General features: G+C 67.5%; 226 protein-coding genes and 2 pseudogenes (2 of these 228 running past the window's edge). 111 read left to right on the top strand and 117 right to left on the bottom strand.

Annotated elements, in window-relative coordinates:
- A protein-coding gene (locus ACG3SL_RS16865) for an aldehyde dehydrogenase (NADP(+)) (protein ID WP_448662323.1) crosses the window boundary here: on the top strand, window positions 1-459 show its 3' portion. It extends 1,116 nt beyond the left edge of the window; 459 of the gene's 1,575 nt are visible here — the last part of the coding sequence; its start codon lies beyond the left edge, outside the window; it ends in the stop codon at window positions 457-459.
- Between the two features lie 44 nt (window positions 460-503).
- Here ACG3SL_RS16865 and ACG3SL_RS16860 read toward each other — a convergent pair whose 3' ends face one another.
- From ACG3SL_RS16860 to ACG3SL_RS16845, 4 genes are read right to left on the bottom strand one after another with little or no spacing between them, the layout of a single operon-like run.
- The gene (locus ACG3SL_RS16860; protein ID WP_448662322.1) at window positions 504-1,547 is read right to left on the bottom strand and encodes an aldose epimerase family protein; all 1,044 of its coding nucleotides are present in this window, start codon (window positions 1,545-1,547) and stop codon (window positions 504-506) included.
- Window positions 1,544-4,003, bottom strand: a complete 2,460-nt coding sequence (locus ACG3SL_RS16855) for a glycoside hydrolase family 3 N-terminal domain-containing protein (protein ID WP_448662321.1) — start codon at window positions 4,001-4,003, stop codon at window positions 1,544-1,546. Before ACG3SL_RS16855 ends, ACG3SL_RS16860 begins: the two co-directional genes overlap by 4 nt.
- A gap of 43 nt (window positions 4,004-4,046) precedes the next feature.
- A complete protein-coding gene (locus ACG3SL_RS16850) occupies window positions 4,047-5,570 on the bottom strand; it encodes an ABC transporter permease/substrate-binding protein (protein ID WP_448662320.1) in 1,524 nt (507 codons plus the stop codon).
- On the bottom strand, window positions 5,567-6,331 hold the full coding sequence (locus tag ACG3SL_RS16845) for an ATP-binding cassette domain-containing protein (protein WP_448662319.1): 765 nt from the start codon (window positions 6,329-6,331) through the stop codon (window positions 5,567-5,569). The genes ACG3SL_RS16850 and ACG3SL_RS16845 overlap by 4 nt, the downstream gene beginning before the upstream one ends.
- Window positions 6,332-6,392: 61 nt before the next feature.
- Here ACG3SL_RS16845 and ACG3SL_RS16840 point away from each other — a divergent pair, with 61 nt between their 5' ends.
- Window positions 6,393-7,181 (top strand): SDR family oxidoreductase, encoded by a 789-nt coding sequence (locus tag ACG3SL_RS16840; RefSeq protein WP_448662318.1) that lies wholly within the window; start codon window positions 6,393-6,395, stop codon window positions 7,179-7,181.
- Between the two features lie 35 nt (window positions 7,182-7,216).
- Here the strand turns inward: ACG3SL_RS16840 and ACG3SL_RS16835 are convergent, their stop codons facing one another.
- Entirely contained in the window at window positions 7,217-7,507 is a 291-nt protein-coding gene (locus tag ACG3SL_RS16835) for a 4a-hydroxytetrahydrobiopterin dehydratase (protein ID WP_448662317.1), read from the bottom strand.
- Between the two features lie 44 nt (window positions 7,508-7,551).
- Here ACG3SL_RS16835 and ACG3SL_RS16830 point away from each other — a divergent pair, with 44 nt between their 5' ends.
- The 3 genes from ACG3SL_RS16830 (at window position 7,552) to ACG3SL_RS16820 (ending at window position 9,234) form a co-directional block, all read left to right on the top strand.
- Window positions 7,552-7,956, top strand: a complete 405-nt coding sequence (locus ACG3SL_RS16830; protein WP_448662316.1) for a metallopeptidase family protein — start codon at window positions 7,552-7,554, stop codon at window positions 7,954-7,956.
- Complete coding sequence (gene ccmA, locus ACG3SL_RS16825) at window positions 7,953-8,519, top strand: heme ABC exporter ATP-binding protein CcmA (RefSeq protein WP_448662315.1); 567 nt, start codon at window positions 7,953-7,955, stop codon at window positions 8,517-8,519. Before ACG3SL_RS16830 ends, ccmA begins: the two co-directional genes overlap by 4 nt.
- Before the next feature lie 70 nt (window positions 8,520-8,589).
- The gene (locus ACG3SL_RS16820) at window positions 8,590-9,234 is read left to right on the top strand and encodes a heme exporter protein CcmB (RefSeq protein ID WP_448662314.1); all 645 of its coding nucleotides are present in this window, start codon (window positions 8,590-8,592) and stop codon (window positions 9,232-9,234) included.
- 211 nt (window positions 9,235-9,445) lie between these two features.
- On the opposite strand, the gene ACG3SL_RS16815 is transcribed toward ACG3SL_RS16820, so the two are convergent.
- The 11 genes from ACG3SL_RS16815 to ACG3SL_RS16765 form a co-directional block, all read right to left on the bottom strand.
- Window positions 9,446-9,745, bottom strand: a complete 300-nt coding sequence (locus ACG3SL_RS16815) for a hypothetical protein (RefSeq protein ID WP_448662313.1) — start codon at window positions 9,743-9,745, stop codon at window positions 9,446-9,448.
- Window positions 9,742-10,614: a class I SAM-dependent methyltransferase gene (locus ACG3SL_RS16810; RefSeq protein ID WP_448662312.1), complete on the bottom strand. Its 873-nt coding sequence runs from the start codon at window positions 10,612-10,614 to the stop codon at window positions 9,742-9,744. Before ACG3SL_RS16810 ends, ACG3SL_RS16815 begins: the two co-directional genes overlap by 4 nt.
- Window positions 10,611-12,002 (bottom strand): threonine synthase, encoded by a 1,392-nt coding sequence (gene thrC / locus ACG3SL_RS16805; protein ID WP_448662311.1) that lies wholly within the window; start codon window positions 12,000-12,002, stop codon window positions 10,611-10,613. Before thrC ends, ACG3SL_RS16810 begins: the two co-directional genes overlap by 4 nt.
- A 115-nt stretch (window positions 12,003-12,117) precedes the next feature.
- Entirely contained in the window at window positions 12,118-12,495 is a 378-nt protein-coding gene (locus ACG3SL_RS16800; RefSeq protein ID WP_448662310.1) for a hypothetical protein, read from the bottom strand.
- Between the two features lie 32 nt (window positions 12,496-12,527).
- Window positions 12,528-13,157, bottom strand: a complete 630-nt coding sequence (locus ACG3SL_RS16795) for an SURF1 family protein (RefSeq protein WP_448662309.1) — start codon at window positions 13,155-13,157, stop codon at window positions 12,528-12,530.
- The gene (locus ACG3SL_RS16790) at window positions 13,157-13,561 is read right to left on the bottom strand and encodes a DUF983 domain-containing protein (RefSeq protein WP_448662308.1); all 405 of its coding nucleotides are present in this window, start codon (window positions 13,559-13,561) and stop codon (window positions 13,157-13,159) included. Before ACG3SL_RS16790 ends, ACG3SL_RS16795 begins: the two co-directional genes overlap by 1 nt.
- Before the next feature lies 1 nt (window position 13,562).
- Complete coding sequence (locus ACG3SL_RS16785; RefSeq protein WP_448662307.1) at window positions 13,563-14,447, bottom strand: cytochrome c oxidase subunit 3; 885 nt, start codon at window positions 14,445-14,447, stop codon at window positions 13,563-13,565.
- 86 nt (window positions 14,448-14,533) lie between these two features.
- Complete coding sequence (locus ACG3SL_RS16780; RefSeq protein WP_448662306.1) at window positions 14,534-15,067, bottom strand: cytochrome c oxidase assembly protein; 534 nt, start codon at window positions 15,065-15,067, stop codon at window positions 14,534-14,536.
- Entirely contained in the window at window positions 15,064-15,204 is a 141-nt protein-coding gene (locus ACG3SL_RS16775; RefSeq protein ID WP_448662305.1) for a hypothetical protein, read from the bottom strand. Before ACG3SL_RS16775 ends, ACG3SL_RS16780 begins: the two co-directional genes overlap by 4 nt.
- On the bottom strand, window positions 15,201-16,103 hold the full coding sequence (locus ACG3SL_RS16770) for a heme o synthase (RefSeq protein ID WP_448662304.1): 903 nt from the start codon (window positions 16,101-16,103) through the stop codon (window positions 15,201-15,203). Before ACG3SL_RS16770 ends, ACG3SL_RS16775 begins: the two co-directional genes overlap by 4 nt.
- A gap of 78 nt (window positions 16,104-16,181) precedes the next feature.
- A complete protein-coding gene (locus ACG3SL_RS16765; RefSeq protein WP_448662303.1) occupies window positions 16,182-16,469 on the bottom strand; it encodes a hypothetical protein in 288 nt (95 codons plus the stop codon).
- A 215-nt stretch (window positions 16,470-16,684) separates the two neighbouring features.
- On the opposite strand from ACG3SL_RS16765, the gene ACG3SL_RS16760 reads away from it, so the two are divergent.
- Window positions 16,685-17,422: an energy transducer TonB gene (locus tag ACG3SL_RS16760; protein ID WP_448662302.1), complete on the top strand. Its 738-nt coding sequence runs from the start codon at window positions 16,685-16,687 to the stop codon at window positions 17,420-17,422.
- A gap of 64 nt (window positions 17,423-17,486) precedes the next feature.
- Here ACG3SL_RS16760 and ctaD read toward each other — a convergent pair whose 3' ends face one another.
- Together ctaD and coxB are read right to left on the bottom strand one after the other, a co-directional pair.
- Entirely contained in the window at window positions 17,487-19,145 is a 1,659-nt protein-coding gene (ctaD, locus tag ACG3SL_RS16755) for a cytochrome c oxidase subunit I (RefSeq protein WP_448662301.1), read from the bottom strand.
- A gap of 1 nt (window position 19,146) precedes the next feature.
- A complete protein-coding gene (gene coxB, locus ACG3SL_RS16750; RefSeq protein WP_448662300.1) occupies window positions 19,147-20,223 on the bottom strand; it encodes a cytochrome c oxidase subunit II in 1,077 nt (358 codons plus the stop codon).
- Window positions 20,224-20,394: 171 nt separating this feature from the next.
- Between coxB and pyrE the strand changes: the two genes are divergently transcribed.
- The 7 genes from pyrE (at window position 20,395) to ACG3SL_RS16715 (ending at window position 27,030) form a co-directional block, all read left to right on the top strand.
- On the top strand, window positions 20,395-20,976 hold the full coding sequence (pyrE, locus tag ACG3SL_RS16745) for an orotate phosphoribosyltransferase (protein WP_448662299.1): 582 nt from the start codon (window positions 20,395-20,397) through the stop codon (window positions 20,974-20,976).
- Window positions 20,973-21,719: a pyridoxine 5'-phosphate synthase gene (locus tag ACG3SL_RS16740; protein WP_448662298.1), complete on the top strand. Its 747-nt coding sequence runs from the start codon at window positions 20,973-20,975 to the stop codon at window positions 21,717-21,719. Before pyrE ends, ACG3SL_RS16740 begins: the two co-directional genes overlap by 4 nt.
- Window positions 21,720-21,867: 148 nt before the next feature.
- Window positions 21,868-22,281 (top strand): holo-ACP synthase, encoded by a 414-nt coding sequence (gene acpS, locus ACG3SL_RS16735; protein ID WP_448665158.1) that lies wholly within the window; start codon window positions 21,868-21,870, stop codon window positions 22,279-22,281.
- A complete protein-coding gene (lepB, locus tag ACG3SL_RS16730; protein ID WP_448662297.1) occupies window positions 22,281-23,153 on the top strand; it encodes a signal peptidase I in 873 nt (290 codons plus the stop codon). The genes acpS and lepB overlap by 1 nt, the downstream gene beginning before the upstream one ends.
- Window positions 23,154-23,212: 59 nt before the next feature.
- The gene (locus ACG3SL_RS16725) at window positions 23,213-24,289 is read left to right on the top strand and encodes an AI-2E family transporter (RefSeq protein ID WP_448665157.1); all 1,077 of its coding nucleotides are present in this window, start codon (window positions 23,213-23,215) and stop codon (window positions 24,287-24,289) included.
- A gap of 66 nt (window positions 24,290-24,355) precedes the next feature.
- On the top strand, window positions 24,356-24,982 hold the full coding sequence (gene maiA, locus ACG3SL_RS16720) for a maleylacetoacetate isomerase (RefSeq protein ID WP_448662296.1): 627 nt from the start codon (window positions 24,356-24,358) through the stop codon (window positions 24,980-24,982).
- Window positions 24,979-27,030 (top strand): TonB-dependent receptor, encoded by a 2,052-nt coding sequence (locus ACG3SL_RS16715; RefSeq protein ID WP_448662295.1) that lies wholly within the window; start codon window positions 24,979-24,981, stop codon window positions 27,028-27,030. The genes maiA and ACG3SL_RS16715 overlap by 4 nt, the downstream gene beginning before the upstream one ends.
- Here ACG3SL_RS16715 and ACG3SL_RS16710 read toward each other — a convergent pair.
- A complete protein-coding gene (locus ACG3SL_RS16710; RefSeq protein WP_448662294.1) occupies window positions 27,015-28,112 on the bottom strand; it encodes a glycosyltransferase in 1,098 nt (365 codons plus the stop codon). The genes ACG3SL_RS16715 and ACG3SL_RS16710 overlap by 16 nt on opposite strands.
- 189 nt (window positions 28,113-28,301) lie before the next feature.
- On the opposite strand from ACG3SL_RS16710, the gene ACG3SL_RS16705 reads away from it, so the two are divergent.
- From ACG3SL_RS16705 to ACG3SL_RS16695, 3 genes are all read left to right on the top strand, one after another.
- Entirely contained in the window at window positions 28,302-29,228 is a 927-nt protein-coding gene (locus ACG3SL_RS16705; RefSeq protein ID WP_448662293.1) for a hypothetical protein, read from the top strand.
- On the top strand, window positions 29,225-29,758 hold the full coding sequence (locus ACG3SL_RS16700; protein WP_448662292.1) for a DUF2141 domain-containing protein: 534 nt from the start codon (window positions 29,225-29,227) through the stop codon (window positions 29,756-29,758). The genes ACG3SL_RS16705 and ACG3SL_RS16700 overlap by 4 nt, the downstream gene beginning before the upstream one ends.
- An 84-nt stretch (window positions 29,759-29,842) precedes the next feature.
- The gene (locus tag ACG3SL_RS16695; protein WP_448662291.1) at window positions 29,843-31,045 is read left to right on the top strand and encodes a glycosyltransferase; all 1,203 of its coding nucleotides are present in this window, start codon (window positions 29,843-29,845) and stop codon (window positions 31,043-31,045) included.
- Here the strand turns inward: ACG3SL_RS16695 and ACG3SL_RS16690 are convergent.
- Complete coding sequence (locus tag ACG3SL_RS16690; RefSeq protein ID WP_448662290.1) at window positions 30,979-32,481, bottom strand: ArnT family glycosyltransferase; 1,503 nt, start codon at window positions 32,479-32,481, stop codon at window positions 30,979-30,981. The two genes, ACG3SL_RS16695 and ACG3SL_RS16690, sit on opposite strands and share 67 nt — an antisense overlap.
- A 205-nt stretch (window positions 32,482-32,686) precedes the next feature.
- Here ACG3SL_RS16690 and ACG3SL_RS16685 point away from each other — a divergent pair, with 205 nt between their 5' ends.
- A complete protein-coding gene (locus ACG3SL_RS16685; protein WP_448662289.1) occupies window positions 32,687-34,306 on the top strand; it encodes an alkaline phosphatase D family protein in 1,620 nt (539 codons plus the stop codon).
- 93 nt (window positions 34,307-34,399) lie between these two features.
- On the opposite strand, the gene ACG3SL_RS16680 is transcribed toward ACG3SL_RS16685, so the two are convergent.
- Both ACG3SL_RS16680 and pepN read right to left on the bottom strand, forming a co-directional pair.
- On the bottom strand, window positions 34,400-35,908 hold the full coding sequence (locus tag ACG3SL_RS16680) for an ABC1 kinase family protein (RefSeq protein WP_448662288.1): 1,509 nt from the start codon (window positions 35,906-35,908) through the stop codon (window positions 34,400-34,402).
- Complete coding sequence (gene pepN, locus ACG3SL_RS16675; RefSeq protein ID WP_448662287.1) at window positions 35,908-38,496, bottom strand: aminopeptidase N; 2,589 nt, start codon at window positions 38,494-38,496, stop codon at window positions 35,908-35,910. Before pepN ends, ACG3SL_RS16680 begins: the two co-directional genes overlap by 1 nt.
- 119 nt (window positions 38,497-38,615) lie before the next feature.
- On the opposite strand from pepN, the gene ACG3SL_RS16670 reads away from it, so the two are divergent.
- The 4 genes from ACG3SL_RS16670 (at window position 38,616) to ACG3SL_RS16655 (ending at window position 43,931) form a co-directional block, all read left to right on the top strand.
- Window positions 38,616-40,277, top strand: coding sequence for a M28 family metallopeptidase (locus tag ACG3SL_RS16670; protein WP_448662286.1), 1,662 nt, complete (start codon window positions 38,616-38,618; stop codon window positions 40,275-40,277).
- Complete coding sequence (locus ACG3SL_RS16665; RefSeq protein ID WP_448662285.1) at window positions 40,277-41,887, top strand: M20/M25/M40 family metallo-hydrolase; 1,611 nt, start codon at window positions 40,277-40,279, stop codon at window positions 41,885-41,887. Before ACG3SL_RS16670 ends, ACG3SL_RS16665 begins: the two co-directional genes overlap by 1 nt.
- 303 nt (window positions 41,888-42,190) lie before the next feature.
- Complete coding sequence (locus ACG3SL_RS16660; RefSeq protein ID WP_448665156.1) at window positions 42,191-43,033, top strand: alpha/beta fold hydrolase; 843 nt, start codon at window positions 42,191-42,193, stop codon at window positions 43,031-43,033.
- 73 nt (window positions 43,034-43,106) lie between these two features.
- Entirely contained in the window at window positions 43,107-43,931 is an 825-nt protein-coding gene (locus ACG3SL_RS16655; protein WP_448662284.1) for an NAD(P)-dependent oxidoreductase, read from the top strand.
- On the opposite strand, the gene ACG3SL_RS16650 is transcribed toward ACG3SL_RS16655, so the two are convergent.
- The 4 genes from ACG3SL_RS16650 to ACG3SL_RS16635 form a co-directional block, all read right to left on the bottom strand.
- Window positions 43,841-44,758, bottom strand: coding sequence for a DMT family transporter (locus ACG3SL_RS16650; RefSeq protein ID WP_448662283.1), 918 nt, complete (start codon window positions 44,756-44,758; stop codon window positions 43,841-43,843). The genes ACG3SL_RS16655 and ACG3SL_RS16650 overlap by 91 nt on opposite strands.
- A complete protein-coding gene (locus ACG3SL_RS16645; RefSeq protein WP_448662282.1) occupies window positions 44,755-45,756 on the bottom strand; it encodes a threonine aldolase family protein in 1,002 nt (333 codons plus the stop codon). Before ACG3SL_RS16645 ends, ACG3SL_RS16650 begins: the two co-directional genes overlap by 4 nt.
- Before the next feature lie 321 nt (window positions 45,757-46,077).
- Entirely contained in the window at window positions 46,078-48,195 is a 2,118-nt protein-coding gene (locus tag ACG3SL_RS16640; RefSeq protein WP_448665155.1) for a transglycosylase domain-containing protein, read from the bottom strand.
- Between the two features lie 235 nt (window positions 48,196-48,430).
- Entirely contained in the window at window positions 48,431-48,997 is a 567-nt protein-coding gene (locus ACG3SL_RS16635) for an HNH endonuclease (protein ID WP_448662281.1), read from the bottom strand.
- Window positions 48,998-49,095: 98 nt separating this feature from the next.
- Between ACG3SL_RS16635 and ACG3SL_RS16630 the strand changes: the two genes are divergently transcribed.
- The 6 genes from ACG3SL_RS16630 (at window position 49,096) to ACG3SL_RS16605 (ending at window position 54,350) form a co-directional block, all read left to right on the top strand.
- Window positions 49,096-50,058, top strand: coding sequence for a glutamyl-Q tRNA(Asp) synthetase (locus ACG3SL_RS16630; protein ID WP_448662280.1), 963 nt, complete (start codon window positions 49,096-49,098; stop codon window positions 50,056-50,058).
- A gap of 21 nt (window positions 50,059-50,079) precedes the next feature.
- A complete protein-coding gene (locus tag ACG3SL_RS16625) occupies window positions 50,080-50,307 on the top strand; it encodes a twin transmembrane helix small protein (RefSeq protein WP_448662279.1) in 228 nt (75 codons plus the stop codon).
- A gap of 241 nt (window positions 50,308-50,548) precedes the next feature.
- Window positions 50,549-51,106 carry a cob(I)yrinic acid a,c-diamide adenosyltransferase gene (locus tag ACG3SL_RS16620; protein WP_448662278.1) on the top strand — a complete coding sequence of 186 codons (558 nt, stop codon included), beginning with the start codon at window positions 50,549-50,551 and terminating at the stop codon, window positions 51,104-51,106.
- Between the two features lie 52 nt (window positions 51,107-51,158).
- Window positions 51,159-52,448 (top strand): ergothioneine biosynthesis protein EgtB, encoded by a 1,290-nt coding sequence (egtB, locus tag ACG3SL_RS16615; protein ID WP_448662277.1) that lies wholly within the window; start codon window positions 51,159-51,161, stop codon window positions 52,446-52,448.
- A gap of 1 nt (window position 52,449) precedes the next feature.
- Complete coding sequence (gene egtD, locus ACG3SL_RS16610; protein WP_448662276.1) at window positions 52,450-53,427, top strand: L-histidine N(alpha)-methyltransferase; 978 nt, start codon at window positions 52,450-52,452, stop codon at window positions 53,425-53,427.
- A gap of 53 nt (window positions 53,428-53,480) precedes the next feature.
- On the top strand, window positions 53,481-54,350 hold the full coding sequence (locus tag ACG3SL_RS16605) for a 3-hydroxyacyl-CoA dehydrogenase NAD-binding domain-containing protein (protein WP_448662275.1): 870 nt from the start codon (window positions 53,481-53,483) through the stop codon (window positions 54,348-54,350).
- On the opposite strand, the gene ACG3SL_RS16600 is transcribed toward ACG3SL_RS16605, so the two are convergent.
- Both ACG3SL_RS16600 and ACG3SL_RS16595 read right to left on the bottom strand, forming a co-directional pair.
- Window positions 54,347-55,210: a PilZ domain-containing protein gene (locus ACG3SL_RS16600; protein ID WP_448662274.1), complete on the bottom strand. Its 864-nt coding sequence runs from the start codon at window positions 55,208-55,210 to the stop codon at window positions 54,347-54,349. The genes ACG3SL_RS16605 and ACG3SL_RS16600 overlap by 4 nt on opposite strands.
- A gap of 215 nt (window positions 55,211-55,425) precedes the next feature.
- Window positions 55,426-56,742 carry a NupC/NupG family nucleoside CNT transporter gene (locus ACG3SL_RS16595; RefSeq protein ID WP_448662273.1) on the bottom strand — a complete coding sequence of 439 codons (1,317 nt, stop codon included), beginning with the start codon at window positions 56,740-56,742 and terminating at the stop codon, window positions 55,426-55,428.
- Between the two features lie 96 nt (window positions 56,743-56,838).
- On the opposite strand from ACG3SL_RS16595, the gene ACG3SL_RS16590 reads away from it, so the two are divergent.
- From ACG3SL_RS16590 to ACG3SL_RS16565, 6 genes are all read left to right on the top strand, one after another.
- Complete coding sequence (locus ACG3SL_RS16590; RefSeq protein ID WP_448662272.1) at window positions 56,839-57,522, top strand: queuosine precursor transporter; 684 nt, start codon at window positions 56,839-56,841, stop codon at window positions 57,520-57,522.
- 37 nt (window positions 57,523-57,559) lie between these two features.
- Window positions 57,560-58,459, top strand: a complete 900-nt coding sequence (argB, locus tag ACG3SL_RS16585) for an acetylglutamate kinase (RefSeq protein WP_448662271.1) — start codon at window positions 57,560-57,562, stop codon at window positions 58,457-58,459.
- 87 nt (window positions 58,460-58,546) lie between these two features.
- Window positions 58,547-58,843, top strand: coding sequence for a YggT family protein (locus ACG3SL_RS16580; RefSeq protein ID WP_448665154.1), 297 nt, complete (start codon window positions 58,547-58,549; stop codon window positions 58,841-58,843).
- Window positions 58,844-58,849: 6 nt separating this feature from the next.
- On the top strand, window positions 58,850-59,152 hold the full coding sequence (locus tag ACG3SL_RS16575) for a DUF167 domain-containing protein (protein ID WP_448662270.1): 303 nt from the start codon (window positions 58,850-58,852) through the stop codon (window positions 59,150-59,152).
- The gene (folD, locus tag ACG3SL_RS16570) at window positions 59,149-60,024 is read left to right on the top strand and encodes a bifunctional methylenetetrahydrofolate dehydrogenase/methenyltetrahydrofolate cyclohydrolase FolD (RefSeq protein ID WP_448662269.1); all 876 of its coding nucleotides are present in this window, start codon (window positions 59,149-59,151) and stop codon (window positions 60,022-60,024) included. Before ACG3SL_RS16575 ends, folD begins: the two co-directional genes overlap by 4 nt.
- A 22-nt stretch (window positions 60,025-60,046) precedes the next feature.
- A complete protein-coding gene (locus tag ACG3SL_RS16565; RefSeq protein WP_448662268.1) occupies window positions 60,047-60,688 on the top strand; it encodes a MarC family protein in 642 nt (213 codons plus the stop codon).
- Here ACG3SL_RS16565 and ACG3SL_RS16560 read toward each other — a convergent pair.
- Window positions 60,645-62,552, bottom strand: coding sequence for an AcrB/AcrD/AcrF family protein (locus ACG3SL_RS16560; RefSeq protein ID WP_448665153.1), 1,908 nt, complete (start codon window positions 62,550-62,552; stop codon window positions 60,645-60,647). The genes ACG3SL_RS16565 and ACG3SL_RS16560 overlap by 44 nt on opposite strands.
- Before the next feature lie 77 nt (window positions 62,553-62,629).
- On the opposite strand from ACG3SL_RS16560, the gene ACG3SL_RS16555 reads away from it, so the two are divergent.
- On the top strand, window positions 62,630-63,052 hold the full coding sequence (locus tag ACG3SL_RS16555) for a GtrA family protein (RefSeq protein WP_448662267.1): 423 nt from the start codon (window positions 62,630-62,632) through the stop codon (window positions 63,050-63,052).
- Window positions 63,052-63,783 (top strand): class I SAM-dependent methyltransferase, encoded by a 732-nt coding sequence (locus ACG3SL_RS16550; RefSeq protein WP_448662266.1) that lies wholly within the window; start codon window positions 63,052-63,054, stop codon window positions 63,781-63,783. The genes ACG3SL_RS16555 and ACG3SL_RS16550 overlap by 1 nt, the downstream gene beginning before the upstream one ends.
- A gap of 96 nt (window positions 63,784-63,879) precedes the next feature.
- Here ACG3SL_RS16550 and ACG3SL_RS16545 read toward each other — a convergent pair whose 3' ends face one another.
- From ACG3SL_RS16545 to ACG3SL_RS16535, 3 genes are all read right to left on the bottom strand, one after another.
- Complete coding sequence (locus ACG3SL_RS16545; RefSeq protein WP_448662265.1) at window positions 63,880-64,905, bottom strand: glycosyltransferase family 2 protein; 1,026 nt, start codon at window positions 64,903-64,905, stop codon at window positions 63,880-63,882.
- A 54-nt stretch (window positions 64,906-64,959) separates the two neighbouring features.
- The gene (locus ACG3SL_RS16540; RefSeq protein WP_448662264.1) at window positions 64,960-67,047 is read right to left on the bottom strand and encodes a RelA/SpoT family protein; all 2,088 of its coding nucleotides are present in this window, start codon (window positions 67,045-67,047) and stop codon (window positions 64,960-64,962) included.
- A gap of 203 nt (window positions 67,048-67,250) precedes the next feature.
- Window positions 67,251-67,559, bottom strand: coding sequence for a CC_3452 family protein (locus ACG3SL_RS16535; RefSeq protein WP_448662263.1), 309 nt, complete (start codon window positions 67,557-67,559; stop codon window positions 67,251-67,253).
- A 146-nt stretch (window positions 67,560-67,705) separates the two neighbouring features.
- Here ACG3SL_RS16535 and ACG3SL_RS16530 point away from each other — a divergent pair, with 146 nt between their 5' ends.
- On the top strand, window positions 67,706-68,188 hold the full coding sequence (locus tag ACG3SL_RS16530) for a winged helix-turn-helix transcriptional regulator (protein ID WP_448662262.1): 483 nt from the start codon (window positions 67,706-67,708) through the stop codon (window positions 68,186-68,188).
- Between the two features lie 110 nt (window positions 68,189-68,298).
- Here ACG3SL_RS16530 and ACG3SL_RS16525 read toward each other — a convergent pair whose 3' ends face one another.
- Window positions 68,299-68,733, bottom strand: a complete 435-nt coding sequence (locus tag ACG3SL_RS16525) for an acyl-CoA thioesterase (RefSeq protein WP_448662261.1) — start codon at window positions 68,731-68,733, stop codon at window positions 68,299-68,301.
- 46 nt (window positions 68,734-68,779) lie between these two features.
- Window positions 68,780-69,988 carry an LL-diaminopimelate aminotransferase gene (locus ACG3SL_RS16520; protein WP_448662260.1) on the bottom strand — a complete coding sequence of 403 codons (1,209 nt, stop codon included), beginning with the start codon at window positions 69,986-69,988 and terminating at the stop codon, window positions 68,780-68,782.
- A gap of 129 nt (window positions 69,989-70,117) precedes the next feature.
- Between ACG3SL_RS16520 and ACG3SL_RS16515 the strand changes: the two genes are divergently transcribed.
- The 3 genes from ACG3SL_RS16515 to clpS all read left to right on the top strand — a co-directional run bounded on the left by ACG3SL_RS16515 (window position 70,118) and on the right by clpS (window position 73,239).
- A complete protein-coding gene (locus tag ACG3SL_RS16515) occupies window positions 70,118-71,866 on the top strand; it encodes a PHA/PHB synthase family protein (RefSeq protein WP_448662259.1) in 1,749 nt (582 codons plus the stop codon).
- A gap of 113 nt (window positions 71,867-71,979) precedes the next feature.
- Window positions 71,980-72,738, top strand: coding sequence for a phasin family protein (locus ACG3SL_RS16510; protein ID WP_448662258.1), 759 nt, complete (start codon window positions 71,980-71,982; stop codon window positions 72,736-72,738).
- Window positions 72,739-72,906: 168 nt separating this feature from the next.
- Window positions 72,907-73,239, top strand: coding sequence for an ATP-dependent Clp protease adapter ClpS (gene clpS, locus ACG3SL_RS16505; RefSeq protein WP_448665152.1), 333 nt, complete (start codon window positions 72,907-72,909; stop codon window positions 73,237-73,239).
- A 33-nt stretch (window positions 73,240-73,272) separates the two neighbouring features.
- On the opposite strand, the gene ACG3SL_RS16500 is transcribed toward clpS, so the two are convergent.
- Window positions 73,273-73,983, bottom strand: coding sequence for a Crp/Fnr family transcriptional regulator (locus ACG3SL_RS16500; RefSeq protein WP_448662257.1), 711 nt, complete (start codon window positions 73,981-73,983; stop codon window positions 73,273-73,275).
- A gap of 151 nt (window positions 73,984-74,134) precedes the next feature.
- Here ACG3SL_RS16500 and murA point away from each other — a divergent pair, with 151 nt between their 5' ends.
- Window positions 74,135-75,418 carry a UDP-N-acetylglucosamine 1-carboxyvinyltransferase gene (gene murA / locus ACG3SL_RS16495; RefSeq protein ID WP_448662256.1) on the top strand — a complete coding sequence of 428 codons (1,284 nt, stop codon included), beginning with the start codon at window positions 74,135-74,137 and terminating at the stop codon, window positions 75,416-75,418.
- Here murA and ACG3SL_RS16490 read toward each other — a convergent pair.
- Window positions 75,415-76,695: a GGDEF domain-containing protein gene (locus tag ACG3SL_RS16490; RefSeq protein WP_448662255.1), complete on the bottom strand. Its 1,281-nt coding sequence runs from the start codon at window positions 76,693-76,695 to the stop codon at window positions 75,415-75,417. The two genes, murA and ACG3SL_RS16490, sit on opposite strands and share 4 nt — an antisense overlap.
- Window positions 76,696-76,791: 96 nt before the next feature.
- Window positions 76,792-78,300, bottom strand: a complete 1,509-nt coding sequence (locus ACG3SL_RS16485; RefSeq protein WP_448662254.1) for an acetyl-CoA hydrolase/transferase family protein — start codon at window positions 78,298-78,300, stop codon at window positions 76,792-76,794.
- Window positions 78,301-78,486: 186 nt separating this feature from the next.
- Here ACG3SL_RS16485 and ACG3SL_RS16480 point away from each other — a divergent pair, with 186 nt between their 5' ends.
- Window positions 78,487-79,383 carry an iron-containing redox enzyme family protein gene (locus tag ACG3SL_RS16480; protein ID WP_448662253.1) on the top strand — a complete coding sequence of 299 codons (897 nt, stop codon included), beginning with the start codon at window positions 78,487-78,489 and terminating at the stop codon, window positions 79,381-79,383.
- A gap of 13 nt (window positions 79,384-79,396) precedes the next feature.
- On the opposite strand, the pseudogene ACG3SL_RS16475 reads toward ACG3SL_RS16480, so the two are convergent.
- Window positions 79,397-80,154, bottom strand: a pseudogene (locus ACG3SL_RS16475) (IS5 family transposase).
- Between the two features lie 113 nt (window positions 80,155-80,267).
- On the opposite strand from ACG3SL_RS16475, the gene ACG3SL_RS16470 reads away from it, so the two are divergent.
- Entirely contained in the window at window positions 80,268-81,266 is a 999-nt protein-coding gene (locus tag ACG3SL_RS16470) for a GDSL-type esterase/lipase family protein (RefSeq protein ID WP_448662252.1), read from the top strand.
- Window positions 81,267-81,404: 138 nt separating this feature from the next.
- Here ACG3SL_RS16470 and ACG3SL_RS16465 read toward each other — a convergent pair whose 3' ends face one another.
- Entirely contained in the window at window positions 81,405-82,721 is a 1,317-nt protein-coding gene (locus ACG3SL_RS16465) for a cystathionine gamma-synthase family protein (protein WP_448662251.1), read from the bottom strand.
- Between the two features lie 267 nt (window positions 82,722-82,988).
- Here ACG3SL_RS16465 and ACG3SL_RS16460 point away from each other — a divergent pair, with 267 nt between their 5' ends.
- The gene (locus ACG3SL_RS16460; RefSeq protein ID WP_448662250.1) at window positions 82,989-83,330 is read left to right on the top strand and encodes a hypothetical protein; all 342 of its coding nucleotides are present in this window, start codon (window positions 82,989-82,991) and stop codon (window positions 83,328-83,330) included.
- Window positions 83,331-83,385: 55 nt separating this feature from the next.
- Here the strand turns inward: ACG3SL_RS16460 and ACG3SL_RS16455 are convergent, their stop codons facing one another.
- The 5 genes from ACG3SL_RS16455 to lgt form a co-directional block, all read right to left on the bottom strand.
- Complete coding sequence (locus tag ACG3SL_RS16455) at window positions 83,386-83,835, bottom strand: hypothetical protein (protein ID WP_448662249.1); 450 nt, start codon at window positions 83,833-83,835, stop codon at window positions 83,386-83,388.
- Between the two features lie 113 nt (window positions 83,836-83,948).
- Window positions 83,949-84,716 carry a peptidoglycan editing factor PgeF gene (gene pgeF, locus ACG3SL_RS16450; protein WP_448662248.1) on the bottom strand — a complete coding sequence of 256 codons (768 nt, stop codon included), beginning with the start codon at window positions 84,714-84,716 and terminating at the stop codon, window positions 83,949-83,951.
- Window positions 84,713-85,216 carry an N-acetyltransferase family protein gene (locus ACG3SL_RS16445; protein ID WP_448662247.1) on the bottom strand — a complete coding sequence of 168 codons (504 nt, stop codon included), beginning with the start codon at window positions 85,214-85,216 and terminating at the stop codon, window positions 84,713-84,715. Before ACG3SL_RS16445 ends, pgeF begins: the two co-directional genes overlap by 4 nt.
- Window positions 85,213-86,274, bottom strand: coding sequence for a class I SAM-dependent methyltransferase (locus tag ACG3SL_RS16440; RefSeq protein WP_448662246.1), 1,062 nt, complete (start codon window positions 86,272-86,274; stop codon window positions 85,213-85,215). Before ACG3SL_RS16440 ends, ACG3SL_RS16445 begins: the two co-directional genes overlap by 4 nt.
- Window positions 86,275-86,284: 10 nt before the next feature.
- Window positions 86,285-87,163 (bottom strand): prolipoprotein diacylglyceryl transferase, encoded by an 879-nt coding sequence (gene lgt / locus ACG3SL_RS16435; RefSeq protein ID WP_448662245.1) that lies wholly within the window; start codon window positions 87,161-87,163, stop codon window positions 86,285-86,287.
- A gap of 417 nt (window positions 87,164-87,580) precedes the next feature.
- Here lgt and ACG3SL_RS16430 point away from each other — a divergent pair, with 417 nt between their 5' ends.
- The 6 genes from ACG3SL_RS16430 to ACG3SL_RS16405 all read left to right on the top strand — a co-directional run bounded on the left by ACG3SL_RS16430 (window position 87,581) and on the right by ACG3SL_RS16405 (window position 94,594).
- The gene (locus ACG3SL_RS16430; protein ID WP_448662244.1) at window positions 87,581-88,288 is read left to right on the top strand and encodes a HipA family kinase; all 708 of its coding nucleotides are present in this window, start codon (window positions 87,581-87,583) and stop codon (window positions 88,286-88,288) included.
- Complete coding sequence (locus tag ACG3SL_RS16425) at window positions 88,285-89,130, top strand: DUF3037 domain-containing protein (protein ID WP_448662243.1); 846 nt, start codon at window positions 88,285-88,287, stop codon at window positions 89,128-89,130. The genes ACG3SL_RS16430 and ACG3SL_RS16425 overlap by 4 nt, the downstream gene beginning before the upstream one ends.
- A 230-nt stretch (window positions 89,131-89,360) precedes the next feature.
- Window positions 89,361-91,601, top strand: a complete 2,241-nt coding sequence (locus tag ACG3SL_RS16420; RefSeq protein ID WP_448662242.1) for a molybdopterin cofactor-binding domain-containing protein — start codon at window positions 89,361-89,363, stop codon at window positions 91,599-91,601.
- A complete protein-coding gene (hemH, locus tag ACG3SL_RS16415; RefSeq protein WP_448662241.1) occupies window positions 91,598-92,605 on the top strand; it encodes a ferrochelatase in 1,008 nt (335 codons plus the stop codon). Before ACG3SL_RS16420 ends, hemH begins: the two co-directional genes overlap by 4 nt.
- Window positions 92,606-92,635: 30 nt before the next feature.
- On the top strand, window positions 92,636-93,358 hold the full coding sequence (gene phbB, locus ACG3SL_RS16410; RefSeq protein ID WP_448662240.1) for an acetoacetyl-CoA reductase: 723 nt from the start codon (window positions 92,636-92,638) through the stop codon (window positions 93,356-93,358).
- A 231-nt stretch (window positions 93,359-93,589) separates the two neighbouring features.
- On the top strand, window positions 93,590-94,594 hold the full coding sequence (locus ACG3SL_RS16405) for an esterase-like activity of phytase family protein (protein WP_448662239.1): 1,005 nt from the start codon (window positions 93,590-93,592) through the stop codon (window positions 94,592-94,594).
- On the opposite strand, the gene rpmB is transcribed toward ACG3SL_RS16405, so the two are convergent.
- Entirely contained in the window at window positions 94,591-94,890 is a 300-nt protein-coding gene (gene rpmB / locus ACG3SL_RS16400) for a 50S ribosomal protein L28 (RefSeq protein WP_448662238.1), read from the bottom strand. The genes ACG3SL_RS16405 and rpmB overlap by 4 nt on opposite strands.
- A gap of 176 nt (window positions 94,891-95,066) precedes the next feature.
- On the opposite strand from rpmB, the gene ACG3SL_RS16395 reads away from it, so the two are divergent.
- From ACG3SL_RS16395 to ACG3SL_RS16385, 3 genes are read left to right on the top strand one after another with little or no spacing between them, the layout of a single operon-like run.
- Window positions 95,067-95,360, top strand: a complete 294-nt coding sequence (locus ACG3SL_RS16395) for a hypothetical protein (protein ID WP_448662237.1) — start codon at window positions 95,067-95,069, stop codon at window positions 95,358-95,360.
- A complete protein-coding gene (locus ACG3SL_RS16390; protein WP_448662236.1) occupies window positions 95,360-95,548 on the top strand; it encodes a YqaE/Pmp3 family membrane protein in 189 nt (62 codons plus the stop codon). Before ACG3SL_RS16395 ends, ACG3SL_RS16390 begins: the two co-directional genes overlap by 1 nt.
- A 53-nt stretch (window positions 95,549-95,601) precedes the next feature.
- A complete protein-coding gene (locus tag ACG3SL_RS16385; protein ID WP_448665151.1) occupies window positions 95,602-96,033 on the top strand; it encodes a nucleoside deaminase in 432 nt (143 codons plus the stop codon).
- Window positions 96,034-96,171: 138 nt separating this feature from the next.
- Here the strand turns inward: ACG3SL_RS16385 and ACG3SL_RS16380 are convergent, their stop codons facing one another.
- The gene (locus ACG3SL_RS16380; RefSeq protein ID WP_448662235.1) at window positions 96,172-96,837 is read right to left on the bottom strand and encodes an OmpA family protein; all 666 of its coding nucleotides are present in this window, start codon (window positions 96,835-96,837) and stop codon (window positions 96,172-96,174) included.
- 134 nt (window positions 96,838-96,971) lie between these two features.
- Here ACG3SL_RS16380 and ACG3SL_RS16375 point away from each other — a divergent pair, with 134 nt between their 5' ends.
- Entirely contained in the window at window positions 96,972-98,270 is a 1,299-nt protein-coding gene (locus ACG3SL_RS16375) for a hemolysin family protein (protein ID WP_448662234.1), read from the top strand.
- 175 nt (window positions 98,271-98,445) lie between these two features.
- On the opposite strand, the gene ACG3SL_RS16370 is transcribed toward ACG3SL_RS16375, so the two are convergent.
- From ACG3SL_RS16370 to purD, 3 genes are all read right to left on the bottom strand, one after another.
- Window positions 98,446-98,910: a GNAT family N-acetyltransferase gene (locus tag ACG3SL_RS16370; protein ID WP_448662233.1), complete on the bottom strand. Its 465-nt coding sequence runs from the start codon at window positions 98,908-98,910 to the stop codon at window positions 98,446-98,448.
- Window positions 98,907-99,533, bottom strand: a complete 627-nt coding sequence (locus ACG3SL_RS16365; protein WP_448662232.1) for a hypothetical protein — start codon at window positions 99,531-99,533, stop codon at window positions 98,907-98,909. Before ACG3SL_RS16365 ends, ACG3SL_RS16370 begins: the two co-directional genes overlap by 4 nt.
- An 80-nt stretch (window positions 99,534-99,613) precedes the next feature.
- A complete protein-coding gene (gene purD, locus ACG3SL_RS16360; protein WP_448662231.1) occupies window positions 99,614-100,876 on the bottom strand; it encodes a phosphoribosylamine--glycine ligase in 1,263 nt (420 codons plus the stop codon).
- On the opposite strand from purD, the gene xseA reads away from it, so the two are divergent.
- From xseA to ACG3SL_RS16340, 4 genes are all read left to right on the top strand, one after another.
- Entirely contained in the window at window positions 100,875-102,392 is a 1,518-nt protein-coding gene (gene xseA, locus ACG3SL_RS16355) for an exodeoxyribonuclease VII large subunit (RefSeq protein ID WP_448662230.1), read from the top strand. The two genes, purD and xseA, sit on opposite strands and share 2 nt — an antisense overlap.
- 31 nt (window positions 102,393-102,423) lie before the next feature.
- Window positions 102,424-102,624: a DUF2093 domain-containing protein gene (locus ACG3SL_RS16350; protein ID WP_448662229.1), complete on the top strand. Its 201-nt coding sequence runs from the start codon at window positions 102,424-102,426 to the stop codon at window positions 102,622-102,624.
- Window positions 102,625-102,656: 32 nt separating this feature from the next.
- Window positions 102,657-103,496, top strand: coding sequence for a M23 family metallopeptidase (locus tag ACG3SL_RS16345; protein ID WP_448665150.1), 840 nt, complete (start codon window positions 102,657-102,659; stop codon window positions 103,494-103,496).
- A gap of 268 nt (window positions 103,497-103,764) precedes the next feature.
- Window positions 103,765-106,878: a TonB-dependent receptor plug domain-containing protein gene (locus tag ACG3SL_RS16340; RefSeq protein ID WP_448662228.1), complete on the top strand. Its 3,114-nt coding sequence runs from the start codon at window positions 103,765-103,767 to the stop codon at window positions 106,876-106,878.
- Window positions 106,879-107,018: 140 nt separating this feature from the next.
- On the opposite strand, the gene clpB is transcribed toward ACG3SL_RS16340, so the two are convergent.
- The 4 genes from clpB to ACG3SL_RS16320 form a co-directional block, all read right to left on the bottom strand.
- Window positions 107,019-109,598, bottom strand: coding sequence for an ATP-dependent chaperone ClpB (gene clpB, locus ACG3SL_RS16335; protein WP_448662227.1), 2,580 nt, complete (start codon window positions 109,596-109,598; stop codon window positions 107,019-107,021).
- 219 nt (window positions 109,599-109,817) lie between these two features.
- Window positions 109,818-111,620 (bottom strand): CFI-box-CTERM domain-containing protein, encoded by a 1,803-nt coding sequence (locus ACG3SL_RS16330; protein ID WP_448662226.1) that lies wholly within the window; start codon window positions 111,618-111,620, stop codon window positions 109,818-109,820.
- 45 nt (window positions 111,621-111,665) lie between these two features.
- Window positions 111,666-112,712, bottom strand: a complete 1,047-nt coding sequence (locus ACG3SL_RS16325) for a hypothetical protein (RefSeq protein WP_448662225.1) — start codon at window positions 112,710-112,712, stop codon at window positions 111,666-111,668.
- An 81-nt stretch (window positions 112,713-112,793) separates the two neighbouring features.
- On the bottom strand, window positions 112,794-113,876 hold the full coding sequence (locus ACG3SL_RS16320; protein WP_448662224.1) for a M28 family metallopeptidase: 1,083 nt from the start codon (window positions 113,874-113,876) through the stop codon (window positions 112,794-112,796).
- A 142-nt stretch (window positions 113,877-114,018) separates the two neighbouring features.
- Here ACG3SL_RS16320 and ACG3SL_RS16315 point away from each other — a divergent pair, with 142 nt between their 5' ends.
- A complete protein-coding gene (locus ACG3SL_RS16315; protein WP_448662223.1) occupies window positions 114,019-116,877 on the top strand; it encodes a M16 family metallopeptidase in 2,859 nt (952 codons plus the stop codon).
- A 14-nt stretch (window positions 116,878-116,891) separates the two neighbouring features.
- Window positions 116,892-117,191: a hypothetical protein gene (locus tag ACG3SL_RS16310; RefSeq protein WP_448662222.1), complete on the top strand. Its 300-nt coding sequence runs from the start codon at window positions 116,892-116,894 to the stop codon at window positions 117,189-117,191.
- Window positions 117,192-117,610: 419 nt separating this feature from the next.
- On the opposite strand, the gene ACG3SL_RS16305 is transcribed toward ACG3SL_RS16310, so the two are convergent.
- From ACG3SL_RS16305 to gpmA, 4 genes are all read right to left on the bottom strand, one after another.
- Window positions 117,611-118,684 carry a 5-(carboxyamino)imidazole ribonucleotide synthase gene (locus ACG3SL_RS16305; RefSeq protein ID WP_448662221.1) on the bottom strand — a complete coding sequence of 358 codons (1,074 nt, stop codon included), beginning with the start codon at window positions 118,682-118,684 and terminating at the stop codon, window positions 117,611-117,613.
- Window positions 118,681-119,169 (bottom strand): 5-(carboxyamino)imidazole ribonucleotide mutase, encoded by a 489-nt coding sequence (gene purE, locus ACG3SL_RS16300; RefSeq protein ID WP_448662220.1) that lies wholly within the window; start codon window positions 119,167-119,169, stop codon window positions 118,681-118,683. Before purE ends, ACG3SL_RS16305 begins: the two co-directional genes overlap by 4 nt.
- A gap of 85 nt (window positions 119,170-119,254) precedes the next feature.
- Window positions 119,255-119,521, bottom strand: a complete 267-nt coding sequence (locus ACG3SL_RS16295) for a SemiSWEET family transporter (protein WP_448662219.1) — start codon at window positions 119,519-119,521, stop codon at window positions 119,255-119,257.
- A 4-nt stretch (window positions 119,522-119,525) separates the two neighbouring features.
- Window positions 119,526-120,212 carry a 2,3-diphosphoglycerate-dependent phosphoglycerate mutase gene (gene gpmA, locus ACG3SL_RS16290; protein ID WP_448662218.1) on the bottom strand — a complete coding sequence of 229 codons (687 nt, stop codon included), beginning with the start codon at window positions 120,210-120,212 and terminating at the stop codon, window positions 119,526-119,528.
- Window positions 120,213-120,282: 70 nt separating this feature from the next.
- On the opposite strand from gpmA, the gene ACG3SL_RS16285 reads away from it, so the two are divergent.
- Window positions 120,283-121,008, top strand: a complete 726-nt coding sequence (locus tag ACG3SL_RS16285; protein ID WP_448662217.1) for a dienelactone hydrolase family protein — start codon at window positions 120,283-120,285, stop codon at window positions 121,006-121,008.
- Between the two features lie 206 nt (window positions 121,009-121,214).
- Here ACG3SL_RS16285 and ACG3SL_RS16280 read toward each other — a convergent pair whose 3' ends face one another.
- From ACG3SL_RS16280 to ACG3SL_RS16270, 3 genes are all read right to left on the bottom strand, one after another.
- A complete protein-coding gene (locus ACG3SL_RS16280) occupies window positions 121,215-121,595 on the bottom strand; it encodes a hypothetical protein (protein WP_448662216.1) in 381 nt (126 codons plus the stop codon).
- Between the two features lie 98 nt (window positions 121,596-121,693).
- Entirely contained in the window at window positions 121,694-122,812 is a 1,119-nt protein-coding gene (locus ACG3SL_RS16275; RefSeq protein WP_448662215.1) for a M14 family metallopeptidase, read from the bottom strand.
- On the bottom strand, window positions 122,809-123,432 hold the full coding sequence (locus ACG3SL_RS16270; RefSeq protein ID WP_448662214.1) for a DUF4136 domain-containing protein: 624 nt from the start codon (window positions 123,430-123,432) through the stop codon (window positions 122,809-122,811). The genes ACG3SL_RS16275 and ACG3SL_RS16270 overlap by 4 nt, the downstream gene beginning before the upstream one ends.
- A 188-nt stretch (window positions 123,433-123,620) precedes the next feature.
- Between ACG3SL_RS16270 and ykgO the strand changes: the two genes are divergently transcribed.
- Both ykgO and ACG3SL_RS16260 read left to right on the top strand, forming a co-directional pair.
- Complete coding sequence (gene ykgO / locus ACG3SL_RS16265) at window positions 123,621-123,746, top strand: type B 50S ribosomal protein L36 (protein WP_066482602.1); 126 nt, start codon at window positions 123,621-123,623, stop codon at window positions 123,744-123,746.
- Window positions 123,747-123,749: 3 nt separating this feature from the next.
- On the top strand, window positions 123,750-124,364 hold the full coding sequence (locus tag ACG3SL_RS16260; protein ID WP_448662213.1) for an HAD-IA family hydrolase: 615 nt from the start codon (window positions 123,750-123,752) through the stop codon (window positions 124,362-124,364).
- Window positions 124,365-124,472: 108 nt separating this feature from the next.
- On the opposite strand, the gene pyk is transcribed toward ACG3SL_RS16260, so the two are convergent.
- Window positions 124,473-125,942: a pyruvate kinase gene (pyk, locus tag ACG3SL_RS16255; RefSeq protein WP_448662212.1), complete on the bottom strand. Its 1,470-nt coding sequence runs from the start codon at window positions 125,940-125,942 to the stop codon at window positions 124,473-124,475.
- Window positions 125,943-126,016: 74 nt separating this feature from the next.
- Here pyk and ACG3SL_RS16250 point away from each other — a divergent pair, with 74 nt between their 5' ends.
- The 4 genes from ACG3SL_RS16250 (at window position 126,017) to ruvC (ending at window position 128,484) form a co-directional block, all read left to right on the top strand.
- Complete coding sequence (locus ACG3SL_RS16250) at window positions 126,017-126,379, top strand: DUF1244 domain-containing protein (RefSeq protein WP_448662211.1); 363 nt, start codon at window positions 126,017-126,019, stop codon at window positions 126,377-126,379.
- Window positions 126,380-126,474: 95 nt separating this feature from the next.
- Window positions 126,475-126,714 carry a DUF2312 domain-containing protein gene (locus ACG3SL_RS16245; protein WP_448662210.1) on the top strand — a complete coding sequence of 80 codons (240 nt, stop codon included), beginning with the start codon at window positions 126,475-126,477 and terminating at the stop codon, window positions 126,712-126,714.
- Between the two features lie 294 nt (window positions 126,715-127,008).
- A complete protein-coding gene (locus tag ACG3SL_RS16240) occupies window positions 127,009-127,752 on the top strand; it encodes a YebC/PmpR family DNA-binding transcriptional regulator (protein ID WP_448662209.1) in 744 nt (247 codons plus the stop codon).
- Window positions 127,753-127,995: 243 nt separating this feature from the next.
- The gene (gene ruvC, locus ACG3SL_RS16235) at window positions 127,996-128,484 is read left to right on the top strand and encodes a crossover junction endodeoxyribonuclease RuvC (RefSeq protein ID WP_448662208.1); all 489 of its coding nucleotides are present in this window, start codon (window positions 127,996-127,998) and stop codon (window positions 128,482-128,484) included.
- 4 nt (window positions 128,485-128,488) lie between these two features.
- On the opposite strand, the gene ACG3SL_RS16230 is transcribed toward ruvC, so the two are convergent.
- Window positions 128,489-128,941, bottom strand: coding sequence for a hypothetical protein (locus ACG3SL_RS16230; protein WP_448662207.1), 453 nt, complete (start codon window positions 128,939-128,941; stop codon window positions 128,489-128,491).
- Between the two features lie 61 nt (window positions 128,942-129,002).
- Window positions 129,003-129,905: a 2-hydroxyacid dehydrogenase gene (locus ACG3SL_RS16225; RefSeq protein WP_448662206.1), complete on the bottom strand. Its 903-nt coding sequence runs from the start codon at window positions 129,903-129,905 to the stop codon at window positions 129,003-129,005.
- A 194-nt stretch (window positions 129,906-130,099) separates the two neighbouring features.
- Here ACG3SL_RS16225 and ruvA point away from each other — a divergent pair, with 194 nt between their 5' ends.
- The 12 genes from ruvA to ACG3SL_RS16165 all read left to right on the top strand — a co-directional run bounded on the left by ruvA (window position 130,100) and on the right by ACG3SL_RS16165 (window position 138,674).
- Window positions 130,100-130,693 carry a Holliday junction branch migration protein RuvA gene (gene ruvA / locus ACG3SL_RS16220; protein ID WP_448662205.1) on the top strand — a complete coding sequence of 198 codons (594 nt, stop codon included), beginning with the start codon at window positions 130,100-130,102 and terminating at the stop codon, window positions 130,691-130,693.
- Window positions 130,694-130,748: 55 nt separating this feature from the next.
- Complete coding sequence (locus ACG3SL_RS16215; RefSeq protein WP_448662204.1) at window positions 130,749-131,306, top strand: DUF4337 family protein; 558 nt, start codon at window positions 130,749-130,751, stop codon at window positions 131,304-131,306.
- On the top strand, window positions 131,303-132,325 hold the full coding sequence (gene ruvB / locus ACG3SL_RS16210) for a Holliday junction branch migration DNA helicase RuvB (RefSeq protein ID WP_448662203.1): 1,023 nt from the start codon (window positions 131,303-131,305) through the stop codon (window positions 132,323-132,325). The genes ACG3SL_RS16215 and ruvB overlap by 4 nt, the downstream gene beginning before the upstream one ends.
- Window positions 132,326-132,406: 81 nt before the next feature.
- Complete coding sequence (locus tag ACG3SL_RS16205; protein WP_448662202.1) at window positions 132,407-132,865, top strand: YbgC/FadM family acyl-CoA thioesterase; 459 nt, start codon at window positions 132,407-132,409, stop codon at window positions 132,863-132,865.
- 7 nt (window positions 132,866-132,872) lie between these two features.
- Window positions 132,873-133,559, top strand: coding sequence for a protein TolQ (gene tolQ, locus ACG3SL_RS16200; protein ID WP_448662201.1), 687 nt, complete (start codon window positions 132,873-132,875; stop codon window positions 133,557-133,559).
- A gap of 158 nt (window positions 133,560-133,717) precedes the next feature.
- Window positions 133,718-134,155, top strand: coding sequence for a protein TolR (gene tolR, locus ACG3SL_RS16195; protein WP_448662200.1), 438 nt, complete (start codon window positions 133,718-133,720; stop codon window positions 134,153-134,155).
- 1 nt (window position 134,156) lies between these two features.
- Complete coding sequence (locus ACG3SL_RS16190) at window positions 134,157-135,038, top strand: TonB C-terminal domain-containing protein (RefSeq protein WP_448662199.1); 882 nt, start codon at window positions 134,157-134,159, stop codon at window positions 135,036-135,038.
- 1 nt (window position 135,039) lies between these two features.
- Window positions 135,040-136,434: a Tol-Pal system beta propeller repeat protein TolB gene (gene tolB / locus ACG3SL_RS16185; RefSeq protein WP_448662198.1), complete on the top strand. Its 1,395-nt coding sequence runs from the start codon at window positions 135,040-135,042 to the stop codon at window positions 136,432-136,434.
- Between the two features lie 77 nt (window positions 136,435-136,511).
- Window positions 136,512-137,024, top strand: a complete 513-nt coding sequence (gene pal / locus ACG3SL_RS16180) for a peptidoglycan-associated lipoprotein Pal (RefSeq protein WP_448662197.1) — start codon at window positions 136,512-136,514, stop codon at window positions 137,022-137,024.
- 136 nt (window positions 137,025-137,160) lie between these two features.
- Window positions 137,161-138,066 carry an SPFH domain-containing protein gene (locus ACG3SL_RS16175; protein ID WP_448662196.1) on the top strand — a complete coding sequence of 302 codons (906 nt, stop codon included), beginning with the start codon at window positions 137,161-137,163 and terminating at the stop codon, window positions 138,064-138,066.
- 10 nt (window positions 138,067-138,076) lie between these two features.
- A complete protein-coding gene (locus ACG3SL_RS16170) occupies window positions 138,077-138,289 on the top strand; it encodes a toxin-antitoxin system HicB family antitoxin (protein ID WP_448662195.1) in 213 nt (70 codons plus the stop codon).
- A 142-nt stretch (window positions 138,290-138,431) separates the two neighbouring features.
- Window positions 138,432-138,674 carry a hypothetical protein gene (locus ACG3SL_RS16165; protein WP_448662194.1) on the top strand — a complete coding sequence of 81 codons (243 nt, stop codon included), beginning with the start codon at window positions 138,432-138,434 and terminating at the stop codon, window positions 138,672-138,674.
- 3 nt (window positions 138,675-138,677) lie between these two features.
- Here the strand turns inward: ACG3SL_RS16165 and ACG3SL_RS16160 are convergent, their stop codons facing one another.
- The 3 genes from ACG3SL_RS16160 to ACG3SL_RS16150 all read right to left on the bottom strand — a co-directional run bounded on the left by ACG3SL_RS16160 (window position 138,678) and on the right by ACG3SL_RS16150 (window position 141,732).
- On the bottom strand, window positions 138,678-139,514 hold the full coding sequence (locus tag ACG3SL_RS16160) for a S1/P1 nuclease (protein WP_448662193.1): 837 nt from the start codon (window positions 139,512-139,514) through the stop codon (window positions 138,678-138,680).
- The gene (locus ACG3SL_RS16155; protein WP_448662192.1) at window positions 139,511-140,458 is read right to left on the bottom strand and encodes an isoaspartyl peptidase/L-asparaginase family protein; all 948 of its coding nucleotides are present in this window, start codon (window positions 140,456-140,458) and stop codon (window positions 139,511-139,513) included. The genes ACG3SL_RS16160 and ACG3SL_RS16155 overlap by 4 nt, the downstream gene beginning before the upstream one ends.
- Window positions 140,459-140,520: 62 nt before the next feature.
- A complete protein-coding gene (locus tag ACG3SL_RS16150) occupies window positions 140,521-141,732 on the bottom strand; it encodes an acyltransferase family protein (protein WP_448662191.1) in 1,212 nt (403 codons plus the stop codon).
- Window positions 141,733-141,847: 115 nt separating this feature from the next.
- On the opposite strand from ACG3SL_RS16150, the gene ispG reads away from it, so the two are divergent.
- The 7 genes from ispG to ACG3SL_RS16115 all read left to right on the top strand — a co-directional run bounded on the left by ispG (window position 141,848) and on the right by ACG3SL_RS16115 (window position 146,578).
- On the top strand, window positions 141,848-142,972 hold the full coding sequence (gene ispG, locus ACG3SL_RS16145) for a flavodoxin-dependent (E)-4-hydroxy-3-methylbut-2-enyl-diphosphate synthase (RefSeq protein ID WP_448662190.1): 1,125 nt from the start codon (window positions 141,848-141,850) through the stop codon (window positions 142,970-142,972).
- On the top strand, window positions 142,969-143,280 hold the full coding sequence (locus ACG3SL_RS16140; protein WP_448662189.1) for a hypothetical protein: 312 nt from the start codon (window positions 142,969-142,971) through the stop codon (window positions 143,278-143,280). Before ispG ends, ACG3SL_RS16140 begins: the two co-directional genes overlap by 4 nt.
- 222 nt (window positions 143,281-143,502) lie before the next feature.
- On the top strand, window positions 143,503-144,393 hold the full coding sequence (locus ACG3SL_RS16135) for a DMT family transporter (protein ID WP_448662188.1): 891 nt from the start codon (window positions 143,503-143,505) through the stop codon (window positions 144,391-144,393).
- Window positions 144,390-144,866, top strand: coding sequence for an N-acetyltransferase family protein (locus ACG3SL_RS16130; RefSeq protein ID WP_448662187.1), 477 nt, complete (start codon window positions 144,390-144,392; stop codon window positions 144,864-144,866). Before ACG3SL_RS16135 ends, ACG3SL_RS16130 begins: the two co-directional genes overlap by 4 nt.
- Window position 144,867: 1 nt before the next feature.
- The gene (locus ACG3SL_RS16125) at window positions 144,868-145,188 is read left to right on the top strand and encodes a DMT family transporter (protein WP_448662186.1); all 321 of its coding nucleotides are present in this window, start codon (window positions 144,868-144,870) and stop codon (window positions 145,186-145,188) included.
- Window positions 145,188-145,547 (top strand): TfoX/Sxy family protein, encoded by a 360-nt coding sequence (locus ACG3SL_RS16120; protein ID WP_448662185.1) that lies wholly within the window; start codon window positions 145,188-145,190, stop codon window positions 145,545-145,547. The genes ACG3SL_RS16125 and ACG3SL_RS16120 overlap by 1 nt, the downstream gene beginning before the upstream one ends.
- Before the next feature lie 95 nt (window positions 145,548-145,642).
- On the top strand, window positions 145,643-146,578 hold the full coding sequence (locus ACG3SL_RS16115; protein WP_448662184.1) for a DUF6985 domain-containing protein: 936 nt from the start codon (window positions 145,643-145,645) through the stop codon (window positions 146,576-146,578).
- 6 nt (window positions 146,579-146,584) lie between these two features.
- On the opposite strand, the gene ACG3SL_RS16110 is transcribed toward ACG3SL_RS16115, so the two are convergent.
- The 4 genes from ACG3SL_RS16110 to ACG3SL_RS16095 are packed head-to-tail and all read right to left on the bottom strand — an operon-like array spanning window position 146,585 to window position 150,384.
- Window positions 146,585-147,241 carry a DUF1345 domain-containing protein gene (locus tag ACG3SL_RS16110; protein WP_448662183.1) on the bottom strand — a complete coding sequence of 219 codons (657 nt, stop codon included), beginning with the start codon at window positions 147,239-147,241 and terminating at the stop codon, window positions 146,585-146,587.
- Window positions 147,238-147,915 carry a hypothetical protein gene (locus tag ACG3SL_RS16105; RefSeq protein WP_448662182.1) on the bottom strand — a complete coding sequence of 226 codons (678 nt, stop codon included), beginning with the start codon at window positions 147,913-147,915 and terminating at the stop codon, window positions 147,238-147,240. The genes ACG3SL_RS16110 and ACG3SL_RS16105 overlap by 4 nt, the downstream gene beginning before the upstream one ends.
- Window positions 147,916-147,920: 5 nt before the next feature.
- Window positions 147,921-148,460: an inorganic diphosphatase gene (gene ppa / locus ACG3SL_RS16100; RefSeq protein ID WP_448662181.1), complete on the bottom strand. Its 540-nt coding sequence runs from the start codon at window positions 148,458-148,460 to the stop codon at window positions 147,921-147,923.
- 34 nt (window positions 148,461-148,494) lie between these two features.
- Window positions 148,495-150,384 (bottom strand): M61 family metallopeptidase, encoded by a 1,890-nt coding sequence (locus ACG3SL_RS16095; RefSeq protein WP_448662180.1) that lies wholly within the window; start codon window positions 150,382-150,384, stop codon window positions 148,495-148,497.
- Window positions 150,385-150,502: 118 nt separating this feature from the next.
- On the opposite strand from ACG3SL_RS16095, the gene ACG3SL_RS16090 reads away from it, so the two are divergent.
- The 3 genes from ACG3SL_RS16090 (at window position 150,503) to ACG3SL_RS16080 (ending at window position 153,111) form a co-directional block, all read left to right on the top strand.
- Window positions 150,503-151,792 carry a methyltransferase family protein gene (locus ACG3SL_RS16090; RefSeq protein WP_448662179.1) on the top strand — a complete coding sequence of 430 codons (1,290 nt, stop codon included), beginning with the start codon at window positions 150,503-150,505 and terminating at the stop codon, window positions 151,790-151,792.
- Window positions 151,793-151,867: 75 nt separating this feature from the next.
- Window positions 151,868-152,716, top strand: coding sequence for an AraC family transcriptional regulator (locus ACG3SL_RS16085; RefSeq protein WP_448662178.1), 849 nt, complete (start codon window positions 151,868-151,870; stop codon window positions 152,714-152,716).
- A complete protein-coding gene (locus ACG3SL_RS16080) occupies window positions 152,716-153,111 on the top strand; it encodes a nuclear transport factor 2 family protein (RefSeq protein WP_448662177.1) in 396 nt (131 codons plus the stop codon). The genes ACG3SL_RS16085 and ACG3SL_RS16080 overlap by 1 nt, the downstream gene beginning before the upstream one ends.
- A 9-nt stretch (window positions 153,112-153,120) precedes the next feature.
- Here ACG3SL_RS16080 and ACG3SL_RS16075 read toward each other — a convergent pair whose 3' ends face one another.
- The 4 genes from ACG3SL_RS16075 to ACG3SL_RS16060 all read right to left on the bottom strand — a co-directional run bounded on the left by ACG3SL_RS16075 (window position 153,121) and on the right by ACG3SL_RS16060 (window position 158,659).
- On the bottom strand, window positions 153,121-155,586 hold the full coding sequence (locus ACG3SL_RS16075) for a glycoside hydrolase family 95 protein (protein ID WP_448662176.1): 2,466 nt from the start codon (window positions 155,584-155,586) through the stop codon (window positions 153,121-153,123).
- Between the two features lie 80 nt (window positions 155,587-155,666).
- Complete coding sequence (locus ACG3SL_RS16070; protein WP_448662175.1) at window positions 155,667-157,043, bottom strand: glutamate--cysteine ligase; 1,377 nt, start codon at window positions 157,041-157,043, stop codon at window positions 155,667-155,669.
- A 56-nt stretch (window positions 157,044-157,099) separates the two neighbouring features.
- The gene (locus tag ACG3SL_RS16065; protein WP_448662174.1) at window positions 157,100-157,840 is read right to left on the bottom strand and encodes a 16S rRNA (uracil(1498)-N(3))-methyltransferase; all 741 of its coding nucleotides are present in this window, start codon (window positions 157,838-157,840) and stop codon (window positions 157,100-157,102) included.
- A gap of 45 nt (window positions 157,841-157,885) precedes the next feature.
- Complete coding sequence (locus tag ACG3SL_RS16060) at window positions 157,886-158,659, bottom strand: EF-hand domain-containing protein (protein WP_448662173.1); 774 nt, start codon at window positions 158,657-158,659, stop codon at window positions 157,886-157,888.
- Between the two features lie 118 nt (window positions 158,660-158,777).
- Between ACG3SL_RS16060 and ubiA the strand changes: the two genes are divergently transcribed.
- The 3 genes from ubiA to ACG3SL_RS16045 are packed head-to-tail and all read left to right on the top strand — an operon-like array spanning window position 158,778 to window position 161,839.
- On the top strand, window positions 158,778-159,692 hold the full coding sequence (ubiA, locus tag ACG3SL_RS16055; protein ID WP_448662172.1) for a 4-hydroxybenzoate octaprenyltransferase: 915 nt from the start codon (window positions 158,778-158,780) through the stop codon (window positions 159,690-159,692).
- A gap of 31 nt (window positions 159,693-159,723) precedes the next feature.
- Complete coding sequence (locus tag ACG3SL_RS16050; protein ID WP_448662171.1) at window positions 159,724-161,070, top strand: TldD/PmbA family protein; 1,347 nt, start codon at window positions 159,724-159,726, stop codon at window positions 161,068-161,070.
- Window positions 161,063-161,839 (top strand): 3'(2'),5'-bisphosphate nucleotidase CysQ, encoded by a 777-nt coding sequence (locus tag ACG3SL_RS16045; protein WP_448662170.1) that lies wholly within the window; start codon window positions 161,063-161,065, stop codon window positions 161,837-161,839. Before ACG3SL_RS16050 ends, ACG3SL_RS16045 begins: the two co-directional genes overlap by 8 nt.
- A gap of 184 nt (window positions 161,840-162,023) precedes the next feature.
- Here the strand turns inward: ACG3SL_RS16045 and ACG3SL_RS16040 are convergent, their stop codons facing one another.
- The 3 genes from ACG3SL_RS16040 to ACG3SL_RS16030 all read right to left on the bottom strand — a co-directional run bounded on the left by ACG3SL_RS16040 (window position 162,024) and on the right by ACG3SL_RS16030 (window position 164,462).
- Entirely contained in the window at window positions 162,024-162,296 is a 273-nt protein-coding gene (locus ACG3SL_RS16040) for a DUF3297 family protein (RefSeq protein WP_448662169.1), read from the bottom strand.
- A gap of 15 nt (window positions 162,297-162,311) precedes the next feature.
- On the bottom strand, window positions 162,312-163,955 hold the full coding sequence (locus ACG3SL_RS16035; protein WP_448662168.1) for an FAD-dependent oxidoreductase: 1,644 nt from the start codon (window positions 163,953-163,955) through the stop codon (window positions 162,312-162,314).
- A gap of 153 nt (window positions 163,956-164,108) precedes the next feature.
- Window positions 164,109-164,462 (bottom strand): hypothetical protein, encoded by a 354-nt coding sequence (locus ACG3SL_RS16030; protein ID WP_448662167.1) that lies wholly within the window; start codon window positions 164,460-164,462, stop codon window positions 164,109-164,111.
- Window positions 164,463-164,603: 141 nt separating this feature from the next.
- Here ACG3SL_RS16030 and ACG3SL_RS16025 point away from each other — a divergent pair, with 141 nt between their 5' ends.
- Window positions 164,604-165,020 (top strand): EVE domain-containing protein, encoded by a 417-nt coding sequence (locus ACG3SL_RS16025; protein WP_448662166.1) that lies wholly within the window; start codon window positions 164,604-164,606, stop codon window positions 165,018-165,020.
- Window positions 165,021-165,595: 575 nt separating this feature from the next.
- On the opposite strand, the gene ACG3SL_RS16020 is transcribed toward ACG3SL_RS16025, so the two are convergent.
- The gene (locus ACG3SL_RS16020) at window positions 165,596-165,946 is read right to left on the bottom strand and encodes a carboxymuconolactone decarboxylase family protein (protein ID WP_448662165.1); all 351 of its coding nucleotides are present in this window, start codon (window positions 165,944-165,946) and stop codon (window positions 165,596-165,598) included.
- Window positions 165,947-165,996: 50 nt separating this feature from the next.
- Between ACG3SL_RS16020 and ACG3SL_RS16015 the strand changes: the two genes are divergently transcribed.
- The gene (locus ACG3SL_RS16015; protein WP_448662164.1) at window positions 165,997-166,326 is read left to right on the top strand and encodes an ArsR/SmtB family transcription factor; all 330 of its coding nucleotides are present in this window, start codon (window positions 165,997-165,999) and stop codon (window positions 166,324-166,326) included.
- Entirely contained in the window at window positions 166,323-166,853 is a 531-nt protein-coding gene (locus ACG3SL_RS16010) for a rhodanese-like domain-containing protein (protein WP_448662163.1), read from the top strand. Before ACG3SL_RS16015 ends, ACG3SL_RS16010 begins: the two co-directional genes overlap by 4 nt.
- 21 nt (window positions 166,854-166,874) lie before the next feature.
- On the opposite strand, the gene ACG3SL_RS16005 is transcribed toward ACG3SL_RS16010, so the two are convergent.
- The 3 genes from ACG3SL_RS16005 to typA all read right to left on the bottom strand — a co-directional run bounded on the left by ACG3SL_RS16005 (window position 166,875) and on the right by typA (window position 169,658).
- Window positions 166,875-167,378: an SRPBCC family protein gene (locus tag ACG3SL_RS16005; RefSeq protein WP_448662162.1), complete on the bottom strand. Its 504-nt coding sequence runs from the start codon at window positions 167,376-167,378 to the stop codon at window positions 166,875-166,877.
- The gene (locus ACG3SL_RS16000; RefSeq protein ID WP_448662161.1) at window positions 167,362-167,718 is read right to left on the bottom strand and encodes an ArsR/SmtB family transcription factor; all 357 of its coding nucleotides are present in this window, start codon (window positions 167,716-167,718) and stop codon (window positions 167,362-167,364) included. Before ACG3SL_RS16000 ends, ACG3SL_RS16005 begins: the two co-directional genes overlap by 17 nt.
- Window positions 167,719-167,837: 119 nt before the next feature.
- Window positions 167,838-169,658 (bottom strand): translational GTPase TypA, encoded by a 1,821-nt coding sequence (gene typA / locus ACG3SL_RS15995; protein WP_448662160.1) that lies wholly within the window; start codon window positions 169,656-169,658, stop codon window positions 167,838-167,840.
- Window positions 169,659-169,883: 225 nt separating this feature from the next.
- Between typA and ACG3SL_RS15990 the strand changes: the two genes are divergently transcribed.
- The gene (locus ACG3SL_RS15990; RefSeq protein ID WP_448662159.1) at window positions 169,884-171,095 is read left to right on the top strand and encodes a toxic anion resistance protein; all 1,212 of its coding nucleotides are present in this window, start codon (window positions 169,884-169,886) and stop codon (window positions 171,093-171,095) included.
- Between the two features lie 6 nt (window positions 171,096-171,101).
- Window positions 171,102-171,824, top strand: coding sequence for a hypothetical protein (locus ACG3SL_RS15985; RefSeq protein ID WP_448662158.1), 723 nt, complete (start codon window positions 171,102-171,104; stop codon window positions 171,822-171,824).
- A gap of 239 nt (window positions 171,825-172,063) precedes the next feature.
- Here ACG3SL_RS15985 and ACG3SL_RS15980 read toward each other — a convergent pair whose 3' ends face one another.
- The 4 genes from ACG3SL_RS15980 to ligA form a co-directional block, all read right to left on the bottom strand.
- On the bottom strand, window positions 172,064-172,867 hold the full coding sequence (locus ACG3SL_RS15980) for a LytR/AlgR family response regulator transcription factor (protein ID WP_448662157.1): 804 nt from the start codon (window positions 172,865-172,867) through the stop codon (window positions 172,064-172,066).
- The gene (locus ACG3SL_RS15975) at window positions 172,864-173,973 is read right to left on the bottom strand and encodes a sensor histidine kinase (RefSeq protein WP_448665149.1); all 1,110 of its coding nucleotides are present in this window, start codon (window positions 173,971-173,973) and stop codon (window positions 172,864-172,866) included. The genes ACG3SL_RS15980 and ACG3SL_RS15975 overlap by 4 nt, the downstream gene beginning before the upstream one ends.
- A 153-nt stretch (window positions 173,974-174,126) precedes the next feature.
- Window positions 174,127-176,844 carry a TonB-dependent receptor gene (locus ACG3SL_RS15970; protein WP_448662156.1) on the bottom strand — a complete coding sequence of 906 codons (2,718 nt, stop codon included), beginning with the start codon at window positions 176,842-176,844 and terminating at the stop codon, window positions 174,127-174,129.
- Window positions 176,845-177,012: 168 nt separating this feature from the next.
- Complete coding sequence (gene ligA / locus ACG3SL_RS15965; RefSeq protein ID WP_448662155.1) at window positions 177,013-179,145, bottom strand: NAD-dependent DNA ligase LigA; 2,133 nt, start codon at window positions 179,143-179,145, stop codon at window positions 177,013-177,015.
- Window positions 179,146-179,218: 73 nt separating this feature from the next.
- On the opposite strand from ligA, the gene ACG3SL_RS15960 reads away from it, so the two are divergent.
- Complete coding sequence (locus ACG3SL_RS15960) at window positions 179,219-180,394, top strand: MBL fold metallo-hydrolase (RefSeq protein WP_448662154.1); 1,176 nt, start codon at window positions 179,219-179,221, stop codon at window positions 180,392-180,394.
- 102 nt (window positions 180,395-180,496) lie between these two features.
- On the top strand, window positions 180,497-180,958 hold the full coding sequence (locus ACG3SL_RS15955; protein ID WP_448662153.1) for a hypothetical protein: 462 nt from the start codon (window positions 180,497-180,499) through the stop codon (window positions 180,956-180,958).
- Window positions 180,959-180,966: 8 nt separating this feature from the next.
- On the opposite strand, the gene ACG3SL_RS15950 is transcribed toward ACG3SL_RS15955, so the two are convergent.
- Window positions 180,967-181,533: a DUF3617 domain-containing protein gene (locus tag ACG3SL_RS15950; RefSeq protein WP_448662152.1), complete on the bottom strand. Its 567-nt coding sequence runs from the start codon at window positions 181,531-181,533 to the stop codon at window positions 180,967-180,969.
- 123 nt (window positions 181,534-181,656) lie between these two features.
- On the opposite strand from ACG3SL_RS15950, the gene uvrB reads away from it, so the two are divergent.
- The 3 genes from uvrB (at window position 181,657) to ACG3SL_RS15935 (ending at window position 185,036) form a co-directional block, all read left to right on the top strand.
- The gene (uvrB, locus tag ACG3SL_RS15945; protein WP_448662151.1) at window positions 181,657-183,852 is read left to right on the top strand and encodes an excinuclease ABC subunit UvrB; all 2,196 of its coding nucleotides are present in this window, start codon (window positions 181,657-181,659) and stop codon (window positions 183,850-183,852) included.
- Between the two features lie 93 nt (window positions 183,853-183,945).
- Window positions 183,946-184,422 (top strand): hemerythrin domain-containing protein, encoded by a 477-nt coding sequence (locus ACG3SL_RS15940; protein WP_448662150.1) that lies wholly within the window; start codon window positions 183,946-183,948, stop codon window positions 184,420-184,422.
- Between the two features lie 65 nt (window positions 184,423-184,487).
- Window positions 184,488-185,036, top strand: coding sequence for a hypothetical protein (locus ACG3SL_RS15935; RefSeq protein WP_448662149.1), 549 nt, complete (start codon window positions 184,488-184,490; stop codon window positions 185,034-185,036).
- A gap of 401 nt (window positions 185,037-185,437) precedes the next feature.
- Here ACG3SL_RS15935 and ACG3SL_RS15930 read toward each other — a convergent pair whose 3' ends face one another.
- The 4 genes from ACG3SL_RS15930 to lnt all read right to left on the bottom strand — a co-directional run bounded on the left by ACG3SL_RS15930 (window position 185,438) and on the right by lnt (window position 190,282).
- Window positions 185,438-186,202: an EAL domain-containing protein gene (locus ACG3SL_RS15930; RefSeq protein WP_448662148.1), complete on the bottom strand. Its 765-nt coding sequence runs from the start codon at window positions 186,200-186,202 to the stop codon at window positions 185,438-185,440.
- A gap of 72 nt (window positions 186,203-186,274) precedes the next feature.
- A complete protein-coding gene (locus ACG3SL_RS15925) occupies window positions 186,275-187,324 on the bottom strand; it encodes a hypothetical protein (RefSeq protein WP_448662147.1) in 1,050 nt (349 codons plus the stop codon).
- A gap of 113 nt (window positions 187,325-187,437) precedes the next feature.
- Window positions 187,438-188,649: a methionine adenosyltransferase gene (gene metK / locus ACG3SL_RS15920; RefSeq protein ID WP_448662146.1), complete on the bottom strand. Its 1,212-nt coding sequence runs from the start codon at window positions 188,647-188,649 to the stop codon at window positions 187,438-187,440.
- 73 nt (window positions 188,650-188,722) lie between these two features.
- Window positions 188,723-190,282, bottom strand: coding sequence for an apolipoprotein N-acyltransferase (lnt, locus tag ACG3SL_RS15915; RefSeq protein ID WP_448662145.1), 1,560 nt, complete (start codon window positions 190,280-190,282; stop codon window positions 188,723-188,725).
- A 55-nt stretch (window positions 190,283-190,337) separates the two neighbouring features.
- Here lnt and ACG3SL_RS15910 point away from each other — a divergent pair, with 55 nt between their 5' ends.
- The gene (locus tag ACG3SL_RS15910) at window positions 190,338-190,757 is read left to right on the top strand and encodes a VOC family protein (protein ID WP_448662144.1); all 420 of its coding nucleotides are present in this window, start codon (window positions 190,338-190,340) and stop codon (window positions 190,755-190,757) included.
- Entirely contained in the window at window positions 190,757-191,059 is a 303-nt protein-coding gene (locus ACG3SL_RS15905; RefSeq protein ID WP_448662143.1) for a polyhydroxyalkanoic acid system family protein, read from the top strand. The genes ACG3SL_RS15910 and ACG3SL_RS15905 overlap by 1 nt, the downstream gene beginning before the upstream one ends.
- Here the strand turns inward: ACG3SL_RS15905 and ACG3SL_RS15900 are convergent, their stop codons facing one another.
- The 6 genes from ACG3SL_RS15900 to ACG3SL_RS15875 are packed head-to-tail and all read right to left on the bottom strand — an operon-like array spanning window position 191,060 to window position 195,614.
- Window positions 191,060-192,448: a PQQ-dependent sugar dehydrogenase gene (locus ACG3SL_RS15900; RefSeq protein ID WP_448662142.1), complete on the bottom strand. Its 1,389-nt coding sequence runs from the start codon at window positions 192,446-192,448 to the stop codon at window positions 191,060-191,062. It lies immediately after the preceding gene.
- Between the two features lie 2 nt (window positions 192,449-192,450).
- Window positions 192,451-193,365: a hemolysin family protein gene (locus tag ACG3SL_RS15895; RefSeq protein WP_448662141.1), complete on the bottom strand. Its 915-nt coding sequence runs from the start codon at window positions 193,363-193,365 to the stop codon at window positions 192,451-192,453.
- Between the two features lie 8 nt (window positions 193,366-193,373).
- Complete coding sequence (gene ybeY / locus ACG3SL_RS15890; protein ID WP_448662140.1) at window positions 193,374-193,898, bottom strand: rRNA maturation RNase YbeY; 525 nt, start codon at window positions 193,896-193,898, stop codon at window positions 193,374-193,376.
- Complete coding sequence (locus ACG3SL_RS15885; RefSeq protein ID WP_448662139.1) at window positions 193,898-194,296, bottom strand: type II toxin-antitoxin system VapC family toxin; 399 nt, start codon at window positions 194,294-194,296, stop codon at window positions 193,898-193,900. The genes ybeY and ACG3SL_RS15885 overlap by 1 nt, the downstream gene beginning before the upstream one ends.
- Complete coding sequence (locus ACG3SL_RS15880) at window positions 194,293-194,553, bottom strand: type II toxin-antitoxin system VapB family antitoxin (protein ID WP_448662138.1); 261 nt, start codon at window positions 194,551-194,553, stop codon at window positions 194,293-194,295. The genes ACG3SL_RS15885 and ACG3SL_RS15880 overlap by 4 nt, the downstream gene beginning before the upstream one ends.
- A gap of 47 nt (window positions 194,554-194,600) precedes the next feature.
- Window positions 194,601-195,614, bottom strand: coding sequence for a PhoH family protein (locus tag ACG3SL_RS15875; protein WP_448662137.1), 1,014 nt, complete (start codon window positions 195,612-195,614; stop codon window positions 194,601-194,603).
- A gap of 395 nt (window positions 195,615-196,009) precedes the next feature.
- Between ACG3SL_RS15875 and ACG3SL_RS15870 the strand changes: the two genes are divergently transcribed.
- Window positions 196,010-196,756: an SDR family NAD(P)-dependent oxidoreductase gene (locus ACG3SL_RS15870; RefSeq protein WP_448662136.1), complete on the top strand. Its 747-nt coding sequence runs from the start codon at window positions 196,010-196,012 to the stop codon at window positions 196,754-196,756.
- A 171-nt stretch (window positions 196,757-196,927) separates the two neighbouring features.
- Here the strand turns inward: ACG3SL_RS15870 and miaB are convergent, their stop codons facing one another.
- On the bottom strand, window positions 196,928-198,238 hold the full coding sequence (gene miaB, locus ACG3SL_RS15865; protein WP_448662135.1) for a tRNA (N6-isopentenyl adenosine(37)-C2)-methylthiotransferase MiaB: 1,311 nt from the start codon (window positions 198,236-198,238) through the stop codon (window positions 196,928-196,930).
- A 29-nt stretch (window positions 198,239-198,267) separates the two neighbouring features.
- Between miaB and ACG3SL_RS15860 the strand changes: the two are divergent.
- Window positions 198,268-198,483, top strand: a pseudogene (locus tag ACG3SL_RS15860) (GIY-YIG nuclease family protein); the annotation flags it as partial.
- Window positions 198,484-198,579: 96 nt separating this feature from the next.
- Here ACG3SL_RS15860 and ACG3SL_RS15855 read toward each other — a convergent pair.
- The 8 genes from ACG3SL_RS15855 to ACG3SL_RS15820 all read right to left on the bottom strand — a co-directional run bounded on the left by ACG3SL_RS15855 (window position 198,580) and on the right by ACG3SL_RS15820 (window position 203,311).
- The gene (locus ACG3SL_RS15855; protein ID WP_448662134.1) at window positions 198,580-199,437 is read right to left on the bottom strand and encodes a lysophospholipid acyltransferase family protein; all 858 of its coding nucleotides are present in this window, start codon (window positions 199,435-199,437) and stop codon (window positions 198,580-198,582) included.
- Window positions 199,409-199,831 carry a Fur family transcriptional regulator gene (locus tag ACG3SL_RS15850; protein WP_448662133.1) on the bottom strand — a complete coding sequence of 141 codons (423 nt, stop codon included), beginning with the start codon at window positions 199,829-199,831 and terminating at the stop codon, window positions 199,409-199,411. The genes ACG3SL_RS15855 and ACG3SL_RS15850 overlap by 29 nt, the downstream gene beginning before the upstream one ends.
- A gap of 153 nt (window positions 199,832-199,984) precedes the next feature.
- Window positions 199,985-200,398 (bottom strand): MucR family transcriptional regulator, encoded by a 414-nt coding sequence (locus tag ACG3SL_RS15845; RefSeq protein WP_448662132.1) that lies wholly within the window; start codon window positions 200,396-200,398, stop codon window positions 199,985-199,987.
- Window positions 200,399-200,509: 111 nt separating this feature from the next.
- Window positions 200,510-200,986, bottom strand: coding sequence for a GNAT family N-acetyltransferase (locus ACG3SL_RS15840; RefSeq protein ID WP_448662131.1), 477 nt, complete (start codon window positions 200,984-200,986; stop codon window positions 200,510-200,512).
- Window positions 200,983-201,615 carry a tRNA (adenosine(37)-N6)-threonylcarbamoyltransferase complex dimerization subunit type 1 TsaB gene (tsaB, locus tag ACG3SL_RS15835; protein ID WP_448665148.1) on the bottom strand — a complete coding sequence of 211 codons (633 nt, stop codon included), beginning with the start codon at window positions 201,613-201,615 and terminating at the stop codon, window positions 200,983-200,985. Before tsaB ends, ACG3SL_RS15840 begins: the two co-directional genes overlap by 4 nt.
- Before the next feature lie 4 nt (window positions 201,616-201,619).
- On the bottom strand, window positions 201,620-202,210 hold the full coding sequence (locus ACG3SL_RS15830; RefSeq protein ID WP_448662130.1) for a malonic semialdehyde reductase: 591 nt from the start codon (window positions 202,208-202,210) through the stop codon (window positions 201,620-201,622).
- A gap of 32 nt (window positions 202,211-202,242) precedes the next feature.
- On the bottom strand, window positions 202,243-202,818 hold the full coding sequence (locus ACG3SL_RS15825) for a NifU family protein (RefSeq protein WP_448662129.1): 576 nt from the start codon (window positions 202,816-202,818) through the stop codon (window positions 202,243-202,245).
- 67 nt (window positions 202,819-202,885) lie between these two features.
- Window positions 202,886-203,311 (bottom strand): hypothetical protein, encoded by a 426-nt coding sequence (locus ACG3SL_RS15820; protein WP_448662128.1) that lies wholly within the window; start codon window positions 203,309-203,311, stop codon window positions 202,886-202,888.
- Here ACG3SL_RS15820 and ACG3SL_RS15815 point away from each other — a divergent pair.
- Both ACG3SL_RS15815 and ACG3SL_RS15810 read left to right on the top strand, forming a co-directional pair.
- Window positions 203,310-206,189 (top strand): M16 family metallopeptidase, encoded by a 2,880-nt coding sequence (locus tag ACG3SL_RS15815; protein WP_448662127.1) that lies wholly within the window; start codon window positions 203,310-203,312, stop codon window positions 206,187-206,189. The two genes, ACG3SL_RS15820 and ACG3SL_RS15815, sit on opposite strands and share 2 nt — an antisense overlap.
- An 843-nt stretch (window positions 206,190-207,032) precedes the next feature.
- Window positions 207,033-207,776 (top strand): dienelactone hydrolase family protein, encoded by a 744-nt coding sequence (locus ACG3SL_RS15810; protein ID WP_448662126.1) that lies wholly within the window; start codon window positions 207,033-207,035, stop codon window positions 207,774-207,776.
- 10 nt (window positions 207,777-207,786) lie between these two features.
- On the opposite strand, the gene ACG3SL_RS15805 is transcribed toward ACG3SL_RS15810, so the two are convergent.
- Together ACG3SL_RS15805 and ACG3SL_RS15800 are read right to left on the bottom strand one after the other, a co-directional pair.
- A complete protein-coding gene (locus ACG3SL_RS15805) occupies window positions 207,787-208,134 on the bottom strand; it encodes an endonuclease domain-containing protein (protein WP_448665147.1) in 348 nt (115 codons plus the stop codon).
- A gap of 136 nt (window positions 208,135-208,270) precedes the next feature.
- Window positions 208,271-210,058, bottom strand: coding sequence for an AMP-dependent synthetase/ligase (locus ACG3SL_RS15800; protein ID WP_448662125.1), 1,788 nt, complete (start codon window positions 210,056-210,058; stop codon window positions 208,271-208,273).
- A gap of 212 nt (window positions 210,059-210,270) precedes the next feature.
- Between ACG3SL_RS15800 and ACG3SL_RS15795 the strand changes: the two genes are divergently transcribed.
- Entirely contained in the window at window positions 210,271-211,998 is a 1,728-nt protein-coding gene (locus tag ACG3SL_RS15795; RefSeq protein WP_448662124.1) for a gamma-glutamyltransferase family protein, read from the top strand.
- A gap of 75 nt (window positions 211,999-212,073) precedes the next feature.
- Here the strand turns inward: ACG3SL_RS15795 and ACG3SL_RS15790 are convergent, their stop codons facing one another.
- From ACG3SL_RS15790 to ACG3SL_RS15775, 4 genes are all read right to left on the bottom strand, one after another.
- Entirely contained in the window at window positions 212,074-212,988 is a 915-nt protein-coding gene (locus tag ACG3SL_RS15790; protein ID WP_448662123.1) for an alpha/beta fold hydrolase, read from the bottom strand.
- 117 nt (window positions 212,989-213,105) lie between these two features.
- Window positions 213,106-214,005 (bottom strand): pirin family protein, encoded by a 900-nt coding sequence (locus tag ACG3SL_RS15785; RefSeq protein ID WP_448662122.1) that lies wholly within the window; start codon window positions 214,003-214,005, stop codon window positions 213,106-213,108.
- Between the two features lie 64 nt (window positions 214,006-214,069).
- Window positions 214,070-214,543 (bottom strand): NUDIX hydrolase, encoded by a 474-nt coding sequence (locus ACG3SL_RS15780; protein WP_448662121.1) that lies wholly within the window; start codon window positions 214,541-214,543, stop codon window positions 214,070-214,072.
- Entirely contained in the window at window positions 214,540-214,824 is a 285-nt protein-coding gene (locus ACG3SL_RS15775; protein ID WP_448662120.1) for a BolA family protein, read from the bottom strand. Before ACG3SL_RS15775 ends, ACG3SL_RS15780 begins: the two co-directional genes overlap by 4 nt.
- An 89-nt stretch (window positions 214,825-214,913) precedes the next feature.
- Between ACG3SL_RS15775 and ACG3SL_RS15770 the strand changes: the two genes are divergently transcribed.
- Complete coding sequence (locus tag ACG3SL_RS15770) at window positions 214,914-215,477, top strand: J domain-containing protein (protein WP_448665146.1); 564 nt, start codon at window positions 214,914-214,916, stop codon at window positions 215,475-215,477.
- Here ACG3SL_RS15770 and ACG3SL_RS15765 read toward each other — a convergent pair.
- The 6 genes from ACG3SL_RS15765 to ACG3SL_RS15740 are packed head-to-tail and all read right to left on the bottom strand — an operon-like array spanning window position 215,444 to window position 218,923.
- A complete protein-coding gene (locus tag ACG3SL_RS15765) occupies window positions 215,444-215,938 on the bottom strand; it encodes an SRPBCC family protein (RefSeq protein WP_448662119.1) in 495 nt (164 codons plus the stop codon). The genes ACG3SL_RS15770 and ACG3SL_RS15765 overlap by 34 nt on opposite strands.
- Window positions 215,939-215,948: 10 nt before the next feature.
- Window positions 215,949-216,602: a glutathione S-transferase family protein gene (locus tag ACG3SL_RS15760; protein WP_448662118.1), complete on the bottom strand. Its 654-nt coding sequence runs from the start codon at window positions 216,600-216,602 to the stop codon at window positions 215,949-215,951.
- Entirely contained in the window at window positions 216,595-217,383 is a 789-nt protein-coding gene (locus ACG3SL_RS15755) for a VOC family protein (RefSeq protein WP_448662117.1), read from the bottom strand. The genes ACG3SL_RS15760 and ACG3SL_RS15755 overlap by 8 nt, the downstream gene beginning before the upstream one ends.
- Window positions 217,384-217,406: 23 nt before the next feature.
- Window positions 217,407-217,763 (bottom strand): DUF1428 domain-containing protein, encoded by a 357-nt coding sequence (locus ACG3SL_RS15750; protein ID WP_448662116.1) that lies wholly within the window; start codon window positions 217,761-217,763, stop codon window positions 217,407-217,409.
- An 11-nt stretch (window positions 217,764-217,774) separates the two neighbouring features.
- Window positions 217,775-218,446: a glutathione S-transferase family protein gene (locus ACG3SL_RS15745; protein ID WP_448662115.1), complete on the bottom strand. Its 672-nt coding sequence runs from the start codon at window positions 218,444-218,446 to the stop codon at window positions 217,775-217,777.
- A 51-nt stretch (window positions 218,447-218,497) separates the two neighbouring features.
- A complete protein-coding gene (locus tag ACG3SL_RS15740; RefSeq protein ID WP_448665145.1) occupies window positions 218,498-218,923 on the bottom strand; it encodes a VOC family protein in 426 nt (141 codons plus the stop codon).
- Window positions 218,924-219,006: 83 nt separating this feature from the next.
- On the opposite strand from ACG3SL_RS15740, the gene ACG3SL_RS15735 reads away from it, so the two are divergent.
- Both ACG3SL_RS15735 and cobS read left to right on the top strand, forming a co-directional pair.
- Window positions 219,007-219,699 carry a winged helix-turn-helix transcriptional regulator gene (locus ACG3SL_RS15735; RefSeq protein ID WP_448662114.1) on the top strand — a complete coding sequence of 231 codons (693 nt, stop codon included), beginning with the start codon at window positions 219,007-219,009 and terminating at the stop codon, window positions 219,697-219,699.
- Between the two features lie 74 nt (window positions 219,700-219,773).
- Window positions 219,774-220,539, top strand: the 5' portion of a protein-coding gene (gene cobS, locus ACG3SL_RS15730; protein WP_448662113.1) for a cobaltochelatase subunit CobS. 239 nt of this gene lie beyond the right edge of the window; the window shows 766 of its 1,005 coding nt (coding positions 1-766); it begins with the start codon at window positions 219,774-219,776; the stop codon falls past the right edge of the window.

Here is a 220,539-nt window from a genome sequence, read left to right as displayed (position 1 = left end):
CAGGGCGCGCTGTTCACCATGACTGGGGCGGACTTCATCGCCGATCCCAGCCATGCCGAGGAAGTGTTCGGCGCGACCTCGCTGCTGGTGCGCTGTGCCGATCTGGACGAACTGCTCCAGGTCGTCGGCCTGCTCGAAGGCCAGCTGACCGCGACGCTGCACCTCGATGCCGGCGATACCGACGTCGCGCAAACGCTGCTGCCGATCCTCGAGAATCTGGTCGGTCGCATTCTCGCGAACGGCTGGCCCACGGGCGTCGAAGTGACCGACGCGATGGTGCATGGCGGGCCGTTCCCGTCGACGGCGGATGGCCGCAGCACGTCGGTCGGCACGCTGGCGATCGACCGCTTCCTGCGGCCGGTGAGCTATCAGGACCTGCCCGAGGCGCTGCTGCCGGCGGAACTGCGCGAAGGCGATGCGGGCATCCCCCGCCGCGTGGACGGCACGCCGACGCTCTGATCGCTCGGCGCTATTGCTGAACGAAAGGAGGCCTTTCCCGGCGATCAGCCGGGGAAGGCCTCTTCGTTCGTGCGGGCGGTGCGGAAGCGGAATGCCATGGCGTGGCGATAGGTCTCGCCGGGGTCCAGCCGTGTGCTGGGAAAGTCCGGGCGATTGGGGCTGTCGGGAAAATGCTGCGGCTCCAGACACAGCCCGGCGCGTGCAGCATAGATGCCGCCGCTGGTGCCCGGCGCGCCGCCGGCCAGATGATTGCCGCTGTAGAACTGCACCCCCGGCTGGCAGGATTCGACATCCATCACCCGGCCGCTGCCCGGATCGAACAGGGTTGCGATTTGCCGGATCGTGCCGAATGCGCCGTCCAGCACGAAATTATGGTCGTACCCCTGGCCCAGCCGGAGTTGTTCGTCGTCCGCGTCGATGCGCGCGCCGATGGCATGGGGCGTGCGGAAGTCCAAGGGGGTGCCGGCGACATCCGCCAACGCGCCAGTGGGGATCATGCCGGCATCGACCGGCGTGGTGCGGCTCGCCGCGATTCGGAGCTGGTGGTCGAGCACCGTGGTGCCGCTCGCCTCGCCGGCCAGGTTGAAATAGGCGTGGTGCGTCAGGTTGCACACCGTCGCGCGATCGGTGGTGGCGGTCAGCGCGATGGCCAGCCCATCCGCCTCCAGCGTGTAGCACACGCGGGCGAGCAGCGTGCCGGGAAAGCCGTTGGCGCCATCGGGGCTGGTAAGCGCGAAGGTCACGCTGTCGGGCGTGTGCGCCTCGACCCGCCAATGCTGCTGGTCGAAGCCTGCCGGCCCCGAATGCAGGCTGTTGGGGCCGTCGTTTGCGGCGATCCTGTGGGTCCTGCCGTCGAGCGTGAAGCGCGCGCCGCCGATGCGATTGGCATAGCGCCCTGCGACCGCCCCGTAGAAGCGCGGCGGCCCGAGATAGTCAGCTAGGTCGCGATAGCCGAGCACCACATTTGCGACGCTGCCGTCCAGCGCCGGCACCTCCAGGATGCGCAGCGCCGCGCCGAGCGTGAGGAACTGCGCGCGGAAGGCCCCGCGCGCAATCTCCACCGTTTCGATTCCGTCCGCTCGGCTCATTTGCCCGGACAGATCGATGCGTTGGGATCGGAGACGATCCGCACATCGGCAATCGCGAAGCTGAGCGGGCCCGATGCCTGCACCACGAACGGCGCCACCACATTGGTGAGATCCACGCCGTTCTGGGCATAGCATTTCAGCAGCACCTTGGCGGTGCGCCACGTTCCCGTCTGGCCGGTGAACAGGCTGGTCGCGTCGATCGCGCCGCTGTTGGTGCCGCCCTCCATCAGCAGCTTGACCGGCGCGGTCGCCGCTGCATCCAGCCGATAGACGATCTGAAGCGACAGATCGGCATTGGCTTCGCGGGTGAGGTTCAGCTTGCCGCCGCCGATCCGCAGCGTGGCGGCGCCGGCGGGCCAGGCGAATTGCTGGCCGCCCTCCTGCGTCTGCGGGCCCTCCACCGTCTTGCGCGCAATCTGGCTGTCGGTCGCGAACGAGAAGGGGGCGGGCACCGCGCCGCGCGCGAAAAAGGTGCTGGTGTTGCCGATCGCGGCGTCGACGCCGGAGACTTCGCTCAGCGCCGGGACCGTGCCGGGCTTGGCGTAGCTGAGGCCATAGCCGAGCGGGAAGAGCGGGTCATAGCCCGGCTGCCCCTTGTTCAGCGTGAACTGGCCCGCCGTCTTGGGCCAGCTGTACGACAGGCGGCCGGCAAAGTCGCGGCGCGGCTTGCCCGCCTTGTCGCCCACGATCACGTCGGCGATGCCGCCGCCTTCGCTGCCCGGCAGCCATGCCGCGACAAAGGCGTCGGAGGCGTTGAGTTCGGGGTTCACCCAGAGCGGGCGGCCCGACAGGAACACCGAGACGACCGGGATGCCCGCTTTCTTGAGAGCGTGAAGCTGCTCCAGCGCCTGCTTGTCGCCGGCCTGGAATTCCAGCGTGCGGATGTCCCCGCGCATTTCGGCATAGGGCTGTTCGCCGAATACGACGATCGCGACGTCGGGCTTGGTGGCGAAGCTGCCGTCGGTGGAGAGGGTGGCGGTGCCCCCGCCCGCCGCCACGGCCTTCTGGATGCCGGCGAAGATCGATTCGCCGTTGGGGAACAGCTCGTTGCCGTTGCCGTCACCCTGCCAGGTCAGCGTCCAGCCGCCCGACTGCATCCCGATCGAATCGGCCCCGGGGCCGGTGACCAGCACCTTGGCCGATGCCTTGAGCGGCAGCACGCCGTTGTTCTTGAGCAGCACCAGCGATTTCTGCACCGCTTCGCGCGCGATCGCGCGGTGTTCGGGCGCGCCGAGCACGCCGGCCTTCCCCTCGATCGGGCGCGCGGCGTCGAACAGGCCCAGCTTGGCCTTCACGCGCAGAATGCGGCGCACGGCATCGTCGATCCGCGCCATCGGGATCGTGCCGGCCTTTGCCTCGCGCACGGTCGAGTCGAACAGCCCCTTCCAGCTGTCGGGCGCCATCGCCATGTCGAGCCCGGCGTTGAACGCGATCGGGCAATCGGTGTTGGTGCAGCCCGGGATCTGGCCATGGCCGTTCCAGTCGCCGACGACGAAGCCTTCAAAGCCCATCCTCCCCTTCAGCACATCGGTGAGCAGCGATTTGTTGCCGTGCATTTTCTGGCCATTCCAGCTGGAATAGCTGGCCATGACCGTCATCGTGCCGGCGTTGATCGCGGGCGGATAGCCTGCCGAATGGATGCCGATCAGCGTGTCTTCGGACACCTGCGTATCGCCCTGGTCGACGCCGTTGTGCGTGCCGCCATCGCCCAGGAAATGCTTGGTGCTGGCCGCGACATAGCCCTGCTGGATACGGCCCGTGGTGCCGGGCTTGCCCTGAATACCCTCGATCATCGGGCCGGCGAGGCGGCGGACGATCGCGGGGTCCTCCGAATAGCCTTCATAGGTGCGACCCCAGCGATCGTCCTGCGGCACCGCGACAGTGGGCCCGAATGCCCAGTCGGGGCCGGTGGCCGCCGTCTCGATCGCCGTCGCCTTGCCGATGCGGCGGATCAGGTCGGGATCGTTGGCAGCGCCCAGCCCGATATTGTGCGGGAACAGCGTGGCGCCGATCACATTGTTGTTGCCGTGCACCGCGTCGATGCCGAACAGCAGCGGGATCGGGGCGTGGCCGGCGCGCGGCTCCATCGCCACCGCGCGGAACGCGCGGGCGGTTGCCACCCAATCGGCCTGGGGCGAGCGATCATTGCCCGACAGCGGCGGCGAATTGCCCCCCGCCAGGATCGATCCGAGCGGATATTGGCGCAGCTCCTCGGGCTTCATCGCGCCGATGTCGCCCTGGATCATCTGGCCGACCTTTTCCTCGATCGTCATCCTGGCCAGGAGATCGGCGATGAACTTCTCGGTCGCGGGATCGGTGAGCCCCTGACTCTTCGCGACGGGCCATTTGGCGGGAGTGGCGACGGTCTGCCCTTCGGACAGCGTTGTCGGCACGGTCTGCGCGAGCGCCGGCGCCGATACGAGGAAAGTCGTCGCCAGTAACAGCTTGATGCCCATCAGTGTTCTCCCAAAACCTTTATGCGACAGCGTTATCAGAAGTTCAGCGCGGAAGTCCACGCTCCAGCCAGCGGGCGGCGGCGTCGGGCGATTGCTTGGCCTCGTCGCGGTCGACCATGTAATTTGCCTCGCGCATCCGCTCGACCGAAATCGCATTCACCAGCGGGCGCAGCGCCGCGACGAATTTCGCATCCCTGCCGCGCGCAGGGGCCAGCAGCAGCACTGCGTCATAGCCGGGAATCGCGCCCTTGGGATCGGCAAGCACCGCCAGATGCTGCGCAGCAATCCGCCCGTCGGACGAAAAGGCCGGGATCACGTCCGCCGCCCCGCTCGCCAGCGCGCGGTACATGAAGGTGGGTTGATAGGGATGGGCCGACTGGAAGCGCAGGCCATAGGCATCGCGGACCGCGCGCCATTCGGGGCGCTCCAGAAACTCGATGTCGGTGGCGAGTCGCATCCCCGGCGCCTGCCGCGCCAGATCGGCCAGCGTGGCGATGCCGCGCCGCCGCGCATCGTCGCCACGCATCGCAAAGGCATAGGCATTCTCGAACCCCAGCGACCCGAGCAGCGTCACGCCATGGCTGCGCCGCGCCCAGTCACTGACTCCCGCGACCAGTGCGGCGCGCGGGGGCACGTCGCTGCGCGCCATCCGGTTGGTCCATAGCGTGCCCGAATAATCGACATAGACGTCGATATCGCCGCCCGCGAGCGCGCTGAACGCCACCGCCGAACCCAGCCCCTCGCGGTAGCGCACGGTGTATCCCGCCGCCTCCAGCCGATGACCGATCACGCGGGCCAGGATATATTGCTCCGAAAAGCCCTTGGCCCCCACGGTCACCACGCCCCTGCCCTGCGGCCAGGCGGGGGCGAGCGCGACGAGCACCGCCGCCGCAAGCACGCCCAGGCTGCCCCACACCAGCCCGCGCCGCCGGCGCGCGATCCCGAATTCCGCAAGCCCGAGCAGCGCGTCGACCGCCAGCGCCAGCCCCGCCGCCGCGACGCACCCGGCCAGCACCAGCGCCCAGTTCTGGGTCTGGAGCCCGGCAAAGATCAGGTCGCCCAGGCTCGGCTGGCCGACCGTGGTGGACAAGGTCGCAGCGCCGATCGTCCACACCGCCGCCGTGCGGATGCCCGCCATCAGCACGGGGGCGACCAGCGGCGCCTCTACCAGCCGCAATTTCTGCGCGCGGGTCATCCCCATGCCGTCCGCCGCCTCGATCACCGCCGGGTCGATGCCCGCAAGCCCGGTCACGCCGTTGCGCAGGATCGGCAGCACGCCATAGAGCGACAGCGCCAGCAGCGCGGGCAGGAAGCCCAGCGCCGGGATGCCCCCGCCGAGCAGCGCCGACAGCCAAAGCAGCAGCGGGTAGAAGAGCGCGAGCAGCGCAAGGCCGGGAATCGTCTGGACCAGGCTGGCGATGCCCAGCGCGATGCGCGCGACGATCCTGTTGCGCGCGGACAGCACGATCAGCGGCAGGCTGACCACCAGCCCCAGCAGCAACGCGGCAAAGGCGAGCAGCAGATGCTGCGCCAGCAATTCGGGCACGCGGGCAAAGGCGGCGGTCATGCGCCCATCTCCGCCAGCCGCCGTGCCTGTTCGCGCGGCACCGCGACCAGCGCGTCGGCGACCGGCCCGGCTCGCCCGGTGAGCAGATCGCGCGGGCTCGCGTCGGCAACGATGCGCCCGGCGTCCATCACCAGCACGCGATCGGCGAGCAGCAGCGCCTCCGCCATGTCGTGCGTCACGAGAATCGTCGTCAGGCCCATGGCGGCGTGGAGCCCGCGAATCGCCTTGCCCAGCGCATCGCGCGTGACGGGATCGAGCGCGCCGAACGGCTCGTCCATCAGCAGCAGCCGGGGCCGTGTGGCCAGCGCGCGCGCCACGCCGACCCGCTGGCGCTGCCCGCCCGACAGCGCATCGGGCATCCGCGCGGCAACCTCCGGTGGCAGTTCGACCAGTTGCAGCATCTCGGCAATGCGCGGGCCGGCGTCGCGCTCGCCCGCCAGCCGGAGCCCGATCGCGACATTCTCCCCCACCGTCATGTGCGGGAACAGCCCGACATTCTGGAAGACATAGCCGATCTGCCGCCGCAACCCCGCGACCGGCGCGTCCGCCACGGGGGCGCCGTCGATCAGGACATCCCCCGAATCGGGCGCGATCAGCCGGTTGACCATCTTGAGCAACGTCGACTTGCCCGAGCCGGACGCGCCGACCAGCGCGACGAAGCTGCCCCCGGCGATCTCCAGCGAAACATCGTTAACCGCCGCCAGCGCCGCGTAGCGTTTGCTGACATTTCTGAAAGTAACGTTATGCCTGGGTGCTGCCATCCCGCCAGACTGTGCGGGATGGCGGGGCAAAGGTCAAAAAAGACGGCAGGGGAGAGCGGGAATGGCGAGCGAGAAGGCGATCTTCATCACCGGCGGCGGATCGGGCATCGGCCAGGCGGTTGCGGTTTATTTCGCGGCGCGCGGCTGGCGCATCGGGCTGGCGGACGTCAATGCGGGCGCGCTGGCGGCGACGCAGGCGATGCTGCCCGCCGGCATGGCGACCGCCCATGTGATGGACGTGCGCGACCGCGATGCGTGGCGCAGCGCATTGGAAGCGTTCGCCGAAGTTAGCGGCGGTCGGCTCGACGTGCTGTTCAACAATGCGGGAATCGCGGTCGGCGGCCCCTTTGCCGATGCCACCGACGACGAGATCGACCGGATCGTCGGCATCAACCTGGTCGGCGTCATCAACGGCGCGCGGGCCGCCTATCCGCTGCTCAAGACCACCTGGGGATCGACGCTGGTCAACACGTCTTCGGCGGCGGGCATTTACGGCTCGTCGGGGCTGGCGCTGTACTGCGCCGTCAAGTTCGGCGTGCGCGGGCTTTCCGAATCGCTCGATGCCGAATGGGCGGGCGCGGGGATCAAGGTGCGCGTGCTGATGCCGAGCTTCATCGACACGCCGCTGCTCGATTCGAGCGTGGGCGGCAGCAATCGCACCGCGCGCGATTCGGTGCGCGATGCCGGGCTGGAGTTCACGCCGGTGGAAACCGTGGCGGAGGCCGTGTGGAACGCCGTGCACGGCGACCGGCTGCACATCATCGTCGGCAAGACGGCACGGCGGCTGGCCTTTGCCGCGCGCTGGATGCCGGGCAAGCTGCGCCGGCAGATGCGCGGCGGGCTGCGCTAGATCGGGGCCGGCACCGGCCCCGGCCCCGGCCCCTGTTAAAGCAGCGCGTCGATAGCCTGTGCCATCTGGATGTCGCGGGTCGAAAGGCCGCCGGCGTCATGCGTGGTCAGCGCGATGTCCACCCGGTTCCACACGTTCGACCATTCGGGGTGGTGATCGACCTTGTCGGCGAGCAGCGCCACGCGCGTCATGAACCCGAAGGCTTCGTTGAAATCGCGGAACAGGAAGCGCCGCGTGATCGCGTCGCGCGCCGGATCGAACGTCCAGTCGGGCAGTGCCGCCAGCGATTCGTTGCGCAACCCCTCGGTCAACCGCCCAACCATCACACTCTCCTTGCCGCCTGTTATGTGCACGGCCTATGGGTTCCGCCATGCGCGGGCAAGCACCAACCCATGCGCCCGATGCGGGCACGATCGAAACGCTGGCGCGGGCCGCATTGGCGCGCATCCCGGAACCGTTCGCGGCCTATCTGGCCGATGTGGTGCTGATCGTCGAGGATTTCGCCGATGACGAGACGCTCGACGCGCTGGGGATCGAGGACCCGTTCGACCTGACCGGGCTGTACCATGGCCGCCCGGTGGGTGAGAAATCGGCATTCGATTCGGGCGCGCTGCCCGATCGCATCCATTTGTACCGCCGCCCGCTGCTCGACGAATGGGTGCACACCGGCGTCAGCCTGGAGGCGCTGGTCACCCATGTCGTGGTGCACGAAGTCGGGCATCATTTCGGCCTGTCCGACGACGATATGCACGCGCTGGAGGATTCGGCCGAGTGAGCGCGGCTCTCGCGTTTCGCGACGTGGCCTGTGTGCGCGGCGGGCGGTTGTTGTTCGAAGGGCTCAGCTTCGCGCTGGCGCCGGGGGCTGCGGCGCTGGTGGTCGGCCCCAACGGCACCGGCAAGTCGAGCATGATCCGCATCGCCGCCGGGCTGCTGGCGCCTGCCGCCGGGCAGGTGGAGGGCCAGGGCGCCCGCGCGTTGCTGAGCGAGGCGGCGGCGCTCGACCCCGAGTTGAGCGTCGCGGCGGCGCTGCGTTTCTGGGCCCGAATCGACGGGACGGCGGACATCGGCCCCGCATTGGACGCCGTGGGAATGGCCGATCTGGCACAAGTGCCCGTGCGGCTGCTCTCCACCGGCCAGCGCCGCCGCGCCGCGCTCGCCCGCGTGGTCGCCAGCGGCGCGCCGGTGTGGCTGCTCGATGAGCCTGCCAACGGGCTGGACACGGCCTCGGTCGCGGCGCTGGAGGCGCTGATCGCCCGCCACCGCGCAGGCGGCGGGATCGTGCTGGTCGCCACGCATCTGCCGATGGCACTGCCCGATGCGCAGGAGATTGCATTGTGAACCCGGCCCCCACTCCCGTTTGCCCTGAGCTTGTCGAAGGGCGGTTTTCGGCGTGGATCGGGGTCGGGGCGTGAGCGCGTTCGGCGCGATCGTGTGGCGCGAGCTGCGCCGGGCGTGGAGCACGGGCGGGCTGTTGATGCCGGTCGCGTTCTTCCTGCTGGTGGCGATCCTGTTCCCCTTTGCGATCGGGCCCGATGCGCGGTTGCTGGCGCGGGTCGGCGGCGGGGTGATCTGGGCGGCGGCGCTGCTCGCGGCGCTGCTCCCGGTCGAGCGGTTGGTGGCGCCCGATGCCGAAAGCGGCGTGCTCGATCAGTTCGCGGCGCGCGGGATTTCGGATTCGACCGTGGCGGCGGCGAAGATCGCGGGCCACTGGCTGGGCTTCGCGCCCGCGCTGCTGGCGGCCAGCGTGGTCGCGGCGGGGCTGCTCCAGATACCTGGCGCGACGCTGGCGCCGATCCTGATCGCGCTGGCGATCGGCACGCCGGGGCTGGCGGCGCTGGGCGTGGCGACGGCGGCTTTGGTCGCGGGGCTGCGCGGGGCGGGGGCGCTGGCGGGGCTGGTGATGCTGCCCTTTGCGGTGCCGCTGCTGATCTTCGGCGCAGGCGCGACCGGCGACCAGCCGGGGGCGTTCAAGCTGCTGGGCGCGGTGAGCCTGTTGCTGGTCGCGGGATGCCCGTTCGTCGCGGGGGCGGCGATACGCATGGGACGGAGCTGAAAGGCAAAAGAAGAGAGGGGTTCGCGCAGAGGCGCAGAGGACGCAGAGAAGGTTTTTCGCACGCGAAGGCGCGAAGCGCGATACGGGCGGCTACGCCGCAGAACGAAAACGCGGTGCCCTGCGGACCCATCGTCTTCGCGTCTTCGCGCCTTCGCGTGGAACCCCCTTCTTCTTCTCTGCGTCCTCTGCGCCTCTGCGCGAACCTCTTCCTTCAGGCGTCCGCTGGTAGTTCGTCGGCATAGACGACCAGCGCCGAGCCTTCCTCGAGAGCGGTAGCCGCCGCCGCATCGAGCACCGGATCGCCTGTCGCAGCGCCCGCATCCAGCGGCGAGCCCTTTTCCAGTCGCACCAGCATCCAGCCCGCGCCGATAGCGACGCCCGCCGCGCGCCGCTGGGCGGCGTCGAAATCCGCTGCAGTCACATAGACCAGCATCGCGTGGCGCGCGCCGGGGCGGCGGCCCTCGGCGCTGTCGGCGATCGCGGTCGCCAGGAACGCGAACAGCCCGCTCAATCGCGGCTCCACCGCGCATAGATGGCAGTCGGCAGCATCAGTCCGCGCGCTTCCTCGCGCACGGTCAGTTCGCCGCAATCGACCGTGCCACCCAGATCGGCGAAATGCTGGCGCACCAGCTCCCCGATCGCCAGCGCCGACATGCGCACCGCATAGACCGTGAGGAACAGGAAGCGCGAATCGGCATCCAGCAGCGTCCGGCAATCGGCGATCAGCCCCGGCAGCCCTTCCTCCAGCTTCCACACTTCGCCGTTCGGTCCGCGCCCCCATTTGGGCGGATCGAGGATGATCCCGTCATAGCGCCGCCCGCGCCGGCCTTCGCGCGCCGTGAATTTCATCGCGTCGTCGATCATCCAGCGGATGGGCTTGTCTTCCATCCCCGACAGCGCGGCATTGGCCTTGCCCTCGGCGACCGATTTCTTCGACGCATCGACATGCGTCATCCGCGCGCCCGCCGCCGCCAGCGCCAGCGTGCCGACGCCGGTATAGCCGAACAGGTTCATGCATTCGGGCGAGTCCATCCCGGCGATCTGCCCGCGCATCCAGCGCCACACCGGCGCCATGTCGGGAAAGAAGCCCAGGTGGCGGAACGGCGTGGTCTGCGCGGTGAAGCGCACTTCCTCCCACGCCAGCGGCCAGCCTTCGCGCGGAGTCGGCTTGTGGAACACCCAGCGCCCGCCGCCTTCGTCATCGGGGGCGGGGACGAATTCGCCATGCGCGTCCCAGTCTTCGGACGCGGGCGCCCACATCGCCTGCGGCTCGGGCCGGATGAAGCGATACGGGCCATAGCGTTCCAGCTTGCGCCCATGGCCGCTGTCGACCAGCCCGTAATCGGCCCAGGGCTCGCCGGTCAGGATGCCCAGCTTCATGGGCGCGGCTTGGCGCGTTCGGCGATATAGGCCGTGACAGCCTCGAACGTGGCGGGCAGCACGTCATAGCGCTCCTGCCGCTCGTGCAGGTCGCCGACGCGCGCGGGCACATGCGGGCGGTTGCCGGTCGCGCGCTCGACGGCGTCGGCGAACTTGGCGGGGTGCGCGGTTGCCAGCGTCACCACGGGAATGTCGGCGGCAATCCCCGCGCGGCGCGCCGCGGCCAGCGCGATGGCGGTGTGCGGGTCCAGCACTTCGCCGGTCTCGGCATAGGCCCAGCGCATCGCCTCGTTCATGTCGTCGGGCTCGACCCGGTCGCTGGCGAACAGCGCGGCGGCGCCCTGCTGCTGGGCATTGGTCAGCCGCATCGCGCGCGTCGCCTCGAACCCGCGCATCTGCTCGGCGACCGAGGCGCCCGCGAGATCCGCCAGCAGTCGCTCGAAATTCGAGCTGACCTGAATGTCCATCGACGGGGCGGCAGTGGGCGTGACCGTGCCGGCCGAATAATCGCCGGTCGAAAGCGCGCGGTGCAGGATGTCGTTGACGTTGGTGGCCACGATCAGCTTCGCGATGGGCAGCCCCATGCGCGCCGCGACATAGCCTGCGAACACGTCGCCGAAATTCCCCGTAGGCACCGAAAAGGCGATCGGCCGCTCGGGCCCGCCCAGCCGGACGGCGGTGTAGAAATAATAGACCACCTGCGCCATCAGCCGCGCCCAGTTGATCGAATTGACGGCGCTCAGCCGGAAACGGCCGGCAAAGGCGGCGTCGTTGAACATCGCCTTCACCAGCGCCTGCGCATCGTCGAAGCTGCCTTCGATCGCGATGTTGTGGACATTGGGGGCGAGCACCGTGGTCATCTGGCGGCGCTGGACTTCGGACACGCGGCCCTTGGGGTGCAGCATGAAGATGTCGACCCCGTGCCGCCCGGCCACTGCGTCGATCGCGGCGCTGCCGGTATCGCCCGAGGTCGCGCCGACAATGGTGAGTGGCGCATCGCTGCCGGTCAGGAATTTCTCGAACAGCAGCCCGAGCAGCTGGAGCGCCACGTCCTTGAACGCCAGCGTCGGGCCGTGGAACAGCTCGAGCAGCCAATGCTGCGCGTCGAGCTGGACCAGCGGCGTGACGGCGGCGTGGGCGAAGCGGCCATAGGCCTGCTCGCACAGCGCGCGCAGTTCGGCTTCGCTCAGATCGTCGCCGACGAACGGGAGCATCACCTGCACCGCCGTCTCGGCATAGCTGAGCCCGCGCATTGCCGCGATCTGATCGGGCGTGAAGCTGGGCCAATGTTCGGGGACATAGAGTCCGCCGTCGCTGGCAAGTCCTGCCAGGGTTACGTCACGAAAGCCCAGAACGGGCGCGTCGCCGCGGGTGCTGTGATAGCGCATGGCGGCTGCGTTAGCGGGCGCGGGGCGGGGCAGCAAGACAGCGGATGTTTAGCGGCGAGTAGGTGCCTGGACGATGGGGCCGAGCGGAGCCGGCGGTAAGCGGGCGTGGGGTGACCTAACATGGGCCGTGCCAAAACACGCCCTTGCTTATCTCGGAATAACATCCGTCCAACATCGGTAGATCGCGGCGTTGTTCGGCGACGTGATACCCCCATCCTCCGTCGAAATAGGATTTGATGACGACATCCACGCCCCATTCGTGGACGACCACGCGCTCCGGATGAAGGTTCGCGATGGCGGCGGGCCATTCGCTTTTCGGTACTTCGCTATAGTGCCGTGCGGCATCGGCGGGATGCGTCACGCGCAATGATCCGGCTGCTGCTCCAAGTTCCTGCAATCTCGCCGGATCAGAAATGGGCCGATGACAACCGCTGAGCAATGCCGCCGCCGCAAGCGTCGCGAGCCCTGCACGGCGGATGGTCCGGCGCTTCATGCGCGCAGTTAAGCACCTTGCCGGCCCGCCCGCTAGCCAACCCGCCCGCGCCGCGCCCGCAGCCGTAGCGCCAGCACATAGATGATCCCCGCCACCCCGGCGAACAGGAACCATTGCACCGCATAGGCCAGGTGGTTGTTCGGCACGCTCGACACATCGGGGCGGGCGGTGGGCGCCAGCCCCGGCGCGGCGGTGTCGGAGACCAGCATCAGCGTCCTGGGCGCCGCCTTGCCGAACATCGCGGCGAGCAGCGGCTGGTGGTTCGGCGCGTGGGTGATCGTGCCGGTCACCGGCCCGCCCTGCCACGCGGGCTTGAAGCCGGGATCGGGGGAGACGCCCATGTCGACCAGCAGCGGCGGCTGGCCTGCCTCGGCCCGGCAGGTGGCGATCTGGCGCCAGCCATTGGTGCCGCTGGCCGATCGCCCGCCCTGGCTGCGCCAGCCGGTCGGCGACGGGCAAGCGGCGGTGGCGCGGCGGAACAGATAGGCGTCGCCTGCTGCGGTGCCCGGAAAGGCGAGGACCGGCTTGTCCAGATTGGCGGCGAATTGCGCCAGCGCAGCGTGCTTTTCCGCGCGGCGATCGAGTTGCCACACGCCCAGCGCGATCATCGCGGCGATCGCCAGAGCGACGACGATCGTCGGTATCACCGGAAAGCGCGGCATCAGGCCTCGTCCTTGATGCGCCCTTCGCGCGCCTTGTTGCGATATTCCAGCGCGAGCAACAGCCCCTTGGAAAAGCGCAGCATTACCACCGTCAGCGCCAGCGTGATCGGCACCCACAACAGGACATGGATCAGCACGCCGGGCTCGAACGTGAATTCGACCCACAGTGCCAGCGCGGTGACCAGCGCGCCGATGCCCAGGGTCAGGAACACCACCGGCCCGTCGCCGACGTTGAATGCGGTGAAATCCAGCCCGCAGTTGCTGCACCGATCGGCAAAGGTCGCGAATCGCTTGAACAGCGTCTTGGCCCCGCAACGCGGGCAGCATCCATAGAGCCCGGAATAGGCAGGGGGAGGCAGCGCCGTGCTGCCTCCCCCCGAATTGTCCTTGGGTTGTTCGGTCACGTCAGCCCGCGTGGACGGGCGCGCCCCAGCCACCCCAGACATAGATCGACGCGAACAGGAACAGCCACACCACGTCGACGAAATGCCAGTACCAGGCCGCCGCTTCGAACCCGAAATGCTGGCGCGGGGTGAAGTCGCCCTTGTACACGCGCACCAGGTTCACGATCAGGAAGATCGTGCCGACGATGACGTGGAAGCCGTGGAAGCCGGTCGCCATGAAGAACGCGCCGCCATAGCTGCTGCCGCCTTCGCTCGCCGCCTTGAAGGGGAAGGGGGCCTCCATATACTCATAGGCCTGGAGCGAGCTGAACAGCAGGCCGAGGATAATGGTCAGCCACAGCCCCTTCTTGACCGTGTCGTTCTCGCCCACGCCCAGCAGGCCCCACAGGCCGGTCTTGGCGCCGCCGCGCTCGTTGTGGAGCAGGCCGTGATGCGCCCAGGTGATCGTGGTGCCCGAGCACAGCAGGATCAGCGTGTTGAGCAGCGGCAGCTTCCACGCGTCGAGCACTTCCATGCCCTTGGGCGGCCAGGTGCCGCCAACGGCCTCGACGGTCGAGGGGAAGAGCGAGAAATCGAACCAGGCCCAGAACCAGCCGACGAAGAACATCACTTCGGAGGCGATGAACAGGATCATGCCATAGCGCAGGTGCAACTGGACGATCGGCGTGTGATCGCCGGCATGCGCTTCCTTGATGACGTCCGACCACCAGCCGAAAAAGGTGATGAGGATGCCCGCCACGCCCGCGAAGAAGACCAGGTTCGCGCTCGGTGCGCTGTGCATCCACATGATGCCGCCCGCGGCGAGCACCAATGCCGCCATCGAACCGAACAGCGGCCAGATGCTGGGCGGCAGGATGTGATATTGGTGGTTCTTAGCTCCGGCCATCGCCTCGTCCCCATTTGCTTGTTTGGCACTGCTTTAAGATGCGAATCCGCGCACCGCAACGGTCGTGATTTCCCCGTATTCGGGGCTCAGGTCCCGGTCTTGGCGGTCTCTGTCGGATAGAAGGTGTAGGACAGAGTGATTTCCTGCACGTCGCGCGCGTCGGGATCGTCCAGGATCTTGGGATCGACATAGAAGATCACCGGCATCCGCACCGTTTCCCCCGGCTGCAACGTTTGCTGGGTGAAGCAGAAGCACTGGATCTTGGTGAAATATTTGCCGACATAGACCGGGGTGACGTTGAACGTCGCGGTGCCCGTCACCGGCTTGTCCGACAGGTTCTTCGCAGTGAAGAATGCCATGTCCCGCCCGCCGATGTCGATCGTGTCCGATCGCCGCTCGGGCTCGAACTTCCAGTTGAGCTTGTTGCTGACGTTGCTGTCGAACGCGACCGTGATCTTCTGCCCCGTCGTGCCGGGCGCGCGCAGCCCGCGCTGGGTGGTGCCGTTCAGCCCCGTCGCCTCGCAGAACATGCGGTACAGCGGCACGCTGGCAAAGCCGAGCCCGGTCATCGTGCACACGCCGATCACCGCCAGCAGTGCCGTGCGCAGGTTGCGGGTCATCCCGGATGCCCCAGCTTGATCTTCACGATCGAGATGGCGAACACCAGCACGACGAACGCGCCGAGCAGCAGCGCCATCACCCGCGCACGCGATCGCTGGCGCTCGCGGATCAGGTCGAGGTTCAAATCGTCTTTCATGCAAACCACCTGTCGGCAACCAACGCGCCAAAGAGGACGAAGAGGTAGAGGATCGAATATTTGAACAGCCGCTTTTCGGGCAGCATCGCATCGTCCGCACCCGTGGTGCGGAACGTGACGCGCGCGACCAGCAACAGGAACAGCGCATTGAGCACCACCGACGCCGCGCCATAGATCGCGCCGGTCAGCCCCAGCGCCCAGGGCGCGATCGCCACCGCGACCATCGGCAGCGTGTACAGCCCGATCTGATGCCGTGTCGTGCGCTCGCCTGAGACGACGGGCAGCATCGGCACCCCGGCATTGGCGTAATCGGTCTTCACGAACAGCGCGAGCGCCCAGAAATGCGGCGGGGTCCACAGGAAGATCAGCAGGAACAGCAGCACCGGCAGCAGCGCCACGTCGCCCGTCGCCGCCGCCCAGCCGATCAACGGCGGAAACGCGCCCGCCGCGCCGCCGATGACGATGTTCTGCGGCGTCCGGCGCTTCAGCCAGATCGTGTAGATGAAGACATAGAACAGGATCGACGCCGCAAGGATCAGCGTGGCGACCAGATTGATCGCGAAATACATCAGCGCCAGGCTGAACCCCGCCAGCCCCACGCCGAAATGCAGCGCCGACTGGCGGTCCATCCGCCCATCGGGCAGCGGCCGCTTCTGGGTGCGCCGCATCTTGGCATCCAGATCGGATTCATACCATTGGTTGAGCGCGCCTGCCGCACCCGCGCCGAGCGCGATGCACAGGATCGCGGTGAACCCCAGCACCGGGTGGATCGGCACCGGCGCGGCCAGCATCCCGCACAGCCCGGTGAAGACGACCAGCGTCATCACCCGTGGCTTGGTCAGCGCCAGGAAGTCGCGCCAGTCGGCGGGCAAAGCGGGGGAGGCAATCGCGCTGGTCATGTCAGCGCCCGGTATAGGCGCGCGGACGGCGGGGGGGAAGGGCGCGATGGCGCCTGCGCTTCTGGGAAACTCCCGGGTTCAGCCCAGCCGCTTGCGGTTGGCCTTCACCTTGCGGCGATAGTGGCGCAGCACCTTGCGCGTGCCGGTCAGCGGATTGGCGCCCAGCCGCCCGGTCATCAGCGCGGTCTGGAGTTCCAGCGCGGACTGCATCTTTTCCGACACCATCAACAGCGCCTCGCTGCCGACATCGGGCCCGCCGCCCGCCATCTTGGCGACGCGCAGGCCGATGACGGTCGATGCCTCGATGCTGAGCGCCCACGCGTCGATTCCGGCGCTCGCCCAGCTGCTATACGGCCATTTGTACATCGTCGCCCCGATCGGTGCTGTGTCTTGTTGCGGCTGAACGAACCGCGCGCCCTGACGGGAGCATTGCATGGCAACATAAATAAATAAATCGGCATCGCGGGGGCCGGGTGTCCGGAGCGGGACGCCGGGTGGGGCGTTACGGCGCGATGGTCCGCCGGTCCCCTTCGTTTCGCGTATCGCCTCGCACGCGGGTCGGGGCGGGGGTGGGTGCGGCGGTGTTGACCGGGGCGCTTGGCTGGGCGCTGCTCTGGGGGCTTGGCGTCGCGCGGGCGCCGGTGCGGGATGCGCCGACGCTTGTGACGTTCGATGTGCCCCCGCGGCCCGTGGCTGCGGTGCGGGTAGAGCCTGAACGGGCCCGTGCCGCTCCACGCGCGGCGGGCCGGGCGGCACCGCCCAATCTGCGCGCGACGCCTGCCGAAATCGTGGCGCCGGTGCCGGTTCGTCCGCCGCTGGAGCCGCCGCCGCTGGTCACCGCGCCGGTTGCCGGGCCCGGTGCCGCGCCGCGCGCGGGAGCTGCCGAGATGGCCGGGCCCGGCACCGGGGCGGGTGGCATGGGGGACGGGCGCGGCAGTGGTCAGGGCGGCGCGGGCGATGGCGGGGGCGGCGGCGACGAAACCCCGCCCCGGCGGATTCGCGGCGGTCTGCGCGACTCGGACTATCCCGAAGCGGCAGCGGAGGCCGGGGTCGGGGGCGTCGTCGGCGTGCGGTATCTTGTGGGGATCGACGGGCGCGTGCCCGAATGCGTGGTCACGCGGACCAGCGGCAATGCTGCGCTCGATGCCGCGACCTGTCGGCTCATCCGCGAACGCCTCCGCTTTCGCCCCTCGCGCGATTCGGCCGGGCGCGCGGTGCCGGCATGGATCGTCGAGAACCACGAATGGGTGGTGCAGCGCGTCCCCGCCGATCCATCGGCACCGCCCCCGCCACGCCGGCGCCGGTTCCGCATCTTCTGAGGCAAAAACAAAGGCGCCCCGGAAGTCTCCTTCCGAGGCGCCTCGTCTTTGGCTGGGTGCCCGATCAGTCGATCTTGGGCAGCGTTTCGAACTGGTGGAACGGCGGCGGGCTGGACAGCGTCCATTCCAGCGTCGTCGCGCCTTCGCCCCAGGGATTGCCCTCGGCCTTGCGGCCCGCGAGCAGCGAGAGGATCACGTTGACGAAGAAGATCACCATTGCCCCGGCCATGATCATGTAGCCCACGGTCGCGACCTGGTTCCAATGCGCATAGGCATCGGGATAGTCGGGATAGCGGCGCGGCATGCCCTGCAGGCCCAGGAAGTGCATCGGGAAGAACATCACGTTCACGCCGATGAAGAACACCCAGAAGTGCAGCTGGCCGAGGAACTCGTTGTACATCTTCCCCGTCATCTTGGGGAACCAGTAGTAGAAGCCGGCGAAGAGCGAGAACACCGCGCCGAGCGACAGCACATAGTGGAAGTGCGCGACGACGTAGTAGGTATCCTGCATGTAATCGTCGACGCCACCGTTCGCGAGCACCACGCCGGTCACGCCGCCGACGGTGAACATGAAGATGAAGCCGATCGCCCAGACCATCGGGGTCTTGAAGCTGATCGATCCGCCCCACATCGTCGCGATCCACGAGAAGATCTTGACGCCCGTGGGCACCGCGATGACCATCGTGGCGGCGGTGAAGTACATCTTGATCGTCACCGACAGGCCGGTGGTGAACATGTGGTGCGCCCACACGACGAACCCGACCAGGCCGATCGCGACCATGGCGTAGGCCATGCCGAGATAGCCGAACACCGGCTTGCGGCTGAACGTCGCGACGATGTGGCTGATGATGCCGAAGCCCGGCAGGATCATGATGTACACTTCGGGGTGGCCGAAGAACCAGAACAGATGCTGGTACAGGATCGGGTCGCCGCCATAGGCCGGGTCGTAGAACGCCGTGCCGAAGTTACGATCGGTCAACAGCATCGTGATCGCGGCGGCCAGCACCGGCAGTGCCAGCAGCAGCAGGAACGCGGTGATCAGCACCGACCAGGCGAACAGCGGCATCTTGTGCAGCGTCATGCCCGGCGCGCGCATGTTGAAGATCGTGGTGATGAAATTGATCGCGCCCAGAATCGACGCCGCGCCCGCGAGGTGGAGCGACAGGATCGCGAAGTCCACGGACATGCCGGGCTCGCCATAAGTGGAGAGCGGGGCATAGACCGTCCAGCCGGTGCCGGCACCGACGCCGACAAAGGGCGAGAGCAGCAGCAGGATGAAGCCCGACACCGTCAGCCAGAACGAGATGTTGTTCATGCGCGGGAAGGCCATGTCCGGCGCGCCGATCATGATGGGGACGAACCAGTTGCCGAACCCGCCGATCATCGCCGGCATCACCATGAAGAACACCATGATGAGGCCGTGCGCAGTGATGAGCACGTTCCAGAAGTGCAGTGCTTCGTCCAGGCTGGGGCTGCCGCCGTGCAGCATGCCCAGCCAGGTCGGCAGATACTGGATGCCCGGATGCATCAGCTCGGCGCGCATCAGGCCCGAGATGCCGCCGCCCACGATCCCCGCGAAGATCGCGAAGATTAGGTACAGCGTGCCGATGTCCTTGTGGTTCGTCGACATGAACCAGCGGGCGAAGAAGCCCGGTTTGTGATCGGCATCGTGATGGTCGTGCGCATGGTCGTGCGCGGCGTACGGGAGAGCGGTGTCGGTCATCTCAATTGCCCGTGCTGTTGTCGGCCGCGACGTTTTCGGCCGCTGCGTCGTTGGTGGCTGCCGGTTCGGCGGTCGCGTTGGCGGTTGCCGTGGCATTGGCTTCGGCGGGGGCGGGGGCCGCTGCCGGCGCGGCGCTCGGCATCTTGCCGCCCTTCGATGCGATCCACTGCGCGAAGGCGGCGGGGCTCACGGCCTCTACCGCGATCGGCATATAGGCGTGGCGCGCACCGCACAGTTCCGAACACTGGCCGAAATACACACCCGGCTTCTCGATGATGAAGCTGGTTTCGTTGACCTTGCCGGGCACGGCGTCGAGCTTGATCCAGAATGCGGGAATCGCCCAGCTGTGGATCACGTCCTGCGCCGTGGTCTGGAGGCGGATCGGCACGCCGTAGGGCAGCACGACACGCGTGTCGGTCGCCAGCAGGCGGGGGCCGTCGGCATCGGTGCGATAGCGCTGGCCGGGACCGACCTCACCCTGTTCCTTGAGCAGGTTGGCGGTCAGCGTCACGCCGTTGTCGGGATATTCGTAGGACCAGAACCACTGGTTGCCGATCGCCTTCAGCGTCACGGCTTCCTTCGGCGCGGGCTTGAACTGCGCGGCGAGCAGCCGGATCGAGGGTACGGCGATCGCGATCAGGATCAGCACCGGCGCCAGCGTCCAGACGATTTCGATCGTCGTGTTGTGGCTGGTGCGCGACGGATTCGGATTGGCCGCGCGGCGATAGCGGATCATGACGTAGATCAGCAGCGCGAGCACGAACAGCGAGATGATCGTGATCAGCGGCAGCAGGATCGCGTTGTGGAACCAGTGCGCCTCGCGCCCGGTCGGAGTCACCTGATCCTGCAGCCACGCCGCCTCGGCGGTCGGCTGGCCGATACCGGCCACGGCGTGGGTCAGCGGCTTTCCGGCGCCGTCAAGCGTCGGGTCCGGAACCGCCGCCGCAGGCGCCGGCGCGGCCGGTGCAGCGGTTGCAGCAGCCGGGGCTTCCGGCGTCGTGGAATTCTGGGCATGGCCCGGAACGGCGAATGCCAGTCCCGCCGCCATTACAATCGAAGTCAACCCAAGCATGCGCATCGTCTGTTATCACCCTGTTCCCGAGAGCGCCGTAGGCGAGATAAGGAAACACCCCAATGGACGCGGCGTATACTCCGGGAATGACCTTCTCAACCACTTTTTCAGCGCGGTTGCGATGGATCAATGCCGGTCCTAAGGGTTGCGACGGTCTGAAACCCGAGGAGTGCAGCATTGACCGGTGACGAGATTCTAGAGGAGTTCCGCTCTGCGGGCGCGTTGCTCGAGGGGCATTTCATCCTCTCTTCCGGCCTGCGCTCTCCCGTCTTTCTGCAGAAGATGCGAATTTTCGAAGATCCGGTCCGCACCGGCCGGGTGTGCGGCGCGCTGGGTGCGCTGATCCGCGAATCGTTCGGGCCGGTCGACATCGTCGTCTCGCCGGCGATCGGTGGTATCATTCCGGGATACGAAACCGCCCGCGCGCTGGGCTGCCTGGCGATGTTCGTCGAGCGCGAGAATGGCGAATTCCAGCTGCGCCGCAGCTTCGAGATTCCCGCCGGCGCGCGCGTCGTGATGGTCGAGGATATCGTCACCACCGGGCTTTCGTCGCGCGAATGCATCGCCGCGATCCGGCAATATCCGGGCGAACTGCTGGGCGCGGCCTGCCTCGTCGATCGTTCGAACGGCAAGGCGGATATCGGCGTGCCGCTGATCTCGCTGCTCAAGCTCGACGTGCCCGCCTATCCGGCGGACCAGCTGCCCCCCGAACTGGCGGCGATCCCCGCGATCAAGCCGGGGAGCCGCGCGCTGGCATGATCCTTCGACAGGCTCAGGACAGGCGGCTCCGCCTCGGCGTCAACATCGACCATGTCGCCACCGTGCGCAACGCGCGCGGCAGCGGCTATCCCGATCCGGTACGCGCGGCGCTGCTGGCGGCGGAGGCCGGGGCGGACGGCATCACTGCGCATCTGCGCGAGGATCGCCGGCACATCACCGACGCGGACATCGAACGCCTCGCCGCCGAGCTGACCATCCCGCTCAACCTGGAGATGGCGGCGACCGACGAGATGCTGGCGATCGCGCTGCGCCATCGCCCGCACGCGGTGTGCATCGTCCCCGAAAAGCGCGAGGAGCGCACGACCGAGGGCGGGCTCGACGCGGCGGGGCAGCACAACCATCTGGCGCCGATGGTCGCGGCGCTGCGGGACGCGGGGTGCCGGGTGTCGCTGTTCATCGAGCCTGACGAGCGCCAGATCGACGCGGCGCTGCGCCTGGGCGCGCCGGTGGTGGAACTCCATACCGGTCGCTATTGCGAACTGGCGGAGGATGCGCGCGCGGCGGAGCTGCGCCGTATCGCTGACGCCGCTGCGCTGGCTGCCAAGGCCGGACTGGAGCCGCATGCCGGTCACGGCCTCACCTTCGACAATGTCGTGCCCATCGCGGCGATCCCGCAGGTGGCAGAGCTGAACATCGGCCATTTCCTGATCGGCGAGGCGATTTTCGACGGGCTGGCGCCGGTGGTCCAGCGGATGCGCGCGCTGATGGATTCGGCGCGGTGAGGCGGATCGCCGATCCTCCCCGGAACGGGGAGGGGGACCGCGCCGCAGGCGTGGTGGAGGGGGCCCGCCGCGCGCGATTCCTCCGTGGCACGCCCCCTCCACCATGCTGCGCATGGTCCCCCTCCCCGTGCCGGGGAGGATTTCCGTCGTGATCCTCGGCACCGGATCGGACCTGTGCAATATCGAGCGGATCCAGAAGTCGCTCGACCGGTTCGGTGCGCGGTTCGAGCAGCGCAGCTTTACCGATGTCGAGATCGCCAAGGCGGCGCGGCGCCCGCACACCAAGGCGGGGACGCTGGCCAAGCGTTTCGCGGCGAAGGAAGCATTTTCCAAGGCGGTCGGAACCGGGTTCAAGGCAGGGGTGTTCATGAAGGACATCGGTGTCGTCAATTCGCCGTCGGGCGCGCCTACGCTGGCGCTCACCGGCGGGGCCAAGGCCAGGCTTGACGCCATCACGCCCGAAGGCCACGTCGCGAAGGTGCATCTGACGTTGACCGACGATCATCCCTGGGCGTTCGCCATGGTGATTATCGAGGCTGTGGCGATCGGGAGGGACGATTGATGGCCGTGGCCGTGGACGAGCTGGCATTGACGCAGGACCAAGTGGATCAAGGCCAGGATACCCGCCCCGGCACCGATTGGTGGGCAGAGGCGCGGGGCATCGTATGGCTGGTGCTGGCGGTGCTCGGCTTTCACAGCCTGATTGCCAAACCGTTTTACATCCCATCGGAATCGATGCTGCCCGGGCTGGAAGTGGGCGACCGGCTGGTCGTGACCAAATTTCCCTATGGGTACAGCTTCGTCACGCCGACGTTCCATTTGCTGCCGTTCATGCCGGGGCGGCTGTTTGGGCGGTTGCCGATGCGCGGCGACGTCGTGATCGTCACGCCGCCGGGCAAGGAAATCGACTATATCAAGCGCGTGATCGGCCTGCCGGGCGACCGGATCGGCGTGCACGACGGCGTGGTCTATCTGAACGGCGTCGCGGTGCCGCGCCGCGCGATGGGCACGCGCGACATCGCCGTCGATGCCAATACCCAGTGCGATTCCGAGCATTATTATGGTCGCCGCGTCCGGGTGCAGGGCAAGCTGTTCTGCCGCCTGCCGATCTATCGCGAGACGCTGCCCGGCGGGCGTTCGTACGACACGATCGACATGGGGCCGAGCCGCGGCGACGAGTCTCCCGAGATCACCGTGCCCAAGGACCATGTGTTCCTGATGGGCGACAATCGCGACAACAGCGCCGACAGCCGTTTTTCGGTGGCCGAGAACGGGCTGGGCGGGCCGGTGCCGTGGGAGAATATCGGCGGCCGCGCCGAATTCATCACCTTCTCGCTCGACGGTAGCGCCACCTTGAACCCGCTGACATGGCTCGGTTCGTTCCGCGCGGGCCGCGCCGGCACGACGCTTCACCCGGAAAAGGACCCGCAGTGACCGCCACCACGCCCGAATCCGAAGGCATCCAGGTCGTCCACGAACCCGGCCCCAACGAAATGCGCGATCCCGTCGTGCGTTCGGAGCTGCGCCGCGCATCGGTGTGGTTCGGGCTGGCGATCGCGGTGGCGCTGGTGGTCCTGCTGGTCCAGCCGCTGCTGCTGATCTTCGCGGGGCTTGTCTTCGCCTCGATGCTCGACGGCGGTGTGCGGCTGTTGGGCAAGGTGCTGCCGATCCCGCGCGGGCTGCGGCTGCTGATCGTCGTGATCCTGGTGCTCGCCTTCATCATCGGCGTGTTCTACCTCACCGGCGTCCAGATTGCGGAACAGGCCGAACAGCTCCGCGCCACGCTGGAAGTGCAGGGCAACCGCGTCGTCGCATGGATTTCCAGCCTGGGCATCATGCCCGGCCGCTCCGACCTGACCGGCATCGCGCAGCAGGCGCTCGGATCGGTCGGGCGGCTGACCTCTGCGGTCGGATCGGTGATCGGTGCGGGGGCGAGCGCGCTCATGGTGCTGTCGATCGGGCTGTTCATCGCGATCGAGCCGCGGCTGTACGAGCGCGGGCTGCAATGGATGGTGCCGATCGAGGGGCGCGACCAGTTCGCGCTCACGCTGGGCCGGATGGCACGCACGCTGCGGGTGCTGCTCGCCGGGCGCCTGTTGGGAATGTTGTTCGAAGGGGTGCTGACTTTCCTCCTGCTGTGGTTCGCGGGCGTGCCGATGGCGCTGTTGCTTGGCATCATCACGGGCATGCTGGCCTTCATCCCCAATATCGGCGCGTTCATGAGCGGCGTGCTGATGGTCTCGGTGGGCTTCAGCGCCGGGGTCGATCAGGGGCTGTGGGCGATCGCGATCTATTTCGGGGTGCAGACGTTCGACGGCTATGTGCTGTTGCCGCTGGTGGCAAAGCGGACCGTGGACATGCCGCCCGCACTCACCCTGTCGGGCCAGATCCTGGCCAGCACGCTGTTCGGCGTGATGGGGCTGGCGCTCGCCGACCCGATGATCGCGATGATCAAGACCGCGCTGCAGAGCGAGGCCGAACGTGCCGCGCAGGCGGGAACGGGAGGGCGCAGGGCGATGCGTCGACCGCTCCGCCGCGAGGCCGTCGAGGGGGAGCAGCAGCAGGAATAAGCCGGCGCAGGACGGTACGCCGCCACAGAGCCGCGCCAACGCGGCCGGGCACCAAAGGGGGATGGGATGCTGCTCTACGATTATTTCCGGTCGTCCGCCGCCTATCGCGTGCGGATCGCGCTGCACCTGAAGGGCGTGGCCTTTGACAGGCACGCGCTGCCGCTGCTTGAGGACGCGCATCTTTCGCCCGAGCATCGCGCGCGCAATCCGCAGGGGCTGGTGCCCGCGCTGGTGCTCGACGACGGCACCGTGCTGACGCAGAGCCTGGCGATCATCGACTGGCTCGACACTGCCTATCCCACGCCCCGGCTGATCCCGACCGATCCGGTGGCGCGCGCCCACGCGCTGGCGCAGGCGCTGGTGATCGGCGCGGACGTGCACCCGATCAACAACCTGCGCATCACCCGCTATCTCAAGCACGTGCTGAATGCCGACGATGCCGCGCGCGCCGCCTGGTCGCAGCACTGGATCGCCGAGGGGCTGGCCGCGCTGGAGGCGATGGCAGGCTCCGGCCCCTTCCTCGGCGGCACCGCGCCCGGCATCGCCGACCTGTTCCTCGTCCCCCAGCTCTACAATGCCCGCCGTGTCGAGGCCCCGCTCGATGCCTATCCCAAGCTGCTGGCGGCAGAGGCGGCGATGCTCGCACTCGACTCCGTCGCCGCCGCACATCCCGATCGGTTTTCCCCCGCATGAAACGCCTTGCTCTCGTCGCCGGCCTGATCGCCGCCGGACCCGCCTTTGCCCAGAACGGCCCGGACGACATCGTCGTTACCGGGCGCGGGCTCGATACGCCGCCGGGCGAGGCGGCCTATGACGTCGTTACGATCGACCGCGAGCGGCTGGCGGGCACGGCCAGCGGGCGGCTGGAGGATGCGCTGCGCGACGTCGCGGGGCTCGCCCAGTTCCGCCGTTCCGATTCGCGCTCGGCGCATCCGACCAGCCAGGGGATCACGCTGCGCGGGCTGGGGGGCAATGCGTCCAGCCGCGCGCTGCTCACGCTGGACGGCGTGCCGCAGGCCGATCCGTTCGGCGGATGGGTGGCGTTCCCCGCCTATCTGCCCGATCGGCTGGCATCGGTGCGCGTCACGCGCGGCGGCGGCAGCGGCTATGCCGGTCCCGGCGCGCTGGCGGGCACGATCGACCTGACCAGCGGCAGTCCCGCCGATCTGGGCGCGCTGCAACTGCGCGGCAGCTATGGCAGCCGCGAGAGCGTGGATGCGAGCGCAGTGGGCGCGGCGACGCTAGGCACCGGCTTCGTCACGCTCGCCGGCCAATATGCGCGCGGCGACGGCTTCACGCCGACCGTGGCGGAGGATCGCGGGCGGGTGGATCGCCCGGCGGCCTATGAACAGGCCAGCGTCGCGCTGCGCGGCGTGGTCGACATGGGCGGCGGCGCCGAGTTGCAGGCCAATGTCTCGGCCTTTACTGACCGGCGCGATCGCGGCGTTGATTTCACGCCCGTCGCCAGCGACGGCGCCGACGCCAGCCTGCGCATCGTCAAGCGCGGCGGCTGGGGCTGGTCGGCGCTCGCCTATCTCCAGACCCGCCAGTTCGCCAGCGGCTTCGCCAGCGTCAGCGACGCGCGCGACACGGTCACCCCGACGCTCGACCAGTATAGCGTGCCCTCGACCGGCATCGGCGCCCGGTTCGAGCTGGCCCCGCCGGTGGGCGGCGGCGTGACGCTAAGGCTGGGCAGCGACGTGCGCCGCGTCTCGGGGCGCACCCAGGAACTCTACACCTATGTCAGCGGCAGCCCCACGCGCCGCCGCGTCGCGGGCGGCGAGAGCACGACCGTCGGCGGGTTCGCCGATGCCAGCCTGGAGGCGGGGGCGCTGACGCTCAACCTGAGCGGGCGGCTCGATCACTGGAGCATCACCGGCGGCAGCCTTGTCGAGCGCGCGCTGACCGGCGGCGCGGCGCTGACCAACACACGATTCGCCAACCGCGACGGGTGGGAAGCCACGGGCCGTGTCGGGGCCGCGCTGGACCTGGGCGCAGTGACTCTGCGCACGGCGGCCTATCGCGGCTGGCGCCTGCCGACGCTCAACGAACTGTATCGCCCGTTCCGCGTTGGCGCCGACGCGACCGGCGCCAATGCCGCGCTCGACCCCGAGAAGCTGATCGGTGCGGAGATCGGCGCGGACTGGCGCGCGGCCGAGGGGCTGGTGCTGCGCGCGACCGGCTATTGGAACCGGCTGGACGACGCCATCGCCAACGTCACTATCGCGCGGGGGCCGGGCACGTTCGCGGGCGTAGGCTTTGTCTCGGCGGCGGGCGTGTATCGCCAGCGGCAGAATCTGGACGCGGTAGAGGCACGCGGCGTGGAGCTGGATGCGCGCTATGCGACCGGGCCGGTGCGGGTGTCGGCGTCCTATGCCTATGCCGATTCGCGCGTCCATGCCTCGGGCCAGGCGGCGGCGCTGGACGGGCTGCGCCCCGCACAGACCGCGCAGCACCAGGCATCGGCCACGCTGGGGTGGAGCGGCGGGGGCGTGGATGCCTCGCTGACCGGGCGCTACGCCGCGCCGCAGTTCGAGGATGACCAGAACACCCGCCGCCTTGCCGATGCCTTCACGCTCGACGCGGCGGTCGCGCTGCCGCTGACGGCGGCGCTGGCGGTCGAGGCGCGCGCGGAGAATCTGGCGGATGCGCGGGTGGAGGCGGGGATCAGCGGCCCCGGCGTAGTCGAGCGCGCGACGCCGCGCACGCTGTGGCTGGGCTTCCGCTACCGGCTGCGCTGAGCAATCAGCCGCGCGAACAGCGCCAGATAGTCCCCGACCGGGTCGCCCCCCGCCAGCACCGGCGCGGGGCGCACCGCGTCGGGGCGGAGCCAGTGGTCGATCGCCGCGACCAGCCCGGCGGCATCGTCACGCGCCAGTACGGTGCCGAGCATGGGGTCGGACACGATCTCGCGCACCGCGACGCTCGATTCGGTCGACACCACTGGCGTGCCCACCGACAGCGCTTCGCGCAGCACGCCCGGCACGCCCTCGTAATCCGACGTCAGCACCGCCAGCGTCGCCCCGCGCAACGCGGGAAGCGGATCGCCGACATGGCCCGGCATGCGGACGCGGTCGCCCAGTCCCAGCGCCGCTACCTGCGCCTCCAGCGCGGGCCGCGCGCTGCCCTCGCCCAGCAGCAGCAGCGGGATGCTGCGGTCGGCCAGCGCGGGCAGCGCCGCGAGCAGCCGGTCCCAGCGCTTCTGCGGCTCCAGCCGACCGACGCCGACCAGATAGCGCCCCTCCGGCAGCGCCATCGGCGCCGCGTCGGGAATCGGTGCGGCGGGCGGATTGGCGATCACCGACACGCGGTCGGCGGCGATGCCCATCTCGCGCACCGCCTCCGCCGCCATTGCCGGCGTCATCGCCACGACATGGTCGAGGAACCACGGGTGCATCCGCAGCCAGCGGCGATAGCCCCAGGCCGCGATGCCGCCCATTTCGGGCCGCACCAGCGCGTTGGACACCTTGGCAACGATCGGCGGGCATGCGCGCCCCAGCTTGAGCCGGGCGACGGCGGCGACGGCGCTGTAGTGATTGCCGGGGCAGAAAATCACGTCGGGCGCCGTAGCCTTCACATGCGCGGCCAGAGCGAACAACGCCGTGTAGGCGGCGTCGCCCAGTTCGATTCGCGCCACGCCCGCGGGGATTTCGGCGGCGAGCGGTCCTTCGCTGCTGCCCAGCACCATCGTCACCCGGCACCCCCGCTCGGTCCAGCCGCGCACCATGCGCAGCATCGCCCGCTCGACCCCGCCGCCGCGCAGCGTCTGCGCTAACGTCAGGATATGCGGCGTGTCGCCGGAAAGCGTGCTATAGGAAGCCATGTCTTGCGGAACGCCTTTGTTAAGCCCAAATCGCCCCCGTAATAAACCGCAATCTGTTGCCAACCAGCCCCGCTCGCGTTCGCGCCCCGGGTTTCTCCGGCATGGTGATGCGCGGCAAAATTACGAAATTCCTTTGGCGTATCGGTGTTGGATGCAAAAGCGGTGACAGACCCGGCAGTGGAGGCTTCGGTGAACACGAGCGTTGTCGAAGCTCCCTTATCGGGCGCTCCCGACCTTGCGGGCCTGGAGCCCGTGGAGAAAATCAAGCGGCGCTGGCCGATGATCCTGGGTGGCGGACTCACGCTGCTGATGATCGTCGGGCTGGGGCGCGAGCTGTTCGGATCGGGGCTGACCGCGCTCAGCGACGCGCTGCCGACCAATCCGCTCTTCTACCTCGTGTTCGCGGTCTATTATCTTGGGCCGCCGACGTTCGACTACATCATCTTCCGCCGGCTGTGGAACATCCCGTTCGCTGGCATGGCCGCGCTGCACAAGAAGCGGATCTCGAACGAAGTGCTGATCGGCTATTCGGGCGAGGCGTATTTCTATGCCTGGGCGCGGCAGCGGACCCAGATGGTGGCGGCCCCGTTCGGCGCGGTGAAGGACGTGACGATCCTGTCGGCGATCGCGGGCAATGCCGTGACGCTCGCAGTGGTGGCGATGGCGCTGCCGTTCGGGATCAACCTGCTCAAGCCCGCCGAATTCAACACGCTGATGGGCTCGGTCGCGGTGATCTTCGCGATGTCGCTACCCTTCATGATCTTTTCCAAGCGGGTCTTCTCGCTCCCGCGCGGGCAGCTGTGGTGGGTGTTCGGAATCCATTGCGCGCGCATCGTCTTTGGCTCGACGATGATCGCCTTTGCCTGGCATTTCGCGATGCCGCAGGTGTCGGTGGGCGTGTGGCTGCTGATGGCGGCGGCGCGGCTGCTGGCATGGCGCCTGCCGCTGGTGCCCAACAAGGAACTACTTTTCGCCAATTTCGCGATCATGATTATCGGGCAAGGTGAAGCCCTGTCGGAGCTGATGGCGCTGATTGCGGCGCTCACGCTTCTTGCCCATGTGACGCTGATCGCGGGCTTCAGCGTCCATGCCCTGATGACGAGGAACAAGAAATGAACCCCCTTCGTGTTGCCCTGGTCCTGACGCTTGGCGCGGCGACGCTGCCGGTCACGGGCGCGGTGGCGGCGGTGGAGCAGGACCCGGTGGACGGATCGTGCGCCTATGGTTCGGGCCCCCAGCTTCGCGTCAACGTCGTCGGCCTCAAGGATCGCAGCGGCCGGTTGAAGCTGGAGATCTATCCGCCCAACGAAACCGATTTCCTGCGCGACGACCGCGACCTGAAGGCCGAGGGCAAGCAGATGCGCCGCGTCTGGGCGCCGACTCCGCAGGGCAACGGCCCGGTGGCGGTGTGCATCCGCGCGCCGAGCGCCGGGCAATGGGCGCTGCTGTTCACGCACGACCGCGACGGCAAGAACAAGTTCAACTTCTGGCAGGACGGCGCCGGCTTCCCCAGCAACCAGCGGCTGGGGCGCAACCGGCCCAAGGTGCGCCAGGCACTGGTCAACATCCCCGCCCAGGGGGGCCAGATCACCGTGCGGGCGCAATATCTGCGCGGGCTGGGCGGCTTCGGACCCGTGGACGAATAGCGTTTGTTCCCGCAAGACTGAACCGAGGTCGCGGGGCCGGCGGTTCCGCGACACGACAAGCGATTCGATTCCAGGGAGGCGGGCATGCGCATCGTCGACGTCAACGAGTTCTACTCGCCCACCGGCGGCGGGGTGCGCACCTATCTGGATCGCAAGATGGGGATCATGGCCGATCTGGGCCATGAACTGATCGTCGTCGCCCCCGCGCTGGAAAACGCAGTGGAGGAGCGCCCCGACGGTGGCCGCATCCATTGGGTCAAGTCACCCGCGCTGCTGCTCGATCGCAATTACTGCATCTTCGTCAAGGACGAGCCGGTTTGGGCGCTGCTCGACCAGCTCAAGGCCGACATCGTCGAATGCAGCTCGCCCTGGCTGCCCGGCTGGACCGTCGCCCGGTGGAAGGGCGATGCGCTGAAGGTGTTCTTCGCGCATGGCGACCAGATCGGCGCCTATCCCCAGCGCTGGCTGGATAGCGTGGCGACCCCGATCCAGGTGGAACAGGCGTTCGCCTGGTACACGCGCTACATGAACCGTTTCCTGGTGCACTATGACGCGTTCGTCACCAACGGCCCGGCGCTGGCCAAGCGCTTTCGCCGGCGGGGGATGACAGTGGATGCGTCGATGCCGCTCGGGATCGAGCGCAGCTGGTTCTCCCCCGATCTGCGCGACGAGAAACTGCGCGTGGCGATGCTGGCGCAACTCGGCCTGCCGCCCGAGGGGCATCTGTTGCTCGGGCTGGGGCGCCACCACAAGGAAAAGCGCTGGCCGCTGGTGATCGACGCGGTCGAGGCAGCGGCGACCGATTTGCCGGTGGGGCTGATGCTGATCGGCGACGGTCCGCAGCGCCAGCATCTGGAGGCGCGCATCGCCGGCAGCCCGCACATCAAGATCTTCCGCCCGGTCTATGATCGCGTGCGGCTGTCGCGAATCATGGCGAGCTGCGACGCGCTGATCCACGGGTCGGATGCCGAGCCGTTCGGGCTGGTCGCGTCCGAGGCGCTGGCATCGGGCCTGCCGCTGATCGGGCCGGACGAGGGCGGCTTTGCCGAGCTGGCCGATCCGCGCTTTGCCGAAACCTATGCCGCGCGCGATGCGCTGTCCGCCGCCGATGCGATTCGCCGGATGTTCGCGCGTGAGCCGGTGCTGCTGCGCGCCGCCGCCCGCGTCGCGGCGGGCAAGGTGCGCAGCGACCGCGACCATGCGATCGAACTGATGGCCTATTACGAGGGCTTGCTGGCCAATCGCCGGTCGGGCGCCGCCCGCGCCTCTACGCCCGGCGCCGCATAGACCGCGATCATCAGGTCGCCCAGCGGGTACTCCCCGCGCAGCGAATAGCCGCCCTCGGCCAGCCGCTTCACCGCCAGCCGGTGCGCTTCCATCCGCTCGCCGAAATATTCGGGGCGCATCACGACGATCGCCGGGCGGTTGTCGAAAATGCGGTTGATCTCCGCCAGCTGGTCGACGCCCAGCGCGCCATTCTCCCGCTCGCGCGACAAATGGCTGGGGAACAGCCACGGCGATACGCGGCAGCGCCCGGTATAGCTGTAGAGAATCGAATTGCCCGAATAGACATACATGCACCCCGGCCCGGTGCCGATCGCGCGCGCCAGCCCTTCGAGCTGCTGGGCATTGCCGCGATGCCACTGCGCGCTCCACGCCGTATATTCGCCGCCGAACAGCGACATCGCCAGCATCGCGGGCGCCACCACGGTGCGCCCCAGCCGATGCCCGCCCAGATACCCCGCGCAGCACACGCAGGCGGGCAGCATCACCGGCAGCGCATAATGGTTGAACCACGATCCGAACACGATTAGCCCGACCACGGCGGCGATCAGCCAGCCGAAATACAGCGCCCGCACCGGATGCTCCGCCTGGTGGTTCACCGGCACGCGGCGCGAAAGCCCCGCGACGATCAGCAACAGCCCCAGGATCAGTGCGATCTTGAGGAACGCGCGCAGCAGCACGGCGGCGGGGTCGCTCTGGCGCTCCAGGATCGAGCCGAAATTGGCATAGAGCCACGCATCGCCATGTCCCATCGCGACATAGGCGACCAGCGCGAGCAGGGTCGGCACGGCGGCGACGGCGGCCCATACGGCGCCGCGCCGCAGCACGTGGATCGGCGTCGCGCCCAGCCGATGCTCGCGCCACATCAGCCACAGGCCGAGGAACAGCCCCTCGAACAGCACCGAATATTTGATCTGGAGCGCGATCCCGATCAGCGCCATCGCCGCCACGCCGCGACGGAATCGATAGGTCTCGTTGCCCGCATCGCCCGCGCGGGGGACCGCGAGATAGATCGCGATCGCCGTCAGCAGGTTATAGAAAACCGGCGCCTGCCCGCCCTGGCCGTCGCCGAAATTGAGCATGAAGATGTACAGCAGCGCCGCGACCATGCCGCCGCGCTCCCATCCCGCGCGCCGCGCCAGCTTAAGGATCATGCCGGCGGTCGCGACTACGCTGGCCAGCGCCATCATCTGGTACACCCAGATGCCGGCTGGCACGCCGAACGCGGCGGCGGGCAGGTATAGCAGGAACAGCCCGATCGGCTTGCGATCCCACACATCGACAAAGGGCAGCGCCCCGTCGAGCATCATCCGGGCAGTTACGAAATAGAATTCCTCGTCGACATGGACGACAGGATTCCCAAAGGTCAGCGCGCGCACCGCGACGGCGGCGAACAGCAGGATCGACCAGCGGGGAAGGGCGGCAATGGCTGCCTGCAACGAGGCAAGGGGAACGGTTCGGGAGTCGAAAACAGCGGACTTAGAAGCCAAGTCGAGTGCTCCCCGCAGGAGTGTGGGAGCGCCGGAGCAGGTGCATGTACAAACCGCCTTATTGGGTGCGACCGCCCTTCCATAGCGGTCCCGTGCGCCGCTGTCACGAAGGCGACACGACTGGGGGGCATCGCTCGTCCCATCGGAGGAACCAATGACCTTGCAAATCGATCGTCGCGCACTGCTTCTCACCGGCACTCTGGGGCTTGGCGCGCTCGCCATTCCCGGATTCGCCCTCGCCCAGGCGCTTGCCCAGGGCTTTACCCATTCGGTCGCCAGCGGCGAGCCGGGGCCGGACACGATGTTGTTGTGGACGCGCTATGTCCCGGCGGGCGGTGACGCAGTGAAGCTGCGCGCCGAAGTCTCTGCCACTGCCGACTTTGCCAAGGTGCTGGCCGGCGGCGAGCAGATCACCGGCCCGTGGCGCGATTTCACCGCCAAGATCACGGTGCAGGGCCTGCGTCCCAACACGCGTTATTTCTATCGCTTCGTCGCGCCCGATGGCAGCTTTTCGCCGGTCGGACGGACCAAGACGCTGCCGGTCGGCGACGTCTCCCGCTTCGGCATCGGCGTTTTTTCGTGCAGCAACCTGCCGTTCGGCTTCTTCAATGCCTATGGCCATGCCGCGACGCGCGACGATATCGACCTGTGGGTCCATCTGGGCGACTATCTCTACGAATATAAGCGCGGCGGCTATGCGCCCTCCGGCGGCGCAGTGGCGAATCGCTGGCCCGAGCCGGCGGGCGAGATGATCCACCTCGCCGATTATCGCCTGCGCTACGCCAGCTATCGCAGCGATCCCGACCTGCAGGCGCTGCACGCGATGAAGCCGATGCTGGTCCAGATGGACGATCACGAATCGGCCAACAACAGCCGCGAGATGGGCGCGCAGAACCACCAGGCCGATGAAGGCGAATGGAGCGACCGCAAGGCCGCGTCGCTCCAGGCGTTCAAGGAATGGATGCCGGTGTCGGAAACGCCGTGGGGCAGCTATGACGTCGGCACGCTGGCGACGCTGTACCGCACCGAAAGCCGGCTGATCGCCCGCAGCGACGAGCCCGAGCTGAGCCCGTTGTTCAAGACCGGCGATCCGGCAAAGGCGCTGGCCGAATTCCGCGACGGCCCGCTCCAGGATGCGGCGCGCACGATGCTGGGCAGCGAGCAGGAAGTGTGGCTGGGCCATGCCATGGCGCGCTCGGTGCGCAGCGGCCAGAAGTGGCAGGTCGTCGGCTTCGGCACGATCATGGGTAAGCAGTTCACCCCGCCCCAGGCGATGGAATGGCTGAAGCCCGATGCCGGTGCCGCGACCAAGGCCTATGTCCAGGCGGGCGTGCTGGCGAGCAAGCTGGGCGTTCCGGCCGACCTCGACAATTGGGGCGGATTCCCGGCGGCGCGGGCGCGGTTCCTGAAATCGGCACAGGCGGCGGGCGCCGACCTGGTCGTGCTGTGCGGCGACAGCCACAATGCCTGGGCGTTCGATCTGGCGCAGGATGGCAAGCCCGCTGGCGTCGAGTTCGCCGGGCACGCCGTCACGTCGCCGGGCTATGAATCGGCGCTGGGCGTCGATCCGAAGATCGTCGCGAGCGCCATGGTCGCCGCCAATCCCGAGCTGAAATGGTGCGACACCAGCCGGCGCGGCTATATGGCTGTGACGCTGACCCCCAATGCCGCGCGCAACGACTGGGTATTCATGGACACGATCACCGAACGCAACACCCGCGCGAGCATCGGCCACACCGCCACCGTGCGGCGCGGCAGCAATGTGATGGCGTAAGGCGAGGACGGGGTTCTCCTGCGAACGCAGGAGCCCAGAGTCGCGGGCGATCGGCTCGTGGCTCTGGCCCCCCCTTTCGCGGGGGAACCAAAATTACCCCAGCCAGATCGCCCCGGCGACCAGCGCGGCGCCGCCAAGCAGCGCCGTCGCGATCCAGCCGCCGGCGCGCGCGATTGCCTGCGCCGTGCCGCTGTCGGTGGCCGGCGCCTCCAGCCGCGCCGCTGCTGCACGGAGCAGGCGCGGCGCGTCCTCGCCCAGTTCGGCGAGCGCCAGCGCCAGCGCCCCGCTGCTCGATGCCATCCGCGCCGGGCCGAAGCGATTGGCAAGCAGCCGCAACTGCGCCCGCCCGATCGCGCCCGACAGGTCGAACCCCGGCGCGATGGCGGCAAGCACGCCATCCAGCGTCACCATCGCCTTGAACACCAGCAACAGGTCGGGCGGCAGCACCAGCCCTTCCTCGCGCAGCAGTCGCAGGAAATCGGGAACCATCGCCGACAGGACGAGCGTGCCCCCGCCGTGGCGCTGGACGATCGCCTCCGCCGCGCGGTCGATCGCGCGGCGCGGAACGGCATGGCCCTCGCTCCACAGCGCCAGCGTATCGGCCAGCGCGCGTGCATTGCCGCTGGTCAGCGCCAGCACGAAGCCGACGAATTCGTCGCGCCGCTTCGGTCCGATATGCCCGATCGAGCCCAGGTCGAGCAGCGCAAGCCGGTCACCGGGCAGGCACAGAAGATTACCGGGATGCGGATCGGCGTGGAAGCGCCCGTTGACCAGCACCATCGCGATCACCGTGTCGGCGCCCAGTTCGGCAATCGCCTCCGGATCTATCCCTGCGTCGCGCAGCACCGCGCCCGACACCGGCTTCACCCCGGCGATATAGTCCATCACCAGCAGCGTCTCGGACGACCATACCCAGTGGATTTCGGGAATCACCACGCGCGCCGCGTCGGCCATATCGGCGCGCAGCAGGTCGGCGTTCCGCCCCTCGCTGGTGAAATCCAGTTCCTCGAGCAGCGCCTGGCGCAGCTGCCGCGCCAGCGCCACCGGCTCGAATCGGCGGGCTTCCGCGCTGCTCTTCGCGACCAGCGCGGCGAGTTCGCCGATCAGCCGGAGGTCGGCTTCCATCGCCGCGCGGATGCCGGGGCGGCGCACTTTCAACACCACCTCGCGCCCGTCGTGCAACCGCGCGCGGTGCACCTGCGCCATCGAGGCGGCGGCGAGCGGCTGGGTGTCGAACCAGGCGAACGCCTCCTCCGGCGCCATGCCCAGCGCGGTCTCGACTTCGCCGCGGATCGCCTCGAACGGCAGCGTCGGCGCGGCGCTTTGCAGCAGTTCCAGCTCGGCGATCCAGTCCGGCGGCAACAGGTCGCCGCGCGTCGCCAGGATCTGCCCGATCTTCACATAGGTCGGCCCCAGCGCCTCCAGCGCCAGCCGGGCCCGGCGGGGCAGGGGCAGCGCGCCCGTCGCCGGGTCCGCTGCATCCGCCTCCCCCGCAAAGCCCAGCCGGGCGAGCAGCACGCCCAGCCCGAAGCGCGCCGCGACGCCCGCGACGGTGCGTACCCGCGCCTGATCGCGCACTGCCGCCGTGAGCAGCCGGATCATCAGTCGAGCGACTTGCTCGCCTGTTCGAACATGTCCTTGCTCAGCCCCGGCGTCGCCACGATCCGCTCCAGCTCGGCGCGCATCCGGGCCGCGCGGCCCGCGTCGAACCGCTTCCACCGGCCCAGCGGCGGGATCAGCTTCGCGGCGGTCTGCGGGTTGAGCTTGTCGAGCGCGATCAGCTGGTCCGCGACGAAGCGATAGCCGCGCCCCGAGGGGTCATGGAACGCCCGCTGGTTGACGCTGAACGCGCCGATCAGCGCACGGGCGCGATTGGGGTTGGCCAGCGTGAAGTCCGGGTGGTGCACCAGCTTCTCGACCATCTCGGCGGTGTCGTCGCGCGGCGACAGCGCCTGGGTCTGGAACCATTTGTCGAGCACGAGTCCGTTGCCCGCATAGCGCGCATAGAAGGCGTCGAGCGCCTGCTGGCGCAGCGGCGAATTGCCCCCCGTCAACGTCGTCAGCGCGCCCTGGCGATCGGTCATGTTGTCGGCGTTCTGGAACTGGGCAAAGGCGATGTCGGGGGCATCCGCCGCGCCGCTGGCGGCGATATAGCCGAGCGCCACGGTCTTGATCCGCCGCGCACCCTTGGCCGCCGGCGAATATTCGAAGCGGTTGGCCTGCACCGATTCGTACAGCGCGCGCCATTCGCGCTCCAGCGCGCGGCCCAGATCGCGGCGCAGCGCCTCGCGCGCGCGGAAGATCGCCTCGGGCTCGACCACGGCCATCTGGTCGCCGATGAAGCTGTCGGACGGAAGCAACACGGCCTCCGCGATGAACGCATGGTCGAGCGAGGTGTCGGTCAGCGTATTGCGCACCGCGTCGATCACCGGCTGATGGTCCGCCGTGCCATTGGCGACGGCAGCGACCAGCGTGTCCAGCATCAGCTGCTGCATCGCCTCGTACCGGGCGAACGGATCGTCGTCATGCGCCGACAGGAAGGCAAGGTCGGCGGCGGTGCGATTGGTCTCCACCACGATCGGCGCGGAAAAGTCGCGATTGATCGACAGCACCGGCTGTTCGCTCAGATTCTCGAACACCATTTCGGCGGTCTCGTTCTTGAGCAGGAACAGTTGCTCGTCGCACATCGCCCGGCCCGTGATCGCGCCGAACAGCTTGAGCCGCAGCGGGATCACCATCGGTTCCTTGACCGGCTGGCCCGGCGTCGGCGGCACCGTCTGGCGCAGCGTCAGGCGGGCGCGGCCCCCCTCGCGCGTCAGCGTGGCCGAGACGCGCGGCGTGCCGGCCTGGCTGTACCACCGGCGGAACTGGATGAGGTCCACACCGCTCGCGGCTTCCATGCTCGCGACGAAATCCTCGCAGGTCGCGGCCGTCCCGTCGAAGCGATCGAAATACAGGTCGGTGCCCGCGCGGAACTTCTCCGGCCCCAGGATGGTGTGCATCATCCGGATGACTTCGGCGCCCTTGTTGTAGATCGTCGCCGTGTAGAAATTCGAAATCTCGATATATTCGTCCGGGCGCACCGGATGCGCCAGCGGGCCCGAATCCTCGGGGAACTGGCTGGCGCGCAGTCCGCGCACATCCTCGATCCGCTTGACGGCGGCGCTGCCCTGGTCGGCGGAGAAGCTCTGGTCGCGAAAGACCGTGAAGCCTTCCTTCAGGCTGAGCTGGAACCAGTCGCGGCACGTCACGCGGTTGCCCGACCAGTTGTGGAAATATTCGTGTGCAACGACGGCGGCGATTGCGTCGTAATCATAATCGGTCGCGGTGTCGGGGTCGGCGAGGATGTAGCGGCTGTTGAACACGTTCAGCCCCTTGTTCTCCATCGCGCCGAAGTTGAAATCGTCGACCGCGACGATGTTGAACACGTCCAGGTCATATTCGCGGCCATAGACGCGCTCGTCCCACGCCATGCTGAGCTTGAGCGCGTGGAGCGCATGGTCGGTCTTGGCCAGATCGGGGCTGCGCACCCAGATGCCGAGCTGCACCTCGCGCCCCGACATGGTGGTGAAGCTGCCGCGATTGGCGACCAGATCGCCCGCGACCAGCGCGAACAGATAGCTCGGCTTGGGGAAGGGATCGTTCCATTCGGCCCAGTGGCGCCCGCCGTCCAGATCGCCCTGCGCGATCGGATCGCCATTCGCCAGCAGCACGGGGAAGCGCGCCTTGTCCGCCGTCATCCGCACCGTATAGCGGCTGAGCACGTCGGGCCGGTCGGGGAAAAACGTGATGCGGCGGAAACCCTCGGCCTCGCACTGGGTGCACAGCATCCCCTGCGAGGCATAGAGCCCCTGGAGCTGGGTATTGCGTTCGGGCGCGATCACGACCTCGGTCTCCACGCTGTGCGCATCGCCCGTCAGCGGGATGACCAGGTTCGGGCCGTCCATCGACCAGCCCTCGGCGGCAACGCCGTCCACCCGCACCGCAACCGGGGTCAGCCCGTCGCCGTCCAGCCGCAGCGGGCGATCGTGCGCGCCGTTGCGCTCTACGGTCAGCGTGGCGCGCACGCGCGTCGCCGCCGGATCGAGATCGAAGTCGAGCGCGATGGCGGGGACGCGCCAGTCGGGCTCGCGATAGTCCTCGCGCCGAGTGATGGTGGGCGCCTGGGTTGCGGTCTGAACATCTGCCATAATCAGGGGATATAAGGGCAAGTCGTGCGACCGCCACTACAAAGTGGCAGCTTGCCTATGGCCTGCGGAATGCTACCGATAGGCCAGTTTCCCGCACCTTCCCTGGGGGTCCATACCGAATGCTTCGTTTTGCCACGCCGCTTACCCTTGCCCTGCTGCTCGCGACGCCGGTGGCGGCGCAGGTGGGCAGCGCCGACAAGAACGCCGTCATCAACGCCGAACTGCCCGCCGACCAGGCGGCGATGAAGAGCCATGTCATGTTCCTGGCATCCGATGCGATGCGCGGGCGCGACGCGGGGTCGCCCGAATATGATATTGCTGCGCAATATGTCGCGTCGCAATTCTATGCGCAGGGCCTGCGCCCGGGGGGCGATGCGGGATCGTATCTGCAAAAAGTGCCGCTGCTCAGCTACAAGGCGGCGGACAAGGGCAGCATGGCGATCACGCGCAAGGGCGGGGCACCCGTCGCGCTGACCTTTGGCGAGGACTATGTCCCCGGCGCCAATCCCGCCACGCTGAATTTCACGCGCACCGCGCCGGTTGCGTTCGTCGGCTATGGCATCGTCGGGCTGGGCCGCGACGACTACAAGGGCGTCGATGTGAAGGGCAAGATCGTCGTCTTCTTCGGCGGTGCCCCCAGCGCCTTCCCGGCGGAAGAGCGCGCGCATTTCAGCAGCGCGGCGACCAAGGGCGAGATCGCGATGAAGCGCGGCGCGGTCGGCTATATCGCGCTGGAGGGGCCGCGCGGCGGGCGCGGCAGCTATCCGTTCAAGATGATTGCGGCGAACTGGGATCGTCCGCGCGTCACCTGGGCGCATGCCGACGGCACCGGTTTCATCCCCACGGCGGCGGCGCCGGGCATGGGTATGCTGAGCCAGGTGGGCGCGGCCAAGCTGTTCGAAGGGGCGAAGACGCCCTGGGCCAGCATCCTCAAGCTTGCCGAGAATGACGCCGCGACGTTCAAGCCGATGGTGCTTCCGGTGACGCTGACCGTGGCGAGCAAGACCGCGCTCACGCCCATCACCAGCTATAACGTCGCCGGCATCCTGCCCGGCAGCGATCCGGTGCTGGGCAAGGAAGTCGTCGTCCTCTCCGCGCATCTCGACCATGTCGGCGTCGGCAAGCCGGATGCGAAGGGCGACACCATCTATAACGGCGCGATGGACAATGCGGTCGGCATCGCCTCGCTGATCGAGGAAGCAAAGCGGTTCAAGGCATCGGGCAAGGCGCCGCGCCGCTCGATCCTGTTCCTGGCGGTGACGGCGGAGGAAAAGGGCCTCGTCGGTTCCGATTACTTCGCGCACAACCCCACGGTGCCCAAGGAAAACCTGGTCGCCGACGTTAATCTCGACATGCCGATCATCACCTACAAGTTCGAGGACGTGACGCCGTTCGGCGCGGCGCATTCGACGCTGGGCGACACGGTGGCGCGCGCCGCCGCGCAGATCGGCGTGGGCGTGGGCAGCGATCCGCGGCCGGACGAGGCATTCTTCGTCCGATCCGACCATTATCGCTTCGTCCAGCAGGGCATCCCCTCGGTCTTCCTGTGGCCGGGCGAGAAGGGTGAGGGCAAGGCCGCGACCGACAGCTTCCTGGCGGATAACTACCACAAGCCTTCGGACGAAGTGGCGCAGGTACGCCCGATCGACTGGGAATCGGGCGTGCGTTTCGTCGACGTGAACTATCGCATCGCGCGCGAGATCGCCGACGCCGACGTGAAGCCGATGTGGAAGAAGGGCGATTTCTTCGGCACCACGTTCGGCGGACCGATGGAGAAGTGATGCTCCGCCGCCTGCTCCTGCCGCTGCTGCTCCTCGCCGCCCCTGCGGCAGTCGCGCAACAGCTTCCGCCCGAGCAGGCGGCGATCAAGGCGCATATCCAGTTCCTCGCCTCTGATGCCCTGCGCGGGCGCGAGGCGGGGACGCGCGATTATGACGTGGCGGCGGAATATGTCGCGGCGCAGATGCTGGCCGCGGGGCTGACCCCTGCGGGCAAGGACGGCGGCTGGTTCCAGCCGGTCGCCATCGCCAATTACCGCCCCTCGGAAAAGGCGAAATGGACGCTGACGCGCGGCACCGAGGCGGTGCCGTTCGACTTCGGCGTCGATTTCCTCAACGGCGGCGTGCCCTCCAACCCCGATTTCACGGCCGAGGGGCAGGTAGTGTTCGCCGGATACGGCATCGTCTATCCGCAGGGTAAGCGCGACGATTACAAGGGGCTCGACGTGCGCGGCAAGATCGTCGCGCTGCTCCCCGGCGTCCCCGCCGGGCTGCCCAACGCAGTCGAGGCGCATTTCGGCGACGACGACCAGAAGGCACTGCTCGCGCAGCAACGCGGGGCCAAGGCAGTGATCCTGCTCGAATCCGCCGCGCGCCATGCCGAATTCCCGTTCGAGGCGTTTGCCCCCTATTGGAACTATCAACGCAGCACCTGGGCGACGCCGGAGGGCAAGGTGTTCGCGCCTGCGCCGGGGGCGCCGGTGGTGGGGATGGTATCGTCGGCGGGCGCGGAGAAGCTGTTCGCGGGATCGAAGATCCGCTGGCGCAGCGTGCTTGCCGCCGAACGGCGCGGCGCGGCGCTGCCCACCGGGCCGCTGGCCGCAACGCTGTCGCTCGGCACCCGCACCTGGCTGCGCATGGCGCAGAGCCGCAACGTGCTGGGCATGCTGCCGGGCAGCGATCCGGCGCTCAAGGACCAAGTGGTGGTCGCCTCGGCCCATCTCGATCATGTCGGGCTGGGCGAGGCCGTGAAGGGCGATCGCATCTATAACGGCGCGATGGACAATGCCGCCGGGGTGGCGATGATCCTGGAGGCGGCGCGCGCGATCCAGCGATCGGGCACGCGCCCGCGCCGCTCGATCCTGTTCCTCGCGCTGACGGCGGAGGAAAAGGGGCTGATCGGCTCCGATTATTTCGCGCACAATCCCGTCGTGCCGCGCGAGTCGCTGGTCGCCGACCTCAATCTCGACATGCCGATCCTCACCTTTCCGCTGACCGATCTGGTCGCGCTGGGCGGCGAGCGATCGAGCATCGGCCCGGTCGTCGCGGCGGCAGCAGCAGCGGAAGGGCTCAAGGTTGTGCCCGACCCCGCGCCCGAGGAAATGTTCTTCGTCCGATCGGATCACTACAGCTTCGTCAAGGCGGGCATCCCCGCCGTGTCGGTCGATACCGGCCCCGGCGGTGCGGGCGATGCCGCGCAAAAGGATTTCCTAGCGAACCATTATCACAAGCCGTCGGACCAGATCGACTTGCCGTTCGACTGGGTTAGCGCCGCCAAGTTCCTGCGCGTGAACACCGCCGTGTTGCGCGCCCTGGCCGATGGCGATCAGCGCCCGCGCTGGAACAAGGGCGATTTCTTCGGCGTGCAGTTCGGCGGCTACGGCGCGCAATGATGCCGGCGGGATAGCCCGCTATACACCTGCGTATAGGTCGGGTGCCGGTCGAAGCGCCCGTTCCGCACACCTTCGTATTATTTCGTCTAGTCGGTCTTCGCGCCACATGGGGGGAACACAGCAACCCCGCGGAGACTTCCCATGCGCAAGAACCCGACCTCTGACGATTTCGCGCTCGCCGTCTCGCGGCGCGCGCTGGTCGCGGGTGCCGCCGGCGTCGCGGCGACGACGCTGATTCCCTCGGCGGCGTTCGCTGCCGTGCATTCGCAGCCCACCCCCCAAGCCCCCAACGGAGTACCCCCCATGAGCAGCGGTTTTGTGAAGACCAAGGATGGCGTCGAGATCTTCTACAAGGATTGGGGTCCCAAGGATGCCCAGCCGATCGTGTTCCACCATGGCTGGCCGCTGTCGTCGGACGACTGGGACGCGCAGATGCTGTTCTTCCTCGCGAACGGTTACCGCGTCGTCGCGCATGACCGTCGCGGCCATGGCCGGTCGTCGCAGGCGGCAACCGGCAACGACATGGATCACTATGCCGCCGATGCCTCGGCCGTGTCCGAGCATCTCGACCTGAAGAACACGGTCCATATCGGCCATTCGACCGGCGGCGGCGAAGTCGCGCGCTATGTCGCCAAGTTCGGCATTCCCCAGGGCCGCGTCGCAAAGGCCGTGCTGGTTGCCGCGATTCCGCCGCTGATGCTCAAGACCGCCGCCAATCCCGGCGGCACGCCGATCGAAGTGTTCGACGGCTTTCGCAAGGCGCTGGCCGCCAATCGCGCGCAATTCTATCTCGATGTCGCCTCGGGTCCGTTCTACGGCTTCAACCGTCCGGGCGCTGCGGTTTCGCAGGGCATCATCCAGAATTGGTGGCGCCAGGGCATGATGGGCGCCGCCGTCGCGCATTACGAAGGGATCAAGGCGTTCTCGGAAACCGACCAGACCGCCGATCTCAAGGCGATGACGGTGCCGACGCTGGTGCTCCAGGGCGATGACGATCAGATCGTCCCCTATACCGACGCGGCGGAACTCCAGATCAAGCTGCTGCCCAAGGGCCAGATCAAGATCTACAAGGGCTTCCCCCACGGCATGCTGACGACGCACGCCGACGTCATCAACCCGGACCTGCTCGCCTTCGTGAAGGCCTGATCGCGTCGCGATAGAAGGGGGAGGGTGGCACGTCCGCTCTCCCCTTTTCGCGTGCGCGCCCTATACCGCGCCCATGCGGTTGCTGATTTTCGGTCCCGGTTACACGGCCTCGCGCATTGCCGACGCCCTGCGCCCGCGCGGTGCCCGGATCGTCGCGGTGCGGCGGGGCGACTATGCCGATCCCGACCGCGTGGCGTTCGAGATCGCCCACGCGACGCACATCCTGTCCAGCGTGCCCCCCACCGAGGCAGGCGACCCCGTGCTCTCCGCTTTCGGCCCTGCCATCGCGGCATCGGGGGCGTGGATCGGCTATCTCTCGTCCACCGGCGTCTATGGCGACAGCGGCGGGGCGTGGGTGGACGAAGGCGCGCCGCTGAAAGGACGCCGTGGCCCCCGGCTGGCGGCTGACGCGGCATGGAGCGCGCTGCCCGGTGCCCGCGTGTTCCGGCTGCCCGGCATCTATGGCCCGGGTCGCTCGGCGCTGGAGCGAGTGGCGGCGGGGCAGGCGGTGCGGGTGGCTGTGCCGGGGCAGGTGTTCAGCCGGGTGCATGTCGACGACATCGTCAGCGGCGTGATCGCCGCGTTCGACGGGCCACCGGGCGCCTATAACCTCGCCGACGATCTGCCGGCGCCGCACAGCGACGTGCTGGCTTATGCCGCGACGCTGCTTGGCCTGCCGCCCGGTCCCGAAATCCCGCTCGACGCGGCGCAGCTCAGCCCGCAGTCGCGCGCCTTTTATGCCGAGAATCGCCGCGTCGCGAATGGCAAGGCGCGCCGCCTGCTCGGCTGGCGCCCGGCCTATCCGACTTACCGGTTGGGCCTGCGCGCCCTCAGCGCGATGACCAGCCCCACGCCCGCCAGCGCCGCGCCGCCCACCGCCAGCGACGACCAGCGATAACCTTCGTACAGCGTCGACAGCAGCATCGCGATCACCGGGATCAGCACGCTGGTATAGGCCGCCTTGGCCGGCCCGATCGTGCGGATCAGCTGGAAATAAAGGGGGAAGCTCAGCGCCGAACCGACCACGCCCAGATAGGCGATCCCCGCGACATAGCCCCAGCGCGCCTCGAAGCTCGGCGGCCCGACCGTGACGAACGCGAAGCCCGCGTCGATCGCCGCGCCGCCCAGCATCGCCCAGCCCAGCACCGTCGACATGGGATAGGCGCGCGCCACGCGGGTCGCCTGCATCACATTGGCGACCGACGCAGACAGCACGCCCGCCAGCGCCAGCCCGATGCCGATCATCGCCTCATGCGGGCCGACCGGGCTCAGCCGCGCCTCGTGCACGAACAGCAGCGCGACGCCTGCCATGGCGACGGCGGAGCCGAGCAGCAATTGGCCCCCCATGCGCTGCCCCAGAAACACCCGCGCCAGCAGCGCATTGGGCACCAGCAACAGCGCATAGACGATCGCCACCACGCCCGACGTGATGTGCCCTTCGGCGCGATAGACGAAGTTGAAGTTGAGCACGAACTGCGCGCAGCCCAGCGTCAGCGCAAAGGCGATGCCGCGTCCGCCCAGCCGCACCCCGTCGCCCCGGATCGCGGCCCAGATCAGCATCACCACGCCCGCGACTGCGAATCGATAGCTGACCGACCAGGAGGGCGGAACCACGGCGATCTGGTCCTTGATGACCAGCCAGGTCGATCCCCAGATCAGCGTCACCAGCGCGAACGGCAGCAACACCGACAGCCGCGTCGAGCGAGGCGGGGTGGCAAAAGTCACAGCGCGGCGATCGCGTCGGCCAGCGGCTGCACGGCCTGTGCGCTGTGATTCCACGACGTGACCAGCCGGATTTCTCCCGGCGCCCAGTCGTAAAAGTCGAACCCGGCGGCGCGCAGCCGCGCCGCGTCCTCGGGGCTGGCCTTGAGGAACAGCTCGTTCGCCTGCACCGGATGGACGAGCCGGTCGCCCGCCGCCTGCGCCAGCGCCTGCGCGGCCGCATTCGCCGCGCGGGCATTGGCCAGCCACACATCGTCGGCCAGCATCGCCAGCAGCTGCGCGGCCAGATAGCGCCCCTTGGACAGGAGCAGCCCCGCGCGCTTGCGGCGCATCAGCGTAGCCTCGGCCAGGTCGGTGTCGAAGAACACGAGCGCCTCGGCGCTCATCGCCCCGTTCTTGACGAAGCCGAAGCTCAGCACGTCCACCCCTGCGCGCCACGTCACGTCGGCGGGGTGGCAGCCAAGGTGCGCGACGGCGTTGGCAAAGCGCGCCCCGTCCATGTGCAGCCCCAATCCCCGCGCCCGCGCCAGCGCGCCGATCGCCGCCACGTCGTCGGGGGCATAGACGAGGCCGTACTCGGTCGCGTTGGTGATCGAGATCGCGTGCGGCTGGACCCGGTGGACGTCGTTGGCGATCGCGTCGATGACGGCGGCGATCCCGTCCGGGGTCAGCTTGGCGCCCGTTCCCTCGGCCAGCATCAGCTTGGCGCCATGCGTGTAGAATTCGGGCGCGCCGCACTCGTCATTCTGGATATGCGCATCGCGGTGGCACACCACCCCGCCATAGGGCGGACACAGCGCCGCCAGCGCAAGCGCATTGGCGGCCGTGCCCGACGGCACCCACAGCGCGCGCACCGGGCATTCGAACAACGCCGAAAACTGCGCATCGAGCGACTTCGACCAGCGATCGCCATCATAGGCGGTGTCGAGTTCGTTCACATCCGCCATGGCCGAGAGGACCTGACGGCAGACCGGGGCGGCATTGTCTGAGAAAAAGCGCATGGCGTGGCTTTGCGGGAAGCCGGGGGGTGCGGTCAACCGGGGTGGGGTGGGCTGTGGTTCACGCGAAGGCGCGAAGGCGCGAAGAACATAATCCTTCCCCGCAAGGGCAGGGCTGTCGCATATGGGCCGTAGTCCCCCTCACCCTTCCCACCGCCTTCGGCGGCGGGCCCCTTCCCTCTCCCACAAGGGGAGAGGGAGAGAAGGCGCTATGCTCCCTCTCCCCTTGTGGGAGAGGGAGGGAGCCGCGAAGCGGCGGAAGGGTGAGGGGGACTTCAGTTCAACTGCGATAGCCCTGCCTTGGCGGGGGAGGATTCGGCAAGCCTACTCGAACAACCCCCCGCCTTGCCCGCGCCCACCGGGCTCGCGCGTGCGGTCGCGGTCGTCCCTGCTGCGCGGGGCGTCGCGGCGGTCGCCATAGCCGCCATCGGGGTCGTCCTGCGGGCCCAGCACTTCGGTTTCCACCGGCGATCCGCGCAGCGCACCGTCGATGCCGTTGAGCACGTCGTCCAGCGTCACCGCGTCTTCGCTCACGTTCTCGACCTCTTCCACCGGCTCGGGCGGGGGCAGGGTCAGGTTGAGCGCGCGGACCATGAAGTCGCGCCATACGCGTGCGGGCAGCCCGCCGCCCGCCAGCCCGGCGATGGGCGAATTGTCGTCGTTGCCGATCCACACGCCCACCACCAGATCGCCCGCATAGCCGACGAACAGCGCATCGCGGCTGTCCTGCGTCGTGCCGGTCTTGCCGAACGTGGGGATGGGCAGCGCCGCGCCGCGTCCGGTGCCCGATTGCACCACGCTGCCCAGCATCGATCGCAGGTCGTCCAGCTCGCCGCCCGGAAAGCGCGTCGCCGCGCCCAGCCGTCGCGCCAGCCAGTCATCGGCCGAATCGTCGTTGCTCAGCCCCACTGGGCGCACCGGATAGCTGCCATTGGCGATCGCCGCATAGGCGGCGGTCAGTTCGAGCAGCGATACCCCCGACGTGCCCAGCGCGATCGACGCTTCGTTGGCGATCGGGGTGGAGATGCCCAGATCGCGCGCGGCGCGGATCACGTTGCCCACGCCGATCTTGGCGGTCAGCCGCGCCGCGACGACGTTGCTCGATTTGGCGAATGCCTGGCGCAGCGTGATCCGCCCGGCATAGCGCCCATCGCTGTTGGTGGGGGACCATTCGCCGATCGTCACGGGCTCGTCGTCGACCATCGTGTCGGGCGTCATCCCGCTGCGCAGCGCCGCGAGGTACACGAACAGCTTGAACGCCGATCCCGGCTGGCGCCGCGCCTGGGTGGCGCGATTGAACGGGCTTTCGCGGTATTTGCGCCCGCCCACCATCGCGACGACGCGCCCGTCGGGCCGCATCGCGACCAGCGCGATCTGGCTGCCGCGCAGCCCGGCGGCCTTTACCGCGCGCTCGGCGGCCTGCTGGATCGGTGTTTCCAGCGTGGTCCGCACCGTCTGTTCGGTCGCGACGCCGCCGGCGCGGTCGCGTGCCTGGGGCAGCACCCAATCGGCGAAATAGGTGCCGTTGGGCAATTCCTCGCTACTGCTCACCTTCAGCACGGCGGGGCGGATGCGCGCCGCCTCCGCCTCGGTAATCAGCCCCGCGTCCGCCATCGACGCGATCACCAGCTTCTGCCGATCGCGCGCGCCCTTCAGATTGCCGGTGGGCGCCAGCCGGCTCGGCGCCTGCACCAGCCCCGCGAGCAGCGTCGCCTGGCTGATCGTCAGATCCTCGGGCGCGCGGCTGAAATAATGCTGCGCCGCCGCGCGCAGCCCGTACACATTGTCGCCGAAATAGACGTTGGACAGGTAGCGCGAGAGGATTTCCTCCTTCGACAGCCATGCCTCCAGCCAGAAGGCGATCAGCACTTCCTGGAACTTGCGCGTCGCGGTGCGCTGCTGCGTCAGGAAGGCGTTCTTCGCGAGCTGCTGGGTGATCGTGCTGCCGCCCTGCGATCCGCCGCTCGACGTCGCGTTGTGGAACGCGGCGCGCAGGATGCCGCGCGGGTCCACGCCCCAATGGCCGTAGAAGCGCCGGTCCTCGATCGCGACGAATGCGTCGCGGACATGCTTGGGCAGCTTGGTCGCGTCCACCGGCGTCGCGATCACGGCGCCGCGCCGCGCGATCGGATCGCCTTCGGCCGACAACAGCGTGATCGATGGCGGGGCGGGCGGCTGGAGCGACTTGGACAGCGGCGCGGTGATCGCCAGCCACGCGACCGCAATTACGAACAACAGGATCAGCGCCGCGATGCCGCGCGAAATCCATTGCCAATAGTTGCGCCGGCGCAACGCGGGCACGTTGCTGGCATAGGGCTCGGCGCCCGCATCCGGGCGATCGCCCGGGGGCGGTGGTGGTGGCGGCGGCGGAGATGCAGCTGCGCGGCGCCAGAAGCGCGCGCGCGGTGGGGTGGAGGGCTCTATCGGCGCAGGCGGCGGCATCGCGTCGCCGCGGGCCAGCGGCGGCGGCGTTGTGCGCCATGCCCCGATGTCGCGCGGGCGCGCGGGCGTCTCCCCCGCCTCGGGCTCTGCCTGCCGCCGTAGCGGAAAGCGGGCATCCATATTGCCGGGTTCGCGCGCCATCAGCGCCTCCTAGACGCAGTGGCGCACGGGGAAAAGCGCAACTCCATGGTGTGTTGTTACGATAATACGGTCGGGCGCGCAACGGCCCGGCGATTCAGGCCTCCAGCTCGACGTCCCAATAGAGCCAGTCGTGCCAGGTTTCGTGGAGGTGGTGCGGGGGAAAGCGGCGGCCATGTTCCTGGAGCTGCCAGCTGGTGGGGCGGATCGGTTCGATATGGAGCGGCATCGCGGCCTGTTTCGGCGTCCGCCCGCCCTTTTTCAGGTTGCAGGGGGCACAGGCAGTGGCGACATTTTCCCAGGTGGTGCGCCCGCCCTGGGCGCGGGGAATGACATGGTCGAAGGTCAGATCGCGCGGGGACCCGCAATATTGGCAGGTGAACTTGTCGCGAAGGAACAGATTGAAGCGCGTGAAGGCGGGGAAATTGGACGGTTTGACATATTGTTTGAGCGCGATGACCGAAGGTAGCCTCAGCCTCGCGCTGGGACTTCGGACTTCGCGTTCGTAATAGGAAACGACATCGACCCGGTCGAGGAACAGCGCCTTTATCGCCGTTTGCCAGGGCCATACGCTCAGCGGATAATAGCTCAGCGGCGTATAATCCGCGTTCAGCACCAGCGCGGGGCAGCTATCTGGATGGCGGATCACATCGGGATGATACATACGCTCCCTCGCCCTGGTTGTTCGCCAGCCTCCCTGCCGGGAAAGCGTGACGCCAGCATGACAGCATATGCCGCGACTCGCGGTCAAGGGCCGGTTCGATGATTATCCACACCCGCTTCGCGCCCAGCCCCACCGGGCGCCTGCATCTGGGCCATGCCTGGTCGGCGGTCCAGGCGCACGATTTCGCCCGCGCCGCCGGCGGGCGCTTCAGCCTGCGGATCGAGGATATCGACGGCACCCGCAGCCGCCCCGAGCATGTCGACGCGATCCTGCGCGACCTGGAATGGCTGGGGCTGGAATGGGACGGGCCGGTTACGTTCCAGTCGCAGCGGCTGGCGCTGTACGCGCAGGCGCTCGACCGGCTGCGCGGGCTGGGGCTGCTCTATCCCTGTTTCTGCACCCGCGCCGACATCGCCGCGAGCCTCAGCGCGCCGCACGGGCCGGACGGCGCGCTGTATCCCGGCACCTGCCGGGGGCTGGCGGCGCCCGATCTTTCCCGCCCGCACAGCTGGCGGCTGGACATGACGCGGGCGCTCGCAATCCTCCCCGGCACGGGGAGGGGGACCGCCGCCGAAGGCGGTGGTGGAGGGGGGCTGCGGCAAGGCACTCTGCTTGTGGCGCTCCCCCTCCACCAGCCTGCGGCTGGCCCCCCTCCCCGTCCCGGGGAGGAACTGACGTGGCACGATGCCCTGGCCGGCACCGTCGTCGCCGACCCTGCGTCGCATGGCGACGTCGTCCTCGCGCGCAAGGACGCGCCCGCCAGCTACCACCTTGCCGTGACGGTGGACGACGCGGCGCAGGGGATCACCCATGTCGTGCGCGGGGTGGACCTGTTTGCCGCCACGCATGTCCACCGCCTGCTCCAGGCGCTGCTCGACCTGCCCGTCCCCGAATACCGCCACCACCCGCTGCTGCTCGGCCCCGATGGCACCCGCCTTGCCAAGCGCCACGGCGCGCCCAGCCTGGAGGCGATGCGGCTGGCGGGGCAGGACGGGCGCGCGCTGGCCGATCAGTTGCGGTCCGGCCGGCTGCCGGTTGGAATCGTCGCCGCACCGGCGTAGAATGGTGCAAAGGAGTCACCCATGTTGTTCCTCGCCATCCTGCTCGTCGCCGCCGTCGCCGCTGTGATTTTCGTCCTCATTCGCGGGCTGGTGAACATGGCCGGGACCACCACCACCGACCTGGAAGGCGAAGGCCCCAGCGAACGCGCCCTCAAGTCGAACAAGCTGATGCAGCAGCGCGTGCTGCTCCAGGGCGTGGCGATCGCGATCATCGCCCTGATCCTGATGATCGCTTCGTCCAAGGGGTGATTGCGGGCGGAGGGTCGACTTGCCGGGGACCTTTCCCTTCTTTCGGGAGGCTTTCCTTCTTTTTTTCGTCATGCTGAACTTAGCATCCATCGGGCAACAGGCTGCGTCCCCGCCCGTGGAGGGTTGGATGCTGAAACAAGTTGAGCATGACGGTTTGAAAAGGGCCCTTGGGTGCGACCCAAGACCCGTTCCCACCCAAACCCCGCTTTCGCCCCGCCGCCACAGCGCGTAAGGCGCTGCCATGGTAAAGCTGAACAAGATCTACACCCGCACCGGCGACGATGGCACCACCGGGCTGGTCGATGGCTCGCGCGTGTCGAAGGGTGATCCCCGGCTGGGCGCGATGGGCGATGTCGATGAGGCGAACAGCGCGATCGGCGTGGCGCGCGCGGCGCTCGGCCCCGGCGCGCTGTCCGACATGCTGGCGCGCATCCAGAACGACCTGTTCGATCTGGGCGCCGATTTCGCCACGCCGCTGGAAGTGGCCGGGGGCTTGCGCATCGTGCCCTCGCAGGTCGACTGGCTCGAAGAGCGCATCGATCACCTCAACGCCGCGCTGGATCCGCTGACCAGCTTCGTGCTGCCCGCCGGCGATCCCGCTGCCGCCGCGCTCCACCTTGCCCGCGCGATCGTGCGCCGCGCCGAGCGCACTGCCGTCGCCGCCGCGCAAGTCGTGGCTTTAAGTCCGAACGCGATCACCTATCTAAATCGCTTGTCGGATCTGTTGTTCGTTGCGTCGCGTGCCGTGAACCTAAATGCGGGCGGGGACGTTCTGTGGGTTCCGGGAGCCTCGCGATAGATGCGTTGAACATGGCTTGACGCGCGTGCTGCCGTCAAGTTAGGAGAACATAATGCGAACAGAAAGCGATTCAGAACCGGCTTCCTGTCCGCTTGCGGCGCAGTTCTCCCGGGTGCGCGGGCTCAGCACCGCGCTGGTCGCGACGCTTTCCGATGCCGATGCGACGATCCAGTCGATGGACGATGCCTCGCCCGCCAAATGGCATCTGGCGCATACGACCTGGTTCTTCGAAACCTTTGTCCTGCGCGATCATGTGCCCGGCTATCGGCTTCACGACGAGCGCTTCCCGTTCCTGTTCAATAGCTATTACGAGGCAGAGGGCGCGCGCCATGCCCGGCCCGCGCGCGGCATGTTGTCGCGCCCGTCGCTCGACGAAATCCGCGATTGGCGCGCGGCGGTGGACACGGCGTTGCTGGCTGCGCTTCCCGATCTGCCCCCGGCGGCGACGGCGGGGGTCGCGCTGGGGTGCAACCATGAGGAGCAGCATCAGGAACTGCTGCTGACCGACATCCTCCATCATTTCTCGGTCAATCCGCTGGAGCCCGCCGTCTGGCCCGGCGCGCCCAAGGTGCCCGTGGCGATGCCCGGCCCGATCGGCTGGATCGAAGGGCAGGCGGGCCTGGTCGACATCGGCCTCAACCAACCCTCAACTTCCTCAACATTTTCGAGCCGCGCGCCCTTTGCGTTCGACTGCGAAGGCCCGCGCCACCGCGCGCTGCTCCACCCCCATGCGCTGGCCGACCGCACCGTCACCAACGGCGAATGGGCGGCGTTCATCGCCGATGGCGGCTATGCCGATCCGCGCCATTGGCTGTCCGATGGCTGGGCCTGGGTTCAGGCCAACGCGATCGTGGCGCCGCTGTATTGGCGGCGCGAGGGTGCGGGCTGGACCCGTTTCGGGCTCGACGGCCGCCGCCCGGTCGATCCCGCAGCACCCGTCACGCATGTCAGCCTGTACGAAGCGGACGCCTATGCCAGCTGGGCGGGCGCGCGGCTTCCGACCGAATTCGAGTGGGAAGCCGCCGCTGCGGCGTATGATTCGAGCGGCGGCAACCAGCTCGACACTGCCGGCCCGGTCGAGCCGCGCCCGTCGCCGGGCGGACCCGCGTTCTTCGGCGATGTCTGGGAATGGACCGGGAGCGCGTACCGCCCTTATCCCGGCTTTCGCACCGCCGAGGGTGCGGTCGGCGAGTATAACGGCAAGTTCATGAGTGGCCAGTTCGTGCTGCGCGGCGGCAGCTGCGCCACGCCGCGCGGCCATGTCCGCGCCGCCTATCGCAATTTCTTCTATCCCCATCAGCGCTGGCAATTCACCGGCGTCCGGCTGGCAAAGGACCTCTGATATGCTCAAGCAGGAAGCCGAGGACGGCCAGTCCAGTCTAGCCGATCCCAATTTCCGCCACGACGTGCTGACCGGGCTGTCGATGCGGCCGCGCGCCATCCCCGCGCGCTGGTTCTATGACCGGCGCGGGTCGGAGCTGTTCGAGGCGATCACCGACCTGCCCGAATACTACCCCACCCGCACCGAAACCGCGCTGCTCGAACAGGTCGGCCCCGATCTCGCCGGGCTCTCGGCGCAGGGCGCGGCCGTGGTCGAATTCGGATCGGGATCGTCGACCAAGACGCCGCTGGTGCTGCGCGCGATCAACCCCGGTGCCTATGTGCCGATCGACATTTCGGGCGATTTCCTGCGCCAGTCGGCGGCGGACCTGTCCCAAGCCTTTCCGGGACTGCCGGTCTATCCGGTCGAGGCCGATTTCCTGCGCCCGGTGCCACTGCCCGAACAGGTGGCTGGCCTGCCGAAGCTGGGCTTCTTCCCCGGATCGACCATCGGCAACATGAATGCGTGGCACGCGGTCGACCTGCTGCGGGCGATGCGCGAATGGCTGGGCGAGGGGGCGCGGCTGCTGATCGGGATGGACCGCGTGAAATCGCCCGACATCCTGGTTCCCGCCTATGACGACGCGCATGGCGTGACGGCGGCGTTCAACCTGAACCTGCTCGACCGGATCAATCGCGAGCTGGCGGGGACGATCCCCGTCGATGCCTTTCGCCACCGCGCCCTGTGGAACGAAGGTGCGGCGCGGATCGAAATGCATCTGGAGGCGCAGCGCGACGTGAACTTCACGGTCGAGGGGCGGCCCTTCGCAATGGCGGCGGGCGAGACGATCCACACCGAGAACAGCCACAAATACGGCCCCAATGGCGCCCGCCAGCTGCTGCGTGCGGGCGGCTGGACCCCGGTTGCCGAATGGACCGATCCGAAGGACTGGTTCGCGCTGATCCTCTGCGAAGCCCAGCCGCTGCGCCGCGCGCCCTAGCCGTGGGCGCCGTCAGGCGGTAACGGAGCAGGCAACAACGGCAGGAGCAGGCGATGAAGACGGTAGGCGTGATCGGTGCGGGACAGATGGGCGCAGGGATTGCGCAGGTCTCGGCCCAGGCGGGCTATCGCGTGCTGCTCTCCGACGTCGATCAGACCCGGGCCGACACCGGCAAGGCGGGCATCGCCAAGCAGCTTGCCCGCGCGGTGGACAAGGAGAAGATCAGCGCCGCCGACGCCGAGGCCGCGCTGGCGCGGATCGAGCCGGTGGCCGATGTCTCTGCCATGGCCCCGTGCGAACTCGTGATCGAGGCTGCGACCGAGCGCGAGGCGATCAAGCGCCAGATCTTCGAGGCGGTCGGCAAGGTGCTCGGCGCCGACGCGATCCTGGCGAGCAACACCTCGTCGATTCCGATCACTCGGCTGGCGCAGGCGTCGCCCGATCCGGCGCGCTTCATGGGCGTGCATTTCTTCAATCCGGTGCCGGTGATGGGCCTGATCGAGCTGATCCGCGGCCTTGCCACCTCAGACGCGACTGTCGCCGCGGTCGAGGCGTTCGGCCAGTCGCTGGGCAAGCGCATCGTCCACGCCAATGACGCGCCGGGCTTCATCGTCAATCGCGTGCTGATGCCGATGCTCAACGAAGCGTGCTTCGCGCTGGGCGAGGGGGTGGCGACGATTCCCGATATCGACGCGGCGTGCCAGCTGGGGCTCAACCACCCGATGGGGCCGTTCACGCTCGCGGACTTCATCGGCCTAGACACCTGCCTGGAAATCACCCGCGTCCTGTTCGAAGGCACCGGCGACCCCAAATTCCGCCCCGCGCCGCTGCTGGTCAAATATGTCGAAGCCGGCTGGTATGGCCGCAAGACCAGGCGCGGCTTCTATGACTATACGGGCGCGGAGCCGGTGCCCACGCGCTAGGCCAGCGCGGGAACGCGCTGGTGCGGGGCGATCGGCGCGGTCTGGCGCTCCACTGCCCAATGCGCCAGCGTGTCGAACGGGATCGATGCGTGGAAGGCGATGCCCGCCCGGCCGCGCCGCGCCCAGACGACGCAACCGGGGCGCGCGTCCATGCCGCCCACCATCAGCGTCACGGGCTGGCCGGGCCGCAGCCCTTCGGCCTCGACCTTGGCGCCGCCCTGCGACACGTCCAGCAGCGTGGCGGGAGAGCGGTCATAGCCGATCAGCACGCTCGCGCCGCACGGTACATGGACTCGCGGCATGCGCTGGACCCAGTGGCTGGCAACGCAGTGCGGGCCGTTGAGCACGTCGGGCACATCGATCCGCGTCGCAAAATGCACGCCGATCCGGTTGTCCTGCGACCAGACGACTTCGCCCTCGATCACATGGCCGGATCGCATCTCTACCGTCACCGGCTTGCCGGGCGGCAGCGCCACCGGTACCTTGGCCATCATCCCGCCGGGGGAGAGGTTGCGGATCAGGCACAGGCTTTCCAATGCGTCCCAGCGCAGGATTGCCGAGCGGAACACCCTGAGCGTGTCGCGGTCGTCCGCGCGCCGATCGGTGGTTTCGACCGCAGCGAGGCGCGGGCGCGCCTTTGGCGCGTTGGTCGCGGTGGGCGCGGCGACGGGCAGCGGCTCGGCGGGAAGCCCGGCCAGCAACGCCTCGGCATTGCGCAGCGCAAAGGGCAAGGGCGTATCGGCACCCGGCACCGGGAACGCGGCGACCAGGCAATCGCGCAGCCAGCCGATATCGGGGGCGGCGGCTGCCTGGGCTGCGGCAACTTCGGGTTCGTGGCGGGTCCGCGTACGCTCACTCATATACTCGCTCCGGCTAGTTGCTAGGAGGAGGCATGCATCGCTGCGGGGGTAAGGCTCGTTCGTCTCCACTCCCCACAGATGGCAAGCGCGACCCGCTCCCACCCGAAACGCCCGTGGGACTTTTGACCCATCCGGCGGACAGGCGCACCCGGCGCCCGTCCAATCTTCACTAATTGGAAGGGGTTAACGAAAGGTAAATCGCGCGTCCGGCGCGCTCAGGGCAGCAACAGCCCCGCCAGCGCCGCGCTCATCAGGTTGGCCAGGCTGCCCGCGATCAGCGCGCGCACGCCCAGCTTGGCGATCATCGGGCGCTGGTTGGGCGCCAGGCTGCCGGTCGCCGCCATCTGGATCGCGATCGAACTGAAATTGGCGAATCCGCACAGCGCGAAGGTGATGATCGCCCGCGTGCGCGGCGCGATGTCGGTCATGCCGCCCAGGTCGATAAAGGCGACGAATTCGTTGAGCACCAGCTTGGTGCCGAACAGCCCGCCCGCCGCCGTCGCCTCGTGCCACGAAATGCCGAGCAGGAACATGATCGGGGCAAAGATCGTGCCGATGATCTTCTGGAAGCTGAGGTCGGTCAGATAGGTCTGTGCCCAGCCATGCACGCCCGGCCCGAAACTGGTCGAGAGCGAGACCAGCGCATTGCCCGCGCCGCCCAGCAGCCCGTTGGCAAGTGCCACCAGCGCGACGAACGCCAGCACCATCGCGCCCACCGCCACGGCGATCTTGACGCCGGTCGATGCGCCCATCGCCGCCGCCATGATGAGGTTGGCCGCGCGCTCTTCCTCCAGGTCGTGCTCGGCGACCTTGATCAGCTCTTCCTCGGGATCGTCGCCCAGCGCCAGCTCGCCCGCCGGGGGCGTCAGGTCGTCGGGCATGATGATCTTGGCCATCAGCAGCCCGCCCGGTGCCGCCATGAACGATGCCGCGAGCAGATAGGGCAGCGATGCCGGCCCCAACAGGCTGGCATAGGCCGCCAGGATCGTCCCCGCGACGCCCGCCATGCCGACGCTCATCACCGCGAACAGCTGCGACGGGGTAAGCCGCGCCAGATAGGGGCGGATGACCAGCGGCGATTCGCTCTGCCCGACAAAGATGTTCGCGGCGGCGCACAGCGATTCGACCTTGCTGGTGCCCACCACCTTTTCGATGCCGCCGCCGATCCAGCGCACCACGAACTGCATCACCCCCAGATGGTACAGGATCGAGACGAGCGCGGCGAAGAAGATGATGACCGGCAGCGCGGCAATCGCGAAGCTCTGTCCGCCCAGCTCGGGCCGGGCCAGCGGTCCGAACAGGAAGCTGGTGCCCGCCGCCGCATAGCCGAGCAGCGCGGATACCCCGTTCGACATGCCGTGCAGCGCCGCCTGCCCCCACTGCGTGCGCAGCACCAGTATCGCGATTCCCGCCTGGAGCGCGAAGGCCGAGCCCACCACGCGCAGCCGGATCGCCCGCTTGTTGCTGGAAAGCACGAAGGCGAGGGCGAGGATCGCCAGAACGCCGAAAATGCCGATCGGAAAATGATTCAACTGCCAGACCCCGGAACTGCGAACGCAGCCGCCGACAATACACGCTGCGTCCGAAGGGACTAGCGAAAACCCCCGCAATGTCGTTAGCATCCTGCGATGGACAATTTCCGCCCCGCGATCACGCGCTCGCTCTTCGTCTTTTCGATCTTCTATGGCGGCATGGTCTGCATCGCCGGCGTGCTGGGCAACAAACAGGTGTCGCTGGGTCCGGTGTCGCAGATCGGCACGCTGGTCGGCGTGGGGCCGCTGGCGGTCGAGGCGGGGATCTTCGCGTTCCTGCTGCTCGTCGCGGTGTCGAGCGCGGTCGCCGAGCTGCACGGTCCGGGCACGGCGCGGCGGCTGGTGGTGTTCGGCTTCATCCCGCTGGTCACGTCGGTGCTGCTGTCGCTGCTCGTGCTGCGCCTGCCGGCCTCGCCCAGCATGGAGCCGCACCGGATCGAGGCGTTCTCGATGATGATGGGCGCCACGCCGCGCATCTGGCTGGGCGGGATCATCGCCTATGGCATTTCGCAGATCCTGAACGTCACGATCTTCAGCGCGCTGAAGGCGGGCGGTGGCGGGCTGCTGTGGCTGCGCGCGGCGATCGCCAGCGTGCTTAGCCAGATCACCGACACGCTGATCTTCATCAGCGTCGCTTTCTACGGCGTCTTCCCGATCGGCGAGCTGCTGGTGGGGCAGATGCTGACCAAGGTGGTGCTGTCGGTGGTGCTGGTGCCGCCGCTCATCTACCTCTTCGTCGCGATCGGCCGCGCGCTGGACGGGCGGCGTCCGTATCGCTGACATTGCGATACGGCCGCGTCGCGCCTAGATGCGCGACATGACCGACAACGCACCCGATCCGGCGCTGCTCGCCAAGGCCGAGACTCTCACCGAGGCGCTGCCCTATCTCCAGCGCTATGCCGGCGCCACGTTCGTCGTGAAATATGGCGGCCACGCGATGGGCGACCCGGAGCGTCAGCGCGATTTCGCCGAGGATGTCGTGCTGCTCAAGGCGGTCGGCATCAACCCGATCGTCGTCCATGGCGGCGGCCCCCAGATCGGCGCGATGCTCAAGCGGCTGGGCGTCGAATCCGAGTTCGTCGGCGGCCTGCGCGTCACCGATGCGGAAACCGCGCGGATCGCCGAAATGGTGCTGGCGGGTTCGATCAACAAGGAAATCGTCGGCTGGATCGGCCAAGCGGGCGGCAAGGCGGTGGGTATTTCCGGCAAGGATGCCGGGCTGGTCACTGCGCGCAAGGTCGAAGGCCGCGCGCCCGACAAGCTCCAGGGGATCGAGCGCCATGTCGACCTGGGTTTTGTCGGTGAGCCGGTGGCGGTCGACGCCGCGATCCTCAAATCGCTCGCGGCACAGGGGTTCATCCCCGTGGTCGCCCCGATCGCGATGGGCGCCGATGGCCATACCTACAACATCAACGCCGACACCATGGCCGGCGCGATCGCCGGGGCGTGCGGCGCGCAGCGCTTCTTCCTGCTGACCGACGTGGCCGGCGTGCTCGACAAGTCGGGCGAGCTGATGACCGATCTCGATCCGGCGGGCATTGCCGCGCTCAAGGCGGACGGCACCATATCCGGGGGCATGATTCCCAAGGTCGAGACCTGCGTGTCGGCGGTCGAGGCGGGAGTGGACGCCGCGGTGATCCTCGACGGGCGCGTCCCCCATGCGATGCTGCTCGAAATTTTCACCCGGCGGGGCGCAGGCACGCTGGTTCACGCCTGATCGGCCGGGCAGGGTTGTCGCGCTGGCGCCCTTTCCTGTATTCCAGCGCCATCAGAGCCCGTGGAGACACAATTGGCCTTTCTCATCATGCTCCTCACCATCGTCAGCTTCCTGCTGACGATCTTCACCTACGTCATCGTGGTGCAGGCGATCCTGTCGTGGCTGCTCGCGTTCAACGTCATCAACACGTACAATGATTTCGTCCGGGCACTGTGGAACGGGCTGCGCGTGGTGACCGAGCCGGTCTATCGCCCGATCCGGCGCTTGCTCCCCGATTTCGGGGCGCTCGACCTGACGCCGCTGATCGTGCTGCTGATCCTGTATATCCTCAACAACATCGTGCTTCCCACGATCGCCGGGCAGCTCGTCAGCGCGAGCTATTGAGGCGCTGTGCCGGCATGGCGTGAAGCGGCCGGCGGGATCGAGATCGCGGTCCGGGTGACGCCGCGCGCGTCGCGCGACGCGCTGGCGCCTGGCACGCCCGATCATTTCGCCGCGCGCCTCGCCGCGCCGCCGGTGGAGGGCGCCGCCAATGCCGCGCTGGTCCCGCTGGTCGCCAAGACGTTTGGCGTGCCGCGCCGCGCGGTCACGCTGATCGCGGGCGAAACCGCGCGCCTCAAGCGGCTGCGCATCGAAGGCGATACGGCAGCGCTGGCGGGAATCGCCGCCAGCCTTTATGGGGCGGCGGCATGAGCGCAGAATTGATCGACGGTAAGGCATTCGCGGCGGGGCTTCGCGCCCGCATTGCGGAACAGGTTCCCGCATTCCAGGCGGCGACGGGGCGCGTCCCCGGGCTGGCCGTGGTGCTGGTGGGCGAGGATGCGGCGTCCGCCGTCTATGTCCGCAGCAAGGGCAAGGCCACGCGCGAAGCGGGGATGGCGAGCTTCGAGCATCGCCTGCCCGCCGATGTCGGCCAGGCCGATCTGATCGCGCTGGTGGACCAGCTCAATGCCGATCCGGCGGTGGACGGCATCCTCGTCCAGCTGCCCTTGCCCCGGCATCTGGATGCACAGCAGGTGCTGTTGCGGATCGATCCGGACAAGGATGTCGACGGCTTCCATCCCGTCAATGCCGGGCGGCTTGCCACCGGGTTGCCGGGCTTCGTGCCGTGCACGCCGCTGGGGTGCCTGATGCTGCTCCAGGACCAGCTGGGTGACCTGTCGGGCCTCGACGCGGTGGTGATCGGCCGCTCGAACATCGTCGGCAAGCCGATGGCCGCGCTGCTGACCGCGCAGAGCTGCACCGTCACGGTCGCGCATTCGCGCACGCGCAACCTGCCGCATTATCTGGCCCATGCCGACATCGTCGTCGCGGCGGTGGGCATCCCCAATTTCGTTAAGGGCGAGTGGATCAAGCCGGGCGCGACGGTGATCGACGTGGGAATCAACCGCGTCGATGGCGCGCTGACCGGCGATGTCGATTTCGATGGCGCGGCGTCGGTCGCCGCTGCGATCACGCCGGTGCCGGGCGGGGTGGGGCCGATGACCATCGCCTGCCTGCTGCGCAACACGCTGGTCGCCGCGCATCGCCGTGCGGGCGTGGCGCTGGACGAGGCTGCCGTCTGATGCGCGGCGCGGGGGGCGCGGCATGATCGAGCTGTTCATCTCGGCGTTCGTCACCTTCTTCGTGGTGATCGACCCGCCGGGTTGTGCCCCCATCTTCGCCGGGCTGACGGCGGGGACCAGCGTGGCGCATCGCCGCGCGATGGCGATGCGCGCGGTGGTGGTCGCCGCGATCATCCTGTTCGGCTTCGCGCTGTTCGGCGAAGCGCTGCTCCACGCGCTGGGCATCAGCCTGCACGCGTTCAAGATCGCGGGCGGCATCATGCTGTTCCTGATCGCGCTGGAAATGGTGTTCGAAAAGCGCACCGAGCGGCGTGAAGAGCGTGCGGAGAAGGTCAAGGCGGCCGAACCCGCCGACATCTCGATCTTCCCGATGGCGATGCCGATGATCGCCGGGCCGGGTTCGATCGCGTCCACGATGCTGCTCATGTCGCAGAACAACGGGATCGAGCGCACCGCCGTGGTGCTCGCGGCGATGGCGTCGATCCTGGCGCTGACGCTTGCCGCTTTGCTCGCCGCCGGCCCAATCATGCGCGTCGTCGGCGCCAAGATCGAGGCGGTGGTGTCCCGCCTGCTCGGTGTGCTGCTCGCCGCGCTGGCGACTCAGTTCGTGATCGACGGGATCACGGCCTCGCTGATGGTCGGGCGGGCGGCTTCGGGGCAGTAAGCGCCCGGTCGTTCTTCGGGTCGTTGGGCAGGTCGTAGCGGATCCGCCACAGCCGGAAGGGCGAATTCGCCGGCAGCGCCATCGGCTCCAGCCAGTTCGGCACCTGTCCGCGATAGAGCTGCGCGAAAAATCCCTGCGGCGCGCGCGCGCGGTACACCGTCGATTCCGACATGTCCGGGCATATCAGCAGATACGTCGCCCGGTGGCGCGCCGCGATCGGGCGGAACGCAGCGGCAGTGCCGGTAAAGGCGTGGTGCACGTCCAGGATCGCCGCGCCGTTGCGGTGATAGGGGCCGGCGATCGCATTGTGGTGCGTGACGACGATCAGCCTTGGCCCCAGATCGACATGGGTGAACATCGTCGCGGGGGCAAAGGCGTTGAGCGGGCGCAGCGACGTAGTGCGCGCGCACGCCGCATTGGCCTTTGCCACCTTGTCCGGCGTACCGCTGGCGCGGGCGCCCTTCTGCCCCGGCAGATAGGGCAGGGCCAGCCCCGCAAACAGCCCCGACAGCAGCAGGAATGCGCCCACCGATCCCAGCACGCGCACGGCCACGCCCAGGATGCGCGCAGGCCCCTCGCCGATCCAGCGGGCGAACAGCGGGCCGCGCCGCAGGAACCAGGGCACGACGATCCACACCAGCGCCGCCGCACCCGGCACCGCCAGCATCTGCGCCGCCGGCGCCGCGCGGATCTGCCAGGTCAGCATCGCCCCGGCAAAGGCCGCGAACAGCGCGATGCCCGCCCAGGGCACTGCCGCCGGGGTACCCCGCGCACGCCACGTCGCGATGGCGGCGCCCAGGATGCCGATGATCGGCAGCACCGCCATGGTGAAGCCGGTCTTGAACGTCTGGCGAAAGATCGGCCGCGCCTCGCGGACATTGTTGAGCCAGGTATTGGCCAGCTCGTCGGATACCTGTTCGGGCCGGCCCAGGCATTGCGGGAACAGCAGCACGAATCCAGCGACGATTACCGCCCCCGCCGCGCCCGCCAGCGCCAGCCGCACCCAGCGTGCTCGTAGCGGCGCCAGCGTCAGCGCGAACAGCAAGGCGCCGGCAACCACCATCACGCTCAGCCACACCGGCGTGAGCGCGTCGCAGCGCAGCACCTGGTTCGCATTGGACGCGAACAGCGCGAAACCCAGCGCCGAACCGCCCGCCAGCGTCAGCCCATAGGCGCGCAGCCGCGGCGCATCGCCCGCTTCCCAGACCCAGCGCAGCGCCAGGATCGCCCCTGCCATCGCGCAATAGGGCAGCATCTCCAGCCCGATCGTCAGCGACAATGCGCTGGCGATGCCCACTACTGCGCCGCCGCGCGCGCGCGCCGGATCGGCCAGCCCCGCCACGGTCATCGCCAGACAGGCGAGCTGCCAGCCATGATGGTCGATCCGCATCGGCATATACATCGCCAGCGTCGATGCGCAGCCGAGCAACAACACCATCGCCAGCGGCCAGCTATAGGGCGCGATCAACCGCCGTACGGTGAGCGCCAGGCCGGTCATGGTGATGCCCAGCGGCAGCAGCGGCGCGATGCCGCACGCCCATTTCTCTGCCGCCGCCGTGCCCAGCAGCGGCTTGAGCAGCAGGATCAGTCCCGCGATCGGCAAATCGACGAAGCGCGACCAGTGGATGTCGAACCCGCCCATCGCCGGATCGAGGCGATATTGGCGCAGGTCGTACCAACCCTGTCCGGCCAACAGCGCCCGCACCTGCATCAGCCGGACGTTGTCGTCGGTATCGCCCAGCATCAGCCAATAGATGTTGCCCTGCCGCTGGATCAGGAACCACGCGACGGTGCACGCCCAGAATACGAGCAGCCACTCGCTCCAGCGCCGGTCCAGTTCCTTGTCGAGGCGAAAGCCCGCCATGCCGCTCAGCTTCAAAATCGCTTTCCTCTCGCCCCCCTTTCGCATTAGGGCGGCGCCTTGCGCGAGGGCAAGCGGAAGTGACGGCAATTCATCGACGGATCCAGTCGCTGCGGGACAGCGGCCTGCTGGGGCAATTGATACGGTTCGGCATCGCGGGGGGCATCACCACTGCGCTCTACACCGCTGTCTATTCGCCGCTCGCCGCGTACAAGATAACGTCGGAACAGGTCGCCAATATTTGTGGCTATCTGGTCGCGATGGGATCCGGCTGGCTGATCCATGGCAAATGGAGCTTTCGCGGCCACGGCGCGCGCGCGTCGCAGACGACGTGGCGGTTCTTCGTCGTGTCGCTGGTCAGCTTCGGCATGAATACGCTATTCGTGTGGATATTAACCGATGATGCGATGCTGGCGGGGCCGTGGTGGTGGCCGCTGATTCCCATCCTGTTTGTCACGCCGCTGGTTACATTCGCTCTCAACCGCCTCTGGGTATTCGGATAATGGATCGCGTAGTTTACGACCGCATGGCTGCGCACGACACCACCCATTGGTGGTATCGCGCCCGCCGCGACATCCTGTCGCACTATCTGGAGCGCTGGGGCGGCCTGCCCGCCGATGCCCGCATCCTCGAAATCGGCTGCGGCACCGGGCACAACCTGCCGATGCTCGCGCAGTTCGGCGACGTCGACGCGATCGAGATCGACGAGACGGCCCGCGCCTTTGCCAGCGAACGGCTGGGCAAGCCGGTGGGATCGTCGCCGCTGCCCGAACTGACCGGGGTCGCGCCGGGCAGCTACGATCTGGTCGCGGTGCTCGACGTGGTCGAGCATGTCGAGGACGACGTCGCAGCGCTTCGGGCGATGGCGACCGCGCTCAAGCCCGGCGGCAAGATCCTCATCACCGTGCCCGCGCACCAATGGATGTGGAGCGCGCACGACACGGTGAACCACCACAAGCGCCGCTATTCCAAGGCGACGCTGGTGGCCGCGCTCGACAAGGCAGGGCTGGAGTATCGCAAGCTCGGCTGGTTCAATTCGCTGCTCTTCCCCGCCGCCGTCGCCGCGCGTGTCGCGGGCAAGTTGACCGGCAAGGACGACAGCGACGATTCGCCGCCGCCGCGCCTGCTCAATACGATCTTCGAGAAGATATTCGGTATCGAGCGGCATCTGCTCGGTCGCGTGCCGCTGCCGCCCGGCCTGTCGCTGATCGTGCTGGCGTCGCCGAAGCGTTAATGTGCCCCCGCGAAAGCGGGGGTCCAGGGCATCGGGGACAGAGCGTGGGGCTCTGGACCCCCGCTTTCGCGGGGGAACGGCCTTTTGGCCGAAGCGCTACTCCGCCGCCTCGCTGCGCACCGCCTGCGGCGATACGCTGACCGCGCCCGAATCCTCGAAGCGATAGCCGAGCGAGGCGTGGCCCTGCACCGGTCCCGCGACATCGGCGACCAGGTACAGCGGGCGCCGCTTCGATTCGACGTACAGCCGGCCCAGATACTCGCCGATCATCCCCAGCACGAACATCTGCACCGCGCCCAGCACCACGACGACCAGCATGGTCGAGGTCCAGCCCTGGATCGCATTGCCCATCAGCCACGCGACGACGATGTAGAGCACCAGCAGCACCGACGCGGCGGTCAGCAGCAGCCCGACATGGCTGGCGAAGCGCAGCGGCGCAGTGGAAAAGCCGGTGATCGCGTCCAGCGCGAAACGGATCATCTTGGCCAGCGGATATTTGCTCTCGCCCGCATGGCGTTCGTGCCGGTCATAGACGAACGGCACCTGGCGAAAGCCGATCCATGCGACCATGCCCCGGATGAAGCGCGCCTGTTCGGGCAGCGACAGGAACGCATCCAGCGCGCGCCGCGACATCAGCCGGAAATCGCCGGTGTCGAGCGGGATCGGCGTGTCGGTGATCCGGTCGAGCGCGCGATAGAAGACGGCGGCGGTCAGCTTCTTGAAGATGCTCTCGCCCTCGCGCTTGCGGCGCACGGCATAGACCACGTCGGCGCCCTGCGACACCATCGCGGCGCGCATGTCGGTCAACAGCTCGGGCGGGTCCTGCAAATCGGCGTCGATGATGAGGATCTGTTCGCCCGCGCACAGGTCCAGCCCGGCGGTCAGCGCCAGCTGGTGGCCATGGTTGCGCGACAGGTTGATCGCGACAAGGCGCGGGTCGGCGGCGCTCAGCCGCTGCATCACCGGCCAGCTCGCGTCCTTGGACCCGTCGTTGACCAGGACGATTTCATAGCTGTCCCCCACTGCCGCGCGGGCCGCCGCCGAGACGCGCGCGTGCAGCATCTCGAGGCAGGCCTCTTCGTTGTAACAGGGGATGACGACGGAAAGTGCAGGCCGTTTCATGGGTTGATGCTCTAGCGCCCCGCTGGCCCGCCGTCATGCGCCTTTTCGTTACGGCTATGCACGCTCCGCCGAACTCACCACGTCCGCCGCGCGCAGGGCCGCGAGCAGCTTCATCAGGTGGGCGGCGTTGCGGACTTCCAGGTCGATCGTGTTGGTGTGGAAGGTCGTGTCGCGGTTATCCATGCGGATGCCCAGGATGTTGGCCTTGTGCTGGCCGATCAGCGTGGCGATCGCGCCCAGTGCGCCGGGTTCGTTCTTGAGCGTGACGGCGATCTGCGCGACGCCGCCCTCGGCCTTGTCGCCCCAGGTCAGATCGACCCAGTCGTCCTCGTCGGTGTCGGCCAGGCTGGCGCAATCGATCGCATGGACTTCGATCGGCTCGCCGGGGCGGCGGATGCCGACGATCCGGTCGCCCGGCACCGGGCGGCAATCCTCGGACAGCACGAAGGCGACGCCGGGAGTCAGCCCCTTGATGTCGATCGCCTGCATCTGCGTCGGCATTTCGTGATCGGTGCCCTCGGCAGAGCCCGGCATGATCGCTTCCATCACCTGTCCGTCGGTCAGCTGGCGCCGGGCGATGCCCTCCATCAGCGCGTCCTCGTCCGCCAGCTTGAGCCGCTTGAGCGCATCGGCCAGCGCATCGGGGCCGGCGGGGGTGGGCAGCCGCTGGACGATATTGTCGAACAGCTTGCGCCCCAGGCTCAGCGTCTCGTCGCGCTCCTTGTGGCGGATATGCCGGCGGATCGCCGCGCGCGCCTTGCCCGTGATCGCGAAGTTCAGCCAGTTGGCCTGCGGCTCCTGTGCCTTGGAGCGCAGGATCGACACTTGGTCGCCCTGCTGGATCTCGGTGCGCAGCGGCATCACCCGGCCGTTGATCTTGGCGCCCACTGCCTGGTCGCCCAGGTTGGAATGGACCGCATAGGCGAAATCCACCGGCGTCGCCCCCTTGGGCAGCTGGATCAGCTCGCCCTTGGGCGTGAAGGCGAAGATGCGATCCTGGTACATCGCCATGCGCGTGTGCTCGAGCAGCTCTTCGGGGCTCTCGGCATGTTCCAGGATCTCGATCAGGTCGCGAATCCAGCTGACCTGCGTGTCGGGCCGCACCGCGTCCTGCTTGTACGCCCAGTGCGCCGCCAGCCCGAATTCGGCCTGTGCGTGCATGTCCTTGGTGCGGATCTGGATTTCGATGCGCATGTTCTCGGCATGGATCACACTGGTGTGGAGTGATCGGTATCCGTTGCGCTTCGGCGTCGAGATGTAATCCTTGAACCGCCCCGGCACCATCGGCCAGCGGCGGTGGATCGATCCCAGCGCGCGATAGCATTCCTCTTCCGTCGTCACGATCGCGCGAAACGCCATGATGTCCGACAGCTGCTCCAGGCTGACATGCCGCTCGGACATCTTCTTCCAGATCGAATAGGGGTGCTTCTCGCGCCCCGTCACTTCGGCGTCGATGCCGCCGCGCGCCAGCAGCAGCTTTAGCCCCGACGCGATCTTGGCGATCCGGTCCTCGCCCTCGATCTTCAGCCCGTCGAGCCGCTTGGTGATCGATTCATACGCCTCGGGTTCCAGCTCGCGGAACGCCAGCGTCTGCATTTCCTTCATGAACTCGTACATGCCGATCCGCTCGGCGAGCGGGGCATAGATGTCCAGGGTCTCGCGGGCGATGCGCTTGCGCTTGTCCGGATTGCGGATGAAATGGAGCGTCCGCATGTTGTGCAGCCGGTCGGCCAGCTTGACCAGCAGCACGCGGATATCGTCCGACATCGCCAGCAGGAACTTGCGCAGATTCTCCGCCGCGCGCTCGGTATCGGTCTGCGCCTCGATCTTGGACAGCTTGGTCACGCCGTCGACCATGCGGGCGACATTGGCGCCGAACAGCCGCTCGATCTCTTCGGGGGTGGCGACGGTATCCTCGATCGTGTCGTGCAGGATCGCCGTCGCGATCGTCTCGGCATCGAGGTGCAGGTCGGTCAGGATGCCGGCCACTTCGATCGGGTGGCTGAAATAGGGATCGCCCGAGGCACGCTTTTGCGTGCCATGGGCGTTCACCGAAAACACATAGGCGCGGTTGAGAAGCGCTTCATCGGCATCGGGGTCGTACGAAAGGACCCGGTCCACTAGTTCATATTGTCGCAGCACAGCGCCTAAATGGGGCGCCGTGCCGCGCCAATGCAACGATTTAGTGTGTTAGCGGCCGTTTGGAAATTCGCGGAAGAGCGAATTTCAAGGCGGTGCCGGCCCGCTCCCCCTCCCGGCCACCCATAGGATCCTGTCGCTGGGTGGCCGGGAGGGGGAGCGGGCCGGCACCGCGAAATGCGCCCCGGCGCATTTCTAAAAAGCTATCAGCGCGCCTTTGCGTTGCACTTCGCCAGCGCATCGGCGTCGAATTCGGTGCCGTTGGCGCGGAACGCGGAGAGCGCGCCCACTTCGCGGGCGACCAGTTCGCACACGATGTTGTCGCGCGCGTTCGCCTTTGCCGCGACGCACACGCCCTCGCCGCACTTCCAGATGGTCGAGCGGGTCACCAGGCTGGCCTTCGCAGGTGCGGTAACGGGGGTCGCGGCATAATAGCCGCGCGCGGCCTGTGCCATTCCGGGGAGCGGCGCGAACGCCAGCACGGTTGCAGCGATCACGGCGGGAAAGCGAGTCATGTGATGCTCCTGAAACAGATTTTCGTTGGACGATTCTGTCGGCGATAGCTAATTGACAAGCAGGTAAGTTGCAACCAGAAACTATTGCTGCGTTGCAGAAGGTTAGGGCGTTCCGCTCGCCGAAAAACTACGATAGGGTGCCGTCTATGGGCAACGGGCTGCGACCAACCCTGCGCGAACTGGCTTCGGATTGCAGCCTCCCGGCTGCGCTGGAGGCGATGGGCGAGCGCTGGTCTTTCCTGATCCTGCGCGGCGCGTTCAACGGCCTGTTCCATTTCGAGGAATTCCAGTCCGAACTGGGGATCGCCCGCAACATCCTTGCCAATCGGCTGGCCCGGCTTGTCAGCCACGGCATCCTGGTGCGCCAGCCCTGTGCCGAGGATCGCCGCAAGGTCGAATATCGCCTGACGGACAAGGGGCACGCGCTGCTGCCCGCGATGATCGCGCTGCGGCAATGGGGCGAACGCTGGGAAACCTGCGTCCCCGCCAGCCCGATCCTGGTCGACGCGCGTGACCGCAGGCCGATCGCGCAGGTCTCGGTCCAGGCACATGACGGCCGCGTGCTGACCAAGGGCGACCTGCTCTGGGCCCTGCCCGAGGAAGTCGCGCGCGACGAAGCTGCGGAGTAGGGGCCGCTCCAACCTTGTCACCCCGGGCTTGACCCGGCGGCCCGCTTTCTACCCTATCCCGCGCAAAAGAAGCTGGGCCCCGGGTCAAGCCCGGGGTGACGAAAATTGGCTTAGGCCTCCGCCGCGTCCCCCAGCGCCAGCAACCGCGCCCGCACCGCATCCGGGATCGGCACCGAACGCCGCGCGTCCAGATCGACATGCACGCTGACCAGTTCGACCACGGCGTGCAGCGCCCGGGTTTCCGCGTGGCACAGCTCGACGCGCATCGTCATGCTCGACGTGCCGACGCGGTCCACCCGGACGAACGCCTCGACCATATCGTCGAAGCGCAGCGCCGCTTTGAACTCCACGCCCGCGCGGACGACATTGAATTCCGCCTCGGTCCACACCGGCCCCAGATCGCGCAGGTCGGCCCAGCGCCAGAACTCGGTAATGCCGACATCGGCATATTCGAGGTAGCGCGAGTTGAAGACGATCTTCTGCCCGTCGATCTCGGAATAGCGGACGCGGAAGCGGGTGGAGAAGCGGAAGCCGGGTCGGGACATGGCCTCGCCATGCCCCGAGCCCGGCCGCTTTAGCAAGCGCCGCCGCTCACCCCGCCTTGGCGCTGGGCGTGTTGACGCCCATCGACTGGAGATACTTCTTCACGTTGCGCGCGGCCTGGCGCAGGCGCTGTTCGTTCTCGACCATCGCGATGCGCACGAACCCTTCGCCATTCTCGCCATAGCCGACGCCGGGCGCGACCGCGACCTTGGCCTCGGTCAGCAGCTGCTTGGAAAATTCCAGGCTGCCCAGATGCGCGAGCGCAGGCGGCAGCGGGGCCCAGGCGAACATGCTGGCGGGCGGGGCGGGGATGTCCCACCCGGCGCGGCCGAAGCTCTCGACCAGCACGTCGCGGCGCTTGTGGTACAGCTGGCGGTTCTTCTCGACGATGTCCTGCGGGCCGTTCAGCGCTGCGCACGCCGCCGCCTGGATCGGGGTGAAGGCGCCGTAATCGAGGTACGACTTCACGCGCGTCATCGCCGCGATCAGCTTGGGATTGCCCACGGCAAAGCCCATGCGCCACCCGGCCATCGAATAGGTCTTGGACAGCGACGTGAACTCGATCGCCACGTCCTTCGCGCCCTTGACCTGCAGGATCGACACGGTCGGCTTGCCGTCGAAATACAGCTCGGAATAGGCGAGGTCGGACAGGATCCACACCTTGTTCTCGCGCGCCCATGCGACCAGCCGCTCGTAAAAGGCGAGGTCGACGGTTTCCGCCGTCGGGTTCGACGGATAGTTGACCACCAGCACGCTCGGGCGCGGCACGGTGAAATTCATCGCGCGCTCGAGGCTTTCGAAATAATGCTCGTCGGGCGTCGTTGGGACTGCGCGGATCGTGGCGCCGGCGATGATGAAGCCGAAGGTGTGGATGGGATAGCTGGGGTTGGGCGCCAGCACGACGTCGCCCGGCGCGGTGATCGCGGTCGCCAGGCTGGCCAGCCCCTCCTTCGATCCCATCGTCACGACCACTTCGGTCTCGGGGTCGATCTCCACGCCGAAGCGGCGGCCGTAATAATTGGCCTGTGCGCGGCGCAGCCCCGGAATCCCCTTGGACTGCGAATAGCCATGCGCGTCGGGCTTGCGCGCCACTTCGCACAGCTTCTCGATCACATGGTCCGGCGGCGGCAGATCGGGATTGCCCATCCCCAGGTCGATAATGTCCTCGCCCGCCGCGCGCGCCGCCGCCCGCATCGCGTTCACTTCGGCGATGATATAGGGGGGGAGACGCTTGATGCGGTAGAACTCTTCGGACATTTCCTCATCTTTCAAGGATTGGAGCGCGGCACCGATTTGTGCCGTGGGCGGGTTTCTACGCGATAAGAGCCGCTGCGGGAATGACGAGTTGCAAACCGTGCGTTAAAGTCCCGGCTGGAGAGGAAAATCATGTCCGATACCGCGACCGCGAACCCCGATGTGGCGATGCCCAGCCTGGAGGATCTCCAGCACTGGACCTGGGTGCTGGGCCGCGCGCAGCAGCTTATGCTGGAACATGGCATCGACGTGATGGAGCATGTGCCGGCGGCACCGCCCTTTGGCGCGATCCTCGATCCCACCCCGGCGCTGCGCGCGACCGCCGGCTTCTGGGCGGACACGATGCAGCTGTGGCAGCGCTTCCTGTATCCCGACCAGACCGAGCCGTTCCAGGAAACGCCCGAACAGGCGCGCGACAAAAGGTTCAAGGCGCCGCAATGGCGCGAGCAGCCGGTGTTCGATTTCCTGCGCCAGAGCTATTTCGTGATCGCCGACCATCTGCTCAAGAACGTCGATTCGCTCGAACATGTCGATGCCCGGCAAAAGGAGCAGATCCGCTTCGCGACCCAGGGCCTGATCGACGCGATCAGCCCGACCAATTTCCCCGCGACCAATCCGCTCGTGCTCGAAAAGATCGTCGAGACGCGCGGCGAGAACCTGATCAAGGGGCTCCAGCACATGCTGGCCGATCTGCAAAAGGGCCAGCTCACCCAGACGGCGGAAGGCGCGTTCGAGCTGGGCCGCAACCTGGCGATGACGCCGGGCAAGGTCGTCAAGCGCACGCCGCTGTACGAACTGATCCAGTACACCCCGGCGACCGAGAGCGTGTACAAGACGCCGCTGCTGATCTTCCCGCCCTGGATCAATCGCTTCTACATCCTCGACCTGAACCCGGAAAAGAGCTTCATCCGATGGGCGGTGGAGCAGGGGCTGACCGTGTTCGTCGTCTCGTGGAAGTCGGCCGATGCCACGATGAAGGACGTGGTGTGGGACGATTATGTCGAGCGCGGCCAGATCGACGCGATCAACACGGTGCGCGAGCTGCTGGGCGTCGAAAGTGTCCATACGATCGGCTATTGCGTCGCGGGGACGACGCTGGCGGCGACGCTGGCGGTGCTCGCCGCGCGCGGGCAGGCGGATCGGGTGAAGAGCGCGACCTTCTTCACCGCACAGGTCGACTTCACCGAAGCGGGCGATCTGCGCATCTTCATCGACGACGAGAATCTCGCGCTGATCCGCAGCCTGGGCGCGGAGGGGTTCCTCGACGGGCGGTTCATGGCCGCCACCTTCAATTTGCTGCGCGGGCGCGACCTGATCTGGAACTATGTCACCAACAACTACCTGATGGGGCAGGAATATGCGCCGTTCGATCTGCTCCACTGGAATTCGGACGTCACCAATCTGCCCTCGGCCTGGCACCTCAGCTATCTGACCGACCTGTATCGCGACAACAAGCTGATCGCCCCCGGTGCGCTGGCGATCGGGGGGACGCCGATCGACCTCACCCGCATCCACACCCCGGCATACATCCAGGCTGGGCGCGAGGATCATATCGCCCCGGCGGCGAGCGTGTGGAAGCTCACCGAATATCTGCGCGGGCCGATCAAGTTCGTGCTCGCCGGCTCGGGGCATATCGCCGGCGTGGTGAATCCCCCGGCATCGGGCAAATATCAGTACTGGACCAACTCCGCGCCCGCCCGCTCGCTCGCCGCGTTCGTCGAAGGGGCGGTGGAGACCAAGGGGAGCTGGTGGCCCGACTGGATCGGCTGGATCGAGTCGCTGGATGGTGAACGCGTCGCCGCCGATGGCGCACGGGTGCCCGGCGCCGGCGCGCTGGAAGCGCTCGAAGATGCTCCGGGAAGTTACGTAAAAATCCGATAAATACCAGTATTTCAACCGATTGTGACGTTTTGTGCACCGCACAAAGGCCTTGCACGGCTGTCCCGAATTCACTATATGTTGCAGCGCAGCAATTAGTCAGGGGACCGATTCACATGGCCACCAAGGGACCGAAGACCGGCGCGGGTAAACCCGCCGCTCCCACGCCTGCGGCGCGCGCCACGAAGCCGGCCGCGCCCAAGGCTGAGGCTGTTGCCGCCAAGGTTGAGAAGCCCGTGCCGGCGCCCGTGGTCGAGACGATTGTCCCGCCCGTGGTGCCCGAGCCGGTCCCGGCCGTGACGGTAGCGTCGCAGGAAGTAGTCGATACCGCACAGACCGCGGCCGCGCCCATCGCGCAGGCAGCCGCGGAGATTGAACCTGTCGCCGCCGCCGTCGCGCATACGGCCGCCGACACAGTCAGCAAGGAAACCAGGATCATGGCAACCACGATCGAAGCAAACACCGCCAAGGCTCAGGCATTTTTCAACGACTTCAACGAGCGCACCAAGGCTGCGGTCGAAAAGTCGACCAAGCTGGTCGAAGAAGCCAATGAGTTCGCCAAGGGCAATATCGAAGCCGTCGTCGAATCCAGCCGCATCGCCGCCAAGGGCCTCGAAGCCTTCGGTCAGGACGCTGCCGAATACAGCCGCAAGTCGTTCGAGAACGCCACGGCGATCATGAAGACGCTGGCGACCGTCAAGTCGCCGACCGAGCTGTTCAAGCTCCAGAGCGATTTCTTCCGCACCTCGTTCGACTCCTATGTCGCCGAAGCGTCGAAGAACACCGAAGCGATGCTCAAGCTGGCCGGCGATGCCGTGCAGCCGCTGTCGAACCGCATCGCGGTTGCAGCCGAAAAGGTGAAGGTCTCCGCGTAAGCGGCTTGCCTTCCAGCAAAAACGAAAAGGGCGCCCGTGCAAGCGGGCGCCCTTTTCCGTATCTCCGCGGCAACGCAGGCAGGCGCTCCTTCGCGCGCCCTTGCCTAGTCGGCGCGGAACCCATATTTTCACGGTGTGATGGCCATTTCCGACAGTTTCGAATTTCGCATGGCCGATACCGGCGACAATGACGACGAGGGCCGCGATCCCTCTGTCGGGCTGGCGACGCGCACCCGTACGCGCACCAAGAAGCCGACGCCGTATCGCGTGCTGATGCTCAACGACGATTACACGCCGATGGAATTCGTCGTGCTCGTGCTCCAGCGCTTTTTCCGGATGAACATGGAAGAGGCGACGCGCGTGATGCTCCATGTCCACCAGCGCGGCGTGGGCGTGTGCGGCGTGTTCAGCTACGAAGTCGCCGAGACCAAGGTGACGCAGGTGATGGACTTCGCCCGGCAGAACCAGCACCCGCTGCAATGCACGCTGGAAAAGGCCTGAGGGGCAACGGCACCCGCCGCCCGCTGGCCACCGTTACCCGCGCGGACGCGGCAGCCAGCTCAGGTCCAGCCCTTCGTACCGGTTCACATAATTGGCCGCGCGCACCAGCGCGCGTTCGTCGCGCAGCGTGACGCGGCCGCCTTCGCGCGCGATCATCCCTTCTTCCTCCAGCTGGCGCAGCATCCGGTTGACGTGCACGGCGGTCAGTCCGGTTGCGTCGCCGATCTCTTCCTGCGTCAGCCCCAGCGCAAAGACGCTGGCGATGCTCTTGTCGGTGGCGCGCAGGCGATTGCGCAGCTCGATCAGCAGCGCGGCGACGCGTGCCTTGGCGCTGGTGCGGCCGAGCGCCGCCAGCCGATCGGTCAGAGCAACCCGCTCGATCTGGCAATAGACCAGCACCATCGCCGACAGGCGCGGATGATCGCTCATCATGTCGGACAACGCCGATCGATCGAACGGCGACACCACGCATTCGGACAGCGCGCACAGCGTCTCCGGCGCCTCGTGATAGACGGCGCTCGACACGCCCAGCATGTCGCCGGGAAACAGGAAGCGCAGGATCTGGCGGCTGCCGTCGTCGAGCAGCACATAGCTCATCATCAGCCCGCGCCGCAGGATGAACAGCTCGCTGCATTCCTCATTCTCACGCTGCAGCACCGCCCCCCGGCGTACGTGCCGCTGGCGTTCCTCCAGTTTTTCGAGAGCCGACCTCTCGCCAGAGGTCAATTCCAAATGCTGGCTCAAAATATCCGCGAAACAACTACCCGACACGCTATCGCTTCCCCCCACCCCATGGTGCAAAGCAGTGCGGTGGCTTCAGTGCATTAAAGTCGATCAATACCGGCTTCGGTCTGCCGCGCTTGCGCAAGCGCGCCGAGCGGCTAGAAGCTCGGTCATGGACCGTATACTCATTCGCGGCGGCAACCGCCTCCTTGGTAAAATTACAGTATCGGGCGCGAAGAACGCCGCGCTGACGCTGATGCCCTGCGCGCTGCTCACCGATGAGCCGCTGACGCTACGGAATCTGCCGCGTCTGGCCGATGTCGACAGCTTCGGGCACCTGCTCAACGAGCTGGGCGCATCGACGTCGATCGAGGGGACCCGCCCCACCGATTTCGGGCGGGTAATGACCGTGCGCGCGGGCCGGCTGACTTCCACGGTCGCGCCGTACGACATCGTGCGCAAAATGCGCGCGTCGATTCTGGTGCTGGGCCCGCTGCTCGGCCGTGCGGGCGAGGCGACGGTGTCGCTGCCCGGCGGCTGCGCGATCGGCAACCGCCCGATCGACTTGCATCTGAAAGCGCTGGAGGCGATCGGCGCCGAGATCGAACTGGCCGCCGGCTATGTGAAGGCGACGGCGCCCGGCGGGCGACTCGCGGGCGGGCGCTACAGCTTCCCGGTGGTGTCGGTCGGCGCGACCGAGAATGTGCTGATGGCGGCGGTGACGGCGCGCGGCACGACCGTGCTCGACAATGCGGCGCGCGAGCCCGAGATCGTCGACCTGTGCAACCTGCTGGTGGCGATGGGCGCGTCGATCGGCGGGATCGGCACGGAACGGCTGGAGATCGAGGGGCGCGAGCGGCTGCACGGCGCGACCTACAGCGTGATGCCCGACCGAATCGAAGCGGGCAGCTATGCCTGTGCGGCGGCGATCACCGGCGGCGACGTCGAGCTGGTCGGCGCCAATGCCGACGATATGCGCGCGACGCTGGACGCGCTGGTCGAGGCGGGGATCACCGTCGAGGAAGGCCGCGATTCGGTCCGCATCATCGCGACCAACGGCATCCAGCCGCTCACCCTGTCCACCGCGCCGTTCCCGGGTTTCGCCACCGATATGCAGGCGCAGTTCATGGCGATGCTGTGCAAGGCCGATGGCGCCAGCGTGCTGACCGAGACGATCTTCGAGAACCGCTACATGCACGTCCCCGAACTCACCCGGATGGGCGCCAATATCGAAGTCCATGGCCGCACCGCCGTGGTGCGCGGGGTCGATCGCATGGTCGGCGCGCCGGTGATGGCAACCGATCTGCGCGCGTCGATGAGCCTGATCCTCGCAGGGCTGGCGGCAGAGGGCGAGACGCAGGTCAATCGCGTCTATCACCTCGATCGCGGCTATGAGCGGCTCGAGGAAAAGCTTCAGGGCGTCGGCGCCGATATCGAGCGGGTCGGCGACGGTTAAGACGCGGGTGCGCTTGGCACCGGCAGCGCCGCTGCTTCGCGCACCGGTGCGGCGACGACGCGGTTGCGGCCCGTTTCCTTGGCCTGGTACAGCGCCGCGTCGGCGATCCCCAGCAGATCGGCGACCGACCGGGTGCATTCCGGTAGCGCGGCGACCCCGAACGATGCCGATATCTTCGCATCGTGCGTGGCGGACAGCGCCTCGATCCGCTCGCGCATGACCTCGGCCTTGGCCATCGCTTCGTGGATGCCGCATTCGGGCAGGATCACCAGCAATTCCTCGCCACCATAGCGGCATGCGACGTCGGAGGTGCGAAGCACGCCCATGATCGTCGCCGCCGCCTCGCGCAGCACGGCGTCGCCCACGGCATGGCCGAATTCGTCGTTGAGCTTCTTGAAATGGTCGAGGTCGATCATGATCGTCGCCAGGTGCGTTCCGCTGCGCTCGGCGAGGCTGGCATAGCGGCTCAGCGCATCTTCCATATAGCGCCGGTTGTACAATCCGGTCAGCGGGTCGCGCAGCGCCTGCGTCCGCAGCTTTTCGCGCAGCGAGATGTTGGAAACCGCGAGCGACATCGCATCGGCGATCGCCGCCGCCAGCGGCTGGATGACCTTCAGCTCCGCCGTGGCGTTCGGGCGCGCCGTCGCGATCTGCAACATGCCCTGGATCTCGCCATGCGCGGTCATCGGCAGCTCCAGCACCGTGATGCCGGTCAGATGATGTTCGCAGCGCAGCGCGCCCTGGCTGTCGGCATTCAGGTGCCATTTGCCCCGCTTCAGTGCCCAGCACTGGGATGGGGTCAGCATCGGCCGTAGCGCTTCATCCGTAGGCCAGTGCCACACACCCGACAGTTCCAGCCGGTCGCGCGAATTGTTGAACACATACAGCGCCGCCCCGAAGCCATCGAGCAGCGAGGCGATGGTAGACGACAGCACCGCGTTGGCATCGGGATAGCCGCTGGCGCTCTGGAGCATCTCGGTCATGCGGAACAGGTGGTTGATCTGTTTGCGCTCGGCATGGGCCCGTGCCGCTTCCTCGCGGCGCGCGCGAAGGGCGCGAAGCGTATGCGGGCCACCGAAGAGCAGCAGCGAGACCGCTACGATGGCGCTGGCGATTTGCGCGGCGACGATCGCGAGTTTCGCGTCTCGGCTCGTTACGAATGGCTCCAGCAGGTCCATCGTCAGCATGACCCCGATCGCCACGGCCGAGAGAAGCATCCGATTGCGGAGCCCCCGCTCCAGCGGGTCGAGCGACGCGGCGGACAGGTCAGGTATCAAACAAGGTCATCCGGTTGGTCCCGCGCGATATGCCGCGCGGCTTGCTCCATTATAGCTGCGCGGCGGACCGGCCCGTCGTCAGTGCATCATATTGATTCAGACGCGCATCGATCCCGTGTCGATAAACCGCTGGTGCCACGCCAGTGCCTCGCCCGGCAGCATGGGGGTGTGCAGGCCATAGCTGCCCTTCAGCGCGCGCTCGTAATAGTCGCGCAGCATCGGGCGGTAGTCGGGATGCGCGCATTTCTCGATCACCAGTTCGGCGCGGCGGCGGGGGGCGAGCCCGCGCAGATCGGCCAGTCCCTGCTCGGTGACGATGACCTGCACGTCCTGCGTGATATGGTCGACATGGCTGACATGCGGCACGATCGCCGAAATCGCGCCGCCCTTTGCCGTCGAAGGCGTCATGAAGATCGACAGGTACGCGTTGCGCGCGAAGTCGCCCGATCCGCCGATCCCGTTCTGGATGCGCGACCCCATGATGTGCGTAGAGTTTACGTTGCCGTACAGATCGGCCTCGATCATCCCGTTCATCGCCAGACAGCCGAGGCGGCGAACCACTTCGGGGTGGTTGCTGATCTCCTGCGGGCGCAGGACGATGCGGTCGCGGAAGTCGGCCATCTCTGCATTGAGCCGCGCGGCGGCATCGGGGCTGAGCGAAAAGGCCGTGCACGACGCCATGCGCAGCTTGCCCGACGCCAGCAGGTCGAGCATCCCGTCCTGCAGCACTTCGGTATAGGCAGTCAGCCCCGAAAAGGGCGAATCGAGCAGCCCCGACAGCACCGCATTGGCAATGTTCCCCACCCCCGATTGCAGCGGCAGCAGCGACGGCGGCAGCCGGCCCATGCGCACTTCGTGCTGGAAGAAGTCGATCAAATGCCCCGCAATCGCCAGCGCGCTGGCGTCGGGCGCGGCGAAGGGCAGGTTGCGATCGGGCGCGTCGGTTTCGACCACCGCGATCACCTTGTCGGGATCGCAGCGGAAATGCGGCTGGCCGATGCGGTCGTCGGGGCGGATCAGCGGGATCGGCACGCGGCTGGGCGGCAGCGCGGTGCCGTAATAGATGTCGTGCATCCCCTCCAGCGCCGGGTTCTGCCAGCGATTGACCTCCAGGATCACGTGGCGGGCACGATCGAGCCACGTCTTGTTGTTGCCCACCGACGAGGACGGGATCAGCGACCCGTCGGCCCGGATGCCCGAGATTTCGATCACCGCGATGTCGAGCGCGCCCAGAAAACCTTCCCACGCCACCGGTGCGACCTGGCTCAGATGCATGTCGAGATACTCCATCTCGCCCCGGTTGATCCGGTCGCGCGCGATGGGATCGGAATTATAGGGCAGGCGCAGCTGGACGCCGTCGGCCTTGGCCAGCGCCCCGTCCAGCTCCGGCCCGGTCGACGCGCCGGTCCACACCTGCACGCGCAGCGGGCGCCCCTCGGCATGGTCGCGCTCCATCCGCGCGGCGAGCGCCGTCGGCACCGCCTTGGGATAGCCGGAGCCCGTGAAGCCGCTCATCCCCACGGTCATCCCGTCGCCGATAAACGCGGCAGCCTCTTCGGCGGACATGATCTTGGCGGCGAGGGCGGGATTGGCGATGCGAGTCATGGGCGTTCCGTGAAAGCTATTCGCCATTTCATGCGGGGGGCGAGCGACGATTGCAATTGTTGCAATCCCGTATTGGCAGGATGCGCGCCACGCATCCGGATTCGTGCTGATCCACGTTAACGCCGCCTAAGGTACTGGAACCATCGCGCTTTGTGGCCGGTTTGAGCGGGCAACAGGAGAGACACTATGGCCACCCGCCCCCGCGACTTTGCGCAGGACGTTGGATCGCAATTTCTTACCGACAGTTTTCAACGCGGGCTTGCCCACTGGAACCGCGAACGGCTCGAGCCCGGTTTCCCGAGTGCCGACTGGCAGCGCGTGTTCGAGCGCGACCTGCGGATGCAGCGGCTCGAAGGCGCGTTCCTTGAGGAATTGCGCGCCGAAGTGATCGACGAGGCCGCCGCCGCGCCCACCGATGTCGAAGGCTTTATCGACTGGTTCGAGGGGCTGAAGGCGACGGGACCGGGGCAGGGCGATCCGCTCTTCCCGTGGCTCGCCGAACGGGCCGATCGGGACCAGCTTCGATGGTTCTTCGAACAGGAAGCCGCCGGCGAAGCGGGGTTCGACGATCTGGTCGCGATGACGCAGGTGAAGCTGCCGGTGCGCCCCAAGCTCGAACTCGCGCGCAATTACTGGGACGAAATGGGCCATGGCACGGCCAAGGGCATGCACGGCCCGATGCTGGATGCGCTGGTCGAGACGCTGGCGGTGACTCCGGTGATCGAGAACACCGTGTGGGAAAGCCTCAGCCTCGCCAACGCGATGACCGCGATGGCGACCAATCGCCGCTATGCCTGGCACTCGGTCGGCGCGCTGGGCGTGATCGAACTGACTGCGCCGGGCCGCTCGGCGGCGGTGGCGGAAGGGCTCAAGCGCGTCGGGCTCAGCCCCAAGGAAGCGCGCTATTTCACGCTCCACGCGGTGCTCGACGTCAAGCATAGCGAGGACTGGAACCGCGAAGCGATTCGCCCGGCGATCGAGCAAGACCCCGCCCGCGCCACCGCCATGGCCGAAGGCGCACTGATCCGCCTGCGCTGCGGCGCCCGCTGTTTCGACGCCTATCGCGCGCGGCTGTGGGGCTAGCGCGGATCGACATTCACCGTAACCAGATCATGGTAGCGGCGAGATGGACGAAACCTGCGAAGTGGATGGTGCGACGCTCATAGCGTGTCGCGAAACGTCGGAAATGCTTGAGGCGGCCGAAGCATCGTTCGATGCGGTTGCGCTGTTTGTAGATGATCGTGTCATGGGGGATGACGATCTTGCGACAGCGGTTTGAGGGGATGACGGCCTCGGCGCCCATACCGGCAATAATGGCACGTAAGGCATTGCTGTCATATGCTTTGTCAGCGAGCACGGCTTTGCCCTCTTGCCCATCGAGCAGAGCCGGAGCCTGGGTGATGTCGCCGGTCTGGCCGGGCGTGAGGATGAAACGCAGCGGGCGGCCGAGGGTGTCGGCCAACATGTGGACCTTGGTAGTCAGTCCGCCTCGGGAACGCCTCAGCGCCTGGTCGCGCGCCCCCCTTTTCCGGTCGCTGCCTGCTGGTGGGCGCGGATGATTGTGCTGTCGATCATCAGATATTGATTGTCCCGGTCGGCGGTCAACGCATCGAACACCCGTTCCCAGACGCCGGCATGGCACCACCGGCTGAAGCGGCGATGGACGCTCTTCCACTTTCCATAGCGCTCCGGAAGGTCGCACCAATGGGCGCCAGAGCGCAGAACCCATAAACATCCGTTCACGAACAAACGGTTATCCGTGCCAGAACGCCCCGGATCAGCCACCTTGCCCGGCAACAGCGATGCGATCCTTTGCCATTGCGCATCGTTCAGTTCGTACCGCTTCACCGCCATCACTTGCTCCGCGTCTCAACACGGATGCCTATGAATCAGCGATCAGCTCGTTTGGGAATCCCGAATGTCGATCCGCGCTAGGCGCGCGGCGCCGGCGCGGTTAGGCTGGGCATATGCTCAGCCTTGCCCTGTTCGCCGCGATCCCCGCGATTCCCGATGAAATGCCGATCGCGCCGCTGGTGGGCGGGCGTGTGACGATCGACCAGTCTTTCGGCTGGCCCGGCGTCTATTTCGAGGGCCGGTTTCGCGGTACCGACGTGACCGTGGAGGTCGACAGCCCGACCGAGCACCTGACGCTTCTGGTCGATGGGGTTCCTCGCGCGACGCTGACCCGCCCCGGCGACGCACGGCTTACGGTGCGCGATCTGCCCCCCGGCGACCATGTCGTGCGGCTGGAGAAGCTGACCGAGAGCCAGTCGGGCGGCGGGCGCTTCCGCGGCTTCTTCACCCGCACGGGGGTATCGCTCGCCCCCCAGCCCCGCGCGCGCCAGATCGAATATGTCGGCGACAGCTTCACCGTCGGTTATGGCAACCTGTCCCCCGACGCCAAATGCACGCCCGAACAGGTCCATGACCGCACCGATACCCAGCAGGCGTTCGGGCCGCTGCTCGCCAAGAAGCTCGATGCCGATTTCCGGGTGATCGCCTATTCGGGTTATGGCATCGTCCGCAACTGGAACGGCACGCATCCGGGCGAGAGCCTGCCGCTGCTTTATCCCCGCACGCTTCCGGGCGTGGAGGGGGCCGCGCCGCGCGAGCGGGGCTGGCACCCGCAGGTGATCGTCGTCAACCTGGGCACCAACGATTTCTCCACCCCGCTCCATGCGGCCGAGGCATGGGCAGACGACGCCGCGCTGCGCAGCGCCTATCGCACCCGCTATCTCGATTTCGTCCGGCAGCTCAAGGCGCGCCAGCCCCAGGCGCGGATCGTGCTGATGGGCGCGAGCAACTTCATCGCCGAAGTCCGCCAGGTCGCCGCCGCGACGGGCGCGACGGCGATTCCCTTTGGCGGGCTGGCGCTCAGCGGCTGCAACGGCCACCCCTCGCTCCAGGACCACCGCGCGCTTGCGGCGCTGATCGAGCCCGAGGTGGTGAAGGGCTTTGCACGCTAGAGCATGATCACGACGAAAATTCCCGTTCGTGCTGAGCTTGTCGAAGTACGGTGAGTCTCACTGCCCTTCGACAAGCTCAGGGTGAACGGTAAGGAGCGAATCGGCCTTACGTCATCGTGCCGCTTTCGGGCCTCGCCCTTACACCGCCTTCAGTGCTTCCTCGAAATCGGCGATCAGGTCGTCGGCATCCTCGACGCCGATCGAGATGCGCACCAGATTGTCGGTAATCCCCAGCGCCTGCTTGCGCGCCTCGGGCACCGACAGGTGCGTCATCCCCGCCGGGTGGCTGGCCAGCGTCTCGGTCCCGCCCAGCGATACCGCCAGCTTGGCGATGCGCAGTGAATCGAGGAAGGCGAACGCCTCCTTCTCGCCGCCCTTGAGATAGAGCGAGAAGGTCGATCCCGCGCCGGTGCAGTGGCGGCGATAGATATCGGCCTGGCGCTTGTCCTCGCCGCGATCGAGGAAGCCGAGATAGCCGACCTTCTCCACCTTGGGATGCGCGGCCAGGAATTCGCACACCTTGGCGGCATTCTCGCCCGCGCGGCTCATCCGCAGCTCCAGCGTTTCCAGCGAGCGCAGCAGCATCCATGCGGTGTTGGGGTCGCAGATCGTGCCGATCGTGTTGCGCATCATGCGGATCGTGTTGATGTGCGCCTTGGTCCCCAGCACACCGCCCGCGACCAGATCCGAATGACCCCCGGCATATTTGGTCAGGCTGTACACGACGATGTCGGCGCCCTGCTTGAGCGGCTGTGCCCAGAGCGGCCCCAGGAAGGTGTTGTCGATCGCGATCGGCGGCTTGTTCTCGCCCGTGAAGATCGCGTCGCGGCTGGCGGCGACGGCCTCGACATCGACCAGCGCGTTGGTGGGGTTGGCCGGGCTTTCGAGGTAGATCAGCGCGACATTGCCCGTCGCCGCCTGCGTCAGCACCGCATCGATCTCTTCGCGGGTGGCGCCGGCGGGGAAATCGAGCCAGTTGACCCCGAAGCGCCCCAGAATGCGTGAGATCAGCGTCTCGGTCGCCGCATAGAGCGGGCCCGAATGGACGATCGTGTCGCCGGGCTTGACCATCGACAGGAACAAGGTGGCGATGGCGGACATGCCGCTGGAAAAGGCGAGCGCGTCCTCCGCTTCTTCCCACACGGCCAGCCGGTCCTCCAGGATTTCCTGATTCGGCCCGTTGAAGCGCGAATAGACCAGCCCCTCGGCGCCGCCCGGCCGCTTGCCGGTGACGCCCTCGAAATGGCGCTTGCCCGCCGCCGCATTGGGGAAGACGAAGGTCGAAGTGAGGAAGATCGGCGGCTTGAGCGATCCTTCGGACAGCACCGGATCATAGCCATGCCCCATCATCATCGTGCTCGGCCGCAGCTTGCGTCCGCCGATCGTCTCGACACTCGCCTTGGGGCGGCGACGGGGGGTGGCGCCGCTCAGTTCGGCTTCGGTTTCGTCGGTCATGTGGGGCTCTCCGGGATTTGTTGTTGGTATCACTTGTAACGATATTGCGCGGGCTTTGCACTCCGACAAGTTGCGTCACAATTGCTACCAGCGACTCCCAATCGACCGTCGCCCGCGCGGGTTCCCTGCGCGACTTCCAGGTGGTGGAAAGCTGCCGTCACCACTACTAGAGCAATGGTGCTGCGACGCGGGGATCAGCCGGTGGAAGAGGCGTATAAAAGGCTGCGTGCCGGTTGGGCCGGGGGAGATCGGGACCGAGAGCGGGCCTTGTATCTGCTGTTTTTGGCATGGTGGCATTGGGCTGAGCCAGAGTTCCTGACAGGCTTGTCCGACGATCCTTCCGCCGTGGCACTATGGCACGAGGTCTTCGACTATTTCGGCGGTGAAGCATCGTCAGACGCTGAGTTTCTTTTTGTCGCTGGCATTATGGCGACCGTAGCCCCGTGGGGCTTAGGCGATGAAGCTTATTGGGCTGCTGCCGCTAACCGACTTTCTTCCCGCGCGCGGCAACTGCAGCCGAGCGGCTTCTCGCCAAGCGATTTTGAAGGTCGCGGCGACTATGGCGAGTATTTCGTACACCAGTCATCGATTACGCCCAACACGCGCTAGGGGGCGGAAGCCCTCGGTCGGGTACGGGTCACTAACCGGTACAAAAACGAAAATCTCAGCGGCTACGGACAAACGCTTTGCCGTCATAGGTCCAGCGAATCACCGAACGCGGCCCCGTTCCGCTCTCGGCGTCGAATGTGTGAATGATCGGGCGCCCCTGCGGATCATCCAAAAACTCGGGGCGGCCTCGGCTGGATAGCTCTGCAACCTGCCGTATGCCCGCGTCGGTGATCCGCCAGATGCGGACGCGGTAGGCCGAACCGCCAGCCCAGAGCGAAAAGAGGAGGCCGTCCTGATCGCGCACGAACAGGCCCATCGGCACATCGCCTATATCTTCACGATATGCGGCAGAGCTTGAGCACGCATCAATGCACGCGATCGCCAGGCGGTAGCCGACCGATGGATCTGTATCCACGTTCGCGAAATACGTGCTGGCGTCTGCGTGTATCCGAAGAGAAGCGACGGTCTGGGCACGCGCCGGCATCGCGAAAAGAACCAATGCCAATGCTATTGCGCGCCTCATGGCCGATCATACCAAGTACGTGCGTGGCGGCAACGAGAGAAATTCTGACGAAGTGCGCGGCGGAACACCGGTGACGTATTGCGTAAGTGAAGCGCTCAGCCCGCAATCCCGATGATGCTGATCTGCCGCCCATAATCGGGCTCGCCGCGATGGGTGGCGCGGCGATAGCTGTAGAAGCGATCGGCATCGGCATAGGTGTCGCGCCCCAGCATCTCGACCGTGCGCACGCCCGCCGCCGCCAGCCGGTGCGCGACATAGGCTTCCAGGTCGAACTGGAAATGTTCGGGCCGGCCATCGGCGAAGAAGCGCTCGTTCGCCGGGTCCGCTTCGGCAAAGCGGCGGAAGAAGCCGGTGTCGACTTCATAGCTGGCGCGCGCGATGCACGGGCCGATCGCGGCAGCGATGCGATCGCGCCGCGCGCCCAGCGTCTCCATCGCCACCAGCGTCGAATCGGTCACGCCGCCGATCGCGCCCTTCCACCCGGCATGCGCGGCGGCGACCACGCCGGCCTCGCGGTCGGCGAACAGCACCGGCGCGCAATCGGCGGTGAGGATGCCCAGCAACAGCCCCGGCTGGTTGGTGACCAGCGCATCGGCGCGTGGGCGCAGCCGTTCCTCGAACGGCGCGATCACGGTGACGGCGTCGGCCGAATGGACCTGGAACACCGTCGCCAGCCGCGCGCCGGGCAGGATCGCGTCCGCCGCGCGCCGCCGGTTCTCGGCGATCACCGCCGGGTCGTCGCTCGATCCGGTGCCGACGTTCAGCCCGGCATGCACCCCCGTAGAGGCACCCCCGCGCCGCCCCAGAAAGCCATGCGCCACCCCGTCCAGCGCCTGTGCGCGGATGACCTCGACAGCGCTCACAATGTCAGCCGCATCAATCGGTCCTCATCCTCGTGCGCGCCCACCATGAAGGCATAGGCGCCGCGATCCTCGAAGCCGTACCGGGCATAGAATCGCTTGGCGCGGGCATTGTCGACATAGACCGACAGCCACAGTTCCGCGCTCCCCCGCGCCCGCGCGCTGGCGATCGCCCAGTCCATCAGCGCACCCGCCGCGCCGCTGCCCTTGGCGCGCTCGGCCAGGTAGAGCTGGCGCAGCTCGGTCGCCGGTGCCTGCGTTTCCGCCGGCAGCTGGAGCCCGCTGATCTTGGCATAGCCCATCAGCCCCGCCGCATCCTCGACGACGCGGAACGCATAGCCATTGCCCGCAAATTCCGCCGCCCAGGCTTCGGGCGTGAACTGGTCGAGGAAGCTCGCCAGATCGGGATCGCGGTACAGATGGCCGAAGGTCGCGACGAAGCTCTCGCGGAACAGCGCGTCGATCGCGGGCAGGTCCGCCGCCGTGGCGTCGCGGCAGATCATGGCGCGAACCCGGCGGGCACCGGCCAGCCGGGCGCAGTGAAGGCGATCACCTTGAACAGGTCCCCCATCGCCGCGTCGGTGACCAGCCGGTCGCGGTCGGCGGCGAGCGCATCGGCGCGGTCGGGCGCGGCCTGCGCCAGTGCCTGTGTCCGCGCGTCGATCCCCAGCGCGCGCAGGAACGCCCCTTGCGTCACCGGCCCGTGCACCACCAGCCCTTCGGCCTCTGCCGCCTCGGCCAGCGTCGCGAAGTCGACATGCGCGGTCAGATCGGCCTCGCCCGGCGCGTCGAACGGATTGGCATAGGCATGGCCGCGCACCGCCTGGAGCGTGTCGCCGATCGCCGGCCCCTGATAGCCATAATCGATCACCAGCGCCGCCCCGCCCTGGACCAGCAGCCGCGCCGCGAGGTTGCGCAGGATCGCCACGCTCGCGGGCGAGGTCTCCAGGATCGCGCCCGGCTCGGCATCGCGCAGCGGCTTGGGGACGATCATGTCGAAGCTGCGGTCGCCCGCGATCGGCAGGAACAGCGTGTCCTGGCACGCCACCAGCCGCTCGCGCCAGCCCGCTGGCGTGGCGATCAGCTGGCGGATCGGCAGCGCGTCGAAAAACTCGTTCGCCACCACCAGCAGCGGCGCGTCCTCGGGCAGCCCGACCAAGTCGAGGTGCCATTCGGCATGCGGCACCCGCTCGGCCTGCGCGGCGCGCAGCACGGGGCTCGTCTCGACAAAGTCCACCGGCGGGGCCAGCCCGGCCTTGCCCATCGCGCGCAGCGCATCGGCGGCCAGCGTGCCGCGACCGGGGCCGAACTCGACATAGCGCGCATCGGGCCGCCCGGCGCGGTCCCACAGATCGGCGATCCACAGCCCGATCAACTCGCCGAACATCTGGCTGATCTCGGGCGCAGTGGTGAAGTCGCCGCGCGCGCCCAGCGGATCGCGCGTGCCGTAATAGTGCGCGTTGGCGGCGCCCATGAACTGCGACAGCGGGATCGGCCCCGCCAGCGTGATCGCACGGGCCAGCCGCTCGGGCAGCAGCGCGGGGGTTTCGGCGTCGGTCATCGTCGGCAGCTTACGCGACGCTCTCGCCGACGATCGGCTCGACGCGGTGGCGGCGTCCCTTGGCGGTGGCGATCAGATACAGGCCGCCGAGGATCATCGGAATGCACAGCCACTGGCCCATGTGCAGCCCGGTCATCTGCACCAGCCACACCAGCTGCGCATCGGGCTCGCGGAACAGCTCGACGAAGAAGCGGCACAGCCCGTAGCCGAGCAGGAAAATGCCCGCCAGCTTGCCCGGCTGATACCGCGCATCGGTGCGCCAGAAACAGAACCACATGACCGCGAACAGCAGGATGCCCTCCAGCCCCGCCTCGTACAGCTGGCTGGGATGCCGCGCCGGCTCGGGGCCATAGGCGACGGTGTTGCGGAACACGATCGCCCAGGCGACGTCCGTCGGCTTGCCCCACAATTCGCCGTTCACGAAATTCGCCAGCCGCCCGAAAAACAGCCCGAACGGCGCGACGCACAGCACATAATCGAAGATGCGCAGCCAGTTCAGCTTGTATGTCCGCGCCAGCAGGATGATCGCGATCGTCATCCCGATCCCCCCGCCATGGAACGACATGCCGCCGTCCCACAGCTTGAAGACCTGGAGCGGCGTCTCGGTAATCATCCGGGGCGCGTAGAACAGCACATAGCCGATCCGCCCGCCCAGAATGATCCCCAGCGTGGCATAGAAAACCAGATCGTCCGCATGCCGCCGCGCCATCGGTGCGCCCGGCTGCGCCAGCAGCTTGAGCAGATACCACCATCCGATCAGGATGCCGGCGATATAGGCCAGCGAATACCATTTGATCTGGAAAAACCCCAGATCGAGGGCGACCGGGTTCAGCCCCAGATCCTTGAAATGAACATAGTCGCCGGCGGCGGCGAGGATGGAGGTAAGCACGTCGAACGGTCCCCGGCGAATGATGTCCCCCCGCGATAGAGCAGCCGCACGGCAAACCCAAGGGGGGAAGGGGGCGGGGAGGGCGCGTGGATCAGCGAGATCCGGATATTTGACGGCTCATTAGATTGAGAAGGGGCATGGAGCCGACGGCCCACTCATGAAATCGACCGTCTCGCTCGTAGCCTTTCCCATTTGCGTCGGGTGAATATGTTGCCACCATGAAACAAGCCGGAGTAGCCTAAATAGCTCGCTTCGAGTGAACCATTCGAGTTGGTGCTTGCGAGGTATGCTTCGAGACCGGGAAATGGTATGAAAACCATCCGTTTTCAGCCCCGAGGCCTTCTCTGACTCCACGTTTGGATGCCGCGATGAACGAATGGGACTTATTGGCTAATGGGTGTCCGAGATCGGCTACAGGTGGTGGAGATAATCCGGCCCATAAAAAGCGGGCAAACGCAGCCTTACCAATGCAGGCTTGAAGATGATCAAATTTATGCAGTAAAAGGCCGTGGCGCGTTACCCGAGGGTCTGCTATCGGAAGTTTGTGCGGCATCGCTCGGCCAAGCGATGGGTTTGCCAATTCCCGATTTTGTAATCGCTGAGATCCCAGCAGTGCTTATTGAGACTGCCACCGACCCCGAGGTTTCTCGCTACTTGGGCATAGGGACAGGTTTCGCTTCGCATTGGCGGAACGCTTGCGAACCGTTGACTCCCACGATCCGCGACAGGCAAAGCCCGGAATTTCTTGCGACGCTCTATGCGTTCGATCACTGGATCGCCAACGGTGATCGATCGCTGGGCGACGAAGACGGTAACCCCAATCTACTGTATGACCTGACCGACAAAAAACTCGTTGCGTTCGATCATAATTTGGCCTTCAGCACCACCTATAACGCAGCTGAACTCGCTGTGCACGCGGGAAGGCGGAGCTGGCAGGCGATTGGCAGGAGCAGTGGTTTCATACCAAGGCTTTTACAGAAAATGCAAATAGCACGTCTCGCGTTTAATGCGTTGGTGAATGAATTACCCCATGAATGGGTAGAGGACCGTCCGGGGTTTACGTTGGCCGCCGCCGCTATGTTAGATAGGTGCGATACACCTGAATTTTGGGCTGAACTCGGATGAGTGCGATCTACCAATATTCCATCATCAGGTTTTTGCCTTTTGCTGACTTGGGCGAATTTGCAAACATTGGCATCATCGCGCTGGATAGCCAAAACAAAATCCTTCAATTTCGGCTTGCACGTGCAAAATTCCGACGCCTTCGTGAGTTCTTTGGTGAGGACGCATATCGCGCCTATGGCGCGGCTATTGAGCATTTGCGTCTAGAATTAGCGTCTCTTGCTGCGGGTGATGGGTTCTGGATGAATTGGGATCCTGGCAGGGCGTTTTCCCATCTGACACGCAGGCATGAATCTTCCATAGTTTTCAGTGAAGTCCGGACGTTGCTTTCCAAGGAACACATTGGCGATGTCGTCGATGGCCTTTTTACCCGTCTAATCGAACGGCAGCGTCAAGAGGCTCATGATTTGGATCTCATCAGAGATATTCGGCATCAGCTGGTAGCTAGCGGCATCAGAGGTTTTCGCGCGATTCGTGTGGTGGATGATGTTGTCCCGGTGACGTTTCCGTTGGCGCATAGAAATGGTGATCTGAATGCTATTCAGCCCATGGTTTTTTCACAAAAGACTCCCTTGGCTGTGTTTGATCACGGCGCGATGTGGAAGCGACGGCTTGCGTATCTTCTGGATCGGGGGAAAATTAGGCACGGATCCGTCCTATTAGCAGTCGATCCGCCAGCGGTGGATGCGGGAAATTCGCTTAGGGTTGCTTATGCGGAATCAATGAAAGAAATAAGCTCTCTTCCTTTTGACGTGGTTGACGCTGAAATTGGTGGGCAAATAAATCACAAAATTATTGAGTTTGCCGAGGCTGTGGCACCTCCAAGTTATTCATTATTCAATTGATATATTTGTTATGTATGTGTGTTATGTTGATCTAAATTTTGTTTAATGGTCATTGTTTTTATATGAGAGAATTTATAATTCTGATTGCTCGATTTTGACCTTTCTTCGCGCAGACTGTGCCGGGCCGACCTAGGGGGCGATTTTTGGTGCGCTCTGCCAGACCCATCGCGCGCGTGAGGTATGCCCCCAACCCGCTGGCGCCCCCCGCCCCCACGCGATACAGCACGCCCATGGCAAATCTCGGCACGCTTGGCAGACCCGATCGGCGCACGCTGTTGATCGGTGGCGGGGTGGGCGCCGGGTTGCTGGTGGCCTGGGGGCTGTGGCCGCGCACCTATCTGCCCAATCTCACCGCCGCGCCGGGGGAGAGCCTGTTCGGCGCGTGGCTCAAGATCGGTAGCGACGGGCATGTCGCGGTCGCGGTGCCGCAGTGCGAGGAGGGGCAGGGGGTGTTCACGGCCTTTGCCCAGATTATCGCGGACGAGCTTGGCGCCGAATGGACGATGGTGGGAGTCGAGCCCGCGCCGCTCAATCCGCTCTATGCCAATCTGCTGGGGGCACAGGCGCTGTTCGGCACGGCGCTCGGCCCGCTGCCCGATGCGGTGGAGCGGGCCCATGTGGTCCGCGCCGGGCTGATGCTTACCGGTGCCTCCACCTCCGTCCGCAATTTCGAGGCCGATCTGCGCCATGCCGGGGCGGCTGCGCGCGCGCTGTTGTGCAAGGCGGCGGCGCGGCGCTGGGGGGCGGACTGGCGCGCGTGCGACACGGCGGAGGGGCAGGTGGTGCTCGGCGCGCAAAAGCTCGGCTTCGGCGCGCTGGCGGAAGCGGCGGCGCGCGAAAGCGTACCCGGCGATGTGCCGCTACGCGCTGGATCGGCCAACCGGCTGACCGGCAAGCCGCTGCCCCGGATCGACGTGCCGGCCAAGACCGATGGCAGCGTCACCTATGCCGCAGACATCCGCCTGCCCGACATGGTCTATGCCTCGATCCGGCAGGGGCCGACCGGCGATACCACGCTCGCGAAGCTCAATCGCGCGGCGGCGGACAAGGTGCCGGGAATGCTCGCGGTGGTGACGACCGAGCGCTGGGTCGCGGCGGTGGCGAACAACTGGTGGGCGGCGGACCGCGCGCTCGATGCGATGCGCCCGCGCTTCACCACGCCCGATCCGGTGGTGAACGACGATTCGATCGAGGCGGCGCTGCAGGCCGCGTTCGACCAGCGCGGCGCGCGGATCACGCAGGCGGGCAATCTCGCGGCGGATTTCCGGGGCGCGCGCGTGGTCTCGGCGAACTATGGCGTCGACCTGACGCTGCACGCGACGCTGGAGCCGATGACGTGCACCGCGTCGTACAAGGACGGGCGGCTGACGCTGTGGCTGCCGACCCAGGCGCCGGGGCTGGCGCGCGCGGCGGCGGCGCGCGCGATCGGCATCGGCGAGGGGCGCGTGACGCTCCATGCGACGATGGCGGGCGGATCGTTCGGCGCGAAGCTGGAGCATGACGTCGCGGCACAGGCGGCGCTGCTGGCGCAGCGGCTGGGGCGCCCGGTCCAGCTCACCTGGCCGCGCGGTGAGGATATGCGGCGCGATCGCTTCCGCCCCCCGGCGGCGGCGCGGATGACCGCCAAGCTCAACGACCAGGGCCGCGTGACTGGCTGGCTCGCCAAGATCGCCGCGCCGGAGACGGGGCGCGAGCTGGCGGAGCGGCTGATGCCGGGGGATATGCTGGCGGGGCTCGGGCTGGCGCTGGCCGGATCGGGCGAGGCGGTGGCGGTGGAGGGCGCGACGCCCTTCTACGCGATTCCCAACTATGCGGTGGACCACCACCCGGCCGACATCGGCGTCCCCACCGGCTATTGGCGCGGCGGCGCGCACGGCGCGAGCTGCTTCTTTACCGAGAGCTTCGTCGACGAACTCGCGCACGTCGCCGAACAGGACGCGCTGACCTTCCGCATGGCGATGCTGGGGAGCGAGCCCCGGCTGGCGCGTTGCCTCCAGACCGTGGCGCAGCTCGGCGGGTGGCAGGGCGGCCAGCCCGGCAGCGGCCAGGGCATTGCCTGCCACAGTTTCCGGGGATCGCACATCGCCGTGCTGGCGGAGGCGCATCTGACGGCGGACCGGCGCGTGAAGGTCGACCGGCTGGTTGCGGCAGTGGATTGCGGGCGGCTGGTGAACCCCGATCTGGTGACCCAGCAGATCGAAGGCGGTCTGATCTTCGGCATGGCCGCCGCGCTGGGCTGCTCGACCGGCTTTACCGAGAATGTGGCCGATGTGCGCGAGCTGCGCGAATTGTCGCTTCCCACGCTCGCCGACGTGCCCGACGTGACCGTGGAATTGCTGCGCAGCACGGCTGACCCCGGCGGCGTCAGCGAGCTGGCGGTGCCCCCCGTCGCCCCCGCCATCGCCAATGCCCTGCAAGCCGCAACCGGCGTGCGCTTCCGCCGCCTTCCTTTGCTATCGGACATCGAATGACCCTCCCCGCGAATCATCCGCCCGTCCCGCGCCCGCGCATTGGCGTGCTGCTTACCAATCTGGGCACCCCCGATGCGCCCGATGCCCCGTCGGTGAAGCGCTACCTGGGCGAGTTCCTGTCCGACCGCCGCGTCGTGGAAATCCCGCCCTTGCTGTGGCAGCCGATCCTGCGCGGCATCATCCTGCGCACCCGTCCGGCCAAGTCGGCCCATGCCTATCAACAGGTATGGAGCGAGGACGGCTCGCCGCTGGCCGCGATCACCAAGGCGCAGATGCGCGCGCTGCAGGGCGCGTTCGGCCCCGACGTGGTGGTCGATTATGCGATGCGCTATGGCAATCCCGCGCTGGGCGAGCGGCTGAAGGCGATGAAGGAGATGGGGTGCCAGCGCATCCTGCTCGCCCCGCTCTACCCGCAATATTGCGCAGCAACGACGGCGACCGCAAACGACGCCGCCTTTGCGACGCTGGCCGCGATGCGCTGGCAGCCGGCGATCCGCACGCTGCCGCCCTATCACGACGATCCGCGCTACATCGCCGCGCTCAAGGCGTCGGTCGAGGCGTCGCTTGCCGGCCTCGATTTCGTGCCCGACGCGATCATCGCCAGCTTCCACGGCATGCCGCAGCGTACGCTGGAACTAGGCGACCCCTATCACTGCCAGTGCCAGAAGACCGCGCGGCTGCTGGGCGAGGCGCTGGGGCGCAAGCTGATCGTGACCTTCCAGTCGCGCTTCGGCCGCGCCAAATGGCTTGAGCCCGCGACCGACACCACGCTGGAGGCGCTGCCGGGACAGGGGATCACGCGCATCGCCATTCTCGCCCCCGGCTTTTCGGCCGACTGCCTGGAGACGCTGGAGGAACTCTCGATCCGCGGTCGCGAGAGTTTCGTCGCGGCGGGCGGTAAAGAATTTGCCTATCTGCCTTGTCTCAACGCTAGCGACACCGGTATCGAGATGTTGCGGTCAATACTGGCGCGCGAACTTGCGGGCTGGGTCGACGCTGCCTAGGCTGACGGACAATCGAAGAGAGGATGTGACATGGCGCGCGTAGCAATCGTGACCGGCGGAACTCGCGGGATCGGCGAGGCAATCAGCCTGGCCCTGCAGGATGCAGGAATGACCGTCGCCGCCAACTATGCCGGCAATGACGAGAAGGCGCGGGCCTTCACCGAGCGAACGGGGATCAAGGCGTACAAGTGGGACGTCGGCGATTTCGATGCCTGCGCGGCGGGGGTGGCACAGGTCGAGGCGGATCTCGGCCCGGTCGATGTCGTGGTGAACAATGCCGGCGTCACGCGCGACGGTACGATCCTGAAAATGGATCGCGAGATGTGGGAAGACGTCATCCGCATCAACCTGGGCGGCTGCTTCAACATGGCGCATGCGACCTTCCCGGGGATGCGCAATCGCAAATGGGGCCGGATCGTCAATATCGGCTCGATCAACGGCCAGGCCGGGCAATATGGCCAGGTGAACTATGCCGCCGCGAAATCGGGCATCCACGGCTTCACCAAGGCGCTGGCGCAGGAAGGCGCGCGTGCCGGTGTGACCGTGAACGCGATCGCGCCGGGCTATATCGATACCGATATGGTCGCGGCGGTGCCGCCCGAGGTGCTGGAAAAGATCGTCGCCAAGATCCCGGTCGGGCGGCTGGGCCAGGCAAGCGAGATCGCGCGCGGCGTGGCGTTCCTGTGCTCCGAGGAAGCGGGCTTCGTCACCGGATCGACGCTGTCGATCAACGGCGGACAGCATATGTACTGATGCGAACGGGGGCCGGTCCACAGGACCAGCCCCCGACCCTCGATACGCTACGCGAGGGAATCTGCATCGCGGCGACCCCTTCGATACGCGACGGGAAGGGATCGTTACGGTGACAACAATCCTGTTCTAGCCTGGTTCCCTTGAGCGCTGTCTGAACGGCGTGGTTATCTGACGTTCAGCTTGGTGGCGCGCCGGGCTGGCCCCCGCCTGCGAAGCCGCTATGAGGCGGCGATGCGCCTTCCCCTTCTTGCCGTCGCGTTCCTGCTGGGGTGCAATGTCGATTCCGCGACGCTGATGATTCGTCCGGTGCTGGGCGCCGATGCGCGAATCACAGCGCGGCCCGTTCCGCTAAATCCCCGTGATCCGGCCGAGCGCCGCGTGGGCGCGCTCACCTATCTCGGCGGGGTCGTGCTGACGAGCCCGGACCCGGCCTTTGGCGGCTTTTCGTCGATGCGGCTGGTCGGTGATCGATTCACGCTGCTCAGCGACATGGGCAACCTCGTGAGCTTTCGCATGGGACCGGACTGGCAGGTGCGCGACGCCGTGTTCGGCGATCTCCCTGGCGGGCCGGGCACGGGCTGGGTCAAGGCGGACCGCGACGCCGAATCGATGACGCGCGATCCCGCGACCGGCACCGTCTGGGTGGGGTTCGAGAAGTACAACGCCATCTATCGCTACGACGCGGCGTTCTCGCGCGTAGAGGCAAGCGTCGCGCCACCCGCAATGGCCGATTGGTCGGAGGCGGGCGGGCCCGAATCGATGGCGCGGCTGCGCAACGGCCACTTCATCGTCATCAGCGAGACGTCGCGGCCCAAGGGCCGTCCGCAGGCGCGGATTGGGCTGCGATTCGCCGGCGATCCGACGACGAGCAAGGCAAAGCCGGTGCCCTTCGCCTATGTGCCGCCGGCTGGGTACAACCCGACCGACCTTGTCGAACTGGACGATGGCCGGATGCTGGTGCTTAACCGTCGGTTCGCGATTCCGAGCCTGTTCACGGCGAAGCTGACGCTGATCGACCTGCGCGGATTGGCAGCAGGCGGCGTGGTGCGCGGACGCGAGCTGGCGACGTTCGAGGCGCCGCTGGTGCACGACAATTTCGAAGCGATGGCGCTCGCACGCGAAGGCGCCGACACGATCCTGTGGATCGCATCGGACGACAACCTCGAGGCCTGGGAGCAGTCGCTGCTGCTCAAATTCCGGCTCGACCTGACGGACGAGCCGGAGGGCAGGCGTTAGGCGGCTTCGGCGGTGCTGGTCGCTGCCTTGCGCACTTCGCGCTTCAGGCGGCGTGCACGCAGCGACAGATCGTCGTCGCTGGTCTTGAGCAGCCAGTTGTCCAGGCCGCCGACATGCTCGACCGAACGCAGGCCGTGGGTCGACACGCGCAGACGCACGCTCTTGCCCAGCGTATCCGACATCAACGTCACGTTCTGCAGGTTGGGCAGGAACGTACGCTTGGTCTTGTTATTGGCGTGGGAAACATTGTGGCCCACCTGCCGGCCCTTGCCGGTCAGCTCGCAAATGCGCGACATCGCTGTTAATCCTGATTTTGGCCTAGAGCCGGAAAGGCCGCGCCGATACCCGCTATGGGGCGGCGCGTCAACCGATTCGCCTGTTAAACCGCTCGTGCCCACGCAACTTGGCGGAGGATGAAGCGTTAATTACGCACTCGTTTCAATTTGGCAATGCACTCCGGGAGATGAAGACGATGCGTGGACTTCTCGTGCTGATCGGGCTTGTCGCCCTTGTCGTCGTGGGACTGATGTCGGTCGGCATGCTCTCGATCGAGCAGCAGCAGGGCGCGACCATCCCCCGGATTTCGTTCAACGCGCAGGGCGGGCAACTGCCCAAGTTCAAGGCGGAAACCGGCAGCATCGCGATCGGCACTACCAACAAGACCGTCGAAGTGCCCACGGTCCAGATGAAGGACGCCACCGTCAGCGTCCCCACGCTGGAAGTGAAGCAGGCGCCGGGCGCATCGCCGACTCCGGCGGCGCGCTGATGCGCGCGCGGCCCGGCCATGTCGCGGCGGCGGTCCTGTTGCCGCCGCTGGGCGTGTATCTGGCGCGCGGGCCGGGGCGCGACTTCGGAATCGCCTGTGGGCTGACCGTGTTCGGCTTCGTGCCCGGCATGGCCTTTGCCCTGTGGAGCGTGCTGCGCGCTGAGCCGGGGACGCCGGCGACCGCGTGACGCGCACGTCAGGCGGCGCTAGAGCGGCAACGATGTTCCCGCTCCCCGAACCGATGCGCGCGGCGCTGGATGCTGCGGCGCAGGCAGCGCAAGCCGGCGAAGTGCCCGTGGGCGCCGTGGTGGTGCATCGCGGCGCGGTGATCGCGACGGCAGCCAATGCGCCGCGCACGCTCCACGATCCCACCGCCCATGCCGAGATGCTGGCGATTCGCGCCGCCGCGCAGGTGCTGGGGAGCGATCGGCTGGAGGAATGCGACCTGTGGGTGACGCTGGAGCCCTGTGCGATGTGCGCGGGCGCCATCGCCCATGCCCGCATCGCCCGGCTCTATTACGGCGCCAGCGATCCGAAGGGCGGTGCTGTCGAGCATGGCCCGCGCTTCTTCGCGCAGCCGACCTGCCATCATCGCCCCGAACTCTATGCCGGCATCGGCGAGGGCGAGGCGGGGGCGCTGCTGCGCGACTTCTTCCGCGCGCGGCGGAGCTAGGAAATTCCGCCACTCCCGCGCCGGGGCATCTTGTTGGACGAGGCTAATCGCAACCGGAGCTGGAACGAATAACGCGCAAGATGCCGTCGGGCGGGAGTGGCGCGGAGGCGCGGGCGAATGCCCCGCCCCCGATCGCGATCATGCCTGGACGGGCACGATCTTGATTTCGACGCGCCGGTTAGCGGCCCGCCCTTCTTCGGTGTCGTTGCTGGCGATCGGCTGGGTCTCGCCAAAGCCCCGCGTGCCGAGCCTTGCGGCCTGCACGCCGCGCGATTGCAGGTAATCGGCCACCGCCGTCGCCCGGCGTTGCGACAGGCCGTAATTATAGCTGTCCGACCCCACCGAATCGGTGTGGCCGTACACGTCGACATAGGTCTGGTTATACTGGCGCAGCACGTCGGCGACCTGGTCCAGCGTCGGGCGGAACTGCGGCTGTACCGCCGACTGATCGGTCGCAAAGGTCACGTTCGATGGCATGCGCAGCACCAGCTCGTCGCCCTGGCGGATGACCTGGACGTCGGTGCCCGCAGTGCGGCGGCGCAGTTCCTGCTCCTGTCGGTCGATATACGAACCGATGCCCACCCCGGCGATCCCGCCGATGCCCGCGCCCAGGATCTTTGCGGTGCGATCGTTGCGGCCGCCCACCAGATCGCCGAGCAGATAGCCGCCCAGCGCACCCACGCCGCCGCCGATGGCGGTGCGCGACACGCGCTGTTCGCCGGTAACCGGATCGGTGATGCACGCGCTGGTCAGCATGGTGGCGCCAAGCGCCGCGATGGTCAAAGCCTTGCGGGCGATACCCATGGGTTCCTCCTTGTTCGATGTCCCTATGACTGGCGGAAACCCCCGTCCACAACCTCTTGTTCCACCTGCGCAACCGATTGGTGAACGCATGGTTGTTAAGCGGGGCGTAGTGCCTGTATGGAGGGCATCACATCATGGACGCCCCCTTCCCCTGGATCGACGTCGCGATCATCCTCGTGCTGATCGCCGTAAACGGCATATTTTCTATGTCGGAACTGGCCATCGTCTCGTCGCGCCCGGCGCGGCTGGAGGCGCTGGCGAAAAATGGCAGCCGCGGTGCCGTCACCGCGCTGCGGCTGGCGCAGGACCCCGGCAAGTTCCTGTCCACCGTCCAGATCGGCATCACGCTGATCGGCATCGTCTCGGGCGCCTATTCGGGCGCCAGCCTGGGCGAGCCGGTGGCACAGCGGCTCCAGCCGCTGGGGCTGAGCCCCGAATTCGCGACCACGCTGGCGCTGATGCTGGTGCTGGCGGTGACCACCTTTGCCACGCTCGTCGCCGGCGAGCTGGTGCCCAAGCAGTTCGCGCTGCGCTCGCCCGAGCCGATCGCGGCGATCATGGCGCTGCCGATGCTGTGGCTGTCACGCATCACCGCGCCGTTCGTCTGGCTGCTCGATTCGACCAGCGGGCTGGTGTTCCGCCTGCTGCGGATGAACCGCGAATCGGAGAATCGCGTCACTGCCGAGGAGCTGCACCTGATCGTCGCAGAGGCCAGCAAGTCGGGCGTGATCGAGGAGCATGAACGCTCGATCATCTCGGGCGTGGTGCGGCTGGCGGATCGTCCGGTGCGCGAAGTGATGACGCCGCGCACCGATGTCGACTGGCTCGACATCGACCTGGACGGCGACGGCATCCGCGACGCACTGCTCGCCACCCCGCACACCCGGCTGCCGGTGGCGGAGGGTTCCGTTGATGCGGTCGTCGGCGTGGTGCAGGCGCGCGATATCGTCGCCGCGCTGTTCCGGGGCGAGCCGCTCAACCTGCGCACGCTGATGCGCACCGCGCCGATCCTGCCGGACCAGGTCGATGCGATGGACGCGCTGGGCGCGCTGCGCCGGGCCGAAGTGCCGATGGGTCTCGTCCATGACGAATATGGCCATTTCGAAGGCATCGTGACGCCCGCCAATCTGCTGGCGGCGATCGCCGGCGATTTCGCGTCGGATGCCGAGCCGGGCGAGAGCCCGAACGTGGTGGAGCGCGAGGACGGGTCGCTGCTCGTCTCGGGCCAGATGCCCGCCGATGCGCTGGCCGACCGGCTGGGCATCGACCTGCCCGAAGACCGCGATTACGCGACTGTGGCGGGGCTGGCGCTGGCAGTGCTCAAGCACCTGCCGGATGAAGGCGAGACCTTTGCCCAGCAGGGCTGGCGTTTCGAGATCGTCGACATGGACGGCCGCAAGATCGACAAGCTGCTGGTCAGCCAGGACGGGTAAACGCCTGCTTGGAAATGCGCTGTGGCGCATTTCGCGGTGCCGGCCCGCTCCCCCACCAGCGTGAGGTGAACAGCGCCCCGCGCTGTTCAGGTCATGCCGGGGGCATGACCGACCTCACACTCCCAACGGCAGGGTATTCTATGGGTGGCCGGGTGGGGGAGCGGGCCGGCGCCGTCTACCTTAAATCAAGGTGCAGGAACTGGCTGAACGTTCCGGGCGGATAGTCGGCAAAGGCCGGCCCGTCGATAAAGCCCCGGCGGCGATACAGCGCCAGCGCCGGCTCGAACGCAGGCCCGCGCCCGGTTTCCAGGCTCAGTCGCGTCACGCCGCGCGCAGTGGCGGTGGCGATGATCGTCTCCAGGATCGCCGCCGCCGCGCCCCTGCGCACGAAATCGGGGTGCGTGCGCATCGATTTCACTTCGGCGGCGCCGTCGCCCAGCATCTTGAGCGCGCCGATCGCCGCCACCCGATCCCCTTGCCAGGCGGACCACACCGTGACCTCGGGCTTCTGCAAGCCGCTGAGATCCAGCGCGAACACGCTGTCGGCGGGCGAATTGGCGTGCATCCCCGCCAGATGGAGCGCGAGCAGCGCGCGGGTCTGGGCGCTGGACAGGTCGTCCGGGCGGATGTCGAACGTCACAGCTTGCCGAACACCGCCTCATAGCCCGCGACATCGCCGCTCGCGAGGAAGCCCGCCTGTTCGATCCAGCGATCGCGCTGGAGCCGGCCCTGGAAATTGCCGAGCTGCGCGTCGAGCGCGGCGGCATCCTCTGGTGCCAGCGCGGCGAGCTGTGCGAAGCGCGTGATCCCCAGCGCGTTGAGCCGCTCGGCAAGCCGGGGGCCGACGCCCTTGAGCCGCGTCAGGTCGTCGCCGGCGTCCGCCGCCGGCTCGGGCGCTGCGACAGGCGCGGGGTCGGACGCCGCCAGCGCGGCCGGAGAGGCATCGAGCGGGGCGGCGGCGGCGATCGGTTCATCCGCGAGCGGAGCGGGGGCAGGGGCCTCGGTTACTCCCTCGGCTGCTGCCGGCGACGGGGCAACCGGCACCGCAGGCTGCTCGAGCGGGCGCCCCGATTCCTCCACCGCCACTTCGCCGCGCGCCTCCAGCTCGGCACGCGCCTGCGAGCGGCGCTTGGCCAGCATCGTGCCCCACGCCAGGATGAACAGCGCGAACGCCATCCCCGCCGCGATCAGCACGAACGACAGCGTCAGCCATGCCGGTCCGCCATCGATGATCGTGCTCGTCATCGTCCCCTGATCGTTCATACGCCGCGCCTTCTCCAAGTCCTGCGATTACGACAATGGCATGCTGCATAGCGTGCCGGGGACGGGGACGTACAGCACCCCTATCCCTCGCGCGCGATTTCGCGCCAGCCGATGTCGCTGCGGCAAAAGCCGGTGGGGAAATCGATCGCATGGACCGCCGCATAGGCCGCCGCCTGCGCGGCCGACACATTGGCGCCGGTCGCCGTCACTGCCAGCACCCGCCCGCCGCTGGCGACCAGCGCGTCGCCGTCCATCCGCGTGCCCGCCTGGAACACCTGCGCGCCGGTCGCTTCCGCCGCGTCGATGCCACCGATCGCGCCGCCGGTGCGCGGCGTTCCGGGATAGCCCTGCGCCGCCATCACCACGGTCAATGCCGTGTCCGCCGAGAATGTCAGCGCCGCCAGCGTGTCCAGCGTGCCGTTGGCAGTCGCCAGCAGGATTTCGAGCAGGTCGCTCTCCAGCCGCGCCATCAGCACCTGGCATTCGGGATCGCCGAACCGGGCATTGTATTCGATTAGCTTCGGCCCCTGCTTGGTCAGCATCAGCCCGGCATAGAGCACGCCCGAATAGGGCATCCCCTCTGCCGTCAACGCTTCCACTGTCGGGCGCACGATCGTCTCGATCGCCTCGCGCTCCAGCGCCGGGGTCAGCACGCGTGCCGGGCTGTACGCGCCCATCCCGCCGGTGTTGGGCCCGGTATCGCCATCGCCCACGCGCTTGTGATCCTGCGCCGATCCGAAGGGCACCAGTGTGGTGCCGTCGGTGAGGACGAACAGGCTGACCTCCTCGCCATCCAGGAATTCCTCGATCACGGCGCTGGCGCCCGCATCGGCGAAGATCGCGGCGAGCGCCGCGTCGGCTTCGTCGGGGGTGAAGGCGACCGTCACGCCCTTGCCCGCCGCGAGGCCATCGGCCTTGATGACCACCGGCAGCCCGAACGGCTCGATCGCGGTGCGCGCAGCGTCGAGCGAATCGACGCGGACATAGCCGGCGGTCGGGATGCGCGCGCGGGCGCACAGGTCCTTGGTAAAGCCCTTTGACCCCTCAAGCTGCGCCGGCGCGCGGTTCGGCCCGAACACGGCGATGCCGGCGGCGCGCAGCGAATCGCCCAGCCCGTCGACCAGCGGTGCCTCCGGCCCCACCACGACGAAGTCCACGGCGTTCTGCGCACAGAAGCCGATCACTGCGGCGTGATCGGTGACCGCAATATCGGCAATCTGAGCATGCCGGGCTATCCCCGGATTCCCCGGTGCGGCATAGAGCCGCGTGAGCCGCGGCGATTGTGCCAGCTTCCACGCGAGCGCATGTTCGCGGCCCCCCGACCCAAGCAACAGGACGTTCATGGCCGACCCCTTTCCCGATATTGATACGCCAATGGGGCGGCTCGTAGCCGAGGCGGTGCCCGGGGACAACGCGGCGCCGATGGGCGTCGGCGAATTGTCGCAGCGGCTGAAGCGCATGGTCGAGGGCGAGTTCGGCCATGTCCGGCTGCGCGGCGAGATTTCGGGATGGAAGCGCGCGGCGTCGGGCCATGCCTATCTGGCGCTCAAGGATGCCGATGCTGTGATCGACGGCGTGATCTGGCGCGGCGCCGCCTCGGCGCTGCCGTTCCAGCCGCAGGACGGGATCGAAGTGATCGCCACCGGCAAGCTGACGACTTATCCCGGCCGCTCCAAATACCAGATCGTGATCGAACGGATGGAGCTGGCGGGCGAAGGCGCGCTGATGGCGCTGTTCGAGCGGCTCAAGGCCAAGCTGGCCGCCGAGGGGCTGTTCGCCGCCGAGCGCAAGCAGCGGCTGCCCTATATGCCGCGCACGATCGGCGTGGTCACGTCGCCCACCGGCGCCGTCATTCGTGACATTCTCCACCGGCTGGCCGATCGCTTCCCCAGCCATGTGCTGGTCTGGCCGGTCAAGGTGCAGGGCGACGGCGCGGCGGGCGAGATTGCGCGCGCGATCCGGGGCTTCGATGCGATTCCGGCCGAGGGCGGCGCGACGCCGCGCCCCGACCTGCTGATCGTCGCGCGCGGCGGCGGCTCGATCGAGGATCTCTGGTCCTTCAACGAAGAAGCCGTGGTCCGCGCGATCGCCGAGTGCCGCATTCCGCTGATCTCCGCCGTCGGCCACGAAACCGATACCACGCTCGCCGATTTCGCCGCCGACCTGCGCGCGCCCACCCCCACCGCCGCCGCCGAGATCGCGGTGCCGGTGCTCGCCGATGTCGCCTATACCGTCCAGACGCTCGCGCATCGCACCGAACGCTGCGTGCGGCGCTATCACGAACGCGCGGGCGAGCAGCTGGCGGCGCTGGTGCGGGTGCTGCCCAAGCGCGACGCGCTTTTGGGGCCGCAGCGCCAGCGGATGGACGATCTGGGTGCCCGGCTCGATCGCGCGCTCGAACGCCGGGTGACGGCGGCGCGCGGCGTGCTCGATCGCAGCACGGGCGCGCTGCGCCCCGCGATGCTCGACCAGCGGCTGGCAGTGGCGCGCCAGCGGCTCGCGGCGGTGCCGCTGGATCGCGCCGTGGACCGGCGGGTCGGCGATGCGCGCGCACTGCTGACCCGTGGCGGCGCGGCATTGCGCCCGGCGATGCTCGACCAGCGGCTTGCCGCAACGGCGCAGCGGCTGGAGGCACTGGGGCGGCATCTGGAGCTGCTCCACCCCAATCGCCCGCTGGAAAAGGGCTATGCCTGGGTCGAGGCGCGCGGCACGCACAAGGTGGTCGGCACGGCGGCGGAGGCGCGCTCGGCGCAGGCCGTGACGCTCCATTTCCGGGACGGTGCCGTCGACGCGCGGGTTGAGCGCCCCGGCGCCAAAACCTATGCTGCCGAAAAGCCGGAGCAGCCCAGCCTGCTCTGACGCCCCGTTTCCCACAGAGAGGTTGCCGCCGATGCTGATGTCCAACTCCGCGAGAGTCGCGCGGCTCCGGTATCGCGCGGGGGGCTTCAGCGTGTTGTCGCCCGGCGACCATGTCGTCTGCGCGGTCAGCGGCGCGCGCGTCCCGCTCGAGGTGCTGCGCTATTGGAGCGTCGACCGGCAGGAACCCTATGACAGCGCCGCGTCGGCCGCCCGCGCGATGGGGGTGTTGTGAGCCGGCGTCGGGGGCTGGTGCTGGCGGGGGTGATGGCGCTGCTGGGCACCGCGATGGTGCCGATGGCGGCGAACGGGATCGCGCCGGGGGCGCAGGGCCCGCAGGCCGCGTCCTTCGCGTTCGACGGACAGCTGATCCAGGGCGGCATCGCGATCGGCACTGCGCCGCGCGGCACCACGTTGCTGACGTTGAACGGCGTCGCCGTGCCGCTGGCGCGTGACGGCAAGTTCCTGATCGGGTTCGATCGCGATGCCGCCCCGACCGCGACGCTGGTGGCAAGGCTTGGCAATGGCAGCGAGGTGCGGCGCCAGTTGACCATCCCGCCGCGCAGCTGGGACATTTCGCGGCTCAACACGCTGCCCAAATATCCGCTGCCCCAGCCCGAGTTCCAGCGCCTGCGCCCCGCCGAACTCGCCCAGATCCAGGCCGCGCGCGCGATGCAGAGCGATTCGCAGGGCTGGCGACAGGCGTTCCTGTGGCCCGTCACCGGGCGCATCTCGACGCTGTTCGGCTCGCAGCGCATCTATTCGGGCGAGCCCGGCGCCTATCATTCGGGCATCGACATCGCCCGGCCGGTGGGCACGGTGGTGCTGGCCCCGGCGGACGGCGTGGTCACGCTGGCGACGGCGACGCCCTTCACGCTCGAGGGCAACCTGCTGATGATCGACCACGGCATGGGCCTCAACAGCGCGTTCATGCATCTCGCCCGAATCGACGTGAAGGTCGGCGCCCAGGTCAAGCGCGGCCAGCCGATCGGCACGGTCGGGCGCACGGGCCGCGCCACCGGCCCGCATCTGCACTGGGGCATGAAGTGGCGCGATGCCCGGATCGACCCGTTGCTGGTCGCAGGACCGATGCCGGTTGCCGATTAAGCGGGCACTCGGTTGCGCGTTGCAACATAAATGAACAGTTTACGGGGCGCGCGCGCAACATTCCGCGTGCGTCTGTGGCATATTTGATACAGGTCGCCTGAAAGCAGGGGCTTGAACCTGAATGTACGCTTTACAGGGGTAGGGGGCGCCTGCACCATCGCACCAAGCTTCGTCCGGCAAGTGCTTCGGCAATTGCCGCGATGTAGCGGGGAGACATCCCGGCCAATAACCGCACTGCGGCAACGGCCGGGCAAAGCGAGGGAAAATCATGAAGAAGACGCAAGTTACTTTGCGCGGCAGCACGGCATTGTCCGCGCTCGCGCTTATCGGCGCCGGCGCGCTGTTCGCCGCGCCCGCAATGGCGCAGGAGACGCCGGCTACTACGACGGCTGCACAGGACGAGGGTACTGGGCAGGACATCGTGGTCACGGGCTCTCTGTTCCGTCGCAATCCCAACGTAGAAGGCGCGTCTCCGGTCACCACGCTGACTGCGGACGATCTCGACAAGCGCGGCGTCAACACGGTGCAGGAAGCACTGCAGACGTTGTCCGCCAACAACGGCGGCACGCTGATGAACTCGTTCTCGGCGAACGGTGCATTCGCGGGCGGCGCATCGGCTGCATCGCTGCGCGGCCTGACGACCTCGTCCACGCTGGTGCTGTTCGACGGCCTGCGCGCTGCCTATTATCCGCTGGCGGATGACGGTTCGCGTAACTTCGTCGACCTGAACACCATTCCGGACGCCATCGTCGAGCGTGTCGAAGTCCTGAAGGACGGCGCTTCGTCGACCTATGGCGCAGACGCCGTCGCCGGCGTTATCAACATCATCACCAAGAAGTCGTTCACCGGCATCAGCGCGCGCGCAGAAGCGGGCATCACCGAAAAGGGTGACGGTGCCAACCAGCGCCTCGAACTGACTGCGGGCTTCGGCAACCTCGACGAGCAGGGCTTCAACGTCTACGCCAGCGGCCACTACGTGAAGAGCGACGCAATCTACAATCGTGATCGCGGCTATCCGTACAATACGGCGGACCTGAGCAAGCGTTGCGGCACCAGCCTCGTCGATGGCTCGCGCACGTGCGATACCAACAGCGTGCTGAACGGCATTCAGGCCGACGGCACCTATCTGGGCATGTCGACCGGAACGCTCATCAACTACGCGCGTCCTGCGAGCGCGACGACGGGCGCGGCGATCGCCGGCACCCGTTACCAGCAGCTGACCAACCCGGCGGCAGGCTGCGGCTCGTTGACGCCCTATACGCTTACCGGTGCGCAGCTCACCAACACCGGCGGCAACGGCGGCGCGACTGCGCCGGCCAATGGCGTCGTGTGTCAGGAAGATGCGGTCAATCGCTACAGCCTGATCACGCCGTCGATCGAGCGCCTGGGCGGTTCGGCACGCGCCACCGTGAAGCTGAGCGACACGATCGAAGCCTATGCGATGTTCAACTATGAACAGAGCCGCGTGGCATATAGCGGTCTCCAGACGATCTATCGCGGCACGACCACGCCTGGTCCGCTGCTTCAGCGTTACACCACGGCGAGCACGCCGGCGACGCAGGGCGCCGGCGGTCTGTACGGTCAGTTGATCTCGCTGCCCGTCTATGTCTGCCCGCAGACGACGGTGCAGACCTGCACCGCGGCCAATGGCCGACTGAACCCGAACAACCCGTTCGCTGCCGCTGGCCAGCGTGCGGCGATCATCGGTCGTCTGTCGGATATCCGGGAAAGCAACGAGACCTTTAACCAGGCCTATCGCGGCGCGCTCGGTATTTCGGGCTCTTTCGGCGACAACTGGCAGTTCGCGGTTGATGCGACCGGTATGCGGGTCAATCTGCACCGTAAGGTTGGCGGCCGTATCTATGTTCAGAACTTCCTGAACGCAGTCAACGACGGTTCGTACAACTGGATCAACCCGGACGCCAACACCCAGGCGGTCCGCGATTACATCGCGCCGGAAATCAACAACCTGGCCTATTCGGAACTGTACCAGGTCCAGGGCTACCTCGCGAAGTCGCTGGTCGAGCTTCCCGGCGGTCCGCTGCAGCTGGCGGTCGGTGGGGCATTCCGCGATGAACGCGTCAATGCGCCCAGCCTCAATCCCGGTGTCCTGAACCAGCCGACGCAGCAGTATATCCGCGTCAACGGGTTCAGCTCGGCGGGCCACCGCAACGCCAAGTCGGCCTATTTCGAACTGAGCGCTCCGGTGTTCAAGGAACTCGAGATCATCGGCTCCGGGCGGTACGACGATTATTCGACGGGCGAGAACAACTTCTCTCCGAAGATTTCGGCGAAGTTCAGCCCGATCCCCGAACTGACGTTCCGCGGCGCCTATTCGCGCGGCTTCCGTATCGCCAGCTTCGCGGAAACCGGCTCGTCGCCGACCACCGGATTCGTGACGACCAACGCTGCCGCGATCTGCCGTGTCAACAACCCGCTGGGCGGCACGTCGTACTGCAACGGCTACAGCATCGGCCTGAGCCAGAAGGGCGCACCCGGCCTCAAGCCCGAAAAGTCGCGCAACTTCACTGCCGGTGCGGTCTTCGAGCCGACCAACTGGCTGTCGTTCACGGCGGATTATTACAACATTCGCAAGACCGACGTCATTACCGGCGACGATTACACGCCGGCTCTGGCAGCCTATTATGCAGGGCAGGCGATTCCGGCCGGCTTCCAGGTCATTCCTGACGTGCCCAGCCTTCCGGACATTGCCGTCAATCCGAACGCGCAGCCGCGCGCCGGCTTCGTGATCTACTCCTACGTCAACGGTCCGACCCAGCAGACCTCGGGTCTGGACTTCACCGGCACTGCACGTATTCCGATTTCCGACGGTATCCGTCTGACCAGCTCGGTCGACGCGACCTATGTGATCGAATACAAGCAGTCGTTCCCCGGTGGTGGCACGCAGACCTATGCCGGTACGCTGGGTAACTTCCAGATCACGTCGGGTTCGGGCACGCCGAAGTGGCGTGGCAGCTGGCAGAACACGCTGGACTTCGGCTCGGCGTCGCTCTCTGCCACGGCGTACTACACGTCGGGCTACAGCACGACTGCGGAAGATTCGTCGGGTTCGGGCACTGCCTTCCTGTGCGGCGCCTCCGCGGTGGATGCGAACGGCGACACTGTCGACTTCAACTCGCACACCTACTCCGATGGCGTGACGCCGGTGCAGTGCCGCGTGAAGCACTTCATCAACGTCGACATGAGCGCGAGCGTTGACGTGAGCGATCAGTTCACGCTGTACTTCAACGTTCTGAACGTGTTCGGCGCGAATGCTCCGCTCGATGCGACGACCTATGGCGGCTATCAGTACAACCCGGCATGGGCGTACTCGGGCATGATCGGTCGTCAGTTCCGTGCGGGTGCGAAGGTTCGCTTCTGATCCTTCGAACCTGAGACCCAAATCTGTGGGCGGCTCCGCGAGGAGCCGCCCTTTTTTTGTCCGCCGGAGTACACCGCACAGAAAAAGGCGGCGCGCCGGATGCCCGGCGGCCGCCCCTTTTCACCTACTGAACGCGTCGGCTACGCCACGCTAAGCACCAGCGCCCCGTCGCCTTCGTCCACCTTCACCACCGAACCGTCCTTCACGTCGCCGCGCAGGATCAGGTCGGCCAGCGGGTCCTGCAGATAGCGCTGGACCGCGCGTTTCAGCGGCCGGGCGCCGTACACCGGATCATAGCCCACCCGACCCAGCCAGGCCCGTGCCGCATCGCTCAGCTCGATGCGGATCTTGCGGTCCTTGAGCAGCTTGCCCACGCGCCCAACCTGGATGTCGACGATCGGCGCCATATGGTCCGCCGCCAGCCGGTGGAACAGGATGATCTCGTCCAGCCGATTCAGGAACTCCGGGCGGAAATGCGCGCGGACGATTTCCATCACCTGCGGCTCGACATCCTCCACTTTCTGCCCATCGGCCAGGTTGGTGAGATACTGGCTGCCCAGGTTGGAGGTCAGGATGATGATCGTGTTCGAAAAATCGACCGTGCGCCCCTGTCCATCGGTCAGACGCCCGTCGTCCAGCACCTGGAGCAGGATGTTGAACACATCGCCATGCGCCTTCTCGACTTCGTCGAAGAGCACCACCTGATAGGGCCGCCGGCGAACCGATTCGGTTAGAACGCCGCCCTCCTCATAACCCACATAACCCGGAGGCGCGCCGATCAGCCGCGCGACCGAGTGCTTCTCCATGAATTCGCTCATGTCGATGCGCACCATCGCATTGGGATCGTCGAACAGGAACTCGGCCAGCGCCTTGGTCAGCTCGGTCTTGCCCACGCCCGTCGGCCCGAGGAACAGGAAGCTGCCCAGCGGCCGGTTCGGGTCCTGCAATCCGGCACGTGAGCGCCGCACCGCGGTCGACACGGCCTTGACCGCATCCGCCTGTCCGATCACGCGCTTGGCGAGCTGTTCCTCCATATGGAGCAGCTTCTCGCGCTCGCCCTCCAGCATCCGCTCCATCGGGATGCCGGTCCACCGCGCGACCACTGCGGCGATGTCGTCCGCCGTCACTTCTTCGCGCAGCATCGCGCCCTTGGTCGCGCCCTCGGCCTCGGCCAGTTGCTTGGTCAGCGCGGGGATGGTGCCGTAGGAAAGCTCGCTCATCTTCGCCAGGTCGCCGGCGCGCTGCGCCTGTTCCAGCTCGGTGCGCGCGGCCTCCAGCTTCGACTTGAGCACCGCTTCGGAGGCGATCTTGTCCTTCTCCGCCTGCCAGCGCGTGGTCAGCTCGGCCGATTGCTGCTCCAGATTGGCGAGGTCACCTTCCAGCGTCGCCAGCCGGTCCTTCGACGCGGCATCGGTTTCCTTGCGCAGCGCCTCGCGCTCGATCTTGAGCTGGATGATGCGCCGGTCGAGATTCTCGATTTCCTCGGGCTTGCTCTCCACTTCCATGCGGATGCGGCTTGCGGCCTCGTCCATCAGGTCGATCGCCTTGTCGGGCAGGAAGCGATCGGTGATGTAGCGATTGGACAGCGTCGCCGCGCTGACCAGCGCCGCGTCGGTGATCCGCACGCCGTGGTGCAGCTCGTACTTCTCCTTGAGCCCGCGCAGGATCGAAATCGTATCCTCGACCGTGGGCTCGCCGACGAACACCGGCTGGAACCGCCGCTGGAGCGCCGCGTCCTTCTCGACATACTTGCGATATTCGTCGAGCGTGGTCGCGCCGATGCAGTGCAGCTCGCCGCGTGCCAGCGCCGGCTTGAGCAGATTGCCGGCGTCCATCGCGCCTTCGCCTTTGCCCGCGCCGATCAGCTGGTGCATCTCGTCGATGAACAGGATGATCTGGCCTTCGCCGGCCTTGACCTCGTCGAGCACGCCCTTCAGCCGCTCTTCGAATTCGCCGCGATATTTCGCGCCCGCGATCAGGCTGCCCATGTCGAGCGCCATCAGCGTGCGGTCCTTGATCCCGTCGGGCACGTCGCCATTGACGATGCGCAGCGCGAGGCCTTCGGCGATCGCGGTCTTGCCGACGCCGGGCTCGCCGATCAGCACGGGATTGTTCTTGGTCCGGCGCGCCAGGATCTGGATCGTGCGGCGGATTTCCTCGTCGCGGCCGATCACGGGATCGAGCTTGCCGTCGCGCGCCGCCTGCGTGAGGTCGCGGGCGAATTTCTTGAGCGCGTCATAGCGATCCTCGGCACCCGCCGTGTCGGCCGTGCGCCCGCCGCGCAGCTTGTCGATCGCGGCGTTGAGCGCGGGTGCGGTCAGCCCCGCCGCCGCCAGCGCCTTGCCGGCAGTCGTCGTCGAGGCAAGGGTGAGCGCCAGCAGCATCCGCTCGACCGTGACGAAACTGTCCCCGGCCTTTTGCGCGACCTGTTCGGCCTGGTCGAGCACGCGGACCAGATCATTGTCGATCCCCGGCGTCTGCTGCGCACCGCTGCCCGACACCGCCGGCACCTTTGCCAGCGCCGCATCGGTCTCGCCCAGCGCGCGCTTCGCATCGCCCCCGGCGGCGGCGATCAGGCCAGAGGCCATGCCCTGCTCATCCTCGAGCAGCGCCTTGAGCAGATGCTCGGGCCCGATCCGCTGATGGCTCATGCGGATCGCGACGGTCTGCGCCGATTGCAGGAAGCCCTTGGCGCGGTCAGTGAATTTTTCGAGGTTCATGGTGGCCCCTTGGATGTATCAGGGGCGAATGTAGTGTTGCAAATGGGCAACACAAGGGTGAGTCTCGCACATCGTTTGTCTTATGACCGTGCGGATTTTACGCAAACCGCGCTGGCATAACGGTGGGCGCTGCGAAGCGGCGCTTCTTGCGGTGGCGGTGAGGAAACGAGTGCCGAGGACGGGGCGGAGGTATAAGGCGTGTAGGCCTGTTGGCGATGCTCAGGCCAACGATGGAACGAAGCGCTGCTTCAAAGAAAGTACGACGTCGCGATAATGCGCCAGCGCGTCAGCATGCTGCCCGCCGTTGATCAGTGCAATGGATGCCCGCACTAGGCGCTCGTACAGATCATCGTAAATCGCGGCGCGTTGCGGATCGGCGTCGATTGCCTCGACAATATGGGGCGCAATGCGATAATATTCTTCGATCTGGGCGGGTCCGTCCGGTGTGTTTCGCATAAACCCGTCCCGAAAGGATCGAAGGGTCTGTAATTCTTCGCAGTCGTCACCCAGGCTGCGAGCTGTAACGCAGGCGGTAGTCAGAAAGCATTTTTTGTCGCCCTCCGTGACCCCTTTCGTTTTTACGCCGGGGATGCGGCCTTCGATTTCTTTATTGCGTGAAGCGACGTTAGTGGCCAACTCCGCTTGCGCAATCTTTATTAATTTTTGATAGACGTCGAGGCGCTGGACAGTCTGCTGAGCACTCGCTCCTGCGGTGACTGCAATCTGCGTATCCATTAGGGGGAGGAGTTCGTGCATGCGTTCGCCAATAGCCAGCATACCCGCCATGAACCCGGTGTCTAAATCATTCTCGTTAATCTGAACCCCATACAGGTCCTCTATCAATTTCGCTTTCTCGCGTGCCCATTTGGTAGCGGCTCCATCCCACAGAACGGCATTGATTGCCTCTTTGAGAAACAGCTCTCCAGGCATACTTTCGTGTTCACGGGCGATTTGATCGATGCCTGTAATCCTTGGACCCTGGGCCCCGCTGGCGGGTTGGTGGAGAAGGTTGCCAAGGTTGAGCCCAATTAGCGTTCGGTCATAATTGGCCAGCGCGAGGTCATAGGCCGCGAGTTCCCCGATCGATCGGATAAGACGGGGGTCTTGGAACGCCGCGGGGTCGGGGTTGTCGCTATCATGCAGCGAAGATCCCTGCGACTTTTCCATCACGATGAAATGCGGCCCGGTGAAAGCTTCCAGCTTCTGGAGCAACTTGTATCCGTCGGTTCCAGGTTCGGCGCCAGCAAGGCTGGTGCGCAGCGCTTCGGCCTCTTTGCCACCCGTATCGACGATCGTCGCCTCTGGGGCCAGCACGCCGCCACTCATCCGGCGGATGAACTCCGAGGCGAAGGCTTCATTGGCGGCTGCGTTCTCGAACTTGACGACCAATTCCCTCCCATCGGCACCGGTCACGAAAAAAACCCCGACTTGCGTTGCCTTGCTTGCCGTCACCGATTTGATGCTAGTCCAGTCCGGCACGATGGCGCGTTGGGCAACCGCAAGCGCGCCTGACAGATCCGCCGCGCGCCCAGTAGGCGGATCCGGGGCAAAGTTGCCTGCCGCGATAGCCCGCGCCCCCATCACATCCGCCTCGTGTTCCAACCCCACATCGTCGTTCACCGGCGTCCCCGCCGCCAGCTGCATCGTCGCCTGTACGCGGCCCTGTTTCTGCTGGACGACATGCCATGCCTCGTGCGGCAGATGATGGTCCTGCCCCGGGGCGAGGTGGATGTCGGTGCCCTGGGCATAGGCATGGGCGTTGAGCTGGGCCGGGCGGCTGGAGTTGCGATGCACGCGGACATCGTCCATCGCCATGCCGGAGAGGCCCTCGATCCCGGCTTTCAGTTGATCGGGAAGGCCGGTGCGGTTGGGGGCTGCCGCGCGCTGCGCGGGCGGCATCGCGCCCAGAAGCTCGGCCGTTGTACGCAGCGCGGGGCTGGGCGGGAGCGTCCCGGCGGGGCAGCGCTGCGCCGGCATCCTCTGCGCGCTGGAGCGCGCGGTGGCGAAGCATTGCTCACCCATGGCGATCCGCCCGGCGTCGGACGTCCGCGTCGCAGGGCAGCGGCATCACGCTTTCTCCTTGTCATCGCCATCATAGGTACCACCGCCATCGTCGGCGACGCTCTCGACCTTGATTTTCTTGACGATCGCTTCCGCGTCCTTCTCGTCGTCATGAGAGGGCTTGGGGTGGACGATACCCCCCAGGACGTTCTTCGCCGGGGTGATCGCGGTATACTCGAACGGGGCGAAATCCTCGCCGTCGGTCTCGTCGTCGCTACTGTGGAAAAGGTTTTGGCGCAGGTTGTAGAAGGTCTCGAGCTGGTTACGGTCGGTATGGTCCAGCGCACCCTTGTCCATCGCCTTCAGTCCAAAGCGCGATTTGCGCCGCTCGGCATTGCCCTTGGATTTCACGTTGATCCCATAGGTGGTGGCGGGGTGCATCTGCATCAGCTTGCGCGCGACCAGATGAAACGCGCTATTGGCCGTTTTCGGTGCTGCGTCGTCCGCCATCATGTCCGAAAATTCTCCGTGCAGACTGCGATAATCGAGCTTCATCCGATCTGCGGCCTTTCCCGTGATGTGGATCGACGGGCCCATTTCAGCGAGCAGGGTCTCGAACGCGTCCGGGGCAAGAATCTGCGCCGCCACTTCGTCGTGCTGGCCTTTCGCCAGGCGGTTCTGGAGCCGGTATTCGGTGGAGGAAAAGCTCAGGCTGTGCGGCCCTTGCCGGGTTGTGTCGGGCGCCGCCGTCACCGATACGGAATCGGCATAGGAATAGGGGGTGTTCGCGCGGCGGAGGTCGCCATTGCTCCGGTATAGCGCATGACGGATATTCTTGGGGTCTGCAGCCAGCGCTGCGTCTTTCGTCGCCGCTTCCTCGCGGGTCGCATAGTTGCGCTTCCCCTTCTCCAGATCGGAATAAAAAACGATGTTGCCGTCGTAATCATATTTATGGAGCACGCTGCGCTGCGCGACGCCCTTCCCGCCGGAAAGTTGCCGTGCCGCGCGCTGGAGCGCGGGGGTGGCGGGCAGCGCGGATAAGGGCGCGCGCGCATGCCGCTGGGCCGCTTGTCGAGGCAGGGTTTTGCGCTGCACGTCGGCATGCTCGGCCATGGGCGGGGGTCCTGTACGGTGTAGCGCCGCCTTATGCCCGTTTCGCTTGCGCGCGCGCAGGCCAATCGGCTCCGATCCGGTTCAGCTTCCCGCCGCCGGCCTCGGCGCCCTGGGTGCCCCCTTCGCATAGCGGTCGCCATATTGGTTGCCCTCGTACCAGCGCGGCGGCTGTTCGCCGTCGGCGATTTCGCGGGCGATGCGGGCGTTCAGCTCGGCGAATTTGGCCCCCGCCTTCCAGTCGAAGGGCAAGTCGATCTGGTCGCTGACCTGGTGGTAATGCGTGCGCAGGAAGCCGCGGAATGCCTTTTCCCCGCCATTCTTGAATCCCGTGACGAGGAAGACCGACGGTACCCCCGCCTTGACGAAGCTGTAATGGTCGGATCGGACGAACAGCTGCTCCTCGGGCATCGGATCGGGCGACAGCGTCACGCCCATCTGGCCGGCGGCGTGCGCGACGATCGGGCCCAGCGTCGAATGCTCGGCGCCGAATGCGACGACGTCCTGGAAATCATAGAGCAGGATCGGCATGTCGAGGTTGACGTCGGCCACCACCTTGCCCGTGCCCACCACTGGATTGCGCGCCAGATAGGAGGAGCCGACCAGCCCCAGTTCCTCGCCGGCCAGCGCGACGAACAGGATCGATCGCTTGGGCGCCACCGGCGCGGTCGCCAATATGCGCGCGGCCTCCAGCATGGTCGCGACCCCGGCGGCATTGTCCATCGCGCCGTTGAACACCTTGTCACGGCCCGGTCGCGCGTCGGTGCCGATATGGTCGAGATGCGCGCTCAGAACGACATATTCGTTGCGCAGCACCGGGTCTGACCCGGGCAGAATGCCCAGCACATTGGGCGCCTTGAAATGGCGCGCGACCCTGCCGACCTGGACCTGCATCGGCACGAGCTGGAACCACGGATAGTCGGTCCCGCCCGGCTTGAGCCCCAGCGCGACGAACCGCTCCGCGACATAGGCGGCGGCCGTCAGATACCCCTTGGTCCCGCTGAACCGTCCTTCGAGTGCGTCGTCGGCCAGATAGGTGACATCGGCCCGGATGCGTTCCGCGCTCGCCGGGGCCGGGGCCGGGTCCGCCGCCTGCGCCAGCGCGGGCAGCGGGGCGAGTATCGACACATACAACATGGCGGCGCGGAACAGGGTGGGCAGGCGCATCGAACCTCGGCAAAATCGACGGGAAGGAGCCGCGCAGGCTAACCGAAATCGGCCGCTTCGCAAGCGGACCGGTTGGCGCTTGCGGGGGGCAGGGCCGGCGCTATGGTATCGCGCGTAACCATTTGCGGGGTCCCGGAATCCGATGAAGTCCCTTTTCCTGCTGTGCAGCGCCGCCACCTGCGCGCTCGCACCTGTCACGATGCTTCCCGCCGCTGCGCAACAGGCTCCCGCCGCCGCGGCCACCGCCAAGCCCGTGCCCGTCGCCGAACTGGTGAAGCGCGTCGATATTCCGTACGAACAGTTCACGCTCGCCAACGGCCTGCGCGTCATCGTCCATACCGACCGCAAGGCGCCGATCGTCGCGGTCTCCACCTGGTACGATGTCGGGTCGAAGCATGAGCCCAAGGGCAAGACCGGCTTCGCGCACCTGTTCGAGCATCTGATGTTCAACGGATCGGAAAACGCCCCCGGCGATTTCTTCGAGCCGCTCAAGCAGGTCGGCGCCACCGATTTCAACGGCACCACCAGCTTCGACCGCACCAATTATTTCGAAACCGTGCCGCGCCCGGCGCTCGACCGGGCGCTGTTCCTGGAAAGCGACCGGATGGGCTGGCTGCTCGGCGCGATCGGGCAGGACACGCTCGACGAGCAGCGCGGTGTCGTCCAGAACGAAAAGCGCCAGGGTGACAACCGCCCCTATGGCCTGCTCTATTACAAGATTATCGAGGGGCTGCTGGCGGGGACGCCCTATGGCCACAACGTCATCGGCTCGATGGAGGATCTCGACGCCGCCAGCCTCGACGATGTGAAGAACTGGTTCCGCAGTCATTATGGCCCGAACAATGCGGTGCTGGTGCTGGCGGGGGACATCGATGCCAAAACGGCGCGTCCGCTGGTCGAGAAATATTTCGGCGCGATTCCCGCCGGGCCGAAAAGCGTGCTGCCGGCAGTGACTGTGCCGACGCTGCCCGAGGCGAAGACCGTGGTGATGAAGGATCGCGTCGCCGCGACGCTCATCACGCGCACCTGGGCGGTGCCGGGCATGAACGATCCCGATGCCGTGCCGCTCGACGTGTTCGGCAGCGTGCTGGGCGGGCTCGCCAGCTCGCGGCTCGACAATGCGCTGGTCCGCAAGGAAAAGATCGCCGTCAGCGTGTCGGCGGGGCTCGATTCGATGGCGCAGCTCGGCATGTTCAGCATTCGCGCCACCGTGAAGCCGGGCGTCGATCCGGCGCTGGTCGGCAAGCGGCTGGACGAAGTCATGGCCGAACTGCTCGCCAAGGGCCCGACGGCCGATGAAGTCCTGCGCGTGGCGACGACCAGCGTGTCCGAACGGATCGCGGGCCTCGAATCGGTGGGCGGCTTTGGGGGCAAGGCAGTCGCGCTGGCCTCGGGCGAACTCTATTCGGGCGATCCGGCCTTTTACAAGAAGGAGCTGGAGCGCCAGGCGCGCGTCACCCCGGCGCAGGTGACGGCGGCGGCCAACAAATGGCTCCGGCGTCCGGCGCTGACCGTGATCGTCGAGCCCGGCGAGCGCGAGGCGTATCAGGAGGCAAAGGCCGTTCCCGCCGCCGCGCCCAAGGCAGCGGCGCCGGCGCCGGCGGCAGTGAAGGGCACGCGCGGCGACATGCCCGATGTCGCCCCGATCAAGGATATCAAATTCCCGCCGGTCGAACGGGCGAAGCTGTCGAACGGCATCGAGCTGATCTATGCGCGCCAGACCGCAGTGCCGGCGACGCGCGTGGTCATCAGCTTCGACGCGGGCGTCGCGGCGGACCCGGACGGCAAGCTTGGCACGCAGAATCTGATGATGTCGCTGATCGACGAGGGCACGACGACGCGCGATTCCAACGCCATCGCGGAGACCCGCGAGCGGCTGGGCGCCAATATCGGCGGGGGCAGCGCCACCGATCGCAGCTATCTGACGCTGGGCGTGCCCAGCCCCAATCTGGCGGGCGCGCTCGATCTGTTCGCCGATATCGTCTTGCACCCGGCCTTCGCCCCGGCAGAGGTCGAACGGCTGCGCGCCAGCCTGTTGACCGGCATTGCGTCCGAACTGACCAGCGCTGAGGGTCTGGGTTCGCGCGCGCTGCCGCCGCTGCTGTATGGCGCGGCCAGTCCCTATGGCAAGCTGGCGGCGGGCGGCGGCGACCCGGAGGTGGTGAAGGCGCTGACCCGCGACGATCTGGTCGCGTTCCACCGCGCCTGGTTCCGCCCGGACAAGGCGAAGATCTTCATCGTCAGCGATCGCCCGCTCGCCGAAGTGCGCGCGGCGCTGGAGGCGCGCTTCGGCGGCTGGCGTGGTGAAGGTCCGGCGGGCGTCAAGGCGTTCGGCGCCGCGCCGGTCCAGGCATCGCCGCGCATCCTGCTGGTCGATCGCCCCAATTCGCCGCAATCGGTGATCCTGGCGGGGCAGATGACGCCGCTGGATCCCAAGGCGGAGCTGCTCCCCGCGCTCACCGCCAACGACGTGCTCGGCGGCGATTTCCTGTCGCGGATCAACATGGACCTGCGCGAGAAGAAGCACTGGTCGTACGGCGTGCGCGGCGGGTTCAACTGGCTCGAATATGCCGTGCCCTATGTCATCAGCGCGCCGGTACAGGCCGACAAGACCGGCGAGTCGATCCAGGCGCTGCGCAGCGACGTGACTGCGTTCCTGACGACCGAAGGCGTGACCCAGGACGAACTGGTCCGCACCGTCAACGGCGCGGTGCGCGGCATGGCGGGGCGGTTCGAGACGTCGGGCGCGGTGCTCAGCGCGATGCAGCAGAACGACCTGCGCAAGCGTCCGGACGATTATTACGACACGATCGCGCAAAAATATCGCAGCATGACCGTGGCCGAACTTGACGCTGCGGCACGCGGGGCTTTGGACCCGAACCGCTTCATATGGGTTGTGGTGGGCGACGCCGCGAAGGTCCGGCCGCAGCTTGACAGCATCGGCCTGCCTGTCGAGGTGGTGCCGGCAGCGGCGCTGGCGCGCCCCGCGCCGACGAAATAGCAGGAGAGAAGAACATGGCGAACGTGGATGGCAACTGGAACACCGTGACCAAGTCGCCGATGGGCGACCAGCAGGCGACGCTGACGATCGCCAGCGCGGGCGACACCTTCACCGGCACCTATTCGGGCGCGATGGGCACGACCGAGATCAAGGACGGCAAGATCAACGGCGACACGCTCACCTGGTCGCTCGACATCACCGTGCCGATGCCGATGACGCTGACCGGCGAAGCCACGGTGGACGGCGACACGATCAACGGCACCGTGACCGCAGGCGCCTTTGGCAGCTTCCCGATGAGCGGCACGCGCGCCTGATCGCCGGACAGGCCGAACGATAAAGGGGCTCGCTTCCGGAAGGAGGCGGGCCCTTTTTTCTGTCCGGTGCCGTTATCCTGCGAAAGCAGGCGGAGCGCTTGGGGTCCTGGACCCCCGCGTTCGCGGGGGAACTGGGTATTGTCGATGGCAAGACGCCACAATCGAGCGCGCCGGAAGCTCCCACTGTTCTCCTGCGAAAGCAGGGGCCCAGAGTTACGTGCGGAGCGCTCGGGATTCTGGACCCCCGCGTTCGCGGGGGAACTGGGTATTGTCGACGGCAAGGCGCCACAACCGAGCGCGCCGGTCCAGCGTGGTTCCCGCTTCCCAGCAACAAGCGCAGACCGTACTCCTGCGAAAGCAGGAGCCCAGGATCACAGGCGATACGCGCGCGGCTCTGCATCCGCGCGCTCGCGCGCCCCTCAGCCTCGCTTCACCCGCGTGACATGCCCCATCTTGCGCCCGGGGCGCGCAGCGCCCTTGCCGTACAGGTGCAGATGCGCGCCCGGCTCGGCGAGATAGTCCGCCCAGCGATCGGCGTCGTCGCCGATCAGGTTTTCCATCTCCACCTGCACGCCGGTCAGCGCGGTCGATCCCAGCGGCAGGCCGCAGATCGCGCGGATATGGTTCTCGAACTGCGAGCATTCGGCGCCTTCGATGCTCCAATGCCCCGAATTGTGCACGCGCGGCGCCATTTCGTTGAACACGGGGCCGTCCGGCGTCGCGAAGAATTCCAGCGTCAGCACGCCGACATGGTCCAGCGCCTCGGCCACACGGCCCGCCAGCGTCGCCGCCTCCGCCCAATGCCGCGCGATCTCGGCGGGGGCGGGCAGGGTGGAGCGATCGAGGATGCCGTCCTTGTGCTCGTTCCAGGGCGGCGGATAGCTGGTCAGCGTGCCGTCCAGTCCCCGGACGGTGATGATCGAGAATTCGTGGGTGAACTCCACGAACCCCTCCAGGATCGCGGGGCGCTCGCCGATCTCGGCCCAGGCGGCGGCGGCGTCGGCGGCGTCGCGGATGCGCACCTGCCCCTTGCCGTCATAGCCGAGCCGCAGCGTCTTGAGGATCGCCGGCGCGCCGATCGTGTCGATCGCGGCCTGCATCTCTTCGGCGGTGGACACCGGCGCCCACGGCGCGGTGCGCCCGCCCAGCGCGGCTACGAATGCCTTTTCGCGCGCCCGGTCCTGCGCGATCGACAGGCTCTGTGCGCCGGGGCGCACCGGCACCTTGCCCGCCAGATGCTCGACGGGGCCGATCGCGATATTCTCGAACTCATAGGTGACGACGTCGCACTGCGCGGCCAGCTCGTCCAGCACGATGCGGCTGTGATAATCGGCGCGGGTATAGCTCGACGCGGTCTGCGCCGCGACGCTCTCTTCGTCGGGGGCCAGGATGTGGGTGCGATAGCCGAGCTGCGCCGCCGCCACTGCGAGCATCCGGCCCAGCTGGCCGCCGCCCAGGATGCCGATGGTCGATCCGGGGGGAAGCGCGCTCATTCGGGGGAGTCCGCGACGCTCTCGGTCTGGGCCGCGCGCCATGCCTGGAGCCGCTGCGACAGCGCGGCGTCGGACGTGGCGAGGATCGCGGCGGCGAGCAACCCGGCGTTGATCGCCCCGGCCTTGCCGATCGCCAGCGTCCCCACCGGGATGCCGCCGGGCATCTGGGCGATCGAGAGCAGGCTGTCCATGCCCTTCAGCGCCTTGGATTCCACCGGCACGCCCAGCACCGGCAGATGCGTCATCGCCGCCGCCATGCCGGGCAAATGCGCCGCGCCGCCCGCGCCCGCGATCACCACCTTCAGCCCGCGATCCGCCGCCGCCGTCGCATAGTCATACAACCGCTGCGGCGTGCGATGCGCCGATACGACGCGCGTCTCGTGCGGCACGCCCAGTTCGTCCAGGATGCGCGCGGCATGGTGCATCGTCTCCCAATCGGAAGTGCTGCCCATGATGATACCGACTAAAGGTGCTGCGTCCGCCATGCCTGCCCCGCGTTCAGGAAGCGCGCTTGTTAGTGGCGGCGGCGGGGCAGGGCAACCCGTTCCTGCCCGCCCGCGCACCCCGCCGTCACAATGCCGTCAGCACCGTCGCCGCGCCCAGCACGATGCCGGGGATATTGGCCATGATGATCGGCCAGTCGCGCTTCTCGCGCAGTGCGCCGTACAGCAGCCACAACGTGCAGCACGCCGTGGCCGCCGCCGGCTGGATCAGCGATCCCTTTTCGCCGTGCAGGTTGCGCAGGATCTGGTCGACATAGGCGAAGTACATCACCACCGACCCCGCCGTGGCCGCCCAGCCCAGCCGGATCAGCGCCTCTGGGCTGGGCAGCGCCATCGCCTTACCGTTCGTTCAGATAATAGCGGTCGGTCGCGACCAGCGCGTCGTCCAGTTCGTACACGATCGGCTGGCCGGTCGGGATTTCCAGCTCTGTGATTTCGTCGTCGGGGATGTTCGACAGGTGCTTCACCAGCGCACGCAGCGAATTGCCGTGCGCGGAGATCAGCACGCGCTTCCCCGCCTTGATCTCGGGCACGATCCGCGCTTCCCAATAGGGGAGGACGCGGGCGATCGTGTCCTTCAGGCTTTCGGTCTGCGGGATGGGGATGCCCTTGTAGCGCGCGTCCTTGGCCAGATCCCAGGGCGAGCCCTCTTCCGGCAGTGGCGGCGGCACGTCGAAGCTGCGGCGCCAGATCTTGACCTGGTCGTCGCCGTGCAGCGCGGCGGTCTCCGCCTTGTTGAGCCCGGTCAGCCCGCCATAATGGCGCTCGTTCAGCCGCCAGTCCTTCTCGGTCGGCAGCCAGAGGCGGCCCATCGCCTCGAGCGCGATGTTGAGCGTCTTGATCGCGCGGCTCTGGAAGCTGGTGAAGGTCATGTCGAAATCGAGGCCCTTGTCGCGCATCAGCTCGCCGGCGGCCCAGGCTTCCTTGACGCCGAGTTCGGTCAGATCGACGTCCCACCATCCGGTGAAGCGGTTTTCGAGGTTCCAGGCCGACTGGCCGTGGCGGATGAGGACGAGCTTTGGCATCGCGGGGCTCCTTGCAACGATTGGAGCAGGTCCTTAGCGGCTGCGGCGTAGCGGACAAGGGAGGTACGGCATGGCAATCGTTCGGCAGACGCTGGTGTATGACGGACCGGGCGGTCCGTTCGAGGGCGTGGCGGCGTGGGACGATGCCGTGGCGGGGCCGCGCCCGGCGGTGCTCGTGCTGCCCAACATCCTCGGCCAGAAGGAAGCCGACAACCAGAAGGCCGATGCCCTGGCCGGCCTTGGCTATGTCGCGCTGGTCGCCGACCTGTTCGGGCAGGGCAAGCGCAAGACGCTCGAATCGCCGCAGGTGAGCGAATATATGGACGCACTCAACGCCGACCGCGCGCTGCTGCGCGCCCGGCTGGAGGCATCGCTGGGGGTGCTGCACGCGCTGCCCCAGGCCGATCCGACGCGGTCCGCCGCGATCGGCTATTGCTTCGGCGGCAAATGCGCGCTCGACATGGCGCGCGCCGGGCTGCCGATCCTGGGCGCGGTGTCGTTCCACGGCGTCTATGACCGGCCCGATTATCCCAGCGTCTCGCCGATCGCCGCCAAGCTGCTCGTCTGCCACGGCTGGGAAGACCCGATCGCCCCGCCCGATGCCACGCTCGCGCTGGCGCAGGAGCTGACGCAGGCGGGCGCCGACTGGCAGCTCCATGCCTATGGCCATGCCGGCCACGCCTTTACCGATGCGGCACGCACCGGCGGCACCACCCCCGGCATCGCCTATGAACCGCGCGCGGATCGGCGGAGCTGGCGGGCCATGGTAGATTTCCTGGAGGAAGTGTTCGGCTGAGGGCGAAGGGGACGCGCAGGGCACGTCCCCGGATACCTATTCGACGGCGGCACCCACCGCCAGTGCGAGTATCCCCGAGGTAGCGGCGATGGCCGTCCAGAGGGCGGTGGCGAACCACCAGGGTGGCCGCTTCTTGCGATTTTCATGCTGCATTTCTGACTCCTGCGAAGGGGATGGCCGCTGCGGCGGCCGGAACGGGCAGGGGGTCAGGCGGGGGGCGGTGCGCGCGGATCGGGGCCGAGCAGACGCCGGACCGGCGCCGGAGCCTCGCCGCGTGGGCGCGCCACCGCGGCGGTGGTGCGAACCGGGCCAGCCATGGCAGAGTCCGCTGCCTGATGCTGGCCCCAGCGTGCGACGAGGCTGGGGCGCTGCTTTTGTCGGTCCGGCTGCACGCGGCTTGGATCGCCCGCCACGCGCGCGGCGCGCGGGTATAGCACGACGGTGGCGGTGGTGGGGTCGAACGCCGATCCGGCCACGCGCGCCGAAACCGGCCCCAGCGGCACCAGCGCGCAGGTGAGAACCGTGAGCAGGCCGAGCCATCCGGCAAACAGCCGAGGCCCGATCCGTTGCTGCACGCGGCGTTTCACTGCGTTCCCTTCATCGCGTTCCTGCGGGCGCCCCAAAAAGGAGCGCCCTGTCAAAGGAACGCGGGTGGCGCGATTCGGGTCCGCCGGGTGTCGGGCGCTCAGATCGCGTCGATCATCCCCGCCAGCGTGTCGAGGCACGCATGCGCCAGCGTCTTGCACCGCGCCGGGCTCCACGCGAAGTCGGGGTCGGCGTTCGCGTCATGGTCCTTGAACGGCATCTCCAGCGTCATCGATACCGCGCCGAATCGCTCGGCGAGCTGGTTGGTCGACATCGCCAGATTGGCCTGTCCCGGCGCCGACTTCTCGTAACCCAGGTCGAGCTGGAAATCGGGCGTCGCCTCCGCCAGTCGGCGGCCAAAGGTGTAGAATTTCTCGCCCAGCGCGTCGGTCCAGCTCGGAATCCCCTCGAACCCGGCAAGGAAGTTCGCCGGGATCGCCTCGTCGCCATGCACGTCGATCGCGAAGGCGACGCCGGTTGCGTCCATCGCATTGCGCACGGCCAGCACTTCGGGGCTGCGCTCGGGCGTCGGGTGGTGCCATTCGCGGTTCAGGTTCACGCCCGCCGCATTGGTTCGCAGGTGCCCCCGGCGCGACCCGTCCGGGTTCATGTTGGGGACGATGTGGAACGTCGCCTTTTCGCGCAGCGCCGTGGTGGTGGCGTCGCCCGCGTCGGTCAGCTTCTCCAGCGCGCCTTCGATCCACCATTCGGCCATCGTCTCGCCCGGATGCTGGCGGGCATACAGCCACACCTGCTTCTCGCCGGTGCCCAGCGTCAGGCAATCGATCGGCTGCCCGTCGAGCGTGACGCCCAGTTCGCGATGCGTGACGCCCGGCATCTCGGCGATGCGCGATACCAGGTCGTGGTGCCGCTCCATCGAATAGGGCGCGAAATAGGCGAACCACACGATGTCGCTGTCGATCGTGCGGGTGAATTCCAGCACGCCGTCGGTGTACGTCGCGGGGGTGGTGCGCCACGTCTCGCGATCGGTGCTCCAGCGCGGGGAATAGCCGGGCCAGCCGAACGCATAGGCCGAACCGGCGGCGTTCAGGATGCGAAAGGTCAGCGTGCGCCCCTTCGCCCCCGCCACGCGGAAGTGGAACCATTGGTAGAAATCGGACGCATGGTCCTTGACGATTTCCAGGTCGACACGATCGCCGTCGATGGCGGCCAGACGAATGTTGCCGCCATCGAATGCGGCGTTGATGTGAATGCTCATTTCACCGTGATAGTGATCCCGGACTCTCCGGGGAAGTCCTTGAACAGCGCACGGGCAAGCCGCGCGGCGGTATCGATCGGCTGGCTGCCCTCGGTCCCGCCCACTGCCTGGGTGCGGGCGCGGCCTTCCCAGATCGTGCTGTTGTCGGCGCGCCGGCGCAGCTGGACCCACAATTCGGTGCCATAGATTTCGCGCGTCTTGCCGCCGATGCCGAAGCTGACACCGCCGCCCAGCCCGACGCCGCCACCGCGCCGCCCGCCGCCGAAGCTGCCGCCGCCCAGCCCGATCGACACGGGCGGCGGCTCCTTGAAGCTGCCCTGTGGCACGCGGACGAACGATACGGCGGCGATATAGCCCGCCGGCATGTCACTGCGCGACGCGACATAGCCGAGCCGCTCCAGCTCGGCCTTCACTGCGTCGGCATAGGTCTGGTATTCGGGGCTGATCTGCGTCGCGCCCGACATCGGCTCGATCGCCACGGTGGTGCGTTCCATCGGCTGGCCGAGATGATAGCGGGTGACGTCGATCGGGCCGGCGCGATTGCCGGTGGTGCACCCGGCCAGCAGCGCGGCGGCGCCGGTTGCGAGCAGCAGGGGGGCGAGGCGGAACGGCGTGGTCACGGGGCAAAGCTCCTGTTTCGCGGGCGGAACGGCCCCGCGTGCCGATGAAACCCGAGTCCGGCGGACTCTGTTCCCTATTGCTTGTGGACTCGCTTGCCATAGGCCACAATGCCTTGACTTGGTCGCCGCAGCCTTATAGGCGGGCGCCTCTTTTCCGGCATCCAGATAATTCGAGAAGCGAATCGGTCATGAAGATCGTGAATTCATTGAAGTCGCTCAAGGGGCGGCACCGCGACAACCGCGTGATCCGCCGCCGTGGCCGGATCTACGTGATTAACAAGACGAATCGTCGGTTCAAAGCCCGCCAGGGCTGATCCATGCGTCAGCCGAATGCCGTCATCTTCGATGTCGGCAACGTGCTGTACGACTGGAATCCGCGATACTTGTACGGGCGTCTGATCCAGGACGATCAGGCGCTCGACGCGTTTCTAGGCTCCGTCGCAACCAAGGCGTGGCATTTCCAGCATGACGCGGGGCGTCCCTTTGCCGAGACATCGGCGGAGTTGGCGGCGCTTTACCCCGAATATGCGGAAATGATCGCGCTCTGGGGGCCGCGGTTCAGCGAGCAAGTGCCGTTCCCGTTGCCGGGAATGGTGGAGCTGGTCGAGCAACTCGATTCGGCGGCTGTGCCCCTGTACGCGATCACCAATTTCTCGGGCGAGTTCTGGCCCGATTTTCGCGCGCGCGAAGACGCGCTGTTCCGCCGATTCCGCGACATCGTGGTCTCGGGCGACGAACGGCTGACCAAGCCCGATCCGGCAATCTATCGCCTCGCGCTCGACCGATTCGGCCTGGCGCCGCAGGATGCGGTGTTCGTCGACGACAACGCCGCCAATGTCGATGCCGCCGCCGCGCTGGGCATCCACGCCATCCCCTTCACCGATTCGGACGCTTTCCGGGTGTCGCTGCGCGGACTGGGCTTCGCGGTCTAGTCGCTGCGGGCGCGCGGTTGCGCCCGATGTCTGCATCCCCCAAACGCAAAGCGGCGCCGCACGGGATCCCGCGCGGCGCCGCCTGTGCCCTGAGAAGGGCCGAAGCGATTACTCGCTCTCGGCGCCCTGATAGCTGGCCAGTTCGTCGCCGACGATGGTGACGACGTGCAGCACGTTGGTCGAGCCCGGCGTCCCGAACGGTACGCCCGCACACACGACGACGCGGTCGCCCGCCGCCGCCATGCCGTGGCGCAGCACCATGCGCTTGGCCTTGGCGACCATTTCCTCGAACGAGGCGACGTCGCGGGTGCGAACCGCGTGCGCGCCCCACAACAGCCCCAGCCGCCGCGCCGTTTCCAGGCGGGGCGTGAGCACCATGATCGGCACGGTCGGGCGCTCGCGGGCGATTCGGCGCGCCGTCGATCCCGATGCCGTGAAGCACACGATGGCCGAGGCCGAGACCGTGATCGCGATGTTCTTTGCCGCCTCGGCCAGCGCGTCCGCCGTGGTGGGGTCGGGCCGGGTGACGGTGAAGTGCACCCGCTCGCCATGCGCGGGGTCGCGTTCGACGGCGTCGGCGATCGAATCCATCATCGTGACCGATTCGACCGGCCATTTGCCGGCGGCGCTTTCCGCCGACAGCATGATCGCGTCGGCCCCGTCATAGACGGCGGTGGCGACGTCGGACACTTCGGCGCGCGTCGGCGACGGGCTCTCGATCATCGATTCGAGCATCTGCGTCGCCACGATCACCGGGCGGCCCAGCCGGCGCGCGGTCTCGACGATGCGCTTCTGGAGCGGCGGCACGGTCTGCGGCGGCAGCTCGACGCCCAGATCGCCACGCGCGACCATCACGCCGTCGCACTGCTCCATGATCTCGTCGAGCCGCGCGATGGCCGACGGCTTCTCGATCTTGGCGAGCAGCGCGGACTTGCCCCCGATCAGCCGGCGGGCTTCCATCAGATCCTCGGGGCGCTGGACGAAGCTGAGCGCGATCCAGTCGGCGCCCTGTTCGACTGCAAAGGCCAGGTCGCTGCGGTCCTTTTCGGTCAGCGCCGCCATCGGCAGCACCATGTCGGGGACGTTCAGCCCCTTGTTGTTCGACAGCGCGCCGCCGACTTCGACCACGGTGGTCAGCCGCTCGGGCGTCGCGCTGATGACGCGCAGCACCAGCTTGCCGTCGTCGAGCAGCAGCCGGGCATCGGCGTGCGCCGCCTCGAAAATCTCGCGGTGGGGCAGCTCGACGCGGGTTTCGTCGCCCGGCGTGGGATCGCGGTCGAGGATGAATTCATGCCCCGTGCGCAGCATGATCTTGCCCTCGGCAAACTTGCCGACGCGCAGCTTGGGCCCCTGAAGGTCGGCCAGGATCGTGCTGGGGCGCCCGGTGCGCTTTTCCATGTCGCGGATCGCCTGGAACACCGGCACCTTGGATGCCTGGTCGCCATGGCTCATGTTGATGCGGAACGCGTCGGCGCCGGCATCGAACAGCCGCTCGATCATCTCGGCGGTGTTGCTTGCGGGGCCGAGCGTCGCGAGAACGCGCACCTTGCGCGAGCGGGGGCTGATTGCCTTTGTCATCGTTGTCTTATCCTCGGCTTGTGCCTTGCTGCCTCTAGCCCCAAATGGCGAAGGATCAACTCCGGAGGCGCATTGTGACTGATATAGATATGCTGGATGACGCGGTTGCGGCAAAGGCATTTCGCCAGCTTGTCCGCCATTTGCGACAGCGCCATGACGCGGAGAACATCGATCTGATGGGGCTGGCGGGGTTTTGCCGCAACTGCCTGGCCGATTGGGTGGCGCAAGCCGACGGCACCCTGTCGCGCGACGACGCCCGTACGCTGATCTATGGCATGCCCTTTGCCGAGTGGAAGGCGAAATACCAGGGCGAGGCCACGCCCGAGCAGCTTGCGCGGATGGAAGCGAGCATGGCGCGTAACGCCGAACTCGACGAGGCGCTGGAAGAGAGCTTCCCCGCCAGCGATCCGCCGTCGATGACCGAACCGGGGCGCTGATACCAGCCCGTACACTGGCCCCTGGCGTAACGAGGGCTTGAGGTGCGGGCACCGCTTCTCTATCGCCCCCGCTTCTTCACCATCAGGAGCCCATAATGTCCGACTCGATTTCCGCCGAACAGCTGCGCCTCTTCATCGAGCGCATCGAGCGGCTCGAGGAAGAGAAGAAGGGCATCGCCGACGACATCAAGGATGTCTATGCCGAGGCGAAGTCCACCGGTTTCGACGTCAAGACGATGCGCTCCATCGTCCGCCTGCGGAAGATGGAAAAGCATCACCGCGACGAAGCCGAAATGCTCCTCGAGACGTACAAGCAGGCGCTGGGCCTGGTCTGACCTGCTATCCGGGGCGGGGCGACCCGCTTCGGATTCGGTGCGCTGCCGGCGCGCAAGGTTTGTTCGCGCAGAGGCGCGCAAGGCGCAGGGAAGAAGACGGCGGCGAAGCCGCAGTGCGTTTCCGCCAACCCCGCGCGTGCCGGTCGCTATCGCGGCTGACACCGCTACGCTCCTGTCTCTGCGCCCTCCGCGCCTCTGCGCGAACCTCTTCCTTCTTCTGCCGATATCCCTCCGCCATTGCGAAACCCGCCCCTGCTGGCCTAGAGACGCGGCACATATTTCCAAGAGAGCGCAATGGCAGGCCATTCCAAGTTCAAGAACATCATGCACCGCAAGGGCGCGCAGGATAAGAAGCGCTCGGGCATGTTTTCCAAGCTCAGCCGCGAAATCACCGTCGCGGCCAAGATGGGCTTGCCCGATCCCGACATGAACCCGCGCCTGCGCGCGGCGGTCAACGCCGCCAAGGCGCAGTCGATGCCCAAGGACAATATCCAGCGCTCGATCGACAAGGCGAGCAAGGGCGATGCCGAGAATTACGAGGAAATCCGCTACGAGGCGTTCGGCCCCGGCGGGGTTTCGCTGATCGTCGAGACGCTGACCGACAATCGCAACCGCACCGTCACCAACGTGCGCACCGCGATCAGCAAGAATGGCGGCAATCTCGGCGCGCCGGGTTCGGTCAGCCATGCGTTCGACCGGATGGGCCTCATCAACTATGCCGCCAGCGCCGGCGACGCCGAAAAGGTGTTCGAGGCCGCATTGGAGGCGGGTGCCGAGGATGTGACCAGTTCCGAGGACGGCCACGAGATCTGGACCGCACAGGGCGACCTCCACGAAGTCGCCAAGGCGCTGGAGCCCGTGCTGGGCGAAGCCGAGGGCGCGAAGCTCGCCTGGCGCCCGCAGACCATGGTCGCCGTGAGCGAGGCCGATGCCGGCACGCTGTTCAAGCTGCTCGACGCGCTCGACGACGATGACGATGTCCAGACCGTCTGGGGCAATTACGAAGTCGCCGACGACGTGATGGAGAAGCTGGGTTGATCCCGGATCGCGCTGGCGCGTGACGACGGGAAGGACAGAGATTTTTGGGGGCCGCTGCGCGGCCGAGGCGCGGAGGCGCGGAGATTTATGCTCTGCCGCGCCAGCGGCCCTCCGCTGCGGTCGCTCTCCCGGCTCCCGGCATTTCACAAGGCGGCTGACGCCGCAGAAGAATTCTCTCTCTCTGCGCCTCCGCGCCTCGGCCGCGCAGCGGCCCCAAACAATCTGCCTTCGCGAACATTTCCGATGATCATCCTCGGCCTCGATCCCGGACTGGGCACCACCGGCTGGGGGCTGATCCGGGCGGAGGGAAACCGGCTGTCCCACATCGCCAATGGCAAGCTCAAGACCGACAGCGCCGCCACGCTGCCACGACGGCTCGCGCATCTCGATGCGATGCTGGCCGCGCTGATCGCCGATCACCATCCCGATGCGGCCGCGGTCGAGGAAGTGTTCGTCAATGCCAACCCGCAATCGACGCTCAAGCTCGGCCAGGCGCGCGGCGTCGTGATCTGCGCAGCCGCGCGTACCGGGCTCGACGTCGGCGAATATGCCGCGCGCCTCGTCAAAAAGGCCGTGGTCGGTGTCGGCAACGCGGAAAAGGCGCAGGTCCACGCGATGGTCGCGCGGCTCCTGCCCGGCGTGAAGATCGACGGTCCCGATGCCGGTGACGCGCTGGCGGTGGCGATCTGCCACGCCCATCACATGGCGAGCGCGCGCACCGGCCTGCGCTGAGGGGTCAGGCGGCGCGCAGGCGCCCCGGCGCTTCCTCGCTGTCGTTGGCGGGCGCCCGCCGGGGCCGGCGCGTCGCGGCGGCACGCGGGCGGGCACGCCGCGCCGGCAACAGCCGCATTGCCACCCACGTCATGCTGCCGCGCACCCGCAACAGCGAAGCCGTGGCGGCAAGCGTCACCACCGCCTCCACCCACAGGCTGACTTCGAACATCGAGAACCAGGCGATCGCCTCGGGCGCCATCATCGTCACGATCATGCGGCCTTCTTCGTCGAGCAGCCACGCGGCAAGCGCAGTGAGGGTGACGATCGCGACCGTCGCTACCTTGCCCACGCGCGACCATTTGAGGAGCAGGCGGGCGGGGGCTTCGACCATTATCCGCCGGAGCGTTCGTCCCGCCGGCGTGTCGCCTGCCACCAACAGCGCCAGCCACAGCATCAACAGCGCGCCCTGAATCATCCCGACTCCCCCGAACCTGCCGGGCGAAGCTGGGGATGGCCGCCCGGCGTTGCAAGCGCCGTCACATCAGCGGCGTCACCAGCGGTTCGCCTGCGAAATGCGCCTCCAGATTGGCCAGCACCAGCGCCGCCATCGCCGCGCGCCCCTCCTGCGTCGCGCTGCCCTGGTGCGGGGCGAGCACGACGGTCTCCAGCGTGCGCAGCGCTTCGGGCACCTGCGGCTCGTCGGCGAACACGTCGAGCCCGGCACCGGCGATCCGCCCGTCGCCCAGCGCCGCGATCAGCGCGTCCTGATCGACCAGGCTGCCCCGCGCGATATTGACCAGCACGCCCTGCGGCCCCAGCGCGTCGAGCACGGCGGCATCCACGATGCCCGCCGTCTCGGCCCCGCCCGGTGCGGCCAGGATCAGCACGTCGCTCTCCGCCGCCAGCGTCGCGATGTCGGGTACGAATCGCCAGGGCAGCCCCGCGCGTTCGTGCCGCGCCGCATAGAGCAGCTCCGCCGCAAAGGGCGCCGCCCGCCGCGCGATGGCCCCGCCGATCGCGCCCAGCCCGAAAATCCCGATCCGCCGTCCGCTCGCCCGATGGCCCAACGGCACGCTCCACCCGCCGTCGCGCACCACCCGGTCGTTCGCCGCGATCCGCCGCTGCACTGCCAGCATCAGTCCGATCGCCAGGTCCGCGACATCGTCGGTCAGGACATCGGGCGTCGTCGTCACTCGCACCCCCTGCGCCCGCACCGCGTCCAGGTCCACGCGGTCATGCCCCACGCCGTGAATCGCCACGATTTCGAGCAGCGGCAGCGCGTCGAGCAGCGCCGCGTCGACCTGTACGGTGCCCCCGCCGACGATGGCGCGTGTGTGGCGCGGCGGTGGCGCGTCGTGGACGCGAAACCGAGTCTCCAGCGACGCGCGCAATGCGGGCGAAACGCCGGTGGCGAGGAACAGGTCGATCGGATCGGGCATCGGCGGTCTCCACGGGGCGCGCCTGCCCAAATGGGCGGTTCTTCGCGCCTGTGCCAGCGGGCGGCGCGGATTTTCGCCTTTCCTACGGCCCCCGTTCTGGTTATGTACCCAGGGGTTCCACCCGCCCGCCCGCCGATCGGTCTACCCATGCGCAGAGCCTCAACTTCCTCAACATATTTGCGGCGGCGCGCGCAGTGATCGCGCACCTGCGGGGGCGGCTGTCCGCCAGCGGCGCCGACTATGCCGTGATCGACGTCGGCGGGGTCGGCTATCTCGTCGGCGCCTCGGCCAAGACGCTGGAAAAGCTGGGGCCGGTCGAGGGCACTGTCACGATCCATACCGAGATGCTGGTGTCGGAGGATTCGATCCGGCTGATGGGCTTTGCCAGCGCCGATGAGCGCGACTGGTTCAAGCTGCTCACCAGCGTGCAGGGCGTGGGGGCAAAGGTCGCGCTGGCGATCCTCTCGATCCTCGCGCCCGACGAACTGCGCACCGCCGTCGCCCGCGCCGACGCGGCGATGATCGCGCGGGCCAACGGCGTCGGGCCGAAACTGGCGCAGCGCATCGTCAACGAATTGAAGGACAAGGCCGGCGGCATCGCGCTGGGCGGCACCGGCGCGCCGGTCCCGGCGGGCAGCGCGGCGTCGGACGCGGTCTCCGCGCTGATGAACCTGGGCTTCAAACCGGCCGAGGCCAGCGCCGCCGTGGGCGCGGCGGCCGACGAACTGGCCCCCGGCGCCACGCTCGACGCACTGGTCCGCCTCGCCCTGCGCAAGGCGGCGAAGTGACGGGCCTTCACCCCTAAACCCTCGGCGCACGTGGCGCCGCAAGCGGACGGAAGACATGGAAATCGAAGTCAGTGCCGAGGCCAAGGACAAGTCGCTCAACCGGCGCGTCGCGATCACCGTGGTCGTGCTGTCGGTGGTGATGGGCGTGTCGGGCATCAAGGACGGCAATATCGTCCAGGCGATGCAGCAGGCGCAGGCCGCGTCGGTCGATGCGTGGAACGAATATCAGGCGACCAAGACCAAGCAGCATGTGGCAGAGGGCACGCGCACCCAGATTGCGGTGCTCGCCGCCGATCCCGCGCGCGCCGCCCCCGCGCTCGCCCAGCTCGATCGCGACATCGCCAAGTACAAGGCAGAGGCGCCGCGCCTGTCCGCGCAGGCAAAGGCGCAGTCGGACCAGTATGACGCGCTCAATGTCCATGACGACCAGTTCGACGCCAGCGACGCCGCACTTTCCACGGCCATTTCGATCGCGGCGGTCGCGGCGCTGGTCGAAAGCGCGCCCCTGCTCCTCGCCGCCTGGGGGTTCGGCGCGTTCGGGCTGTTCATGGCGTTGTGCGGGTTCCTTGGCTGGGGCTTCCACCCCGCCGTGCTGAGCGGACTGCTCGGATGAGCGACGACGATCGTATCCTGAGCGCCGCGCGCAAGCCCGAGGATGTCGACGCGGCGCTGCGCCCCAAGTCGCTCGACGATTTCGTCGGCCAGCGTGCCGCGCGCGAAAACCTGCGCGTGTTCATCCAGGCGGCAAAGGCGCGGGGCGAGGCGCTCGACCATGTCCTGTTCTTCGGCCCCCCCGGCCTCGGCAAGACCACGCTGGCGCAGATCGTTGCGCGCGAACTGGGCGTCGGCTTTCGGGCCACCTCCGGCCCGGTCATCGCCAAGTCGGGCGACCTCGCGGCGCTGCTCACCAATCTCGAGGATGGCGACGTGCTGTTCATCGACGAGATTCACCGGCTGAACCCGGCGGTCGAGGAAGTGCTTTATCCCGCGATGGAGGATCGCGCGCTCGACCTGATGATCGGCGAGGGGCCGTCGGCGCGCAGCGTGCGGATCGATCTGCCGCGCTTCACGCTGGTCGGCGCGACCACGCGACAGGGGCTGCTCACCACGCCGCTGCGCGACCGCTTCGGCATCCCGGTGCGGTTGCAATTCTATACCGTGGACGAGCTGGAGCGGGTGGTGACCCGCGCCGCCGGGCTGCTCGACCTGGCGATCGCCCCCGATGGCGCACACGAAATCGCACGGCGCTCGCGCGGCACTCCGCGCATCGCCGGGCGGCTGCTGCGCCGGGTGCGCGACTTCGCCAATGTGCTGGGCGAGCCCGTGGTCCATGCCCGCGCCGCCGATGCCGCGCTCAATCGGCTGGAAGTCGATGCGATGGGGCTCGACGCGATGGATCGCCGCTATCTGATGATGATCGCCGACATCTATCGCGGCGGGCCGGTGGGGGTCGAGACGCTGGCCGCCGGCCTGTCCGAGCCGCGCGACACGGTGGAGGAAGTGATCGAGCCCTATCTGATCCAGATCGGGATGATCGCGCGGACCGCGCGGGGCCGCTGCCTCAACGCGGCGGGGTGGAAGCATCTGGGCCTCAATCCGCCGCCCGGCGCGCAGGACGGGCTGTTCGATTAGCGGGACGGGCCGTGCCGCGTGCGGCGCGGCCGGCCCGGTCGGGGTTCCGCTGGGCGGTGCGCTGGGGTAGGAGCCCTCGCAATGGACACCACCCCCGCATCCTTGCCCCCGCTCGGTCGCCTCGAGGGGGTGGAGCATCATTTCGACCTGCGCGTCTATTTCGAGGACACCGATCTGACGGGCGTGGTCTATCACGCCAATTACCTGCGCTTCATGGAGCGCGCGCGATCGGACATGCTGATCGCCGCCGGGATCGACCAGCGCAGCGTGTTCGAAGCGGGCGAGGGCGCCTATGCGGTGCGCGGGCTGAACCTCCAGTACCGGGCGCCCGCCCGGCTGGGCGATGCGCTGGTCGTGGTCAGCCGGCTGACCCAATTGCGCGCGCCGGCAGTCGATATTCATCAACGAGTCATGTGCGGAACGAAATTACTGGTCGAGGCATCAGTCGAGGTGGCGTTCGTCAGCCCGACCGGCCGGCCCCGGCGCCAGCCGGCGGCATGGCTCGCCGCGTTCGAACCGCTTGTGTGGAAGGGAAGCTGAAGACCTCATGGATTCGATCACCACCGCTGCGACCATGTCCCCGGTCCATCTGTTCCTCCAGGCCGATATCGTCGTGAAGGGCGTGATGCTGGGGCTGCTGCTCGCCAGCCTGTGGACCTGGACCATCATCTTCAGCTTCGGCTTCAAGGTGAAGGGGCTGCGCAAGGCGAGCGACAAGTTCGAGGCCGAGTATCGCGAGGCCGACGATATCGACGAATTCCATCGCCGCGTGGCGGGCCGCGACCTGCCGATCGCGCGCATCTTTGCGGCGGGCGTTACCGAATGGCGCCGCTCGACCGCCGGCAAGACGATCGACCGCGAAGGTACGCGCGAACGCCTTGCCACCGCGATGGGCGCCACCGTTGCGCAGGAAATCGACCGGCTGGCCGATCGGCTGAACTTCCTTGCCACCGTGGGTTCGGTCGCGCCTTTCGTCGGCCTGTTCGGCACCGTCTGGGGCATCATGCGCAGCTTCACCGGCATCGCGCAGCAGCAGAGCACGTCGCTCGCGGTGGTCGCGCCGGGCATTGCCGAGGCGCTGTTCGCCACCGCCATCGGCCTGTTCGCCGCCATCCCGGCGGTGATCGCGTACAACCGCTACAGCCACGCCGTGAACCGCGTCGAGGCCCGGCTGAACCGCTTCGCCGACGGTTTCCACGCCACCCTCAGCCGCCGGCTGGAGATGGAAGCGTGACGGGCGCCATGCCTTCAATCCTCCCCGGCACGGGGAGGGGGACCGCGACGCGAAGCGGCGTGGTGGAGGGGGCTTGCCGCGAGGGGGTGGCCAAGAGGCGCACCCCCTCCACCAGCCTGCGGCTGGTCCCCCTCCCCGGAACGGGGAGGATCTAGCCCATGGCCATGCACCTCCCCTCCGGAAAGGGGCGCGGACGCCGCGCGCCGATGGCCGAGATCAACGTCACGCCGCTGGTCGACGTGATGCTGGTGCTGCTCATCATCTTCATGGTCACCGCGCCGCTGATGACGGCGGGCGTGCCCGTGGACCTGCCCGAAAGCCGCGCCAAGGCGCTGGACCAGGAACAGAAGCCGGTCCAGATCGCGATCGACAATGCGGGACAGGTGTTCATCGACGACGCCCCCGTCGCCGACGATGCGCTGGCCGCCGCGCTCCAGCCGCTGTCGGTGCGCCTTGGCGCCGATGGCAAGCCGCCCCAGATCTTCCTGCGCGCCGACAAGGGGCTGGGCTATGGCAAGGTCATGCGCGTCATGGGCGAGCTGAACCGCGCCGGGCTGAACCGCGTCTCGCTGCTGACCGAAGCGAGCGCCCAATAAGGTGCTGAGCAAGGCGGAATCCGGCGGTCTGGCGATTGCGGCGATCGGGCATGTGGTCCTGTTCGGGCTGCTGTCGATCAGCTTTCTGACCCCGCCGGACACGGGCAAACAGCGCCCGCAGGCGATCGAGATTTCGCTGGCCGAGGATGTCGCGCTGGAAAGCGCGGCCCCCGTGCCGAGTAGCGAGGCGGAGGCGACCAAGAAATCCCCGGTCGAAGCGCCGGTCGAACCCGACAGCGCCCCGCCCGAGCCGGTGGTGGTGCCCGATCCCGCGCCCAAGCCGCAACCGGCCCCGGCCAAGCCGCAGCCCGCGCCGCCGCGCCCTGCGCCGCCCAAGCCGGCACCCGCACCCGCCGCGAAGCCCAAGCCCGCGCCGCCGCAGCCCAAACCGGCGACCGCCGCCGCGAAGCCTGCGCCGGCACAGCCGGCCAAGCCCGCCGCATCGGCTGCCGCGTCGAACCGCCCGGCCACGCGCCGCCCGGTCAAGCCGACCGGCAACCTGGACAAGCTCGACCTCGGCCGGTCGAGCGCGAAGACGGACAGCAAGTCTACCACTCCGCCGGCGGCCACCGTCGGTCCGCAGGTTCGCAGCGCCCTTCAGGCCGAGGTACAACGGCAGGTCAAAGCGCATTGGTCCCCGCCTAGCGGCGCGGATACGGATCAGTTGCGTACCACGGTGCAGGTGCAATTGGGCCGGGATGGATCGATCATCGGCGAACCGCGTGTGTCCCAAACGGGTGTAAACGCCAGCAACCGGGCCCAGGCTGCGGTGCATCGCGAGCGTGCGATTCGCGCGGTAAAATTGGCAGCTCCTTTCAAGCTGCCGCCGCAATTCTACGACGCATGGAAAACCATTGCGCCGACTTTGTACGAGGGGTTGTAAGATGAAGACCAGCTATCTCGCGCTGGCGATCGGTCTCGCGATCGGCACGAGCACGGTTGCACACGCCCAGGACACGCAGGCCCAGGTTCCTGCCGCGCAACTTGAGCCTCCGCAGCAGCAGGACGCGGGTCAGGAGTCCGTGCTGCGCGTCGATGTCACCAATCAGGCGGCGCAGGACATGGTGTTGGTGATACCGCCGATGCCCACCGCTCAGGCGGTAGCAACGGCGGCAGGGCCGACCGACGAGCTCGGGCGCAAGCTGGCGCAAGTGATCGACGACGATCTTCGGAATACGGGACTGTTCAAGATTTTAGGCCCCAACGCCGCGCCCGTGATCGGGTACGCAGAGGTAAATGCTCCACAATATGCGAAGTGGAGCGGCCTTTCTGCGCAAGCGCTGGTCCAGGGCTATGTCCGCGCCAATGGCAACGGCAGCCTCACGGTGGGGTGCTATCTGTATGACGTAGCGTTGCAGACCGAACTCGTCCGCCAGGGCTTCGTCGTCACGCCCGCCGACTGGCGCCGGGCCGCGCACAAATGCGCCGATGCGATCTACACCCGGCTGACCGGCGAGGGCCCCTATTTCGACAGCCAGGTCGTCTATGTCGCCGAACAGGGACCCAAGGGTAAGCGCCGCAAGCAGCTGGCCATCATGGACCAGGACGGGGCCAACCACCGCTTCCTCACCAATGGCCAGAATATCGTGCTCACGCCCCGGATGAGCCCCAAGCAGAACGCCATCGTCTATATGAGCTATCAGGACCGCCGCCCGTCGATCTATGTCTATGACATGGCGGCGCGCAGCAACAAGCTGCTGGTATCGAACGTCAATCTGAACTTCGCCCCGCGCTTTTCGCCCGATGGCCGCTTCGTGCTGTTTTCGATGGCGGTCGGCGGCAACACCGACATCTATCGCGTCGTCTCCAGCGGCGGCGAGCCGCAGCGGCTGACCAATGCGCCGGGCATCGACACCGGCGGCAGCTATTCGCCCGACGGCTCCAAAATCGTGTTCGAAAGCGATCGCGGCGGCACCCAGCAGCTCTATGTGATGAACGCCGATGGCAGCAACCAGCGGCGGATCAGCTTTGGCGGCGGGCGCTATGCGACGCCGGTGTGGAGCCCGCGCGGCGACCTGATCGCGTTCACGCGGATCGGCGGCGGCTTCCGCATCGGTGTCATGTCCCCGTCGGGCAACGGCGAGCGGTTGCTGACCAACAGCTGGGGCGACGAAGGGCCGACCTGGTCGCCCAATGGCCGCGTGCTGATGTTCTTCCGCTCGGCGCAAGGGTCGGGCCGGCCCGATCTGTGGGCGGTGGACCTGACCGGCGCGACGTCGCGCAAGATCCCGACCCCGCTGGATGGTTCCGATCCGCACTGGGGCCCGATCCGGCCCTGATCGGGGCTGAAACCATTTCGGTACGTATGCGTAATGCTCGCGACAGGGCGGGCGATGATTTTTTGAGGAGACACATGATGGCCAAGATCACGACCAGCCTGGTTCTCGCGGTAGCGCTCGTGGCGACTGCGGGTTGCGCGAAGAAGCGCCCGCCCGAACTGCCGCCCGCACCCCCGGTCGATAATGTCGCACCCGTCACTGGTGGCGACAACGACCAGTATGGCTCGACGCCGCTGAACGAGCAGTTCAAGCGCGAAGTGACCAGCGACACCGTGCATTTCGGCCTCGACCAGTACGACATCGATCCCGAAGCGCGCGCGATCCTCGACAGTCAGGCGACCTGGCTGGCGGCGCATCCGAATGCGCGCATCACGATCGAGGGGCATTGCGACGAGCGCGGCACCCGCGAGTACAACCTCGGCCTGGGCGATCGTCGCGCCAATGCCGCGAAGAACTATCTGGCCGCACGCGGCGTCTCGGCCTCGCGGATCACGACGATCAGCTATGGCAAGGAACGCCCGATCGCGCTGGGCTCCGACGAGGCCGCCTGGGCGCAGAACCGCCGCGCGGTGACGATCGTCATCAGCTGATCCTTTCCGGCTGCGGCCGGATCGATCGCAACCACGAAAGGCCGTCGGGGCGACCCGGCGGCCTTTTTCCGATTCCGCTTGCGACTCGGCCCGGTTCGATATAAAAATGATATCATAATTTAACGGGGAGATTGCGATGACGGACGTTCGGACCATGGCGCCGGCACTACGCCAGACCAGCGAGCGGAGTGCCGTGACGGCGAACGGCTATGCGCTGTTGCTGCTGGTGCTCGCCGCGCTGGTGGCGGTTGGCGTGGGCGTCAGCCAGATCGATCGCCTGCCGGACCTGCTGGTGGTGGGGTGGATCATGGTGGCGACCTGCGTCGCCGTGTTCGTGTCGGCGGGCTTCTATCTGCTCCAGCCCAACCAGGCCGCCGTCATCACGCTGTTCGGCGACTATCGCGGCACCGATCGCAACGCCGGGCTGCGCTGGTCCTGGCCGTGGCTCATCAAGAAGAAGGTGTCGGTCCGCGCCAACAACATGATTTCGGAGCGGATCAAGGTCAACGACCTGCGCGGCAACCCGATCGAGATGGCGGCGCAGGTCGTGTGGCGTGTCACCGACACCGCCCAGGCGCTGTTCGACGTCGACGATTACAAGGCGTTCGTGAACGTCCAGATCGAGGCGGCGGTGCGCACCATCGGCTCGCGCTATCCCTATGACGATTTCGAGCATCAGGAAGTGACGCTGCGCGGCAACCACGAACAGGTGGGCAGCGAATTGCGCGCCGAACTGATCGCGCGGCTGGTGGTGGCGGGGATCACCGTCGACGAATGCGGCTTCACGCATCTGGCCTATGCGCAGGAGATTGCCGGCGCGATGCTGCGGCGGCAACAGGCCCAGGCGGTGGTCGCCGCGCGCACCACGCTGGTCGAAGGGGCGGTCGGCATGGTCGAGATGGCGCTGGCGCAATTGTCCGCCAAGAATGTCGTCGAACTCGACGACGAACGCCGCGCCGCCATGGTGTCCAACCTGATGGTCGTGCTGTGCGGCGAGCGCGATACCCAGCCGATCGTCAACGCCGGATCGCTGTACCAATAAGGCCCGGTTTGTGAGCGTACCCCCCAAAAAGGCGTTTCCGCTGCGCCTCGATCCCGCGCTGCACGCGGCGATCGAACGCAGCGCCGCCACCGACCTGCGCAGCGTCAACGCGCAGGTGGAATGCCTGCTGCGCGAGGCCTTGGCGCGGCGCGGGGTGAAACTGGACGACCCGGTGCGGGCAAAGCGCGGCCGCCCGCCCCGCCCCACGGAGGGCGAATCCTGACCGTCCGCGTGCCCATCCATTTTCTGTAGAAGAAGGAGACCGTCATGTTCATTGCACTCTTCGCACCGCGCAAGCATCTCCCGTTCCTGATCGCGGCCTCGCTCGCCGCCCTCGCCGTCGGCCTTGCCGCGATGGTGCTGGCATGACGCGCCCCGGCACCTGGTTCCGCCCCAGACGCTTCGGGCTGGGGGCGACCCCGGCGACGTGGCAGGGCTGGCTGGCGGTCGCGCTGTTCGTCGGCGTATCGGCGCTGCTGGGGAACGTCGCGAGCCACGGCCGACCGGGCTTCGTGATCCTGTTCGTGCCGCTGATCGCGGGCTTCCTCTGGCTCTGCTGGGCAAAGACCGACGGCGAATGGCGCTGGCGCTGGGGAGGGGACGCGTGAGCGTCAGCCCAGCGACTCGTTGAGCAGCCGGGCCAGCCGCAGCCCGCCCTTCATCAGCTCTGCGCGTGCAGGGGCGACGAGCTTCTCGATCGTCGCCTCGCTGAGCGTCACCTTTGCCGGGACCGGACCGCACGGATCGCCCAGCGCGCTCGCGTAGACGAAGTCGTGCGCCGCCTGCCAGCTGTCGCGGCTCCAGTCCTCCACGCTGCCGCCGACCACGGCCTCGCGCTCGGCGGCGCTATAGGCGCGCACCAGCGAGGGCGGGGTCGAGATCGCGCGTTCGGCCAGCAGCCCGTCCCAGATGCTGTGCAGGTTCAGCCGGTCGGTCGAATAAATGCCGTAGGCCGCCTTCACGCGATTGCCGCCCAGGTCGCCCCGGTCGCCGGCATGGAGCGGCTGGTGCAGGTCGCCGACGAAATGGATGAGGAACACCAGCGCCATCACCCGCTCGCGCACCGGCACCTTGCGGTCCTTCAGCAGCTTCACGTCGCGCTCGATCTGCGCCGACACGCAATTGCCGTCGGGGCAAGCGGGCTTCAGGTCGAACGGCTTGCACACATTCACGTTCTGATAGTGCCAGTTATAGGCATAGCTGAAGCGCGGCCCCAGCGTCTTGACACAGTCGGCCCATACGCTCGCCTGCTCGATCGTCCGCGCGGGGCAGGTCGGGGTCTCCAGCAGCGCCGATTGCGCCAGCAGCCGGTCGATCTCGCGCCGCACATCGGGGGTGACGTTGCGATAGGCGATCGCCGCCACGGTCTCATGCCCATATTCCCAATAGGCGTGGGCGGGGCTGGCAAGGCCGACCAGCGCGGCGAGCAGGATCAGGATACGCTTCACAATTCGTCCCCATGGATCGCGACCACGCGGTCGCCGGTGGCGGATGCCCGGCCACGATACATGCCGGGGGTGGTAAAGCTCCAGGCAATATCGCCGCCCGGGCCGGTAACGATCACGCCGCCCACGCCGCCCAGCGCGCGCGTCTCCGCCATCACCGTGTCGGCGGCGTCCTGCAGGCTCTCGCCCAGGAAGCGCACGCGCGCGCAGATCTCGTGCGCCACGCCCTCGCGGATGAAGAACTCGCCCGCGCCGGTCGCCGATACGGCACAGGCGCGATCGTCGGCATAGGTGCCCGCGCCGATCAGCGGGGTATCGCCGATCCGGCCCCAGCGCTTGCCCGTCAGCCCGCCGGTCGAGGTCGCGGCGGCGACATGGCCGTGGCTGTCCAGCGCGACGGCGCCGACGGTGCCGTATTTCATGTCCACGTCGAACCAGCCAAGCCCGGCATTGGCCTTCATCTTGTCGAGCTGGCCGCGCCGCTCCTCGGTGGCGAACCAGCTGTTGTCGACCTGTTCCAGCCCCTGTTCGCGCGCGAACTGGTCCGCCCCGGCACCGGCCAGCAGCACATGCGGGCTGTGCGCCATCACCGCGCGGGCAGCGGCGACGGGGTGGCGCGTGGTGCTGACGGCGGCAACCGCGCCGGCGTCGCGATTGCTGCCGTCCATGATCGCCGCGTCGAGTTCGTTGGTCGCGTCCCAGGTGAACACCGCGCCGCGCCCGGCATTGAAATGCGAGTCGTCCTCCAGCGCCTCTACCGCCGCCTGCACCGCGTCGAGCGCGCTGCCGCCCGCCGCCAGCACCGCCTGCCCGGCGTCGAGCGCGGCGTCCAGCCCGGCGCGGAACCCGGCTTCCTGCTCGGGCGGCATCGCGCCGCGCTGCATGCTGCCGGCGCCGCCATGGATCGCCAGCGTCCATGCCGGGGCGGTGGGGGTGGGACTCGGCATCGAGAGCGGCCTTTCGAACAGGATCGGGGCGCATCGGCCCGTAGTAAGAGATCGGCGCGCCTTTAGCAGATCGCAGGCGCGCCGCCAGCCACCGGAGCCCCCTGCCGGGCACGCGGCCCCAGCCCGATCAGCGGGCGCAGCCAGCCGATTCGTCGCCCGACCAGATAGGTCACAGCGCACACTGCGCCGGTTCCGCCCAGCAACAGCGCGAACTCGGCCAGCGGCGGCAGCCCCAGCGGCAGCGAAAACCACGCGATCAGCACGATCGCCGGGTGGTGGACGATGTAGAAGGGGAACACCGCCTCCGCCAGCGGCCGGCGCCAGCGATGGTCGTGGTTCCAGAAAGTCTCGGCGACGTGGAACAGCACCAGCACCATCGCCCATGCCATCGCCACGCGGCACGCGCGGTCCAGCGCCATCACGGCGTGCGGGGGGATGCGCGTGCCCGGATAGGCCAGCTCGATCGCCACCACCACGGCGCCGGTCAGCGCGGCGATGCCCAGCGCCGGGCGCCATGCCCGGTGGATCGCGGACCACAGCCCCGGTGCCCCGGCCAGCGCAAAGCCGAACAGGAACATCGGCACATATTCGGCATGCCCGCCCCAATCGCGCAACAGCCCCTGCCGCTCGGGCGCGACGAACAACAGCGCGAGGCGCAGCGCCGCCAGCCCCAGGATCGGGAACCAGAGCAGCCGCCACCCCTGCGACAGCCATGCCGCCGCGCGCGCCAGCCCCGCCAGCAACTGCGGCTCGCGCCACGCCGCCGCTGCCGCCAGCAACAGGCTGTACGCGGCGAGATAGGCGACGAACCACAAATGCTCCCAGCTTGGGAACTCGCGGCCATAGAAATCGCCCCAGCGCCAGTAATCGCGCGCCCAGAAGTGGAGATAGCCGTGCGGATAGCCCGTCTCCATCACTCGCACCCACATCTCCAGCGGCACCAGCACCGTCATCCCGAACGCCAGCGGCACCAGCAGCCGCGTCGCCCGCGAGGCGGCAAAGGCGCCCGCGCTTCCCGATCGCCGGAACAGCATCCGCGACGCATAACCCGATACCGCGAACAGCAGCGGCAGCCGCCACGGCGTCAGCAGCGCCATCGGCGGAATCAGCGCGGCATAGCGGTGCGGCGTGTGGATCACCCAGTCCCATGGCGCGAAGACCATCGCGATATGGTACAGGATCAGCAGCGCGAACGCGGCGATCCGCAGCCAGTCGAGCCCGAAATGGCGCCGGCCTGTCGCGATGGGGGGCAGAGGCGACGCCTCGGATGGCAAGCGGCGGGGTGCTTTCGGCTGTCGTGTGTCGCATCGCTATGGCACGCCGGGCCTTAGCGATGCGTAAACCGCGTTGGCCCTAGCACCCGGGCGCCGGCGCGCGTATATGCCCCCCATGTCCCTACGACCCTGGCGCGATATCGTCCGGCGGCAGAGCCGTCAGATCATGGTGGGCAACGTGCCCGTGGGCGGTGATGCCCCGGTGACGGTGCAGACGATGACCAACACCGCAACCTCCGACGTGAAGGCGACGATCGACCAGATCCGTCGCTGCGAAGAGGCGGGGGCGGACATCATCCGCGTATCCTGCCCCGACGTCGAGAGCACCGCCGCGCTCAAGCAGATCGTGTGCGCATCGCGTGTGCCGATCGTCGCGGACATCCATTTCCACTATAAACGGGCGCTCGAAGCCGCCGATGCCGGCGCCGCCTGTCTGCGGATCAATCCGGGCAATATCGGCTCGGCCGATCGCGTGAACGAAGTGGTCAACGCCGCCAAGGCCAATGGCTGCGCGATCCGCATCGGCGTGAATGCCGGCAGCCTCGAAAAGGACCTGCTCGAAAAATACGGCGAGCCGTGCCCCGAGGCGCTGGTCGAATCCGCGCTCGACCATATCAAGCTGCTCCAGGACCGCGACTTCCACCAATTCAAGGTCGCGGTGAAGGCGAGCGACGTGTTCCTCGCGGTCGCCGCATACCAGCAGCTCGCCGACGCAGTCGATTGCCCGCTGCACCTGGGCATTACCGAGGCGGGCGGCTTCGTCGGCGGGACGGTCAAGTCCGCGATCGGCATCGGCTCGCTGCTCTGGTTCGGCATCGGCGACACGATCCGCGTCAGCCTCTCGGCCGAGCCCGAAGAGGAAGTGCGCGTCGGGTTCGAGATCCTCAAGTCGCTCGGCATCCGCAATCGGGGCGTGCGCGTCGTCTCCTGCCCCAGCTGCGCGCGGCAGGGCTTCGACGTGATCCGCACCGTCCAGGCGCTGGAGGAACGGCTCCAGCACATCCGCACGCCGCTGTCGCTGTCGGTGCTCGGCTGCGTCGTCAACGGCCCCGGCGAAGCGCGCGAGACCGATATCGGCCTGACCGGCGGGGGCAACGGCAAGCACATGGTGTATCTGTCGGGCCTGACCGACCACACGGTCGAGGATGCCGACATGCTCGACCACATCGTCAAGCTGGTCGAAGCCAAGGCCGCCGAAATCGAAGCGGCCACCGCAGCCCCGGCGCAAGCCGCCGAGTGATCCCCGCCAACGCGGCCGGCGCGCTGGTCGATGCGGGCGTGCTGGCGACGGCGCTGTTCGTGGCGCGGGCAGCAGCGCTGTGGCTCGGCGGCGGGCGCGGCTTTGGTGGCTGGGCGGCACGCTGGCTGCGGCGCGGCGTGGTGGTGGCGCTGCTGGTGCCGGCGCTGCGGCTGGGCACGCTGGCGGCACAGGGCAATGCGCTCCCGCCCTTGCTGGGAAGCGCCGCGCTCCTGCTGGCCCTGGGCCTCCTGCTCGCAATGCTGGACCGGGCGCTCGCCGCGCGGCGCGTTACCAAACTGCATCAATAGCAGCCCCCCGAGCGACACTAGGCCGTCATCCCGGCGTTCAGGGGGGGGCAGCCAGTAATCACAGGGTGGCGCGTCACTGGCGCGTGGCTGTCGCGTTGGCGTCGCGTCGCTGCCCCGGACAACCCTAAACTTCCTCAACATTTTGCCCCGACAGCGCCGCCGCCGCGCGGTGCGACCCGGGTTGCCCTCGCCATTCGCGTGCCATCCCGCTACCGCCACGGCATGCGCCGCTCGCCCGCCCTTGCCCTTGCCGTCGCTGCCGTCGGGATCGCCAATTATTCGGTGATGGACGCCGTGATGAAGAACCTGTCGATCGCCCACGGAGCGTACAGCGCGGTGTTGTGGCGGTCGTTCGGGGCGATCGTGCTGCTCGGGCCGATCTTCATCGCGCGGCGGATGCGCTGGCCCAGCCGGGCGGCGCTGCGGCTGCATGTTGCGCGGGGCACGCTGGCGGGCACGTCCGTCGTGCTGTTCTTCTGGGGGCTGGCGCGGGTGACGATGGCGCAGGGGATCGCGCTGACCTTTCTCGCGCCGCTGATCGCGATGTTCCTTGCCGCCGCGTTCCTGGGCGAGCGCATCCGCCGCGCGGCGGTCGGCGGATCGGTGGTCGCCAGCCTGGGCGTGCTGGCGATCGCGGCGGGACAGGCACAGGCGAACGCCTCCACCGATGTCGTGCTGGGTTCGATCGCGGTGTTCGCCGCATCGATCCTCTATGCCGGCAGCCTGATCCTGTTGCGGCAACAGGCGCAGATCGCCGACCCGATCGAAGTCGCGCTGTTCACCAGCGTCGTGCTCGCGCTGCTGCTGCTCCCCGCCGCGCCCTGGCTGTCGGCGCTGCCCGATCTTGCGCTGTTGCCGTGGATTTTCGGGGCGGCGGCAGTGGGATCGGTGTCCGCCGTGCTGCTCGCCTGGGCCTATGCCCATGCCGAGGCGCAGGTGCTGGCGCCGGTGGAATATACCGCCTTCGTCTGGGCGGCGCTGCTCGGCTATTTCGTGTTCGACGAGCGTGTTTCGGCATGGACGGTCGGCGGCGCGCTGCTCATCATCCTGGGGTGCCTGGTCGCGATCCGTGGCCGCGTGGCGCCCGCCCCGCAGACAGAGGCTGCCGCATGACCACACTCCGTTTCGCCCGTCCCGACGATGTCGAGCAGATCCTGGCGTTCGTCCGCGAACTCGCCGCGTTCGAGCGCGAGCCCGATGCCGTGGTCGCCACCGCGCCGATGCTCCACGCAGCGCTGTTCGGCGAGGGGGCAGTGGCCGAGGCAGTGATCGCCGAGGTCGATGGCGCCGCCGCCGGCTTCGCGCTGTTCTTCCGCAACTTCTCGACCTGGACCGGGCTGCCCGGCCTGTATCTCGAGGATCTGTACGTGACCCCCGAAGCGCGCGGACGCGGCGTGGGCAAGGCGCTGTTGCAGCATCTGGCGGGGATCGCGGTCGATCGCGGATATGGCCGGTTTGAGTGGTCGGTGCTTGACTGGAACACGCCCGCGATCGAATTTTACCGGGCGATGGGGGCGACGGCGATGGAGGAATGGACGGTGCAGCGTGTCAGCGGCGACGCGCTCGTCCGGCTGGCGGGGCGCTGAGATGGCCTGGGCGCTGCTGATCCTGGGCGGATTTTTCGAAGTGGGGTTCACCACCTGCCTGCGCTTCGTCGACGGCTTTCGCCATCTGGGCTGGACGGCGGGGTTCCTTGTGTCGGTCGGACTCTCGATGGGGCTGCTGGAATATGCGTCGCGCAGCATTCCGATGGGCACCGCCTATGCCGTGTGGGGCGGGATCGGCGCGCTGGGCACGGTGATCGTCGGCATGGTCTGGTTCGGCGAGCCGGTGAGCCCGGTGCGGCTGCTGCTGATCGTGGGACTGGTGGGGTGCATCGCCGGATTGAAGCTGGTGGGCAGCCACTGATGGCCGCCGATCCGGGGCTGGTCGCATGGGTGTGCGAAGCGCTGGAGCCCGTCGGCACCGTGACCAGCCGCGCGATGATGGGGGGTGCCACGCTGTACCTCGACGGCACGGTCTTCGCGATCGTGGCCTTCGACGATCTGTGGTTGAAGGCGGATGCGATCTCGGACGCGGACTGGGATGCGGCGGGATGCGAGCGCTTCCGCTACGATGCGGCCGGCACCACAAAGGTGATGAACTATCGCCGTGCGCCCTCGGCGGTCCATGATGATGCCGATGCGATGCGGCACTGGGCGGCCCTTGCCGCCGCCGCGGGCGCGCGGGCACCCCGGCGCGCGCGCCGTTCCCGGCGGGACAAATAGCGCGCGGGGCGGGATCAGCCGCGCCTGGCTGGCTCCACCCGCCTGCGGTGGCGTGGTACGGGAAATCCCGTCTGTTTCCAGGAAGTAGCGTCCGCATGACCGACAAGCTCCCCGATCTTCGCGCCCTGCTCGCCGCGCCGAATCGCGTGCAGACCGCGTTCCTTACCGATCATCCGCTTGCGGCGTTCGACGGGCGGCATTCGGTCGTCGTGGCGCTGCTGCGCGCGCATCCCTCGCTCAACGCCGCGCCCGAAGAAGGGCAGGGCTACAGCATGATGCTGCGTTTCGCCGACTGGTCCGCCGAATTCTGGTTCCGCGTGCCGATCGCCCGGGACTATCGCGCGATCCGCGTTGTGCCCGACCCGCGCCCCGTCATCACGATCGAGATCGACAGCGATATCGGCACGACGCGTACGAACGTGCAGGAACTGCACCGGCGCCTCTCCGAATTCGAAGTGCGCGGCGAGGCAGAGCGCGAGGCGATCTTCGCCTCGCTGACCGATAGCTATGCGCCGCCGGCCCCGGTTCAGCCCTCCGCTGCGTTCGAGACGGAGTCGCTCGGCACGGTCTCGCCCGTCGACGGCTATGCCGATGTCTGGTTCGCAGATCGGATCCGCATCGCCTTTCTGCCGTCCGATCCCTTGCCCGTCGAACTGACCGACATCGGCCCGGGCGACGCGCAGGCGATCGACGCGGCGATGGCGCGCTTCCTCGCGCTGGGCGAAGACGATCGTGCGGCCGCCGCGCCCGGCGTCCTCGCCAATTGCCACGAGTATCTGAACGCGATCTACCTGTCCGAGGATGACCCCGAACAGGCGATGCTCGCGATAACCGATCCCGACGCGATCTGGCGCCATGTCGTGCCTGAGGGCCTGTCCGTGGTCCGCGACACCAGCGCTGGGGAGCCGTCGCTCTACGTGGCGCTGCAGTGCCGGTGCGACTGGGAAATCGAACATGGCCTGCAGCTGGTGTGGCGCGATGGCGGGACGCTGTCGCGGATCAGCGCCCAGGACGGCCACGTGGTCGATTGACCGGCGTTATCCGCCCCCGCCCAGCACGTTGATCGAAAAGGCGATCACGCCAAGGTTGAATACGAACGCCGCCAGGCAGTGCAGCGTCACCGGGCGCCGCACGCGCACCTGGGTGATCGTCACGTCGCTGGTCTGGAAGGTCATGCCGAGGCAGAAGGCGAAATAGACGAAGTCCCAGTAATCGGGCTCGGGCGTCTTGGGGAATTCCAGCCCGCCCGCATCGCCATCGTCGCCCGCCTGATAAAAGAGATGCGCGTAGTGCAGCGCATAGACCGTGTTGCTGAAGGTCCAGGTCAGCGCCAGCGTGCCGACGATCATCGCCAGCGTGCCGATGTCGGGCGATTTCTTGGCGTCCATCAATTCGCTGGCGATGGCGATCAGGATCACGAACGATACCGCCACCGTCATCATCAGCAGCACGACGCGGTTGGCATCGTTCTGCGAGGCGGACTGGCGCATCCGATCCGATTCGTGGCGCAGCAGCGGCAGGCACGCGAGCAGGAACACCGTCGCGCCCACGTCGAACGCCACCATGATCCCATAGCGCCAGCCGAGCGCGGGGAGCGTGAACCATCCGGCGATCGCGGTGGTGAAGAGGAAGGTCAGGAATCGCGGCGGCGCGACTACATGCCCGATATGCCATTTGCGGCGGGTGGCGCTCATGCGGTCGCTTCCCTGGTGCGTTCGGTGAAACTGTGCAGCGCGGCCAGTGCCAGCAGCGCGATCCAGGCGGCGGCGTGCCCCTTGGTCATCAGCGGGTTCAGCGGATCGCGCACCAGCCACACCAGCGACACGAGGCCACCCGCGAGCATCGCGCCCGCCGCCGCCTTGGCCAGCGGCCCCTGGCGCCACGCCAGCGCGGCAATCAGGATCACGCCCAGGCTGAGCAGCGCGAACTTCGCCCGGACGATCCAGAACAAGGCGGCTGGCGCGCCGGCATCACCGGGCAGCGACGCGAGAATACGGAACAGCAGCACGCCCTCGCCAAGGTCGAGCGCGGCGGCCAGCGCAACGCACCCGATCGCCGCCCTCGCGAGGCTGCGGCCCGAGTCGCGCAGCGCCCAGGCGCCCAGCGTCAGAAACGCGGCATAGGCGGGGATGAAGGCGAACAGGTCCAGCCACAGCGCGTCGCGCTGCGCGGCGATCAGCTGGCTGGTACAGGGTTCGGCGCCGAACAGCGCGGCGCGTTCGGCGGCGCTACGGGCCAGTTGGAAGGCGAGGGCGGGATCGCTCCCGCCCCAACGCCCGCACGCGGCAAGGCCCGGAATGCGGGCGAATGCCGCCGACAGGATCAGGGTCGCCAGCCCGGCGAGCGTGGTCGCGCGCCAGGCTGGCATCCGGATCAGGCTGCCTTGGCCTTCTTTGCGGCCTCGATCGCTTCCAGAACGATCTTCTTGGCTTCGGCGGCGTCGCCCCACTCGCCGATGCGCACCCACTTCTCGGATTCGAGGTCCTTGTAGTGCTTGAAGAAGTGCTCGATCTGCTGGAGCACGATCGACGGCAGGTCGCCGCGCTCGCCCACATCGGTGTAATAGGGGAAGGTGGTATCGACGGGGACGCACACCAGCTTCTCGTCGCCGCCGGCTTCGTCTTCCAGCTTGAGCACGCCGATCGGCCGCGCGCGCACGACGCAGCCCGGAATGAACGGCGAGCGCGAGATCACCAGCGCGTCCAGCGGATCACCATCGGGCGACAGCGTGTGCGGCACGAAGCCATAGTTCGCCGGATAGCGCATCGGCGTGTGCAGGATACGATCGACGAACAGCGCGCCGCTCGCCTTGTCGAACTCATACTTCACCGGCTCGCCGCCGGTCGGGACTTCGATGATCACGTTCAGGCTGTTCGGCACGTCGTCGCCGACAGGAATCATATCGATGCGCATGGTCTAACCTTGTCGTTGGTCGCTCCGCCGCGTCTCAGCGCGGCTGGAGCAGCTTGTCGAGACCGGCCTCTCCCGTGCCGGTTTTCACGAGGTGCGGATAGCGAAGCCCGCCATGATAGTCGATGGCGACTTCGCGGAAGCGATCGCCCCGCTTGAGCAGCAGGCGAATGGGGTCCTTGGCGCCCTTTGCCGCCTTGACCGCATCGACCAGCCGGTCGTTGGTGAAGCCGCGCCCGTTCACTGCGACGATCTCGTCTGCCAGCGTCAGCCCCGCCTCGAATGCCGGGCTGTTCCACGCGACGCTGGTGATTCCGCTCCCGCCCAGGCCCAGGCCGAGGGAGTAGACCAGGTCGGTGCTGCTCTTGGGCGTCGCCTTGTTCGGCTGGTCGGTATAGACCAGCTTGTAGCCGTTGCGCTCGAACCCGCCCAGCGGCGCGCGCTGCGACACGTCGTTGACGCGCTGGTTGAGCAGGGTGCGCCAGTCATAGGGCTGGATCGTGTTGAGCGTGCGCACGACATCGTCGAACGTATAGGGGACGACGCCGTAATCGCCGTCGCGGCCATGGAAGAAAGCGCGGGCGAAATCGTCGATCGACTTGGTCCCGCCCGATGCCTCGCGTAGGATCGAATCGACTTCCATCCAGACCAGCAGGCCTTCGTTGTAATAATCCTCCGAACGCTGTTCGCTGACCCAGCCCTTGGGCGCGCGCGCAGTGATGATCGGATCGTGGGTGGTGTCGCCCATCGGGCGCCATTCGCGGCCGGGGCGGTTGTCGAGGCTGGCGATGATGTTGGCATAGGCCTCCAGCGTCACGTCCTTGGGCACCAGACCCGAGCGCGCGCCGAACACATAGCCCCAGAACTGCGTCTGCCCCTCATATACCCACAGCAGCCCGTCGCGCATCGGCATGCGGAAATCGGGCGTCCACAGATCGGCGCCGCGGCGATACTTGCCGTCCCAGCTATGGGTATATTCGTGCGGCACGACGTTGCGGCTGTTGGGTGCGTCGTCCCATTTCAGGAAATAGCCGGGGCGCGCGCTGATTTCGGTGCTGCGGTGATGCTCCAGCCCGATCCCGCCCAGCTCGGTGCTGATCGACAGGAGGAAATGATACTGGTCATAGGGCTGGCTGCCCATGACTTGCACGGTCTGGTCGACCAGGCGCTTGTGCGCCTCGATCTGCTCTGGCTTGGCCTCCAGCTCTTCGGGGTTCTCGGCGAACACGTCGAGGGTGACGCGCGGCGAGAGCGGGAAGGCGCGGTAATAGCGGCCCGCCAGGACCGGCGAATCGACCAGCGTGTCGTAATCGGTCTTCTGATAGGTGACCACGCCGCCTTCGGCGCGTGACGGCACCGCCCCGGCTGCCGACCAGCCCTCGGGATATTTCACCCGTGCCTGCACCGGGATTCGGCGCGTGAAATAGCCCGCCGGATACAGGCTCATCGAATTGAACTGGAGGCTGAGCATCGCCGGGGTCATCACGATGCGGCCCTGGTCCGGCTCGGTCGCCGACAGGAACTGAAACTCCAGGTCGAGCTTCTTCGCGCCCGCCGGCACTTCGATGTGGAAGGCGAACACGTCCACCGGATCGCGGGTCCACGGCACGCGCTTGCCATTGGCGCGGATCTGCAGGCCGGCCAGCTTCTCGATCTCGCCGCGCGGACCATGCTTGCCGGGCAGCCATTTTGGGTAGAGCAGGACCATGTGCCCGCTCTTCGCGACGGGAATCGTCTCCTTCACGCGGAAAATGCCGCGCTGCGTATCGGTCGCGTCGATCTCCAGCTGGAGCGTGCCCGGATAGTCGATGTCGCGCGTATCGGGGATCGTGTTGACGATCGGCACCGGCTGCGGCGCCGAGTTCTGGGCCGCGACCGGCACCGTGGTGGCAAGGAGCAGAGCAGCGAACGAAAGCGCACGGACCATGTGTAGGAAAGCCTTGGTCTGAGGGAGGAGCGCACACATAAGCCCCGCAAATGCCGCTGGTAAAGGGGCGATGCCACGCTTCACTGCGCGCTAACCATTCCGCGCTAGACGAGGGGGCATGTATCACGATCCCGCGATGGCGCGCCGCGCGACGGCCGATCCCCGCCCGCCTTCGGCGGTGAGCATGGGCGTCGGGCTGGCCGGGCTGGCGGGAATGGTGGCATGGATCGTCACCGCGCACCTGCTCCACCTGAACGGGCCCTATGCGGCGCTGGTCAATGTCGCCGCCTGCGCGCTGCCGATGGTGGCGTGGTCGCTGCTGGTGGACAAGGTGCACCGCAATCCCACGACCGGCATCGACTGGGCAGTGGTCCGCCCGTGGCGCGAGACGCTGGACATTTCGGTGACCAAGCTGACCGGGCTGTGGCTCACCTGGGGCGGGATTGCCGCGATCTATGCGCTCGGGCGCTTCTGGTGGAACACCCGCTACGCCAATTATCCGTTCGCCATGTGGTGTTTCGAGATGGCGGCGCCGGCGCTGTTCCTGCTTTCCATCCCCTATGTGCTGTGGCTCGACCGGCGATTGGTCGAGCCGCGCGACGGCGCCTGGTCGCTCGGCGCGTGGCTGATGGGCGTGGAGGGCGTGGACCGCGAGGCGATTTACAACCATCTGCGCAGCTGGGCGGTGAAGGCGTTCTTCCTCGCCTTCATGTTGTCGATCGTGCCGCCGGGCTTCGGCGATTTCGTCACCACCGATCCGCGCGCCGCACTGCGCGATCCGGTGGCGCTGGCGGGATATTGCATCACCTTCATGTTCGTCATCGACGTGGCGTTCGCGACGGCGGGCTACATCCTCACGCTGCGCCCGCTCGATTCGCATATCCGCACCGCGACCCCCTATGCGGCGGGATGGACGGCGGCGCTGATCTGTTACCCGCCGTTCCTGCTGATGGGCGATGGCGGCCCGCTCGATTATCATCCGGGCAGCGCCGACTGGACGCACTGGCTGGCGGGGCATGACTGGCTGCTCGCGGGGCTGGGCACGGTGCTGGTCGTGCTGACCGGCATCTATGCCTGGGCGACGATCGCATTCGGGTTGCGCTTTTCCAACCTGACGCATCGCGGCATCCTGACCCACGGCCCCTATGCCTGGAGCCGCCACCCGGCCTATCTGTCGAAGAACCTGTTCTGGTGGCTGTCGACCATGCCCTTCCTGGCGAACACCGGCTGGAGCGACGCGATCCGCAACACCGCCGTGATGGCCTGCGTCAGCGGCGTCTATTACTGGCGCGCGCGGACCGAGGAGCGGCATCTGGGCGCGGACCCCGCCTATCGCGACTATAGCGGCTGGATGGCGCGCAACGGCGCGGTGCCGCGCGCCTTTGCGCGGCTGTTTCGCACGGGCTGACAGCGCGCTCGCATTTCCGCAAGATCGGGACCGCGCGCGCCGGCGATGCCGCTATGGATGTGCGCGGAGGTGCGCATGACCGATTTGCACGACGATCCCTGGGAAGCGCGGATGGAGCGCGCGCTGGCGCTGCTGGCAGAGCGGCTGGATGCGCCGCCCGACCTTCATGCGCTGGCGGCGGCGGCGGGCATCTCTGCCTATCACTTTCACCGGATCTGGCGTGCGCTGACCGGCGAGACAGTGGGGGACAGCATCGCCCGGCTGCGGATCGCGGCGGCGCAGGTTCGGCTGGCGGCGGGAGGCGAGTCAGTGACCGGCGTGGCGATGGAGAGTGGCTATGGCACGCCGCAAAGCTTTGCCCGCGCGTTCCGCCGCGTGACCGGCATGTCGCCCAGCGCTTTCGTCGCCACCGGGGCCGCGCCCGTCAACGTCACCCCGCCGCCCGATGCGGACATCCGCATCGAGCTGCGCGCGCCGGGCGAGCTGGTCGCGCTGCGCCGCGAAGGCGGGGGCTATCGCGAACTCAATGCGCTGTACGGGCAGCTGTGGGACTGGGCAGCGGGCGCGGGCAAGCTCGATGGGCTCCAGGGGATTTACGGCCTGTTGCTCGACGATCCCGAAAGCGTGCCGGAGGCGCGCCAGCGCTATGACGCCGCGCTTGCACTGGCCGATCCTGGTATCCCCGAACCTCCGCTACGCATCGTCTCGCTGCCGGGGGGCGAGCATGCGGTGCTGCGCCATGTCGGCAGCCATGACGCGCTGGAGCCGGTGAACCAGCGGCTGATCGCGTGGCTGGTCGCATCGGGCCGGATGCCGGGCGATTTCCCGCTGATCCACCATGCGCTGGACGATCCCGACGAGACGCCGGAAGCCGAACTGCGCACCGATGTGCTGGTGCTGCTGGCGCCGGAGGAACGGCCATGATGCTCGCGCTTGCCCTGGCGCTGGCCGCCGCGCCCGATCGCTCGCCGCGCGACACGGTGCTGGCGATGTTCGACGCCTTCAACCGGCACGACGCCGTCGCGCTGGCACGGCTCTACGCGCCCGATGCGCGGCTGAGCTCGCCCGATTACTGCACGCCCCGGACCGGCGCGGATGTCGCGCGCAGCTATGGCGCGCTGTTCGCCGCCTTTCCCGACATCCACGATTCGGTCGAGACGATGGTGGTCGAGGGCGATACCGTTGCCGTTCGCTTCACTGCGACCAGCCGCACGGGCGGGCTGTCGCTGCCCGTCCAGGCGATGCTGCGCGTGCGGGACGGGCGGATCGTCAGCGACGATGCGGTGTTCGACGCGGGCGGCAGGCCGTGCGAGCCGTGAGCGCGGCGCCTATCGCGCAGTAGCGCGCGCCAGCACCAGCGCCACCCGTGATCGCCCGTCGGTGCGCAGCGCCAGCGTGCGGCCCTCCGCCGTGTCGATCCGTGCCCCGGTCAGCGTCGCCACCCGGCAATCCGCGGGCACGCGCAGCAACAGGCGGGCCGGCGCGCCGGCAAGGCGCGCCTGCACGTCGGCCGCGCTCCACGTGATGTCCACCGTCGCGCCGCCGCGTGCGCGCAGCCCGGTCACGGCGCCGGTGGTGCAGCCGGGCGGCAGCGCGGGCAGGATCGCGATGGTGCCGTCATGGCTCTGCATCAGCATCTCGGCGATCGCGGCGGTGATGCCGAAATTGCCGTCGATCTGGAACACCGCGTGCCCCGGCGCCGGATGGGTATCGAGCAGGTTGCCGACCAGGCTGTCGCGCACGAACAGGTCGATCGATCGTCCGGCCCGCGCGCCATCGCCCAGCCGTGCCCAGATTGCCGTCGCCCAGGCTCGGCTCCATCCGGTCGCCGCGCCGCCATGCGCCTCGCGCCGGTCCATCGACGCGCGCACCGCATCGGCCCATCGCGGTGTCCGCTCCGGCGTGAATTCGGCCCCCGGATAGAGCGGATAGAGGTGCGAGATGTGGCGATGGCCGGGGTCCTGTTCGTCGAAATCCTGCGACCATTCCTGCAACTGGCCATGCCGCCCCACGCGATAGGGCTCTAGCGCCGCCAGCATGCCCTGCAGCTGCGCGGCAAAGGCCGCGTCGGTGCCCAGCAGCCCCGCCGCCGCGATACAGTTCGCAAACAGTTCGCGGATCAGCGCCAGGTCCATCGTGCACCCCGCGCTGATCGCCGCAGGCTTGCCATCGGGGGCGAGGAACAGGTTTTCGGGCGAGATCGACGGCGCGGTCGTCAGCGTGCCGCGCTTCGGGTCGCGGACCAGCCATGCCGCACAGAACGCCGCCGCCCCGCGCATCAGCGGATAGCCGCGCGTGCGCAGATAGCGCAGGTCGCCACTGAACGCGTAATGTTCCCACAGATGCTGGGCCAGCCACGGTGCGCCCATCGGCCAGTTCGCCCAATTGGGGTCGCCTTCGCCCGCACCGACCGGGTTGGTCATCGCCCAGATGTCTGTGTTGTGGTGCAGGCACCATCCCGGCATCGCGTAATAGTCGCGCGCGGTCCGCGCGCCCGTTTCCGCCAGCCGTTCGATATGGTCGATCAGCGGCAGGTGGCATTCGGCGAGGTTGCACGTCTCGGCGTGCCAGTAGTTCATCTCCAGGTTGATGTTGGTCGTGTAGTTCGAGCTCCAGGGCGGGCGTACGCGATCGTTCCAGATGCCCTGCAACGTCGCCGGCTGGGTGCCCGGCCGCGACGATGCGATCAGCAGGTAGCGACCGAAATTGAAAAGCATCGCCACCAACGCCGGATCGGGCGCGGCTGCATTGGCGGTGCGGCGGCGGTCGGTCGGCACGGCATCGGGCCCGGCGCCGAGCGTCAGCGCGGCGCGGCGATACAGCGCGCGATGATCGCGGACATGCGCGTCGCGATGCGCGGCGAAGCTGCGGCCCTTTGCGTGCTCGAGCGTCGCCTGCGCCTCCGCCTCGATCGCGGAAAGGGGGCGGTCGGGCGTCCGGTCGAACCCGCGGAACCCGGTGGCGGCGGCGATGCGCAGTTCGATGCTGTCCGCCCCGGCGATGCGCAGCCCGTCGGCATCGGGCGTGATGCTGCCGTTGGTATGCACGTCGAGCACGGCGGCGAACCCCATGCCGCGCCCCGGCGCGTCGGCATAGACCACCGGATCGGGTACCTGGCGGTATTCGGGCGCGCACACCGTTGGCGCCTTGCCGGTCAGGGCGATTCGCCGCCCTGCCGCCCGCGCCGATCCCCGCAGCGCCGTGCGCAATCCGATCGTGCACGCCAGCGCGCCGGGGCGATCCGCCGTCAGCCGGACGATCACAAGCTGCGCCGGGTGCGACACGAACATCTCGCGGCGAAAGCGCGTGCCGCCGCTCGCATAGGTGACGCTGGCGATGGCGCTGTCGATGTCGAGCGCGCGGCGATAGTCGTCGACCGCTGCGTCATGGCCCGTGTCCAGCGTCAGGTCGGCCAGCGGCAGGAAACTGTCGCTGAACGGCCCCTGCATTGCGTGCGACAGCCGGTCGGCGGCGTGGTAGTCGCCCGCGAACACGGCGGCGCGCATCTCTGCCAGCAGGGCGGGGGAGAGCGGCGCCGGGGCCGGGCCAGGCTGCCCGGACCACAAGCTATCCTCGTTCAGTGACACGATTTCCCGCGCAACGCCGCCCCGCACCATCGCGCCGAGCCGGCCGTTGCCGATCGGCAGTGCGTCGAGCCATTCGGCGGCGGGCGTGTCGAACCACAGCTGGTCGGGGTTCCCGGCGGTGCCACCGGCCTCGATCCGGGCCGTCCGTGCCAGCAATGCGAGCCCGGCCCCACCCAAAAGCGTGCGGCGACTTACGTTGAAAACCATCCTGCGCTCCGCCCGATCACCCGAGCGCGGCATTTCCACGGCAGCCGCACGGCACGCAAGCCGCAACCGCCATGGCGCGGCTAGAACTTCGCCTCTTCGTACACACGGCTGATGTCGCCGGCCCAGTCGCCATGGAAGCGATCGAGCAGCAGCTGCGCCGGCACCTTGCCAGTGCGGACGATCTCGCGCAGCGGGTCGAGGAAGCCGCTTTCATTGTCGCCCGAGGCGTTCAGCCGCGCGCGCGCCTGAAGCCCCGCGCCGGCAATATCGAGCACTTCGCCGGCAATATCCGCCAGCTTGCCGCCGCCGGGCAGTGGGGCGTCGAGCGCGAGCTTGGGCACCGCGCTGCGCAACGCCTCGCGGCCTTCCATCGACCAGCCCTTCACCAGATCCCAGGCGGCATCGAGCGCGCCTGAATCGTAGAGCAGGCCCACCCACAGCGCGGGCAGCGCGCAGATGCGGCCCCAGCGCCCGCCATCGGCGCCGCGCATCTCGAGGAACTGCTTCATCCGCACTTCGGGGAAGGCAGTGGAGAGATGGTCGGCCCAGTCGTCCATCGTCGGCAGCTCGCCGGGCAGGACCGACAGCTCGCCCTTCAGGAAGTCGCGGAAGCTGAGGCCCGCCGCGTCGATATATTTCCCGTCGCGGTAGACGAAGTACATCGGCACATCGAGTGCATAGTCTGCATAGCGCTCGTAGCCGAAGCCGTCCTCGAACACGAAGGGCAGCATGCCGGTGCGCGCCGGATCGGTATCCGACCAGATATGGCTGCGATACGACAGGAACCCGTTGGGCTTGCCCTCGGTGAAGGGCGAGTTGGCGAATAGCGCGGTCGCCAGCGGCTGCAGCGCCAGACCGACGCGGAACTTCTTCGCCATGTCGGCTTCGCTGGCATAATCCAGGTTCACCTGGATCGTGCAGGTGCGCAGCATCATGTCGAGCCCCATGCTGCCCACGCGCGGCATGTGGCGCAGCATGATGTCGTAGCGGCCCTTGGGCATGATCGGCAGTTCGGCACGGGTCTTGTCCGGCCACATGCCCAGGCCCAGGAAACCGATGCCCAGCGTGTCGCCCACGGTCTTCACCTGTTGCAGGTGGCGGCCGGTTTCGGCGCAGGTCTGGTGCAGATTCTCCAGCGGCGCGCCCGACAGCTCGAACTGGCCGGCGGGCTCCAGGCTGATCGCGCCGTCGGGGCCCGACAGCGCGATGATGTTCTCGCCCTCATAGATCGGCTTCCACCCGAACTGGGTCAGGCCGATCAGCAGCGCGTGGATGCCGCCCGGTTCCTCATAGGACGGCGCACGACGATCGGGCGTCTTCCAATAGACGAATTTCTCGTGCTCGGTGCCGATCCGCCAGCGCTCCGCCGGCTTTTCGCCGCGTGCGAAATACTCGATCAGCTGGGCGCGATCCTCGATGACCGGCGCGTTGTGGTTCGTGTCGGTCTTCGTGCTCATTTCGCGCCTTTAGCGGGGGGCGCGGGGCTGCGCCAGAGGCAATCTATACCGTTCGGTCACCAATCCCCGGCAGCGGCCATCCACACCGCCACGGCGGCGGCGGCGGCGGTTTCCGCGCGCAGGATGCGCGGGCCCAGCGCGATGCCAACTGCCTGAGGATGGGCGCGAATCGCGTCGCGCTCGGTGGGATCGAAGCCGCCTTCAGGCCCGATAAGGATCGCCGCGGGGCCGGGGCGGGCGCGCATCGCCTCCGCCGCCGGCACGCCGCCGGTTTCGTCGGCGAAGAACAGCGCACGCCCGGCCGGCCAGTCGCGCAGCAGCGCAGGCAGCTTCACCGGTTCGACCAATTGGGGCAGCGCAGTGCGCCCGCACTGTTCCGCCGCCTCGACCATATGGGCGCGCAGCCGCTCCAGATTGAGCCGGTCGACGATGGTGCGCCGGGTCAGCACCGGCACCAGCCGGTCGACGCCCAGCTCGCACGCCTTTTCCGCGACCCAGTCGATCCGCCCCTTCTTGATCGGCGCGGCGCACAGCCACAGGTCGGGCACCGGCTCGCGCGGGCGCAGGCATTCGGTCACTTCGACGATCAGGTCACGCTTGCCGACATGGCGGGCGATGCCCAGCCACTCGCCGGTGACATCGTCGCACAGCTTGACTGCCTCCTCGGGCTTCAGCCGCATGACGGAGACGAGGTAATGCGCCTGCGGCCCGTCGATGCGGCGCTCGCCGGGGGCAAGCGGGGCATCGACGAACAGGCGGGGCGTGGAGTCGGGCGGCCAGGCGGGGGTTGCGGGCATGGCCTATCCCCTAGCCGCGCGGCGCGGGCGAATCCACGCTGTTGGTCAAGGCGCGTCGGGAATGTCCTGCCGCCCGTCCGCCGGGCCGTCGCCACGCCGGGGACCGCGCCCGCCAAAGCCGCCCGAGAGGCGCGGCAGCTCGCCTTTCTCGATCTTGCCGTCATGGTTGGTATCCAGCGCCGCGAACCGGATCTCGGCCGCCTTGCGGAACTCGACCGTGTCGACGCCGCGATTGAGGTTGCGGTCCGCGACCGTGATCGGTTCGGGATAGTCGAGATAGCCGAAGCGGGCGGCGCCCTGCTTCATCTGCACTGAGCGCGGCGCGCTGCCGCTGTCGCCGCCACCGGGACCGCCGCCGTCGGGCCCGCCACCACCCGGAGGGCCGCCGCCCCCGCGCCGTCCGCGTCCGCCGCCGGCGCCCCTGCCGCCCATGCCCATCCCCATGCCGCCGGTGCGGATTTCGGGGACGAGCACGGTTTCGTACCGTTCGATGTCGTCGGGGTCGATTTCGCCGTCATGCCGCTCGTCGAGCAGCGCGAAGAAGCGCGCGGCGTCGGCGACCATCTCGTCTTCGGTCAGCACGCCATCATGGTTGGTATCCGCGCCGTCGAACCACACGTCCTGTGGGGCGGGGCCGCCGGGCACCTGCCGGAACGGCTCGCCCATCGGGCTGATGAACAGGCGCGCGCGCGGGCCCCCTGGGCCGCCGGGCCCGCCCGGCCATCCCGCAGGCGGCGGGCCTTCGGGCGGAGCGGATTGCGCCGCGACGGTGCCCACCGAACCGGTGGCGATCAGGGCTCCGAGTAAAAACGTGCGCATCTTCCCTCCGCTTCCATGCATCGGAGGCGGCATGCGACCGCTTCGTCTCGCGATTATGCCAATATGTTTCACCAGGCCCCCCTTGATCTTTGCCCTCGCCGGGCGAAGGAGCGGCGCCATGGCAGAGATTCAGAACAGCGTTCCCGATACCGAACATCGCGGGCTGGTCGGCGCGTTGCCCGCCGCCGCGCGGCCCTTCGCGCTGCTTGCCCGGTTCGATCGCCCGATCGGCTGGTGGCTGCTGTTCTGGCCCGGCGCCTGGGCAATCGCGCTGTCGGGGCAGGCGGTGGCGCGCTGGGATCTGGTGCTGTGGTTCCTGCTCGGCAGCATCGCGATGCGCGGCGCGGGGTGCGTGTACAACGACATCGTCGACCGCGATCTCGACCGCCAGGTCGCGCGCACCGCCAGCCGCCCGCTGGCCAGCGGCGCCGTGTCGCTCAAGGCGGCATGGGCCTGGCTGGGCGTGCTGGCGGCGGTGGGGCTGGTCGTGCTGCTCCAGCTGCGGCCCTTTGCGGCGGGCGTGGCGGTGGCCAGCCTCGCGCTGGTCGCGGCCTATCCCTTCATGAAGCGAATAACCTGGTGGCCGCAGGCGTGGCTGGGCCTCGTCTTTTCCTGGGCCGCGCTGGTCGGCTGGGCCGAGGCGCCGGACATGCGCTGGGCGCCGGGGCTGCTGCTCTATGCCGGGTCGATCCTGTGGGTGATCGGCTATGACACGATCTACGCGCTGCAGGATGTGGAGGATGACGCGATGGTCGGCGTGCGCTCCTCCGCCCGGCGGATGGGCGCGCGGGTGCGGCCCGGAGTCGCGCTGTTCTATGCCGGTGCGCTGGCGCTGTGGGGGCTGTCGATCTGGCAGATGCGGCCCGATCCGCTGGCGCTGGCGGCGCTGCTGCCGCTCGCGCTGCACCTGTTCTGGCAGGTCGCGACGCTGGTGCCCGCCGACGGCGCCAACGCGCTCCACCGCTTCCGGTCGAACCGCGATGCGGGCATCCTTATGTTTGCGGCCTGCCTTGTCGTGGGCCAGACGCTTTGACGTAGGCGCCCGGGCTTCCTAAGTCCTGAGGATGCTGAACACCGAACAAGCCTGTGCCCGCGTCCATGACATCGTTGCTCGCGCGCGCGAAGCCGGGGCCGATGCCTCCGACGCGGTCTTCGCCGCCGACCGATCGCTGTCGGTATCGGTGCGGATGGGCGCGCTGGAGGATGTCGAGCGTTCCGAAAGCGAGGAACTGGGGCTGCGCGTGTTCGTCGGCCGCCGCTCGGCCAGTGTCTCGACGACCGATCTGAGTTCCGCCGCGCTCGACACGCTGGTCGAACGCGCGATCGCGATGGCGCGCGAGGCGCCGGAGGACCGCTGGGCCGGCCTCGCACCGCAGGACCGGCTGATGCACGGCGCGCCGCCGCTGCTCGACCTGGACGACCGCGCCGAGGTGGAGCCCCAGGCGCTCAAGGCGCTGGCGCTGGCCGCCGAGGATGCGGCGCGCGCGGTGCCCGGCGTCACCAACAGCGAAGGCGGCAGCGCGGGCGCCAGCCGGTCGATCTTGGCGCTGGCGACCAGCCATGGCTTCACCAGCGCCTATGCCCAGACCAATCACGGCCTGTCCGCCAGCGTGCTCGCGGGCAGCGGCGGCGCGATGCAGCGCGATTATGCCCACCACAGCGCCCGCCACGCCGCGATGCTGGAATCGCCCGAGGCGATTGGCCGCCGCGCGGGCGAACGGGCAGTGGCGCGGCTCGATCCGGTGCGCCTTGCCAGCGGGCCGATGCCGGTCGTGTTCGATCCGCGCGTCGCGACCAGCCTGATCGGCCATTTTCTGGGCGCGATCAGCGGCGCGGCGATCACGCGCAAGACCAGCTTCCTGCTCGATGCGCTGGGCAAGCAGGTATTCGCAAAGGGCGTGACGATCCTCGACGATCCGCACCGCCCGCGCGGGCTGCGCTCGCGCCCCTTCGATGGCGAGGGGCTGCCGGTCGCGCCGATGACGCTGGTCGAGGCGGGAATGCTCGAGACCTGGCTGCTCGACAGCGCGGCGGCGCGGCAACTGGCGCTGGAGCCGACCGGCCATGCCTCGCGCGGGGTCGGCGGCGCGCCCGGTGTCGCGCCCAGCAATGTCTATATGGCCGCCGGGCATATCCCGCCCGAAACGCTGATCGGCGAGATCGAGCGCGGCGTACTGGTGACCGAATTGATCGGGCAGGGCGTCAACAGCGTCACCGGCGATTACAGCCGGGGCGCGGCGGGCTTCCTGATCGAAAAGGGCGAGATCACGCGCGCCGTGTCCGAGATCACGATCGCGGGCAATCTGAAGGACATGTTCCTCGCGCTGACGCCCGCGAACGATCTGGAATTCCGCTATGGCATCAACGCGCCGACGCTGCGGATCGACGGGATGACCATCGCCGGTGACTGATCTCGCCGCCGAAATCGCGCATATCGCGGCGGACGCCGGGCGACTGGCGATGCGGTTGTGGGAAACCGATTTCCGCCGCTGGGAAAAGGCGCCGGGCAATCCGGTGTGCGCGGTCGACCTGGAAGTCGACGGGATGCTGCGCGACCGGCTGTCGGCGCTGCTGCCCGACGCGGGCTGGCTGTCGGAAGAGACGATCGACAATGCCGCGCGGCTGGCGGGCGAGCGGCTATGGGTGGTCGATCCGATCGACGGCACGCGCGATTATCTGCGCAATCGCCCCGGCTGGGCCGTGTCGGTCGCGCTGGTCGAGCGGGGCCAGCCGGTGATCGGCGTGCTCGATGCGCCCGCGCGCGGCGAAGTGTGGACGGCGCAGGCGGGCAAGGGCGCGTGGCGCAACGGCGAACGGCTGCAGGTGGCGGAGCGGACCCAGCTTGCCGGCGCGCGCGTGCCCGCAGACCAGTTGCCGCGCGTCGACCAGGATCTGGTGACCGTGCCCAAGCCCAATTCGATCGCGCTGCGCATCGCGATGGTCGCGGCGGGCGAGGCGGATCTGCTCGCCACGATCCGCTGGGGCAATGAATGGGACATCGCCGCCGCCGTGCTGATCGCGCGCGAGGCGGGGGCGGCAGTAACCGACGCATTCGGCGATCCGCTGCGCTTCAACACGCCGGACGGCGAGGCATTCGGCGTCCTGGCCACCACGCCCGGCATCCATGCAGCAGCCGTGGAGCGGCTGGCGGAGCGGGCGCGGGCGGGGGTGAAGCGGTGATTCGGATCGCTGTACTTCAGTTCCCCCGCGAACGCGGGGGCCCAGAGCCCCAAGCGCACCGCCCGTAACCCTGGGCTCCTGCTTTCGCAGGAGTACATTGAAACCATAGCTGTTCCCCCGCGAAAGCGGGGGGCCAGAGTCCCAAGCGGGGCGCTCCTTGCTCGGGGCTCCTAGCGAACCGGCCTTATGCTTCCGCGTCCGCCGCGCCTTCGCCCTTGGCCGGGCTCTCGAACCATGCCTCGACCGGGCCGGTCAGCTTGATCGTCAGCGGGTTGCCCTTGCGGTCCACCTTGTTGCCCAGGCACGCGCGGATCCAGCCTTCGGAGATGCAATATTCCTCCACGTCGCGGCGCTGCACGCCCTTGAAGCGGATGCCGATGCCGCGTTCGAGCAGCTCGCGCTGGAAATAGGGGCTGTTCTGGTTGACCGACAGGCGGTCCGGAGGAGTATCGCTCATGCCCGCCCTTTGCCGCTATTGCGCGATGCTTTCAAGATAACGGTGTATCGCCGACACCACGACCGATCCTTCGCCCACCCCCGATGCGACGCGCTTGACCGATCCGGAGCGGACATCGCCCACTGCGAAGATGCCGGGCTTGGACGAGCAGAAGAATGTCTCGCCCGATCCGGTGCGCACGAATCCGGCCGGATCGAGGTCGAGGCAGTCGTCCAGCCAGTCGGTATTGGGGACCGCGCCGATCATCACGAACAGCGCGCCGACATCGTGGCGCTCGGTTCCGCCGGTTTGCCGATCGGTCCAGGTCAGTGCCCTGAGATGCGCGTCGCCCTCCAGTTCGGTCACTTCGGTAAAGGGGTGGAGAGTGATCTTGTCCGACGCCTCGATCCGGTCGATCAGATAGCTCGACATCGTCGCCGCCAGCCCCTCGCCGCGCACCAGCATGTGGACGTGCCCCACGCTGCGCGCGAGATAGATCGCCGCCTGTCCCGCCGAATTGCCGCCGCCGACCACGACGACTTCCTGCCCCGCGCACAGCCCCGCCTCCATCGCGGTGGCGGCGTAATAGATGCCATTGCCCTCCAGTTCGGCATAGCGCGGCAGATCGAGCTTGCGGTAGCGCGCGCCTGTCGCGACCACGACCGAACGCCCCTGGAGCGAGCGGCCATCGTCCAGATGGACGCGATAGGGATGCACCGAACAGTCGATCCCCGCAGCACCGCGCGAAATCAGCAGCCGCGCGCCGAATTTCTGCGCCTGCACCTGCGCACGGCCCGCCAGTGCCTGGCCCGAGATGCCGGTGGGAAAGCCCAGGTAATTCTCGATCTTGGAACTGGTGCCCGCCTGACCGCCCGGCGCGACCGCCTCGATCACGATCGTGTCGAGCCCTTCGGACGCGGCATAGACCGCTGCCGCCAGCCCGGCGGGGCCGGCGCCTACCACCACCACGTCGTGGACATGGTCCGGGTCGATCGCCGTCGCCAGCCCCAGCGCGTCGGCCAGCTGGGCGTTGCTCGGGTTGCGCATCGCGCGCCCCTCGGCGATCACCACTGGCAAGTCGCGCTCGGTGAGCGCGAAACACTCCAGGAATCCGGCGGCGTCGGGATCAGTCTCAGTATCGATGCGGCGATGAGGCAGGGCGTTGCGCGTCAGGAACGTCTCGATCCGCGCCATGTCCGCCGCGTGCGCCGCGCCGACCAGCGCCACGCCGCCCTCGCCGTGCAGCAGCATCCCCATGCGGCGCAGGATGAAGGCGCGCATCACGATCTCGCCAATGTCGGGCTCCGCGGTCATCATCCGCCGGAATGCCGCTCGGTGGACGCGCACGACGCGCGTCTCGCCCGATGCGCGGCCGGTGACCAGCACCTTTCGGTCGTTGAACAGGTCCAGCTCGCCGGTGAACTGCCTGGGCTGGTGCAGGTGCACGACCCGCTCGGTGCCGGCGGCATCGGTATCGACGATCTCGATCGCGCCCGCCACGCACAGGAAGAAATCGACGCTGGTGTCGCCGCGCCGGAACAGCACCGCGCCGTCGTCGAGCGTCTCGGCTTCGCCAAAGCCCGCTACGCGCTCCGCCATTTCGTCCGACAGGATCGGAAAGGTCTGCGCCGACCGCAGATAGGGGTCGGCTGGATCGATGCGGGGCGATTCGGTTTCCATGGTCCGCACCCTAACGCGTAGGCGAGGCGATGCGAGCTAACTCAAAGTATAAGGGCGCGATGATGCCCGTGCGCGCCCCCGTCCGACCACCATAGCCCGATGGCATCGTTGGTTGTCGGGCGGGGTGGCGGGGCGGGGGGTCTGCCTATGCTATCAGCGGCAATAGCGCACCAGCACTGGGCGGCCCTCATAGGGGTCCCAAGTCCGGCGGACGTCGCATACTTCATAGCCGCGATAGCGCCGGTAATGCTGGCGGTAATAATAGCCGTCGCGCGGATAATAGCCGCGTTCGCGGTAATAGCGGCGGTCATAGTCATAGCGGCGATCGTTCGCGAGCGCGGCGCCCAGCGCCAGCCCGGCGACGCCCGCGACGATCGCCACGCCGGTATCGTCGCGGTCGCGATAATGGTGGCGATAGCGCTGCGCGTCTGCAGCGGGCGCCATTGCCGTCAACACCCCGGCGCCCATCACGGCGCCGAGCACTGCCTTCTTCACAAGATTGGCCATGATCTTTCTCCTCGACACTGGCGTCGTGGGGCCGGTGACACCACCGAGTCGCGACGCTGTGATTGCGGGAATAACGCGCGGCGGCTGAACCGGTTCGGAATCGGGTGTTCAGCCGCGGTTTAGGCGGTTAACGGAGCAGCCATGGCTTACTGGCTCCTCCGCTCCGAACCCGATGCTTATTCGTGGGATGATCTGATCCGCGACGGCGGCACCGAATGGAATGGCGTGCGCAACTATACCGCGCGCAATTTCCTGAAAGAGATGCAGCCCGGCGACCGCGCGCTCTTCTACCATTCCAACACCGAAAAGGCGGCGGTCGGCGTGATGGAAATCACGCGTGCGTGGCAGCCGGACGGCGACGACGGCAAATGGGCCAGCGTAGCCGTGGCGCCCGTCGAGAAGCTGGTGCGCCCCGTGCCGCTGGCCGCGATCAAGGCAGAGGCGCGGCTCCAGGCGCTGGAGATGCTGCGCCAGTCGCGCCTGTCGGTGACGCCGGTGCGGCCGGAGGAATGGGCGGTGCTGCTGGAGATGGGCGGGATGCCGGCACCGGATCGCTGAGGTCGATCGGCACGCGGTTGGACCGGTCGGGCTTCTTGCGAAACGCGCGTCCCACGCCCTTGCCCGCATCGCCCAGCAGCTTGACGAAATTGGTCGATTCGCCGGGCTCTTCGCAACAACTGCCGGGGTCGATCGCCTTGCCCACCAGCCGCACGGCGGACGTCGCCGCGCCAAAGATGTCGAGCCCGACCTGACACCCGCCGACGCGCGCCGCACAGGGCGTCTGGGTCACTGCCAGCGCGCCGGCGCCGCTTGCGTTGGGGTTGCCGGGCATCGGCCGGTCGGGCGGCCCGCGCTCGTCCGGCAGCGGCAGGCGCGGCGCCTCCACGCCCTTGCCGCATACCACGATCGTGTCGGGCCCGCCGCGCGATGCCGCGCACGGGTCCGCCAGGATCGACCAGCGCTGGGTGCCGTCCGCCGCCTTTTCCGGCGCGTCCATCGTCCCCGCCGCGCTCGGGACTTCCTGCGCCAGCGGGGCGATCAGCAGCAGTGCAGCCATCAGCATCGCAGGCCCTTCATGTCGTCGTGGGCGCAATAGACCATGGCCGGGACGCGGAGGGAAGCTGTCGCGTAGCCTATGCGGCCGGCGCGGCGAACTGGTCATAGGCGCGCAGCGCGTCGGCGGCGTACATCAGCGCGGGGCCGCCGCCCATGTACACGCACATCGCCATCACTTCGCCGACTTCCTCGCGCGTCGCGCCCATGCCGACCAGCGCCTTGGCGTGAAAGCCGATGCAGCCGTCGCACCGCTGGGTGACCCCGATCGCCAGCGCGATCAGCTCCTTGGTCTTCGCATCGATCGCGCCGTCCGCCCCGGCCGCCTTGGCCAGTCCGTGAAAGCCCTGCATCGCCTCGGGCGCCAGCTTGCGCAGCTGCGCGCTGTAGGCGCTGATGTCGGCAGTGAGTGCGCGGTAGTCCTTGGCCATCGGAAAACTCCCTATTGATTCGTCAATATATGAATTGATATAGAGATGAAATGAAAATGCAAACCGAGGATATGTCCTTAAGCGCGGCGATGGCGCCCCGGGCGGCGGGGGTCGCGGCGTTCCTGTCGGGGCTGGCCAGCCCGCACCGGCTGCTGATCCTGTGCCAGCTGGCGGAGGGCGAGCGTTGCGTGGCCGATCTGATCGCCGCCACCGGCATCGCCCCCACGTCGATGTCGCAGCATCTGGGCAAGCTGCGCGACGAGGGCATCGTCGCGGTCCGCCGCGCGCATCGCACGCTGTTCTATTCGATTCACCACCCCGCCGCACGGGACCTGATGGCCGTGCTCCACGATCATTTCTGCAAGGACCAAAGCCAGTGACACAGCCCACCGTGACTCCCGCCGAGGCCCAGCGCCTGCTCGCCTCGGGCCAGGCAATGCTGATCGACGTGCGCGAGCCCGACGAGTTCCGCGCCGCGCACATCGCCTACGCCGCGTCGATGCCGCTGGGGCAGCTTGCCGCGCTGCTCGCGGAGGCGCGCCTGCCGGCGGATCGCACGCTGATCTTCCAATGCCAGAAGGGCGGGCGCGGCGGCCAGGCCTGTGCCCTCGCCGCACCGGGCTTTGCGGGCGAGATCCGCAACCTGGAGGGCGGGATAGAGGGATGGCGCGCCGCCGGCCTGCCGGTAACGGGCACGGCGCCCGGCGGCGTATCGATCTTTCGGCAGGTGCAGATGATCGTCGGGCTGCTGGTCGCGGGCTTTACGCTGGCTGGCCTGTCGGGGTTCGGCCCCGGCTTCTACGTCGCCGGACTGTTCGGCGCGATGCTGGCCTTTGCCGGGTTCAGCGGCTGGTGCGGGCTGGGGCTGCTGCTCCAGCGGATGCCGTGGAACCGCGCGGCGGGATAACGCCGCGCGGCCCGTCCGCCGCTATGCGCCGATGGCGGAAAGCAGGTCGCCGAGCTGGTCGAGCTGCTCGGGCAGCGCCGCTGCCGAACCCTGCAGCGCTTCCTCCAGCGCCGCGCTGGAGGGATAGCGTTCGTGGAACTGCACCAGCGTCTGCCCGTCGCGGTCCTCGAACGTCACGGTCGTCACTGCGCCTTCTTCGCCCTCGTCGTTGGTCCACACGATGCGTTCGTTCGGCACCACGTCCAGATACTTGCCGTAAAAGGCCATGGTGTCGGCACCGCCGGCGCTGAATTCCAGCCGGTATTTCCCGCCGGTGCGCACGTCCATGTCGCACGCCACGAGTGCCACGCCGGTCGCCGATTTGGGCATCCACCAGCGGCGGAACAGCTCGGGCTGGCTCCACGCCTTGTACACGATGGCCGGCGGTGCATCGAACATGCGCGTCACGATGAGTTCGCGGTCACCTCGGCGCTCGACCGACGTCCGGTTCTGCACGCTGTTGTCGCCGTCAATTTGCTGCGTCATGGCCATCCTCCTCTTTCAGTTCGCGAATGATGTCGTCCAGTGCCTCGAAGCGGGCCTCGAACAGCTTGCGATGGACCTCGATCCACTCGGCCTCCGCCTCAAGGCCGCGCGTTCCGAGCGCGCAGGTCCGAACTCGCCCGACCTTCTGCGTGACGACCAACCCCGCGCGCTCGAGCACCTGGACGTGCTTCTTCATGCCGGTCAGCGTCATCTGAAAACGGTCAGCCAGGCTGGTGATCGATGCCTCCCCCCGCCCAAGCTGGATGATGATCCCGCGCCGGGTCGAATCCGACAGCGCGGCAAAGGAAAGGTCTAGGGCGGGACTCGAACACTGAACCATATGGTTCAGTGTTAGCGCGGCGTCGGGCGGAGTGCAAGCGTCTCGATCCGTGCCCTCCCGAACAAAAAAGCGCCGGGGTTTCCCCCGGCGCCTTTCGCGTCTCAATAGTTCGTGCCGGCTTATGCCGCGGCCTTGGCCCGGCTCGCCTTCTTGCGCTCGTGCGGATCCAGGTGGCGCTTGCGCAGGCGGATCGACTTGGGCGTGACTTCGACCATTTCGTCGTCGTCGATATAGGCGATGGCCTGTTCCAGCGTCATCTTCTTCGGCGGAGTCAGGCGGATGGCGTCGTCCTTGCCGCCCGAAGCGCGGAAGTTGGTGAGCGCCTTCGCCTTCATCGGGTTGACTTCAAGGTCGTCCGTCTTGGCGTTCTCGCCGACGATCATGCCCTCGTACAGCGCCTCGCCATGGCCGACGAACAGGATGCCGCGCTCTTCCAGCGGGCCCAGCGCGTAGCTGTTGGCTTCGCCCGAACCGTTGGAGATCAGCACGCCGTTCTTGCGGCCTTCGATCTTGCCCTTGTGGGGGCCGTACTTCTCGAACAGCCGGTTCATGATGCCGGTGCCGCGCGTGTCGGACAGGAACTCGCCGTGATAGCCGATCATCCCGCGCGACGGCGCGCTGAAAGTGATGCGGGTCTTGCCGCCGCCCGAGGGGCGCATGTCGGTCATCTCGGCCTTGCGCAGGTTCATCTTCTCGACGACCGTGCCCGAATATTCCTCGTCCACGTCGATGATGACGGTTTCGTACGGCTCGGTCTTCTGGCCGTCTTCCTCGCGGAACAGCACGCGCGGGCGGCTGATGCCCAGCTCGAAGCCTTCGCGGCGCATCGTCTCGATCAGCACGCCGAGCTGAAGCTCGCCGCGGCCTGCGACTTCGAAGCTGTCCTTGTCGTCGGCCTCGGTCACCTTGATCGCGACGTTCGATTCGGCTTCGCGGAGCAGACGGTCGCGGATCATGCGGCTCGTCACCTTGGTGCCCTCGCGGCCCGCCATCGGCGAATCGTTGACGGCGAAGCGCATCGACAGCGTGGGCGGATCGATTGCCTGTGCGTGCAGCGGCTCGGTGACGGTGACGTCGGCGATCGTGTTGGCCACGGTCGCGACGGTCAGGCCGGCCAGGCTGATGATGTCGCCGGCGTTCGCTTCGTCGGTCGGCACGCGCTCCAGGCCGCGGAAGGTCATGATCTTCGACGCACGGCCGGTCTCGACGACGTTGCCGTCGTTATCCAGCGCGTGGATCGCCTGGTTGGTCTTGACCGAGCCCGAGAAGACCAGACCGGTCAGGATGCGGCCGAGGAAGTTGTCGCGGTCGAGCAGCGTGACCAGGAACTTGAACGGGCCGTCCGGGTCGGCCGACGGGGCGGGGACGTGGCTGACGATCTTGTTGAACAGCGGCGCCAGCGTGCCTTCGCGCAGCGACGCGTCGTCATTGGCATAGCCGTTGCGGCCCGAGGCGTAGAGCACCGGGAAATCGAGCTGTTCGTCGCTCGCTTCCAGGCTGACGAACAGGTCGAACACTTCGTCCAGCACTTCCTGGATGCGCTCGTCCGGGCGGTCGACCTTGTTGACGACGACGATCGGCTTCAGGCCCAGCGCCAGCGCCTTGCCGGTCACGAACTTGGTCTGCGGCATCGCGCCTTCGGACGAGTCGACCAGCAGGATCACGCCGTCGACCATCGACAGGATGCGCTCGACTTCGCCGCCGAAATCGGCGTGGCCGGGCGTATCGACGATGTTGATCCGCGTGCCTTCCCAGTCCACCGAAGTGCACTTGGCGAGAATCGTGATCCCGCGCTCCTTTTCGAGATCGTTCGAATCCATCGCACGTTCTTCGATGCGCTGGTTGTCGCGGAAAGTGCCGGATTGACGGAAAAGCTGGTCGACGAGCGTGGTCTTGCCATGGTCGACGTGTGCGATGATCGCCACGTTGCGGAGGTTCATGCGGTATCCTGATTGTCGCGGGAGCGCGGTTTCGCCGGCGCCCATAGCGCAATTTGTGCGTTGCGGGAAGGGCGCGCTTTCGCGTGTCCAATGCGCATGGGCGATCTGCTTGGCATCATGCCATTGCGTGCTATATCGGCAATACACACGCGATGGCGCCGCTATTCGCCTTGAACCGGCGGCGCCAAGGCCTCAATCTAGGGGTCACAAAGCTGGAGACGATGGATGGCGACTGCAATTGAGACCGTGACGGCCGACAAGGATCTGGTCCTGACGCCGCCCGATCCCGTGGCGGTCGTGGCGCCGGAAAAGGCCGCCGGTCTGGTCCCCGTCGACGACAAGAAGCGCTCCGAGCTGGAAGTGCGCGTCGACAGCTTCGTCGACGATCTGGTCGCACAGGACGTGAACTCCCCCGAATTCGGCAAGCGCGTCGATGCGATCGCGGCGATGGGGCAAAAGGAAATCCGCGAGGCGGCGGGCCAGTCCAATCGCTTCCTCGATCGCCCGATTCGGGCGATGGGATCGGACACCGGCGTCGGCGCCGATCTGCTCGCGCTGCGCCGCCAGGTAGAGGACCTCGATCCCAGCAAGAACGGCAAGCTGGTCGGCGGCAAGGGCGGCTTTATCGACCGGCTGTTCGGATCGGGCGGCTTCAAGAAATATTTCCAGAAATACCAGTCGTCGCAGACGCACATCAACGCGATCCTCAAGAGCCTGGCCAATGGCAAGGACGAGCTGTTGATGGACAATGCCGCGATCGACACCGAGCGCGCGAATCTGTGGGCGGCGATGGGCCGGCTGGAACAGATGATCTTCCTGTCCAAGGCGATGGACACGCGGCTGGAGGACAAGGCCAACGATCTGGATCACACGGATCCCGCCAAGGCCAAGGCGATCCGCGAGACCGCGCTGTTCTATGTCCGCCAGCGGACCCAGGACCTGCTGACCCAGATGGCGGTGACGGTGCAGGGCTATCTGGCGCTCGACCTAGTCAAGAAGAACAATGTCGAGCTGGTGAAGGGCGTCGATCGCGCGTCCACGACCACCGTATCGGCGCTGCGCACGGCCGTGACGGTCGCGCAGGCGCTGACCAACCAGAAGCTGGTGCTCGACCAGATCACTGCGCTCAACAGCACCACGGCGGGGCTGATCGATTCGACCAGCCAGCTGCTCAAGAGCCAGTCGGCGGCGATCCACGAACAGGCCGCCAATTCGACGATTCCGGTCGAGACGCTCCAGCGCGCGTTCCAGAATATCTACGACACGATGGACGCGATCGACACCTTCAAGCTGAAGGCGCTCGACAGCATGAAGACCACGGTCAACACGCTGTCCAGCGAAGTCGAGAAGTCCAAGGGCTATATCGCCCGGGCCGAAGGCGCGGCGCAGAACCGGATTGCCGGGCCGACCGACGGCTTCAAGCTGGAGGCGATGTAACCCGCGATGCCCACCGACGTCGATCGCCACATCGCCCAGGCCGATGCGTTCCTTGAGCGGACGCGCGAACGCTATGGCGCGGTGTCCAAACGGGCGCGCCGCCAGCGCGAGGGCGAGATCCTGCGTCGGCTGGGGCGGATCGCCGCCGCCGACGCGGCGATCCTCGTCGCCGCCCTGATCGCCGGATTCCTGCTGCCCAGCGGGATCGGCATGTTCGGCGCGTTGTTCGTGATGTTGTTGCTGGCGGTCACGACGCTGGGCTTCGCGATCTTCCCGCTCACCGCCGCGCCGAGCGTGGAGCAACTCCAGCAGGTGCCGCTCAAGGCATTGCCGCTGACGACCGAGCGCTGGCTGGAGGGGCAGCGGCTGGCATTGCCGTCGCCGGTGCGCGGGCTGGTCGATTCGATCGGGGTGAAGCTGGAGATACTGGCGCCGCAGCTCGCCGCGCTGGATGAGCGTTCGCCCGCCGCGACCGAAGTGCGCAAGCTGGTGGGCGAGCAGCTGCCCGAACTTATCAAGGGCTATGCCCGCGTGCCCGAGCCGCTGCGCCGGGTGGAGCGCAACGGTCTGACGCCGGACCAGCAGCTGGCGCAGGGCCTACAGGTGATCGACGACGAAATCGCCGGCATGACCAGCCAGCTCGCACAGGGCGATCTGGACCTGCTGGCGACGCGCGGGCGCTATCTCCAGATCAAATATCGCGACGAGGATAGCGGCAGCCTCGGCTGAGCGGGTCGGCAAAAGAAAAAGGCAGAGGTTCGCGCAGAGGCGCGGAGGCGCAGAGAAGAAGGGGTTTCACGCGAAGGCGCGAAGAGGTTGGACCCGCTGCGTTTTCGCCTTGAGGCGCAGCCGCCTTTTCGCGCTTCGCGCCTTCGCGTGCGACAACCTTCTCTGCGCCCCTGCGCGAACCCCTATCTTCTTGCCAGCGACAGGCGGGCAAGCATCCCACCTGCCCGCCGCCGACGCGATCAGTGGACGAACCGCGCCACCACGTCGCGATAGGACCGCGACACCTTCACCTGCGCGCCCGAATTGAGCACCAGGAAACACTCGCCATTGGTGTGCGGCTTGACCTGTTTGACGAGGTCGAGGTTGACGATCGTCGAGCGATGCACGCGCTGGAACCGGCGCGGATCGAGCCGCTTTTCCAGGTCCTTCATCGTCTCGCGCAGGATCAGCGTGTTGTCGCCGGTATAGATGCACATGTAATCGCCCGCCGCATCGATCCGCTCGATCGTGTCGACATCGACGCGGAAGATCTGTCCGCGATCCTTGATGTTGATGAGCTTTTCAAAGCGGTTGGACGCCATTTCGCCGGCATCGGCGCCCGCCATTTCCTCTGCGGCGTCGGGCGCCACTTCGGCGAGCACTTCCTTCAGCTTCTCGACTTCCTCGACCCCCCGCTTTTCGGCGAGGCGCTGGCGGACGCGGTCGAGCGTGTCGGCCAGCCGGGCAGGTTCGACCGGCTTCATAAGATAATCCATCGCCTGCGCTTCGAAGGCACGGATGGCGTGGTCGGAATAGGCGGTCACGAAGACGAACAGCGGCGGTTCGACTTCCATCAGCCCCTGAACGACGGAAAAGCCGTCGAAACCGGGCATCTGGATGTCGAGAAACACGAGGTCGGGCTTGTGGGTCTTGATGGCACGGATGGCCTCGCGGCCGTTGGAGCATTTGTCGATGATTTCGACATCCTCGTGCTCCTGGAGCCGGAGTTCCAGTCCCTGGATCGCCAGGGGTTCGTCGTCGACGAGGATGGTTCGGATTGTCATGCGGCCTCTCGGTTGGGTTCCTCGAGTTGGAACGGGATTTCGATCTCAACGCTGAACCCCTGCCCCGGGTTCGCGCGCGTCTCAAAACGGTGGTCAGGCCCAAAGGCCTGCGCCAGCCGCTCTCTGATATTGGCGAGCCCCACGCCGGTTGAAAGAGTCGGCCTCGGCTTCATTTCGATCAATCCCGGGCCGGTGTCCGATACGGCGATCTGCACCCGTTCTCCGGTGAGCCGAGCCGAAACGGTGATATCGGCGCCCTCTTCCTGGGGGGTGACCGCATATTTGATGGCGTTTTCGACCAGCGGCTGGAGCAGCAGCGACGGCAGCCGCGCCTTGGAACAGCGCGGATCGATGTCGAAATGCGGGCGCAGCCGCTCCTCGAATCGCATCTTCTCGATTTCGAGATACAGCTGGAGCGTCTCGACCTCCTGCGCCAGCGTGACGTGCGCGGTCGGTTCGTTCGCCAGCGTATAGCGCAGGAACGACGACAGCCGGCTCAGCATCACGTTCGCGCGCTCGGTCTGCTTGAGCAGCACCAGCGTCGAGATCGAATTGAGCGTGTTGAACAGGAAATGCGGATTGAGCTGGTAGCGCAGCATCGCCAGCTGGGCATGGCTGGCCTGGCTTTCCAGCGCGCGCATCTGATCGATCTGCTGCTCGACGATCAGGTAGAAATTGATGCCGAAATACAGCGCCGACCAGCCCGCCAGCACGGTGAAGTTGAGGAACAGCGCCGCCAGCACCAGCGGCACGTCGATCCCCGGCTGGGCGTTCTTGACGAACGAGACGGTGAAGGCGTCGAGCACGGCGTAGATCACCGTCGCGATCGCCAGCGTGCCGAGCGTCAGCAGTACGCCGCTGATCCGCGGCAGCCGGCGGTAAACGCCATACAGGGTGGAAAGCAGCAGCGTCAGGCAATAGCCGACGATCGATTCGATGATCGCGGCGATGATCCGCTCGACCGAAATCTCGTTCGAGATGCTCGATACGGTGCGCAGCAGCAGATAACCGCTCCACCCCGCCGCCTGGAGGATCCAGAAGGCGCGCGCCTTGTCCTCGAAAAAGGGGCGCGACAGCAGCCCCGGGTCCTTGATGGTGCGCGGCATCAGCCGCTTTACGGGATCTACTGCTCTTGCCACCCGGGTCCTCTACCACTGGCGGCTATAGCGGGCAAAGAGGGCGTAGGTTCCCTGGCACAAACGAAAACCGCCGCCCCATCGCTGGGGCGGCGGCTTCGTCTAGGTGCTTGGTGCGAAGGCTTAGAAGCCGACGACCAGCGTTCCCATGAACGTGCGCGGATAGCCGATCTGGCTGTTCGGCACGCTGCCATAGGAGGTGATCGCAGTGCCGGTCGCGTTGTAGGTCGGGCCCTGGTTCAGCGCGCCGTTGCCGCTGTTGATGCTGCCCACCCACAGCTTGTTGAACACGTTGAGCACGTTGAGCTGGAAATAGGTCTGGTCGTTCAGACCGGCCCAGCCCAGCGGCACGCGCGCATCGACGTTCATCAGCGTGTAGGCCGGGGCCTTCGCGCTATAGACCTGATAGGTCGTGCCATTCACGATCTGACGTGCCGGCTCGTTGGTGTCGTACAGGTAGCGCGGACCGGTGCGCTTCACGTTCATGCCCAGCGAGACATAGTCGAGATCGACCGTCGCGCCGCCGCCGAAGGTGTAGACCGGAGCGTTCGACTCACGCTTGCCCTTGGTCGGGGCATACACGACCGTGCCGATAGGGCCCAGCGTGCCGGCTGCCGTGGTGCGGAACACCTCCACATTGTCCTGAATCTCCGAGTGGAGATACGAACCAAAGGCATAGACGCTGAGCTGGCGCACCGGCGAATAGGCGATCGTGCCGTCGAAGCCGTACTTCTTCACGCGGCCCAGGTTGCGATAGACCGACTTGTCCAGCTCGGGATCGTAGGACGATGCCAGGCGGTTCTTGTAGTTGGTGTACCATGCCGAGAGCTGGACCTGGAGCTGCGACGAGCGATAGCGCACGCCGAGGTCGAAATTGTCCGTGGTTTCCGGCTTCGGGTTCGCCTTGTCGGTCGTGCGGACGAAGTAGAAGGAATTGTACAGGTTGTCCGTGCCCGGAACCTGGATGCCGGTCGAGTAATTGCCGAACACGTCGACCTTGTCCGTCACCGACCAGGTATAGCCGAAGTTGGGCAGGATCTTCTTGTAGTTGAAGATACGCTGCTGCGGCCCCTGGGTCGGGAAGGTGCAGACCGCCGGCGTGCCGGTGCAGGTCGCGCCCTGTGCCGCTGCCACGCTGGCGCCGACCGTCTGGGTCGGGGTGCCGGCGAGCCATGCGGCCAGACCGGTGGTGTCGCTGCCGAAGCACTCGACAAAGCCCGATGCGCTGGACGTGGCGCAATAGTTGGTCAGGTTGCGACGGAAGAACGGGGCACGGATGCCGGCGTTCACGCGGAACGTGTTGTCGAAGAACGCGCCGCGATATTCGGCTGCGACCTGATGCAGGATCGCGAACGACAGGCGATCGCGCTTCTGGAGCACGCGGCCGTTTGCGTCGGCGACCGGATCGTTGACCGGGAACACGTCGAACGGCTTGCCGTTGAGCTGAAGATAGCCGGTCTCACCCGTCTGACGGTGGCGCGCACGGTCATAGGTGTAGGCGAGGCGGATGCTCTGGTCGGGGGTGATTTCGTAGCGGAGCGACGAGATCACGCCGATGCGCTGCGTCTGCGTCTGGCTGGGCGCCAGCAGGCGGACCGTGTCGAGCAGGTCACCGTCGCCGTTCAGGTCGCGACCGAAATAGGGAACGCCGCCGATATAGCCGGTCTGGCAGTTCACCGTAGCGCTGTTCGCGGTGGTGTTGCAGTTGGCAGCGCCGCCCGACGGGAAGACGTCGCGGCGCGCTTCCTGCGCCACCACGGTGCCGCCGCCATTGGCCTTCACGTACTGGAAGCTCGGATCGACCGAGAGGACGAGGCCGTCGGCCAGCGTGAAGCGCGACGCGCCGCGGATGTTGCCGGTGTTCGAAGGATTGAAACGCTCGTCGAAGATCGAACCGCAGCTGTTGGCCGCCTGCGCGCCCGGGCCCGAGACCTGGTTGGTCTGGCACGGTGCGACGGTGTAGTGCGCCTCATCGCGCGTCAGCGGGAAGCGGTTCGACGAGTTGGGACCAACCACGCGGCTGCCGGTGACGGCGGCGGTGTCGGTACGCAGCGGCACCGAACCCTGGAAGTTGTTGCGGTTCTCGTTGTAGTGGCCGGCGAGGCTGATGAAGTCGCCGTTGTTGCCCAGCGACTGATAGATGCGGGCGTTATACTGCTGCTTCTCGATCTGCGAATCCGGGTTGGCCGGCGAGCGGTTGCGCGCGGTGCTGGCCGAGAACCAGGCGCGGGTGCCGAACGGGCCGAACTCGCCGGTGTTGACCAGGCCGAAGATGCGGAAGAAGTCGAAATCGCCTGCCGAGCCGGACAGCTTGACGCCGAAATCCTTGGTCGGGACGATCGAGCGATAGTTGACGGTCGAACCGGTGGCCGATGCGGTCGGGCTGTCGACGTCGGTCGAGCCGAAGTTGACATTGACCTGTTCGATCAGCTCGGGGTCGAGCTGCTGGTTGCCATAGATCGCATAGCCGCCCGAGTCGTTCAGCGGAACGCCGTCAAAGGTCTGGCTGATGCGGGTCGAATCGAAACCGCGGATGCTGAGCGAGCCGCCCGACGAGCCGAACGGATCGTTGTTCTGGAAGCTGACGCCCGGAAGCTGGTTGATCGTTTCGTTGATCGACTGGCCGGGAGCCTGGCGGTTGATGAATTCCGAGGTCAGCACGCCGCGCGACTTCGAGGTGTCCGGAACGACGATGCCGTTGACGCCATTGTCGGCGCGCGCGCCGGTGACGACGATCTCGGTGCTTTCTTCAGCATCGATCGTGCCCGACGACTGCGCATAGGCGCTCGCGGGTAGGATAAGCGCGGCAAAAGCCACGCCTGCAAAAAGTTTGGTGCGCATTGTAGTCCCCTTACGGTGTGCTTTTTTCGTGCACGTAATCATGCGGTGCGGTTCACCGTCGCCGCCGCCCTTGCTCGTCATTTATGTCGAAGCGATGACAGTCAATCCGCCCTTGCGGCAGACCCCCTGTTCACCTGCGATTCAGCTTTGTTGCGTTGCAAAAAAGCATCACTGTGCTGCGGCGTAGATCGCGTTCCAGTCGGCCTCGGAAATGACGGGAATCCCCAGTTCCGCAGCCTTTTTCAGCTTGGAGCCCGCGCCCGGGCCGGCGATCACCAGGTCAGTCTTGGCCGAAACCGACCCCGCGACGCGCGCGCCGAGCAACTCGGCCTGCGCCTTTGCCTCGTCGCGGCTCAGCGACTCGAGGCTGCCGGTGAACACCAGCGTCTTGCCGCTGACGTCCGACGCGCGGGTTTCCTGGACGAAGGCGGGCGGCGTGACCTGGGCCAGCAGATCGTCCCATGCTGCGCGATTGTGCGGTTCGTGGAAGAAGTCGGCCAGCGCATGGCCCACCGCCGCGCCGACATTCTCGACGCCGATATGCTCGGCGATCGCCTTGTCGAGCCGGGCCTGGAACTTCGGCGGAAGCTCGCCCAGCACCGGCAGGGTCGCATCGCGCAGCGCGATGAGTTCGTCCGCCAGCGCCTGCACCGCGTCGAGCTTGGCATAGCGTTTGAGCAGGTCGCGCGCAGTGACGGCGCCGACATGGCGGATGCCGAGGCCGAATAACAGCCGCACCGGATCGGGCGCGCGCTTCGCCTCCACTGCGGCGAGCAGATTGTCGACCGACTTGTCCTTCCACCCCTCGCGACCGAGCAGGTCGTCGCGGTGCGCCGCCAGGCGGAAGATGTCGGCGGGCTCGGCGATCCAGCCCAGTTCCAGGAACTCCTGCAGCGTCTTCTCGCCCAGCCCCTCGATGTCGAGCGCGCCCCGGCTGACGAAGTGCCGCAGCCGCTCCAGCCGCTGCGCCGGGCAGATCAGCCCGCCGGTGCAGCGATAATCGACTTCGCCTTCCTCACGCACCGCTTCGGAGTGGCAGATGGGGCAGCGTTGTTCGAAGACATAGGGCGCGCGCGGCTCGTCGCGCGTCAAATTCTCGACGATCTGGGGGATCACGTCGCCGGCGCGCTGGAGCACCACGCGGTCGCCGGGGCGTACGCCCAGCCGCTCGATCTCGTCGGCATTGTGTAGCGTGGCGTTGGTGACGACGACACCGCCCACGCTGACCGGTTCCAGCCGCGCGACGGGAGTGAGCTTGCCGGTGCGGCCGACCTGGATGTCGATCCGCTCCAGCGTGGTCTGCGCGCGTTCGGCGGGGAATTTGTGCGCCAGCCCCCAGCGCGGCGCGCGCCCGACAAAGCCCAGCCGCGCCTGCCAGTCGAGCCGGTCGACCTTGTACACCACGCCGTCGATGTCGAACGGCAGGTCGGCGCGCTGCGCCTCGATCGCGCGATACTGGTCCAGCGCGGCCTCGACCTGCGGGCATTCGATCAGCAGCGGCGATACCGGAAATCCCCAGCGGGCCAGCGCCTGCATCACGCCGAACTGGCTGTCGGCGGGCAGCGTCTCCGACTCGCCCCAGCCATGCGCGAGGAAGCGCAAGGGGCGGCTGCGGGTGACCTCCGGGTCCTTTTGTCGCAGCGATCCGGCGGCGGCGTTGCGCGGATTGGCGAACTGGCGCGCCGTGGCGGGGTCGGCGGCCTCGGCGGCCAACCGGGCATTGAGCGCGAGGAAATCGTCCTTCGCCATATAGACTTCGCCGCGCACTTCGAACAGCGCGGGGGCCTCGGGCGGGAGCGTCTGGGGGATGTCGGCTATGGTGGCGACGTTGGCGGTGACATTCTCGCCGACCTGCCCGTCGCCGCGCGTGGCGGCGAGCACCAGCACGCGATCGACATAGCGCAGCGAACAGGAGAGCCCGTCGATCTTGGGCTCCGCCGTCAGCGCCACGGGCTCGCTCTCGCCCAGCGCCAGGAAGCGTCGCACGCGGGCAAGGAACTCGACCACATCGGTGTCGGCGAACCCGTTTTCCAGGCTGAGCATCGGGCGGGCATGGGGCACCTTGGCCAGATGCCCCGCCGGCGCGGCGCCGACATGCTGCGAGGGCGAATCGGGACGGACCAGCGCCGGGAACGCCGCCTCGATCGCGGCATTGCGGCGGACCAGCGCGTCGAAATCGGCGTCGCTGATCTCGGGCGCATCGTCGGTGTGATAGCGCGCATTATGGTGCGCGATCTCGGCGGCGAGCCGGGCGAGTTCGGCGGCAGCGGCTTCGGCGGTCAGGGGGAGATCGGCGGTCATGCCGCCGGGTTAGGGGAGGCGCCCCCACCGGATCAAGCTTGATCGCAGCGCCGCGCGCGCCGACATGGCAAGGATGGGTATGCTGAAACGCGGGATTCGTTGGGGTCTTGCGATCCTTTTGTGGCTGGTCGTGGCGCTGTGCCTGCTGGTGACGGTGGCGCCACCGTTCCTGGACCGGGTCTATTACGAAGGACCGGTGACTGGCCATTATGACGGCGCGCGCTTCTTCAACCCGGATGGCGACGATATCCTGCCGCCGGGTACGAACCGCTTCACCTTCCTGTGGAATCGGTTCGTGATGCCGTCGGATCGACCGGCCTGGCCAGAGCATGTCGCCGTCCACCGGATGCCGGTGGTGCCGCGCGTCGAAGGCGCGGCGATGCGCGCGACCTGGGTGGGGCACGCGACGCTGCTGGTGCAGACCCAGGGGCTGAACATACTGACCGATCCGGTGTGGAGCAACCGCGCGGGGCCGCTGGGCGTGGGCCCGCAGCGGGTGGCGGCGCCGGGCATCCGGTTCGAGGATCTGCCCCGGATCGACCTCGTGCTGGTGAGCCATGACCATTATGATCACATGGACCTGGCGACGCTGCGCCGGTTGTGGGCCCGCGACCGGTCGCTGATCGTCACGTCGCTGGGGAACGACCGCGTGATCGCTGGCGCCGGCGTGCCCGCCCGCGCTCTCGACTGGGGACAGCGGGTGGCGGTGCGGCCGGGCATCGACGTGGTGGTGACGCGCAACCATCATTGGGGTAGCCGAACGTTCGCCGATCGCAACCGGGCGCTGTGGTCCAGCTTCGTCGTGACGCTGCCGGGCGGCAATTTCTTCTTTGCAGGCGATACGGGCGCGGGTGACCTGCGCTGGCCGGCAGAGGCGCGCGCGCTGGGGCCGATCCGGCTGGCGGCGCTGCCGATCGGCGCGTTCCGCTTCAATCCCGGCCAGATGGCGAACGGCAATCACATCGGTCCGCCCGACGCGATCCGGGTGTGGCAGGAACTGGGGCGGCCCCGGACCATCCCGATCCACTGGGGCACCTTCCGCCTTTCCGACGAAGGCTATGACACGCCGCCGCGCCTGTTGGAGACGATGCTGCGCTGTGCCCGCACCGATCCGGCGCGCTTTGCCGCGGTGCCGATCGGGGCGCCGGTAGAGATTGCCGCCACGGCCGACGCTGCAGCCGCCCCGGCGCCCGACATGGCGGGCATTGCGGCGTGCGGGCGTGCGGGGCGATACGACGCGCTGCGCTAGGCGCGCGCGTCCCGTTTCCGGTGCGGGGGTTCCGCACGCGATGCTTGAAGCGAGCCCGGCGGCGGCGCTAAAGCTGCGCGCGGGGAAGGGGGCCCAGGCCAGATGCACGATCGCGCGCTGCGCGCACCACGCCGGTATGAAGCGACGCTCGACCGTGCCGGATGGGCGCTGGCGGCGGGCAGCGGAATCGTGGGCGTGCTCGCGGGCCTTTTGCTGGCGATCGGCGGACGGCAGGATTTCGCTACGCTGGCGGTGGGCGCGATGGTGGGCGCGTTGTTCGGGGGCATAGCGATCACTGCGGTTGCCGCGCCGCTATGGCTGGTGCTGCACGTCGCGGGGATGCGCCGCGCCCGCCACGCTGCGGGCGTGGGGGCATTCACGGCGATGGCGATCTTCGTCGGGGCGCAGACCTATGGCTTCGGGCTGGCCGAAATGCCTGCGCTCGACAGCCGCACCTGGATGTTCCGCTGGGCCAGCGCCGTCGCATCGAGCGCGCTGGTGGCGGTGGTCGCCGCACTGATCGGCATCGTCATGTGGCGGATCGCCTATCGGCGGCAGGTTTAACCCACCGGTTACGCCGGGCAGGCGCCAAGGCGAGTGCCCTTTGCCTGCACCTTGAACGCGACAAAGCCGGGCGCGCCCTTGGTGCCGCTCTGCTGCTCCAGCAGGATGTCGAATCCGGTCGGCGTGCTGGTGCCCGCGGCAAGGATGCGCGTGGCGAGGGACCCTTCCTTCTTGCAGGTCAGGTCGGCGTTGATGCGGCCCTTTGCCAGATCGTAGCGCGCGAAGCGGCAGGTGCCGGCGACCTTTTCGAGCTTTTCCAGGTCGAGCGGCTTGAGGTCCTTTTCGGTGCGGCACGCGGTGGTATCCTGCGACTGGCGCTGGATCGCGTCCTGCTGGGCCTTCTGCGCCTCGGGCGTGTCGGCGTCGATGTCGGCGGAAAGGATGCGGATCTGCTGGCGCCATTGCCCCGGCTGTACCGCCGTCTTGGCGCGCGCCGCCTTAATCAGCCGCGAGACCTGATCGGTATCGACGTCGGTGACATGGATCTCACCCGTCTCTGCGGCCTGTTTCTCCGCGGCGGACTGGCATCCGGCTAGAAGCAGGGCCGTGGCGGAGAGAAGCATCGTGGTGCGCATCGCGATAGAGTTCCCGAACAGGGTGGCAGCCCGCCCTGTGCGGCGAATGGCGCGCATTTGCAACGCTCTGGATGCCGCCGTCCGCGATTGCGGCGGACGCGCCGGCACCCCATATTCGCGCCGATGGCCATCCAGATCCGCACCAACCTGAACGAGCCCGACACCGGGCAGAGTTTTGTCCCGCATCGCCCCCAGCGGCCCGAAAAGGTCGAGGGGGGCAAGCGTTTCAAGCTGGTGAGCGAATATGAGCCCTCGGGCGACCAGCGCTATGCGATCCCCGAACTCGTCGCGCAGGCGGCGGCGGGCGAGCGGGACCAGGTGCTGCTGGGCGTCACGGGCTCAGGCAAGACCTATACAATGGCCAAGGTGATCGAGGAGTTGCAGCGCCCGGCGCTGATCCTGGCGCCGAACAAGATCCTCGCCGCCCAGCTTTATGGCGAGTTCAAGAGCTTTTTTCCCGAGAACGCCGTCGAATATTTCGTCAGCTATTACGACTATTACCAGCCCGAGGCCTATGTGCCGCGATCGGATACGTATATCGAGAAGGAAAGCTCGGTAAACGAGGCGATCGATCGGATGCGGCATTCGGCGACACGATCGCTTCTGGAGCGCGACGATGTCATCATCGTCGCGTCGGTTTCGTGCCTGTACGGCATCGGATCGGTCGAAACCTATTCGGCGATGATCTTCGACCTCAAGAAAGGGCAGGTGGTCGACCAGCGCGAAGTGATCCGCAAGCTGGTGGCGCTGCAATACAAGCGCAACGACGCGGCGTTCACGCGCGGTGCGTTCCGCGTGCGCGGCGACAGCCTGGAGATTTTCCCGTCGCACTATGAGGACACCGCCTGGCGGATCAGTTTCTTCGGCGACGACATCGAGGAAATTACCGAGTTCGATCCGCTGACCGGCAGCAAGGTCGCGAACCTGGATTATGTCCGCGTCTATGCGAACTCGCACTATGTGACGCCGGGACCCACACTGAAACAGGCGATGGAGGGCATTCGCCACGAGCTGACCGAGCGGCTGAAGGAGCTGGAGGCCGAGGGCAAGCTGCTCGAGCACCAGCGGCTGGAGCAGCGCACGAACTTCGACCTGGAGATGATCGCGGCGACCGGCAGCTGCGCGGGGATCGAGAATTACAGCCGCTTTCTCACCGGGCGCATGCCGGGCGAGCCGCCGCCCACGCTGTTCGAGTATCTGCCGGAAAACGCGCTGCTGTTCGTCGATGAGAGCCACCAGACGATCGGCCAGATCAACGGCATGTCGCGCGGCGACCACAAGCGCAAGATCACGCTGGCCGAATATGGCTTCCGCCTGCCTTCGGCGATCGACAACCGACCGCTGCGTTTCAACGAATGGGACGCGATGCGGCCCCAGACCACCTATGTCTCGGCCACGCCGGGCAATTGGGAAATGGAGCAGACCGGCGGCGTCTTTGTCGAGCAGGTGATCCGCCCGACCGGGCTGATCGACCCGCCGGTGGAGATCAAGCCGGTCGAGGAACAGGTACAGGACCTGATCCAGGAATGCATGAAGACGACGGCGATGGGCTATCGCACGCTGGTCACCACGCTGACCAAGCGGATGGCCGAGGACCTGACCGAATATATGCACGAGGCGGGGGTCAAGGTCCGCTACATGCATTCCGACACCGAGACGCTGGAGCGCATCGAGCTGATCCGCGACCTGCGGCTGGGCGTGTACGACGTGCTGATCGGCATCAACCTGCTGCGCGAGGGATTGGACATCCCCGAATGCGGGCTGGTGGCCATTCTGGATGCGGACAAGGAAGGGTTCCTGCGGTCGGAAACCTCGCTGATCCAGACGATCGGCCGCGCCGCGCGCAACGTCGAGGGGCGCGTGATCCTGTACGCCGATCGCGTGACCGGCAGCATGGAACGCGCGCTGGCCGAGACGGGCCGCCGCCGCGAGAAGCAGGAAGCGTATAACACCGAGCACGGCATCACGCCGGCGACGATCAAGCGCAACATCGGCGACATCATCGCGCATGTCGCGTCGAAGGATCAGGTCACCGTCGAGATCGATGCCGACCGCCCGCACATGGTGGGCCACAATCTGCGTGCCTATATCGAGTCGCTGGAAAAGAAGATGCGCGACGCCGCTGCGAATCTGGAGTTCGAGGAAGCGGGCCGGCTGCGGGACGAGATTCGCGCATTGGAGGCCGAAGAACTCGGCCTTCCCGCCGACGAGCGCAAGGCGCCGGTCATGGGGCGGTCGAACGAAGGCAAGCCCGGCACACGAAAGACCCGATATGGCAAACAGACCAAGACGCGGATGGGTGGTCCGGGCGGGCGTTGATTCGCGAGGGAAATTCCCGAACTGTCGCATCTTTGACATACAGCCTCGGCACGGTGATACATCCACAACGGCTGCGATCGGGAAATATACTTAATGACGGTCGACCCGCGCGCGTGCTTTGGTGACGATGACGAGGTGCCGACTATGGCGTTGGTGGCGGAATTCTGTGCGGAACATCGCGCGCTCGAGGCGCAGGCTGCACAGCTGCTCGGCATCGTTTCCGGCGCTGCGCCCGATGCGGCGTCGATCGCGGCCATCCGCTGGCGCATGGTGCAGGCATTGAGCGACCATTGCTCGCGAGAGGATCTGGCGGTCTATGACTGGCTGATAAGCTCGGGCGACGCCGCTGCGATCAGCGTCGCGTGGCGGTTTCGCGAAGAATATGGGCGGCTGGCGACCGAGTTCGCCCGCTATATCGCCGAATGGTCGGTAGGGCGCATCGCCAGCGAATGGCCCCTGTTCCGCGTCGAAAGCGAAGCGATCGTGGCGCGGCTTGCCGAGCGGATTGCACGCGAGGAAACGGTGCTGTTCCCCGAAGCACGCCGCGTCCAGGCGCGCCGCGCCGCCTGATCCGGGCGGCGGGGCCACTGCCCGCCGGGTTGAGCCGTCGGGGTACTTCCCCCATAAGATACGGCATGCGTTCGAAAATGTACCCCTGGCTCGCTGCGGCGACCCTGTTCGCCGTGGCAGGCTGTGCCGCCATTCCCGAAGCGCCGCGCCCCGCCCCTCCCGTTCCGGTGCCCACGCCGACGCCGGCCCCGCCGCCGCCTGCGCCCAAGCTGTCGGCGGATTGGCGGGACTGGCCGCTGACGCCGGGAGGCTGGACCTATCGGCGCGATGCGCGGGGTAGCATCGCGCTGTTCGGACGTGGCGCCGCAGAGGCCGAACTTAGCCTGCGGTGCGATCTGGCAGGGCGGCGCATAACGTTGTCGCGGCGCGGCGCGGGCGTGGCCAGCAAGGCCGACGTGACGGTGCGCACGACCAGCCTGCTGCGCCCATTGACGCTGATGCCGACGGGAGGCGCCGCTGGCACGCTCGCCACCGAATTGCCTGCGCGCGATAGCGTGCTGGACGCCATGGGCTATAGTCGCGGGCGCTTCGTGATCGAAGGGGGCGGGTTGCCGACGCTGGTGGTACCCGCATGGGCCGAAATCCTGCGCGTGACCGAGGATTGCCGGGGGTAGCGCGACGCGCCGCAAAGCAGCGCCAAGACCTTGATGAATCGCACCATCGCGTGTGTAAAACAAGACTTGTTCTGCGACTCGGCTTGATTCACAACCATGGCGTGCCGATCGGCACAAAGGCTCTTCAACTAGCGAAAGGAGGTGATCCGATGTCTCATGGTTCAGCAATGGGGTCGGTTCAGTTCGTTCGGGAGACGCGCCGCTAAGCAGCAGGCACGGACGGAAGCCCTCCGTCCGTAGAGGCGAATGGGAGGTATCCTCCTCCAGTCAACATTCGCCGGCTTGCAGCGAAGCGGCCCGCATGGTCTCCCGGGCTGGAGCTTCCGGCCGCTGACCATGTCGGAGGTCGCCGGGCCCTTGGCGGGGCTCGGCGGCCTCTTTCATTTTGGAATGCGGTGCGCTCAGCCGCCGGGATGGATCGGCGTCGGCAGGGGAAGCCGCCCCACCTGGGCGCCGGCGATCAGGTCGCCCTGCATGATCGGCACGCCCAGCGCGCGCAGCCGATCGAATTCCCCGCGCGTCTCCACGCCTTCGGCAATCAGCAACATGCCGCCGGCATTGGCGACCTGTGCCACCTTTTCCACGACAAGCCGGCGGGACCAGCTGCTGCACAGGCGATGGACCAGCTCGGGCGCCAGCTTGATCGTGTCGGGCGTGAAGTGCGAAAGTAGCGCCAGGCCATTGTCCGCCGCGCCGAAATCGTCGAACGCGGCGCGAAAGCCGCGCTTCTGATAGGCTTGCACCAACGCTGTCATCTTGGCGCTTTCCAGATCGTCGCGCTCGCTGAACTCCAGCACGAGCTGGCGGTGCGGAAATCCCAGTCGGCGCACGATCCGCAGCATCCGTTCGGCATCGGCTTCCGGATCTTCGATGAAGGTCGGCATGACCTTTACCGCGAGCCGCGCCTGTCGCTCGATGATCCCGGCCTCCAGCGCCTGCTCGATCGCCGCGATCCGGCATCGCAGGTCGAAGGTCGGCAGCATTTCGGGCGTAAGTCCGGTTGCGTACTCGGCGACGCTTTCACCCTCCGGCCCGCGAAACAGCGCCTCATAGGCAATGATGCGCCCGGTGTCGGTGTTAACGACTGGCTGAAACGCCATGGTCAGCGTCCGCGTCGACCACGCATTTGGTGGCGCCGCTTCAGGACTACATGCCGCAACCGTCATACTCTAGCTCCGATACAACCTCCCTCGTCTTGTCATAATAGGACGAGCGAGACCGGAGTCGTGTGAACCGAGTCACTTAACCTGGATAGTCAGGTCCTTCCCGCCGCGCGCGCTCGACGAAACCGGCGCGTTCTTCTGGATCGCCTCCCATGCCTGTTCGGGACGGGGCAGGCCATTGAACGATGGATACACCAGCGTGCGATCCAGGTCGTGGAGGTACAGGCTGATTGCCGGCTCCTTGCCGTCCAGCGGAAATCCGGGCGTGACGTCGATCGTCCGCCCCGCGTCGGCGATGGCGAGCAGGTAGCGGCTGGTGCGCTCATCGCTGCGATAGACGCTGAATTCCTTGTTGGCAGCGCCTTCGCGGCACCAGGAGGTCGGCTCGGCGGACATCGGGGTTTCCGCCGTCTGCGCCTCCTCCGCCTTTTCGCTGGCCATGCTGGCGAGCACTGCGCCCATCAGCGCATCGGTCATGTCCGGTTTCTTGAGTTTGGCGCGCTTCGCGAAGGCGAGCGGGGGCAGCGCGCATGCGGCAATCGGGACCGCCGCCGGCGCGAGTGCCACTCCGGCGGGCCAGCCGATCGCGCCTATGACCGAATCCAGCCGCGCCTGGAGGGCATCGGGCGTCAGCGCGGTTGCACTGATGCGAAGCGCGACCAGCCACTCGCCCATCGGGAGGATTGCCAGCCCGGTGCTGCTGTACGGCGGCTTGGACGGCACATAGATTCGGCGCAGGCTATCTGCCGAAGCGCCAGCCGACCGCGAGAATGCCTGCGGCGCGCCGGTCGGCCTAGGGTCGCCATAAGTGCCGCGCTGCAGGATCTGCGTTTCCGCGCGGTCGAACCATATCGGCACGCTGTGCAGCGCCGGGCGGAACAGATACACGGTCACGACAACGTCTTTGATATCGCCGAACGTGGCATAGACGTCCAGTTCCGACTGGCTGTTGTCGCCCAGCTCGGTTCGGGCGAGCCCGGCCAGCGACGCGCGCAGGATCAGGCCGGTCTCGGCATGCTTCCACCCCGCCGTCGCCGGCACGCCCAGCGTGTGCTGCGCGGTGGCGGACGGCGCCCCCGCGATTGCGAGCGCCAACCCCGCCGCCAGGACAACAAAGTTCCGCATTTCGCCCTCTCCCCGTTTCTGCGGGCAGGCTAGTCCGGGCATGAGCAAGTGCAAGCAAGAAAAAGGGCCGGGGAATTGCTCCCCCGGCCCGCTTTCGTCGAAGTCTGCGCGCGTTACGCCAGCGCGGCCTTCAGGTCATCGACCAGGTCGGTCTTTTCCCAGGGGAAGAAATCGCCCTCAGGGGTGCGGCCGAAATGGCCATAGGCCGCGGTCTTCTTGTAGATCGGCTTGTTGAGGCCAAGATGGGTGCGGATGCCGCGCGGGGTAAGGCCGCCCAGCTTTTCGATGCCCATGATCGCCTGTTCGATCTTGTCGTCGCCGACGGTGCCGGTGCCGTGCGTGTCGACATAGAGCGACAGCGGCTGGGACACGCCGATCGCATAGGCGAGCTGGATCGTCACGCGCTGGGCCAGACCGGCTGCGACGATGTTCTTCGCCAGATAGCGCGTGATGTACGCCGCCGAGCGATCGACCTTGGTCGGGTCCTTGCCCGAGAAGGCGCCGCCGCCATGCGGGGCTGCGCCGCCATAGGTGTCGACGATGATCTTGCGCCCGGTCAGGCCTGCGTCGCCATCGGGGCCGCCGATTTCGAAGCTGCCGGTCGGGTTGATGTGATAGACGGTCTCGTCCGAAAGCAGCTCGGCCGGAAGAATGTCGGCAACGACCTTCTTCACATAGGCGTGGAGTTCGGCTTCCTTCTCGCCCTGGTCATAGCCCTTGCCATGCTGGGTCGAGACGACGATCGCGGTGCAGGCCACGGGCTTGCTGCCTTCGTAGCGCAGCGTGACCTGGCTCTTGGCATCCGGCTCGAGGAACGGCGCGGCGCCCGAGTGGCGATCCTCTGCCATGCGCGCGAGGATGCGGTGGCTGTAGTACAGCGTCGCCGGCATCAGCTCGGGCGTGTCGTCGGCGGCATAGCCGAACATGATGCCCTGGTCGCCGGCGCCTTCGTCCTTGTTGCCGCTGGCATCCACGCCCTGGGCGATATGCGCCGACTGGGGGTGGAGATTATTCTCGAAGCGCAGCGTCTCCCAGTGGAAGCCGTCCTGCTCGTAGCCGATCTCGCGCACGGTATCGCGGACGGCCTTCTCGACCTCTTCCCGGACGCCGGGCGCCCAGTTGCCGGCTTCGTCCATGATGCCCTTGCCGCGGATTTCGCCGGCCAGCACGACGAGCTGGGTGGTGGTCAGCGTCTCGCAGGCGATGCGCGCTTCCGGGTCCTTGGACAGGAACAGGTCGACGATCGCGTCCGAAATCTGGTCGGCAACCTTGTCGGGATGGCCCTCAGAGACCGACTCGGACGTGAAGAGATAATTGGAACGCATGGTTTTCCTCTAAGCAATAGGGAAGGAAGCAGGCCGTTGCCATGCCATATAAAGCTTTCCTTATGTCTTGCCCCTAGCGACCGAAGCGACGGAGCGCAATCGCGAAGAAACACAGTAGTCCGACCGCGATCAGCGCCAGCGCGTTGCCGAGGCGTGCGAACAGCGTGGGCGGCAGCGGGCGGGGCAGGCGCAGTTCGATCGCGCCCTCCTGGCCCGCCGGAACTGATTCCAGCACACGCCCGTGCGCATCGATCACGGCGGAAATCCCCGTCGGCGTGGCGCGCAGGATCGGAAGCCCCTCCTCGATCGCGCGCAACTGCGCCTGCGCCAGATGCTGCGGCGGGCCCCAGCGGCCGAACCAGGCGTCGTTCGACGGGTTGAACAGGAAATCGGGCCGGTGCGCCCGATCGACGACCTGGCCGGAAAAGATGATCTCGTAGCACACCTGGATGCCGGCATTGCCGAAACCGGGCACGGTCAGCGCGCGGGGGCCGGGGCCGGGGACGAAATCGACATCGCCCATCACCAGCCGGGCCAAGCCCAGCGGTTCGAGCAGCGTGCGCATCGGCAGATATTCGCCGTACGGCACCAGATGCGCCTTGTCGTATCGCTCCCCGAGCATGCCCGCCGGATTGACCGTCCACACCGAATTGCCCGCGCCGCTCAGCTGGCCACGGGAATCGAACAACAGCGCGGTGCCGCCGACCAGTGCGGTATCCTGCGGCCCCAGCACGGCGGCGATGCGGGCGCGGACCCAGCGTGGATCGCCGCGGCCATAGAAGCGCGGATCGGGATAGCCGTCCTCGATATAGTAGTTCACCATCCCCTCGGGCCAGACCACCAGCCGGGGCACGGCGCCCGGCTTGCCGCTCCATTCGAGCAGCTTGGCGAGGGTGCGTTCGGGATAGTCGGGCGCGGCGACGTTATCCTGGCCGATATTGGGCTGGACCACGCGGACATGCGGGCGGCTCGCTTCCGCCGTATCGGGGGCACGCGGGAAATCGGCGGTGAGCAGCGCGGCGACGGCGAGCACCGGCACGCCGATCAGTAGCGGGCGGTACTGACGCTGGGCGGCGAGGAAGACCAGCCCGGCGATCGCCAGCGTGATGCCCGACAGCGCATAGGTGCCGGTCCAGGCGGCAAGCCCGGAGAGCGGGGTCGGCACCCAGATCACGCCCAGCGGGTTCCACGGATAGCCGGTGAACAACGTGCCGCGCAGCCACTCCGCCGCGATCCAGGCGGCGGCGGCGGCGAGGACATAGCCCAGATCGGGCTCGACCCACCCGGCGCGGTGGCGCACGCTGCGGGCGAACCGCCACGCCAGCCCCATCGCCAGCGCGGGATAGATCGCCAGGTACAGCGCCAGCAGCATCACCGCGAAATAGCCGAGCACCGGCGGCATCTTGTCCTGATAGTCGAAGGCGTGCTGGATCCAGTTGTTGCCCACGGTGAAATGGCCGACGCCGAACACCCATCCGCGCAGCAGCGCCGCGCGCAGCGTCGGCGCCTGATGCGTGAGTGCCAGCAGCACCGCGAAACACAGCAGCGTGACCGGCCACCAGCCGAGCGGGGCGAAACCAGTGGCGGACAACAGGCCCGCGGCGAGCGCGATCAGCAAGGGACGACGAAGCATGGGATCGGCCCTAACAAATCCTCCCAACCGTGGGGAGGATTTGTTAGGAGGCGCCATGGCGCTTCGTCCCTTTCACCTCGCGTTCCCGGTCCACGACCTTGCGGCGGCGCGTGGCTTCTACGGCGGCGTGCTCGGCTGCCCGGAGGGGCGATCGGCGGCGCAGTGGGTGGATTTCGACCTGTTCGGGCATCAGATCGTCGCGCATCTCGATCCCGGCGCGCGCGCCGTGGCCGTCAGCAATCCCGTCGATGGCCATGACGTGCCGGTGCCGCATTTCGGCGTGGTGCTGACGATGCCCGACTGGGAAGCGCTGGCGGCGCGGGTGGCGGCGGCGGGAGTGCCGTTCGGCATCGCCCCGCATGTCCGCTTCAAGGGGCAGGTGGGCGAACAGGCCACGATGTTTTTTCGCGACCCCAGCGGCAACGCGCTGGAGTTCAAGGCGTTTGGAGACGATGCAATGGTGTTTGCCCGCTGATGGCTGATCCGATCACGCTCGATATTCCGCACAAGCTGGGCCGGGAGGCCGTTCGTGCGCGGCTGGCCGGCGGGGTCGGCAAGCTGGCCGAGATGTTCCCCGGTGGCGGCCATGTAGAGCAGTCCTGGGACGGCGACGTGCTCCACTTCACCGTCAGCGCGATGGGGCAGAAGGTCGCCAGCCGGCTGGAGGTGTTCGAGGAACACGTCCATGCCGTGGTCGACCTGCCGCCGATGCTGGCGCTGTTCGCCGCGAAGATCCGCGAGAAGCTGGCGCGCGAGGCGCCGAAGCTCCTCGAATAGTTATTTCGCGGCGGTGGGGGCCGCGCCCGCCGGGGCGCTCACCCGCCAGATGCGGTTGCCGACATCGTCGGCTACCAGCAGCGCGCCGGTGGCATCGGTGATGACGCCGACCGGCCGGCCATGCGTCGTCTTGCCATCGGCACCCAGGAACCCGGTCAGCAGGTCGACCGGCTTGGCGCCCTTGGCCGGGAAGCCGTTGGTGCCGAAGGGGACATAGACGACCTTGTACCCCGACAGCGGCTGGCGGTTCCACGATCCGTGCAGGCCGATGAACGCGCCGTTGGCCCAGTTGCTGCCCAGCTTCGCGTCGGCGGCAAAGGCAAGGCCCAGCGGGGCGACGTGCGCGCCCAGCGCGAAATCGGGGCGCTTGGTATATTCGCGCAGGTCTGGGCGGCCCGGCGAGATGCGCTTGTCCTCATACCCGCCCCAGTAATTCCACGGCCAGCCATAAAAGGCGCCGAAATCCACCTGGGTCAGGTAGTCGGGCGGCATGTCCGAGCCGAGCATGTCGCGTTCGTTCACCACCGTCCACAGTGCGCCGCTGCGCGGTTCGAACGCCATGCCGTTGGGATTGCGCAGGCCCCAGGCATAGACGCGGCTGGACTTCGTTTCCGGGTTCACCTGGAGGATGACCGCGCGGGCGCCCTTGCTGGCATCGCCGCCCTCATAGATCGCGCCTTCCGCCGCCAGCCCGTTTTCGGCGATGTTCGACGACGATCCGACGCTCACGAACAGGCTCTTGCCGTCGGGCGCGGCGACGACGTTGCGCGCCCAGTGATTGCCGCCGCCCATCAGGTCGAGGATCTTCTCGGGCTTGGCCGTGATCTGCGTCTGGCCCGGCGTGAAGGGATAGCGCACCAGCGCATCGGTGTTGGCAACGTACAGCCACGGGCCGACCAGTGCCATGCCGGTCGGCGAATTGAGCCCGGCCAGCAGCACCGAGCGCTGGTCCGCCACGCCATCGCCATTGGTGTCGCGCAGCAGCGTGATGCGGTTGGGCGAAGGGACGTCGGCGCCCGCCTGACCCAGCAACAGCCCCATGATCCAGCCGGTGATCCCGCCGCCCGAACGCGGCGGCGAATTGGTCTCCGCGACCAGCACGTCGCCATTGGGCAGGCGGTACAGCCAGCGCGGATGTTCCAGCTTGTCGGCGAATGCCGCGACCTGGAGCCCCGCCGCCGCCGTCGGCTTCTCGCCCGCGGCCCAGCCGACCGGCTTGGCGATGCCCACCGTCGGAATATCCTGCGGCCGGGTGCTGCCCAGCTGGGGAATCGCGCCGGTGACGGCCTGTTCGCTCAGCCGCGCCTGGTCGGGCTTGCCCATCCACAGCACCACGCCGATGGCGGCAACTGCCAGAATCCCGAGGACGATCAGAATGCGCTTCAACATGATTATTCCTCGGGCTCGGCGTGCTTTGCCGGCGGGTGCAGGCGCAGGCGCGTGACCTTGCGCGAATCGCCTTCGACGACTTCCAGTTTCCAGCCGCTGGGGTGGTCCAGGCATTCGCCGGGCGCAGGAACATGGCCGGCAAGCACGAAGGCAAGCCCGCCCAGCGTGTCGATATCTTCCTCGACTTCGCCCAGCCGGGGATCGACCAGTTCGGCGACGTCCTCCAGCTCGGCACGGGCATCGGCTTCCCAGCCGCCGCCGTCGATCGGCACCAGCATCGCGGCCGGGGCCTCGTCATGCTCGTCCTCGATCTCGCCGACGATTTCCTCGATCAGATCCTCGATCGTGATCAGCCCCTCGGTCCCCGAATATTCGTCGAGCACCATCGCCAGATGGGTGCGCGAGCCGCGCATCTGGGCCAGCAGGTCGAGCGCGCCCATCGACTGGGGCACATAGAGCGGCTGTCGGATCAGCCCGGCGATGCTCGGCGGGTGCGGCGCGCCGGCGGCGAGGATGTTGAACACGTCCTTGATATGGACCATCCCGATCAGCGTATCGAGTTCGTCGCGGTACACCGGCAGGCGGCTGTGCCCGGCTTCGGCAAACAGCGCGACGAGATCGGCGAAGCTGGTCGCTTCGTCCACCGCGACGATATCCGCGCGCGGCACGCCGACGTCGCCGGCATCGCGCTCGCCGAAATGGAGCAGGTTGCGCAGCATCTGGCGCTCGATCGGGGCAAGGTCGCCGGCGGGGCCGCGACCCTTGCTTTCCTCATGCTCGTCGATCGCGTCCTCAAGCCGGTCGCGCAGCGTTTCGCCGTGATCGTCGCCGAACAGCAGGGTGCGGATTCCCCGCCATATTCCACCGTTCTCGTTCGTAGAGTCGCCTGTGGCGGTGCTACTGGGGCCGTCGGCCATGATAGTGTTCAGTCCTCGCGCACGGGGTACGGATCATGCAGGCCGAGCTGGTGGAGCGCGACGCGCTCCATTTCTTCCATCGCCTCGGCCTCGGCGTCCCCCATATGGTCATAGCCTAGCAGATGCAGCATCCCGTGGACAATCAGGTGCGTGGCGTGATCCTCCACCGAAACATCGCGCTCGATCGCTTCCGCCGCGCAGACGCCGTGCGCCAGCACGATATCGCCAAGCAGCACTTCGCCATCGTCGCTGTTCTGCGACACCGCCTCCAGCAGATCGGGCTGAATCATGGGGAAGGACAGCACGTTGGTGGGCTTGTCCTTGTCGCGATATTGCCGATTGAGCGTCTGGACCTCGTCGTCGGAAGTGAAGCGCACGGCGACTTCGATCGCGACCGGCCAGTCGAGCCATTCGGCATAGGGCGTCTGGCGGATCGCGATCTCCGCCGCGCGCGCGGCAAAGCTGTCCCAGTCGCCGCCCGCTGCGGGGGATTCGGGCCAGGGCGATTCGGGGAGGCCGGCAACGTCAAGCATCAGGCGAGGTCCGTATGAGAGAAATCATCGCCCTTGTAGAGCAGCTTTGCGCCATGGGCCTTGGTACAGGCATAGGCGAAGCAATCGCCCATGTTCAGCGCGGCGGGGTGGCCGGAGCGTTTGCCGAACCGGTGCCAGGAATCAAGCGCCAACGCGGACTCCCGCGCACCGATCGGCACCAGATCGAAGCGATTGGTATCGGCGAAATCGGCAACGATCTCCCTCGCCTTCACGGGCGAGGTTCCGAGCCGCCGCGCCAGTGCGACTGCGCTTTCCCACTGGCAGACGGGCGACCAGAGGCGGTCGGAATCCTGGTCGAGCCGATCGGCAAAGTGCTGCCAATCGTCTTCGCGCCCGACAAGCGCGACGATCGCGGAGGCATCGACGAACCAGGTCATGGCTCGTCCGAGAGCGAATCAAAGAAAGCCTTGTCCGCCGGAGGCCCAAGCGTGTCGGGCAGCGGATGCCGCTCCCAAAAATCGACCATGCGTTCGCGCAACGGGCGGCGATCCGGGGCCGGCGCCGCGCCGGCGCTGCGTTCCAGCTCATGGCGCAGTGCCAGCTTGACCGCCGCCGTCTTGGTAAGCCCGCGCTCGGCGGCGAGCCGCTCCGCCAGCGCGTTGGCTTCCTGGTCCTTGATGTACAGCGACGCCATCGAAACGCTCCGGTATATCCTTCAAGATAGCAAGGATATCCCGCGCTTCAAGAACCGCCGCCTTCATAGGCATTGACGATCCGCCCGACGATCGGGTGGCGCACCACGTCGCCCACGCCGAAGCGCACGATCGAGATGCCTTCGATTCCCTCCAGCTTGTGCACCGCGTCGTTGAGCCCCGAGGCGGGCGGGCCGCCGGGCAGGTCGGTCTGGTTCGGATCGCCACAGATCACCATCCGGCTGTTCTGGCCGAAGCGGGTGAGGAACATCTTCATCTGCGCCGGCGTGGTGTTCTGTGCCTCGTCCAGAATCACGAAGGCGTCGGCCAGCGTACGGCCGCGCATGAAGGCGATCGGGGCGATCTCGATCTCGCCGCTGGCGATGCGGCGCTCGACCTGTTCGGCGGGCAGGCAATCGTAGAGCGCGTCATAGATCGGGCGGAGATAGGGATCGACCTTCTCCTTCATGTCGCCGGGCAGGAAGCCGAGCCGCTCGCCCGCCTCCACCGCAGGGCGCGACAGGATCAGCCGCTGGACGCTGCCGGTGATGAGCTGGGCCACCGCCTGCGCGACCGCCAGATAGGTCTTGCCCGTGCCCGCCGGCCCGAGCGCGAAGATCATGTCGTTCGACACGAGTTCGCGCATGTAATGCGTCTGCGTCACCGATCGGGGAACGATCGTCTTCTTGCGCGTGCGGATCATGATGCCCGGCGCGCCGCCATTGCCGGTCGCGGGCGCTTCCGCCCGGATGATGCCGGTGAGCGGCGGCTCGCTCGACATCGCGATCACTGCCTCGATCAGCCCGGTGTCGATCTCTTCGCCGCGAATGACGCGGGCATGGAGTTCCTGGAGCACTTCGCGGGCATGGGCGACGGCCTCTGCCGACCCCTCGATGAGCACCCGCTGGCCGCGCGCGTGGATATAGACGCCCAGCCGCTCCTCGAGCGCGAGCAGATTGCTGTCATATTCGCCGAACAGCTGGGGCAGCAATTGCGGCTTGTCGAAATTGACCTCTGCCCGGGAACGGTCACCGGACTGGGCGGGAACGGGCTTGCGGCTCATGCGGTCCTTTCGGGGCTGGGGCGATGTTGACGAAGTTCAGGCATCTGGGGGGCTGGCCCCATAAATATGTTGAGGAAGTTTAGGGTTCCTCGGGGGCATGTGCAGGCTGTCGCCCGTGCCGGGGCATGGCCTGGAAAGGCGTAACCGGACGCGGGGCGGGTGGTTCCGGGGCGGGTGCTGGCGTGGCGCATGGAATGCGGCAGAGGATGGCAGAGGCGCGCGGTGTAGGACAGCGAATTCTGCGCCTGCGCGCACTATCCGGCTGGCGCATTCTACCGGCCGGACCGGGCGGCGCCATGCGGGTTTTACGCAGTGGCGGCGCGGCATCCGATCGGCTGATTCGCGCGTTGGGGGTGCCGACAGGGCGGACCGAATGACGTTTGGAGCATGATGCAATGACACAGGATTTCTCAGGCAAGGTCGCGATCGTCACCGGCGGCGCATCGGGGATCGGCGAAGCGATCGTGCGCGATCTGGCGGCGCGCGGCGCCCGCGTGGTGATCGCCGATTTCAACCTGGACGGTGCCGAGGCGCTGGCGACCGAACTGGGCGGCGACGCGCGGGCGTTCAAGGTCGATGTCGGCAACCCCGAACAGGTCAAGGCGATGGTCGACTTCACCGTCGAAGGCTTTGGCCGGCTCGACCTTGCCGTGAACAATGCGGGCATTGCGGGCGCGAGCGCGCCGATCGCCGACGTCGATCCCGACGACTGGCGGCGCGTGATCGACGTCAACCTGAACGGCGTGTTCTATGGCATGCGCTACCAGATCCCGGCGATGCTGAAGAACGGCGGCGGATCGATCGTCAACATGGCGTCGATCCTGGGCGCGGTCGGCTGGGCCGGGTCGGTCGCCTATGTCACTGCCAAGCACGCGCTGGTCGGCATGACCAAGACCGCCGCGCTGGATTACGCGCAGCAGGGCATCCGCGTGAACGCCGTCGGGCCGGGCTTCATCCAGACGCCTCTGATCGAAAGCAGCATGACCGACGAGGCCCGCGCCGGGCTGATCGCGCTGCACCCGATCGGCCGGCTGGGGCGGCCCGAGGAAGTGGCGGCACTCACCAATTTCCTGCTGGGCGACAGCGCATCGTTCCTGACCGGGGCCTATTACCCGGTCGATGGCGGCTATCTGGCGCGCTGAACCCGCGCGGGCGGTAGAGTCTGTTTGAAAATGCGCCGTAGCGCATTTCGCGGTGCCGGCCCGCTCCCCCACCCGGCCACCCAACGGCAGTGTATTCTATGGGTGGCCGGGTGGGGGAGCGGGCCGGCACCGCCTTGAAATTCGCTCTTTCGCGAATTTTCAAACGGTTTCTTACGCCGCCGCCTGCACCCGCTCGACCCCGGCGAGCGAATTGGGGTCGGCGCGGACGATTTCCACGTCGACCAGGTCGCCGATCTTGGCATCGGTCATCAGGTGGACCGATTGCAGCCATGGCGACTTGCCGAGCATCTGGCCGGGCAGCTTGCCCGTGCGCTCGATCAGCACCTGGCAATTGCGGCCCAGCGTGGTCGCGTTGAACGCTGCCTGGTGCCGGTTGAGCGCGGCCTGGAGCCGTTGGAGCCGTTCGTCCATCACCGCTTCGGGGACCTGATCGGCCATGTCGGCGGCGGGTGTCCCCGGGCGGGGACTGTATTTGAAGCTGAAGCACTGGGCATAGCCGACCGCGTCGACCAGGCTCAGCGTATCTTCGAACTCGGCATCGGTTTCGCCCGGAAAGCCGACGATGAAGTCGCCTGACAGCGCGATATCGGGGCGCGCGGCGCGGACGCGATCGAGGATGCGGAGATAGGAATCGCGCGTGTGGCTGCGGTTCATTGCCTTGAGCACGCGGTCGCTGCCCGCCTGGACCGGCAAGTGCAGGAACGGCATCAGCTTTTCCACCTCGGCATGCGCGCGGATCAGCCCGTCGCGCATGTCGTTGGGGTGGCTGGTGGTATAGCGGATGCGGGCCAGCCCCCCGATCCGGTCGAGCGCGGCGATCAGCCCGTGGAGCCCGGTGCCGGCGGCATCGTCCCACGCATTGACGTTTTGCCCCAGCAGCGTGATCTCGCGCGCGCCGGCATCGACCAGCGCCTTTGCCTCGTCGACGATCGCGTCGAACGGGCGGCTGACTTCGGCGCCGCGGGTGTAGGGGACGACGCAATAGGTGCAGAATTTGTCGCACCCTTCCTGCACGGTCAGGAAGGCCGAGGGGCCGACCTTGCGCCGGCGGGGCAGCGCGGCGAACTTGCTCATCGCCGGCATGTCGGTATCGAGCGCGGCCTTGCCCGCCGCCGCATCGGCGACCAGCTGGGGCAGGTTGTGATAGGCTTGCGGGCCGACCACCACGTCCACCTTGGCGCGGCGGACGATTTCGTCCCCCTCCGCCTGCGCGACGCAGCCGGCGACTGCGATCATCGGGTCCTTGCCGTGTTTGCGCAGGCGCCCGATGTCCGAATAGACCTTTTCGGTCGCGCGTTCGCGGATGTGGCAGGTGTTGAGCACGACCAGATCGGCGTCGCCCGCATCGACGGCGGCAGTCAGGCCCTGCGCGGCCATCAGCTCGGCCATGCGCTCGCCGTCATAGACGTTCATCTGGCAGCCGAACGACTTGATGTGATAGGTTTTGGGGGTTGGTTTCATGTGGGGGCGCTATAGCGAAAACAACTGTCATGCTGAACTTGTTTCAGCATCCAACGCGCGGCAATTTGACGGCCATGAGAGAGCGTACCCCCTGGGTGTACATTCTGGCGAGCCAACCGCGCGGGACGCTGTACATCGGGGTTACGTCGGATCTGGCCGGGCGGCTGTACCAGCATCGCAATGCGATAACCGGCGGATTCGTGTCGCGCTATGCGGTGCAACGGCTGGTGTATTTCGAAACCTGCGCGGCGATTGCGGGGACGCCATAGAGTGCAAGGCGCGCGGCGGGTTGGATGCTGAAACAAGTTCAGCATGACAGGGGGGGGCATGCGCTGAGCCCCTCAGTCCGGCTGGCGCACCTTATACCCGATCGCTTCCTCGGCGAAGCGGAAGGGGCGCAGGGGGTGGCCGAGCGCCGCGACCAGCGCGGTTTCGATGCGGCGGCGGCTCTCGGCGGCGATTGCCTTGCGGCCGGGGAAGTCGGCGGGAACGAAGGGTTCGAGGAAATGGACGCGCAGCGCGAAGCTGCCGGGGCGCGACAGCACGCGGCGGGCATTGTTGATGCCGCTTTCCTGGCCGATCCAGCCGATATCCTCGCCCGCAGGTCCATAGTCGAGCATCACCGGCTGAACCATCACGCCCGGCGGCGGGGGTTCGAGCACGCGCAGCATCGGCGTCTTGAACGGCAGCAGCGACTGGCCATCGGTGGTGGTCCCTTCGGGAAAGACCGTGATCGCCCAGTTGTCGGCCAGCGCGTCGCGCAGCTGGTTGATCTGGTCGGCGACGCCCAGCCGGTTCTCCCGCTTGACATAGACGGTGCGGTTGAGCCCTGCGAGCCAGCCGACCACGGGCGAGGCGCCGATCTCTGCCTTCGCCACGAACGCCGTGCCGCTGGCGCCGCCCAGCGCGAGGATGTCGATCCAGCTCAGATGATTGGAGACATAGAACACGTCGCGCTTGAGCGGGGTGCCGACGGTGCGGACGCGGGCGCCGGCGATCCGCGCGGCAGTGCCCAGGAAATGGCGCGGCCAGGGCGAGGGCAGGCGGAAGAGGCGGAACAGGTAATGGAGCGGCACGAACAGCGCGACCGCGCCCGCCAGCATCGCCACGCGCGACCACAGCCGCGCCTGTTCGATGCCGTTCAGTTCGGTGCGGACGCCCTCGGCGGCCTCAGCTCTTGCGGTCGAGCGCGACGCCATAGAGCTCCATGCGGTGATCGACGAGGCGGAAGCCCAGCCGCTCGGCGATCTGCTTTTGCAGCAGCTCGAGTTCGGGGTCGACGAATTCGATGACCTTGCCCGATTCGACGTCGATCAGGTGATCGTGATGCGCCTCTGGCGCGGGTTCGTAGCGGGCGCGGCCGTCGCCGAAATCGTGGCGGTCGAGAATCCCGGCCTCTTCGAACAGGCGCACGGTGCGATACACCGTGGCGATCGAAATCCCCGGATCGATTGCCGAGGCGCGTTCATAGACTTTCTCGACGTCGGGATGATCTTCGGCGTCGGACAGCACGCGCGCGATCACCTTGCGCTGTTCGGTGATGCGGAGCCCTTTGTCGTGGCAGAGCTGTTCTAGATCAATCTTGCGAGGCATCGGGCTGATGTAACGGCAATGGGGCGCGGGGGGAAGGCGTCTTGTCCCCATTCGGGAACGTGCCGTGCGAAAGGGCGGGCAAAAGCAAAGGGCCGGGGGATACCCCCGGCCCTTCGTCGTTCGCGGTCCCGGCGCGAAGCCGGGGGCCGGGGATCAGCGCGTGCGGCGCTTGGTGCCCAGGCCGATCTTCTTGGCGAGCGTGCGGCGCTGCTCGGCATAGTTCGGGGCGACCATCGGATAGTCGGCCGGCAGGTTCCACTTGGCGCGATACTGTTCCGGGGTCATCTGATAGTGCGTCATCAGGTGGCGCTTCAGCATCTTGAGCTTCTTACCGTCTTCAAGGCAAACGATAAAATCGGGCTTCACCGACGCGCGGACGGAAACGGCCGGCTCCTGCTTCACTTCGGGCTCGACCGGGGCGCCGCCAAGTCCAGTCAGTGCGCCATGCACGTTCTGGATGAGCACCGGGAGATCCGAAACCGCGACGCTGTTGTTGCTGACATGGGCAGCGACAATATCGGCGGTGAGCGTGATCAGCGTTTCCTGAATGTCCGAAGAAGCGTTCATGATATTCCTTTCGACCCAAGTATAAGGGCGACTATAGGCTGTCGCCTGCGAAGCCCTATCGGACCATTTTGGATGGAGCGCAAGATAGCAGATCGCAGGTCTGTGAAAAATTCAAGCCAGTTTCCGGGCAAAGGTCTGGGCATCAAACATTTGGCCCGTCTTTCCCCTATAGTAGTCGCGACGTTCGCCGACCTTCTCGAAACCTTCGCGGCGGTATAGCCGCACGGCATCGTTTCCCGCCCGTACCTCCAGATGCAACTGGTGCGCGCCGCGCGCCTCGGCCTCGGCGGCGAACGCGCGCAGCAAGGCGCCGGCAACACCCCGGCGCCGCGCGGCGGGCAGGGTGGCGAGCAGCAGCAATTCGGCCTCTTCCCCCGTGGAGCGCGACAGGGCGAAACCCGAATCGACTCCGTCCAGGCTGGCGACGACGAGCCACACGCCGGGCAGCGAGAGCATCCCCAGGCACTGGGCGCTGGTCCAGGCTTCGCCGAACTGCGGATCGAACGCGGCCTGCATGATGCGCGTCACGGCGGGGACGTCGTGCACGCCGCCTTCGCGCAATTCGGTGAGGTTGAGCGTGCTGCTCATGCGAGGCCCCGCTCGGCCAGCGTCTTCGCATCGGGCGCGCGGCCATAAATGGGGCGCGGGGGAAGCGTGGTGAAGGCAGGGGCGAGCAGGCGCGCATCGGCGGCGTCGGGCAGCGCTTCGGCGCCGGCAAAGCCGGAGTCGAATGCCGTCAGGCGGCGCACCCCGCTGCCGAACGCCGGGCGGCCGGCGATCGCGGCGATGGCCTCTGCCGGCGCCAGCGAGCGCAGTGGTTCGGTGGCGGCAAAGGGGTGCGCCGTGAAGGCCTGGACGAACACTTCGCCATGTCCGCCTTCGAGCACGACGGCGAGGTCGGACAGCGCGGGATCGGCGGCAAAGGCGGCGGCGGCGAGCAGGGCGAGCGACGAATAGCCGTGGACTTCCGCCCCCCATCCGATCGCCAGCCCGCGCGCGGCGGCAAGCCCGACGCGGACGCCGGTGAAGCTGCCGGGCCCCACATCCACCAGGATGCGGGGCGCGCGCCCGTTGCCGGGAAGCCCGGCGATCATCGGGATCAGCCGCTCGGCATGGCCGCGGCCCACGACGTCATGCGCGCGGGCGACGACCGCACCGTCGACGAGCAGCGCGACCGAGCACGCCGCCGTCGCGGTTTCGATGACGAGCGTCGACAGCGCCTCAGACGACGCGGTTGAACTGTTCGAATTCGGGCCGGGGGAGCCGGCCAAAGATTGTGGAGGGGTCACCATGGCCCAGTGTCGATATGAAGTTGGACTTCACGCGGGGCTGGTCGCTGAAGAACGCTTCGTCAACCTTTGCATTGTCGAAACCCGACATCGGGCCGGTATCGAAACCCAATGCGCGCGCCGCGATGATGAAATAGGCGCCCTGGAGCGAGGAATTGCGGAACGCATGGACTTCGCGCGCGGCGGGATCGGCGAACCAGTCCTTCGCGGGCGCATGCGGGAACAGCCAGGGGAGCTGCTCGTGGAAATCCAGATCGGTGGCGATGATGACGGTTGCCGGCGCCTTGCGGATCTTTTCCGCGTTGCTGCCGCTCGACAGGTCGGCGAGCTTGTCCTTCGCCGCCTGGCTGGTCACCCACACGAACCGTGCCGACTGCTGGTTGACCGAGGTCGGCCCCATCTTGAGCAGATCATAGATGGCGCGGATATCGGCATCGGTGATCGGCTGGTCGGTATAGCCGTTGTAGCTGCGGGCGGTACGGAAGATCGTATCCAGCCCTGCATCATCCAGGGGGTGGGCCATGCGGTCGGTCCTTTCGGGGTGGGTGCGCGGGGTTAGATCGCGCGGACTTCGGTGACTTCGGGAACGTAATGCTTGAGCAGCTGCTCGATCCCGTTCTTGAGCGTCGCGGTGGACGAGGGGCAGCCGGCGCACGCGCCCTGCATCTGGAGATAGACCTTGCCCGCGTCGAACCCGCGATAGACGATGTCGCCGCCATCATTGGCGACCGCCGGGCGGATGCGGGTTTCGATCAGCTCGCGGATCTGCGCGACGATGTCGGCATCCTCGGGATTGTCGCCGAACTCGGCGCCCTCGGGCGGGACGGCGATGCCGGCGGCAGAGCCTGCGCGGAACAGCGGCATGTTGGCCGAGAAATGATCGAGCAGGATGCCCAGCACGTCGGGCTTGAGCATCGGCCATTCGACGCCGGGGGCGGCGGTGACCGAAATGAAGTCGCGGCCGAAGAACACGCCGGTCACGTCGCCGAGCCCGAACAGCGCGTCCGCCAGCGGCGACGCCTCCGCATCTTCGGGCGAGGCGAAATCGCGGGTGCCGGCATCCATCACGGTGCGACCCGGAAGGAATTTGAGCGTCGCGGGGTTCGGCGTGGGTTCGGTCTCGATCAACATGGCCGCGATGTGGGCGCTTGGCGGCCCGGGATCAAGCGCCGCTCTCGGAAACGCAAGGTTGCCGGCGTCAGTCCTTGGGCGCGTCGCGCGTGGTCGTCTCGGAGACCTCGCGGTCGTGGCCGCTCTTGTCGCTGAAGAAGGCGGCGGCGAACAGGCCGCAGCCGAGCAGGGTCGAGACGAACACGCCGCCGACCGTGGCGAGGATCATCGACAGATAGAGCGGGCCGAACAGCGAGAGATACCATAGCGCGCCCGCGACCATCACCACCCCGGCGATACCGATGATGAGGAGCATCCGGCGAAATTCGCCCCAGGCCTTTTGCCGCGCGGCGGTGGTGGTTTCCATGTCCCTTATGTCGGGCAGCGGCAGTGCGGTTTCAAGCCGATCGCGCCGCCACCAGCCGTCGGGGAACCAGGATCGGCGTATTTCGTACATCGCGGCGAAAGGTGCGCGCTGGCAAGCCGGTGCGATCGCCATTAGATGGGGACTCATGCTTCGTACCTTGCGGTTACCGCTCCTCGCCTCGCTCGCGCTCGCACCCCTCGCATCGGCGCTGCCGGTTCAGGCCCAGACCGCCGCTACCGCCACCACCCCCGCCGCACGGCCGGTGCAGACGGCGGACGATCCGTGGCTCTACAAGGGCAGCGACCTTGTCCATGACGACGAATGGAAGTTCGGGCGCCTGCCGAACGGCGTGCGCTATGCGGTGCGCAAGAACGGCGTGCCGCCGGGGCAGGTGTCGGTACGGGTGCGGATCGACGCGGGTTCGCTGATGGAGAAGGACAGCGAGCGCGGCTATGCGCACTTGCTGGAGCACCTGTCGTTCCGCGGATCGGTGCACGTGCCCGATGGCGAATCGAAGCGCATCTGGCAGCGGCTGGGCGTGACCTTCGGGTCGGACAGCAACGCCAGCACGACCTTTACCCAGACCGTGTACAAGCTCGACCTGCCGATGGCGACGCCGACCGGGCTGGACGAGAGCTTCAAGATCCTGGCCGGCATGATGACCGGCCCGGCGATCACGCAGCAGGCGCTGACCGCCGAGCGCCCGGTGGTGATGGCCGAACAGCGCGAGCAGCCGGGGCCGCAGGTGCGGTTGCAGGATGCGATGCTCGACCTGATGTTTGCCGGGCAGCCGGTGGCGCAGCGCGAGCCGATCGGCACGACCGAGACGCTGCTGGCCGCGACGCCGGAGAGCGTGCAGGCGTTCCACGACCGCTGGTATCGCCCCGAGCGCGCGACCGTGATCGTCATCGGCGATGTCGATCCGGCGCAGATGGAGGCGATGGTCGCCAAATATTTCTCCGACTGGAAGGGGACGGGCCCGGCGCCCGCCAACCCCGATTTCGGCAAGCCCTCGCCCGATCATCCCGCCGCCGCCAGCCTGGTCGAACCGGCGCTCCAGCCGCTGGTGATGATGACGATCGTGCGCCCCTGGACGGTCTATGCCGATACGGTGATCTTCAACCAGAAGCGCATGGTCGATCTGGTCGCGATCCGCATCATCAGCCGCCGGCTGGAGACGCGGGCGCGCAGCGGCGGATCGTTCCTGGCCGCCGGCGCCGACCTGAGCGACGTGGCGCGATCGGCCAATGTGACGACCGTACAGATTCTGCCCACGGGTGACGATTGGGAGGCCGCGCTGCGCGACGTGCGCGGGGTGATCGCCGACGCGCAGGCCGCGCCGCCGACCCAGGCCGAGATCGACCGCGAACTCGCCGAGATCGAAGCGCAGATGAAGCAGCGGATCGCCACCGCGCCGGTCGAATCGGGAATGAGCCTGGCCGACGATCTGATCCAGGCGGTGGACATCAACGAGACGGTGACCACGCCCCAGGGGAGCTACGACATCTTCAAGGGCGCAGTGACTGCCCGGATGTTCACCCCCGCGACGGTGCAGGAAGCGTCGAAGCGCGTGTTCCAGGGCACGGCGACGCGCGCGCTGGTCAACACCCGCACCCCCGATCCGCAGGTGGTGGCCAAGGTGACCGCCGCGCTCCAGGCCGATGTCGCCGCCAGCGGCAAGCGCCGCAGCGTCGGCAACGTCACCTTTGCCCAGCTCCCCAAACTGGGCGCGCCGGGCAAGGTGGCGAGCCGCACCGTGGCGGTGCCGGCGGCGGAGATCGAGAAGGTCGTCTATGCCAATGGCGTGACGCTGTTGATGCGGCCCGATGCGTCGGAAGTCGGCAAGGTCTATGTCAACGTCCGCTTCGGGCGTGGCCTGAACGCGCTGCCCTCCACGCCTTCGGCGGCCTGGGCGGGCGAGATGGCGCTGATGGCGGGTGGTGTCGGCAAGCTTGGCCAGGAGGAACTGGACGCGCTGACCGGCAATCGCCAGATCGGGCTGAACTTCGGCATCGACGACAATGCCTTCAAGCTCGCGGGCCAGACCAACAAGGCCGATCTGGCCGACCAGCTCAAGCTGTTCGCGACCAAGCTGGCGGCGCCGGCATGGGACCCCAATCCGGTGCTGCGCGCCAAGGTGGGGATGCTGTCGGGCTATGCCGGGCTGTCTGCCGCGCCCGACGGCGTGCTGTCGCGCGACCTGGAAAAGCTGCTCCATTCGGGCGACGCCCGCTATGGCATCCCTGCGCGCGAGACGATCGAGGCGATCACGCCGGCGGCATTCCGCAAGCTGTGGGAGCCGCTGCTCGCGACCGGGCCGATCGAAGTCGAGGTGTTCGGCGACATGGACGCCGACGCGACGGTGAAGGCCGTGGGCGAGACGTTCGGCGCGCTCAAGCCGCGTGCGGTGGCGGCCAAGCTGACGCCCGAGGCGCCGTTCCCGGCGCATGTCGACAAGCCGGTCGTGCGCACCCACACCGGCAAGGAAGACCAGGCGGCGGCAGTGATCGCCTGGCCGACCGGCGGCGGCACCGCAGGCATTGGCGAGAGCCGCAGGCTCGACGTGCTGGCGGCGGTGTTCCGCGACCGGATGATCGACCAGCTGCGCAGCCAGGCGGGCGTGAGCTATTCGCCCAACGTCGCCAGCCAGTGGCCGACCGGCATGAGCAGCGGCGGCAAGCTGATCGCGCTGGGCCTGGTGCCGCCCGACAAGACCGGCTTCTTCTTCCAGCTTTCGCGCGGGATCGCCGCCGATCTGGTCGCGAAGCCGATCGACGCGGACGAACTGACCCGCGCGCTGACCCCGCTGAAACAGATGATCATCCGACAGTCGAGCGGCAACATGTTCTGGATGCGGCTGGTGGAAGGCGGCAGCTTCGACCCCGCGATCCTGGCATCGGTGGAGACGCTGGCACGCGATTACGCACAGGTCACGCCGGCGGAGCTGCAGGCGCTGGCCGCGAAGTATCTGCGCCCGGACAAGGACTGGACACTGGCGATCGTGCCGGAAAAGGCGGCGAAGTAAGGGGCGTCGATCCCCCTCCCGCGTGCGGGAGGGGTTAGGGGAGGGCCCGTGCCAGCCCCGCGCGGTGTCGTTGTTTGGCGCGCTTTGTTGGTTCGCGCGGAGGCGCAGAGGCGCAGAGAAGAAGGAAGAGGGCCCGCCCCGGCGCCAGTTATCCTCCTTCCGCAGCAGGTATTGGCGCGAGGCGGCGCCAGACCTCTGTCACCCCGGGCTTGACCCGGGGCCCCGCTGCCTTTCCGTCCGCGAGCGTTTGGCCGAAGAAGCGGGGCCCCGGGTCGAGCCCGGGGTGACGCGGTATGTTGGGCTGGCGATCGTGCCGGAAAAGGCGAAATAGTCCCCCTTCCGCGTGCGGGAGGGGCTAGGGGAGGGCCCGTGCCTCTTGCGATGTCGCTGTGTGGCGGGCCGTTTTTGGTTCGCGCGGAGGCGCAGAGGGCGCAGAGAAGAAGGGGGCTGCGCCGCGCCGCGCCGCGCCGTCTTGCTCCGCAGCAGTTGGTTGGCGCGAGGCGTCGCCACCATCCCTGTCACCCCGGGCTTGACCCGGGGCCCAGCTGCTCCCTGTTCGCGACCGGTTGGCGGAAGAAGCTGGGCCCCGGGTCAAGCCCGGGGTGACGTGGGGGTGGGAGCAGTCGCGGGCGGTTTGGGGTTGGGCCACGGGGTGAGAGTGTCCCCTCCCTTTGTCGCCCCGGCCTTGAGCCGGGGTCCCGCTGTCTGCGGCGGGCGGTGGAGGAGAAGACGCTGGGCCTCGGGCCGAGCCCGGGGCGACGCTGGGGCGATTGGCGGGGCTATCCTCCCGCCCGGACAGGACGCTAAGGGCGGATATTCCCCCAGCCCTTTTAGGAACCCCGGATGATCCTGCGCAGCGACGAGACCCTGGATGTGGACGTGCCCGGCGGGGGCGCGATGCGGATGCATCTGTTTCGGCCCGCGATCGAGGGGCGGTTTCCCGGCGTGTTGCTGTTCTCCGAAATCTATCAGGTGACCGCGCCCATTCGGCGGCTGGCGGCGATGATCGCGGGCAATGGCTATGTCGTCGCGGTGCCCGAGGTCTATCACGAGTACGAGCCCGCCGGGACGGTGCTGGCCTATGATCCCGCCGGCACCGATCGCGGCAACGCGCTGAAAGTCACCAAGCCGGTCGCGGCCTATGACGCCGACGCGGCGGCGGGGCTGACCGCGCTGGCCGCGCACCCGGCGTGCAACGGGCGGCTGGGGACGTTCGGGGTTTGTCTGGGCGGGCATCTGGCCTACCGCGCCGCGCTCGACCCGCGCGTGGCGGCTGCGGCGTGCTTCTACCCCACCGACATCCATTCGGGCACGCTGGGCGAGGGGCGCAGCGACGACAGCATGGCGCGGATGGCCGATCTTAAGGCGCAGATGCTGTTCGTCTGGGGTCGGCAGGACCCGCACATCCCCTTTGCCGGCCGCGAAGCGATCCGCGCGCGGCTGGAGGAAACGGGCGTGTCCTATGCCTGGCATGAGATGAACGCCCAGCACGCCTTCCTGCGCGACGAGGGCCCCCGCTATGACCCCGCGCTGTTCCTGGAGGCGATGTCGCTGACGCTGGGGTTTTACCGGCGGGTGTTGGGGTGAGGGGACTTCTTCAATCCTCCCCCGGAGGGGGAGGGGGACCGGCGTAGCCGGTGGAGGGGTAGTCTCCGCGGGCGATCCGGGTGATGTGTTTGACCGTCCCTTCGGGGTTCGACAGAATCTCCACGGCCGCGATTCGTAGTACCCGTACGCCCTGCGCAGTGAGCCAGGCGTCCCGAGCAGTATCGCGCTCTGGCCGATCACCTCGCGCATGTGCCTCACCGTCGATTTCGATTGCCAATCTTGAAGCCGGACAGAAAAAGTCTAGGACATAGGGTCGTGCCGGATGTTGGCGCCGGAATTTCAAGCCCTCGGGCCGCTTTCGTAGCTCCTGCCACAGCAGCACTTCCGGCAGGCTCATCGTGCGGCGAAGCGCTGCGGCAAGCCGTTGGGTTTTCTTCGGGCCGTGCAGCATGCGGCGACTACCCCTCCACCAGCCTGCGGCTGGTCCCCCTCCCCCTCCGGGGGAGGAATGACGCTACGCCATGCCCGCCCCCTCAATACAGCGCGTCCAGCCGCTCCCCGTACACTTGGCGGAGCACGTGCCGGCGGATCTTCAGGCTTGGCGTCAGCTGTTCGTTCTCGATCGTGAAGGGGCCGTCCGCCAGGATGAATTTGCGGACGCGCTCCGTTACCGACAACTCGCGGTTCACCCGCTCGACCGCGGCGGCGACGGCGGCCTTGTAGTCGGGGTCGTGGCTTAGCGAACGGAAGTCGCAGCGTTCGCCCGAGCGGGCGCACCATTCCTGGGTCCATTCGGGGTCGGGGACGATCACGGCGGTCATGTACGGCTTCTTGTCGCCGGCGATCATCGTCTGGAGGATTTCGGGCTGGAGCGTCAGCATCCCCTCCACCTTTTGCGGGGCGACGTTTTCGCCCTTGTCGTTGACGATGATGTCCTTCTTGCGATCGGTGATCTTGATGCGGCCCTTGGCGTCGATCAGGCCGATGTCGCCGGTGTGGAGCCACCCGTCCTTGAGGACGCGCGCCGTCTCTTCCTCGTTGCGCCAATAGCCGTGCATCACCAGCTCGCCGCGCACCAGGATCTCGCCGTCCTCTGCGATGCGGACCTCGACGTCGGGGAGCGGCGGGCCGACCGTGTCCATCTTGAGCCCCGCGCTCGGGCGGTTGCACGAGATGACCGGCGCCGCCTCGGTCTGGCCATAGCCCTGGAGGAAAGTGATGCCGAGCGACTGGAAGAAGATGCCGACTTCGGGATTGAGCGGCGCGCCGCCCGATACCATCGCCTTGATCCGCCCGCCGAAGCGCTTCGCCAGCTTGGGCTTGAGCGTGGCGCCTAGGAACAGGTCCATCGGCTTGTCGAGCAGCGACGCGGTGCCGCTCGCCTTCTTGCCGCCCAGCGTGACCGCGCGATCGAGCAGATAGCCGGCGAAGCGGCCCTGTTTCTCGACCTGTTTGGTGATGCGGGTGCGCAGCACTTCGAACAGGCGCGGCACGACGACCATGATCGTCGGACGGACCTCTTCGATGTTCGAGGCGAGCTTTTCGAGCCCCTCGGAATAATAGATCTGCGCGCCGAGCCCGATGGGGAAGTGCTGGCCGCCGGTATGTTCATAGGCGTGGCTGAGCGGCAGGAACGACAGGAACACTTCGTCGCCCCAGCCGAAATCCTCCGAAATGATCGTGCAGCAGCCCGCGACATTGTGCAGGATCGCGCCGTGATGCTGCATCACGCCGCGCGGGGAGCCGCCGGTACCGCTGGTATAGATGATGCAGGCCAGCTCTTCGCGCGCGAAGGTGGCGCGTTCGGCCATGACGGCGGCGGGGGTATCGTGCCGGGCGATCAGCGTGGCCCAGTCGTGGAACTCCAGGCTGCCCTGCTGCGCGGCATGGACGTCGTCGATGCCGATGACCATCCGCGCGGACGATGCGCGGATCGCGGCGGGCAGCACGGTGCGCGCGAGCTTGGCGTTCGACACCACGATCGCGCAGGCGCCCGAATTTTCGATGATATGCTGGTGATCGCGTTCGGTATTGGTGGTGTAGGTGGGCACGGTGACGCAGCCCGCCGCCATGATCGCGAGGTCGGTGATGCAGAATTCGGGGCGGTTCTCGCATACCAGCATCACGCGATCGCCGCGCTTCAGCCCCAGCGCCTGGAGCGCGGTGGCGAGGCTGGCGACCTGATGCGCGGCCTGTGCCCAGCTGGTCGCGTGCCATTTGCCGCCGCTCTTGTGCCACAGGAACGGGGCGTCGCCTCTCTCGGCGGCGCGCACGAAAAACATCTGCACGAGATTGTCGAAACGTTCGAGCTGGCGGCGCATTGCGTGGTGTCCCTCTCTCCGGTCGTGCCCTTTTTCACGGGGGCATCCTTGCCGGGGGGCTGTTCATACTGCGCCACCGGCGGCGTGTCGACGCAGGGAACGTGGACCTGTTCCCGTGAAGTGCGCTACCGAGGCACAATGTTGCTGCGCACAACGGGTTGAAGCACAAGCGAGAAGACAGCGCAGCACGCCTCTCGCGCTCGGGGACGTCGATGACAAAGATCCACAAGACCATGGCGGCGCTGGCGGCGCTGATGCTGGCATCCTGTGCGGCACCGGGTGTGCGCCCGGCGGCGCAGGTGGCGGCGCAAGCCCCGGCGCAGATCTTCGTCGTGTCGGCCAATCCGCGCGCGACCGATGCGGGGATGGCGGTGCTGCGGCGCGGCGGGAGCGCGGTGGACGCAGCGATCGCGGTGCAGGCGATGCTGTCGCTGGTCGAGCCGCAAAGCTCCGGCGTGGGCGGGGGCGCGTTCCTGACCTATTACGATGCCGCCGCGCGCGACGTGACGGTCTATGACGGGCGCGAGACTGCGCCGGCGGGCGCATCCGAGGGGATGTTCCTGGGCGCCGACGGCAAGCCGCTGCCCTTTGGCGACGCCGTGCTGAGCGGGCGGGCGACTGGCGTGCCGGGTGCGGTGCGGATGCTGAGCGTCGCGCATCGCGATCATGGCAAGCTGGCGTGGCGCACGCTGTTCGGCGATGCCGAGCGGACCGCGCGCGAGGGGTTTGCGATTTCGCCGCGCCTCGGCCGCTTCCTCGGCGGGCGCTTTCCCGAGAACAGTGCGCCCGATGTGATCGCCTATTTCTCGAAGCCCGATGGCACGCGGATGACGACGGGCGACGTGCTGCGTAACCCGGCCTATGCGGCGTTCGTGCGGCGGCTGGCCGCGCAGGGCCCGGACGCGCTCTATAGCGGCGAGACTGCGCGGCGGATCGTGGCGCGGACGCAGGCGGCGCCGCTGGGCGGCGCGATGACCCTGGCGGACCTGGCCGCCTATCGCCCCGTCAAGCGCGCGGCGCTGTGCGGGCGGTATCGCGTGTACAAGGTCTGCACCCCGCCGCCGCCGTCGAGCGGCGTCGGGCTGCTGGAGCTGATGGCGCTGCTGGAGCGCACCGACATCGCCGCGCGGGGGGCGGAGGACCCGCAGGCGTGGTTCCTCTTCGCCGAGGCGAGCCGGATCATGTACGCCGATCGCGACCGCTATGTTGGCGATCCGGCGTTCGTGCAGGTGCCGGTCGCCGGACTGCTGGCGCCCGATTATATCGCGGCGCGGGCGAAGCTGATCGGCGCGAGCGCCGGGCCGGCGCCGGTGGCGGGCACGCCCGCCGGGGCCGTGGTCGCGGCGCGGGATACGACCGCCGAGCCGGCGGGCACCTCGCACTTCATCGTCGGCGATGCGGCGGGGAATGTCGTGTCGATGACCACTACGGTCGAATCGATCTTCGGATCGGGGCGGATGGTCGACGGGTTCTTCCTCAACAACCAGATGACCGATTTCGCGCTGGCGCCGCGCGATGCGGCAGGGCGGCTGTCGGTCAACGCCGTCGCGCCGGGCAAGCGCCCGCGTTCGTCGATGACGCCGCTGGTGCTGATCGACGACCAGGGCCGCTTTGCCGGGGCGCTCGGGTCCGCCGGGGGGAATGCGATCCTCGCCTATGTCGGCAAGGCGCTGGTCGGCGCGGTCGACTGGAAGCTGCCGATGCAGGACGCGCTGGCGCTGCCCAACCTCGTCGCGCGCGGCGGCAGCTTCAACGGCGAAGTGACCAAGTTCCCGCCGATGGTCCTGCGCGGCCTGACGGAGCGCGGGATCACGCTGCGGCCGGGGCAGGGCGAGGATTCGGGGCTGCACGGCGTGATCGTCCGCGATGGCCGGATCGACGGCGGCTATGATCCCCGGCGCGAGGGCAAGTTCGTCGTGGAGCCCGCGCCCGCGCGCTAGAGTCGTTTGATCGGTGCCAGCCTGCCCCGCCCCCCGGCCACCCGGGTGGGGGGGAGCGGGCGGTGCTGCCCTGTTTCAGCTTGACTGAAACAGCGTCTGGACCGGGTGCCGATCCAGCCAGTGCAGCAGCGCGGCGTTGACCTGTTCGGGCTTTTGCCACGGGATGAAATGGCCGCCATCGTCGATCTGGACCAGCGAGTAATCGGGGATCAGCCGCTCCAGCCCGTCGAACAGGCACGGCAGCAGCCCGGTGTCCGCCATGCCCCATATCACCAGCGTCGGTTGCGGCTGGAGCGGGAAGGGGCCGTCGATCCAGCTGGGGCGATCGGGGCTCTCGTCCATCGCGGGCACGATCATGCCGGTCGCGCGATACCAGTTGAGCATCGCCGTCATCGCGCCGGGCTGTGACCATTGTTCGAGGTAGAGCGCCTTTTCCGCATCGGGCACCGCCGCGGCGAGATGCTTGACGAACAGCGAGTCGAAGAATCGCTCCAGCGCCTCGGGCGTGACGTTGCGGTCGAAATCGGTTTCGCGGAAATAGCGGATATACTGGCTCGCCGCGCGCTGGGCCGGGTCGTCGAACAGCTTGCGCTGGAAGATCTGCGGGTGCGGCGCGTTGATGATGACCAGCCGGGCAATGCGCTTGGGATTCTGCAACGCCGCCATCCACGCGATCGCGCCGCCCCAGTCATGCCCCACCAGCGTGAAGCGGTCGATTCCGAAATGATCGGCCAGCGCCAGCAGGTCGGCCACCGGTTTCTCGGGTGCGTAGTTCGCGACCCCCTCGGGCTTGGACGAGCGGGCATAGCCGCGCTGGTCGGGGGCGATCACGAAATAGTCCTTTGCCAGCGCCGGGATCTGGTGGCGCCAGGTGCGGTGCGATTCCGGGAAACCGTGCAGCAGGATGATCGGTGGATTGGCGCGGTCGCCCGCCACCGCGACGTCCAGCGCAACGCCGGTCGGCAGGGCGATCCGTTGCAGATCGAACATGGCATTCTCCCCTGTGTCGCGCAGATTCACCCGGCCCTGACGGGTGATCCGCGTCGTTGGGGAACAATGCTCCCGCCAAAAGGCTCCCGCAAGGGGCGGGACGCCCCCTGTTTCGCGTTACGGATAGCTGACCGTCTTGGGCACTTCCGGAATGGGGATGAACTCCTTGTCGTCGCCCGGCACCTTCGGGAAACTACCGGCTTTCCAATCTTCCTTCGCCTGGTTGATCCGGTCGCGGCTGGAGGAGACGAAATTCCACCAGACGTGGCGCGGCGTCGTGAACGCCTCGCCGCCGCACAGCATCACGCGAGCGCCGCGTTCGGAGCGCAGCGTCGCGTGCGTGCCGGGGCGCAGGACATAGAGCGTCATCGGGATCAGCGGCATCCCGTCCAGGCTCGCCTCGCCCATCGAGACATACAGCGCGCGCTCATCGGCGCTTGGGTCGATGGGGATGCTCGCCCCCGGCTCCAGCGCGATATCGGCGTAGATCGTCTGGGCATAGCTGGTGGTGGGGGCGGAGGCGCCCCACAGCTCGCCCATGATGACGCGCGCCGTCGCGCCGCCTGCGCGGATTATGGGCAGCTCGGCGGCGGCGACATGCTCGAACGCGGGGTCGCGCTCCTCGTCCTTCTCGGGCAGCGCGAGCCAGGTCTGGATGCCCGACAGCTCGGGCCCCTTTTCGCGCTCGGCAGAGGGCGAGCGTTCGGAATGGACGATGCCGTGCCCCGCAGTCATCAGGTTGACCGCGCCGGGCTCGATCGTAGCGAAGGTGCCCAGCGAATCGCGATGGTCGATCGCGCCGGCATAGAGATAGGTCACGGTCGCCAGATTGATGTGCGGGTGCGGGCGCACGTCGATGCCGGTGCCGACGTCGAGATGGGCCGGGCCCATCTGGTCGAAGAAGATGAACGGGCCGACCATGGTGCGCGGCCGCGACGGCAGCGTCCGGTGCACCTTGAACCCGCCCAGATCATGGCTGGTCGGTTCGATCGTGTTGATGATCAGGTCTTCGCGCATCGGTGCCTCCGTTGATCGCACCGGGGTAGCGCGTCCGGCGCGGTTCGCCCAGTCAGACTAGGGTTTAGGGCGCGGAACCCAGCGTTTCCTGCGGCTGCCCTTGCGCCGCGTCGATCATCGCCCACAGATCTTCGGGAAAGATCGGCTCGGGGTGCGCGGCGATCTCCGCGCGCGTGAACCAGCGCCAGCTGCGCATGACCCGCTGTTCCAGCGCGGTGTGGCGCGCGGTATCGATCGCCTCGGCATCGGTGCGCACCAGGAAATAGCGCTCGTCGGCGTCCACCGGCACGCCCTCGATCGTTATGAACTGGACGAAGCGCCGCGCGACTTCGGGGCCGGGTTCGGCGTCGATGCCTGTTTCCTCGATCAATTCGCGCCGCGCCGCCGCCGCATAGCCTTCGCCCGGATCGAGTGCGCCGCCGGGCGTGCACCAGAAGGGTGGCCGGTCGTCGGGATCGAAGCGGAACAGCAGGACGCGGTCCTGCCCGTCCAGCAACAGGATGCGCGCCGCCGGGCGTGCGGTGCGGGGCGTGCTCATTCGCCGGGCGCGCGCGCCTTGATCGCCAGCGCGTGGATGCGGCTTTCCAGCAGGTCGGCGAGCGCCTGGTTGACCAGCCGCTGGCGCGCGACGCGGTTCAGCCCGGCGAAGGCGGGGCTCTCCACGGTCACGCTGAAATGCGATTCGCCGGTGCCATCGTCGCCCAGATGGCCGCGATGCTGCGCGCTGTCGTTGCTGACGGCGAGATGCGTGGGGGCGAGCGCGGCGGTGAGGCGGGCCGTGATGATGTCGGCAAGCGGGGCAGTGGCAGAGCGTGTCATGCCGCCTATATAAGCCGTTTTGCCGAGAGAGTCGCGTGCCTGCCAACCACCCCCGCAAAGATCGCCCCAGCGCCCGCTTCCACGGCCGTGTGGAAGCGCAGGGCAGGCTGTGCGCGCATCCGGGCTGCACCGAGCCGGGCGAGTTCCGCGCGCCGCCGCTGGAGGGGGCAGTGGGCACCGGCGATGGCCCGCCGCCGTTCCGCTGGCTGTGCCTCGACCATGTCCGCGCATTCAACGCGGGGTATAATTTCTTCAGCGGCATGAGCCCCGACGAAATCCACGACGCGCAGCGGCCCTATGCCGGCTGGGAGCGCGAGACGCGGGCGTTCAACGCCACCGGCGGCGCGGATCGCCCGCCGCGCTGGGCCGATTTCTCCGATCCGCTCGACGCCATCGGCGCCCGCTTCCGCAGCCGGATGGCGGAGCAGGCGGGGCGCAAGGACGGCAAGCCGCTGTCGGGCATGGACCGCGACGCGCTGCGCACGCTGGCGCTGGACGTCGATGCCGATCGCACGGCGCTGCGCAAACGCTATTCCGAGCTGGTCCGCCGCTATCACCCCGATCGCAACGGCGGCGACCGCAGCCACGAAGGCGCGCTGCAAAAGGTGATCGCCGCCTATCAGCAGCTCAAGGGCTCACCCGCCTTCGCCTGATCGGCGGCGATGCGCTGCGCCACCGCTTCCAGCTGCACCGCCACCGCCATCCAGCCGGCCTCGAAGCCCATGACTTCATGCTGCGCCTTGGTTTCCTCGGACCAGTGGCGTGCCGAGGCGCGGTAGCGGGTGCGTTCGCCTTCGGGCTCGAATTCCCAGATGCCGACCATGAACGCCTCCTGCGGCACCCATCCCGCAGTGAACGCGTCGGTGGTAACGACGCGGCGCTCCGGTATCACCTCCAGGAACACGCCTTCCAGCCGGTTTTCCTCGCCATCGGGGCCGCGCATGATCATCGCGCTGCGGCCGCCGGCGCGCAGCTCGAAGGCGATCAGTTCGGTGGTCCAGGGCTTGGGGCACCACCATTGTTCGAGATGGTCGGTCCAGGCCGACCACACGGCGCTGACGGGGGCATCGATCAGCTTCTCGATCGACAGTTCCAGCGAAGGGGTATCGTTCATTGTGTGCTCCTCAGTCCCGATCGGGCGCGCCGAGTGGGAAATAGTGGCGATAGGGGCGCGCCTCGTCCACGGCCCGCGCGACCGAGGGTCGGGCGAGCAGCCGGGCGCGATAGGCGCGCAGCGCCGCATGGGCCTCCGGGATCGGATGGACCCAGTCGGCATAGAACAGCGCGGGCGCGGCGGCGCAGTCGGCCAGGGTGAAGGCGTCGGCGGCGGCCCATTGCCGCGCCGCCATCCATGCCTCCAGCCAGCCATAGATCGTGTCGAGCGCCGCTTTTGCCTGTTCCACGGCCACGGGATCGCGGCGTTCGGCCGGGCGCAGCGCATCGCTGACGACCCGCTGCATGTTCGCCATCACGTGATTGTCGAAGATGCGGTCCATCATCCGCACCTCCAGCGCGGCGTCGCCGTCGGGCAGCAGCGGCGTCGGGCCTGGATGGTGGCGCTGGAGATGCTCGATGATCACGCTCGACTCCATCACCGGCACGCCGCCATCGACCAGTAGCGGGAAGGTGGCCGGCGGCCACAGCCGGGCAAGCGCCGCGCCGTGCTCCGGGAACGCGCGATCCACCGAGCGAAAGGCGAAGGGCGTCGCATTCTCGTACAGCGCGATCAGCACTTTCCAGGTGTAGGACGAGAAGGGGTGGCCATAGAGCTCAAGCATCGGCCGCCGGGCCGCTGACCAGGCCGAACGCCGCCCCCTCCGGGTCGAGCGCCTGCAACACGCGCTCGCCGCCGGGCACGTCCATCGGGCCGTTGGTCACGGTGCCCCCCGCCTGGACGACGCGGTCCTTGGCGGCATCGACATCCGCGACGCGGAAGTAGAATCCCCAGCCCGGACGCGCGCCCGGCGGGGCGCGCATGATCGCACCCACTGCCTCGCCGCCCTCAGGCCCGATAAAGCTGTATTCGCCCATCGCGCCCATCGGCATCCCGCCCATATGGGTCAGGCCGAACTGGCGATGGTAAAAGCCGAGCGCCGCGTCGGCGTCCGGCGTCAGCAGCTCGTTCCAGCCGACATGGCCGAGGCCATGGCGCTGGTAGGCGGTGCTGGTGGCGCCCTCGGTCGCGCCGCGCATCACGTAGAAGGGGATGCCCTGCGGATCGGTGACCATCGCGATGCGGCCGACGCCCGGCGCGTCCCATGCGGGCACCATCACCGTGCCGCCCTCGGCCACGATCGCCGCGACCGACGCATCGACGTCGTCCACAGTGAAATAGGCGAACCACGCCGGCGTCGCCCCTGCCGCGAGCATCGCCGCGTCGAGCTGGAGCACGCCGCCGGCCTGACCGTCGTGTGCCTCGATCATCCGGTAATCGATCGGGCCGGGCGCCGCCTGCGCCGCGATGCGCCAGCCGACCACCGCGTCATAAAATGCCTTGGCGGCGCCCGCGTCGCGGGTCATCAGTTCGTACCACAGGAAACTGCCATGCGGATTGGTCATTGCGTCCTCCTTTTGCGTGGCGATCACGCCTGCCCGACGTCGAGAATCGGCTCGAACCCGCCCCAGAACATGCGCTTGCCGTCGAACGGGATCTCGCCATCGGGCTGCATCCGCTCGTCGGTCATCATCTTGCCCCAGCCGGCGTCGCGCGTGGCCTTGTCGGGCCAGACGACCCACGAGAAGACGATGCCTTCGTCGTCGGTGGCCTGCACCGCGCGATAGAAGTCGGTGGTGTGGCCGCGGGGAATGTCTTCCCCCCAGGTCTCGACCACGCGCAGCGCCCCGAATTCCTGGAACATCGGCGCGACTTTCTGCGCCATGGCGACATAGGCATCTTTCTTGCCCTTCGGCACGGGCAGCACATAACCGTCGATATACATCGTCTCTCTCCTCAGGCGGGTTCGGGCATGGCTGTCTTCAGCTCGCCCAGTTGCGCATCGATCGCCGCGACGAAGCCGGGGCGGGCGGTGCAGCGCCGCTGATAGGCAGCAAGCGCGGGGTGTTCGTCGAGCAGGTCGGTATGGTCGAGCGCGCGCAGCGCTGACGCCATCAGCAGATCGCCGGCCGTGAAGCTGCCTTCCAGATAGTCGCGGTCGCCCAGCGCCGCTGCCAGCTGCCCCAGCCGCTTGGCGATCGCCTTGACCAGGCTGGGGCGGCGCAGCCTCGCCCATTCCTCGCCTTTCGCGAACAGGTCGACATTGGTCAGCTCCATCAGCTGCGGCTCGACGCTGTTGAGCGCGGCGAACATCCAGCATTGGGCGCGTGCCCGTGCGACGGGATCGCGGGGGAGCAGTGCGTCGGAGCGTTCGGCGATGTGGAGCACGATCGCGCCCGATTCGAACATCCGCACCGCGCCCTCGCGATAGGCCGGCACCTGGCCGAACGGCTGTTCGGCGAAATGGCTGGCGGGGCGGTGGACGGCGCTGATCGGATCGGTGCGATAGGCGATGCCCGCTTCCTCCAGCGCCCAGCGGACGCGGTAGTCGCGCACATAGCCGCGCGCGAAATCCGGCACCCATTCGAAGGTGACGATCTCAATGTCGCTATCGGGGTCCTGAACCATGGTCTTGCTCTCCTGTATTCAGGGGTCGCCTTGGCGTTCGCGGTGCGCTCTTCACGCCGATGCGAGTTCGGGGGCGAACGCCCTGGCGGCGGCCGCTTCGTCCATGAACATCGGTTCGAAGACATGGCCGTCGGGATCGGCGAAGCTGCGGCTGTACATGAACCCCATGTCTTGCGCCGGGCGCACATCGCGGGTGCCGCCGGCGGCACCGGCCTGTTCCACGATGCTGTCCACCGCCTCGCGGCTGTCGCGCGACAGGCACAGCAGCACTTCGCTGACCTGATGCGCGTCGGCGACCGTGCGCGGCGTGAACGTCTGGAAGAAGTCGAGGTGGAGCAGCATGAAGCTGATCGTGTCGGACAGCACCATCGCGCTGGCGGTGGGTCCGCTGAAACGCGGGTCGATCGTGCAGCCGATCGCTTCATAAAAGGCAGTGGCGCGCGCCACGTCCGCAACCGGCAGGTTTACGAAGATCATCTGTGGCACTGGCACTCTCCCCTTTTCCACTCGCGATTCGCGCGGCCATTGATTCGTGCCCACACAGGTTATAAAAAGCAACCATGAAGTTAGAAAATATAACTAAAGGTCGCAAGGATACAAAGCGTTGGTACGACGATGCCTGCGGCACTGCGCTCGCGCTCGAGTTCGTCGGCGAGCGCTGGGCGTTGCTGATCGTGCGCGAATTGCTGCTCGGGCCGCGCCGGTTCGGCGAAATCCGAAAGGGGCTGGCGGGGATCAGCGCAAATGTGCTGACCCAGCGGCTGGCCGGGCTGGAGGCCGACGGCATCGTCATGCGCGAAACGCTGCCGCCGCCCGCCAATGTCCAGGTCTATGCGCTCACCGATTGGGGGCGAGAGGCGGAGCCGGTGGTGATGGCGCTGGGCCGCTGGGCGCTGCGTTCGCCCCGGCACGATCCCAGCATGCCCTTTTCGCGCGTGTCGCTGATGCTGGCGCTGCGGATGATGCTGCTCCCGGAAAAGGCCGCGGGATGGGCCGGCCGGATCGGCTTCCGGCTGGGCGAGGAAAGCTATCTGACCGAGGTCGCCGACGGCGCGCTGGCGATCACGCGCGGCAGCCTGGAAGGGGCGGAGGCGGTGTTCGTCGGCGCGCCCAATGACTTCCTGCCGGTGCTGTTCGGATCGATGCCGCTGGCGATGGCGCTGGCCGAGGGGCGCTTTGCCGTGGAGGGTGATACCGAACGCGCCGCCGCCTTTGCCGGGTTGTTCCTGCTGCCGCCCAAGGTCGGGGGATAGCGCGGCCGCCGGACATCGACGTTGCGGTGCGGCACGCAAGCCACTAGGTCCGGTGCGACACTAGGACCGAGACCATGGCAGATATTCCCAACACCCAGCCCGATAGCCGGGAAACCACGATCCTCGACGCCCCCGACAAGATGGTGAAGGTGCGCGACCTGTTCGGAATCGATTCGGACATGGAATGCCCCGCCTTCAGCATCGCGGACGAGCGCGTGCCCGATCTCGATCCCGCCTATGTGTTCGATCCCGACACCACGCTGGCGATCCTGGCGGGCTTTGCCCACAACCGCCGCGTGATGGTCCAGGGCTATCACGGCACCGGCAAGTCGACGCATATCGAACAGGTCGCGGCGCGGCTCAACTGGCCGTGCATCCGCATCAACCTGGACGCGCATATCAGCCGTATCGACCTGATCGGGCGCGACGCGATCGTGCTGAAGGATGGCCAGCAGATCACCGAGTTCCGCGAAGGCCTGCTCCCCTGGGCGCTCCAGACGCCGACGGCGCTGGTGTTCGACGAATATGACGCGGGCCGCCCGGACGTGATGTTCGTGATCCAGCGCGTGCTGGAGACCGAGGGCAAGCTGACGCTGCTCGACCAGAACCGCGTGATCCGCCCGAGCCCGTGGTTCCGCCTGTTCGCGACGGCCAACACGGTGGGCCTGGGCGACACCAGCGGGCTCTATCACGGCACGCAGCAGATCAACCAGGGCCAGATGGACCGCTGGAACATCGTCGTCACGCTCAACTATCTGCCGGCGGCGGTCGAGGCGAACATCGTGCTCGCCAAGTCCGGCGAATATGACAAGCCGGGCGGGCGCGAGACCGTGGAGAACA

Source organism: Sphingomonas degradans, from assembly GCF_053502645.1.
Note: the sequence above shows the minus strand (reverse complement) of the source record. Positions and strands in the feature narration are given on the sequence as shown.

Coding starts and splice junctions, on each gene's coding strand:
- ACG3SL_RS16860 (WP_448662322.1), bottom strand. CDS start 1,547: ATGAGCCGAGCGGACGGAATCGAAACGGTGGAGATTGCGCGCGGGGCC.
- ACG3SL_RS16855 (WP_448662321.1), bottom strand. CDS start 4,003: ATGGGCATCAAGCTGTTACTGGCGACGACTTTCCTCGTATCGGCGCCG.
- ACG3SL_RS16850 (WP_448662320.1), bottom strand. CDS start 5,570: ATGACCGCCGCCTTTGCCCGCGTGCCCGAATTGCTGGCGCAGCATCTG.
- ACG3SL_RS16845 (WP_448662319.1), bottom strand. CDS start 6,331: ATGGCAGCACCCAGGCATAACGTTACTTTCAGAAATGTCAGCAAACGC.
- ACG3SL_RS16840 (WP_448662318.1), top strand. CDS start 6,393: ATGGCGAGCGAGAAGGCGATCTTCATCACCGGCGGCGGATCGGGCATC.
- ACG3SL_RS16830 (WP_448662316.1), top strand. CDS start 7,552: ATGCGCGGGCAAGCACCAACCCATGCGCCCGATGCGGGCACGATCGAA.
- ACG3SL_RS16810 (WP_448662312.1), bottom strand. CDS start 10,614: ATGAAGCTGGGCATCCTGACCGGCGAGCCCTGGGCCGATTACGGGCTG.
- thrC (WP_448662311.1), bottom strand. CDS start 12,002: ATGCGCTATCACAGCACCCGCGGCGACGCGCCCGTTCTGGGCTTTCGT.
- ACG3SL_RS16800 (WP_448662310.1), bottom strand. CDS start 12,495: ATGAAGCGCCGGACCATCCGCCGTGCAGGGCTCGCGACGCTTGCGGCG.
- ACG3SL_RS16795 (WP_448662309.1), bottom strand. CDS start 13,157: ATGCCGCGCTTTCCGGTGATACCGACGATCGTCGTCGCTCTGGCGATC.
- ACG3SL_RS16785 (WP_448662307.1), bottom strand. CDS start 14,447: ATGGCCGGAGCTAAGAACCACCAATATCACATCCTGCCGCCCAGCATC.
- ACG3SL_RS16780 (WP_448662306.1), bottom strand. CDS start 15,067: ATGACCCGCAACCTGCGCACGGCACTGCTGGCGGTGATCGGCGTGTGC.
- ACG3SL_RS16775 (WP_448662305.1), bottom strand. CDS start 15,204: ATGAAAGACGATTTGAACCTCGACCTGATCCGCGAGCGCCAGCGATCG.
- ACG3SL_RS16770 (WP_448662304.1), bottom strand. CDS start 16,103: ATGACCAGCGCGATTGCCTCCCCCGCTTTGCCCGCCGACTGGCGCGAC.
- ACG3SL_RS16765 (WP_448662303.1), bottom strand. CDS start 16,469: ATGTACAAATGGCCGTATAGCAGCTGGGCGAGCGCCGGAATCGACGCG.
- ctaD (WP_448662301.1), bottom strand. CDS start 19,145: ATGACCGACACCGCTCTCCCGTACGCCGCGCACGACCATGCGCACGAC.
- coxB (WP_448662300.1), bottom strand. CDS start 20,223: ATGCGCATGCTTGGGTTGACTTCGATTGTAATGGCGGCGGGACTGGCA.
- ACG3SL_RS16740 (WP_448662298.1), top strand. CDS start 20,973: ATGATCCTTCGACAGGCTCAGGACAGGCGGCTCCGCCTCGGCGTCAAC.
- lepB (WP_448662297.1), top strand. CDS start 22,281: ATGGCCGTGGCCGTGGACGAGCTGGCATTGACGCAGGACCAAGTGGAT.
- ACG3SL_RS16725 (WP_448665157.1), top strand. CDS start 23,213: ATGCGCGATCCCGTCGTGCGTTCGGAGCTGCGCCGCGCATCGGTGTGG.
- maiA (WP_448662296.1), top strand. CDS start 24,356: ATGCTGCTCTACGATTATTTCCGGTCGTCCGCCGCCTATCGCGTGCGG.
- ACG3SL_RS16715 (WP_448662295.1), top strand. CDS start 24,979: ATGAAACGCCTTGCTCTCGTCGCCGGCCTGATCGCCGCCGGACCCGCC.
- ACG3SL_RS16710 (WP_448662294.1), bottom strand. CDS start 28,112: ATGGCTTCCTATAGCACGCTTTCCGGCGACACGCCGCATATCCTGACG.
- ACG3SL_RS16700 (WP_448662292.1), top strand. CDS start 29,225: ATGAACCCCCTTCGTGTTGCCCTGGTCCTGACGCTTGGCGCGGCGACG.
- ACG3SL_RS16695 (WP_448662291.1), top strand. CDS start 29,843: ATGCGCATCGTCGACGTCAACGAGTTCTACTCGCCCACCGGCGGCGGG.
- ACG3SL_RS16685 (WP_448662289.1), top strand. CDS start 32,687: ATGACCTTGCAAATCGATCGTCGCGCACTGCTTCTCACCGGCACTCTG.
- ACG3SL_RS16680 (WP_448662288.1), bottom strand. CDS start 35,908: ATGATCCGGCTGCTCACGGCGGCAGTGCGCGATCAGGCGCGGGTACGC.
- pepN (WP_448662287.1), bottom strand. CDS start 38,496: ATGGCAGATGTTCAGACCGCAACCCAGGCGCCCACCATCACTCGGCGC.
- ACG3SL_RS16670 (WP_448662286.1), top strand. CDS start 38,616: ATGCTTCGTTTTGCCACGCCGCTTACCCTTGCCCTGCTGCTCGCGACG.
- ACG3SL_RS16665 (WP_448662285.1), top strand. CDS start 40,277: ATGCTCCGCCGCCTGCTCCTGCCGCTGCTGCTCCTCGCCGCCCCTGCG.
- ACG3SL_RS16660 (WP_448665156.1), top strand. CDS start 42,191: ATGAGCAGCGGTTTTGTGAAGACCAAGGATGGCGTCGAGATCTTCTAC.
- ACG3SL_RS16655 (WP_448662284.1), top strand. CDS start 43,107: ATGCGGTTGCTGATTTTCGGTCCCGGTTACACGGCCTCGCGCATTGCC.
- ACG3SL_RS16645 (WP_448662282.1), bottom strand. CDS start 45,756: ATGCGCTTTTTCTCAGACAATGCCGCCCCGGTCTGCCGTCAGGTCCTC.
- ACG3SL_RS16640 (WP_448665155.1), bottom strand. CDS start 48,195: ATGCCGCCGCCTGCGCCGATAGAGCCCTCCACCCCACCGCGCGCGCGC.
- ACG3SL_RS16635 (WP_448662281.1), bottom strand. CDS start 48,997: ATGTATCATCCCGATGTGATCCGCCATCCAGATAGCTGCCCCGCGCTG.
- ACG3SL_RS16630 (WP_448662280.1), top strand. CDS start 49,096: ATGATTATCCACACCCGCTTCGCGCCCAGCCCCACCGGGCGCCTGCAT.
- ACG3SL_RS16625 (WP_448662279.1), top strand. CDS start 50,080: ATGTTGTTCCTCGCCATCCTGCTCGTCGCCGCCGTCGCCGCTGTGATT.
- ACG3SL_RS16620 (WP_448662278.1), top strand. CDS start 50,549: ATGGTAAAGCTGAACAAGATCTACACCCGCACCGGCGACGATGGCACC.
- egtB (WP_448662277.1), top strand. CDS start 51,159: ATGCGAACAGAAAGCGATTCAGAACCGGCTTCCTGTCCGCTTGCGGCG.
- egtD (WP_448662276.1), top strand. CDS start 52,450: ATGCTCAAGCAGGAAGCCGAGGACGGCCAGTCCAGTCTAGCCGATCCC.
- ACG3SL_RS16605 (WP_448662275.1), top strand. CDS start 53,481: ATGAAGACGGTAGGCGTGATCGGTGCGGGACAGATGGGCGCAGGGATT.
- ACG3SL_RS16600 (WP_448662274.1), bottom strand. CDS start 55,210: ATGAGTGAGCGTACGCGGACCCGCCACGAACCCGAAGTTGCCGCAGCC.
- ACG3SL_RS16590 (WP_448662272.1), top strand. CDS start 56,839: ATGGACAATTTCCGCCCCGCGATCACGCGCTCGCTCTTCGTCTTTTCG.
- argB (WP_448662271.1), top strand. CDS start 57,560: ATGACCGACAACGCACCCGATCCGGCGCTGCTCGCCAAGGCCGAGACT.
- ACG3SL_RS16580 (WP_448665154.1), top strand. CDS start 58,547: ATGCTCCTCACCATCGTCAGCTTCCTGCTGACGATCTTCACCTACGTC.
- folD (WP_448662269.1), top strand. CDS start 59,149: ATGAGCGCAGAATTGATCGACGGTAAGGCATTCGCGGCGGGGCTTCGC.
- ACG3SL_RS16565 (WP_448662268.1), top strand. CDS start 60,047: ATGATCGAGCTGTTCATCTCGGCGTTCGTCACCTTCTTCGTGGTGATC.
- ACG3SL_RS16560 (WP_448665153.1), bottom strand. CDS start 62,552: ATGGCGGGCTTTCGCCTCGACAAGGAACTGGACCGGCGCTGGAGCGAG.
- ACG3SL_RS16550 (WP_448662266.1), top strand. CDS start 63,052: ATGGATCGCGTAGTTTACGACCGCATGGCTGCGCACGACACCACCCAT.
- ACG3SL_RS16545 (WP_448662265.1), bottom strand. CDS start 64,905: ATGAAACGGCCTGCACTTTCCGTCGTCATCCCCTGTTACAACGAAGAG.
- ACG3SL_RS16535 (WP_448662263.1), bottom strand. CDS start 67,559: ATGACTCGCTTTCCCGCCGTGATCGCTGCAACCGTGCTGGCGTTCGCG.
- ACG3SL_RS16530 (WP_448662262.1), top strand. CDS start 67,706: ATGGGCAACGGGCTGCGACCAACCCTGCGCGAACTGGCTTCGGATTGC.
- ACG3SL_RS16525 (WP_448662261.1), bottom strand. CDS start 68,733: ATGTCCCGACCCGGCTTCCGCTTCTCCACCCGCTTCCGCGTCCGCTAT.
- ACG3SL_RS16520 (WP_448662260.1), bottom strand. CDS start 69,988: ATGTCCGAAGAGTTCTACCGCATCAAGCGTCTCCCCCCCTATATCATC.
- ACG3SL_RS16515 (WP_448662259.1), top strand. CDS start 70,118: ATGTCCGATACCGCGACCGCGAACCCCGATGTGGCGATGCCCAGCCTG.
- ACG3SL_RS16510 (WP_448662258.1), top strand. CDS start 71,980: ATGGCCACCAAGGGACCGAAGACCGGCGCGGGTAAACCCGCCGCTCCC.
- clpS (WP_448665152.1), top strand. CDS start 72,907: ATGGCCGATACCGGCGACAATGACGACGAGGGCCGCGATCCCTCTGTC.
- murA (WP_448662256.1), top strand. CDS start 74,135: ATGGACCGTATACTCATTCGCGGCGGCAACCGCCTCCTTGGTAAAATT.
- ACG3SL_RS16485 (WP_448662254.1), bottom strand. CDS start 78,300: ATGACTCGCATCGCCAATCCCGCCCTCGCCGCCAAGATCATGTCCGCC.
- ACG3SL_RS16480 (WP_448662253.1), top strand. CDS start 78,487: ATGGCCACCCGCCCCCGCGACTTTGCGCAGGACGTTGGATCGCAATTT.
- ACG3SL_RS16470 (WP_448662252.1), top strand. CDS start 80,268: ATGCTCAGCCTTGCCCTGTTCGCCGCGATCCCCGCGATTCCCGATGAA.
- ACG3SL_RS16465 (WP_448662251.1), bottom strand. CDS start 82,721: ATGACCGACGAAACCGAAGCCGAACTGAGCGGCGCCACCCCCCGTCGC.
- ACG3SL_RS16445 (WP_448662247.1), bottom strand. CDS start 85,216: ATGATCTGCCGCGACGCCACGGCGGCGGACCTGCCCGCGATCGACGCG.
- ACG3SL_RS16440 (WP_448662246.1), bottom strand. CDS start 86,274: ATGACCGACGCCGAAACCCCCGCGCTGCTGCCCGAGCGGCTGGCCCGT.
- ACG3SL_RS16425 (WP_448662243.1), top strand. CDS start 88,285: ATGAGTGCGATCTACCAATATTCCATCATCAGGTTTTTGCCTTTTGCT.
- ACG3SL_RS16420 (WP_448662242.1), top strand. CDS start 89,361: ATGGCAAATCTCGGCACGCTTGGCAGACCCGATCGGCGCACGCTGTTG.
- hemH (WP_448662241.1), top strand. CDS start 91,598: ATGACCCTCCCCGCGAATCATCCGCCCGTCCCGCGCCCGCGCATTGGC.
- phbB (WP_448662240.1), top strand. CDS start 92,636: ATGGCGCGCGTAGCAATCGTGACCGGCGGAACTCGCGGGATCGGCGAG.
- ACG3SL_RS16405 (WP_448662239.1), top strand. CDS start 93,590: ATGCGCCTTCCCCTTCTTGCCGTCGCGTTCCTGCTGGGGTGCAATGTC.
- rpmB (WP_448662238.1), bottom strand. CDS start 94,890: ATGTCGCGCATTTGCGAGCTGACCGGCAAGGGCCGGCAGGTGGGCCAC.
- ACG3SL_RS16395 (WP_448662237.1), top strand. CDS start 95,067: ATGCGTGGACTTCTCGTGCTGATCGGGCTTGTCGCCCTTGTCGTCGTG.
- ACG3SL_RS16390 (WP_448662236.1), top strand. CDS start 95,360: ATGCGCGCGCGGCCCGGCCATGTCGCGGCGGCGGTCCTGTTGCCGCCG.
- ACG3SL_RS16385 (WP_448665151.1), top strand. CDS start 95,602: ATGCGCGCGGCGCTGGATGCTGCGGCGCAGGCAGCGCAAGCCGGCGAA.
- ACG3SL_RS16380 (WP_448662235.1), bottom strand. CDS start 96,837: ATGGGTATCGCCCGCAAGGCTTTGACCATCGCGGCGCTTGGCGCCACC.
- ACG3SL_RS16375 (WP_448662234.1), top strand. CDS start 96,972: ATGGACGCCCCCTTCCCCTGGATCGACGTCGCGATCATCCTCGTGCTG.
- ACG3SL_RS16365 (WP_448662232.1), bottom strand. CDS start 99,533: ATGAACGATCAGGGGACGATGACGAGCACGATCATCGATGGCGGACCG.
- xseA (WP_448662230.1), top strand. CDS start 100,875: ATGGCCGACCCCTTTCCCGATATTGATACGCCAATGGGGCGGCTCGTA.
- purD (WP_448662231.1), bottom strand. CDS start 100,876: ATGAACGTCCTGTTGCTTGGGTCGGGGGGCCGCGAACATGCGCTCGCG.
- ACG3SL_RS16350 (WP_448662229.1), top strand. CDS start 102,424: ATGCTGATGTCCAACTCCGCGAGAGTCGCGCGGCTCCGGTATCGCGCG.
- ACG3SL_RS16345 (WP_448665150.1), top strand. CDS start 102,657: ATGGCGCTGCTGGGCACCGCGATGGTGCCGATGGCGGCGAACGGGATC.
- ACG3SL_RS16340 (WP_448662228.1), top strand. CDS start 103,765: ATGAAGAAGACGCAAGTTACTTTGCGCGGCAGCACGGCATTGTCCGCG.
- clpB (WP_448662227.1), bottom strand. CDS start 109,598: ATGAACCTCGAAAAATTCACTGACCGCGCCAAGGGCTTCCTGCAATCG.
- ACG3SL_RS16330 (WP_448662226.1), bottom strand. CDS start 111,620: ATGGGTGAGCAATGCTTCGCCACCGCGCGCTCCAGCGCGCAGAGGATG.
- ACG3SL_RS16325 (WP_448662225.1), bottom strand. CDS start 112,712: ATGGCCGAGCATGCCGACGTGCAGCGCAAAACCCTGCCTCGACAAGCG.
- ACG3SL_RS16320 (WP_448662224.1), bottom strand. CDS start 113,876: ATGCGCCTGCCCACCCTGTTCCGCGCCGCCATGTTGTATGTGTCGATA.
- ACG3SL_RS16315 (WP_448662223.1), top strand. CDS start 114,019: ATGAAGTCCCTTTTCCTGCTGTGCAGCGCCGCCACCTGCGCGCTCGCA.
- ACG3SL_RS16310 (WP_448662222.1), top strand. CDS start 116,892: ATGGCGAACGTGGATGGCAACTGGAACACCGTGACCAAGTCGCCGATG.
- ACG3SL_RS16305 (WP_448662221.1), bottom strand. CDS start 118,684: ATGAGCGCGCTTCCCCCCGGATCGACCATCGGCATCCTGGGCGGCGGC.
- purE (WP_448662220.1), bottom strand. CDS start 119,169: ATGGCGGACGCAGCACCTTTAGTCGGTATCATCATGGGCAGCACTTCC.
- ACG3SL_RS16295 (WP_448662219.1), bottom strand. CDS start 119,521: ATGGCGCTGCCCAGCCCAGAGGCGCTGATCCGGCTGGGCTGGGCGGCC.
- gpmA (WP_448662218.1), bottom strand. CDS start 120,212: ATGCCAAAGCTCGTCCTCATCCGCCACGGCCAGTCGGCCTGGAACCTC.
- ACG3SL_RS16285 (WP_448662217.1), top strand. CDS start 120,283: ATGGCAATCGTTCGGCAGACGCTGGTGTATGACGGACCGGGCGGTCCG.
- ACG3SL_RS16275 (WP_448662215.1), bottom strand. CDS start 122,812: ATGAGCATTCACATCAACGCCGCATTCGATGGCGGCAACATTCGTCTG.
- ykgO (WP_066482602.1), top strand. CDS start 123,621: ATGAAGATCGTGAATTCATTGAAGTCGCTCAAGGGGCGGCACCGCGAC.
- ACG3SL_RS16260 (WP_448662213.1), top strand. CDS start 123,750: ATGCGTCAGCCGAATGCCGTCATCTTCGATGTCGGCAACGTGCTGTAC.
- pyk (WP_448662212.1), bottom strand. CDS start 125,942: ATGACAAAGGCAATCAGCCCCCGCTCGCGCAAGGTGCGCGTTCTCGCG.
- ACG3SL_RS16245 (WP_448662210.1), top strand. CDS start 126,475: ATGTCCGACTCGATTTCCGCCGAACAGCTGCGCCTCTTCATCGAGCGC.
- ACG3SL_RS16240 (WP_448662209.1), top strand. CDS start 127,009: ATGGCAGGCCATTCCAAGTTCAAGAACATCATGCACCGCAAGGGCGCG.
- ruvC (WP_448662208.1), top strand. CDS start 127,996: ATGATCATCCTCGGCCTCGATCCCGGACTGGGCACCACCGGCTGGGGG.
- ACG3SL_RS16230 (WP_448662207.1), bottom strand. CDS start 128,941: ATGATTCAGGGCGCGCTGTTGATGCTGTGGCTGGCGCTGTTGGTGGCA.
- ACG3SL_RS16225 (WP_448662206.1), bottom strand. CDS start 129,905: ATGCCCGATCCGATCGACCTGTTCCTCGCCACCGGCGTTTCGCCCGCA.
- ACG3SL_RS16215 (WP_448662204.1), top strand. CDS start 130,749: ATGGAAATCGAAGTCAGTGCCGAGGCCAAGGACAAGTCGCTCAACCGG.
- ruvB (WP_448662203.1), top strand. CDS start 131,303: ATGAGCGACGACGATCGTATCCTGAGCGCCGCGCGCAAGCCCGAGGAT.
- ACG3SL_RS16205 (WP_448662202.1), top strand. CDS start 132,407: ATGGACACCACCCCCGCATCCTTGCCCCCGCTCGGTCGCCTCGAGGGG.
- tolQ (WP_448662201.1), top strand. CDS start 132,873: ATGGATTCGATCACCACCGCTGCGACCATGTCCCCGGTCCATCTGTTC.
- tolR (WP_448662200.1), top strand. CDS start 133,718: ATGGCCATGCACCTCCCCTCCGGAAAGGGGCGCGGACGCCGCGCGCCG.
- tolB (WP_448662198.1), top strand. CDS start 135,040: ATGAAGACCAGCTATCTCGCGCTGGCGATCGGTCTCGCGATCGGCACG.
- pal (WP_448662197.1), top strand. CDS start 136,512: ATGGCCAAGATCACGACCAGCCTGGTTCTCGCGGTAGCGCTCGTGGCG.
- ACG3SL_RS16175 (WP_448662196.1), top strand. CDS start 137,161: ATGACGGACGTTCGGACCATGGCGCCGGCACTACGCCAGACCAGCGAG.
- ACG3SL_RS16165 (WP_448662194.1), top strand. CDS start 138,432: ATGACGCGCCCCGGCACCTGGTTCCGCCCCAGACGCTTCGGGCTGGGG.
- ACG3SL_RS16155 (WP_448662192.1), bottom strand. CDS start 140,458: ATGCCGAGTCCCACCCCCACCGCCCCGGCATGGACGCTGGCGATCCAT.
- ispG (WP_448662190.1), top strand. CDS start 141,848: ATGTCCCTACGACCCTGGCGCGATATCGTCCGGCGGCAGAGCCGTCAG.
- ACG3SL_RS16135 (WP_448662188.1), top strand. CDS start 143,503: ATGCGCCGCTCGCCCGCCCTTGCCCTTGCCGTCGCTGCCGTCGGGATC.
- ACG3SL_RS16130 (WP_448662187.1), top strand. CDS start 144,390: ATGACCACACTCCGTTTCGCCCGTCCCGACGATGTCGAGCAGATCCTG.
- ACG3SL_RS16125 (WP_448662186.1), top strand. CDS start 144,868: ATGGCCTGGGCGCTGCTGATCCTGGGCGGATTTTTCGAAGTGGGGTTC.
- ACG3SL_RS16120 (WP_448662185.1), top strand. CDS start 145,188: ATGGCCGCCGATCCGGGGCTGGTCGCATGGGTGTGCGAAGCGCTGGAG.
- ACG3SL_RS16115 (WP_448662184.1), top strand. CDS start 145,643: ATGACCGACAAGCTCCCCGATCTTCGCGCCCTGCTCGCCGCGCCGAAT.
- ACG3SL_RS16110 (WP_448662183.1), bottom strand. CDS start 147,241: ATGAGCGCCACCCGCCGCAAATGGCATATCGGGCATGTAGTCGCGCCG.
- ACG3SL_RS16105 (WP_448662182.1), bottom strand. CDS start 147,915: ATGCCAGCCTGGCGCGCGACCACGCTCGCCGGGCTGGCGACCCTGATC.
- ppa (WP_448662181.1), bottom strand. CDS start 148,460: ATGCGCATCGATATGATTCCTGTCGGCGACGACGTGCCGAACAGCCTG.
- ACG3SL_RS16095 (WP_448662180.1), bottom strand. CDS start 150,384: ATGGTCCGTGCGCTTTCGTTCGCTGCTCTGCTCCTTGCCACCACGGTG.
- ACG3SL_RS16090 (WP_448662179.1), top strand. CDS start 150,503: ATGTATCACGATCCCGCGATGGCGCGCCGCGCGACGGCCGATCCCCGC.
- ACG3SL_RS16085 (WP_448662178.1), top strand. CDS start 151,868: ATGACCGATTTGCACGACGATCCCTGGGAAGCGCGGATGGAGCGCGCG.
- ACG3SL_RS16080 (WP_448662177.1), top strand. CDS start 152,716: ATGCTCGCGCTTGCCCTGGCGCTGGCCGCCGCGCCCGATCGCTCGCCG.
- ACG3SL_RS16075 (WP_448662176.1), bottom strand. CDS start 155,586: ATGGTTTTCAACGTAAGTCGCCGCACGCTTTTGGGTGGGGCCGGGCTC.
- ACG3SL_RS16070 (WP_448662175.1), bottom strand. CDS start 157,043: ATGAGCACGAAGACCGACACGAACCACAACGCGCCGGTCATCGAGGAT.
- ACG3SL_RS16065 (WP_448662174.1), bottom strand. CDS start 157,840: ATGCCCGCAACCCCCGCCTGGCCGCCCGACTCCACGCCCCGCCTGTTC.
- ACG3SL_RS16060 (WP_448662173.1), bottom strand. CDS start 158,659: ATGCGCACGTTTTTACTCGGAGCCCTGATCGCCACCGGTTCGGTGGGC.
- ubiA (WP_448662172.1), top strand. CDS start 158,778: ATGGCAGAGATTCAGAACAGCGTTCCCGATACCGAACATCGCGGGCTG.
- ACG3SL_RS16050 (WP_448662171.1), top strand. CDS start 159,724: ATGCTGAACACCGAACAAGCCTGTGCCCGCGTCCATGACATCGTTGCT.
- ACG3SL_RS16040 (WP_448662169.1), bottom strand. CDS start 162,296: ATGAGCGATACTCCTCCGGACCGCCTGTCGGTCAACCAGAACAGCCCC.
- ACG3SL_RS16035 (WP_448662168.1), bottom strand. CDS start 163,955: ATGGAAACCGAATCGCCCCGCATCGATCCAGCCGACCCCTATCTGCGG.
- ACG3SL_RS16030 (WP_448662167.1), bottom strand. CDS start 164,462: ATGGCCAATCTTGTGAAGAAGGCAGTGCTCGGCGCCGTGATGGGCGCC.
- ACG3SL_RS16025 (WP_448662166.1), top strand. CDS start 164,604: ATGGCTTACTGGCTCCTCCGCTCCGAACCCGATGCTTATTCGTGGGAT.
- ACG3SL_RS16020 (WP_448662165.1), bottom strand. CDS start 165,946: ATGGCCAAGGACTACCGCGCACTCACTGCCGACATCAGCGCCTACAGC.
- ACG3SL_RS16015 (WP_448662164.1), top strand. CDS start 165,997: ATGAAAATGCAAACCGAGGATATGTCCTTAAGCGCGGCGATGGCGCCC.
- ACG3SL_RS16005 (WP_448662162.1), bottom strand. CDS start 167,378: ATGACGCAGCAAATTGACGGCGACAACAGCGTGCAGAACCGGACGTCG.
- ACG3SL_RS16000 (WP_448662161.1), bottom strand. CDS start 167,718: ATGGTTCAGTGTTCGAGTCCCGCCCTAGACCTTTCCTTTGCCGCGCTG.
- typA (WP_448662160.1), bottom strand. CDS start 169,658: ATGAACCTCCGCAACGTGGCGATCATCGCACACGTCGACCATGGCAAG.
- ACG3SL_RS15990 (WP_448662159.1), top strand. CDS start 169,884: ATGGCGACTGCAATTGAGACCGTGACGGCCGACAAGGATCTGGTCCTG.
- ACG3SL_RS15985 (WP_448662158.1), top strand. CDS start 171,102: ATGCCCACCGACGTCGATCGCCACATCGCCCAGGCCGATGCGTTCCTT.
- ACG3SL_RS15980 (WP_448662157.1), bottom strand. CDS start 172,867: ATGACAATCCGAACCATCCTCGTCGACGACGAACCCCTGGCGATCCAG.
- ACG3SL_RS15975 (WP_448665149.1), bottom strand. CDS start 173,973: ATGCCGCGCACCATCAAGGACCCGGGGCTGCTGTCGCGCCCCTTTTTC.
- ACG3SL_RS15970 (WP_448662156.1), bottom strand. CDS start 176,844: ATGCGCACCAAACTTTTTGCAGGCGTGGCTTTTGCCGCGCTTATCCTA.
- ligA (WP_448662155.1), bottom strand. CDS start 179,145: ATGACCGCCGATCTCCCCCTGACCGCCGAAGCCGCTGCCGCCGAACTC.
- ACG3SL_RS15960 (WP_448662154.1), top strand. CDS start 179,219: ATGGGTATGCTGAAACGCGGGATTCGTTGGGGTCTTGCGATCCTTTTG.
- ACG3SL_RS15955 (WP_448662153.1), top strand. CDS start 180,497: ATGCACGATCGCGCGCTGCGCGCACCACGCCGGTATGAAGCGACGCTC.
- ACG3SL_RS15950 (WP_448662152.1), bottom strand. CDS start 181,533: ATGCGCACCACGATGCTTCTCTCCGCCACGGCCCTGCTTCTAGCCGGA.
- uvrB (WP_448662151.1), top strand. CDS start 181,657: ATGGCCATCCAGATCCGCACCAACCTGAACGAGCCCGACACCGGGCAG.
- ACG3SL_RS15940 (WP_448662150.1), top strand. CDS start 183,946: ATGACGGTCGACCCGCGCGCGTGCTTTGGTGACGATGACGAGGTGCCG.
- ACG3SL_RS15935 (WP_448662149.1), top strand. CDS start 184,488: ATGCGTTCGAAAATGTACCCCTGGCTCGCTGCGGCGACCCTGTTCGCC.
- ACG3SL_RS15930 (WP_448662148.1), bottom strand. CDS start 186,202: ATGACGGTTGCGGCATGTAGTCCTGAAGCGGCGCCACCAAATGCGTGG.
- ACG3SL_RS15925 (WP_448662147.1), bottom strand. CDS start 187,324: ATGCGGAACTTTGTTGTCCTGGCGGCGGGGTTGGCGCTCGCAATCGCG.
- metK (WP_448662146.1), bottom strand. CDS start 188,649: ATGCGTTCCAATTATCTCTTCACGTCCGAGTCGGTCTCTGAGGGCCAT.
- lnt (WP_448662145.1), bottom strand. CDS start 190,282: ATGCTTCGTCGTCCCTTGCTGATCGCGCTCGCCGCGGGCCTGTTGTCC.
- ACG3SL_RS15910 (WP_448662144.1), top strand. CDS start 190,338: ATGGCGCTTCGTCCCTTTCACCTCGCGTTCCCGGTCCACGACCTTGCG.
- ACG3SL_RS15905 (WP_448662143.1), top strand. CDS start 190,757: ATGGCTGATCCGATCACGCTCGATATTCCGCACAAGCTGGGCCGGGAG.
- ACG3SL_RS15900 (WP_448662142.1), bottom strand. CDS start 192,448: ATGTTGAAGCGCATTCTGATCGTCCTCGGGATTCTGGCAGTTGCCGCC.
- ACG3SL_RS15895 (WP_448662141.1), bottom strand. CDS start 193,365: ATGGCCGACGGCCCCAGTAGCACCGCCACAGGCGACTCTACGAACGAG.
- ybeY (WP_448662140.1), bottom strand. CDS start 193,898: ATGCTTGACGTTGCCGGCCTCCCCGAATCGCCCTGGCCCGAATCCCCC.
- ACG3SL_RS15885 (WP_448662139.1), bottom strand. CDS start 194,296: ATGACCTGGTTCGTCGATGCCTCCGCGATCGTCGCGCTTGTCGGGCGC.
- ACG3SL_RS15880 (WP_448662138.1), bottom strand. CDS start 194,553: ATGGCGTCGCTGTACATCAAGGACCAGGAAGCCAACGCGCTGGCGGAG.
- ACG3SL_RS15875 (WP_448662137.1), bottom strand. CDS start 195,614: ATGAGCCGCAAGCCCGTTCCCGCCCAGTCCGGTGACCGTTCCCGGGCA.
- ACG3SL_RS15870 (WP_448662136.1), top strand. CDS start 196,010: ATGACACAGGATTTCTCAGGCAAGGTCGCGATCGTCACCGGCGGCGCA.
- miaB (WP_448662135.1), bottom strand. CDS start 198,238: ATGAAACCAACCCCCAAAACCTATCACATCAAGTCGTTCGGCTGCCAG.
- ACG3SL_RS15855 (WP_448662134.1), bottom strand. CDS start 199,437: ATGGCGTCGCGCTCGACCGCAAGAGCTGAGGCCGCCGAGGGCGTCCGC.
- ACG3SL_RS15850 (WP_448662133.1), bottom strand. CDS start 199,831: ATGCCTCGCAAGATTGATCTAGAACAGCTCTGCCACGACAAAGGGCTC.
- ACG3SL_RS15845 (WP_448662132.1), bottom strand. CDS start 200,398: ATGAACGCTTCTTCGGACATTCAGGAAACGCTGATCACGCTCACCGCC.
- ACG3SL_RS15840 (WP_448662131.1), bottom strand. CDS start 200,986: ATGAGCAGCACGCTCAACCTCACCGAATTGCGCGAAGGCGGCGTGCAC.
- ACG3SL_RS15830 (WP_448662130.1), bottom strand. CDS start 202,210: ATGGCCCACCCCCTGGATGATGCAGGGCTGGATACGATCTTCCGTACC.
- ACG3SL_RS15825 (WP_448662129.1), bottom strand. CDS start 202,818: ATGTTGATCGAGACCGAACCCACGCCGAACCCCGCGACGCTCAAATTC.
- ACG3SL_RS15815 (WP_448662127.1), top strand. CDS start 203,310: ATGCTTCGTACCTTGCGGTTACCGCTCCTCGCCTCGCTCGCGCTCGCA.
- ACG3SL_RS15820 (WP_448662128.1), bottom strand. CDS start 203,311: ATGAGTCCCCATCTAATGGCGATCGCACCGGCTTGCCAGCGCGCACCT.
- ACG3SL_RS15810 (WP_448662126.1), top strand. CDS start 207,033: ATGATCCTGCGCAGCGACGAGACCCTGGATGTGGACGTGCCCGGCGGG.
- ACG3SL_RS15805 (WP_448665147.1), bottom strand. CDS start 208,134: ATGAGCCTGCCGGAAGTGCTGCTGTGGCAGGAGCTACGAAAGCGGCCC.
- ACG3SL_RS15800 (WP_448662125.1), bottom strand. CDS start 210,058: ATGCGCCGCCAGCTCGAACGTTTCGACAATCTCGTGCAGATGTTTTTC.
- ACG3SL_RS15795 (WP_448662124.1), top strand. CDS start 210,271: ATGACAAAGATCCACAAGACCATGGCGGCGCTGGCGGCGCTGATGCTG.
- ACG3SL_RS15790 (WP_448662123.1), bottom strand. CDS start 212,988: ATGTTCGATCTGCAACGGATCGCCCTGCCGACCGGCGTTGCGCTGGAC.
- ACG3SL_RS15785 (WP_448662122.1), bottom strand. CDS start 214,005: ATGCGCGAAGACCTGATCATCAACACGATCGAACCGACCAGCCATGAT.
- ACG3SL_RS15780 (WP_448662121.1), bottom strand. CDS start 214,543: ATGAGCACGCCCCGCACCGCACGCCCGGCGGCGCGCATCCTGTTGCTG.
- ACG3SL_RS15775 (WP_448662120.1), bottom strand. CDS start 214,824: ATGACACGCTCTGCCACTGCCCCGCTTGCCGACATCATCACGGCCCGC.
- ACG3SL_RS15765 (WP_448662119.1), bottom strand. CDS start 215,938: ATGAACGATACCCCTTCGCTGGAACTGTCGATCGAGAAGCTGATCGAT.
- ACG3SL_RS15760 (WP_448662118.1), bottom strand. CDS start 216,602: ATGCTTGAGCTCTATGGCCACCCCTTCTCGTCCTACACCTGGAAAGTG.
- ACG3SL_RS15755 (WP_448662117.1), bottom strand. CDS start 217,383: ATGACCAATCCGCATGGCAGTTTCCTGTGGTACGAACTGATGACCCGC.
- ACG3SL_RS15750 (WP_448662116.1), bottom strand. CDS start 217,763: ATGTATATCGACGGTTATGTGCTGCCCGTGCCGAAGGGCAAGAAAGAT.
- ACG3SL_RS15745 (WP_448662115.1), bottom strand. CDS start 218,446: ATGGTTCAGGACCCCGATAGCGACATTGAGATCGTCACCTTCGAATGG.
- ACG3SL_RS15740 (WP_448665145.1), bottom strand. CDS start 218,923: ATGATCTTCGTAAACCTGCCGGTTGCGGACGTGGCGCGCGCCACTGCC.
- ACG3SL_RS15735 (WP_448662114.1), top strand. CDS start 219,007: ATGAAGTTAGAAAATATAACTAAAGGTCGCAAGGATACAAAGCGTTGG.